This window comes from Devosia sp. Root436, from assembly GCF_001426345.1.
Lineage (GTDB): Bacteria > Pseudomonadota > Alphaproteobacteria > Rhizobiales > Devosiaceae > Devosia.
The window spans coordinates 1-223,627 of the sequence record NZ_LMEM01000014.1 but is presented as its reverse complement, the minus strand read 5'-3'; the positions used below and the strand labels follow the sequence as shown (position 1 = coordinate 223,627).

Genomic DNA, 223,627 nt, shown 5'->3' with positions numbered 1-223,627 from the left:
TGCTGCCCACATAGAGCACCAGCGATGACGACAGTTCGTTGATCGCCGTCACGAAACTGAGCATGCCACCGGCAATGATGCCCGGCACGATCAGCGGTACGGTGATGCGCAGGAAAGCCTGGAACGGGCTGTAGCCCAACGACACTGCCGCCTCCTCCATGCTGGGCGATATCTGCCGCAGCGACGAGGCGGTGGTGCGCACCGTATAAGGCAGCCGCCGGATGAAGACCGAGAGGATGATGATCGTCGCGGTCCCCGTCAGCACGATGGGCCCGGTATTGAATGCCGCGATGAAAGCGATGCCGATGACGATGCCGGGCATCACATAGGGCACCATGAAGGCGCCATCGAGCAGGGCCGTGTTGAAGTTGGTGCGGCGCGCCACCAGCACGCCGACCACGGTGCCGACAATGACGATAAGCACCACCGCGGCAATCGAAAAGGTCAGCGAATTGCGCACCACGTCGCCGAGATTAAACAGGATGCGCTCGTAGCTCTGAAGCGCGAAGCCGCTCTGGAACACCGGACCGCTGGTCTTGCGGAACGAATAGATCACCGAGATGATGACCGGCATGGCCCCGCACAGGCCGATGAAATAGACCGCGAAATGCGCCAGCACATTGCGCCAGCCCTTGAGCCGGATGCGGCTCGGCTTGTTGATCATGTTGCCGTGGTAGACGTTGCGGCGCGACATGTAGCGCTGCAGCATGACGAAGACCATCGACACCAGGATCAGGATCACGCTGATCGTCGTGGCCATCGACATGTTCGAGCCCACTTCGGCCGAATAGAGCGTGAACGCCTCGGTCGCCAGCACGTTGTAGCCGCGCCCCAGCAGCCGGGGTGTGCCGAAATCGGCAATGGCGTGGATCAGCGCCAGCAATCCGCCCGCGGTCAGCGCCGGAAACACCATCGGGAACGAGATTTTGAAGGTGCGTTGCAGCGGCGTCAGGCCCAGCCCTTCGGCGGCTTCTTCCAGCGAGCGGTTGACGTTGCTCAGCGCCCCCGAAACCATCAGGTACACGTAGGGATAGAATTTGAGCGAGAAGACGATGAGGATGCCGCCAACGCCGTAGATGGGCGGCATGTTGATGCCCAGGTCGCGCAGGAAGCCGCGCACCACCCCGCCCGCGCCAAACAGCACGATCCACGAATAGGCCCCGATAAAGGGCGGCGATACCAGCGCCAGGATGGCCAGCAGCGACACGAACCTGCCACCGCCGATGACGAAGCGCGACACGCAGAACGCCATGATGGAGCCGAGCAGCAGCGCCCCGAGCAGCCCGCCGAAGCCGACGACCAGCGTATTGACGAAGGCCTGGTGGAAGCGCGGTTCACCCAGGAATTTGAGGTAATTGGCGAATGTCGGATTGCCGCTCTGGTCATAGAAGCTCGAAACCAGAACCGAGCCGACCGGGATGAACAGCAGCACGAACAGCAGCAGCCAGGTGAGGATCATCACCACGGTCCAGAAATTGAAGCGTGGCATGGCGGTCACCCCTTCCGGCCGAGGCGCTGGCCCTCGGCATCGAAGGCCATCGGAGCGCTTTGCGGAACAACGACGGACACCTTTTCCCCGGCAGCCCGGCTCGCCGCCATGCCCGGATTGGCCAATTGCACCACGAGGTTACCGGCCGGCGTTTCCACCCCGACATGGGCCTCGCGGCCAAGATATGTAAACTTCGTCACGATACCGTCGAGCACTGCCGCATCGGCCGGCGCGGTGGCACCGGACGCGATCAGGCCGAGATGTTCGGGACGGACAGCCCATGCCGCGGCGCCGGCGGCCGACAGCCCGAGATGCCCGAGCATCGCATCAAGCGCCGCGCCGGGATTGAAGAGATTGAGCGTGCCGACGAACTCGGCAACAAATCGCGTCTGCGGGTTGCCATAGATGTCCTGCGGCGTGCCAACCTGCTCTATGCGGCCGGCATTCATCACGCAGATGCGGTCGGAAATGGCCAGGGCCTCTTCCTGGTCATGCGTCACGTAGATCGTGGCGATATCGACCTGTTTTTGAATATCGCGGATTTCCTCGCGCAGCTCGATGCGCAGCTTGGCGTCGAGATTGGACAGCGGCTCATCCATCAGCAGCAGCTGCGGATTGATCACCATGGCGCGGGCGAGGCCAATGCGCTGCTGCTGGCCACCGGACATGGCGGCCGGGAGGCGGTCTGCCAGGGCACCGAGGCGGACGGCGTCCAGCGCCTGGGTTACGCGGGTCTTGATCTCGGCAGCCGGGACCTTGCGCGGCTTGAGGCCGAAGGCGACGTTGTCGAATACACTGAGATGGGGAAACACCGCATAGTCCTGGAACACCATGCCGATATCGCGCTGGTGCGGGGGCACGACGCGCAGGTTGGCGCCGTTGAGGGTGATCTCGCCCGAAGTCAGGTCATTGAAGCCGGCAATCGATCGCAGCAATGTGGTCTTGCCGCAGCCGCTCGGCCCGAGCAGCGTGAAGAACTCGCCGCGTTCCACCGCGACAGACACGCCATTGAGCGCCATGAAGCTCTGCCCGAACTGTTTGGTGGCGTTGCTGACCGTCAGGTAGCTCATTGCGTCGTTCCCCCTGCGAGCGCTGTTGGTGCATATGACACCGACAAAGTTTCGTATTGCAACAATTTTCGGCGTGGTTCAGGATCAAATCGATCTTGGATTGATCGAAATCGAACGGGAGGACTCAAGTGAACATTCGTAAACGTACATTTCTGGCTCTGTCTGCCGCTGCGCTGATCGCGTCCACTTCCATGACCTCGCTGGCCTTCGCCCAGGATGGCACCGTGGTCATCTACACTGCCCACAAGTCGTCGATCGTCGATACGCTGCTGCCGATCTTCGAGCAGGAAACCGGCCTCAAGGCCGAAGTGGTCAAGCTCGGCTCGGGCGACATCGCCAAGCGCGCGCAGGCCGAAGCCGGCGCCCCGGCAGCTGACGTCATCTGGTCGATTTCGGGCAGCCAGCTCACCGAACTCAAGGATCTTCTCGAGCCCTACACGCCGCCCGAATTCGACAAGATCGACCCGCAGTTCGTCATGGACCCGTCCTGGACGCCCTATACGGCCGTGGTCTACGTTCTGGCGGTCAATACCGACCTGCAGCCGCTCGACAGCGCACCCAAGACCTGGGCCGAACTCGCCGATCCCAAATGGGCCGGCCAGATTGCCAGCGCCCGCGCCGATGGCTCGGGCTCGGCCATGCAGCAGTTGCAGACCGTGCTGACCGTGTTCGGTGACGAGGGCTGGGCCAAGTATGCAGAGATCGCCAAGAACTTCGTGTTCACCGACAGCTCGGGCGCCGTGCCGCGCTTCGTGGCCGATGGCGAAACCTCGATGGGCCTGACGCTCGAGGACAATGCACTCGAATATGTCCAGGGCGGCGCACCCATCTCCATCGTGCACCTGACCGACGGCACCGCGGCAACGCCCGATGGCGTAGCGTTGGTCAAGGGCGGGCCCAATCCGGAAGGCGGCAAGGCCTTCATCGACTGGGCCATGTCCAAGTCGACCCAGGAAAAGCTGGCCATGGATATCGGCCGCCGCTCCGTCCGCATCGACGTCGCCGGTCCCGCGGGCACGCCTGATCTGGCTGACCTGACCCTGGTCAATGTCAAGCCGCTGAGCGATTTCGGCGGCGCCGAAGCCGTGCTGGCCGAATGGCGGACTGCCATCGGCGAATAGGCCGGCAGCAGGTTTGACGACACACGACCAAAGCAGGACTAGATGAGGCAGCTTGAAGCATTTTCGCTGGGCAAGAAGTTCGGCCATCCGGAGACCAACGAAGACAGCCTCGTGGTCATGCCAAACCTCGGTTACGCCGTCATCGACGGCGTAACCGACCGCAACGGCACACGCTATGGCGGCATGCTCTCGGGGCAGTTCGCCTCGCGCACCGTCAAGCGGGCCATCGAGATATTTCTCCTGGCGCAAGGCCAGAAGGACCAGCCGCAACTGCAGTTCCAGGGCGGCGAGCATTTCGTCGACTATCTCGGCAAGGCCATTCATGCCGGCTATGCCGCCCATGGTGCCCTGGCGGCGGTCGAGGCTGACTGGAAGCTGCGCGGCGGCTGCACCGTTATGGCCGCCATGCTGATCGGCGATCGGCTTGAAATCGTCGCCGTCGGCGACAGCGGCATTCGCGTCAACGGCAAGGACACCCTGCAGGTGCTCAAGCCGCTGGACGACGTTACCGCCATCCTGCGTCGCGAGACCTGGCGCTACTTCGAGGCCCTCGGAAAGCCGACCGACGAATGCGACCGCCTTGCCGGGTCCATGACCTGGCAGGGGACACGCAACCAGCCGCATGACAGTGTGACGGCCAATGGCGACGTGGTGGCGGCAATCGAAGCCAGGGCCCTGTCAGCGAGCAGGGAGCACCTGCCCGGCGTGCCGGAAAGCGAATTGCTGCTGCTGATCCAGCACGGCATTTCCCACGGGCAAGGCAAATTTCAGAACGTCACTGAACCCGTGCTGGGCTATGGCGGCATCGATGGCTTCGCCGTGCCCGGTCGTTTCGTGGAAACCCGCAGCTATCCGCTGGCCGACATCCATACAATCGAGTTATTCTCGGATGGCTATTTCAAACCGGGCACCGGATTCGGCGTGGCGTCCTGGGAAGCCGCCTTTCAGGACGTCGAAGCCGAAGACTTTCACAAGATCGGCCGCTATATGAGCACCAAGGGGACCACGTCCACGCAACTGACGGACGACCGCAGCTATCTGGGTGTGCGCCTAAAATGAGCGGCGAAACCGCGCCCGGGGTGGGCGCCGGGCCTGGAATGGCGCCGCCCGAAACCGGTCGGGCGGGCGAGCGGCGGCAGGCAATCCTTCAGGCTGTGCGCGCGAATGGCGCGGCCTCGGTTGCCGAACTGGCCGCCCGCTTCGACGTCACCTACCAGACAATCCGGCGCGACCTTCGCACGCTCGAGCTGCAGGGTCTGCTGCAGAAGGGTTTCGGCGGCGCCTTCGCCTCGCCGGGCGTCGCGCACCATACCCATGACGAGCGCCACAGCATTCAGGTCGCGGTGAAGCGCCAGCTCGTCCTGGCGCTGGAGGAATTCCTCGTTCCAGGCGCCACCACTTTTGTCGGGCTCGGCACGACATTTGACAGCCTGCACGAAGTTCTGGCGCGTCACCCCGGCGTGCTGATCGCCACGCCAAACCTCGAGGTGGCCCACTCCTGCGCCCTCAAGACCGACGCGACGGTCTATGTCTATGGCGGCTATGTGCGCAACAAGGATTCTTCCGTGCTGACGCTGGCCGACGACAGCCGGCAGCGCTTCAAATTCGATGTGGCCGTGATCGGCGCCAGTGCCATCGATCGCGACGGCACTGTGCAGGAATTCGATCCGATGGAGGTCGATCTGGTCCGCTCCATCCTGCCCCATGCGCGGCAGGTCATCCTGGTGGCCCATGACGAGAAGTTCGAGCGGCGTGCGCCCCATGTCGTGACGCAACTCGCCGATGTCGATGTGCTGATCACCAACGGAGACCCGACCGCGCGTTTTGACGACCCGTCGGTCCTGGATCATACACGGGTCATTGCCCTGGCCTAGCGTCGGTCTGGTGCGGCACAGACGGTACGATGGATCGTTAGTCCGGAGCCAGACCGGGCTCGGGCTTCGGTCCCAGGAAGGAAACAGTTTCGAGTACGCGATCGATCATCTGCTGGGCCGCTTCCACCTGGGAGTGGAAATCCAGTACCCGTTCGGGAAGCTCGGCCCCCGCAACCTCCCACAAGGCAGTGCCAAGGTCCGTGCCGGTCTGGCTTACCCGGTGCGATATTTCGTGGAGCACGCGATGCGCCTCGATGCGGCCGATCCGGTCCGACAGATGGATCATCATCGCCTCGGTGTGGATCAGCCCATTGGTCAATTTCAGGTTTCGGTCCATGCGTCCCGCATCAACCTCCAGCCCCGCCAGCATTTCCTCGGCGAGGGATACGGCGCCGGACAGATGCTGGACGGCATCGCTGAGGGCGGCGCGCTCGCGGTAGCCATGCCCGATACCGCGCTCGTGCTCCTGAAGCATGGTGCCATACAGCACGCCAGGGACATGCTGTACGCTGCGCGCCGCTTCGATGATCGCCTCGCAGATCACGGGATTGCGCTTCTGCGGCATGGTTGATGAACTGCCGCGCCCCGCCGCGGCCGGTTCCTGGACTTCTCCGACTTCCGTGGACATGAGATGGGCCACATCGACCGCAACCTTGGCAAGCGCGGCCAGCAGCGCCGCGACGGCGCCGGCCAGGGCAACCATCCGGTCGCGGCTCGCATGCCAGGAAATGTCGGGTTCCACCAATGACAGGCGCTCGGCCAGCCGGCGGCGCACCGCCATGCCATCGGCGCGCAATGAAGCCAAGGTTCCCATCGCGCCCCCGAATTGCAGCACCGACGCCTCCTCCAACGCCCGGGCGAGACCGATGCGCGTCCGGAATATCTGGTCGAGCCAGACGGCAATCTTGTAGCCGAACGAGATCGGCACGCCGTGCTGCAACTTGGAACGGCCCACCATCGGCGTCCGCCGGTGCAGATCGCACAGCCTGGCCAGCAGGCGTTCCACCCGTGCCGTATCGGCCAGCGTGATATTCAGAACCTCGCGCATTTGCAGCACTTGCGCGGTGTCCATGACATCCTGCGTGGTGGTGCCGAAATGCACCCATTGCCCGCTCTCGCCTGCCCTGCTGGCCAGCATTGCGACCAGCGGCACGATCGGATAGCCGACGACGGCGGCGGCTTCGCGCAGCGCATCGAGGTCAAGGTTCTCGCGGCGGCAGGCGGCGACGATGGGCGCGATCGCCTCCCGCGGGATCACCCCGAGTTCGCCCTCCACCTCGGCTAGGGCAGCCTCGACGCGAAGATAGGCGTCGACTGTTCCGGCTTCGCCAAAGACATTGGACGCGCGCCGGTAGCCGGTGGTCTGGGTCAGCAGGCCAGGAGCAGTCGCTGCGAGGCTCATGGCATTTACTCTTCCTGGAAGGCCACGTCGCGCCTGGCCCTGATGCTGGGCAGCAGCACCATGACGAGCAGGGCGATGGCGCCAACCAGCAGCGCGCAGCTGATCGGCCGGGTGAACAGCACGCTGGCATCGCCACGGTTGATCATCAGGGCGCGGCGCAGGTTTTCCTCCATCATGGGCCCGAGGATGAAACCCAGCAGCAGCGGGGCCGGCTCGCAATCGAGCTTGCGCAGGACGTAGCCAACCACACCGAAGGCAGCGAGCAGGAAGACATCGAAAGTCGAATTGCTCAGGCTGAAGGCCCCGATGGCGCAGAACACCAGGATGGCCGGGAACAGGAAATGGTAGGGAATCCCGATCATGCGCACCCACAGCCCGATCATCGGCAGGTTCAGCACCAGCAACATCAGGTTGCCGATCCACATCGACACGATGACACCCCAGAATAGCGCGGGCTGCTCTATCATGACGGAGGGGCCGGGTTGGATGCCCTGTATGATCATCGCGCCTATGATCAGCGCCATGATGGAGTTGGAGGGCACGCCCAGGGTGAGCATGGGTATGAAGGCGGCCTGGGCACCGGCATTGTTGGCCGCTTCCGGCCCGGCAACGCCTTCGATGGCGCCCTTGCCGAATTCATCGGGAAATTTGGACAGCTTCTTTTCGACCGTATAGGAGGCAAAGGAGGCCAGCATCGCCCCGCCGCCGGGCAATATGCCCAGCAGTGAGCCTAGCGCCGTACCCCGGATGATCGGCGCGGCCATGCGCCGGATGTCCTCACGGTTGGGCAGCATCTTGCTGATCGCCCCATCGGACACCGAACGGCCGCTCTCATCGCCCAGATTGGCGACGATTTCCCCGAGTCCGAACACGCCCATGGCGACGATGACGAAGCTGATGCCGTCCTGCATGCCGGTTATGCCGAAAGTGAAGCGCTGCACGCCCGAATTCACGTCAGGGCCGATCAGGCCAAGCAGCAGGCCAACGATGACCGTGCCGAAGGCTTGAAGCAGCGAGCCATGCGCCAGCACCAGCGCGGCTACCAGCCCCAGGCTCAACAGTGAAAAATACTCGGCCGGACCGAACTTCAGCGCCACCTCGCCCAGGATCGGCGCGAAAAGCGCGATCAGCAGCGTAGCGATGGTGCCGGCAATGAAGGAACTGATGGCAGCCGTCGACAGCGCAACTCCGGCGCGGCCCTTGCGCGCCATCTGATAGCCATCGATAGCCGTGACGACCGAGGAGGGCTCGCCCGGCAGGTTGACCAGGATGGCGGTGGTCGAGCCGCCATATTGGGCGCCATAATAGATGCCGGCCAGCATGATAAGGGCGTTTTCCGGCCCCATGGTGAAGGTGATCGGCAAGAGGATGGCGATGGTCGCAGTCGGACCCAGGCCGGGCAGCACGCCGATGGCCGTGCCGAGAAACACGCCGACGAAGCAATAGAGCAGGTTGGTAAGGCTGCCGGCCGTTTGCAGGCCGATCAGGAGATTGGCGAAGATGTCCATGGGTCAGCCTCCGAACAGCGAGCCGAGCAAAGGCATCGGCACGCCGAGCCCCACGACGAAGACCAGCGCACAGGCCGCACTGAGGACGAGCATGCCGGCGACAGCGCGCAGCTCGATGCGGAAATGGCGGCTGGCCGCCGCTCCCACCAGCATCAGGGCAGGAAGGGCGATCAACACCCCGGAATAGGGCAGCAGCAGCGCGAACAGCACGGTCGAGCCGGAGACCAGCGCCAGCGCCTTCCAGTTGATGAATCCCAGCCTCATGTCCGGGTTTCCATCAGTTGTGGTGAAGACGCGGATGGCGATGACGCCCCCGATAATGGCGAGCATCGCTCCCAGTATGATGGGAAAGAAGCCCGGTCCCATATTGGATGGACTGCCAAACTCGTAGCCCAGCGACGCGATAATCGTGCCGATGCCGAGCGTGACGTAAAGCACTGCCGACCAGAAATCCTTGCGCTGCAGGATTTCACTGGCGAATGCGCTGCCACCTGGCTTGTATTCTGCTCTACCGGACATAGCGGATGGCCTTCCAGAGGGATGTTGGCTCACCGGCGGATGCCGGCGCGAAGCGGACGAGGCGGACGGGCAATCCATCCGCCTCGCACCAGGCTCGGGTCAGTCGGCGTGGATGCCGTTGTCGCGGATGATCTGGCCCCACTTTTCGGTTTCGCTCGCCACGAAGGCAGCAAACTCGGACCGCGAGGGACCGCCGGCGGTGACGCCGTCCTTGGCGAAGCGCTCCTGCACGTCAGGCTGTTCAAGCGCCGCCTGCACCTGGTCATGAATGGTGTCCAGCAGTTCGGGATCGGTCGCACCCGGCGCGAACATGGCGAACCAGTTGATCACTTCAAAGTTGCCGTAACCGAACTCGCCCACCGTCGGCACATCGGGGAAGGCGTCGCTGCGATGCGCGCTCGACACGGCAAGCGCGCGAATGCGGCCGGCCTCGATCTGGGGCATGGCCGAACTGGGATTGTCCCACATCGAGTCCACATGGCCCGACAGCGTGTCGGTGGCGGCGGCGCTGCCGCCCTTGTAGGGCACATGGATCATTTCGGTGCCGGTGACGAGCGCGGTCAGCGCTTCGGCCATATGCGACAGCGTGCCATTGCCGCCTGATGCCATGGTAAGCTGACCCGGATTGGCCTTGGCGAAATCCACCAGGCTGGCGAAGTCGGGATAGGGCTTGTCCGCCGCCGTCACCAGCACGAGCGGGTTGGAAACGACCAGGCCAACCGGCACCAGATCCTTGTCGGTATCATAGGGCAGTTCGGCAAACAGTGCAGGGTTGGTGGCGAAGCCCGCGCCGGTGATCAGCAGGGTTTGCCCGTCCGGTTCGGCCCGTGCCACCTCGGCGGTGCCGATCTGCGTGCTCGCGCCGGGCTTGTTCTCGACGATGAAGGACTGGCCGGTGCTTTCCTGAAGTTTCTGGGCGACGATGCGGGCGGCGATGTCGGTGATATTGCCCGGCGTATAGGGGACGATGATGGTGACCGTGCCTGTCGGCCAATCGGCCGCGATGGCCGGCTGGCCGAGCATCAGGACGGCCAGTGCGGTGCCGAGCGCGGAATGCAAGCGAAACATTGATTTCCTCCCTTGGTTATCCAGCCACCCTTAGCAACCCATCCTCCCGGAAGGGCAGCGAAAACTGGGCGGCTATCCATTCCAATCTGGAATAGTCAGGCTTGCGCGTCCGCTATCTCCTTTAGCCAGGTGAAGAATTTACGGGACACCGAGAGCTTTTCGTGGCGCACGAGCTGATAGTAATAGCCCATTTCCGGAAAGACGATTTCCTCGCCGATCCGCTGCAGCTGGCCCGCTTGCACGGCGTCGCGAACGAGAAAGCGCGGCACGATCGCAATGCCGAGCTTTTGCAGGGCGGCATCTATGATGAGGCCATATTGCTCATAATAGTGAAACCGCGTCGCGGAGAGGCTGATGCCATGCCGCTCTGCCAGCTGGAACCAGGCGGCCTCCACCTTCACATGCTGCAGCAGCGGATAGGTGACGATATCCCTCAGCGCCAGGTCCGCCGTGGCGATCGAGGGATGCGCGACCACCCAGAAGCGATCGCCGATCAGCCACTGCGCTGATGGCGGCGGACTGCCGCCGCCATTGAAGAATATCTCGGCATCGGTATCGGCATAGCGCTGGCCGGGCGCCGTCCGTACCCGAAAGACCAGTTCCTGGTCCGGGTGCCGGGCCACCAGGTCGTGATGAAACGGAATGAGAAAGCGCTGGGCAATGATGGGCGGCGCCACGATCCTCAGCGTGCCCGAGCCCTGCGAACTCACAAAGGCCTCGACTGCGGCATCGATGGTGCCGATGCCCTCGGCAATGCGCGACAGGAATATCCTTGCATTGTCATAGGGAATGACGCCGTCCTTGCTCCGCTCGAACAGGGGCACGCCCAGTTGCGCCTCGACCTGCTGAACGTTCTTGCTGACCGCACTCTGCGTCATGTTGAGAGCCTGGGCTGCTGCCGTCAGGTTCTGGCGGCGCAGAACCTCAAGGCAAATCCGCAAACTCGAAAGCCTGATATCCCGCATGAACCCCTCTGGCAGCCGCCTCGCCACCATGCCCCCCGGATCGCCAAACCAAAAAGCCCCCGCCGGAGCGAGGGCCTTATTTGGTGCGTTCAGCCTTACGAGCTTTCGCTTGTTAACAGCCGACCCGCCTTCTCTGAACTGCTAGGCAGTCCTAGCACAAAGCCAGAAAAACCACGTCAGTTCAAGTCCAAAGCATTCCGACGGCAACTACAAGACTACTTGCTTACCATTGTGAGCACAGTCAGGTTAGGAGCGGCGCTGGTGTGGACCCTGCGCCTATGCTACTCAAGGACTCATCCGGGTCTGGATGAGTGATCGGGGTATGGGTTTGGACGCCAATCCCGATCACTGCCTCTTTGGCAATTCCGTTAGCCGTAACCCTTAGCCGACCCATAGGCAACATATTTCTTTACGTACCTAATTATTCCTTATAAGACAACTTGATTACCATCAAACTTATAAGTGTTTGGAGGGCTCGTTGGTATCGTATTCTCTTGGACTGGACAAGGGCACAAATTCCATCGGCTGGGCCGCCCTGCGTCTCGACGAACAGGGCGAGCCTGTCGGCATCATCGAGGCTGGCGTGCGCATCTATGCCGATGGGCGCGAGCCCAAGTCCGGCACCTCGCTGGCCGAGGGGCGCCGCATTGCGCGCGGCATGTCGCGCCGCCGCGACCGCTATAAGCGCCGCCGCCGAACGGTGCTCAACACCTTGACCGAATTCGGCCTGATGCCGGCGACCAAAGCGGCGCGCAAGGCGCTGGTGGCCGAAACCAATGACCGGCGTTTCGGGGAAGTGGCCAGCAATGTCTATGCACTGCGGGCCCGCGCGCTGGACGAAAAACTGCCGCTCTATCAACTGGGGCGCGCGCTGTTTCACCTCAACCAGCGGCGGGGCTTCAAATCCAACCGCAAGACCGACAAACGCGATAACGACCAGGGCAAGATCGCCTCGGCTATTTCGCGCCTTGGCCGAAAACTCGATGAAGCAGGAGCACGAACCCTCGGCGAGTTCCTGCATAAGCAGCATGCCGCTGGCAAATGGGTGCGCGTGCGCCCGTCGCGCGTCCCCGGCGAGGACGACAAGGAAGAGGACGGCTATGGCTTTTATCCCGAACGCAGCTTTCTCGAGCGCGAATTCGCCGCGATATGGGAAGCACAGGCCGCCTTCTATCCCGAACTGCTGACCGAGGAACGGCGCGACCACCTGCATTGGGTGATGTTTTTCCAGCGCCCTCTCAAACGGCCGACAGTCGGCAAATGCAGTTTCCACCCGGATGAGGATCGCCTGCCCAAGGCGCATCCCCTGTTCCAGGAATTCCGGCTGATCAAGGAGCTCAATGAGCTGGAAGTCGTCCATCGTGGCGACCGGCGCGAAAAGCTGACGCCTGACCAGCGCGATAGGCTGTTCAACCAGTTGCGCACACAGCGCTCCTCGGCTTTCACCGCGCTGCGCAAGACAATCAAGGCGCCCACCGGAACCCGCTTCAACAAGGAGAGCGACGCCCGCGACAAGCTCAAGGGCGACGAGGTCGCGGCCGAAATGAGCCACAAGGACCGCTTCGGCCAGGCCTGGATCGGCATGCCGCTGGCCGAGCGCTGGGCGGTGGTCGCGATGCTGCTCGACACCGAAGACCCGCTGGAGGTCAAGGCATGGCTCGAAGAGCGCTATGGCTTTGCCGCCGACCGGATCGATGCCATTGCCGCCGCGAAACTCCCGACCGGCTACGGCCGCCTGGGTGAGACGGCGCTGCGGGACATGCTTGATGAGCTGAGAAACGGTACCGTCAAGGACGATGCCGGGCGCGACGTGGTGCTGACCGAGCGGCAGGCCATGGATAATATCTGGGGCGACAACCCCGCCCTGCAGCGCGCCGTGACCGATGCGCGCGAGCTTCCACCCTATCAGGAGGTTCTGGGCCGGCGCATTCCGCCGGGCACCGGCAAGCCCGCCGACCCCTATGACGTGCAAAAGGGTCGCCTGACCAATCCCACCGTCCATATCGGGCTCAACCAGCTCAAGCGCATCGTCAACGTGCTGATGCGCCGCCACGGCCGGCCCGAACAGATCGCGCTGGAACTGGCGCGCGACCTCAAGCTCAACGAGGAACAGAAGGCCGAGAAAAACCGGGAGATCGCGCGGAACACCAAGGCCGCGGAAGCACGAGGAAAGAAGCTGGAGGAACTTGGCCACGCGAACAACGGCTACAACCGCGTCCTGCTCAAGCTATGGGAAGATCTCAACCTCAAGCAGCCCGAAAACCGAGAATGCATCTATTGCGGCAAGGCGATCGGCATCGGCACGCTGCTTTCCAACCAGGTCGATATCGACCACATCCTGCCCTGGTCGAAAACCCTCGATGACAGCCAGGCCAACCGCATCGTCTGCCATGTCGAATGCAACAGGCAAAAGGGCAATCACGCCCCTGCCGAGGTGCCGCAATGGCATGATCGGTACGACGACATCCTGGCGCGGGCCGAGCGCCTGCCCCGCAACAAGGCCTGGCGCTTCGGCCGCGAGGCGATGAAGAAATTCAAGGACGATGAGAGTTTTCTCGCCCGCCAGCTGACCGACACCCAATATCTGTCGCGCCTGGCGCATGAATATCTGGGCGCGCTTTATCCTGACGAGGAACCGGACGAATGGGGCGGCCCCGCACGCCGAAACCATGTCCGCGTCATTCCGGGGAGGATGACCGAGATGTTGCGGCGGCAATGGGGCCTCAACGCCATCATCTCCGACCACAATCAGAAAAATCGCAACGACCACCGCCATCACGCCATCGACGCCATTGTCGTCGGGGTGACCACCCGCCGTCTGCTGCAGCGCATCGCGACTGTAGCAGGCGGGCGCGAGGCGCTGGCGCTCGAGGAAACCATCGGCAAGATCGAGCCGCCCTGGCCGGGCTTTTACGACGACGTGAAGGCTGCCATCGACCGCATCGTGGTCAGCCATAAGCCCGATCACGGCTCGCTGCCCAAACCAGGTAAGCCGGGCCGGACAGCCGGCCAGTTGCACAATGATACCGCCTATGGCTTTACCGGAGAAGCGCGGAACGGCGTGCCGATCATGGTGCACCGCGTCCCGTTCGCCAGCCTGACCGAAAAAGACATTCCCTCGATCCGCGATCGGCAGCTCGCCGACGCGCTCTATGCCGCCATATCGGGCATTTCCGGCAAAGCCGAGCTGGCGGCCGCGCTCGCCCGCTTCAGCGAGAGCGGACCCTATAAAGGCATCCGCCATGTGCGCGTGGTCGAGCCGGTCAGCGTCATCGCCATAAAGGACCAGGCCGGGAAGGCCTATAAGGGCTACAAGGGCGACGCCAACTATCGCTACGACGTCTGGGAATTGCCCAATGGCAAATGGACCCACGAGGTGGTGAGCATGTTCAATGCCCATCGACCCGACTGGCAGTCCGAAATCCGCAGCAAAAATCCCGCCGCCCGCAAGGTGCTGAGCCTGCACCAGAACGACATGGTGGCCTATGAGCATCCCCAGGATGGTTATACCATCGGACGGGTCGTGAAATTCAGTGCCGGCGGACAGATGGCGCTTGCCGGTAACCGGGAGGGCGGCGCGCTCAAGAGCCGGGATGCCGATCCAGAGGACCGGTTCCGCTATTTCTACAAGTCAGGTGGCGCCATGCGGGATGTACAACTCCGCCAGGTACGGGTGGATGAGACCGGACGTGTCTTCGATCCAGGCCCGCAGGACCGCGAGAGCCGCAACGCGCGCAAGCAGAACGACGCCGGTTAACACTAAATAAAGGAATAAATTTCGCGCTCAATAGCGGCGGCATAGTGTTGCCGTCATGGAGCGGATAGTCGACATAGAAACCGATGGCCTGTTTCTGGCGGTGCATCGCGGATTTTTGACCGTGAGCGAAGCCGGCGAGGAGCGCGGGCGTATTGCACTCGACGATATTGGCGCATTGATTGTGCATGCGCATGGCACCAGTTGGTCCAATAGCGTCTTCACGCGGCTGAGCGAGCGCGCTGTGCCGGTGGTCATATGCGGCACCAACCATGCGCCGGTCGCCTGCGTCTGGCCGCTGGAAGGGCATCACCTGCAGGCGGCGCGCATGCGGGCCCAGATTGCGGCCACCCGCCCGCTCGGCAAGCAGATTTGGGCCAGGATAGTGGCCAGCAAAATCCGCATGCAGGGCGACGTTCTCATGCGCCGCGGCGTCGAAGCCGGCGCTTTCGACATGCTCGCCCGCAAGGTTCGTTCCGGCGATCCCGACAATGTGGAGGCGCAGGCGGCGCGGCGATACTGGAAGGCCCTGTTCGGCCCGGACTTTTCGCGCGATCAAGACGCAGCCGGCCTCAATGGCCTGCTCAACTACGGCTATGCGGTATTACGCGCGATCGTCTCCCGCGCCATCTGTGCAGCGGGGCTGCACCCCACCATCAGCGTTTTTCATTCCAATCGCGCCAATGCTTTCGCCCTGTCCGACGACCTGATGGAGCCCTACCGCCCGCTCGTCGACGAATTGGTTCGGCGCCTTGCCACCGAAGGCGCCACCGAGGTCAACCCAGACACCAAGCGGCAACTGGCAGCCATTTCCACGCTCGATCTGACTAGTGGCGACATCGTCTCGCCGCTTGCGGTCCACGTGCAGCGCTTTGTCCATTCGGTGGCAACCAGCTTCGAATCCGGCGAAGCCCGACTCGCTTTGCCCGCCGGGCTTGTCTTCGCTGAGCGGCGCGAGGAGGCCCTCGATGACCCGGCGGGAACTTAGGGCCAATGCCGAACCTTCCCACCTCAGCGGATACCGATTCATGTGGATGCTGGTAACCTTCGATCTGCCTGTCGAGACACCGGCCCAGCGCAAGGCCGCCAACCGATTCCGCCACGACCTGCTCGATCTTGGCTTTGAAATGAGCCAGCTTTCCAACTATCTTCGCTTCTGCAACGGCAAGGAGCAGTTCGACTCCTACGTCCGCAAGATCGGTGCAAAGCTGCCGGAGTTTGGCAATGTCTACATCTTCCAGTTCACCGACCGGCAGTATGAGAACATCGTGCGATTCTCGGATCAAGGCCGCCGCCCAGCGAGAAAAAATCCGGACCAGATGGCACTTTTCTAAGTCCAGCCGCCAATTTCCAGACGCCGAAGTGACCGAAATCTCCTGTGTTTACAGAGATTTCGGCCAACATCGAGCCTAGCAGTTCAGAGAAGACGGGCCAACGGCAACCGCTCAATGGATCGAGCCATGTCAGGCGCTAAGCCTAGCAGTTCAGAGAAGACGGGCCAACGGCAACCGGGAAGCCGATCAGCCCATGAGCGAAAAGAGCCTAGCAGTTCAGAGAAGACGGGCCAACGGCAACACTGGGGCCGGGAGTACAAAGGCAACATCAAGCCTAGCAGTTCAGAGAAGACGGGCCAACGGCAACGACCGCTGCATTGAGGATGTTGTGTGCGCGAGCCTAGCAGTTCAGAGAAGACGGGCCAACGGCAACAGAGTGAGCGTGGGACCAACCACCTCCTACAGCCTAGCAGTTCAGAGAAGACGGGCCAACGGCAACCCTTGACCAGAACGCGGTCACCCGTCACCAAGCCTAGCAGTTCAGAGAAGACGGGCCAACGGCAACTGGTGTGGCGCCACGATCTGGGAAGCGGCCAGCCTAGCAGTTCAGAGAAGACGGGCCAACGGCAACTCAGGCAAGTTGTCATTCGCGCGGATCATGAGCCTAGCAGTTCAGAGAAGACGGGCCAACGGCAACCTATGCCTTCTGCTTGGGGATGGGGGTTAGTAGCCTAGCAGTTCAGAGAAGACGGGCCAACGGCAACTCGATATCGACGCTTTCAGTGCGGATGTATAGCCTAGCAGTTCAGAGAAGACGGGCCAACGGCAACACGCTCTCTGGGTGCACGAGAACCGCAAGGAGCCTAGCAGTTCAGAGAAGACGGGCCAACGGCAACGAAGACCGCTTTATCCGCGTCCGTTCATGGAGCCTAGCAGTTCAGAGAAGACGGGCCAACGGCAACATGACGCGGCCGCGATCCGGTCCTATGGCTAGCCTAGCAGTTCAGAGAAGACGGGCCAACGGCAACTGAGCGCCCAAGCGCCCATTGGCTTGATGGAGCCTAGCAGTTCAGAGAAGACGGGCCAACGGCAACGACTTAACCAGTGCAGCAACAACCGTCTTAAGCCTAGCAGTTCAGAGAAGACGGGCCAACGGCAACTCGATCAGCTTTTTGGCCGACATGGCGAGCAGCCTAGCAGTTCAGAGAAGACGGGCCAACGGCAACGGCCATGGAACTCTACGCCATGCCGGCAGCAGCCTAGCAGTTCAGAGAAGACGGGCCAACGGCAACCGAAATGCTTCGGCAGTTCGTGGCCGGTGAAGCCTAGCAGTTCAGAGAAGACGGGCCAACGGCAACGCTGAGATCGAGGTTCACATAGGCGCCTTCAGCCTAGCAGTTCAGAGAAGACGGGCCAACGGCAACGAGTGCTTTGCGTCGATCACGAGCCGACGAAAGCCTAGCAGTTCAGAGAAGACGGGCCAACGGCAACCCCGAAGTGCATCGACAGATAGCCGTCGCTAGCCTAGCAGTTCAGAGAAGACGGGCCAACGGCAACCCAGCCCATGTTGAGGCGGCAATCGGCCTGGAGCCTAGCAGTTCAGAGAAGACGGGCCAACGGCAACGGTCGATGCGGCGGCATCCAGTATGCCCTTCAGCCTAGCAGTTCAGAGAAGACGGGCCAACGGCAACCCCGCCGCAATGCGCCACGCCCCTACCCTGCTACCGTCTCGCGATAGTGGCGCAGGACGGCGTCGGCGTTGACGGCGGTGCAGATCAGGTGTGGCGGGCGGTTGGCCCAGTCGGGGTGTCCACCCTTGCGGGCCGCCGGCATCTGGATGGTCTGGCCGGCGGCGATGCCGTCGCAAACGACGCAGATGGGGCCGGAGCGTGTTTCGAACCAGTCGGGACGCAGCGCATAAGTCACGGCCAGCAGGTCGTGCCCGACCACGCCGGCAAGGCCCATGACGTCCTTGTAGAAGCGCGCATAGTGATCCGACATCTGGCGCAGCAACTCGCCATTCTCCCCGGCCTCGGCCGATAAAGCGGCGAGGTAGTCCTCTGTGAGGATGATGTCATGCGTCACATCGAGCCCCACCACCACGACGGGCCATTCGGCCGTGAAAACCTCGTCGGCGGCAACCGGGTCGCCATAGATATTGGCCTCGGCCGCCGGGGTAATATTGCCGCTGCGGCCTTCGTAGCCGAAGGCCCCGCCCATGATCACAACCTGTTTGGTGAGGCCGGCAATGGCCTTGTCCTGCCGCAAGGCGAGCGCCAGGTTGGTCATCCGCCCCACGGCAATGATCGTCACCTCGCCTGGATGGGCGCGCAGCGTATCGATGATGAACTGCGATGCCGTGCCCGGCTGCAGGCCCGTCTCGTCGACTGCCGGAATATCGATGTCACCCAGCCCGTTATGGCCGTGCACGATGACCGGCTCGGGCTTGACCTTGCCGTCAAGCGTCTGGCCTGCGCCCTGGATGACCGGCGCGGCAATGTGGAAGCGCTCACGCAGGAACAGCGCGTTGCGTGTCGTTGTCGCGATATCGGCATTGCCGACGACGGTGGTGATGCCGAGCAGTTCGATTTCGGGCAGCTTGCTCAGGTAGAGCAGCGCCATGGCGTCGTCGATGCCCGGATCGGTATCGAAGATGACCTTCATGGATTCGTCCAATGCTGTATCGCGCCCTGCCGTGGGGGCCTCTGCGCGGGGAAGAAAGGGAGGTGGAGCGCAATGCTCCATCGGGTGGCGGCATCAATCATGGCGGATGCCGCCCGTCAAGATGGTGCGGCCAGCATGGCCGGATTGACATTTGCCGAAGCGGGAACTAGCTAATCCTGACTTGGGAGATCATATATATCGTGACGGCAAAAGACGCCATCGCTGCCCTGCCGCTGCGGCAGTTTCTGGCGCCGTTGCAATCGGCACAGAACCTGCATCTGTCGATCGGCGTCGAACCTGTCGGACATGAGCCGGTTGTCGCATTGTCCCCCGCTGTCATCGACACGTGGCTGATCGAGGTCGGCCACGGCGCCACGGGCATGGATGCCAAGACCCGCGCCGCCTACCTGATCGGGGATATCGGCTGGGCGTTTGGCTGCGGCATGGGCGCCCTGCATCTGGCCGGCGGCCTGCCCGATATCGACGCCGCCGCCATCGCCGCGGCGCCGCAGTGGTATCGCTGGGAGGAGGACGGCGAGAGCGGCGATGCCCTGCGCTTCACCCTGCGGCTGCTGGCCGATCCCGATGCCGGCCATCGGCCGCTCGATGCCGCCGATATCCGGGCCCTCGCCATAGCGGCCCATGCGCCACTGATCGAAGCGCTCTTTGCCAAAACCCGGCTGGGCCGCGGCGCCATGTGGCGGCTGGTGGCCGATGCCCTGGCGGCGGGCTGGCTGGCGGCCGGCAAGCGGGTTGGCCGGGAGACCGACGCCATGCAGGCTGCCTCCGCCATCATCCACGCCCCCGGCTCGCCACTGGCCAACAAGCAGACCGGGTTCGTGGAGATCGTGGTGCGCGACGAGACCGATCCCGAGCGCGTCCTGGGCTGCGAATGGTTCCGGGCGCGGGGCGGCTGTTGCCGCTACTATACGACCGCGGAATCGGCCGGCGAATATTGCACCACCTGCGTCCTGCGCCCGACCGCGTCGCGCGACCAGCGCCTCCACGACCACCTGAAGGCCAGGCTGCAGATACCCGCCTGAGCGGGGCCGTACGCCCTATAAAAGCCCAGTGAGCAAATAACATTTTTAACGATGCTGTGACGTGGCGTTGTTCGTCGTGTAAAAGGGTTTGTATGAATAGGGGGCATGGACACGATCAGTCTTGGCCCAGGCGCACGCGCGTCGGGGCCAAAGCGTTGCGGCGGAGTTGGCTTTGCGGTCCCTATCGACATCTGCGCTCGCCGAACTGCTGGAGCTGACGGCCCGCATGCTGCATTCACGCGGCTACGCGGCCGATCTGTTTCCAGCGCAATGGACGGCCCTGCGCTATTTTTCCCGCGCGCCGATCAGCCAGCGTACCGCCAGCGAACTGGCGCGTTTCCAGGGCCTCGCCAACGGCCCGGTGAGCCGCACGGTGCGAACGCTGGTGCAGAAGGGCCTGCTGGCCAAGGCGGCGGAGCAGCCCAAGGGGCGCGCCGAGCTGCTCGAGCTGACCGGTGCGGGCCGTGCTATGCTCGACCAGGATCCGACCTTGGCGCTCGAGGACATCATCAGCGGGCTGGAGACCAGCGAGCAGGAATGCTTTGCCCGCTCGCTCGAACTCATCGTCCGGCGGCTATCGGTGCTGCGCTAGCGAGCCGAACAGTGCCCTGATATCGACGATCAGCTCGCCCATCTCGAACGGCTTCACATAGACCTTGCGGGCACCCCAGACCAGCGCCAGCGCCGCTGCCGTGGCGATGGAGAGACCCGGCCCGCCCCCGGTGACCACGAATATCTCGGCTGCCGGCGATATGGCCCGCATGGACTGGATGATCGCGATGCCGTCGGCGCGCGGCATCCACAGATCGGTCACCACCACGTCGAAGGCCTCGCGGCCCAATGTCTCGATGGCCTCCATGCCATCGTCGACCTCGACAACGGCAAAGCCTGCATCACTCAGCGCGTCTCGCAGCGGCCGGCGACTGTCGGCATTGGCGTCGGCAATCAGCACCGTGCGCATCGGTGCGTCAATCATGGTTCCCCCAGCCCAATAGCCAGCCGCCTTGCGGCGACACCAGAATATGCGCCCATCCGTTGCTCACTGAGCAGTAAAATGTCAAGCAAAAGGCCGGCGCGAGGCCGGCCTTTTCAGTCTTTTACAGAGGTTTAGCGCTTGGCCAGGATGTTCCAGGCGCCGGTTACAGTCAGCGCGGCCAGGGCCATCTTGAGGATATCCCAGATGATGAACGGCTGGATGGCGCCGGCATAGGCCGAGCCGACCACATTGTTCTGGTCGATCCAGCCGGCATTGCCGGACAAGGCCAGCAGCCAGACAAAGCCCAGCACCAGCAGCACGGCGTCGGCGGCGACCATGGCGGCAAACAGGGTCAGCGGCTTGCCCGAAGCGCCCCTGTCGGCGGCATAGCCGACGATGGCGGCCATCACCAGGAACCCGAGCAGGAACCCGCCGGTCGGGCCGACGAGATAGACCAGGCCCCCGCCGGCGGCGAAGACCGGCAGGCCGAAGGCGCCTTCGAGCAGGTAGAGCGCCACCGTGGCGACGCCGATGCGCAGGCCGAAGGCCGCCGACAGCGCCGCGATGGCAAAGCCCTGCAGCGTCACCGGAACCGGCCAGACCGGTACGTTGATCTTGGCGCAGATGGTGATGAGCAGCGTGCCGAGCACGACCGTTGCGAGATTGGCTGCCAGCTTGGCAGTATCGCCCTTGGGCTGGAATACGCCGAGCAGCGTGTTGGGCGTGGTCAAAGTCACGGCCATTTCATACCTTCCATGCTTGTCTGAACCGGCGTCCCCTCCCGGGCCGCGCTGTCGTTCAAATCACGACTTCTTTAGTCTCTCGACAAAGTGAGTGCAATGGCGTCACCCGTTCCGGCCCTGTCCTTCGACAGGGACTTCGACCCCCAGACCGGCCGCGCCGTGCCCGTTGCGTCCGGCATTACCCGCGTTACCGCGCCCAATGGGAGCGCCTATACCTTCACCGGCACCAACAGTTTTCTGCTGGGCCATGAGCGGCTTGCGCTGGTCGATCCGGGGCCCGACGATCCGGTTCATCTCGCCGCGCTGGTCGATGCCATCGGCGGCCGGCCGGTCGATGCCATCATCCTTTCGCATACCCACCGCGACCACAGCGCATCGGCTGCGCGGCTGGCGCGCGACCTGGGCGCCCCGCTCTGGTTCGGCGGCCCGCATCGCTTGTCGCGCCCGCTGCGCCGATTCGAGCGCAATCCCATCCGCAAGTCCTGCGATTGGGATCTGGTGCCAGACCGTACGCTGGTCGACGGTGAAGCCATCACCGCGGGCGACCTGCCCGTCACCGTCCACACCACGCCGGGCCACTGTGCCAATCACCTGGCCTTCGGCATTGGCGATATCCTGCTCAGCGGCGACCATGTCATGGGCTGGAATTCGACGCTGGTCTCGGTCCCCGACGGCTCGATGGCAGACTATCTGGCCTCGCTCGACAAGGTCATCGCCCTGCCCTGCTGCCAATATGTCCCCGCCCATGGCGGCCCCATCGCCGATGGGCCTGCCTATGCGACCGCTCTTCGGGCCCACCGCCAGATGCGCAACGAACAGGTGGTCGCCGCCGTCCGCGCCGGCGCCCGCACCGTTTCGGCGATCGTGGCGGCAATCTATCCCGCCCAGCCCTTGCCGGTCCGCCGCGCCGCCCGCCTGACCATCACGGCCCATGTCGAATATCTGGAGGGGCTTGGAGAACTGAGGGTGTCGCGGGGGCCGCTGGGGATGCGGATATCTTCTTCACCTCTCCCTTCGGGGGAGAGGTCGGCGCGTAGCGCCGGGTGAGGGGGCCTTCGCTCATACAACCCCACCCGCCGGACCGCCCTCGGGCTTGACCCGAGGGCCGTCCTCAACACGGCACAAGCGGCCAATGGTCCTCGGGTCAAGCCCGAGGACGGTCCGGCGATTGTTGAGACGCTACTCCACCGCCTGTTCCGTCTCCTCCGTCCCCGCCTCCAGCGGCATGTTCGCATTGGGATTGTCGCGCAGCAGCCCCGTCACCGCATCGTCCAGCGCCCCGAGGAAGTCCTCGATGCGCGTGCCGTTGGCGCCGAAGTCATGCAGCGCATTGAGCGAAGCCGAACGCATATCGACCACCGACGATGTAAGGTTGCCGGTCACGCGGATCACCACTTCCTCGCGCCAGCCCGGCAAGGTCACGATCTGGGCATTGACCTGTCCCGGATCGAACCCGGCGGTCGGCTCTCGCAACAGGCGGATGTCCCAGCCATTGGCGGCCACCAGCCCTCGCACCAGGCCGAAGGTCGGCACCAGGCCCAACGGATAGGTGCGCGTTTCGACATTGGGAAACACCGCCGCCATCTCCTCGGCCGAAAGCATTTTGGGCGCCGGCATGGCCTGCATGCCCGGCTCGAAGACCAGCGGCAGTAGTGCCCGATCGGTCGTGGAAATGTCCGTCACCGGTGGATAGGTCAGCATCAGGCTGCCGTACCAGGCAAAGGGCAACAGGCTCAGCGTGCCGAACAGCAGCCCGGCCAGCGCCCTGCCCCAGCCCTGGTCGCCGGTCTGCCATAGCCGCGCCAGCGCGACCAGCGCGGCCAACACCGCCAGCAGGGCCACCAGGCCTGCTGCCAGCGCCGCCACCAGGAACAGGTCGCTGGTGATCAGCCGGAACCAGTGCAGCAGCACCGAAATGATGACGAGCGGCACCGCGACGCTGCCCAGCCGGCGCGCCACAATTGCCCATTTCGATGTTCGGATCAGTATGCGCAATGCCGCCCCTTCACATGCGCCGCGAGATTACCCGCAAGGTATTGCGCGAATTTGAAGATTTCCCCGGCCAGCGATCATTTGCGCTTGGTCTTGGGATCGGGCGCGCCGCACATGGCGCGGATGGCGTTCCATTCCGCCGATGTGAACGGCGGCTCCAGCCCGGCCGGCCGCTGCTGGCTCAGTATCTCCAGCGCCGCCTTGCGGTCATCGGTCAGCGGATGCGTGCTGAGCAAAGCCAGCGCGCGGGCGAATTCATCGTCCGCCCCGACCCGGTTGATGAGGTCGGCCAGCCCGGCCGGGTTGAAATCCATGCGTTCGGCCACATGGCCGGCAAAGGCATCGGCCTGCCGCTCGGCATCGCGCGAGAAGCGGGCGTCGATGATGGTCGCGCCCAGGCCCGCCGCCACCGAAATGCCCGTCATGTCGCCGAGGATGAAGCCGATCAGCGCGCCGGTGCCGGCCGTGGAAATCAGCTGTTCCATGCCGTGCCGGTGCGCCACATGGCCCACCTCATGGGCCAGCACGCCGGCAAACTCATCCTGCGTCTCGGCCTGGTCCAGCAGCGCCGAAAAGAAGAAGACCTGCCCGCCCGGCAGCGCGAAGGCATTGGGAATGTCGGACTTGACCACCCGGATATCGAGCTCGAATGGCGATCCCGACCCCTCCAGCGCCGCCGCCCCGAACCGCGCGATAGCCCGGTTGGCGAGGCTATCGGGGTTGCTGTCGCAAACCTGGAAACCGCTCTCGTCGCCGAGGCTGGCCTGCATCTGCCGCGCCACGGTCTCGCCCAGGCTCCGTTCCCAGTCGGGCGGCACCAGTGCGGTAATGCGGCCGGCCAGCAGCGGCACGCCGTAGAGATAGGCGAGGATCACTGCCGCCAGCGCCACGGTGGCGGTCACCGCGATGCGGATTTCCCGCCCGGCCTGCTGCCGCCGCTTCTGATGCAGCACCGGCAAGGTCGCCAGCACCCGCGCCACATCCTCGCGCCCCTTGACCACCACGCGGGCACCGGTCGGCTGTCCATTGGCGCCCAGCCGCAATTCGTCCTTCCGGCCGTGCATGGCAAAGAGATCGGCCGTCGCCCAGCGCCCCAGCTCGGCGCCATCCCCGGCGCGGATCACCAGCGCCCCGGCCTCGTGGATGAGCCCCACGAGGTGAACCTCTGCCGTCAGCCCATCGTGAAAGCGCGCCGCGATGCTCTCGCTCATCAATAGGCTCCGACATTGAGCGCATCGGCCAGGCCCTCGCCGCCAAGGCGGGCATCCTCGCCCCGCGCCTTGACGTCACGCAGGCTGTCGAGCCCGGTGATGCTGGCGCCTTGCGCCACCAGTTTCCAGAAACCCAGCCCCAGGAACAGTTCCACCATCAGGCTGAAAGCGCCCAGCAGCAGCAGATAGCCGAAGACAATGGCAAGCAGCACGCTGAAGCTCCCCTGCAGGTTCTGCATGAACACCTGCAGATCGAATTCACCCCCCGCAAACGCCCCGCTCGCCACCGAGCCCAGCACGACCAGCCCGCCAATCGCCAGCACGACGTAACTCCCGGCCAAGGCGAGCCCGAACAGCACATATTGCCCGACCAGACTCCGCGCCCGCACCGAAACGGCAAGCGCTGCCTGTCCCAGCCGCACCGAAGAGAACATGCGGCTGATCTCGCGCGACTGGTAATAGAGCACCAGCAGGCCAATCAGCGCGACGGCGATGACCATCACCACGACGCCCCCGACGCTGGGCACGCCGCTCACTGGCACCCCGCCCATGGCCCAGCCCGTGCCCAATCCCGCCGCAGCGATCAGCGCGATGGCGACATAGGACACATAGAACGGGCGCGCGAGCTGCCTCCAACTGCCCGTAAAGCCGAATTGCCGGTCGCCATACCAGCTATGGCGGTAGCGATAGGCCCACAGGTTTGCCGCCATGAACGGATAGGCCAGCCCCGCCGTCGCCAGTACCAGCAGCGACCAGAAGAAGCGCCTGATGGCATAGCCCCAGGCGCTGCCGCCCTGATCGCAGCGTATGCCGCGCCACAGGGTCCGCGACAGCCGGAAGTCCCGCGCCCGGTAGATGGCATAGCCCATGAGGAACCAGACCAGCACCGCGACACCCGAATAGCCGACAATGGCCGCTTCGGACGATTGCGTGGAGAGATAGAAGAACAGCCCGTAAAGCGGCACGAACACCGCCAGCGCCATCAGGAAGCCGAGCAGCAGTTGGATGGCATTGCCGGTATATTCCAGCGGATCGCCATCGATCTCGGTATTGGCCCAATAGAACCGCCGCTTCCACGTCGTCAGCCAGAACCGATAGAGCCCGATGGTGGGAATGAGCAGCACATAGCCGCGCAGCAGCATGGCCGCCAGCTCTCCCCGCTTTCCGGTAAACTTGACCGGCACCGGCCGCTCCTGCCCCCAGACCATGATCCACCCTCAAGCCACGGGAGGGTTTTAGGCGAGGTGGTGGAGATTGGGAAGGTGCGTGCTTGTCCCGACAATGCGCACCAAGAGTGGAGTTCCCCCTCGCCCCTTGAGGGAGAGGGGGCAATTTCCTCGTTCAGAGGAAATTGCGGGTGAGGGGTTCTCTCCGCAAGTCCGGTGCTTGTGGAACAAACCCCGGGGAGGCACCTTCTCCCTCAAGGGGAGAAGGGAAGCTCCGTGGATGCGGCAACATTGTGCGCATCCCCTAAGGATAGAGCCTTTCGCTCCTCCAGCCGCCACTCGCGCGGGTGAACCTTACCCGGTCATGCAACCGGAACTCCCCATCCTTCCAGAATTCGATACTGTCGGGCACCAGCCGGAACCCCGACCAGTGCATTGGCCGCACCACCGGGTTTTCGCCGATTTCGGCGCTGATCTCGGCCACCCGCGTCAACAAGGCCGCGCGGCTCGAAACCGGCCGGGACTGCTCGGAGGCCGACGAGGCGATCTGGCTGCCCTTGGCCCGCGAGGCGAAATAGGCGTCCGCCTCCTGTGGCGTCACCACCTCCACCGGGCCGCGCATCCGCACCTGCCGCCGCAGCGACTTCCAGTGCATCACCATGGCCGCCTTGGGCTGGGCCAGCAGTTGCTTGCCCTTCTCGCTCTCGAAATTGGTAAAAAAACAGAACCCCCGCGCATCCCGCGCGTTGAGCAGCACCATGCGCACATCGGGCAGTCCATCGCCATCGACGCTGGCCAAGGCCATGGCATGGGGATCGTTGGCCTCGGCCTCTTTGGCCAAGGCGAACCACTCCTCGAACACGGCAAAGGGATCGAGGTCGGCACGGTCGCTGTCGTCGAACAGGCGCTCGGTCAGCGTCTGGAGCATGGTGGAATCATCCCTTCGTCGCGCATAACTGGACATTACCGGGGGCGGTGGCCATATAGGACTTGAACCTTGGGCGAAGCAACGCCCTCGACATTGAACGGACCAAATGCGCGATCCCTATACCGTGCTTGGGGTGCAAAGATCGGCGAGCGAGAAGGACATCAAGTCCGCCTATCGCAAGCTGGCCAAGAAGTATCACCCCGACCAGAACCCGGACGATCCCTCGGCGCACGGCAAATTTGCCGAGGCGACCAATGCCTATGACCTGCTGACCGATGCCGGCAAGCGGGCCCAGTTCGATCGCGGCGAGATCGACGCCGACGGCAACCCCAAATTCGCCGGCTTCAGTCCCGGCGGCGGCGGCGCGCGTGGCGCCCGCAGTGGCGGGGCCGGCGCAGGCTTTTCGGCCGAGGACATTCTCAAGGAATTCATGAGCGGCTTCGGTGGCCAGCCGCGCGGCGGCATGGGCAATGGCCGCGGCCCTACCGGCGGCGCCCAGTGGGACCCCTTTGCCGGCGCGACGGCCGGTGGCGGCCGCAGCATGAAGGGCGAGGATATCGTCGTCACCGCTGCCGTGTCGCTGGAAGATGCCCACAAGGCCGCCGCGGTCCCGGTGCGCATGCCTTCGGGCAAGGTGCTGTCGGTCAAGCTTCCCGAAAAGGTCGAGGAAGGCCAGCAGATTCGCCTCAAGGGCCAGGGCTCGCCCGGCCTGGGCGAGCCCGGCGACGCGCTGGTTACCGTGCGTTTCGAGAAATCCAAGCAGTTCCGCCGCGACGGCGCCGACCTGCGCACCGATGTCGCGCTGACGCTCTACGAAGCCGTGCTCGGCGCCAAGGTCCGCGTGCCCACGCTGGACGGTTCGGTCGAACTCAACCTGCCCCCCGGCGTCGATACATCAAAGGCCCTCCGCCTCAAGGGCAAGGGCCTCCATGGCGGTGGCGACTTGTATGTGAACCTACGGGTCGTCCTGCCCCCCGGCGGCGATCCGGATTTGGAAGCTTTGGCCCGATTCATGCGGGATCAAAAGCCGTACAAGGTTCGGGATTAGCCTTCCTTACCTCTCCCTTTGGGGGAGAGGTAAGAGCAGCCCTACCCCCGCGGCGCCGCCGCCCGTGCCAGCCGGTCATTGATCGCCTCGCCCAATCCCGTCTCCGGAATCGGCGCCACCGCGATCACCCCTACCCCCGCCGCATCCAGCTCATGCAGCATCGCAAACAGGTTCCGCGCTGCCTCGTGCAGATCTCCCGCCGGTGACAGGTTCCGCGTCACCCCGCCAAAATCCGGCCCCTCGCCAAATGCCAGATATGCCTCACCCTCGCGCGGTTCGGCATCGAGCCGCAGCAGCGCATTGGGCGCATAGTGGCTCGCCAGCATGCCCGGCGCCGCCACCGCCGCGTCCTTCTCCGCCACCGCGACGGTCACACCCAGCTTTCGCTCGATTTCCTCCCGCGCCACCGCCCCGGCGCGCAATTGCACCAGCCGATCCCCCTCGACCCGGACGATGGTGGATTCCACCCCCGCCCGGCATGGGCCGCCATCGAGCACTGGCACAATGCCGCCAAATCCCCGCCGCACCTGCGCGGCCGTCGTCGGCGACAGCCGCCCCGACGGATTGGCCGATGGCGCCGCCAGTGGCCGCCCCACGGCCGCGATCAGCTCCAGCGCCAGGGCATGGTCGGGAATCCGGATCGCCACGCTATCGAGCCCCGCCATAACCACATCGGCCAGCCCATTGCCCGGTTTCGCCGGCAATACCAGCGTCAGGCTGCCCGGCCACAGGCTCGCCACCTTCAGCGCCAGCGGCGAAAACACCGCCAGCGTCCGGGCCATATCAAGCCCGGCGCAATGGACGATCAGGGGATTGAAGCGCGGCCGCCCCTTGGTCTCATAGATCGACAGCACCGCATCGGCGTCGGTCGCATCCGCCCCCAGCCCATAGACGGTCTCGGTGGGAAAAGCGCAGAGCCGGCCCGCGCGCAGCAGGGCGGCGGCCTCGGCCACGGTTTTGGGGTCGGCGGCGGGTTCGGTCATGGCCGTTGTTTGACAATGCCGCCCTCGCGCGTCAAGACGAAGGGGACGAATCAGGAGACGTGAGCCCGGTGACCACGCTGCTTGTCAGCCAACCGAACTTTGCCGACCATGTCACGCCGCAGGGTCACCCCGAGCGCGCCGACCGCATCCGCGCGGTCGAGGATGCCCTCAAAAGTCCGCGCTTCGACAAGCTCCTGCGCCGCAACGCGCCATCGGGCGACCTGATGCTGGCCGAGTTGGTCCACGATTCCCACTATCTCGCCCATCTGCGCAGCGGCCGCCCCGCCGAGGGCATCGGCCAGCTCGACGCCGATACCTTCATTTCCGCCAATTCGCTCGCCGCCGCCGCCACCGGGCTGGGCGGCGCATTGGCGGCACTCGATGCCGTGCTGCTGGGCGAGGCCGACAATGCCTTCTGCGCCATCCGCCCGCCCGGCCATCACGCCGAAATCGCCACGCCGATGGGCTTCTGCCTCATCAATACCGTGGCCATCACCGCGCGCGAGGCGCAGCGCAAATATGGCGCCGAGCGCGTCGCCATCGTCGATTTCGACGTGCATCACGGCAATGGCACGCAGGACATTTTCAAGGCCGACCCCACCGTCTTCTACGCCTCCAGCCACCAGATGCCGCTCTATCCCGGCACCGGCAAGGCCAGCGAGACCGGCGTCGGCAATATCGCCAACACCCCCCTCGCGCCCAATACCGATGGCGAGAGCATGCGCGAAGCCTACGAGGCTCGCATCATCCCCGCCCTCCTCGATTTCGCCCCCGATCTCATCCTCATTTCGGCGGGTTTCGATGCCCATGAGCGCGACCCGCTGGCCCAGCTCAATTGGCAATCGGGCGACTATGGCTGGCTCACGGGAAAGTTGATGGATGCCGCCGCGAGGTGCTGCGGCAACCGCATTGTGTCGCTGCTCGAAGGTGGCTATGACCTCAAGGGCCTGGCGGGGGGTGCTTCGCACCATGTCGCCATGCTGATGGATGGCGCCACCGGGCGCCTTGCTGACCAGGAATGAGTACGATGGCCGACAATGAAGACGTCAAGACGCTGAGCTTCGAGGCCGCCCTGGCCCAGCTCGAGGAAATCGTCGGCAAGCTCGAATCGGGCCGCGCGCCGCTGGCCGAATCCATCGCCATCTATGAGCGCGGCGAAGCCCTCAAGAAGCATTGCGAAACCCTGCTTCAGGCCGCAGAAGCCCGCATCGAAAAGATCACCCTCTCCCGCGACGGAAAGCCCACTGGCACCGAACCGCTGGACGCGTAGACTCTGCCACGCCCTCGTGGTTCGAGGGTCGCTGCGCTCCCACCTCACCATGAGGGCGTGCCACCGAGGCAACATGACCAGTCCCAAATCCCTCCGCAATTTCCGCATCGTGCTCTGGGCGCTGGTTGCCGTGGTGGCCATCGGCGCCACCGCGCTCTACCTGTTCCGCCCCCCTGCCCGCCCGCTCGGCGTCACCGGGCAGACGTTCGAGCTGGCCTCGACCAAGGGCGGCAGCTTCACGCAGGATAGCCTCAAGGGCGTGCCGAGCCTCATCTTCTTCGGCTATACGTTCTGCCCCGATGTCTGCCCCACCACCCTGGCCGAAACCACGGCCTGGCGTGCCGCGCTCGGCCTGACGCCCGAGCAGCTTCGCATCATCTTCGTCACCGTCGATCCGGCCCGCGACACGCTCGACACGGTCAAGGGCTATGTCGAGGGCTTCGATCCGTCGATCATCGGGCTGGTCGGCAACGAAACGCAGACCGACGCGATCAAGGCCGCCTTTGGCGTGGTCGGGGAAAAGGCCGAAGGCTATGCCGAGGACGATCCCTATTATCTCGTCGATCACACCGCCCTGACCTTCCTCATTGACGCCGACGGCACTTTTGACGGCACCGTCGCCTACGAGGAAGCCACCGATACCGCCATCGCCAAGGTCAAGCGCCTGGTCGAGGGATGAGCGAGCGCATCCGCATCGATCTCGCCCTCGAACAGCGGAGCCTGGTGCCCAGCCGGGCCCGGGCCCGCGACGCCATCCTGCGCGGCACCGTCACCATCAACGGCGTCACCGCCCACAAGCCCAACCAGATGGTCGGCGCGGCCGACAAGCTGGCGCTCAGCGATCCCGCCGCCAACTACGTCTCGCGCGCCGCCCTCAAGCTGGTGGCCGGACTCGAAGCCGGTAGCATCGACCCATCGGGCCAGACCTGCCTCGATGTCGGCGCCTCGACCGGCGGCTTCACCCAGGTTCTGATGGAGCGCGGCGCTGCCCGCATCTACGCCGTCGATGTCGGCCACGACCAGTTGCATAGCCGCCTCCGGGGCAGCGACCGCGTCGTCAGCATGGAAGGCGTCAACGCGCGCGAGCTGACCCGCGAGACGATCCCCGAGCCCATCGACCTCTTGGTCTCCGACATCAGCTTCGTCTCGGTCACCAAGGTTCTCGCCGCGCCGCTGGCGCTCTGCGCGCCCGCGGCCGACGCGGTGATCCTGTTCAAGCCGCAATTCGAGGTCGGCCGGCAGAATATCGGCAAGGGCGGCATCGTGACCGACGAAACCGCAATCGCCGCCGCACTCGTCGAAGTCATCGCCTTCGTCACCGCACAGGGGTTCCGGCACCGGCTATCGGTGACCTCGCCCATTGCCGGCGGCGACGGCAATGTGGAAACGGTATTGGTGTTCGGGCGCCAATAACCAAAAACGCGATGTCATTCCGGCGAAGGCCGGAATCCATCCTAAGATGACATGACGCACTGCGAGGGCTGGAAAACCCCAAGATGGATCCCGGCCTTCGCCGGGATGACACCGCATCAGCGGGTAGTCCTGATCTCAGTTCCGCTCAAACCCCACAGCGCCATCCCGCCCGGTCTGCCCGCGATGGCGCAGCGCATGGTCGGCCAGCACCAGCGCCATCATCGCCTCGCCCACCGGCACGGCGCGGATGCCCACGCAAGGGTCGTGCCGCCCCTTGGTCACGATATCGGTGTCCTCATTGCCCGTCGTCACCGTCTGCCGCGGCGTCAGGATGGACGAGGTCGGCTTCACCGCAAAGCGGCACACAATGGGGTCGCCATTGGAAATCCCGCCCAATATGCCGCCGGCATGGTTGGAGAGGAAATAGGGCCGCTCTTCCCCGGAGCGCATCTGGTCGGCATTCTCGATGCCGGTCAGGCTGGCCGCCTCGAAGCCGGCGCCGATTTCCACTGCCTTGACCGCATTGATGCTCATCATCGCCGCGGCGAGGTCGGCGCTCAGCTTGCCATAGATCGGCGCGCCCCAGCCGGCCGGCACATGCTCGGCCACCACCTCGATGACGGCACCCACCGAATTGCCTTCCTTGCGGATGCCGTCGAGATAGTCGGCCCATAGCGCCGCTGCCTTGGCATCGGCACAGAAGAACGGGTTCTGGTCCACCTGATCCCAATCGAAATTGTTGTAGTCGATCTTGTGCGGACCGACCTGAACGAGACTGGCGCGGATGGAAATTCCCGCCAGCACCTGCCGCGCCACTGCACCGGCCGCCACCCGCGCCGCAGTCTCGCGCGCCGAGGTGCGGCCACCGCCGCGATAGTCGCGGATGCCGTATTTCTGGTCATAGGTATAGTCGGCGTGGCCGGGCCGGTATTTGTCGCGGATTTCCGCATAATCCTTGGAGCGCTGGTCGGTATTCTCGATAACAAGCGAAATCGGCGTGCCGGTCGTGCGCGGCCCGTCGGTGCGCTCGTCCTCGAACACGCCGGAGAGGATTTTCACCTCATCGGCCTCGCGCCGTTGCGTCGTATACTTGGACTGCCCCGGCTTGCGGCGGTCCAGGTCGCGCTGGATCATCTCGGACGTCAGGCTCAGGCCCGGCGGACACCCATCGACCACAACGCCAAGCGCCGGCCCATGGCTTTCGCCCCAGGTGGTGAAGCGGAAGAGATGTCCTGATGTATTGAACGACATGGTGCAGCCCCTTGGGTCGAGGCTTTCTAGGAGCCACGCGCGACAAGGTCAATCAACCCACGCTGTCCCAGGTGTTGGTCGCCGAATAGAGCGTCATGCGGCCCCGCACGAAATGGGCGACGGCGCCTTGCGGCGGCGGCCAGCTCACCACCTGGTCGCGCTCCACGCCTTCGACGAGATGGCGCAACACCCGCAGCACGCCGCCATGGGCCACGACCACTGCATGCTGGGTCAATTCGCGGGCGAAATCGAGCAAGCGCACCGCCACGTCATCGTAGCTCTCGCCCTGCTCGGGCCGGTAATGCCAGCGGTCATACTCACCCGCCAGTGCCTGTTCGCGCGCGATTCGGAATGGAGCCGCCCTTCATGCGTGCCGAACGAGATTTCGAGCAGCCGCGGATCGAGCACCACCGGCGGCAGTTCCATGTCGAAGGCGTCCCGCATGCGCTCCATGGTCTCGGCCGCCCGGCCCAGGGGCGATGCGAACCAGCGCAGCGACAGCGGATCGACATTGTCCCGTTCCAGCAGTTCGCGCAGCAGCACGCCGCTGGCATCGGCCTGCATGCGGCCCGTGTCGTTGAGGGGAATATCCTTGGTGCCCTGATAGCGCCGCTCGCGATTCCAGTCGGTCTCGCCATGCCGGGCAAAATAGAAATCCGGCCAATCCAGGGGTGTCATCGATTCTTCCCGCGCTGCGTGCCGGCCTTCTAGGTGCAGTGGACGCCCCAGGTCAACCGAGCCAGTTCTCGACCCGCAGATTGGGCACGCGGGAAAGCTCACGGATATTGTCGGTGATGAGGGTGAGATCGAGGGCGAGGGCATGAGCGGCGATGAAGAGGTCGTTTGGTCCTATTGGCGTGCCCATGCTCTCCAGATGGGATCGCAACTGACCGTAGTATTGGTCGGCCGGCGCCGCCGAAAGCGACCAGGCGGTCATAGACCGGACCGCTACCGGGGTTGCGAATGATTGCCGACACGATGTTGGTATCGAGCATGGCCTTGGCCAGACTCAAAGTTTCACATCCCGTAGCGGTCCCAGGTCATCGTCGGTGATGTCGGGCCATTCTTCCTCGGTAAGCGGCTCCAAGGCATCAAGCGCCTCTCGCAAGGTTAGCCCCTTTTCGACCTTGGCCTTGATGACAAGGGTATCGCCATCTTTCCGGATGGTCACTTCGGCATTGGCAGGCCCGAACTCCTTCGGGATTTCGACGACGTGTCGGTCTCCCTCGCGGACTATGCGCGTAATAATCTCGTTCACGGGCGCCTCCATCGGCTTCAGGCACATAACATAAGCCCGAACTGCACCCGCAACAACATCACCCCCGCAGCAGCTCCATCCGCCCCGGCGTGAAATGCATCACGGCGTCCTGCGGCGGCGCCCAGTTGATGACCTCGACGATCGGCGCATGCTCGATCAGCACCCGCAGGGTGCGCGCGATGCCGCCATGCGCCACCACCACCGAGGGTCCCTTGAGCACACTGGCAAACTCGGCCAGCCGCGCCTCGACATCGCGATAGTTCTCGCCATTCTCGGGCCGGTAATCCCAATAATCCTCGGTGCGCTCGCCCGGGGCGATAGCCATATTGGCCGGAAGCTGCTCGAACAGCTCCCCTTCCAGCACGCCGAAGGAAATCTCCATCAGCCGCACGTCGTACTTGACCTCGGGCAGGTGCGCATTGAATCCGGCGCGTACCCTTTCCATGGTCTCGCGCGTGCGGCCCAAAGGCGAAGCGTGCCATTCGAAGGCGTTGGGATCGAGCCCGCGCGCCGCGAACAAAGCCGCCAGCGTCCTGCCGTTCTGGTTGGCCTGGCCGCGGCCCTTGTCGTTGAGCGGAATATCCTTGCGCCCCTGATAGCGGCGTTCGGCATTCCAGGGGGTTTCACCATGCCGGACAAAGTAGATTTCCGGCCAGACCAGGGCTGTCATGATATTCCCGCGCCGCTGAGCCGGCGCGTCCTAAGGCTAGTGGAGTCGCTGCGCTGGTTGTGGCACATGGTGGATCAGTTCGCCACCAGCATGACGCCAAGTCCGGTTCCGCCATGACACTTTCCGCCGCCGACACCATTGTCCAGCTCACCGCGCTCATCGGCGCCAATGCGGTCATCGGCGAAGCCGGGCGAATGGCCCCCTATCTCAACGAACCACGCAAGCGCTTCCACCAGCAAGCCGCCGCCGTAACCCTGCCCGCCTCGATAGAACAGGTGCAGTCCATCCTGCGCTGGGCCAATGAGAACGGCGTCGGCATCATCCCGCAGGGCGGCAATACCGGGCTGGTGGGCGCCCAGGTGCCCCTGCGCGGCGACGAAGTCATCGTCAGCCTCGCCAGGCTCGACCATATCCGTGCCATCGATACCGCCGCCGGCACCATGACAGCGGAAGCCGGCGTCATCCTCGAAAATGCCCACAAGGCCGCCGAAGCCCAGGGCATGATCTTCCCGCTCTGGCTGGGCTCGCAGGGCTCCGCCCGCATCGGAGGCCTGCTCTCGTCCAATGCCGGCGGCGTCAATGTGCTGGCCTATGGCAATGCCCGCGAGCTCACCATGGGCGTCGAGGCCGTCCTCGCCGATGGCCGGCTCTATCGCGGCCTCAATTCCCTCAAGAAGGACAATACCGGCTACGACCTCAAGGATCTGCTGGTCGGCGCCGAGGGCACTCTGGGCATCATCACCGCGGCCACGCTCAAGCTCTTCCCCAAGCCGGAAGACTACGAAACTGCCTTGATCAGCATCCCCGGCCCCGAGGCCGCCCTCACCCTGTTCCAGCTGCTGCGCGGGCGCATCGGCGGCCGGCTCAATGCCTTCGAGATCATCCCCCATCTCGGCCTCGACATGCAGCTCCGCCATGGCATGCTCGACCGCGACCCCAGCGCCGGTCCCTCCCCCTGGTATGCCCTGATCGAAGTCAGCCGCATGGCCGGTGGCGCCCCCGGTGCGTTGATGGAGGCTATCGAGGCCGCCTTTGCCGACAATCTGATCGACAATGCCGTCTTCGCCGAATCCCTTGGGGACCGCACCCGCATGTGGGCCTTCCGCGAACAGATGAGCGAGGTGCAGTCAAAGGAAGGCGCCTCGATCAAGCACGATGTATCCGTGCCCATCGCCGCCGTGCCCCAGCTCATCGCCGAAGGCAGCGCCGCCGCCGAACGTCTGGTCCCCGGCATCCGCCCGGTGCCCTTCGGCCATATGGGCGACGGCAATATCCACTTCAATTTCAGCCAGCCCGTCGGCGCCGACGCGAAAGCCTTCATGGCCCAGGCCGACGAAATTCTGCACGAGGCGATCTACGAGATCGTGCTGCGCCTGGGCGGTTCGGTTTCGGCCGAGCACGGCATCGGCCAGCTCAAGACCGACCTGCTCAAGCAGGTGAAGGACCCCGTCGCGCTCGACATGATGCGTGCCATCAAGACCGCGCTCGACCCCAGGGGCATCCTCAATCCGGGGAAAATGCTGGGGTAGCGCCACAGTCACACCGAGGACACTCAGTCACGTAGCGGTGCCGCCTTGCGCCGGCGCGTCCGCAGGGCCATCTATGCGCCCATGCTGCTCAACATCCAATTTCTCGACGACGCCACCCGTCCGCCTCTGCAGAAACTCGAAGGCCTGACCGATGCCCAGCGCGCACCGGGCCTGCATCTGCGGCAGGTGCATGATCACCTGCGCGCCAACATGCTCACCCTCGGCAAGCTCATCGAGCGGGCCAATGCCGGCACGGTGAGCCAGGCCGAGATCGCCGCCGAAACCGCCGATCTCGCCATGGTCGCCAACTATCGCCGCTTCGGTAATCTGTGCGGCCAGCATTGCGGCATCGTCGAGATGCACCATTCCATCGAGGACTACGCCATCTTCCCGGCCTTGGCCCAGCAAGGCCCCGCCTTCAAGGCCATTGCCGACCGCCTGCGCGCCGAGCATGTCGTGGTCCACGAACTGCTGGAGCGGCTCATGGCTGCCCTCAACGCTTTGGCCGAAGAGCCCACCCCTGCCCGCTTCGAGGACACCAAAACCGTCTACCACGCCCTCGAACGCGTGCTGCTCTCCCACCTCGGCTGGGAAGAAGACGCCATGGGCGACGCGCTGGGCTATTTCGGGCTCGGGGGGTAGCACGATCTTGTCCCGCCCGCCGGCCCCACCCTCCCCCTTGTGGGGAGGGAAGCGAGATAGGACTTAGCGTCAGCTAAGTCCGTTGAATCGAGCAGGGTGGGGGTGTCAACGCTTCCGCGAACTCGGTGTCTGTGGCACCTCCGCCCCCCTCCCTAGCTTTGCTACGGCCCTGACCGGGCCTAGCTGCGCTACCCTCCCCTCAAGGGGGATGGTGTCGACTGAGGCTCCAGCGCCCCTCAGAACAAATCCAGTTGCCCGCCCGCCGCCTTCCTGCGCACGGGCTCCGGCTTCATCACCATCACCCTCTCGATCAGCCCCGCATCATCGTCCCGCGCCGAATTCACCCGCGTCGAGACCGGATGGAACTTCAGCGCCCCATCCGCCAGTGGCAGCGCCAGTTGCCCTGCCTCACGCGCCCGCACCGCGCGCACATTGAGCCAATCGTCGATATCGGCCCCCTCCAGAATCGCCGGCATGCGGTCGTGGATTTGCGAAAGCTGCGCGTTGGCCGCCACGGTGATCGTCGCCACGCTGTCGATTTCCTCGCCATTGGGCCCCATCCAGCTCGTATAGAGCCCGGCCAGCGCCATCGGCCGATCATCTTCCATGGTGATGTAATAGGGCTGCTTGGTCTTGTCCGGGTTGGTGTGCCACTCGTAGTAGCCGCTGGCCGGAATGATGCAGCGGCCATGCTTGAGCGAATCGCGAAAGGCCGGTTTTTCGGCCATGGTCTCCACCCGCGCATTGACCAGCAGCGGGAAATCGCGCGGATCCTTGACCCAGCCGGGCACCAGGCCCCAGCGCGCGAAATGCGCCTCGCGCCGCCCATGGGCTTCCCATATGGCCGCCACCGGCTGGGTCGGCGCGATATTGTAGCGCGGCACCAGGTCGATGGAATTGAACAGCCCGAATAGCTGCGCCATCATTTCGGGTGGCAGCGTCGAAGCGTAGCGTCCGCACATGGTCGCACTCCTGAATCAGCAAACAACAGGTAGTCTGCACCTGTCCGAATCGCAAATGAGCCACAAGTGACCGAAGACGTTCCCAACGCCGCCAGCGTCGCCCTCGTCCGCGACGGCAAGGTGCTGCTGATCAAGCGCGCCTATGCGCCCTATCAGCATCTGTGGACCCTGCCCGGCGGCCGCATCGAGCCGGGCGAAACCATCGAGCAATGCGCCACTCGTGAAATATCGGAGGAGGTGGGCCTCACCATCCGCAATCCCAGGCCCGTACTGGTGCAGCCGCTCGGCCGCGATGGCACATTCCGGCTGGCGGTCTTTGCCACACGCGATTTCTCGGGCCAGTTGCGTGCCTCCGACGAGATCGCCGACCACAAATGGCTCGACCCGGCGGCCCTCATCGCCCTGCGCACCACCAGCCGCCTCGATGACGTGCTTGCGAGAGCCTTCGCAGTTCTGGCGCAAGGGTGATAAGCAATCGCCATGAAGCGCATCCGCCTCGCCATCGCCCTGCTGCTTGCCCTGGGCACCGCCCCGGTCTTCGCCATCGATCCGCCTTATCAGCGGCAGATGGAGCGGCTCGCCGAGATCATGGGCAGCCTCTACTTCCTGCAGCCGCTCTGCGAAGCCGGCACCGAGGATTGGCGCGCCCAGATGGCCGAGCTCATCACGTTGGACGAGCCTGACGAAGACCGGCGCCAGCGCCTCGCCGGCGCATTCAACGTCGGCTACACCGCCTATTCGCGCTTCCACCGCGCCTGCACGCCGGCCGCGCGCGAGGCCCTGACGCGCCTATTGGTCGAGGCCGAGCGCATCGCGCGCGACATCCATACGCGCTTTGCCGAATAGGCGAGGGACGATTCCCCGCTTACATGCGGGCCTCTCCGTACAATCGCGCACCGCCTGTTAACCTTCGGGTTACTTCCTGCGCGCCCGCCTGCCCCCTTCATGCTACCCCCAGCGTCATGACCACGAGCAAAACCATGTTTGCACCCGCGTCCGGGGCTGCCGTCTTCGACCGCGAGCAGGGCGAACGGCAATTGGCGCTCGAATACCTGGCCGAAGCCTGGAATTGTGCCGAGGACGATGGTGTGCAGAGCGCGTCGCTGGCGCATGCCTCGCTGTTCGCGGCCCTTGCCACCTTCGTCAAGATGCACGGCGACGAGGCCACCGCCGATCTCATTGCCCTGCTGCCCGACCGCATCCGCTCCGGCGAATACAACCTCGACCGCATCCTGCAATAGGCCGGTCTGCCTCAGAACCGGCACGACCTTCGTGCTAGTCTCGAATCGTCCGCTACCGGGAGATTCGACCATGCGCCTCATCGCGACCATGCTCAGCGCCTTGCTGTTGTTCACGCCGGCCGCCCTGGCGCAGGATGAAGCCCAATACGACCCCTATGCCGACATGGTGGTCAGCGATGACCTGGCCGCGCTGCCCGCGCCGGTGCGTCTCAAGCGCCAGCAGTTGATCGAAGCGACGCGAACCGGCGACATCGAAAGCCTGCGCGCCATCATGGACGCGCAGGAGGCACCGCCCAATGTCAGCTTCGGCCTGCCCGACGATCCGGTGGCCTATCTTAGGGAACAATCAGCCGACCCCGAGGGCCGTCAGATGCTGGCTCTGCTGCGTAACCTGCTGGAAATGCCCTATGCCGTGCTGGGCGCCTCCAGTGATGCGCCCAGTTATGTCTGGCCCTATCTCGCGCTCGCGGACATCGAAAACCTCACCCCCGAACAGAGTGTCGACGCCTACCGCCTGATCACCCCCGAACAGCTCGAAGACATGCACCAGTTCGGCGGCTGGTTCTGGTGGCGCGTCTATATCGGCCCCGACGGCGAATGGCAGGCATTCGTGGCGGGCGATTGAATGCGGGCGCTGGGTGGAAGCATCGATTTCCTTCGCCCGCCAAAGCTGGCATGATGCTCCCATGACGATCACGCTCGATATTGCAGACGATCTGAAAGCCCGCGTCGATGCCATTGCGGCCCGGTCCAGCCTGTCGCCTTCGCAGGTCATTGCCGACGCTCTCGAAAATGGTCATTCGCTGGAATGGCAAGAGCGTTTTCTGGAGCAGGTTGCCGCTGGCCTGGCCGACGCGGACAGCGATGCTTTTGCCACCGATGACGAGCTTACCGCCGCTGTGAACAAGTACCGTCCCGCATAATGCAGGTCGCCTGGACGCGAACCGCCCTCCTTCACCTTGAAGAAATCCAGTACTTTGTCGCGCAGGACAGCCCGGCCGCGGCCTATGACCTGGCCATTGCGCTTACGGAGCGCCCCAATCGGCTGCTGGCCGGTAATCCGATGATTGGGCGCATGGGGCGGGCGTTGGGCACGCGCGAGCGCGTGTTGGGGGATTTGCCCTACATCATCGTCTATCGCGTCACCAAAAGGGTTGAAATTCTGGCTGTCGTTCACACGGCAAGGCTTTGGCCCGGCAAATTCGACTAGTCCATTTCCCCGCGCTGCCCACCGCAGTCGCGTTCTTGAAAATCATGCCGCACTGCGCCATGTCTTGGTCCCGTCCGGAGCCAAGAAGATCATGACCATCCATCTGCGCGCCGACCGTGCGCTGTTCCGTTTCTCCGGTCCCGATGCGCATAGGCTGCTCAACGATGTGGTGACCGGTGAAATTCCCGGCGCGGGCACTGGCGAAGGCGAGGTTGCCGCGGCCTGGGCCCTGCTGTCGCCCCAGGGCAAGATTCTGGCCGAGGGACTGGCCGGCCATGCCGAAGATGGCATCTGGGTGGACGTGCATCAGTCCGTGGCCGACGACTTCTTCAAGCGCATGAAGATGTATCGGCTTCGCGCCAAGGCCGAGATCGATGACCTGCGGGAAACCCATCGCGTCGGCTTCGCGCAGGATGAAGAGCCATCAGGCATAAGGCATACCGACCGCATGGGCCCGATCGATCTGGGCTGGCGTGCCATCGCCCCCATCGAGACCACTGCGGACTGGGTGCAGAACGACGCCTTCTACCAGGCCGAGCGCATCGGCGCCGGCATCGCCCATCAGGGCAATGACTTCCCAGCCAATGACGCCTTCGCCCACGATATCGGCCTCGATATCCTCGACGGCATCGACTTCGCGAAAGGCTGCTATGTCGGCCAGGAAGTCGTTTCCCGCATGAAGCATCGCGGCACCGCCCGCCGCCGCCCGGTTATCGTCCTGGGCGTGGACGCCCCCGCCGGCACCCCGGTCCTTGCCAATGGCCGCGAGGCCGGCACGCTCGGCCAAGTGGTCGATGGCGCGGCCGTCGCCATTCTCAGGCTCGACCGGATTACCGATCCCGAAGCGGTGACGGTGGCCGGCAAGAAGGTGAATGTTGCCCTTCCGGTCTGGGCGACCTACGCCTTTGGCGAGAGCGAAATGGTCGAATAGTACAAGTCGGGCGCGCTCGGAAGAGTCGCCACAGTTCTGCGAATCGAGCCCTGATGCTACTGTCGATGCTAACAGTCTGTTAGCCTTTGGGGACCGATGGCACGCACTAGCGCACGCGCCTGGCAACGTATGTTGTCGGGCCGCCGGCTCGATATTCTCGATCCCTCGCCGATGGATGTCGAGCTCTCCGACATCGCCCATGGCCTGGCCCGCGTCGCCCGCTGGAACGGGCAGACCGAGGGGGATTACCCGTTTTCGGTGGCCCAGCATTCGGTGCTGGTGCTCGAGTTATTCCGCGCCCACAGCCCCGATTGCGATTCCGTTTCTCAGGCCCAGGCCCTGCTGCATGACGCGCCCGAATATGTGATGGGTGATATCATCTCGCCCTTCAAGGCGGCCATGGGCGGCAATTATAAAGACGTCGAAAACCGCCTGCTGTCGGCCATCTACCTGCGCTTCTCATTGCCCGCTGCCATGCCGGCGGCGCTGGCCAGGCAGGTCAAGAAAGCCGACCGGGAAGCTGCCTTTTTCGAGGCCATCCACCTGGCCGGTTTCGAGGATGCGGAAGCCCGCAAGTTCTTCGGTGAGCCCAGCCTCCCGGCCTTCGACGTCGACGCCTTCGACCGGCTGATCCGGCCCTGGCCGACGCGCGAGGCGCATGACCGCTTCATCGCGGCCTTCGAGGCACTTTCGGTCTAGCGGCCAAGGGCTTGGCCCCTGTGGGGATTAACCCTAACCGAGGATCAACTTTGCCCTGGCCGGGCCGGTATGGTTTCTAAACCGTTAAGACAATGTTGCCATTCGCTTCATTTCGGGACGGAACGCCATGAACCTGCCAGATCGCCACCTCCTGCTCGGCATGACTGTCGGCGCCATCTGCGCCACCGCTCTCGCGGCCATCGGGCCAGGCATGGTTTTCGAGGCCTTTGGCGATGAATTCGCCGCAACCGGCGTCGATGCAGCAAGCCTGGTGAAATACGAGGATCGCGACTACGCCGTCGATTATGACGCCTCTGTCGCCACCGATCCGCTCTCCACCGTCAGGGTCAAGAAGGTCGAGGCCGGCAAGGTCAGCTACGTCACCATCACCACCACCGCATCGGGTACTTATTCCACCGACGCGATGTTCTCCAGCCACATCCAGTATCCGGGGATAAGTGTGGAGGCCGCCGAGCCCGACCGCAATTTCTTTCGCTACTGGACCAATGGCCGCTGGTCGTCCTTCAGCACCGGAAATGCCGGCTCTTTCTACTACTACGGCTCCACCCGCTAGCCGAACAGCCAACCGCGCTTGAACTTGTAGAAAATGTGCAATCCGATCTGGGTAACCTTGGTCATGCGGGGTGCCCAGGCCGGCCGGACATAGCTGGCGTGGTAGTGCGTCGCGTCGCCGACTTCGGTCAGGTAGAGCTGGCCATCGGTGTAGCGCCTGGCGATATCCTCTGCCTGCGCCCAGGACTGGCGATCGTTGATCGTCTCGGGAATGCCGTCGCAGGCGAAGGAGAACTGGCAGGAATTGCGCCGGCTCTGGTTCTGGAACACCACGCCGCAGATCGTATCGGGATAGCGGTAGTCCTTGACGCGGTTGAGCACGACCTGGGCCACGGCCACCTGCCCGCGATAGCTTTCCCCGCGGGCTTCAAAATAGATCGCCGTCGCCAGGCACCACAATTCCTTGTCCGATACCTGCATCACCGTGCCGGTCGAGAAGCCGCCGGTGACCGGGGCCGTGGCGCGGGCATAGGCAAGTTTCTCGGAGGCCATGACAGGCATTGGCGTGCTCATCTCCGGCGCGATGCCGGCAATGGCGTCGAGCGCCGCAGCGGTGGACGGATCGATCGACGCCACCGACATGCGCGGCCCGATCTCGACATCGCCGGTCGCCTCGATGGCCGCGTCGGCGATGCGCGACTGCCCAAGGGCCGCCGGATCGGCGGGTCCGCCACGCAAAGCGGCGAGACGGACACGGACCTCTGCAAAGCTGCGGGAAATGGCGAGCACGTCGACCGGCGGCCGCTTGCGATCGGTTTTCTCGGCCCGGTTGGGGCCGGTGAAGCTCGCCGTTTCGAACAGGTGGTCGACCGAACCGGTAATGACCGGATCGACGCCCGACCAGGAAATGCTCGCAGCGACAAGATCGACATCGGACGGCATGGCGTCAGCGAGGTCGGCAGCGGGGCCGAAGGCGCCGTTGGTGAGCCCGACATAGCCGAGGCCACAAAAAATCCCGACGACCAGCAACCTGGTGAAGGGATGTCGGCGAACCGCTCTAGCCGGGCGCGAACGCACCGACCGGTGGGAAGAGGCCATCAAACGCTACTCAACGCTACGCAACAAAACTACTGATCGGCGAAAGTGACGCTAAAATGCCGATATCAGCTATGATGTCTGATTAGGGTTAGCGGTGCGTAAACAGGCTTTGAGGCGCAGCAATGGGTTAACCATGGCGAGGGCCTGGCAGGAATGTGACCGGCGGTTCTGCTGCAGACGTCAGACGCCGCAGGCGCCCCGGACCGGCGCAACCTGGTCGGCAAAGGCATCGACCCGATAGCGCACGGTGAGCGAGCGCGAACTGACCGGCGTGACCCGCACGGTGAGGTTGGTCGCGCCGGCCACGCTCTGGATAAAGGCCAATGAATCGGCGGTGTTATTGAGCAGGATCGCGGTATTTTCGGCATTGACCGGCAGGGTGCGACTCCGCGCGGCCTGCAAGTCGAACTGCCAGGTGATGCCCGCATCGTTGCCCAGTGCCGACATGGTATTGCCGGCAAAAGCGAAGGCGACCGTCAGCACCCCGGCATCGCACGCAACCGTGATCGTCGCTGCCTCGCGGCCATTGGGCCGGGCGGGGATAAGCTGTTCGGATTCGAGGACCACCAGCGCGGCATCGGTGCCCGCCGCCGGCGCGGCAAAGGCCGCATCAAAGCAAGCCAGGCGGCCGGCATCATCAGCGATCGCGCTGCATTGGGAGCCGGTTGGCTGGGCCATCACGGCCGGAGTGGAAATAGTCAGCAGCGGCAGCAGCGCCAGAACCGGCAAAAATTTCACGTCGGTATGCCCCATCCCTTTTGCGCCGGCAGATGCCGGCTGGTCCCCTTCATATGGGGATCGTCGCTTCGCTATTTAAGCAGAAGCCTGCGCCAGCGTCAGCCGTGCAACCGGGACACGATAGGGTGAGCAACTGACATAGTCGACGCCCAAACCGGCAAAGAATTTCAGCGATGCCGGATCGCCGGCATGTTCGCCGCAGATGCCGATCTTGAGCCCAGGATTGGCGGCCCTGCCCCGCTCGATGGCAATGGCGATCATCTCGCCCACGCCCTTTTCGTCAATGCTGACGAAGGGGTCGCGCTCATAGATGCCCTTGCGCTGGTAGGCGGCAAGGAAGGTTGGCGCGTCGTCGCGGGAGATGCCGAAGGTCGTCTGGGTCAGGTCATTGGTGCCAAAGGAGAAAAAGTCCACCATCTGGGCGATGTCACCGGCGCGCAGGCAGGCGCGGGGCAGCTCGATCATGGTGCCGAAGGAAAACTTGACCCGATCGGTACGCAGCAGTCCCGAATTGGCGGCAATGGCGTTGACCCGGTCGCGCACCCAGCCAACCTCGCTGGCGGTGGAGACGAAGGGCACCATAACCTCAACCGCCACCGGTTCGGTCTGGGTCTCGCTGGCGGCGCGGACACCGGCCATCAGCGCCTGCATCTGCATCTGCAGCATTTCGGGATAGGTTATGGCCAGCCGCACGCCGCGATGGCCGAGCATTGGGTTGATCTCGGCGATCCGTTCCAGGTTTATCCGCAGGGCACGCACCGCAAGCCCGAGGGAAGCCGCCGTTTCCTCGATCTCTTCCTCGCTGCGCGGCAGGAATTCGTGCAGCGGCGGATCGAATAGCCGCACCGTCACCGGCAGGCCGTTCATTGTCGAGAACAAAGCCGAATAGTCACCCGTCTGATAATCGACCAGCCCGTTGATGGCCCGGCTGCGATCCTCCTCGTCCTCGCTGAGGATAACGCGGCGCAAGGCCACCATGCGCTCGGGTGAAAAGAACATATGCTCGGACCGCGCCAGCCCGATGCCCTCGGCACCGAAGCTCAGCGCCGTCATGGCCGATTCGACCGTCTCGGCATTGGTTCGCACCGAGATTTTGCGGCTGGCATCGGACCAGCCGAGCAGCGTACCGATGGCGCCGCCGATATGGGGCTGGGCCAGCGGCAACTGCCCGGCATAGACCTGCCCGTCGCTGCCATCGATGGTGAGGCGATCGCCGCTACGGAATTCGCGGTCGCCGATGCGGCAGACCATTTCATTGGTATCCACCGACAGCGTGCGCACGCCGGCAACGCAGGGCTTGCCGGTGATGCGGGCGATCACGCCGGCATGGCTAGTCATGCCCCCACGCGCCGTCAGGATGCCCGTGGCTGCCTTCATGCCTTCGATATCGGCCGGGCCGGTTTCGTTGACCACGAGGATACAGTGCTTGCCGCGCGCCCGCAGCCGCGCCGCATCTTCGGGGTTGAAGACGATGGCGCCGCTCGCTGCCCCGGGCGAGACACCGAGCCCGGTGGCGATCGGCGCGGCGCCTTCGGTGGAGCGCAGCCTTGGATGCAGCAATTGCGTCAGCCGGGTCGGATCGACGCGAGTCACGGCATTCTGAGCCGACCATATCTTGCGATTGACGCGATCGACCGCTGCTTCCAGCTCCGCGGCCGCCGTTACCTGCACCGGCCGTGCCGAGAGGAATTCCACCTGCCCGCGCCTGATGGCGACAAGACAGTTCATATGCCGGCCCGCCTTGGCGTCCAGCAGGTTGACCAAAGCGGCGATAGAATCGGACATGCGTGGCAGCGGCGCGCCATTGACCGGTGCTGGGCCCATGGCGCCCGTTACCGCATTGCGGGTCAAAAACTGCTCGATCTCGCCATCGGCCGCCGCCTGCACCAGCACGATCTGCTTGCCGCGATCCTCGTCCGAGCGGCCGGTCCAGCCCTGGCCAAAGCCATAGCTGTCGAATGCCGCCTTGATGGCCCTGGCCAGGGGGCGTGCCGGATCGACCGAATCTTCAGGATTGGCCGGCGCGGCAATCCCCACCTTGGCCGGCATCAATCCGCCATTGTGCGCCGCTGCCGACGTACGCACGACCAGCGTCGGCGGCTTGGCATCCTTTCCCACCAGCTTGAACAGGCAGGCAACCCAATGGGTGCGCAGCTTGGTTTCGCGTCGGGTGCGCTCGCCTTGCAGCGCCTCCCAGGCGGCACGGGTCAGTGCGATGGTGGGCACGGTGGGGAAGCCGGCTTCGCCGACACGGAAAATCCAGCGTGCCTTGCCACTCAGGAGCTTGAGCTGGCTGGCGGACAGATTCGCTTTCCCCGTGGCGGGAGCAATCGCGAACATTTCCTGCGCCAAGCTCACCGTTAAGTCCTTGCCATATTTGAAGACGCATATTGCCTATGAGCCGGTGCGACCGCAACAAGACTTGACTTGCCGAGGCGCTGAAAGCATCTGATCTCATATGGAAAAGCGGCCACAACTAGACATTCTGCTGTGTGCCCCGCGCGGATTTTGCGCCGGGGTTGACCGGGCTATCCAGATTGTCGAGCTCGCCCTCGAGAAATACGGCGCACCGGTCTATGTGCGCCACGCCATCGTGCACAATAAATACGTGGTCGATGGCCTGCGCGACAAAGGCGCGGTTTTCGTCGAGGAACTGAGCGAAATTCCCGAAACCGATGCACCGGTGGTGTTTTCGGCCCATGGCGTGCCCAAATCGGTGCCATCGGACGCCAGGAGCCGCAACATGTTCTTCCTCGATGCCACCTGCCCGCTGGTCAGCAAGGTGCATGTCGAGGCACAGCGGCATTTCGCCGAAGGCCACGAAATCGTGCTTATCGGCCACAAGGGGCATCCCGAAGTCGTCGGAACGATGGGCCAATTGCCGCCGGGGGCCATCACGCTGGTCGAAACGGTGGCCGATGCCATGACGTTCGCGCCGCGCGATCCCGGCACCCTGGCCTTTGTGACGCAGACCACGCTGTCGGTGGACGATACCCGCGAGATCGTTGGCGCGCTTCGGCAGCGTTTTCCTGATATCAACGGCCCACACAAGGAAGACATCTGCTATGCCACCACCAACCGGCAGGAGGCCATCAAGGCCGTGGCGCCGGAAGTGGATGCGATGATCGTGGTGGGCTCGCCCAATTCCTCCAATTCCCTGCGCCTGGTGGAAGTGGCCGAGCGGGCGGGCTGCAGGAATGCCATGCTGGTGGATCGTGCCGCCGAGATCGACTGGTCGCGGCTCGAAGGTATCAGGAGCCTGGGCGTTTCGGCCGGCGCTTCGGCCCCTGAAAAGCTGGTGGACGAGGTGATCGAGGCCTTTGCGCAGCGCTACGACATCAAGGTCGAGGCGCGCGTCACGGCCAAGGAAAACATCGCCTTCAACATTCCGCGCGAGTTGCGCACCATCGAAGCCGCGGTTGCGCGGTGAGCCACTTATCCCCGCATACATCGGCAGGCGTTAGCCTGACGGCTCCGGCACGCTCCAGGAGCTCTCATGACTGATACCGTCATCATCCATACCGACGGCGCCTGCTCGGGCAATCCGGGTCCTGGCGGCTGGGGCGCCATTCTCGAATATGGCGGCCATACCAGGGAGCTCAAGGGCGGCGAGGCGCTGACCACCAACAACCAGATGGAGCTGACCGCCGCCATCAATGCGCTCAACGCCCTCAAGCGCCCCTGCACGGTCGAGCTCCATACCGACAGTCAATATGTCAAGAACGGCGTACAGAGCTGGATGCATGGCTGGAAGCGCAATGGCTGGAAGACCGCCGACAAGAAGCCGGTGAAAAATCTCGAACTCTGGCAGGCGCTGGACGAGGCCACCAGACGTCACAAGATCGAGTGGAAATGGGTCAAGGGCCATGCCGGGCACGCGCTCAACGAGCGGGCCGATCAATTGGCCAATGAGGGCATGGCCCCGTTCAAGCCGAAGCGGCGGGATGATCGGCTGATGCCGCCGGTTTGACGGCTTATTACCACTTTCGCGAAAATGGTAATAAGGTTCTGTTACCACCTTCGCAAAAATGGTAATAAGAACCATGAAATCGATCGATACCAGCTATCAAGTCCTCTATTCCGAGCTTGCACAGCGCAGCCTGGACGCAGCATTTTCGACAGATTTCTCGATAGAGGGCCGCTTTATCCGCCAGGAAGCGAGCGGTCGCTTTTATTGGTATTTTGATACCGCCGAAGAAGGCGGCAAAAAGAAACGCCGCTATGTCGGACCCGTCGATGACGAAGCCATTACCCGGCGCGTCGAACAATTCAAAGACCTCAAATCGGACTACCGCGCGCGGCGAAAGCTGGTTTCCACGCTCATTCGCGAGGCCTATCTGCCGGCTCCACCTCAAAAGGTCGGCGATGTGGTCGAGGCATTGGCCAATGCCGGTTTCTTTCGGCTGCGCGGTGTCCTGGTCGGTACAGTGGCCTTCCAGTGCTATTCCGCTAGTCTGGGCATTCGTCTTCCCAATACCGCACTACAGACGGGCGATGCCGATTTCGCGCAGTTCCATTCAATTTCGATGACCGTTGGCGATACCACGCCCGATATGTTGCAGGTTCTGCAGAGCATCGACGCGACCTTCCGCCCGCTGCCGCATCTTAGTTCACCCATTGCCACGAAATTCGTCGCCCGCGATGGCTATAAGGTCGAGTTTCTTACCCCCAACACCGGTTCGGACGACCACCAGGGCAAAGCGACCACTATGCCCGCGCTCGGGTCAGCCGGCGCTGAGCCTCTTCGCTTCCTGGATTTCCTGATCTACGAGCCAGTCCGGGCGGTTCTCCTGCACAATGCGGGCGTTCCTGTCCTCGTTCCGGCGCCGGAACGATATGCCGTCCACAAGCTCATCGTCGCCAGCCGCCGCGAAGCTGATCGCGACGCCACAGCCAAACGCCGAAAGGACAGGCAGCAAGCGCAAATCCTGATGGAAGCGATGGCCGCAACCAATCAGGCAGTTGCGCTTGCCGACGCATATATCGAGGCGTGGAACCGGGGAGCGGCCTGGCGGGACGCCCTTTCGCGCAGCTTTGCCGCAATGAACCCTCAGACAGTCGCGTCCATCTTTCAGGCACTCGCCCGCGGCGTGAAAACGCTGGGGCAAGACCCCGCCATGTTCGACCTGCCCGGCTGACGACGGTTCGCCCGCACCAAGTTATGACCTTTTCGCGAAAAGGTTATAACCGATCGGTCCGCCTCTTACGCCCGCTTCGGCAACAGGCCTTTCACGGCGCGCAGGGCCGGCGCAATGGCGTAGCCCACGACCGGGATCATCGCGGCGCCCAGGGTCAGGCCGAAGACGAAATCCACGGCGGCGGTGGCGAACCAGCCCGCAACGCCGGCAATGGCGGGCATGGCGTGCTCGGCCCAGTGGGCAGCAATTTCCACGACCTGCTCGGGCCAGCCGAAACCAAACTGATGCAACCCATGCACGATGATACTGCCGCCGACCCAGGTCATTGCCGCCGTACCGACGACGCTGAGGATCTGCATGAAGACCGGCATGAATACCACCAGTCCGCGGCCAAAGGCGCGACCGGCGCCGGTGCGGGCGTGGCGTGCCATCCAGACGCCGAAGTCGTCACCCTTGACGATCAGCGCCACCACGCCATAGACGGCAATGGTGATGCCGACGCCGGCCAGCGCCAGAATTGCGGCGCGCGTCCAGAAATCGGGGATTTTGATGGCCGCCAGGATGATGGTCATGATCTCGGCCGAGAGAATGAAGTCGGTCTGAATGGCGCCTGCAACCTTCTGGTCCTCAAGCGACTGCGGCGCGATGGTCACCGATTCAAGCCCCGCTTCATGGACTTCGGCCCCATGCGGCGCCAGGGCGTGGAACACCTTTTCAGCGCCCTCGTAGCAAAGATAGGCGCCGCCGATCATCAATAGTGGGGTGATCAGCCAGGGCGCAAAAAGACTGAGTACCAGTGCCGCCGGCAACAGGAACAGCAGCTTGTTCCTGATCGATCCCCAGGCGATCTTGCCGACGATCGGCAATTCGCGATCGGCGGTGAAGCCCTGCACATAGTTGGGGGTGACCGCGGCGTCGTCGATCACCGCACCGGCCGCCTTGACGCCGGCCTTGGCCGCCTGCCCGGCCACGTCGTCAAGCGAGGCCGCCGCAACCTTCACCAGGCCCGCGACGTCATCGAGCAGGGCCAGCAATCCAACACTCATGGAATTATCCTTCGATAGCGCCGGATTGATTTGGCATTGGCGCAGGCGCAGCGCATCATCTGGTGATGATCCGCCCATTTGCAATCACCCTCGTCGCGCTTGCCCTGACAACTGCGCCGGCCTTGGCCCAGTTCCCGCCGCCGGGCATCTATCAATGCGTCGACATGAAGGGCGCCGCCTTCGGCACGCTGACATTGCTGGTGGCCGGCGACTACGATTTCGCATCAAGCGCCACCATCGGCGGTCGCGGCCAGATGGCGTCGTCGGGCAACAGCGTCAATGCCCTCACCGGCCCGCTGGCCGATATCGACCTCACCGGCAGCTTCACCACGGATGAGCGCGGCGAGGCCTCGTTCATGTTCACGACGACATTGGGCAGCGTGCTCTGCGCGCTGCCCGCCCGTTAGCCGGCGACTTTGGAGAAGTCGGCCACCAGGTGCATCGTGTCGCGCAGGCGGGCCAGCAGGTTGAGGCGGTTAGCACGCACGGCCGGATCGGCATCGTTGACCAGCACGGCGGTAAAGAACGCATCGACCGGGGCGCGCAAAGTCGCCAGCTTGGCCATGGCGCCCTTGTAGTCGTCCTTGCCGATATGGCTGGACACGGCGGCATGGACGGCATCCACGGCAAAGGCCAGCGCCGTCTCCTCGGGCAGCTTCAACGCATCTTGATCCACCGCGCCAGCATAGGCCTTGCCGTCCTTCTTTTCCTCGGCAGCAAGGATGTTGGCGCCGCGCTTGTAGCCAGCCAGCAGGTTCTGGCCATCGGCGGATGAAAGCAGGGCCGATAGCGCTTCGGCCCGCTGGGTTATCTGCAGGATGTCGTTGCTATCGGCCGAGATGACTGCATCGACCAGGTCATGCCGGGCTCCGGCATCGCGCAGGGAAACCTTGAGCCGGTCATGGAAGAAGGCCAGCAGGTCGGGCTCGACCTGGAGCGGAAAGCGCAGCCCATTTTCCGAAATGATGCGGATCACCCCCAGCGCTGCCCGACGCAGAGCAAACGGGTCGCGCGAGCCTGTCGGCTTTTCGTGGATGGCCCAGAAGCCGGTGAGCAGATCGAGCTTGTCGGCCAGGGCCACCGCGATGGACACCGGCTCGGTCGGCACCTTGTCGGTGGGGCCGAGCGGCTTGTAGTGCATTTCCACCGCGGTCGCGATGTCTGAAGGCTCGCCCTGCGCCGTCGCGTAGTAGCGGCCCATCAGGCCCTGCAATTCGGGGAATTCGCCGACCATGCCGGTGGTGAGGTCGGCCTTGGCCAGCATGGCGGCGCGCTTGGCGCGTTCCGGATCGGCGCCGACCTGAGGCGCGATCTCGCCAGCCAGCTTGACCAGCCGCTCGACGCGGGCAAACTGGCTGCCCAGCTTGGCGTGGAACACGGTTTCTTCTAGCTTGGGCAGGCCGTGCTCGAGCGGCAAAGCCAGATCGCCGCGATAAAAGAAGGCCGCATCGCTGAGGCGCGCCCGAATGACCCGCTCATTGCCCGCCGTGATCACCTTGCCCCCATCGGCCGCAATCGTGTTGGCGGTGATGATGAAGTTCGGCGCCAGCTTGCCGTTGGCGTCGCGCAGGCAGAAGCATTTCTGGTTGGCGCGGATGGTGGCGATGATGACTTCCTCGGGCAGTTCGAGGAAAGCCGGATCGAACGCGCCCATCATCACGACCGGCCATTCCACCAGTCCGGCGACTTCTTCCAGCAAGCCCTCATCGGCGATGACGGTCAGACCCTGCGCAAAGGCGAGTTGGTCGGCATCGGCGCGGATGATGTCCTTGCGGCGATCGATATCGAGCACCACCTTGGCGCGCTCCAGCGCCTCGACATAATCGTCGAAGCGGCGCACGCGGATTGCCGCGGGCGCGAGGAAACGGTGGCCGAACGTGGTCTGCCCGGCTTCCAGCGTGTTGGAGGCGAAGGGGATCACCACCGGCTCTTCATTTTCAGCGCCGAAAGTGGCCGTGATGGCGCGCAGGGGGCGCACCCAGTTGTAGCTGCCGCTGCCCCAGCGCATTGACTTGGCCCAAGGGAAATCGGCCAGAATTTTCGGCAGGATGCCCGACAGCAGTTCCACCGCCTCAGCACCCGGCCTGTTGATATGGGCGACGTAGAAGTCACCCTTCTTGGGATCGCTTTCCACCTTGGCCTCATCGATCGAAGAGAGTCCCGCCGAACGCAGGAAACCATCAATGGCAGGCTGCGGGGCGCCGAGTTTGGGGCCCTTCTTTTCCTCGCGCGTATCGGGCGACCGGGCCGGCAGGCCGGTCACCGTCAGCGCCAGGCGGCGCGGCGTCACAAATGCCTTGGCGCCCTCGTAGACCAGTCCAGCATCGACCAGCGCATTGGTCACGGCCTTCTTGAGGTCATCGGCCGCACGGCGCTGGAAGCGGGCCGGGATTTCCTCGGAAAAGAGTTCGAGCAGCAGTTCGGGCATGGCGGATACCGGTGTTGGAGGCGCGGTTTGCTTAGCTTGCGTGGCAGGCTATGTCTATTGGCGATTACCAGCCGCCACCACCACCGCCCCCTCCACCGCCCCCGGACGAGCCCCCACCGCCACCGCCGGAGGAGAATCCGGAGGAACTGGCCTGTACCGGCTGGGCGGCGACCATGGCCGCCGTCATGCTGGCCGCCGCGGCGCTGACCGCATTGGTCATGTTCGAAGCCGAGCTACCCCAGGCACCGCGCGAGCCGCTTCCGTGATACCAGCCGGGGCTATAGGAACCCGACGCATCGGCGACCGCATTGCGCGCCAGTTCTGCCTCGAAATGGCTGCTCCAGGGCTTCTCGACGCCCAAGGCGATGGCATAGGGCAGCATGCGCTCGAAGCGGCTGATGGTCATGGGCGGGGCGTCGGCCATGTTCATGCGCTCCTTTTCGGCGGTCTCGATATAGAGCTTGAGCCCGTCGATCTGGTCCATGACCTTGCGACCCTGCAGGGTCGGCGCGCGCATCAGCACCGCAAAGACGATGGTCACCGCGACGATGGTTATGGCCGCGATAGCGGCGGTGTTGACCTCGATGCTGCTGAAGCCATCGACAAATGCGCCAATGATGTTGAAGCCGAAAATGGCCAGCCAGAACACGCCGAAGAAGCGGAGGAAACCGAAAGACTTGGTCGCCCGCCCCAGCGCGCCAATGAGTACCCCGCCGAAAATTCCCAGCACCACAGCGCCGATCAGCCATTCCGGCGACAGGATATCCAGCAACACCATGCCCCCCAGCAGGCCGAGGGCCAGCACGAAGCCCAGCACCGAGTAGCCAGTATTGTTACGGAACCACAATGAGCGGTTCTCGCTCTCGATGGCGGCAATGAACTCGCCACGCTTCTTCTGCAGTTCCGGGCCGGTGCTCTTGTCGATAACGGTGGTCCGCTCGGTGCCGAGATAGTCGAACAGCAGCTTCTCACCCGCCGACAACGGCTCTTCTGGCTGCTTGCCGGTGGCCTTGATCTTGAGCTGGCCTGTCGCATTGTCGATCAGCACCAGCCCCTTGACCCCAAGGTCGAAGATGGCCGAGGTCAGCGCCACCCAGCCGGAATTCTCGAAGCCCCATTTATGCACGTAATGCACCAGCGGCGGCGAAAACCCCTTGGGCGGGTGGAACAGGGGAATGATCGTTCCCTTTTCCGGGTCGCGGCCAACGCGGAACCAGGCCAGCGCATTGTAGGCGATGGCGAGCAGCGCCGCGAGGACGGGCAGGATTACCTCATTCAAATCGCCCAGCCGCTGCTGGAAGGCGGCAAAGCCGGTGGGAAAGGCGATGATGCCCTTGTTGAAGGCCACGGCGATGGTCATGCCCTCGCCTGCTCCCAGCGCACGGCTGGCGCGGAAGGCCGCAGTAGTGTCGGAGGTCTGCTTGATCGACACGGCCTGTTCGGTCGAGCCGGCAGGGCCGGTATAGCCGGCCAGGTTCGAGATGACTGCGCCATCGGGCAGGGTCACGTTGGCACGCGCCGCCAGGATCGGGAAAATCCAGTAATTGCCGGTGGCGTTCCAGTAGAGTTCATCGTGGTCGGCGAATTCCCGCGCCATGCGGGTCATGGAGTAGCGGATGACGTAGCGGTGGATGCCGCGATCGAGGAAGGAATCCGGATTGCCGATCCATATGCGCTGGAAATTGCCCATGCGCTCGACGCGATACATCTCCTGGTCACCCTCGCGGGTGACGCCCGCCACCTCAAGCTCGGGCCGTACCTTGCCGCCATCGCTGCCCAGCATCACCACCGGAATGTCGCGGTAGATGCCGCGGCGGATTTCCAAGCCCTCGGCGTTGACCTCGATGGTTTCGGTGACATCCACCGAACCGTCGGCATTGAGCACGACATCGGAGGTGAACGAGCGGATTTCCTCGCTCGCCTGTACGGGAAATGTGAGGGCCAGGAGAGTGACAACCAGGGCACCGAGGCGCATCAAACCCACGAACCGACTCTTCATCGCCGCGTCATTCCCGCGAAAGCGGGAATCTCCCTTATGCTTAGCTGCGAGACGAAGGGAGATTCCCGCTTTCGCGGGAATGACCCTGTGGCCAGGCTGCTCATTGTGGTGAGCGTCGCTAGTTGAACTTGACCGAGGGCACGGTCCGGTCGGCCTCGTTCTCCAGCTCGAAATACTGCGCTTTCTGGAAGCCGAAGGGGCCGGCGATGAAGTTGGAGGGCACCGATTCGACCATGACGTTGAGGTTGCGCACCGCGCCATTGTAGTAGCGCCGCGACATCTGGATTTCGTCTTCCACGGTCTGCAGCGCTTCCTGGAATTCGAGGAAGGTCGTATTGGCCTTGAGGTCGGGATAGGCCTCGGCGGTGGCGATCAGCCGGCCCAGCGCGGAGGAGAGCTGGCCTTCGGCCTTGGCCCGCTCTTCGGGCGAGCCGGCCGCCGCGCTGGTCGCAGCCGCGCGGGCATTGGTCACCGCTTCGAGCGTTTCGCGCTCATGGCCCATATAGCCCTTCACGGTTTCCATCAGGTTGGGGATGAGATCGGTGCGGCGCTTGAGCTGCACGTCGATGCCCGACCAGCCCTCCTCTACCATCTGCCGGTTCTTCACCAGCCCGTTATAGACGCTGATGGCATAGAAAGCGGCCACGACGACAAGGCCTAGGATGATCCAACCGATCATGTGCGTGTCTCCTCATGCGGACCAGGATTGCGCCGGAGAGTGGCACTCCGCCGATTTGGGCGCAATGGGCCCATCTTGCCTTTAGCCACTACCATCACTACGTTCATGCTCATGATCAGAAACGCTGCACATTGGCTGGAAAATCCCCTCGCGGGATCTCAACCCTAAGCATGCCCGCCGCGCCGGCGCCTGCTTAGGGTAGGCGCGCCGCACATTGCAGCGCTTTCTGGCGCATCGATCCCGACATCATTCCATTCGCCGAACCGGCGCGCATGAGGCGCGAGGGCGGCCATAAGAGAACACACATCATGACGACCACCATTCACAACGACCTCAACCCCAGGATCGTGCTGGGCGCGGCGGATCATCGCCAGCTCAGCATCCTGGCCATGGCCGGGCTCACCCATCTGCCGGACCAGTCCGACACCCTGCTCCATGAACTCGAACGCGCCCGCGTGGTCGACGATACCAAAGTGCCGTCCGACATCGTGCGCATGGGTTCGACGGTGCATTACCGCACCGACAGCGGCCAGGAGCCGCGGGTGACGCTGGTCTATCCGGTGGATGCCGATATTGCCGAGAGCCGGATTTCCGTGCTGACGCCGGTCGGCACGGCGCTGATCGGCCTGCGCGTCGGCCAGTCGATCACCTGGCGCGACCGCGCGAACAAGCGGCATATGCTCACGGTGCTGGAGGTGACGCAGCCAGAGGTCACCCTCTCCCCTTGAGGGAGAGGGATGACGTTTTCTGCGTTCAGCATAAAATGTCAGGGTGAGGGGTGCTGCGCCCTCCCATGCTTTAATGCCAAAGGATGGCGCAGGACCCCTCATCCGCCCTTCGGGCATCTTCTCCCTCAAGGGGAGAAGGGGAGAAAGATCACTCCGCCCCGCCGCCGGCCGTTTGCAACCAGGCCTCGCCGCAGCTCTTGGCGAGTTCGCGGATGCGCAGGATATAGCTCTGCCGCTCGGTGACCGAGATGACGCCGCGGGCGTCGAGCAGGTTGAAGTTGTGGCTGGCCTTGACGACCTGCTCATAGGCCGGAATGGCCATGGTCTGCCGATTGCCCTGGGCGCCCTTGGCCAGGATCGCGCGGCATTCCTTTTCCGCATCATCGAAATGGCGGAATAGGATTTCGGTGTCGGCAGCCTCGAAATTGTATTTGGAGGATTCCTGCTCATTCTGCAGGAACACGTCACCATAGGTGACCTTGTCCTCGCCGGTGCCGCCGTTGAAATTGAGATCATAGACGTTCTCGACGCCCTGCACATACATGGCGAGGCGTTCGAGCCCATAGGTGATTTCGCCCGGCACCGGGGAGCATTCAAAGCCTGCCACCTGCTGGAAATAGGTGAACTGGCTGACTTCCATGCCATCGCACCAGCATTCCCAGCCCAGGCCCCAGGCGCCCAGCGTGGGGCTTTCCCAATCGTCTTCGACGAAGCGGATGTCATGCAGACTGGCATCGAGCCCGATCTCGGCCAGGGACTTGAGATAGAGTTCCTGGATGTTGTCGGGCGACGGCTTCAGGATCACCTGGAACTGGTAATAGTGCTGCAGCCGGTTGGGATTTTCGCCATAGCGGCCATCCTTGGGCCGGCGGCTGGGCTGCACATAGGCGGCCTTCCACGGCTTGGGGCCAAGCGCGCGCAGCGTCGTCGCCGTGTGGAACGTGCCGGCGCCCATCTGCATGTCGTAAGGCTGCAACAGGACACAGCCCTGCGCTGCCCAGAAATTCTGGAGCGTCAGGATCAGACCCTGGAAGGAGTTCCTTGGGTCCATATGCGACGGGCGGTTGGTCATCTGGCAGTCCCTGATTTCGGGACAAACCTCTAGTTTGACCGCCCGTCAGGGTCAACGGCGTTTGTCGTCGTCGCCCGGCCGGAACGTGCCATCCTCGTCGCGCTTGAGGTCGATGACGCCGGGCTGGGCCCGCTCGCGCAGGTCGCGTTCGCGGCGCAGGCGGCGGGTTTGCTCGTCATCGGCCTTGAATTGGCTGGTCCAGTCACGCCAGATTTTGCGCAGGCCCAGCCAGATGGCGATGCCGATAATGGCGAAGATCAGGACGCGGAGCAGCATGCCGGTCATGGCCTCGCCCGCAGGGAGCGTTCCTCGATGGTCGTGGTCAGGTCGGCCATGCTCGATCCTCGTTGCTTGCGGCCAGATTTAGGACGTGCCCACGACGATTACCAGACGAGCCGTGCCGTGCCACGAAAGATTGCATCGAATTCTGGGCGGAAGGCGCGGCCCGCTGCTTCGTGCAGGACGCGGCTGGCCAGCAGCGTCAGCGGCGCGCGTGAGCCCTTTATGCCGCGCACCAGCACCCGGCTGGCCGCTTCGTCCGGGCGCGGGCTCAGCGGCAATACCGTGACAGCGCCGAAGCGCTGGGTGAATCCGGCCAGCAATGGCGCCAGGCTTTGCGAGGGATAGACGAAAATCACCTCGCCGCCCGCCGCGGCAGCGCCGGCCGCTGTCTTGATCCACAGGTCGAGCCTCGCAGCGTCCATGTGCCGCGCCCCGGCCCGTCCGGCATCCGCCGCCAGCGTGCCATCGCCATCGGCAAAAAAGGGTGGATTGGCGATGACGCTGTCATAGCCGTTATCCACCAGCCCCGCCTTGCGCCGGTCGGCGCCTTTGCCGGTCACGTCGGCAATAGTGACCCGCGCCCGACCGGCGAGCCCGTTATCGGTGGCATTGGCCTCGGCCAGCGCCACCATTTCGGCATTCTGGTCGGCCAGGGTGGCCATGAGCCCGGCATTGAGCGCCATGGCAACAAAGGCCGCCGCACCCACGCCGCAGCCCAGGTCGAGCAGGCTTTTGCGGCCTTCCGCCACCGCCGCGCCGAGCAGCACGCTGTCAAGCCCGGCCCGGAAACCGCGGCTGGGCTGCGACAGAGTGAGCCTGCCTCCTAAAAAGGCATCGCGCGTTACTGTTTGGTGTTTTACAAAGGCTTTTGGCTGGTCTAGGGACATCGCACCCCGAAAGGCCGGTTTGGCGCGACCTTAATGGCCTCGTGCCGCAGGCTCAACCAGATTTGCCCCAAGGCAAACGAGGACGGAAACAGCAGTGTCAGTTCTGACGCAGATGAGAGAAGCGCCGGTGGCCAATCCGGTCGAACGGCTGCTCGAGTCGACCGCTGCCGATATGGCGCGGGTCAACGCGCTCATTCTGAGTCGGGCCGATTCCCATGTCGAGATGGTGCCCGAGCTCGCCCGCTACCTCATCGAGAGCGGCGGCAAGCGCCTCAGGCCCATGCTGACCGTCGCTGCCGCCCAGCTTTTCGGCAAGGGCAAGGGCAGCGCCATCAATTTCGCCGCCGCTGTCGAATTCATGCACAATGCCACCCTGCTCCACGACGATGTGGTCGATGAGAGCGACATGCGCCGTGGCAAGCCGGCCGCCCGCATGGTCTGGGGCAACAAGGCCTCCATCCTGGTCGGCGACTTCCTGCTTGGCCAGGCCTTCATGATGATGGTGGAAACCGGTGACATCGCCGCGCTTGGCGTATTATCGGCGGCTTCCGCCGTGATGGCCGAGGGCGAAGTATTCCAGCTCGCCAAGACCGGCGATCTCAGCACCACCCCTGCCGACTATGCCGAAGTCATCCGCGCCAAGACTGCCGTCCTGTTCCAGGCAGCCTGCGAAGTGGGCGCCATGTCGGGCGGGGCCGATGCCACCGGCCGCGAGGCTCTGGCCCGCTATGGGCTTGAGCTGGGCAATGGCTTCCAGCTTGTCGATGACGCGCTCGACTATGGCGGGCAGTCGGGCACGCTAGGCAAGAATACCGGCGACGATCTGCGCGAAGGCAAGATGACGCTGCCAATCATCCTGGCACTGGCCGATGGCAGCGAGGCTGAACGCGCCATCATTACGGCGGCGCTGGGCGATGCGCAGGCGAGTGCCGAGCAGGTTGCCGATGTGGTTGCCATCCTGGAGCGTCACAAGACGCTGGTGCGGACTCTCGACCAGGCCCAAACCCATGCCAGAGCCGCCCAGCAGGCGCTGGAAGTCCTGCCAGCCTCCGACATGCGTTCGCTGCTCGCCGATGTCGTCGAATTCAGCGTGCTGCGGGCTTATTGAGGCACGCCCAGGTTCGAGGCGCTAAGAAGCGCACCTCACCATAGGGCTACTTCTCGTTGTTCCAGTAGACCTCATGGTGAGGTGCGAGCCCTTCGCGAGCCTTGAACCACGAGGGCGTGGCACTAAGGCAAAATCAGCGGCGCTGCGGCAACCCAATGATCCGGGTTGGCCGCCCGCATCACCTGTGCTGCCTGATGCGCTTGTCCGCTGGAGCCGAACAAGCCGAACACCGTCGCGCCCGAGCCCGACATGCGCGCCAGCATGCAGCCCTGCGCCTCGGCTAGATGGGCAACGATATCGCCGATAGCAGGCACCAGTTTCACGGCCGGCGGCTGCAGGTCGTTGCGGGTTTCGGCGAGCCATATGCCCAGTTGCGCCGGACGGGTCAGCGGCGAGGGCAGTTCGGGCAGCGGATAATTGTCATGCGCGTGCAGCCGCCGGAACACGTCGGCGGTGGCTAGCGGCACCATGGGGTTGACCAGCACGATATGGCAGGCGGGAAATTCGGGCAGCGGCGCCAGCACTTCGCCGACGCCACGCGCCACCAGCGGCGTCGAGACCAGGCAGGCCGGCACGTCGGCGCCCAGTGTTGCCGCCATGTCGGCCAGATCGGACACGGCGATGGGGCGGTTCGACAACCCGGCCATCAGCCGCAAGGCCGCGGCGGCATCCGCCGAGCCGCCGCCAATGCCGGCTGCAACCGGCAGATTCTTGGTCAGATGCAGCGCCAGCCCGGTCCCCACCGCGTCAGGCCAGCGGTCGCGGAAGGCGGCAACGGCGCGCGTGACCAGATTGGTCTCGCCTACGCCCAGCGCCTTGGCAAAGGGGCCGCTGACCGTGAGTGTGTCGGCATCGGCCGGCGTGGCCTCCAGTTCATCGGCGACATCGGCGAACACGACCAGGCTTTCGAGGTCGTGATACCCGTCCTCGCGCCGATGCGTCACATGCAAAGCCAGGTTGACCTTGGCTGGCGCGAGCTGGATGAGCCGTTCTGCCATCCCTCTACTTAGTCGCGTTGGCTTCGGTCAGCCCTTCGGCGAGCTTGGGCGCGACGCGCTCCTTGACGTTGCCGACTTCGTCGACCGAAGCGGCCACGTTCCACTGGAACCTGGCTTCGAGCTTGCGACCCGCGCGCCAATAGGCATCACCGAGATGATCGTTGATCTCGGCATCGTTGGGGCGCAGCAGCACGGCCTGTTCGAGCGTGGTCACCGCCTCGTCGATGCGGCCGAGCTTGTAGAAGGCCCAGCCCAGCGAATCGACGATATAGCCATCCTGCGGTTGCGCTTCGACGGCTTTCTCGATCATCTCCAGCGCCTGTTCGAGGTGCATGTCCTGGTCGATCCAGCTATAGCCGAGATAGTTGAGCACCGCCGGCTGCTCGGGATTGAGGTCCAGCGCCTTGAGGAAGTCGGCCTCGGCCTTTGGCCATTCTTTGGCCCGCTCATAGGCGATGCCGCGCACATAGTAGAAGCGCCAGTCCGAAGGACTGTCGCCGCCGGTCAGCGCCAGCGCGGCGGTATAGGCCTCGGCCGCCTTCACGTACTGCTCGTCATAGCGCAGCAGGTCGCCCAGCACCGACACCGCGTCGAGATCGTTCGGACGGCTGGCAACGATGTTGTTGAGCCGGCGCAAAGCTTCCTTGCGGTCGCCGGTGGCATCGAGATTCTGCGCTACGCGCACCACGGCTGTCGGCTTCATCGGCGAAGTGGCGGGCACGGCGTCGTAGATGGTGTTGGCCGCGTCATGCTGGCCGGCCGTATCGAGCAACTGCCCCAGAGCCAGCGCGATCACGTCAGCCGAAGGGTCGAGATAGAGCCCCATGCGCAGGAAAACCAGCGCGAGATCGAGACTGCCATCGCGCGACAGGGCCACGCCAATGCCGTGGAACATTTCGGCGGCGCCGACCTGAACATTGGCCGCAAAAATCCCCGGACGCTGGCCGGCCTCGATCTGCTCCTTGACGATGGTCACCACAGGGTGGGACAGGCCCTGCTCTTCGAACTGGGCGATGACGTCCTTGGCTTCGTCGAAGCGGCCGGCATTGGCGAGGATGCGGGCATAGACTTCGACGATACGGGCCACATAGGGTTCCGCGTCGAAAGCTCGCCCAGCCAGCTCGATGGCGCTTTCGGTATCGCCCGAGGCCTCGGCCATCAGCGCCCGGTGAAACACCAGGAAATCTTCGAGCCCGGACTGGCCGAGTTTGTCGAGTTCGGCATCGGCTTCATCCTTGCGGCTGTCGCCAACCAGCGCCCAGGCGCGCAGGATACCGGCAGTGATGCCGGTGAAGCTATCCTGGCCGATGGCGCCCAGCATCTGCTCGGACGCACCATAGCGGCGCTCCTTGAGCGCTTCGGTGGCCACCACCAGTTCGGCCAGCTCATTGTCGGGATCGAGTTCGAGCAGGTGCTTGGCGGTCGATGACGCCTGCCCGATCTGCCCATCGGCCGCGAAGGCGATGAAGGCACGCTCGACCAGTACCGGATTGTCCCAGTCGCCCTGCGCCGCCTGATAGAAATAACGGGCGGCCTCGTCGGTGCGCAGATCGTGCAACGCCTGCTGGCCGGCCATATAGGCGCCGGTGACGCTGGTCCGGAACATCGGCAGCAGGCCAAGAGCGGTCAACGGATCGGTTTGCGCGGTCTGCACGAACTGGGCCGATTGCGCCGCATGAACGGCTGATACCGAGAGCAGCACGGCGATGAGCGCCGGGCGCGCGATGCGGGTCAGAAGCGATGTCACGAGGCTGGTTACTCCGTTGGCCTGTTCGGGCCGGTTCTGGCGGCGAAGATTGTCCGTTTTGGGACTGCGCCGCAAGGGCGCGCCACATAGCGTGATCCCGCACGAAATTCACATGCCACTGTAATTGGGTCCACTGCCGCCTTCAGGGGGAACCCAGGTGATGTTTTGCGCCGGGTCCTTGATATCGCAGGTCTTGCAATGCACGCAGTTGGCGGCGTGGATGCGGAATACCGGCGCCCCGCCTTCCTCGGCCATTTCATAGACTCCGGCGGGGCAATAGAGCGGCGCCGGCTCGCCGTAGACAGGCAGGTTGTCGCGCACCGGCACGGCGGGGTCGGCCAGGCGCAGGTGCACCGGCTGGTCCTCGTCATGGGCCAGGTTGGCCAGGTAGACCGACGAGGCCCGATCGAAGGTCAGCTTGTCGTCCGGCTTGGCATAGCTGCGCGCCGGCAGCGCGCCCTTGGGCTTGAGCCCCTGATAGTCCACCTTGCCGTGATGCAGCGTGCCGAGCAGCGAGCGGCCCAGAATGGCCGAGCTCCATAGCTCCACGCCACCCGCCAATGCACCCAGCACGGTGCCCAGCTTGGTCCAGAGCGGCTTGACGTTGCGCACGCCCTGCAGCTCCTCGGCAATGCCGGTGGCCATGATGCGATGACCGAAATCCCTGATGAGATCGTGCTGGCGGCCCTTGCCGATGGCCTCGGCCACCGCATCGGCCGCGCCGATGCCGGAGAGGATGGCATTGTGGATGGCCTTGAGGCGCGGCGCATTCATGAAGCCGGCCGCGCAACCGATGAGGCCGCCGCCGGGGAACGCCAGCGTGGGGATCGACTGCCAGCCGCCGGCCGTCACAGCGCGGGCGCCGTAGCTGAGGCGGGTCGCCCCTTCGAGCAGCGGGGTCACCGATTTGTGCGTCTTGAAGCGCTGGAATTCATCGAAGGGCGACAGCGTCGGATCGGCGTAGTCGAGATAGGTCACCAGCCCGACATAGAGCTTGCGGTCCTCGGCATGATAGACGAAGCCGCCGCCCGCCGTGGCATTGTCGAGCGGGAAGCCGAGATAATGGTCTACCCTGCCCGGCTGATGCTTCTCCGCCGGGATTTCCCAGACTTCCTTGATGCCCAGCCCATATTTCTGCGGCTCGCGCGCCAGTTGGTGGGTACCGATGATCTGCTTGGCCAGCGACCCGCGCGCACCCTCGGCGATCAGGGTATATTTGGCTTCGAGCGCGATCCCTTCGGCAAAGCCCGGCTTGGGATGGCCCTCATGGTCGCGGCCGAGATCGCCGGTGATGATGCCGCGCACCGGCCCCTTGCCGCTCGACAGCACATCGACCGCCGCCGTCATCGGGAAAATATCGACGCCCAGCTCCGCCGCCTGTTCGCCCAGCCAGCGCACCAGGTTGCCCAGGCTGACGATGACGCCGTTGCGGGTTTTCAACTGCGGCGGCACCAGCAGGTGCGGCAGGACGAAATCGTGTTTATCGGTCAGCAGGTGATAGGTGTCGCGGGTCACGTCGGGCCCCACCGGGGCGCCTTTGAGCCGCCAGTCGGGGATCAGCGCATCGAGGCCGACCGGGTCCATCACCGCGCCGGAAAGGATATGCCCGCCTACTTCCGCGGCCTTTTCAACCACGGTTACCGTGATTTCGGGGTGGCGCTGCTTGATCCTGATGGCCGCAGCCAGGCCCGACGGACCCGCACCGACGATCAGCACGTCGGTCGAAAGGGTTTCGCGTGAGCCGACCTCTGCCATATAGGAATGCCTCAATGTTTCGTCTGATCTGGCCGCGCCAAACGGGCTGTGACATAACAGACAACATGGCTCAAGATCGACCGCTAAATCACGACGAAATGCTAGCCGTGCTCGACTGGTATCGGGCTGCGGGTGTCGATGTCGCCGTCGGCGAGGAGCCGGTGGATCGCTTCGTCCAGCGTCCACCGCAGCGCGTGACGCCACCACCGGCAACCGCGCCCGCTGCGGAGCGTCCCGCCGAAACGCCCCTGCTCGGCGGCGACCCGTCCGAAGCGCGAAGCCTCGCCGCTTCGGCACAGTCGCTCGATGAATTGCAGGGCATTCTCGGCGCCTATGACGGGTGTGGGCTCAAGCTGCGCGCCACCCAACTGGTCTTTGCCGATGGCAACCCGAAAGCCAGGATCATGCTGATTGGGGAAGCGCCCGGCGCCGAGGAGGACCGGCAGGGCAAGCCCTTCGTCGGCAAATCCGGGCAGTTGCTGGATCGCATGCTTGATGCCATCGGCCTCGATCGGACAAAGGTCTATATCGCCAATACGGTGCCCTGGCGCCCGCCCGGCAACCGTACGCCCACCCCGGAGGAAATGGCGCTCTGCCTGCCCTTCCTGCATCGGCAGGTGGAACTGGTGGCCCCCAAACTGGTGATGACGCTGGGCGGCCCGGCCATGCAGACAATCTTCTCCACCACCAACGGCATCATCAAGATGCGCGGCAAGTGGTCGAAGGTCAGCATCGGCAACCACGAGGCCGACGCCATCCCCACGCTGCATCCGGCCTATCTGCTGCGCAATCCCGCCGCCAAGCAGCAGGCCTGGCGCGACATGCTGAGTCTCAAGCTCAAAATCGAGGCTTTAGGTCTCCAGACCCAATAATTCCGCCTGACCCAATTTCGCCCTGCCAATCGGGGAACGTCGCGCTATGGTGACCGTTGCGATTTGCAACGTTCCGATCCAGCACAATCGAAAGCGTCATGGCCTCTGTCATCAAGATTTATGCCCTGTTCCTGGGTTCCGCGCTGCTCATGTTCGGCGGCGGCTTGCAGGGCCTGCTGCTCTCGGTACGTGGCGCCGAGGAAGGCTTTTCGCTGCTGTCATTGGGCCTCATCGGCACCGGCTGGTCGGCCGGCTTCGTCGCCGGGTCGATCACGGTGCCGATAGTGGTGCGCAAGGTCGGCCATATCCGCGCCTTTTCGGTCATGGCGGCCATCGGCACGGTCACCATCCTGCTCAACCTGCTGCTGATCAACGATGTCAGCTGGATTCTGCTGCGCGCGCTCAGCGGCTTCTGCTTTGCCGGGGCGGCGATGATCGTCGAAAGCTGGCTCAACGAAGTGGCCGAAAACAAGAGCCGCGGCACTATCTTCTCGATCTACGTCACCATCAACATGGCCGCCTCGACACTGGGGCAAATCTCCATGTCGATCACCGGCACGGCCGGCTATGTCCCCTTCGTGCTGGGCGCTATCAGCTTCATCTGCGCGGTGCTGCCCACGGCGATGACGTCGAGCCCGCAGCCGCGCCCCCTGTCGTCGGCCAAGATCGATGTCGGTCTGCTCTACCGTACCTCGCCGGTCGCGGCCATCGCCGCCTTTTCGGTCGGCATGGCCAATGGCGCCTTCGGCACGCTCGCCCCGGTTTATGGCCACGAGCAGGGGCTCGATGCCGGCGGCATTTCGCTGCTCTTTGCTCTCGCCGCCATCCTGGGCGCCGTAGCGCAGATTCCGTTCGGACGCCTATCCGACCACATCGATCGGCGGCTGGTGCTGATCGGGCTCTCCGGTTTTGCGGCCGTGGTCGGCGCGCTCACTGTTCTCATCAATCCGGGCGCGAACTGGATGATGTTCGTGCTGTTCGCCGCCTATGGCTTTGCCGCCAACCCGATCTACGCGGTGGCCGTGGCCCATGCCAACGACTTCGCCAAGGATGGCGACTTCGCCAAGATCGCCGGCGGCATGCTGCTGATCCTGGGCATCGGCCTCGCCATCGGGCCGGCCTTGGCTTCGATCATCATGGGCGCCTGGTCGCCGGTTGGCCTGTTTATCGTCACCTCGTCCTTCCACGGCGCGCTGGCGATCACCGCCTTCCTGCGCATGCGGCTGCGCAAGAGCAAGGATGCTTCAGAGCGCGCGCCCTTCCAACCGATGGGCGGCGACCGCCAGGTGACGCCGGAAACCATTGTGCTCGATCCGCGGGCTGATAGTGATAGCCCCGAGATGGGGCACGCCGAAGAGCCTGTTCCCGAAGAACTGGCAATGCAGAACGAGGACAGGCGCGATGTTCAAGACGGCACGATTTGAAGACCGGGCGTTCAAGCCGCTGTCCATCGCCGTCATCGCCGTGTCCGACACGCGCACGCTCGAAACCGATACGGGCGGCGCGCTGCTCAAATCACTGCTGGAAGCCGACGGCCACGGCTGCGCCGATCGGGTCGTGGTGCGCGACGATATCCAGCTCATCCGCCGGGCGGTGCAGGGGTTCGTCGCCGACTCCAAGGTCGATGTGATCCTCACCACCGGGGGCACCGGCTTTTCCGGCCGCGACGTGACGCCCGAAGCCATCGAGCCGCTGTTCGACAAGCGCATGGAAGGCTTTTCGGTGCTGTTTCACCAATATTCGGCCACCACGGTCGGCACCAGTTCGCTGCAGTCACGCGCCACGGCGGGACTGATCGGCACCACCTTCGTCTTCTGCCTGCCCGGCTCGCGCGGCGCCTGCCGCGATGCCTGGGAGGGCATCCTTACCCACCAGCTCGACTACCGCCACAAGCCCTGCAATTTCGTCGAACTGATGCCGCGCCTCGACGAGCGCTGAATACCCCAAACAAAAACGGCGCCGGTGGGATACACCGGCGCCGTTGCAAGTTGGATCAGGCGATGGCGTCAGTGGCCGCCATGGCCAGCACCGCCGCCTTCGGGCTTGCGGATGAAGAATGCCGCCACGATGGCGAACAGCGAGATCACCGCCCCGACCAGGAAGGCAAGGCGGATGCCGCCGGCAAGAGCCTCGACCGGGTCGAGACCTGCAGTGGCCAGCGCCGCGGTGCGGATAGTCATCAGCGCGATGAACAGGGCAATGCCCGCCGCACCGGCCAGTTGCTGCACCGAACCGAGGACGGCGGAGGCATGGGAGTAAAGCTCCATGCGCACCGAGCCCATCGACGAGGTGAATACCGGCGTGAAGATCAGCGCGAGGCCGATGCTCAGCACGATATGACCGGCCATCAGCGCCCAGGGCGAGGTGTCCTGGCCGACCGTGGTCAGCGCCCACAGCACCGCCGAGACCAGGATAGTGCCCGGCACGGCCAGCACGGTCGGGCCGACGCGGTCGAACAGGCGCCCCACGACCGGGCCCATCAGGCCCATGATGAGACCGCCCGGCAGCAGCAGCAGACCGGTCTGCAGCGTATCGAGGCCGACGACATTCTGCGTATAGATCGGCAGCAGGATGACGGTGCCGAACAGAGCCATCATGGCGATGAGCATCAGGCTTACCGACACGGTGTAGTTGCGCGACTGGAAGACGCGCAGGTCAAGCAGCGCCTTGTTGTCGCGCTGCAGGCCGAGTTGCCGCCAGACGAAGGCGACCATGGCCACCACACCAACCGCGATCGGCAGCCAGAGCGGCATGGCGGTCGGCGCGTCGGCATGGGCGAAGCTCTCGCCGAAGCTGGATAGGCCATAGATCAGGCCACCGAAGGCAAAGGCCGACAGAATGACCGAGAATATGTCGAGCGGCGCATAGCGGGGCGTCGAGACATTCTGGATCTTGCGATAGCCCAGCACCAGGGCACCGATGGCAATCGGCAGCACCAGGATGAACATCCAGCGCCATTCCAGGTTGGCCAGGATGAAGCCGCCGATGGTCGGGCCGATGGCGGGCGCGACCGACATGACGATGGAAATGTTGCCCATGGTCTTGCCGCGTCCCTCGGGGGGAACCAGCGTCATCACGGTGGTCATCAGCAACGGCATCATGATGGCCGTGCCGATGGCCTGCACCACGCGACCGACGACCAGCAGCTCAAGGCCCGGCGACACCGCGCAGAGCAGCGTGCCCGCAGTGAAGATCGACATGGCGAGCAGGAAGATCGGCCGCGTATTGAGACGCTGCAGCAGGAAGCCGGTCACCGGTATGACAACGGCCATGGTCAGCAGAAAGGCCGTGGTCAGCCACTGCGCGGCGCTGGCGGCGACACCCAGATCGGCCATCAGGTGCGGAATGGCCACGCTCATGATGGTCTCGTTGAGAAACACCACGAATGTCGAAACCAGCAGCAGGGCGATGACCAGGTTATTGCGAGCCGCGTCGGTCTGGCTGACCGGCGGCGGAGCGCCGACAAGTTCGGCGTTGAATGTTGTTGCCTCGGTACTCATGATTCCCTCAGAACCTTTTGAATTGCGCTGTCACCAGGACGACGAGCGGCATCGATGGATTTCGACGCCACTCTGAAAAGATTCCGCGACATCCTGTGTCAGCAGCATCTTGGTTAAGTGCTAGCTTTAGTAATTCAGACCCGTGCCGGGGTCAATATTAAATTGTTCGCTTAAGCATTATCCGGTCTGACCGGCCCGCGAAAAAGGCCTGCCTGTTTAGGCTTGCCGCGGCCAAGCGTCCACCCACACAAACGCAATTCTGCGATGCGAAATTGTGTTTTTGCCCCTTCAAATCACGCCGGGCGTTTCCCATATAGCTGTCAGGCAGCGGCCCTTCGGTGGCCACGATCTTCCTGTCGTTCTTGCTTTGTTCTCATGGAACTGCTATCTGTCGTGACACGTTCTGCAGTCACGATTCGACTGCTGCGCGCCCCGCAGGAGATGTTTCATGGCCCTCTATCAGGCCCCCTCTTTCGAAGCACTGGAAAAGCTCAGCCGCAGCCGCGACGCCGATCTGGCGCGGCGCGAACTGCTGGACCCCGGCCGCATTCGCGGTCGCGGGGCGCAAAGCAATGCAACCGGGCGCTTCGAAAGGCAGAAGCGCGAAGGGTTCGACGATGGCTGGGACAATGTGGAGCCGCTCTCGATGTTCGAGACGGTGGAGCATGTCGAACGCGCCAAGACCATCATCACGACCAATGACAGTCCCGACATCGGCTTCGAGCGCTCGATCAATGCCTATCGCGGCTGCGAGCATGGGTGTTCGTATTGTTATGCCCGCCCCAGCCATGCCTTTCTCGGCCATTCGGCCGGCATCGAGTTCGAGCGCGACATCTATGTGAAGGTCAATGCGGTCGAGGCCCTGCGCGCCGAAATCGGCGCCAGGGGCTACAAGGTCAAGCCCATCGCCATGGGCACCAATACCGATCCCTATCAGCCGGCCGAGCGCAGGCACAAGCTGACGCGCGGCATTCTCGAAGTCATGCTCGAAACCCGCCATCCGGTGATGATCACCACCAAGTCGGCGCTGATCATCCGCGACCTCGATCTTTTGACCGAGCTGGCCAGGCTGGGCCTGGTAAAGGTTGCCATCTCAATGACCTCGATGGATCACAAGCTCAGCCGCAAGATGGAGCCGCGCGCCTCCTCCCCGGCCCGGCGGCTCGAAGCCATCCGGCTGCTCAGCGAAGCCGGCGTGCCGGTGGCGGTGTTTGCCTCGCCGATGATCCCGGCGATCAACGACATGGAGCTCGAACGCATTTTCGACGCCGCGGCGGCGCAGGGCGCCAAGAGCGCCTCGATGATCCTGCTGCGCCTGCCGGGCGAAGTGCGCGACGTGTTCCGCGAATGGCTGCTGCGCCATTTCCCCGACCGGGTGCGCCATGTGCTGTCGCTGGTGCGCGACACGCGCGGCGGCAAGGATTACGATTCCCGCTTCGGCACCCGCATGACCGGCGAAGGCCCCTATGCCACCCTGCTGCGTCAGCGCTTCGACAAGGCGCGTGAGCGCTACGGGCTCGATGCCAGGCTGCCCAGCCTGCGCAACGACCTGTTCGTTGCGCCGCGCCTGGAAGAGCGGCAGATGAGCCTGTTCTAGTATTGCGCCACCTTGCGCGCATAGCTGGCCATGAAGTCGAGCGAGGCGATGACGCCGCGCAACGACAGCCAGACCTCCTTGCTCGCCCCCTCGCCGCTGAGCGGCACGCTGAGCATCAGGGCGTTCCGCTCCTTCATCCGCTCGATCAACGCGGCCTTGCGGGCAGGATCGGCGACGAAGAACTGGTTGACCGTGTTGTAGCGCGTCTCGAGATCGGTGGTGAAATCCAGCGCTTCGGGCGCCTCGCCGCCAAAGGCGAGTAGCAGCGGCCGGCTCATATCGATTTCGACGCCATCGGCCGCCACCGTGATGGCCAGGTCGAGTTCGCCATTGAGGCGGTTGCGGAACAGGGTGAGCTTGTAGGCCGGTAGGTTGGCGCTGTTCAATTCCTGGCTGCCGGTGCTGGCAAAGCAGGAAAAGCCGTAATAATCAGTCGCGCTTTCGTCGATCACATCAGGGCAGGACGCCAGCCAGTCCCGATGGTATTCCCGCCATTCGCCAAATGGATGATGGAACGGCTCGGCCCCGGCCGGCAGGCAAGACACCAAGAGCACAATAAAGGCGCTGCCAATTCTGGCGATCATCGAATTCTCTTTGCTGGCGCCCCCCGGCGGAACGGACTATAGCAACCCGCCCCGGCCCGGCACAGGGCCAATTACGGAGAAACCGTCATGAATATCATCAAGCACAAGGGGCTCGTCATCTGCGAATTGCCGCCGCATGGTGGTCTTCTGGGTGGCGATCTCAGCGCACCTGACCTCATCGGAGAAGCCTACCAGGCCGACCCCGACATCATCGTGGTGCCCGTCTCCCGCCTTGCCCCCGGCTTTCTCGATCTCAGCACGCGAATTGCCGGCGAGGTTTTCCAGAAGATGGAGCAATATAGCCGGCGCCTGGTCATCCAGGGCGACATCGCCGCCGAGGTCGCGGCCAGCAAGGCGCTGCACGATTTCGTCTACGAGACCAACCGGCGCGGCCATCACCTGTTCGTGGCCGATCACGAAAGCCTCATCGCCCGCCTCGGTTGACTTGGCGCGTGGCGGGCGGATGCTGGCGGCATGCTGTTCGATTCGTCCATCCAGACCGAGCCCGACTATAGCCATGAGCGCGAGCTCATGGCGCGCGGCGTCCGTGTCGTCGCCGGCGTCGATGAAGCCGGGCGCGGGCCGCTGGCCGGGCCGGTCGTGGTTTCGGCCGTGGTGCTCGACGCCGCTGCCATCCCGCCCGGTCTCAACGATTCCAAGAAGCTGACCGAGGAACAGCGCGAGCTGCTGTTCGGGCAGATCATCGCCACCGCGCGCGCCATTTCGGTCGTCGTCGCGCCGCCCTCGATCATCCTCAGCCGCAATATCCGGGGCGCCACCCTATGGGCCATGGCCCAGTCGGCCAGCAGCCTCAGCCTCCGCCCCGACCGCGTGCTGATCGATGGCCGCGACGTGCCGATGGGCCTGCCCTGCGAAGGTCTGGCGCTGATCGGCGGCGACGGCCGCAGCGTTTCCATTGCCGCCGCCTCCATCGTCGCCAAGGTCACGCGCGACCGCATGTGCCGCATCATGGATGGCGACGCGCCTGATTTCGGCTTTGCCGGCCACAAGGGTTATTCCACCCCCCAGCATATGCGCGCCCTGGTGGAACACGGCCCCTGCCGCCATCATCGCGAGGAATTCGCCCCGGTAGCGGAAGCCTGGGAACGCGTGCGCGGCACGGTGCGGGTAGCCTAGCCCTTAACACCCCGCTAACCCTTTGAAAAAACGCTCTATTAACTCTGACGTTCTATAACGGTCGGGTTAGTACTGCGTTAGGGTTAAGTGTATGTTGCGTACCGCGCGTACGGCTCAGCGAGCCGCTGCGGAGGAGGCACCGCGCCTCCCGATCGATACTATTCTGGTGGGCGATTGCATCGACCACATGAATGCCCTGCCGGCCGGCTCGGTTGATCTCATCTTTGCGGACCCGCCCTACAACCTGCAGCTCGATCAGGGCCTTACCCGCCCCGACCAGAGCAAGGTCGATGCGGTGGATGACGACTGGGACAAATTCGACAGCTTTGCCCACTATGACGCCTTCACCCGCGCCTGGCTCAAGGCGGCGCGCAGGGTGCTCAAGCCCGATGGGGCGCTCTGGGTCATTGGCAGCTACCACAATATCTTCCGCGTCGGTACGGCATTGCAGGATCTCGATTTCTGGATGCTCAACGACGTCATCTGGCGGAAAGCCAACCCCATGCCGAACTTCCGCGGCACCCGCTTCACCAATGCGCATGAAACGCTGATCTGGGCCGCGCGCAGCCAGAAGAGCCGCGTCACCTTCAATTATGAAGCCATGAAGCTGGCCAATGACGACACGCAGATGCGCAGCGACTGGCTGTTCCCCATCTGCACCGGCGCCGAACGGCTCAAGGATGAAGACGACGAAAAGGTTCATCCGACGCAGAAGCCGGAAGCCCTGCTGTTCCGCATCCTCAATGCCACCACCAAGCCCGGCGATGTCGTGCTCGACCCCTTCTTCGGCACCGGCACCACCGGCGCCGTCGCCCGCAAGCTGGGCCGCCACTTCATCGGCATCGATCGCGAGGAAACCTATATCAACGCCGCGCTCAAGCGCATCGCGGCGATCCGTCCCGGCGTGTTCGAGGCCCTGCAATCGGTCACCCCGAAGCGCAAGGAAGCCCGCATTCCCTTCGGTTCGCTGATCGAGCAGGGACTTATTGATCCGGGCACGCAACTCTTCGACTTAACGAAACGTTACTCTGCCATGGTTCGTGCTGACGGCTCACTCGTCTCCGGAACGCATCAGGGCTCCATCCACAAGGTGGGCGCGCTGGTTCAGGGTTCCGAAGCATGCAACGGGTGGACCTTCTGGCACCACGAACAGAACGGGCGTGTATTGCCCATCGATGAGCTTCGCACGGGCATCCGTGCAAAACTTGATTTGCTTTCCGCCTGATCCTGACCTCCAATCACATCTCAGGCTCTACTGACTGGCCGCCGGTTTGCCCCGGCGGCCTTTTTATTGCCCGTTCGCCTTCTCGAGCGCCCTGCCGGCCTCGACCATCAACCGATCCCCAGGCCATCTCCCGGTGGTCGGGTCAGGATCCGATCGCCCGCTCGATCCGTCCCGCCAGCTCCGCACTCACCGGCACCATGGGCAGCCGCATTTCCGGGCTGTCGATCAGGCCGGAACGCCAGAGCCAATGCTTGATGGCCCCGGGGCTTGGTTCGGAAAACAGCAGGCGGGGTATGTCCACCAGGCGCTGCCAATCGGCCAGGGCATCGGGCTGGTCGCCCGCCCGCAGCTTGTTGCGAATGCCGGCGAAGCCGGATGTATGGACATGGGCCGAAGCGAGAATGGCGCCGTCGGCGCCGCTGGTCAGCGCACTGTAGAAATGGGCGTCTTCGCCGGTCAGGACAGTGAAACCGGCTGGCCTGTGGCGGATAAGGTCCAGGGTCTGGGCCGGGTCGGCGCAGCAATCCTTGACGCCAACGATATTGGACCTTTCGGCCAGCCGCAGCATGGTCTCGTTGCCCATGTTGACGCCGGTTCGGTAGGGAATGTTGTAGATGAGGATCGGCCGGTCCGTCGCGTCAGCCAGAGCCGAGAAGTGCTGGAACAGGCCCTCCTGTGAAGGCCGCGTGTAGTAGGGACAGGCGACCAGGTAGCCATCCATGCCCCAGGCCGCGCTCTGCTCCAGCGTCTTGGCGAGCTTGCCTGTAACGGCCCCGGACAGGCCGAGATAGATCGGGACGTCCCGTCCCGCTGCTTGGAGCGCGTCGCGCGTCACCGCCACGAGAAGCCGGGTCTCCGTCTCGTCGAGCGCCATGCCTTCACCGGTCGTGGCGCCAAGGATGAAGCCGTCGACCGGCTCGGCGGCATAGTGTGCCACCAGCCGGCGCAGGGATGTCTCATCGAGTGCGCCGTCGTGAAACGGCGTGATCAACGGCAGCCAGAGGCCGTGCAGGCCGGAAGGGGTATTCATGTTTCATCTCCTGTGGCCGGAGACGGAGCATGCATGCCAAAGCCCCGTCGAAACCGGCGGGGTCAACCTGATCGGAATGCTTGCTAGTAACTGCGCGCGACGACCATCAGCCCCGATGCGGGGCTTTTTTCGAGGTCTTGAAGCTGGCGTGGCGGCAATTCATGCCCTGAGCGTCGTCGATGCCCGATGCGTTGTCAATGGCAGTGCAAACCAGGCGGCAACCAGTTTCTTAACGATAACAGCCATCTCTGCGGCAGGATCGGCGCGGGCGAAGGCCGGTGTTAACTCGGCAGCGCCCAGCATTGGCGCCTGTGTTGTTTGGCTGGGGGAGCTTGCCATGACCGTTCTGGTTGGGCTCAACATCGTAATTGCCGCCTTGCTCGGATTTTCGTCAGCGCTCTGCGCCGGCGCCAGCATGGGCATGCGGGGCAATGTGCCGATGGCGTGGCTTGCCGTTGCCCTGGCCGCCGGGAGTACGCAGACCCTGGTCATGACCCTTGCGGGCGGCGGGGTGTGGGAAGTCGCCGCTGCCGCGACACTTGCCCCGCTCGGCTACCTCTGCGCCGGCCAGGCCGTAAGGTGGATGTCACCGCACGCCTCGCAGGGCCGCGCCCTTATATCGGTGGTCGCTGCCCTGTCCGGGCTCGCGGTGATCCTGCTGCTGCTCGACGTTCCCTTCTTCTATCAGGCGCTGAGCATCCAGGCGGCCTGCACCATTGCCGTCACCGATGCGATGATCCAGTGGATTCGGCAGGCGCAGCGTCGCCCGCTCGATACCATGCTGACCATAGGCCTCGGCCTGATCACGATAACCTGCGCCATCCGAATTCCGGTGGTGCTCGTCCTTTTTGGCGCGGACGCAACCTTTGCCGAGCTGCATGAATCGGTGTTCGAGACCGTGGTGATGAGCGTCTCGGGGCTGCTGGTGCCACCGGTCATCTTCCTGGTGCTGGCGCGCAATGTCAGCGACGTCATCGCTGCCTATCAGCGCCAGTCCGAGCATGATGGCCTCACGGGCCTGCTGAACCGCCGCGCCTTCGATACGGCCGCGGAAAACAGCCTGAGCGAGGGCGGCGCCGTGATTTTCTGCGATATCGATCACTTCAAGCTGGTGAATGACCGGTTCGGCCACGAGGCTGGCGATGACGTGATCTGCACCTTTGCCATTCTGCTGGCCCGCACCGGGCACCATGCCGGCCGCATCGGCGGCGAAGAATTCGCGCTGCTGCTGCCCGGCAAGTCGGCCGAGGAGGCATTTGCCCTCGCCGACATGATCCGGGCGCGCTTCAACGAAACCATGCACCCGATCCTGGCTGCCGGCGAACGGCTCAGCGCCAGCTTCGGCGTTTCCGAATGTGCCCCCGGCGAGTCGCCGCGCACCGCCTTCCGCCGCGCCGATGTGGCGCTCTATCAGGCCAAGGAAACCGGTCGCAACCGGGTGGTGGACTTCACGGCCGTCAAGAACCACCACGCCGAGGTTCTCGCGCCCCACTCGCCGCTGCAGGCCGCCTAATCGAGCCCGGCTTCGGCCAGCACCTTGCGGAACAGGGTTGGCAGCGCCTCGCCCCTGAGCGCCCGGCGCGCCGTCCACCAACCGCTGGCCAGCGCTTCGGGACTGACCACTGCCGACCACACTTCCAGCTCCAGCCGGAAGTGCGTGAAGACATGCACGATCCTGCCGCGATGCTGCCAGGTGGCCTCCACCGGAAAATCGGCGCGTGGCAGCACCGCCGCCCAGTCCGACCCGGGCACCTCGGTCATGCCACCAAGCAGGCCCTTTTCCGGCCGGCTCTGCAGGTAGACGTCGCCATCCGCGTCGACCATCACATAGGCATGGCCCTTGCGCACCGGCCGCTCTGCCTTGGCCGCCTTGAGCGGGTAGCGCGTCGGATCGGTAGTTTTCGTCGCAAGGCAGCCGGGCTGGATCGGACACAGCAAGCACGCAGCTGCCCGCGGCGAGCAGATGGTGGCACCCAGATCCATCATCGCCTGCGCAAAATCTCCCGCCCGCTCCGGCACTGAGGCCTGCAGCGCGCCGCGCAGTTCCTCCTTGGCTTCGCGCACTGGCACAGGCAGCGCATAGTAGCGCGCCAGCACCCGGTCGAGATTGCCATCGAGCACCGCGATACGCTCGTCAAAGCAGATCGCCGATATAGCGGCGCTGGTATAGGCGCCCACACCCGGCAGCGCCTGCAACCCCGCCGAACTCTGCGGAAACACCCCGCCATGTTCGCGTACCACAGCCTGCGCGCAGGCATGCAGGTTTCGCGCCCGGGCATAGTAGCCGAGCCCCGCCCATTCCTTGAGCACGCTGTCGAGCGGCGCTGCGGCCAGGTCGAACACGGTTGGCCACAGGCTGGTGAAGCGCAGGAAATAGGTCTTCACCGCCGCGACGGTGGTCTGCTGCAACATCACCTCGCTGAGCCAGATCCGATACGGGTCGGGCCGCAGGCCCCGCGCCCGGTCGGCCGGCGACACCCGCCAGGGCAGGTCGCGCGCATGCCGGTCATACCAGGCCAGCACGGCCGGCGCGTCGATCGGGGTGGGGTCGGGAAGGTACATGAGCATCGGGATACAGCGACCTCGCCTCTTCCCACAAGAGCGGCATGGCGATACTCCATCATCATGTCCAAGGACGACCTTCCCGAGCCCAAGCGCCGCAACAAGACCATGTCCGTCGCCGACATACTCGGCGGCGCGCTCGATCCGGTGCTCAAGAAGCGCGGCTTTGCCAGCCGGGACATCATCACCCACTGGTCGGCCATGGCGCCCAGGCCCTATGACGCGGTGGCCATCCCCGATAAGCTGACCTGGCCGCGCGGCGAACGCAGCGCCGAGGGCGCCACGCTGCTGCTGCGCTGCGTGCCCGGCCACGCGCTGGCCATCGCCCATGAGGGTCCCAGGATCGCCGCCGCCGTGAACCGCTATTTCGGCTTCGTGCTGGTGGGGGCCGTCAAACTCTCGGCCGAGCCGTTCACGCCAGGTTCAGGCGACAAGGCCGAAAAACACAGCCAACCGAGCCAGAGCGTCATCGCAAAGGTCGGGGCCCAGGTGGCCGAAGTGGCAGACGATGATCTGAGGGAAGCGTTGCGGACATTGGGTCACGCGCTATCCAGCAGATCGGGGAAGCGATAAGCGACCCATTATATGCGACAATGCAACCGGAGCGTTCACCGTAGGTTGATGAATGTGCCCACTTGCCCACACAATTGCCCCGTGTAGTGTCGCGCACATCAAAACAGGAGCGTTAGCCGTGAAATTCAACCGCCGTGACACCCTTATCCTGGCCGCTGCCGCATCGGCTCTGAGCCTGTGCGGGGTCGCCGCCGCCAGTGCTGCCGAGGGGGACATGGTCGATGTCGCCAAGCTGATGGCGCCCGCGGGCGGCGTGGTTGACCATGTGCAGGGCAGCGAAGCCGCGCCTGTCACGGTCATCGAATATGCCTCCCCGACCTGCCCGCATTGCGCCGCCTTCTCCAATGATGTGATGCCGGGCTTCGTGGAAGCCTATGTCAACACCGGCAAGGTCAGGCTGATCGTGCGTCCCTTCGTGCGCAACGTGCTCGACGCGGCGGTGTTCATGCTGGCCGAGGCTGCCGGCCCGACCAACTACCACAATGTCCTGGCGACCTATTTCAAGACCCAGACCACCTGGGCCGCCTCGCAGACCCCGCGCGACGCCATTCTCGAAATCGCCAAGCAGTTGGGCTTTACCCAGGAAACTTTTGATGCCGCATTGACGAATCAGGAGCTGTTCACCGGGATGGAAGCCTTGCGCGAACAGGCGCTCAACGAATTCGCTCTGGCAGGCACTCCGACATTTTATGTCAACGGCAAGACGCTCACTGGTGACAAGACGCTCGAGCAGCTCGCCGCTGAGATCGACCCGCTCATCCCTGCCGATTTCGTGGCGACTGCTCCCGCCGCCGAGGCTCCGGCAGCAACCGATGCCATGGCCCCTGCTGCGGATGCAATGGCCCCTGCACAATAAGCCTGGCGAGCACTGGCTCACCTTCTCCCCTCGTGGGAGAAGGTGGCGCGCAGCGACGGATGAGGGGGTCTTCCCACGCTTTCAGCTCGCGGAAAGAACCCCTCACCCTCGAAAATCCTCTGAACGAGGATTTTCTATCCCTCTCCCTCAAGGGCAGAGGGGAAGTGGGGAACCATGAAATTCTCCCGCCTCAAACTCCACGGCTTCAAGTCGTTCTGCGACGAGACCACGCTCGTCATGGAACCGGGCCTCACCGGCATTGTCGGGCCCAATGGCTGCGGCAAGTCCAATCTCGTCGAAGCCATGCGCTGGGTCATGGGCGAAAGCTCGTACAAGGCCATGCGCGCCTCGGGCATGGATGACGTGATCTTTTCGGGCTCCGGCAATCGCCCCGCCCGCAACTCCGCCGAAGTCACCCTCGTCCTCGACAACAGTGACCGCACCGCCCCCGCCGCGCTCAATACTGCCGATGTGCTGGAAGTCACCCGCCGCATCGAGCGCGAGGCCGGCTCGGTCTATCGCGTCAACGGCAAGGAAGTGCGCGCCCGCGACGTGCAATTGCTGTTTGCCGATGCGTCCACCGGCGCTCATTCGCCCGCCATGGTGCGGCAGGGCCAGATTGGCGAGCTGATCGCCGCCAAGCCCACCGCCCGCCGCGCTCTGCTTGAAGAAGCCGCCGGCATTTCGGGCCTCCATTCGCGCCGGCACGAAGCCGAGCTGCGCCTGCGCGGCGCCGAGGCCAATCTCGAGCGCGTCGACGACATCATCGCCCAGGTCGAGACCCAGCTCGAAACCCTCAAGCGCCAGGCGCGCCTCGCCACCCGTTATCGTTCGCTCTCGGGCGACATCCGCCGCGCCGAGGCGACGCTCTATCATATCCGCTGGGTTGCCGCCCGCTTCGCTGAGAAGGAAACCGAGGCGCAGCAGGCCGTTCTTGTCCGTGAGCTGGCCGATGCCACCCATCTCGAACTGCAAGCGCAAAAGAAGCTCGAAGCCGCCGACGCGGCGCTGCAACCCCTGCGCGACCGCGAAGCCGTCACCGGCGCCGTGCTGCAGCGCTACACGATCCTGGCCGAACAGCTCGCCGAGGAAGCCCGCCGCGCCGGCCAGCGCCGCGCGGAACTGGAAGACCGCATCCGCCAGCTCGCCGCCGACGGCACCCGCGAGCGCGAACTGGTGACTGAAGCCGAAGCGACACTCGCCGCCTATGCCGAGGAACAGGCGCGCCTCGCCAGCGAAGGCGAAGCCGCACAGTCCGATTTCGACCATGCCCGCACCGCGGCTGGTGTCGCCCGCGCTGCCGTCGCCAGTGCCGAGCTGGATGCCCGTGCTGCTGCCGATGCGCTGGCCCAGGTCCGGGCGCGCCGCGCCCAGGCCATCCGTTCGGCCCAGGATGCCATGGGCCGCATCAACCGCCTGACCCAGCAGATTGCCGAAGTCGAGAATGAGGCGCGCAATGTCGCCGCCAGCCTCGATGCCGATGAAACCCTCGCCCTCATGCGCGCCGCCCTCGCCGCCGCGCAGGCCCGTACCGCCGAAGCCGAACAGCTCGCCACGGTGGCGGAGGAAGCCACCACCGTGGCGCAGACCAGGCTCGATGCGGCCCGCCCGCGCCTTGCCGAGATCGAAGCCGCGCTCAATCGTCTCGAAGCCGAGGCCGCGACACTGGGCAAGATGCTCAATGTCGGCGCCAGCCTGTGGCCAGCCATTGTCGACCAGCTCAAGGTCACATCAGGCTATGAAACCGCGCTGGGCGCCGCTTTGGGTGACGATCTCGAAGCCAGCTCCGATGCCGGCGCGCCCATGCACTGGTCGGTGCCCGTCGATCACAGTGATGATGCCGCCCTGCCCCAGGGCGCCGAGCCACTGTCGCGCTATGTCACCGGCAGTCCGTTGCTCAAGCGCCGCCTCGACCAGATCGGTCTCATCGATGCCGCCGATGGCCCCGGCCTCATGCACGCGCTCAAGCCCGGCCAGCGCCTCGTCACCCTTGATGGCGCCCTCTGGCGCTGGGACGGCTTCATCGCCGCCGCTGATGCGCCGAGCGCCGCCGCGCAGCGCCTGGCCCAGCGCAATCGCTTGGCCGATCTCGATGAGGAGATCGCCCGCGCCAAGGGCGAGCGCAATGGCTGGAAGCGCGATGTCGAGGCGCTGACCGCCACGCTCGACACCGCCCGCCAGGACGAGCGCAGTCGCCGCGAGGCCTGGCGCGCCGCCCAGCACGCCATCGGCGCCGCCCAAACGGAAGTCGACAAGGCGCAGCGCGCCATCGGCGATCTCACCACGCGCCAGTCGGCGCTGGAGGAAGCCCGCATCCGCCTTGCTTCCAGCCTCGGCGAAGCCGAGGCCATCCGCGCCGATGCCGATCAGGCCTTGCTCGAAGCCGGTACCGAGGACGACGCGGCCCGGCTGGCCGACGCCCGCCAAGCCGTCCTCGGCACCGCCCGCGATCAGGCCGATCAGGCCCGGCTCAAGCTCGGCAGTTTCGAGACGGCCGCCCGCATGCGCGAAAGCCGCCTGGCGCAACTCGAACGCGACAGCCAGAGCTGGCAGCGCCGCCGCGATGGCGCCCTCGCCCAGCTTTCGACCCTCGACCAGCGTAGCGCCGAGGTCAGCGCCCAGCTTGCCACCGTCAACGAGACGCCCGATGGCTTCGCCGCCCGCCGGGCGCAACTCGACGACCAGATCGAGCAGGCCAAGATCGAACACAAGGCTGCCGGAGACAGCCTCAACGTCGCCCAGTCGGGCTGGCGCGACGCCGACAAGGCGCTCAAGGCTGCCGGTGACCTCCTGGGCAATGCCCGCATCGAGCTGACCCGTATCGAGGAGCGCATCAAGGGCTTCATCGCCCAGCGCCAGCAGATCGAGCGCCAGATCGAGGAAATTCTCGACATTCCCGCCAGCAAGACGCTGGAAGCCTCGGGCATTCGCGCCGGCGAGCCCCTGCCTTCGGAGGCCGCCACCGAGCAGAAGGTCGATCGCCTCAAGGCCGAGCGCGAACGCCTCGGCGGCGTCAACCTTTCCGCCGAAAAGGAAGCGGTGGAGGTTCAGGAAAAGCTCGACCTGATGGTCAAAGACAAGGACGACCTGATCGAGGCGATCGCCAAGCTCCGGCAGGGCATCCAGTCGCTCAATCGCGAAGGCCGCACCCGCCTCAACGAGGCCTTCGTCAAGGTCAACGCGCATTTCCAGGAGCTGTTCACCAGCCTGTTCGGCGGCGGTACGGCCGAACTCAGCTTCGTGGAAAGCGACGATCCGCTCGAAGCGGGCCTCGAAATCATCGCCCGCCCGCCGGGCAAGAAGCCGCAGACCATGACCTTGCTGTCGGGCGGCGAACAGGCGCTCACCGCCATGAGCCTGATCTTTGCGGTCTTCCTCACCAACCCGGCGCCGATCTGCGTGCTGGACGAAGTCGATGCCCCGCTCGACGACGCCAATGTGGAACGCTTCTGCAACCTGCTCGATTCCATGCGCCAGCGTACCAATACGCGCTTCATGGTCATCACCCACAATCCGATCACCATGAGCCGGGTCGACCGCCTGTTCGGCGTCACCATGGCCGAACGCGGCGTGAGCCAGCTGGTATCGGTAGACCTGACCACAGCCGAGAGTTTTCGCGAGGCGAGCTGATGTGCAACGGGTTGCAAGCGGAGCCCCAGCATCCTGCCCAACCCCCTCATTCCTCCCCACAGTGGGAGGGAGGCGCCAGATAGACCTTCAAGGAACATCTAGAATATTGTCGCAACTACCGGCCATGCTTCCCTCCCCCTTTTGTGGGGGGGAAAGAGGGGGGAGGCGAGTCACGCATGCCGACTTATCCCTCTTATCCCCCTCCCCAAAACCGCGCGTATCATCCTGCCATCCCTCCGCATGGGCGGCCTGCAGGCGAACAGTGGCGGAGGGCGCCGGGCCGGCATTCGTCGCCGCGCAGGTCCGAGTAGCGGCCGCTCCCTTCGAGCGTTTGGGAAGCGCGATCACCGTCTACTGTTCCAAAAGCCGGCGCCCCGAGGCGGTTTCCGTCTCACTAAAATTACTTACGAGGCGAAACCGCCTCGGGGCTCGCCTATCCATGACAACCGCGTCACAGGCGGCGCCTTGGCACGCCTCATTGGCGGCAGAATCCCTGCCCGCCTGCCCCGGCTGGCTCACGCCACCCTGTGGACAGCATGCCGCACCCCCGCGACAAGCTGATTTCGCTATATATATCAAAGCCTTGCGCCCGGTAAGGTTGTCTTGACACTCTCCAACCCCACCACTATGTTGCGCGCGACTTAAAAGGCGTCTCGGAAATCCGGGAGAAAGCCGGCCGAAGGGGAGCGAGCGGATGCCAAAACCGCAAGATGACCAGGGCCAGCCGGATAGCGCCAAAGGGGTGACGCGGGATCTGGCATCGCGCATCGCCTCTGCCAAGCGGGAACGCGATATCGAGGACAACAGAGCCTCGAGAAACGCCCCCCCGGAGATGAGCGGTATGGCGCGCGGCATGCGCATCGGCACCGAGTTCATCGCCGCGATCCTGGTGGGTGCCGCTATCGGCTACGCCATCGATCTTGGCCTGGGCACCAGGCCCTGGGGCCTGCTCATCATGTTCATGGTGGGCTTCGCTGCTGGAATACTCAATGTCACTCGCGTAGTGGCACAAATGAACAAGGCGGCGCCGCCGCCACCCGGTTCGGACCTCGGTCCGGATGTGGGCGAGGAAGACGACGACAGGTAGACCATAGGGGTTTGGGCGTGGCCGATCCGAATAAAGTAGATCCGATCCACCAGTTCGCGATCACTAACGTCTTCTCGACCGGCGAGGGCGGCTTCGCCTTCACCAACTCGGCCCTGTTCATGGTGCTGACGGTTGGTCTCATCGTCATCTACATGCTTGGCTCGACCGCGCGCCGCAGCGTGGTTCCCGGCCGGGCGCAGGTCGTTTCCGAGCTGCTCTACGATTTCGTGGCCAATATGGTCAGGGGTGCCGCCGGCTCCGAGGGGATGAAATTCTTCCCCTTCGTGTTCAGCCTCTTCATGTTCGTGCTCATCGCCAACATGTTCGGCATGATCCCGTTCTTCTTTACCGTCACCAGCCACATCATCGTCACCTTTGCGCTGGCCATGCTCGTTTTCGTGGTGGTCGTCGGCTACGGCATCTATCGCAACGGCTTCAAGTTCTTCAAGCTGTTCGTCCCTGCAGGCGTGCCGGCCTATGTGCTTCCCATCGTGGTGCCGATCGAGATCGTCTCGTTCATTTCGCGCCCGATTTCGCACTCGGTGCGACTGTTCGCCAACGTGCTGGCCGGCCATATCACCGTCAAGGTGTTTGCCGGCTTCATCATGTCGCTCGGGTCCCTGGGTTTTCTGGGGTTCCTCGGCGCCTCGCTGCCGTTGCTCATGACCATCGCGATCACGGCACTGGAATTCCTCGTCGCGGCTTTGCAGGCCTATGTGTTTGCGGTGCTGACGGCGATGTACATCAATGATGCGATCCATCCGTCGCATTAGACGTCAACCGATCCGTGGTCGTCACTGCGTTGACCCGGATCACCCAGCAGCTCAAAAGGAGCAGGATAATGGAAGCTGAAGCAGCGAAGTTTATTGGTGCGGGTATCGCCGCCATTGGCATGGCCGGCGCCGCAATGGGCGTGGGCAACATTTTCGGCAGCTTCCTGTCGGGCGCTCTGCGTAACCCGTCGGCTGCTCAGAGCCAGTTCGGTAACCTGATTTTCGGTTTCGCCGTGACCGAAGCCCTGGGCATCTTCTCGTTCCTGATCGCCCTGCTGCTGTTGTTCGCGGTCTGATTTTCCGCAACCCAGTCGAAGCGGCGGCCAGGAGGATTTCCTTCGGGCTGCCGTTTCCTTATACGGCCTTCTGGCCTGCTGCTTAATGGGTAGATCAATATGGAATCCGAAACTCCAGTAGCGACCGAGGGTCACGAGCCCATCGATGCCTCCGCTGAAGGTGGCGCTGTCCACGCGACGACCGAGGCTCATGGCGGCGAGGAGCATTCCGGTGCATTCCCGCCATTCGATCCTTCGACCTTCGGCACCCAGCTGATCTGGCTGGCGCTGGCTTTTGCCGTGCTCTACTTCACCATGAGCCGGCTGGCCTTGCCGCGTATCGGCGGCATCCTTGCCGACCGCAAGGCGCGCATCGACGGCGATCTCGCCGCCGCTGACAGCGCAAGGCAGAAAACCGATGCAGCGATTGCTGCCTATGAAGAAGCCCTGGCGACCGCCCGGAAGAAGTCTCAGGCCATTGCCGAAGAGACCCGCGCCGGCATCCAGGCCGACATCGACTCCAAGCGCAAGGCCGTCGAGACCGAGCTTTCCGCCAAGGTTGCGGCAGCTGAAACCAGCATCCAGGCCACCAAGACCGAGGCACTCGGCCATGTTGCCGAGATTGCCGCCGACACGGTGCAGGCTCTGGTCACGCAACTGACCGGTTCGGCCAGTGCCGACGAGGCCCGCAAGGCCGTCGCCGCCGCGGTCAAGGAGTAAACAGATGGATTTCTCATCGATCGATGCAACCACCTGGGCCACCATCTGGGCGACCGTTTCGCTGCTGGTCTTCATTGCTGTCGTCATCTATGTCGGCGTGCCGAAGATGGTCGCCAAGATGCTCGATCAGCGCATTGGCCAGATCGAAGACGACCTGGCCGAGGCCAAGCGCCTGCGCGAAGAGGCCGAAAACCTGCTGGTCGACTATGAGCGCAAGCGCGTTTCCGCCGAGGGCGAAGCCGAGGGCATCGTCACCGCCGCCAAGGAAGAGGCCAAGCGCCTGGCCGACGATGCCAGCGCCAAGCTGTCCGACCTGATCGCCCGCCGGACCAAGGCCGTGGAAGACAAGATCGCCCAGGCCGAGGCCCAGGCGCTCGGCGAAGTGCGCGCCAGCGCCGCCGAGCTGACCGTTGCGGCCGCGCGCATCGTGCTGAACCAGCAGATGCCCAGCAAGGGCGACGAGCTCGTCGCCAAGGCCATCCAGGATGTCGGCGCCAAGCTCAACTGAGCTTCACGCATAACAGATCAAGGGGCGGGCAGTTATGCCCGCCCTTTTTGTTTGCGCTACACTGGACGGCGGTCCCGCATAAATCGGTGGTGCAGTGGCTGTCGCCAATTGACGCCTTCCGGATTCTCGACCATGTTGCGGCCAACTGCGGGAGAGATTGGATTTTCTCCAGCGCCGAAGGAGCAACCGCCCCGGAAACTCTCAGGCAAAAGGACCGCAGTCAGGTCAACAACTCTGGAAAGCGGATCGGGTAGCCGGTCCCACCGAAGGAGCAACCGGCGCTCAGCCGGGAAATCTCTCAGGGCAAGGACAGAGGGGGCACGGAATATTCGCCGCAGGGCGAAGCTTGTCGTGTCGCTTTGTTCATTTCCGGGATGTGTTGATGGCCGAAACCTCGCCCACAGACCTCAAGACCACACCGCTGTTCGGGCGCCACCAGGCCATTGGCGGCCGCATGGTGCCGTTCGGGGGCTATTGCCTCCCCGTGCAATATCCGCCCGGTATCATGGCGGAGCACAAATGGACCCGCGAACAGGCGGGCCTGTTCGATGTGAGCCATATGGGCCCGAGCTTTCTCGTGCTCAACAATCCGAGCGGCGACGCCGAAGCCGATCATGCCGCCATATCGGCCATCATCGAGCCGCTGATCTGCGGCGACATAGCCGGACTCAAGCCGGGCCAGGTGCGCTACACGCTGCTGCTCAACGAAGCGGGCGGCATCATCGACGACCTCATGGTCGCTCGCTCGCCCAAATTCGCCGGCTCGCTCTATGTGGTGGTCAATGCCGGCACCAAGGAAGGCGACTTCGCCCGCATCGCCGCGGCGGCCGGCGACAGAGCCAAGCTGACCCGCGCCGATGATGGCGCCCTGCTGGCGCTGCAGGGTCCCGAAGCGGTCGGCGTCCTCGCCAGCCTCATGCCCGGCGTGGTCGAACTCGGCTTCATGCAATACGGGCCGTACCAGTGTCAGGGACAGACCGTCATCGTCTCCCGCTCCGGCTATACCGGCGAGGACGGGTTCGAACTGCTCTGCCCTGCCCCCTTCGCCACGACGCTGTGGGACGCGCTGCTCGCCGATCCCCGCGTCAAGCCGATTGGCCTGGGCGCCCGCGACAGCCTGCGTCTGGAAGCGGGCCTGCCGCTCTATGGCCATGACCTCGACGAAACCGTCTCCCCCATCGAGGCCGATCTCGGCTTCGCCGTCTCCAAACGCCGGCGCGACGCCGCCGACTTCCTAGGCGCGACCAGAATTCTCGCCGAACGCGAGAACAGGCCGAGCCGCATCCGCGTCGGCCTCATCGTCGACGGGGCTCCGGCCCGCGAAGGCGCCGAAATCCTCGATGCGTCAGGCAATGCCATCGGCGTCGTCACCAGCGGAAGTTTCGCCCCCTCGCTGGGCAAGGCCATCGCCCTCGGTTTCGTGCCGCCCGCCTATGCCGCACCCGGCACCAAACTCCAGGTCTCGGTGCGCAACCGCGCCCAGCCGGCCGAAGTGGTACCCACCCCCTTCGTGCCACATCGCTATTTCCGCAAAGCCAGTTGAGAGGCCAGCCATGACCACCAGGTTCACCCCTGACCACGAATATATCCGCGTCGAGGGTTCGACCGGCATTGTCGGTATCACCAATTATGCGCAGGAAGCTTTGGGCGACATCGTCTTCGTCGAACTGCCCAGCGTCGGCAAGGCGCTGAAAAAGGGCGACGAGGCCGCCGTGGTCGAAAGCGTCAAGGCCGCCTCGGAAATCTACGCCCCCGTCTCGGGCACCGTGACCGAGGTCAACGAGGAGCTTTCGGGCAATCCGGGCCTGATCAACGCCGATCCGGAAGCCGGCGGCTGGATCTACAAGATCGCCATCGCCGATGCAGGCGAGCTCGATGGCCTGCTCGATGACGCCGCCTATGCGGACCTGACGAAGTAAGAGGCACCATGCGCTACCTCCCCCATTCCGAAGCCGAACGCGCCGAAATGCTTGGTGTCATCGGCGCCGCCAATATCGATGCCCTGTTCAGCGCCGTCCCCAGGCGGGCGCTCAAGAACTTCGATCTCGGCCTGCCGGCCCATAGCCCCGAATTCCTGGTCGAAGCCCATATGCGGGCGCTGGCCGGCAAGAACCGGGCGGGGGCAGACGGCCCGTTCTTCGTCGGTGCGGGCGCCTATCGCCACCATGTGCCGGCGACCGTCGATCACCTGATCCAGCGCTCGGAATGGCTCACCGCCTATACGCCCTATCAGCCGGAAATCTCGCAGGGCACGCTGCAGATGCTGTTCGAATTCCAGACCCAGGTGGCCAAGCTCACCGGCATGGATGTGGCCAATGCCTCGCTTTATGACGGCTCCACCGGCACCGCCGAAGCCGTGCTGATGGCGCGGCGCCTCACCCGCCGCAACAAGATCGTGCTGTCGGGGGGCCTCCATCCGCACTATCGCGACGTGGTGAAGGCCTATCTCAAGGATGATGCCGATCTCGAATGCCTCTCCGCTTCGCCCGAGGGTCAGGGCGACATTCTCGACCATATCGACGAGCAAACCGCCGCCATCGTCATCCAGACGCCGGATTTCTACGGTCATCTGCGCAACCTCAAGGTGGCGGCCGATGCCGCCCATGCCAAGGGCGCGCTGCTGATTGTCGTCATCACCGAGATCGTCTCGCTCGGCCTGCTCGAAGCACCGGGCGCCTATGGTGCCGATATCGTGGTGGCCGAGGGCCAGTCCATCGGCAATGCGCTCAATTTCGGCGGCCCCTATCTCGGCCTCATGGCCACCCGCAAGGAGTTCATCCGCCAGATGCCCGGCCGGCTCTGCGGCGAAACCGTGGATGCCGAAGGTCAGCGCGGCTTCGTGCTGACGCTCTCGACCCGCGAGCAGCATATCCGCCGCGAGAAGGCGACCAGCAATATCTGCACCAATTCCGGGCTCTGCGCACTCGCCTTCTCCATCCACATGGCCCTGCTGGGTGAAGCCGGATTCACCCGTCTCGCCCGCCTCAATCATGCCAATGCCGGCAAGCTGGCCGATGCGCTGGCTGCGGTTGCCGGCGTCGAAGTGCTCAACAAGACATTCTTCAACGAGATGACCATTCGCACCAGCCGGCCGGCCGCTGATCTCATCGAGCGTCTGGCCGCCCGCGGCATCCTGGCCGGTGTGCCGGTCAGCCGGCTCGAGCCTGATGACCCCAGCGTTGCCAACCTCATCGTGCTGGCCGCCACCGAGCTCACCACCGATGCCGATATCGCCGCGCTCCGCGCCGCCCTTGCGGAGGAACTGCAATGAGCATGAACAATCATGGCCGCCCAACCGGCACCGGCACTTCGGGCTTCGCCTCCACCTCCGGCTCGGCTTTGCTGCCCAATGAGCCACTGCTGTTCGAGATCGGCGATACCGAGCATTCCGGCGTCGACCTGCCTGACGTCACTATCGCGACCGACCGCCTCGGCGGCTTCGAGCGCAGGATGCCACTCGATCTGGCCGGGCTCACCGAGCCCGAGGCGATGCGCCACTATGTGCGCCTCAGCCGCCTCAACCACTCCATCGACAGCGGGATGTATCCGCTGGGTTCGTGCACGATGAAGCACAATCCGCGCCTCAACGAGAAGATGGCCCGCCTGCCCGGCTTCGCCGATATCCACCCGCTGCAGCCGGTCTATACCGTGCAGGGGGCGCTGGAGCTGATGAACCAGCTTTCGCATTGGCTGATGACCCTCACCAATACCGCGGCTGTGGCGCTGACGCCCAAGGCCGGTGCGCATGGCGAACTGCTGGGCATGATGGCCATCAAGGCCGCGCAGGATGCCGCCGGCCAGGGCCACCGCAAGGTGGTGCTGGTGCCCGAAAGCGCCCATGGCACCAATCCGGCTACCGCCGCCTTCCTCGGCTACAGCGTGAAGGCCATTCCAGCCCGCGATGATGGCACGGTGGACGTGCAGGCGGTCAAGGATGCGCTGTCGGCCGACGTGGCGGCGATCATGCTGACCAATCCCAATACGTGCGGGCTCTTTGAACCGCAGGTGATCGAAATCGCAGAGGCGATCCACGACGCGGGAGCCTTCTTCTACTGCGACGGCGCCAATTTCAACGCCATCATGGGCGTGGTGCGGCCGGGCGATCTAGGCATCGACGCCATGCATATCAACCTGCACAAGACGTTCTCGACGCCGCATGGCGGCGGCGGTCCGGGTGCCGGCCCGGTGGTATTGTCCAAGGCGCTGGCGCCCTTCGCGCCAGTGCCGTTCGTCCGCAAGGATGGCAGCGGCCTAGAACTGGTCGAACATGCCGAGGGCGATGCCTTGGGTCGCATCACGGCCTTCCAGGGCCAGATGGGCATGTATGTCCGGGCGCTGACCTATATGCTGAGCCACGGCGGCGACGGCCTCGCCCAGGCGGCGCAGGATGCGGTGCTCAACGCCAATTACATCAAGGCCCGCCTGGCCCACGCCTTCTCGGTGCCGTTCGGCGACTATCCGACCATGCACGAGGCGCTGTTCGACGACAGCTTCCTTGCCGGCACGGGCGTCACCACGCTGGATTTTGCCAAGGCGCTGATCGACGAGGGCTTCCATCCGATGACCATGTATTTCCCGCTGGTCGTGCATGGCGCCATGCTGATCGAACCGACCGAAAGCGAGAGCAAGCAGACGCTGGATCGCTTCTGCGACGTCATGGAAGAGCTGGCCGCCGATGCCAAGGCCGGCAATGCCGCGCGCTTTACCGCCGCCCCGCTCAAGGCGCCGCGTCGCCGGCTGGACGAGACACGGGCAGCGCGCTCGCCTATCCTCAAGTGGGAACGGGCGGAGGAAACGCTCAAGGCTGCGGAGTAGCCCTTTCCTCTCCCCGTTGGGAGAGGTGGCTCGGCGAAGCCGAGTCGGTGAGGGGGATTCGTCGCCTCGACCAGCATGCTGGGCTTGACGACCGCTCCTCCTCATCCGGCGCTGCGCGCCATCTTCTCCCCGATGGGGAGAAGAATAAACCGCAGACTTATCCGCGGGCTCGTCAAATTCAGCGCTACTGGCGCGATGTCAGCCGCGCGTATCGAAACCGACCCAGATGGTGATTTCTTCGCCGCCCAGATATGGGATGGCGACATTTTCGATCACCTTCACGAATTCGGCCGAGCGGGCCGGGGCGGTGATGGCGACCGGCAAGGTGTACTTTTCAGAGAACACCGCTTGCCCGTCGCGCTCCACGGCGAAACGGATCGGCGCATTGACACTGGTCTGGTTGCCGGCCGGGCCAAGCAGCACGCGGCCGACGATACCCATATTGACAGTGATCAGCCCGTTCGACACCACGCAGTTGCGCGACGTTTCGTCGATCACGCCCTGATATTGCAGGGCCCGCGCATCGCCGGTGCGGCCATTGCCGTAATAGAACATGGCCTCGCTGCCGGGGCGAACGCGGATCGGCGGGCATTCGGTGGCGATGGCGGGCAGCGCATTGGTCTGCGCCTGGGCGACGGCGGCCGGGGTCGCGGTAGCATTCTGCAATTGCTGGTTCTGCGCGGCGTTGCCGCCGCCGAACATGCCCCCCATCGAACACGCTGCCAGCAGCGTCGCGGTGGCGCAGGCAGCGGACAGGCGCAGCATCAGGGAAAGGGGCTGGGTCATGGGGCGATCTCCTGACGCTACACTAGCTATTGGCGACTTCGAGCGCCATGAGGATGGCGGGAGCACCGCTGGCACTCACGCCCGGCGCATCTTCGACGAAAACGGCATCGACGACACCATTGCGGATCAGCATGGCGGAGCGCACGAAGCGCTTGCCCATGCCGGAACCCGAAAAATCCTTGGTAAGGCCGAGCGCTTCGGCAAGCTCGGCATTGCCGTCGGCGATGAAGTCGATCTTGCCCAATGCACCGGAAGCTTCGGCCCAGGCCTTCATCACATGATGATCATTGACCGATGCGCAGACGATATGATCGACCCCCGCAGCCCGCAACTTGGGCTCATTGGCGATGAAACCAGGCAGATGATTGACGTGGCAGGTCGGGGTAAAGGCGCCGGGTACGGCAAAGAACACCACAAGACCGCTACCGAGTACGGCGTCGCTGGTCGTGTCCGTTGCGCCATCGGCGCTTACAAGTTTTACCCGCACGGACGGAACCGGACTGCCGCGATCGATCATGAATAGATATGCCCCATGCCTGCGGCCACCAGGCGGCAGCCAGTCCTCGTCTCAAGTGCAATCGGGATAAGCGGCTTTAGCGCCGCCGACAAGGCCTATTGCCCCTTTCCTCCCTGCACGGTTCAGTCGGTTGCCGGCACCTTGATGATGCGCTTGACCTCGAAAGCTCCCTCGCCTGTCAGGAATGTGAGCCGAACGGGCTGGTTTTCCAAGTCCATTTCATCGGCTTTGCCCAGGATGGGAATGAGCACTAGGTTCGGTTCCGGGCTTTTTTGCGGCGTGCCGAACAGCGGCTCGCCGCTGTCGGTCGCGGCAATCAGCGAGGCTGGGTCGAGATCGTCGTCGGCAAGCTCGACTGCCAGCATTCCGGCATCGCTCCAAAGCTCGACATTGCCAACAGGTTGTGGGTCGCCCGGCCAGTCCATCGGCGTCGTGGCCAGTGCCTGGCGAATACGCAGCCCGTTGGGCTTGTCCGGCGCGGCATCGTCGAGCGGCAGGGAAAAGCGGGCCTGGGCCGGCACGCAGATATCCGAGCATACGCCCAGCACGGCGCTGAGTTCGATCTGCGGCGCATCCGGCTCCACATTCAGCCTGACCGGCAGGATGGTAGGGCCGAAATAGACATAGTCGAGATAGTCCGCAGTCTCATGCCGCGTCGGATAGGGCCAGAGAATCTCATGGTCGCGCACGCCGCTCGAACCGGAAAAGTCCAGTTCGGTCGGCAGGCCCGTCTCGCCGGGGACGCGCCAATAGGTCTTGTTGGTCTCGGGCATGGCGATCTCGAGCCCGATCAGCGTCGTGCCATCGGGCTTGATCTGCCCGCTGCTGATCAGCCGCAGGGTCACGCCCGGCGCGACTTCCTGCCAGGCGGTTTCGCCCGCCTGAGCGGGGCCGGCAAGCAGAGCGAGGCTGAGGGCGAGATAAATCGGGCGCATGGAGAAAGGCATTAGCGCAGGATCGCGTTTAGAAATAGCCGACGGCCCATCATGCCTTCGTGATGCCCCCACCCACAAGACCATCGTAACTTGGCAGGGGCATCGACCATGCCTACTATTGGCCCATGCACTCGCTCGAAGGACAATTTCTCGTCGCCATGCCTGATATGAGCGACGAGCGCTTCGCGGAAAGCGTCATCCTGCTCGTCGGCCATGGCAGCGAGGGGGCGATGGGCATCGTGGTCAATCACGAACTGGCCAATCTGCGCCTTGCCGACATTCTCGACGAACTCGACCTGGGTGACCCCGATGCCGTCATCCGCCTGCCCGATTCCATCCGCCAGCGCACCGTGATGCGCGGCGGGCCGGTGGAAAAGGGGCGCGGCTTCGTGCTGCATTCGTCGGATTACAGCAGCGGCAACAGCTATCCGGTGACCGAGGGTATCTGCCTTACCGCGACGCTGGACATCCTCAAGGCCATGGCCTTCGGTCCGGCTCCGCGCTCGTCGCTGTTTGCACTGGGCTGTTGCGGTTGGAGTGCCGGCCAGCTCGAGGGCGAAATCGGCGACAATGGCTGGCTCACGGCGCCCTTCAGCCAGAAGCTGCTGTTCGAAACGCCGGTGGAAGACCGCTACGAAGCGGCGCTGGCCAGCCTGCGGATCACACGGGCGACGCTGAGCCCCGATGCGGGACATGCCTGACACCCCGCCTCATTTTCCGAGCTGGGCTGCCAGCTTCTTGCCGAATTCCGCGCCGGTCATGGCCGCACCGAAGGCGAAGCCCTGGGCGTAGCGGCAGTTGAGCTGGCGCAGCCGCTCGATCTCGTCCAGCGTCTCGACGCCCTCGGCGATCACCATCAGGTCGAGATCGGTGGCCAAGGCGACGACGGCCTTGATGATCGGCCCCTGCGTGTGGGCGATGCCGGTAGTGCCTCCCATCTTCACGAAGGCCGCGGGAATCTTGATCGTGTCGAACGGGAAACGGTGCAGATAACTCAGCGACGAATGGCCGGTGCCGAAGTCGTCGAGCGCCAGCCCCAGGCCCAGATTGCGCAGGGCCTGCAGCATATAGGCGGAGTGTTCCGGATTGGTCATCACCTGGCTCTCGGTGATCTCCAGCTTGAGGTGGCTGGCCAATTCCTTGTCCTGGCTGACGAGGCTGCGCATGTCGTTGAGCAGGGTTTCGGTCGCCAGTTGTGTCGGCGACAGGTTCACCGAAATGAAGAATTCCTCGGGCAGGCCGAAGGCCGTCATCCAGTCCTTGGCCTGGGCAGCGGACTGTTCGAAAGCCAGGCGTCCGAGCTTTTCGATCTGGCCCGACCGTTCGGCCAGAGGCACGAATTCGTCCGGATTGACCACGCCGCGGGTGGGGTGAATCCAGCGCATCAGGGCTTCGGCGCCGGCAATCTGGCCGGTCTGGATATCGGTGACTGGCTGGAACTGCACATGCAACTCGCCCTGCTTCATGCCGCGCTCGAGGTCTTCCTCGCTGGCGCGGTTGTAGGCGGCGATAGACCGGGCGGAGGCGCGGTAGGCTTCGATGCGGTCGCCACCCAGGCGCTTGGCGTAATACATGGCGAGTTCGGCATCGCGCAGCACATCGGCGGCGGTTGCCGGGTTGCTGTCATAGATGGTGACGCCGATGGAGGCCGAGAGGGTGAGGTCCCGGTCACCGAAATTGAACGGCGCCTTGAGCGCCTTGCGGATCTGCTCGGCCGTCTCGGCAATCTTGCCGGCAGCCTGCTCGGAGGCAAGGATCACCGCGAACTGATCGCCGGTGACGCGGGCCACGGTATCGAGCGGACGCATGATGCGGGCGATGCGGCGCGAAATGGCCAGCAGCACCGAATCGGCGGCCGAATGACCGATGCGCTCCTCCAGCTCCATGAAGCGGTCGATATCGATGAGGAACACCGCCGGCTTGGTGCCGCCCGGCGTACGGGCGCGGACCAGAGCCCGCTCCAGCCGGTCGAGGAAGAGCTGGCGGTTGGGCAGGCCGGTCAGGCTATCATGCACGGCATCGTGCAGCAGGCGCTCGCGGGCGGCGCGATCTTCGGTAACGTCCTGCAATGTGCCAACGATGCGGTTGACCTGGCCATCGCCGCCCAGCACCGGCTTTACCCGCATGCGGAAGCTGCGATAGCTGCCATCGTGGCCGGCCACGCGCATATCGGCCGAGACCTTGCCGCGGCGCAGTTCGACCAGCGTATCGAAGGCGGTGCGGAAACGGTCGCGGTCATCGGGGTGGACGCGATCGAGCCAGCGCTTGATGGCGCCGCGCAGGGCGCCGCGCTTTTCGCCGAGGCGGGTGGCGAGTTCGTCGCTGACCGAAACGCGGTCGCGCTCGATATTCCAGTCGAAAACGAAGTCGCCCGAGCCGGTCAGCGCCAAAGCGCGCCGCTCCACCTCGGACAATGTACCGATGGAGACCTGCCCTTCCGAGAAGGCGTGCTGCACGGCGGTAAAGCCGAGCAGCATGACGATCAGCACGAGGCCGCCGCCCACGGCGGGTTGGGCCACGTCGTTGGACACCTGCCCGGTCACCACCAGCCAGGAGTAGAACAGCCAGGAAATCAGGATGATCCAGGTGGGCACCAGCAGCACGGCGCGGTCATAGCCGCGCAAAGCCAGCAGCAGGATGAGGAAGAAGCCGGAAACGCCGAGCAAAGCCAGGACCAGCCTGGCGATGGTTGCGGCGATGGCCGGCTGGAAAAAGGCGAAGGCGAAGAGCGCCAGGAACAGGGCCGCAAGGCCAAGCGCCAGGTGGATGAAGCGCAGATGCCAGCGGTGCAGGTTGAGATAGATGAACAGGAACCCCGCAAGCGTCGTCGCTATGCCCGCCTCCGCCGCCGCGCGCAGGGGTTGCATGCCGCCGGCAGGCAGGCCGAGGATGCGGCCGAGGACGCCGAAGTCGATCAGCAGATAGATGAGCACCGCCCAGGCGAAAGCCGCGGTGGCCGGAAAGATGCCGCGGCCCTTGACCACGAACATGATAGTGAGGAACACCGCCGCCAGCGAGGCCACGCCCAGCACCACGCCACGGAACAGGGTGAAGGAGTTCACATAGTCGCGGTAGCCATTGGGCTGCCAGAGGTATAGCTCGGGCAATTGCTCGCCCGAGAGCTCGGCCACGAAGGTCACGGTGGCGCCGGGGTCGAGCGTCACCTCGAACACATCGGCCTCGCTGTCGGCAAGGCGCACGGGGCGGATGCCGGCACTTGGCGTCAGGGCATTGAGCCGGTCGTCGCCCAGGTCGGGCTGGAAAATTCCCGAACCCGGCAGGCGGAAGAATGGCGCCACGAGCAGGCGTTCGATCTGCTGGTCGCTCTCGTTGCGCAGCGCAAACAGCGCGAAATTGGGATTGGTGCCCTGCTGGCTTGCCAGCACCTCGATGCGGCGGATGATGCCGTCTTCACCCGGCGCGGTGGACAATTGCACGCGGCCATCGGTGCCGGGCTGAATCTCGATCACCTGGGAGAGATTGACCGCGTTGACGTCTTCGGGAACCGAAATGACTTCGAAGGCGGCGGCGGGAGCGTGGGCGGCCAGCGCGAACGCAAGACACATCGCGAGTGCAAAGAGGTGACGCATCAGGGGCGATTATATCCTGCGGTAGGCTTCATTGTGGCAGCGTTCCGGCGAGAGGTTGCGGCAACCCGGCGCTGAACGGCATCCTCTTGGCGGGAGCGCCCTTTGGTAGCGGGGATTGGCGCGGGCGACAAGCATGGCGGACTGTTGCCGATTGGCAACAGTGAATAACCACAAGACATGCCGAAACGCCGCCTGTAACGCGGTTTTCACGGGTGATGGGCGGCCTTTGGACCAAGAACTGTCGACATAGAACGGACCAAGGGCCGCCCATCACGGATCTGGAGCCCGGCCAAACGGGCGCCCCCGTCTCCAGCCTCCCCGCCCGGCCCTGCGTCGGGGCCGCGTGATTGGCGGGGATGAGCACAGTATGCACCAGCTTTTGGAGACGGGGATAAAATGGATAAGTTGGGGCTTGTGACTTACCCCAACCCCCACCCTCATTCCTTCTCACCTATCAGGGGGAGTGTTCACATTGGGCGCGTGGAGCTTGGGCTCTTTCCCTTCTCCCCTTGAGGGAGAAGGTGCCTCCCCGTGTCGCTTCGCGCACGAGGACAGGCTCCGGGCGGATGAGGGTATCGAGCCCTCCGCCGACATGCAAGCATGGCAGAGCGCAGCACCCCTCCCCCGGAAATCCGCTGAACGCGGATTTCCACCCTCTCCCTCAAGGGGAGAGGGTAACCGGACTCATGCGTCCAAGGGTGGGGGTGGCCCGACCTACTTGCGGTCGTGGCGTGATCTCGGGATGGGTCCCGGCTCAAGGGTGGGATGGTGCCTACTCGCGGTCACGCAGTCTATACCCGGCGCAGATAGCGGGCCATTTCGTAGCGTTCCCGGGTCAGGCCGAACAGGACATGGTGTTCCCAGCGGCCGTTGATCTGCAGGTAGTTTTCGGCAAAGCCTTCCTCGGCAAAGCCGTTCTTTTCGAGAACGCGCCGGGAGGCGGTGTTACCGGGGAGGAAGGCGGCGTGGATGCGATGCAGGTCCAGCGTATCGAAGACGAAGGGCAGGCTGACGCCGACGGCCTCGCTCATCAGGCCCTGGCCGGCAAATTGCTGGCCCATCCAGTAGCCGAGATTGACGAACTGCGCCGCACGCCGGCGAATATTGGACAGGGTGATGCCACCCACCAATGTCTCCTGCCTGCCGGCAACCAGGAAGATGAAGAAGGAATAGTCGCTCCCCTCCTCCGCTTCCTCGCGGGCGCGCTTGACCCGGGTGGCAAAGACGCGGCGGCCCAGGTCGGCCTCGGTCCAGCGTGGCTCGAACGGCTTGAGAAAATCGCGACTGGCCCGGCGCAGCGCGTACCACGCCTCATAGTCGCCCATTTGCGGCAGGCGCAGCAGGACGCGCGGCCCGCGCAGGGTAATCAGGGGAGCGGGGGATGACCAGGGCCACAGCATGGCGTGTCGGACTCAGCGCTTGAGGTGATCGCCAATCGTGCCGATATCGGCGAGATTGCCGATGGGCCCGATGCCCGCCAGGGTGGGCGTGCCCTGCATGAATATCTGCTCGGCAACATCCTGCACCCGCCGGGCGGTAATGGCGTTGATGCGGTCCACCGTTTCCTGCATGGGAATGGGGCGGCCCCACAGAATCTGCTGGCGCGCCAGTTGGCCGGCGCGGGCCGAGGGGCTTTCCAGCGACATCAGGAGCCCTGCCCTGATCTGGTTGCGCACGCGGATCACCTCGTCTTCGGTGATATTCTCGGTGGCGCGCTTGAGTTCGTCGAGCACGACGGGAACCAGCTCGGCGACCTCGTCCTCGCCGGTGGCAGCGGCAACCCCGAACACGCCGCTATCGGCAAAGGCCCAGTGGAAGGAATAGACCGAGTAGCAGAGGCCGCGTTTCTCGCGCACCTCCTGGAACAGACGCGAACTCATGCCGCCACCCAGGATGGAGGCCAGCACCTGGGCGGCATAGAAACCGTCCGCATTATAGGCGCGCCCCTCGAAGCCGACGACGATATGGGCCTGCTCGTGCTCGGAGATCAGCCGCTCCTCGCCGCCATGATATTCGGCACGCTGCGGCGCGGGCGCCCCATTGGGCTTGAGGGTGGCGAAGCGCTCGCGCGCCACATCGACCAGCTGGTCATGGTCCACATTGCCGGCGGCGGCCATCACCATGTGATCGCCCACATAGTTGCGGCCCATATATTTGCGGATGGTGTCAGGATTGAATTCGCGCACCGAATCCACCGTGCCCAGAATGGTGCGGCCGATCGGCTGGGTGGGAAAGGCGGCTTGCTGGAACAGGTCGAAGACGTGGTCGTCGGGATTGTCTCGCGCCGCGCCGATCTCCTGGACGATCACCTGTTTCTCGCGAGTGAGTTCGTCATCTTCGAACAGGGAATTTTGCAGGATATCGGCGAGAATATCGGCGGCGAGAACCACGTCGTCCTTGAGCACGCGGGCGAAATAGCCGGTATGCTCGATGGAGGTGGCGGCGTTGAGATCGCCCCCCACATTCTCGATGGCCTCGGCAATCTGCAGGGCCGTGCGCGACGTGGTGCCCTTGAAGGCCATGTGTTCGAGCAGGTGCGAGATGCCATGCTCGGCCTTGCGCTCGCTGCGCGCCCCAGCCTTGACCCAGACGCCGAGGGAAGCACTTTCGAGATGCGGCATGTCGTCGGTCAGCACCACCATGCCGTTATCAAGGGTCGTCGATTGTACGCTCACGCGAGGCTCCTCCACGAGGCCTGGCGGTCGAGCGACCGCCTGGCCCCCGTTTCGTCAGGCAGCGCGCGTACGCGCCGAGATGAAGTCTTCGACCGCAGTCTGGTCATTGGCAAGGACGCTGAGGCGCTCCTGGCGGGAATGAAGATCGGCCAGCCAGGCCGGCAAAGCCGGCTCGATGCCGGAGGCGTCCTTGACGGCGGCCGGGAATTTGGCGGGATGGGCGGTGGCGAGCGTCACCATCGGCGTGGCGCCGAGATGGGCGCGGGCCACATGGGCGCCCACGGCGGTATGGGGATCGAGCAGGTAGGCGGAGGCCTTGAGGGTCGCGGCAATGGTCGCTTTCGTCTCGGCCTCGCCGGTCGTGCCGGCGGCAAAATCGCGGCGGATGGCAGCCAGCGCATTGTCCGGCAGGGCGAAGCCACCCGATTGCTTGAGGCCATCCATCATGCGGACCACGGCACCGGCATCGCGGCCGGCGGCTTCGAACAGCAGGCGCTCGAAATTGGATGAAATCTGGATATCCATCGACGGGCTGATGGTGGGGGCGACGCCATCCATCTCGTAGCGGCCGCTATCCATGGTGCGGCGCAGGATGTCGTTGGCATTGGTGGCGATGATCAGGCGATCGATCGGCAGGCCCATGGCCTTGGCACAATAGCCGGCGAAGATGTCGCCGAAATTGCCTGTCGGCACGGTGAAGCTGACCTTGCGGTGCGGGCTGCCGAGGGAAACGGCCGCGGTGAAGTAATAGACGATCTGCGCGACGATGCGGCCCCAATTGATGGAGTTGACGCCCGAGAGGCGCACGCGGTCGCGGAACTTGTGATTGTTGAACAGCGCCTTGACGATGTTCTGGCAGTCGTCGAACGTGCCTTCGAGCGCGATATTGTGGACATTGGCGTCGAGCACCGTGGTCATCTGCAGGCGCTGCACCGGCGAGGTGCGGCCCTGGGGGTGCAGGATGAAGATGTCGGTGGTGTCGCGTCCGCGGAAGGCCTCGATGGCGGCCGAGCCGGTATCGCCCGAGGTGGCGCCGACAATGGTCGCCCGGAGCCCGCGTTCGGCCAGGATATGATCCATCACCCGGCTCAGGAACTGCATGGCCACGTCCTTGAAGGCCAGAGTGGGCCCATGGAACAGTTCCAGCACGAAATGGTTGGGCTCGAGTTCGAGCAGCGGCGCCACCGAGGGGTGGCGGAAGGCGGCATAGGCTTCCTCGAGGATGGCCTTGAGCTTGCCCGGCGCGATCTCGTCGCCGGTGAAGCGGCTGATGATGGCATAGGCGACATCGGCATAGGGCTTGCCGGCGAAAGCAGCGATCTCGGCGGGGCTGAACTGGGGCCAGCTCTGCGGCACATAGAGCCCACCATCGGAAGCCAGGCCAGCGAGAACCGCGTCAGAGAAACCGAGCACGGGCGCCTGGCCGCGCGTTGAGACAAACTGCATTCGGGGGAAGAGCCCTTTTAGAATTGCTGCAACCTAGTCAAAGAGGGGCCGAGCCGCAAGTTTGCTGGCTCAACCCTTGCCGGCGGCGCGCTGGCGGGCGTACCAGAAGCCGAGCATGACGATGGCGACGATGGCAAAGCCGTACCAGGTATAGGCGTAGCCCAGGTGGTTGTTGGGGAACTCGACCACGGTCTCGCCGCCCTGCGGCAATTGCCCGGCGGGACCGGCCGGCAGGTCGATGTAGAAGGGCGCGATGGGCGCCAGCGCCGGATCGACCATGGCGGCAAGCCGGACGGGATCGCGTACCCAATCGATCCGGTCGGACATGTTGGGTTCCGGCGTCATGAAGCCGGCGGCTTCGCCGGGGCGCAGCAGGCCGGTGATGGTGACCTGGCTTTCGTTGCCCTCCCCGTCGGTGACGGCGGCTTCCTGGAAATCCTGGGGAACGAAACCGCGATTGACGAAGACCGTGCCGCCATCGGCCAGCACGAAGGGGGTGACCACCCAGTAGCCGGGGCCGGAGGCCGGGCCGCGCGCATTGGCCAGGCTGGTGAAGACCGTCACGGTCTGGTTGTAGCGGAAGCTGCCGGTCAGCGAGACCGGCTGGAAATTGAGCGCATCGAGATCGAGCGCGGCCCAGTCCGCGGCGGGAGGCACCGGCACCGGGGCGGCGCCCAGCCGGGCGTCCACGGCCGATATCAGCGCTTCCTTCTCGGCCAGCCGGTGCATCTGCCAGGTGCCGAGCCAGACGCAGGTGGCGGCGAGCGCCAGCATCAGCACCACGAAGGTCCAGGTCATGACCGGATTGTGGCGGCGCTCCTGGCTCATTGATGTCCCTCATGCGCGTCATGCCGATATTGCAGCGATACCAGCACGCCCTTGAAAGGCGGCAGCAGCAGCAGCGACAGGATCAGCGTCGCCGGGATCCACAGGATCAGGTGGATATAGGGCGGCGGATTGAACAGAGCGCCCACGATGAGCGCCAGGATGATGACGATGGGCGCCACGAGGAAGATCACGAAGATGGCCGGGCCGTCACCGCTATCGGCAAACTTGAGGTCGAGCCCGCAGGCCGCGCAGGTCGGCGCCACCTTGAGATAGCCGGCGAACAGCCTGCCCTTGCCGCAACGCGGGCAGCGGCACATGAGGCCGGTGAGGATGGGCGACGGCTGGGACAAGCGGCTCTCCAAACAAAGCGGGGCGCAGCTTGCGGCTGCGCCCCCGTAAATCGCGTCCGGGCGGACCTAGTGGTGGATCGCCACGCCCCAGCTGCCCCAGACATAGATCGAGGCAAACAGGAACAGCCAGACCACGTCCACGAAGTGCCAGTACCAGGCGGCGAATTCGAAGCCGAGGTGACGCTCGGGGGTGAAATCGCCCCGCAGCGCACGGATCAGGCAGACCAGCAGGAAGATGGTGCCGATCAGCACGTGGAAGCCGTGCAGGCCGGTGGCCATGAAGAAGGTGGCGCCATACATGTTGTGGCTGAAGGCAAAGCCGGCTTCGCTATATTCCAGCGCCTGCACGCCGGTAAACAGCGCACCGAGCAGCACGGTCAGCACCAGGCCCCACTTGAGGCCTTCGCGGTCGCCTTCGAGCAGCGCATGGTGCGCCCAGGTGACCGTCGTGCCCGAGGTCAGCAGCAGCAGCGTGTTGAACAGCGGCAGGTGGAACGGATCGAACAGTTCGACGCCCGTCGGCGGCCACATGCCGGACGTGGCAGCGACGCGCGCATATTGCTCGACGTCATCGAGGCGGAAGAAGCCGTCGAAATAGGCCCAGAAGAAGCCGAAGAACACCATCACTTCGGAGGCGATGAACAGCATCATGCCGTAGCGGTGGTGCATCTGCACGACCGGGGTGTGGTCGCCCTGGTTGGCTTCCTTGATGACGTCGCTCCACCACGCATACATGGTGTAGAGCACCCCGGCGAGGCCGACGAAGAAAATCCACGGAGTCCATTCGTGCATCCAGGAGATGGCGCCGATGGCCATCACCAGCACTGCGGCCGACATGACAAACGGCCATGGGCTGGGTTCGACCATGTGATAGTCGTGGTTCTTGGCTATTGCGGCCATGGTCAGCTTCCCTCGTTGTCTGAAGCGTAGAAAGTGTAAGAGAGCGTGATCTCTTTGATGGTGTCGAGCTCTTGGTTGTCGTCAAGCTCGGGATCGACGAAGAACACGATCGGCATGTCCACGGTCTCGCCGGGCTGCAGCGTCTGCTCGGTGAAGCAGAAGCATTCGATCTTGTTGAAGTAGACGCCTGCCCGCTCGGGCGAGACGTTGAACACGGCCATGCCGGTTATCGGCTTGTCCGAATAGTTGGTGGCCACATAGTTGACAGTATCGACCTTGCCGATGTGGTCGGTGATCGAGGCGGCGGGGTGCACGGTCCAGGCCAGGTCGTTGGCGACGTTGGAGTCGAAGCGCACTGTCATCTGGCGGGCGATGGCACCCTTGGGGCTATCGGCGGCAGTCTGCGGTGTGCCGCCAAAGCCGGTGACCTGGCAGAAGAGCTGGTAGAGCGGCACCGACGCATAGGCCACGCCGACCATGCCGACGGCGACGAACATGCCGACCATCGCCACGCGCTTGTTGCGGCGCGCCATTGCGGGGTCGATGCCGGGATGATGCAGTTCAGCCATCAGAGCGCCCGGTCGAACAGGGCCGGACCCATCTTGACGATGGTCAGCGCATAGAAGGTGAGCGCGAACAGCGCCAGCGCGATGCCGAGCGCAATGGAGCGGCGGCGGCGCAGCCTGGCGCGCCTGGCGGCAACCTCGGGCGGCTCGATCTCGACGCTGCGGATTTCGTCTGGAGCGCTCATAGGGAAAAGCCCCCGAAGCGGGTCAAAAGATTGTCGGTCATGAAGGCGAAGAACACGATGAACAGATAGCTCAGCGAGTAATTGAACAGCGTGCGGGCCGACTTGCGCATGGCCACGTCTTCGCGGGTCCGCAGCAGGCGCCAGGCCAGCAGGACGAACGAGGCCCCGGTGATGACAGCCACGGTGGTATAGACACCGCCGGCAAAGCCGAACCAGGTCGGCAGCATGGCAGCGGCCGCCAGGACCAGCGTGTAGACGAAAATCTGCAGCTTGGTGGAGGCTTCACCGACCACATTGGGCATCATCGGCACGCCGGCAGCGCCATAGTCGGACTGCTTGTAGAGCGCCAGGGCCCAGAAATGCGGCGGGGTCCACAGGAAGATGATGAGGAACAGCACAACGCTTTCGAAGGAGATCGTGCCGGTCACCGCAGCCCAGCCGACAACCGGGGGGAAGGCGCCTGCGGCGCCGCCGATAACGATATTCTGCGGCGTCGAGCGCTTGAGCCACATCGTATAGATGACGGCGTAGAAGAAGATGGTGAAGGCCAGCAATGCGGCCGCGACCCAGTTGGTCGCCAGGCCCAAAAGGGCCACCGAGAAGACCGACAGCACAAGGCCGAAGACCAGCGCCTCTTCCTTGCTTATGCGACCCGCCGGAATGGGGCGGTTCTGCGTGCGGCTCATGATGGCGTCGATATCGGCATCATACCACATGTTCAGCGCACCGGACGCGCCGGCGCCGATGGCGATGCAGGCCACGGCAATGATGCCGATGAAGGGATTGATGCCGCCCGGCGCAACGATCAGGCCGACAATGGCGGTGAACACGACCAGTTGCATGACCGACGGCTTCAGCAGCGCGAGGTAATCCTCCACGCGTGCTTCGCCGGCCATGCCGGGCAGGTTCCTGCTGTCGTCGATCAGAGCCACTGGCTTTGCCTTGGTTGGTGGAGGCGGGCCGCGCGAACGCGGCCCGAATGGGTCTTAGTGTGCGTTGGTCGAGTCGATCTTGGGCAGCGTGGTGAACTGGTGGAACGGCGGCGGGCTGGACAGGGTCCATTCCAGCGTCGTCGCGCCTTCACCCCACGGGTTGTCGCCCGCCGGACGTTTCTTACGGGAGGCTTCCCAGGTCGCATAGAAGAAGATCAGCATGGCGGCGAAGGTGATGTAGTAGCCGATCGAGGAGATGCGGTTGAAGAAGCCGAACGCATCCGGATAGTCGATATAGCGGCGCGGCATGCCGGCAAGGCCGAGGAAATGCTGCGGGAAGAAGATCAGGTTCACGCCGACGAACATGACCCAGAAATGCAGCTGAGCCAGGAACTCGTTGTACATGTAGCCGAACATCTTGGGGTACCAGTAGTACCAGGCCGCGAAGATCGAGAACACGGCGCCCAGCGACAGCACGTAGTGGAAGTGGGCAACCACGTAATAGGTGTCGTGCAGGGCACGGTCGGCGCCGGCATTGGCCAGCACCACGCCGGTCACGCCGCCGACGGTGAACAGGAAGATGAAGCCGATGGCCCAGAGCATGGGCGACTTGAAGGTGATCGAGCCGCCCCACATCGTGGCGATCCACGAGAAGATCTTCACGCCCGTCGGCACGGCGATGACCATGGTGGCCGCCACGAAGTAGCGCTGCACGTCGAGGCTGAGGCCGGTCGTGTACATGTGGTGGGCCCACACGACGAAGCCGACGAAGCCGATGGCGACCATGGCATAGGCCATGGCCATGTAGCCGAAGATCGGCTTGCGGCTGAAGGTCGACACGATGTGGCTGACGATGCCGAAGCCCGGCAGGATCATGATGTACACTTCGGGGTGGCCGAAGAACCAGAACAGATGCTGGAACAGCACCGGATCGCCGCCTTCGGCCGGCTTGAAGAAGGCCGTGTCGAAGTTGCGGTCGGTCAGCAGCATGGTGATGCCGCCAGCCAGCACCGGCAGCGCCAGCACAAGCAGGAAAGCAGTCACCAGCACGGACCAGGCAAACAGCGGCATCTTGTGCAGCGTCATGCCCGGAGCGCGCATGTTGAAGATGGTGGTGATGAGGTTGATGGCGCCCAGGATCGAGCTGATACCGGCCACGTGCAGCGACAGGATGGCAAAATCCATGGCAGGGCCAGGGTGGCCGACCGTCGAGGACAGCGGCGGGTAGATGGTCCAGCCACCGCCAAAACCGAGCGCGGTCGGGCCGGTGCCCTCAAAGAACAGGCTCAGCATCAGCAGGATGAAGGCGGGCGGCAACAGCCAGAAGGCAATGTTGTTGATACGCGGGAAGGCGGTATCGGGCGCGCCGATCATCAGCGGTGCGAAATAGTTGGCGAAACCGCCCATGGTGGCCGGCATGACCACGAAGAAAATCATGATCAGCGCATGCGCGGTGGTGAACACGTTATACATGTGCTTGCCGGCGTCGAGGGCTTCACCGCCTTCGATGCCGTAGACCATGGCGGCCAGGCCGTGGAAAATCTGGATGCCGGGCTCCTGCAGTTCCATGCGCATGACGCCGGAAAGCAGGCCGCCGATGACCCCCGCGAAGATCGCGAAGACAAGGTACATCACACCGATGTCCTTGTGGTTGGTCGAATAGACCCAGCGGCGCCAGCCGGTGGGCTCATGATGCGAGGACGCGTCGTGTCCGGTTGCGTGGGCTTCGAGGTGAGCGGTATCGGCCATTTATTGTTTCCCCTGACCCGTGTTCTTACTGCACTGCCGCAAGCGTAGCGCTGGCGGCGGCATAGTCGCCACCTTCAAACGCCGCCATGAAGGCTGCAAATTCTTCCTTGGTGACCACGCGCACGGCGATCGGCATGAAGGCGTGATCGCGGCCGCAAAGCTCCGAGCACTGACCGTAATAGATGCCGGTCTCGCGGGCGTTGAACCAGGTTTCATTGAGACGACCCGGCACGGCATCGATCTTGATGCCGAAGGACGGGACGGCGAAGGCGTGGATAACGCCGAGCGGATCGGCAGTGACCTGCACGCGCACGGTGGTATCGACCGGAACGACGAGTTCGTTGTCGACGGCCAGCAGGCGCGGCTGGCCCGGCTTGGTCGCGGTGCGATCTTCCTCGTCGAGAATCAGCGAGGTGAGTGCAACACCCTGGTCGACATATTCATAATCCCAATACCACTGCTGGCCGGTGGCCTTGATGGTGAGTTCGGGCGCAGGAACCTCGACTTCGCCAAACGAGAAGATGTTCGAGCCGAGATATTTGCGCTCCCCATCGGGCGTGGTGAGCTGGTCGCTCAGAACACCGAAGGACGGGATGGCGATGACGATCAGGATGACGACGGGCAGGACCGTCCAGACGATCTCGACCAGTGTATTGTGGGTAAAGCCGGCCGGCACAGGGTTCCGCTTGGCATTGAAGCGGAAGGCGATCCACAGCAGCAGCGCCAGCACGAACAGCACGATCAGGCTGATGGTCCACATCAGGATGCCATCGTGGAAGGCGGTGATGGAATCCATGATCGGGGTCACGGAGCGCTGCAGGTGGAACTGGCCAGGGAGCGGATGACCGGCAGTGTAGCCGGTTTCTTCCTGCGCGGCGGCCAGAGCTGGCATCAGCGCCATCGCGGCCGCCGAAAGAGCCCCCATCTTTTTCAAGAACTGCCCGGTCACCTAAACCCCCTGTCGACTTCAATTGGTGTGTCCACACCGGGATTGAGGGGCGAAAACAGCGGCATAGCAAACGCCGCCCCGACTCAACCTCGGAGCGAAAAACTCTGCCCTGACCTAAATCACATCGGAAACGCCAAGTCCATTGCGGCAAGCGGGGCCACAACTGCGTCATATTGCGCGGCACTGGCCTACCCTGTGCCTCACCGTCGCCGCAGTTTGGCTGCCATATCCCCAGCAAATCCGGGCCTTGGTTGACTTGGCCCCCTGCCTGTCGGAAACAGACAAAGCCTCGCGTTGGCACGCGATTCGTCGGGAGAATTGTAGAGTGAAGCGGATTGTGAAGCACTGTCTGGCCGGCATGGGCCTTGCTCTGGCCGTGGTTGCGGCGACGGCCGGCATCAGCTTCGGGCAGGGCGTGGTCCGCGCCCAGTATGGCGATTGGCAGATGAGCTGCGATACGCCGCCGGGCGCCAGCTTCGAGCAATGCGCCATCATCCAGAATGTGATGGCCGAGGATCAGCCCAATGTGGGCCTGTCGGTGATCGTGCTGCGCACGGCCGATCGCGAAGCGCGGCTGCTGCGCGTATTGGCGCCGCTCGGCGTGCTGCTGCCCAACGGGCTCGGCCTCAATGTCGATGGCAAGGATATGGGGCGGGTCGCCTTCGTGCGCTGCCTGCCCAATGGCTGCGTGGCCGAGGTGGTGCTGGATGACAGCCTGATCGAAACGCTGTCAAACGGGAGCAATGCCATTTTCGTGGTGTTCAAGACGCCCGAGGAGGGCATCGGCATTCCGGTGTCGCTCAATGGCTTCAAGGATGGGTTCGCCCAGCTCCCCTGATCCACGGAGGGACATTCATGACCGAGGAACATCGCGCAGCCCCCCGCCAGCGGGTGCTCAAGGGTGGCCGCATCGTCATCAATGACGGCTTCTCCACCTTTCAGTGCATGGTGCGGAACTTGTCCGAGACCGGCGCGCGGCTGAAGGTCGCCGGCATTGTGGGGATACCCGACACGTTCGACCTGCTCATGGATGACGGGCGCAAGTTCGCCTGCACGGCCATGTGGAAGACCGAGTTCGAGATCGGCGTGCAGTTCATCGGCCAGCCCTGACAAAAAAGCCGGACAAGTGCGCAGGGCACCGTCCGGCAAGTCATCAGGAAACGGGACCGGCGGCAAAACCGGCCCGGGAGATGGCACGAGCGCTCGCAAGGATTGATCGTACCAACAGGGAAGCGGCGGCGGAGGCATGCCGGCGCAAACTCGAAATCGGAACGTCGATCAGACGCGGGCGTTGCGGGCGCGGGCGGCGTTGAGCATCGGGCCGGCATGGGTGTTGCACGCCAGGGCGGCGACCACGTCGTCGCGCGAAATGCCCAGATCGCTCAACCTGCTATGATCGAGTTCCAACAGGGCCGACAGCGCTACCCGACGGGTACGAGCGGCTTGTGCCTTGGCGATCCAGCGCGCGAATGCGGCAAATGGATTGGCAGGCGTGGCGGCCGCAAGTGACCGCTCGCCGGGAAGCGAGAGAGCCATGGTAAGTCTCCAGACATGTGGTTGTGCCGAAGGGAGGTCGGCGGGGTTCGCCGCAGGGTCAATTGCGTCGATGCTGGTGACATTGCGCTCTGGACATCCATTCGTCTAACAAATAGATTTCATCCACTCTATCAATTTGGGTGATGGATTGTCGTCATGACCGCTCCCCTCGATCTCGACCAGCTCCAGAGCTTCTGCGCCATTGCCGATTGCGGCAGTTTCACCGAGGCGGCGCGCCGGGTGAACAAGACCCAATCGGCCGTGTCGATGCAGATCAAGCGACTCGAAGAACGCCTGGGCCAGACGCTGCTGACCCGCGACGGGCGCAGCGTGACACTCACCCTGCATGGCGAGGCGCTTTATTCCCGCGCCCGCAAGATGCTGCGCACCAATGCCGAGATTCTCGACCATTTCTCCGATGGCGACCTGGCCGGTTCGATCCGCTTCGGCGTGCCGGACGATTATGCGGTGCGGCTGTTGCCGGTGATCCTGTCCAGCTTCCAGCGCACCCATCCCAAGATCGCGGTCGATGTGGCCTGCATGGCCTCCGAGCACCTGCTCGAAGGCATGCGGGCGGGGCGCTATGACCTCATCGTCTTCACCCAGGGCACCGAGCAGAATTACGGCGAACTGTTCCGCACCGAAAAGATGTTCTGGGTGGCCAGCCATGGCGGCCGGGCGCTGGCCAGCGATCCGATCGCCATCGCCTGCGGGCCGCAATACTGCATCTGGCGCAAGGACGCGATGGAAGCGCTGGAGCGCAGCGGCAAGGATTATCGGGTGGCCTATACCTCGTCCAACGCCACCGCCATTTCCAGCGCCGTGCTGTCGGACCTGGCCATCGGCTTCCTGCCCGAAAGCGCGCTGCAGCCGGGCATGCGGGTGGTCAATGACGAGGTGGGCCTGCCCCGGCTCGGTGACGCCCAGATCGCGCTGAAGCGCGCCAGCCATGCCTATGGCGGCATCTATGATGCGCTGGCGAACCACATCGTGCAGTCGATGGGCAACCTGCCGGCGCCGCGGACAGCGGAAGCGGCGGAGTAGTGACGGACGAGACTCGGGGCCTTAGCCATACTTGTTGTAGATGGTGGAGTGACTATCCACGTCTATGAGGTCGAAACTACCATCGAAATTCTGTAACATTACGATCCGGAAATTCATGTCTACGCGGATTGTTCGGTAGTCACTGCCGCTAAGCTTTTCGAAGTGCAATGATGGATGACGTGGGTCGGCAAGGAACTGCTTCAACGATTTGAGCGCACGGGTGCGTTCTTCTGAGCCAAGCGCAGCAACACGTTTGTCGAAACGCCGCGTCCGATGCAGGGCGACCATCTATTCCGCGGCGAGCCCATTAAAGTAATCCTCAAGATCACCGATCGACGAAAGTGTACCTGTGCGTTCTCGCGCCTCCGGGTCAAACTCCCAGATCAGGGACTGCGCGCTGTGTCGAAGACGTCGCGCGCGATCCAGGTTTGTTGACATGATCGCATACCGTCGCTTCCGGAAAAACTTGGCGAATCCCCTATCTGCCTTGGAACGGGCAGCACCGCGAGCAAGGGCAAGCTCTGCCTCAGGTGACAGATATTGCCACTCGTCGACCATCTGGCAGACTTCCGCAACCTTGGAGACAATTAAGGGAAGTATATCGTTGCATACGTATCGGATGGCCTCATCGTTCCCGGCCTTCTGCGCCGCCAGCAATGAGGCCCGAAAGTTGTGGATGGTCGTGATCGTGTGGTTGCGCCACTCAACCATCAGCCGATCGATTTTTTCGAGCGACTTGATCAGTTCACGCGACGGGACACCACCGATGTCATTTGCGGCAACAACGTTTGGCGCCGCCGGCATACTTGCCGCCAACTCGTCAAACTCTTCCACATACGCGCGCAATGCCATCTCTACCTCACGGGCCAAGATATACGGCAATTCCGTCTAAAAACCAAACTGCCGACGCCGCTCTTGACCTGACTCGCCCGATGTCGCACCAGAAGGCATGGCCGAAGCCCTGACCAATGCCGCCGAATTTTCCGTCAGCGAGATTTCCCAGGCGGTCAAACGCATGGTCGAGGATGAGTTCGGCCATGTGCGGGTGCGCGGCGAAATCTCGGGCTTTCGCGGCCAGCATGCCTCGGGCCACGCCTATTTCACGCTCAAAGACGAAAACGCCTCGATCGATGCGGTGGTGTGGAAGACCAGCTATGCTAGGCTGACCTTCAAGCCGCAGGAGGGTCTTGAAGTCATCGCCACCGGGCGGCTGACCACCTTCCCGCGCTCCTCGAAATACCAGATTGTGATCGACAATATCGAGCCGGCGGGCGCCGGCGCGCTGATGGCGCTGCTGGAGGAGCGGCGGCGCAAGCTGCATGCCGAGGGCCTGTTCGCCCGCGAGCGCAAGCGGCCCCTGCCCTATCTGCCAAGGGTCATCGGCGTCATCACCTCGCCCACCGGGGCGGTGATCCGGGACATCCTCCATCGTCTTGCCGACCGCTTTCCCAGCCATGTGCTGGTCTGGCCGGTGCGGGTGCAGGGCGACACCTGCGCGCCCGAGGTGGTCAACGCCATCGAGGGTTTCAATGCGCTGCCGTCGGATGGCCCCATCCCCCGCCCGGACCTGCTGATCGTGGCGCGCGGCGGCGGTTCCATCGAGGATCTGTGGGGCTTCAACGAGGAAGCCGTGGTGCGGGCGGTTGCCGCCAGCGGCATCCCCATCATCTCCGCCGTCGGCCACGAGACTGACACGACGCTGGTCGATTACGCCTCGGATATGCGAGCGCCGACACCAACGGCCGCGGCCGAGGCTGCCGTTCCGGTACGGACGGAGCTGATCGGCTATGTCGACGACCTGGGCTCGCGCCAGCGGCAGGGGGCGCGGCGCATTGCCAGCAGCGCCCGTGACCGGCTGCGCGCCGCCAGTGCGGGCCTGCCGCGGCCGGCGGACCTGGTTTCGACCCAGCGGCAACGGCTCGACCATGCCGCCAGCAACCTCTTTGCCGGGCTGCGCCATTCGGTGCAGGACCATCGCGTACGGCTGTCGCGGGTCGAGCCGCGACTGGGGCCGCAATTGCTGGCACGACGGCAGGCGGAATTCGGCGAGCGATTGAAAAACCTGTCGATGCGCGCCGAGGCCGGCTTGCGCAAGACGGTCGACCGCTCGCGGCTGACCTACGATCCTCGCGCCGAACGCCTCGGGACTTCGGCCATCCGCCTGGTCGAGCGCAAGCGGGCACAACTCGATGCCACCGGACCGAAACTCTCGGCCAATGCGCTGCGGGCCGAGCTGCGCCATGGGCAGACACGGCTGGGGCCGCTGGGGACACGGCTTTATGCCAGCATGCTGCAGGGCCTGAGCCTGCGCGGCGTGGCGCTGGCCCAAGCCGGCAAACTGCTTGACTCGCTGAGCTACAAGAGCGTGCTGGCGCGGGGCTATGCCGTCATCAAGGATGCCGAGGGCAATCTGGTGCATGAACGCGAGGGGCTGTTGCCCGGCGCGCCCATCGCCATCGAATTCGCCGATGGCGAGGTTGGGGCGACGATATCAGGCAGTCCGGTCATAAAGAAGAAGCCACGCCCACAATCGGACAAGGACACTCAGGAAAGCCTCTTTTGATCGGCCCCGTTGCTCGCTATATCGGGGGGAAGGTTGAAGGAAAGCCAGCATGAACATCTTCGACAAGGGCTTCGCGCCCACCGAGGCGGTCATCCGCTATCTCGACGGCGACTATGTGGTGCTCAAACCCGGCAGCTTCGTGCGCTGCGCCATCACGCAGAAGCCCATTCCGCTCGATGAGCTGTTCTATTGGAGCGTCGACCGGCAGGAGCCCTATGCGGACGCCACGGCGGCCCATACCGCTTTCGAGCGCTTCGGCCGCGGAGCCTGATGGTGGCGGCCGAAGCGTCGGGCCAAAACCGGTTCCTGTTCATTTCCAACGGCCATGGCGAGGATGCCATCGCGGCCGCGATTGTTGCGCGTATGCCCAGTTCGGCGATCGTGGAAGCCTATCCGATGATCGGGGCGGGCAATGCCTATGCCGGCGTCTGCCCTATCGTGGGGCCGCGCGCCACGCTGGCCTCGGAGGGCTGGCGCAACGTCAAGGGCTCGTTGCGGCGCGATATCGCCACCGGCGGCCTGGGCACGGTGCCTCCGGCGCTCAACTTCCTGCGCAAGATCAAAGGCAAATATGATCGCGTGGTCGTGGTCGGGGACATGGTGGGCGTGCTGGCCTGCACCGTGACCGGCCATCGCGACCTCTACTATCTCGATGTCTACAAGACGGGTTCTGCCCGGCTCTATTCCAGCCCGGAGCGCTGGACCATCAAGCGCGCCTGCAGGACGGTGTTCTGCCGCGCCGATAATCTGGCGCGTTCGCTCGAACAGATTGGCGTCGATGCCCGTTCGGCCGGCAATGTGATGATGGATGCCATCCCCCATGGCGACTATGACGCGCCGTCGCGGCACACGCGGCCACTGGCCGTCACGCTGCTGCCGGGAAGCCGGGCGCTCACGGCCGAGAGCTTTGCCCTGCAGGTCAATGCGTTGCGCACCCTGCCGGCCGGGCTGCGCCCGGACGTATTCCTGGCCGTCGCCGGCAGCATCAGCGTGGATGAGCTCGCCAAGAAGACAGGGCTCAAGCGTACGTCGCTCCTGAGCACCGAACCAGCCGATCTGGGGGAATTGTCGGATGGGGATTTGACCATCCACATGGCGCGCGGCGGGGCGATGGGCAACCTGCTGGCGGCGTCGGACCTGGTGCTGTCGCAGGCGGGCACGGCAACGGTGCAGGCACTGGGGTTGGGCAAGCCGGCCATCACCTTCGTCAATCCGCGCGACCGGCGCTCGCGCTTCAATGACGAGCAGATGCTGTTCGGGGAAGCGCGGACGGTGGTTGCGGCGGAGGCTCCGGCCGTCGGGGCGGCCCTGCGCAAGCTGCTCGGTGATGACGAGGAGCGCCGGCGGCTGGCCAATATCGGCCGGCAGCGGATCGGCGGGCCGGGGGCGATGGCGGCGATCATCGAGGCGCTGGTTCAGTAAGTGTGCCACGCCCTCGTGGTTCGAGGCTCGCGAAGAGCTCGCACCTCACCATGAGGGCTACTGGGACACCGCGCTACAAGTAGCCTCATGGTGAGGCGGGAGCGTAGCGACCCTCGAACCACGAGGCGTGGCACTATCGCTACGGCTTGTGGGTTTCCGGTTCCAGCAGGCGGTGCAGGTGGACGATGAAGTAGCGCGTCTGGGCGCTGTCGACGGTCATCTGCGCCTTCTGCTTCCAAACCGCATAGGCCGAAGCATAGTTCGGATAGAGCCCGACGATATCGACCTTGTCGAGATCGGCGAAGGTCACGCCTTCGAGGCTCGAGAGTTCGCCGCCGATCACCAGATGCAGCAACTGCTTGGAGGGATCTTCTTTTTCAGCCATCGGTCAGGTCCGTGTGTGAAGGAATGGGCAATCCGGCATCGCCGGTGTCTGCAGCCGGACAGCCATAGACCTTGATCAGCGCCGCGTGGACCAGCGGTTTTAGGCTCATGTCGCTGAGCGCCGCAAGCGCCCCGTGGCGCACATCACGTCTGTTGAAACGAGGGAAGCCGACGCAGACATCGGCAAAGCCGATGCCTGTTTCCTCAAGGATCAGCGCCGCTGCGGCGATGTCCCAGTCCTGGCTGCCGCGGCGGGCGACGGCGCCGTCGAGCTTGCCGGTGGCCACCTGGACCAGCCGGTAGGCCAGCGAGGGATAGGCCGGGCCGCGGGTATAGTGGAGGCCGGCAGCCTGCATTTCCTGATGCACGGCGCCGGGCGCCGGGATCAGCGGGGCGGCGCCGGCCCGGCGGCTGCGCCGGATCGGCTTGCCATTGAGACGGGCGCCTTCGCCGCGCGCGGCTTCATACATTTCGTCACGCGCCGGGGCATAGACCACGCCCGCGACGGGGATGCCGTTCTCGACTATCGCCAATGATACGGTCCAGCTGTCCTCGCCGCGGAGGAACCCGCGGGTGCCGTCGATGGGGTCGACGACGAAGACGCGGTCGCAATTGAGGCGGCTCGGATTGTCGGCGGTTTCCTCGCTCAGCCAGCCGTAATCGGGGCGGGCCCGCAGGAGGGACGCGGCCAGGTAGCGATCGACCAGGATATCGGCCTCGCTCACCGGGGAGGAATTCTCCTTGGTCCAGCTCTTTACGTCGCGGCGGAAATAGCCGCTGGCAATGATGCCCGCCGCCACCGCGGAGGAGCGGAGCAGTTCGAGATCGTCGCTGTAAGTGGTGGCGGGAGCAGGCATTGCGGGCCTTTTAGGCTTGGCGCGGGATTGGAGCAAGAGGCGCGCCGCATGGCGTGATCGCGGCGGCAAATGTGGCAGGGTTAACAGGCCGGCAGCCCATGCGGTTAACCGCTCCCTACCCGGTGCAAGACCCTGCTAACCCTCTCGGAAAACAAGATAAACTTAACCGAACCGATTAAGGGGGCAGGTAAGGGGCCGGGGTATGGTGGGCCTACAAAGAGAGCACCAAAAATCAGCTCTCGAAGTTGACAGGAAGGCGAATTCAAATGGTTCATGGTGTCGCTATGGAAGGGACCTCGGTCGTTCTGGCTTTCGGCCGCCCGGCGCTGGCAGACCGCCGGTTCGTCGCGGCGAACGACAACGGCCCCAAGGACCCGGTCAAGACCGTTACCGTGCGCCGCATGCTCGAGCAGAGCGGCGTGGCCATCAAGGTCAAGGTGCCGGTGACCGAATTCATCGGCGTGGCCGTGGCGACAAGGATTTCCGAGGAAGGCGTGCTGACCAGCTCGATCGAACTGGTCCATTCCGACGGCGAATTGAACTATCGGGTGTTCGAGGAAGAGGGCAACCACAACGTCGTGGCCGAGTGGCAGAACTGGGGCAAGAAGCTCCGCCTGCCGCTGTTCATCAAGGCCGGCGACGGCGCCTACATGCCCTATAGCCAGCAGGTCGACGGGGTCATGGTGGGCAACCATCAGGGCCGCCGCAAGCTGGTGGCCGAGGCCGGTCGCCGCCCGCGTTTCCTCAACCGCCGCAAGCCGGGCATGCAGCCCGACGCATAGGTTTTCTGCTCCTCCAAAGCACGTTGAAAGGGTCGACCGGTGGTGCGGTCGGCCCTTTTGACGTTTGGGGTCGATTGGCTAGCAGACTGTTAGCATCTGGCGTCACCAAGCGGCCGAAAAACACGGCATTTCGCTAACGCGAACTACCACACCCACTCGGCTAACAGCGCGAGGGCCAGGACAATTCCGACATATTTGTTGCTGTCGAAGCGGAGCCGGGGATTGTCGGGCTCGTTCGCATCGACTGTCCAGACCTGCCAGGCCAGCATGGCGGCGGCCAGGAGCGACAAGGTGGCGAAGACGAGGCCACCACCCGCCAATACCGATGCCGCATTCCAGAGTATGAGGGCTCCGGCATAGAGCGTGGCGACTGCGGGCTTCACCCGGTCGCCGAACAGGCGGGCCGTGGATTTGACGCCGACGAGAGCGTCATCCTCGATATCCTGCAACGCGTAAATGGTATCATAGGCGATGACCCAGAGGATAGTTCCGGCATAGAGCAGCACGGGCGGCCAGGCGAGGGCGCCGGTCTGGCTGGTCCAGCCGACCAGGGCGCCGTAGGAAAAGGCGAGGCCCAAAAACGCCTGTGGCCACCAGGTGATGCGCTTCATGAAGGGGTAGATGGCCACCAGCACCAGCGAGGCCACCCCGGCCCAGACGGTGAAGCGATTGAACTGGAACAGGATGACCGAGCCGAGCAGGGCCTGGGCGATGAGGAAGGCCAAAGCATCGCGGGCGGTGACGGCGCCTGACGGAATCGGGCGCAGGCGGGTGCGGGCGACCTGCATATCGATATCGCGGTCGACGATGTCGTTGAACGTGCAGCCGGCGCCGCGCATGAGGATGGCGCCGATGAACATCAGCACGGCGGTCCACCAGTCGAAACCCTGGGCGGGGTTGGCGACGGCGGCGAGGCCGAGACCCCAGGCGCAGGGCCAGAACAGGAGATAGAAACCAATGGGGCGGTCCCAGCGGGCGAGGCGGCCATAGGGCTTGAGCCAGGCAGGGGCGTAGCGATCGAGCCAGTTGCCGCGTTTGGCGTCGGGAACGGAGGTGGGTGTATTGTCGGTCATGGGCGAGGCCTTCCACACGCTCCGCATTTCCCCTCGCCCTTGTGGGAGAGGGTTTGATTTTCTGCGTTCAGCAGAAAATCAGGGTGAGGGGTTCTCTCCACGCATACAGCGTTTATGGTGGCGCCCGAAACCCCTCATCCGCCCCTTCGGGGCACCTTCTCCCACAAGGGGAGAAGGGGAGCCCAGCCCTATGCCCCGTAGCCATGCCGCCCTGCCCCGCCTGTTTGTCGCGCCGGACCTTGCCGCGGGGGCGCAACTCACGCTGGGCAAGGAGCAGTCGCTGTATCTGGCCGCCGTGCTGCGGAAGTCGGTTGGCGACGACGTGGTGCTGTTCAATGGGCGGGATGGGGCGTGGCTGTGCCGGCTCGTCGGTGATTCCAAGAAGTCGGTGGTGCTCGAACTGGTCGAGCAGATCGCGGGGCAAACGCCGCGTTCGGAGCTCTGGTACGGCTTTGCGCCGCTCAAGACGGAGCGGCTGGATTATGTGATCCAGAAGGCGGTGGAGATGGGCGCCGGCACGATCCAGCCGGTGCTGACGCGGTTTACCCAGGTGTCCCGGCTCAAGCATGAGCGGCTGGTGGCCAATGCCATCGAGGCGGCCGAGCAATGCGAAGTGCTTGCTGTGCCCACGGTCGAGCAGGAGGTGACGCTAGAGCGGCTGCTCGATGGCTGGCCGGCGGAGCGGGCGCTGATTTTTGCCGATGAGGGCGAGGCTTCGTCTTCGCCGGTGACGGCGCTTGAAGGGCTTCGGGGCCGCCCGGTCGGCCTGCTGATCGGGCCGGAAGGGGGATTTGCCGACGAGGAACGCGCCAGATTGCGCGCCCTGCCCTATGTGGTGCCTGTCAGCCTGGGGCCGCGAATCCTGCGGGCCGACACGGCGGCCGTGGCGGCCTTGGCGGTTATTCAAGCTATCATCGGCGATTGGCGATAAAAGGCGATTGCTTTCGGCCCACGCAACGTTATGTTCCCGGCCAGTATTGAACACCTCAGTTCCAGAGGACTGCCCATGGCCGGCGCCGACACCCATTCGCCCAGAATCGAATCGCGGGCCGACCTGATCGAGGCCATGGCGCGCGGGGCCAAGCCCGAGAGCGAATGGCGCATCGGCACCGAACACGAAAAGCATGTGTTCCACACCAATCCGCTGCGGCCGGTGGCCTATGAAGGGCCTGACGGCATCCGCGCGCTGCTCGATGGCATCCAGGCCGAGACCGGCTGGCATCCGTTCTACGATGGCGAGAACCCGATCGGGTTGCGCAACGACGAGGTGGCCGGGGGCATTTCGCTGGAACCGGGCGGGCAGTTCGAGCTCAGTGGCTCGCCGCAGGCGGACCTGCATGGCACGGCGGCGGAGCTGGCCGAGCATATGCGGGTCAGCAAAAAGGTGGCGGCGCCACTCGACATTCATTTCCTGGGCCTCGGTGTGACGCCCATATGGTCGGTCGACCAGATCTGTTCCATGCCGAAATCGCGCTACGGCATCATGAAGCCCTATATGGAAAAGGTCGGCACGCTGGGCACATCGATGATGTTCCGGTCGGCCACGGTGCAGGCCAATCTCGATTTTTCCAGCGAAGCCGACATGGTCCGGAAGCTGCGGGTGGCGGTGGCCCTGCAGCCGGTGGCGACGGCCTTGTTTGCCAATTCGCCCTTCTCGGAAGGCCGGGAAAGCGGCTATCTCAGTTTCCGCAGCCACATCTGGCTCAATACCGACGATGCCCGCACCGGCATGCTGCCCTTTGCCTTCGACGAGGGGTTCGGCTTCGAGCAATATGCCGACTATGCGCTTGATGTGCCGATGTATTTCGTCATCCGCGACAAGCAATATGTGAATGTGGCGGGCGAAAGTTTCCGGGCGTTTTTGCGCGGTGAGCTGCCGCAATTGCCGGGCGAGAAGCCCACGATCAAGGACTGGGAAGACCACCTGTCGACCATTTTCCCGGAAGTGCGGCTCAAGCAGTTCCTCGAAATGCGCGGCGCCGATATGGGCGACGAGAAATCGGTGACGGCGCTGTCGGCGTTCTGGACCGGGCTGCTCTATGACCCGGTATCGCTGGAAGCGGCCTATGAGCTGATCGAACCGTGGACGCGCGAGGAGCGCGACGAGATGCGCCGCGAAGTGCCGCGGCTGGCGCTGATGACGCCGCATGACCGATCCAATCTCTACGATGTAGCGGCGCAGGCCGTGGGCATTGCCGAGGCCGGGCTGGTGCGGCGCGGCCGGCGCAACGCCCAGGGCAAGGATGAGACCATCCACCTGGCGCCGCTGGAAGAGACGATACGGCTGGCCAAGTCGCCGGCCCAGCGCTGGATCGACAAGTTCCGCGGCGAATGGGACGGGGATGTGACGCGGGTGTTCAAGGAAGCGGAGATGTAGGGGTTATGCGCTAACCCCTACACGGTGTCCCTGTGTTGAGCTTGGCTGCGCTTTGCGCTGCCGTTTCAGTCGACACCCTCCCCTTGCGGGGAGGGATCAAGGGTGGGGGAGGTTTGGCCCCGATATCGGGGCCAACCGACACCCCCTCCCAACCTCCCCCGTCATAGGGGGAGGTGCCGCCCGGTGGGTAGGGTGTATCGTAGCTCCATCAGCAGTCACGCACCCAACTAGCCGCGCGCCTGGTGATCCAGCTTCCTGATTTCGTCGTCGATGCAGCCGGCGGCCTTGCGGTTGGCGTGGTAGACCCACACGAGGAAGGCGATGGTGATGCCGGCGGGGATCAGGGCGCCCCAGACAAAGCCGTCGGCGAAGAGGGCGGAGCCGTAGATCAGCAGGAAGCCCGGGACGAAGGGCAGCACGTACCACAGCATAATCGAGCGCAGCGCGTCGCGCTGGCGCACCAGTTCGGCGCGGTAGCTGGCGAGGATCGCCGTGCCGCCATCGATGGACGTGCCGCCACCGGTACGGCGTTGCAGTTGCAGCGTGGCGATGCCCGCGCCGGCCGCCAGCAGCAGGAAGCCCGCGCCGGCCAGGATGGCGGACGGATCGAGCGGCCCGGACAGCAGCACGAAGAGGCCCAGCACCAGCATGACGGTGCCGGTAATCAGGCCCGCCAGATATTCCCAGCGATTGCGCTTGCCGATGCGGTCATCGAGCCGCCGCGAGCGGGTTTCGAGCAGTTCGGCGGTCAAGGTCTGCGGAGTCATAGCCTGTCCTTTCCAGAGGGCTTTGGGGTCAGGTGAGTTGAAATCGGGCGAGGTGGTCATAACGCTGCCTCCGGCTGAAATCCTTGCGCCAGCAGCGCCTTGATGCGGTGGATGCGCGTGGCGACGGCGCCTGACGACAGGCCCGTCACCTCGGCAATCGCGTCGGCATCGACATCTTCGAGATAGAGCAGCACGACCTGCCGATCGGTCGGCCGCAAGCGGTCGACCAGGGCATAGAGCCGCTCCAGGGTCAGCGCCGTGCCGGTGGCCTGTTCGGGCGTGGCCCGCCTGGTCGGCCGGTTCGACGCTGTCGATGTCGATCCAGTCACCGGCCGAGCGGGAGCGCACGGCCTTGTCGACATGGCGGGCGCAGACATTATGCGCCACCCGCCAGGTCCAGGTGCTGAGACTGCATTGCTCGCGGAAGCCGTCGAGGCTCCGCCAGAGATGGAGGTGGATGTCCTGCTCCAGATCCTGCCGCAAGGCGGGGTCCTTCTCGTAAACGGCGGCCAGACGCGCAATGGCGGCGCCATGCCGGTCGGCAATGCTCCGATACTGCGCTTCGCGTTTGGCCCGATGGAGCATGCCTCGCCTCTTTGCTCTACTCACAGGATCAACAGTCGCGGCGGCGACGGGTTTCTTACAAAAACAATTGCCACCTGTTTCCGGCTCGTGCATCACGCCCGCACAAGCACGGAGGCATGGCATGCGGGTTCTGGTGATCGGGTCGGGGGGGCGTGAGCATGCGCTGGCGTGGAAGATTGCGCAGTCGCCTGAGCTGACCAAGCTGTTCATTGCGCCGGGCAATGGCGGGACCGGGGCGGTGGCGGAGAATGTCGTGATCGACATTACCGACCACAAGGCCGTGACCGACTTCTGCAAGCTAATGGCCATCGACTTTGTCGTCGTGGGGCCTGACGCCCAGGTGGTGGCCGGACTGGGCGACGATGTGCGCGCGGCCGGGATCACCTGCTTCTGCCCGAGCAAGGCGGCGGGGCAGTTGGAGGGATCGAAGGGCTTCACCAAGGCGCTGTGCGACGAGATGGATATTCCCACCGCCGCCTATGGCCGCTTCGACAACGAGGCGGCGGCGTTGGCGTATCTCTCTACGCAGGGCGCGCCCATCGTCATCAAGGCCGATGGGCTGGCTGCGGGCAAGGGCGTGACCGTGGCCATGAGCGTCGAGGAGGCCGAGGCGGCCATTATCGACTGCTTTGCCGGGGCGTTCGGGGCGTCGGGCGCCGAAGTGGTGATCGAGGAATATATGGAGGGCGAGGAGGTTTCGCTCTTCGTGCTGTGCGACGGCAAGGACATCCTGCCGCTGACCACGGCGCAGGACCACAAGCGGGCCTTTGATGGCGATACCGGGCCCAATACCGGGGGGATGGGCGCCTATTCGCCGGCGCCGGTGATGACGCGCGAGATTTATGAGGACGTGCTGGCGCGGGTGATCTGGCCGACCGTGATGGGGCTGGCGGCGCGGGGGACGCCCTATCAGGGTGTGCTCTATGCCGGGCTGATGCTGACGGCGGATGGGCCCAAGCTGGTGGAATATAATGCGCGGTTCGGGGACCCCGAAACGCAGGTGCTTGTCATGCGCATGGAGAGCGACCTGCTACCGCTGCTGCATGCCACGGCGACGGGAACGCTGGCTGGCCATGACGTGGCGTGGAAGGACCAGTATGCGCTGACCGTCATCATGGCGACGCAGGGTTATCCGGGCGCCTATGGCAAGGGCAGCGAAATCAGGGGCGCCGAGGGGATCGACAGCGATATTCTGCAGGTCTTTCACGCCGGAACGCGCCGCGATGGCGCGCGTTTACTTAGCTCTGGTGGTCGCGTGCTCAACGTCACCGCTTTGGGCAGGGACGTGAAAGAGGCGCAAAGCCGTGCTTACGCAGGTGTGGAGCAGATTGTTTGGCCAGAAGGCTTTTGCCGCCGAGACATCGGCTGGCGCGAAATCGCCCGAACCGCGCCTTGAACCCTTCCTAAACTTCGGCGGCGTACCCTACCTCAAGACCGTCTTTGACGAGACGCCGCCCAAACGCTCGCCTACCCCGCTGCAACTGCGCGGCCGGGCGCTTGCCGAACGGCTGCGCAGCCAAGGCAAGGAGCGGGGCGGGATGGACACGGTTTCTGGACCTCGGATCGGCGTAGCGCTGGGTGGTGGGTCGGCGCGCGGGCTGACGCATATTCCCTATATCGAAGCCATGGACGAGCTGGGGCTCAAGCCCTCGGTCATCTCGGGCACCTCCATCGGCGCGCTGATCGGCTCGGGTTGGGCGGCGGGCATGACCGGCAAGGAATTGCGCGAACATTCCTATGAAGTGCTGGGCACGATGCGCACCATCGCCACCAAGCTGTGGGCGACGCAGATCCGCGGCATCAGCGGCATTCTCAAGAACGGCATTTCGATGCAGCTCGACGCCACCAGCATCGTCGATGCGTTCACGCCGGCCAGTTTTCCGCTCGAATTCAAAGACCTCAAGGTGCCGCTCTATGTGGTGGCGACCGATTTCCAGAGCTGGCACCAGGTGGTGTTTAATACCGGGTTGCTGCGGCCGGCCATTGCCGGGTCCATCGCCATTCCGAGCCTGTTCAAGCCGGTCGTCTATGCCAACCATATCCTGGTGGATGGCGGGGTGGTCAATCCGCTGCCGCTCGACCAGGCCGATATCGACACCGATTTCCTGATCGGTATCGACGTCAATGGCGACCCCTCGGAGGGCATCGCCAAGACCGACCACAAGGCGCTCGATATCTGGTTCGGCTCGGCCCAGATCATGATGCATTCGCTGACGGCGCATATGATGGCGGCCTATCCGCCCGATATCTATATCCGCCCGCATGTGGCCAATTTCGGCGCGCTGGAATTCTGGCGGGTGCGCGAGATCGTAGCGCATGCCGAAATCGAGAAGGAGCGCTTCAAGCGCATCCTGGCCGACAAGGTGGAGGCCTATATCGCCGGCAAGGTGCCGGTGGTGGAGAGCAATCCGGACTGAAACGACAACCGGCTTGTCGAATCCCCGGCAATGGGCTGGACTGGGGGTATGAAGGACAGGCTGGTCATTGCGCGCTGCAGCTGCGGGCAGGTGGAAATCGAGGCTTGGGGGAAACCCATTGCCAGCGTGATCTGCCATTGCGACGATTGCCAGGCGGCGGGGCTGGCCCTGGCCGCCCTGCCCGATGCGCCGCCGCTGCTCGACGCGGCCGGGGGCACGGCCAATGTGCTCTATCGCAAGGACCGGGTGACGCCGACCAGGGGCGGGCATTTGCTGGAGGCGCACAAGCTCACCCCGGACTCCAAGACCAACCGGATGGTGGCCAGATGCTGCAACACGCCGATGGCCGTCACCTTCGATGACGCCCGGCACTGGGTGCCGCTCTATCGCGACCGGCTGGAGGGCGCGGTGCCGCCGGTACAATGGCGGATCTGCACGAAATTCGCGGCGCCCGGGGTAGCGCTGCCCGGTGACGTGCCGGGGCATGCCATGTATCCGTTTTCCATGATGGCCGGGCTGGCGCTGTCGGCGGTGGCCATGCTGGTGGAGCGGTAGGATATCCGCCCTACCCTCAATTCATCGCCTCCCTCCCCCTTGAGGGGAGGGCTATTGCATATGGAGTGAAGCGCAAGTCACCTCTCCCCTCAGGGGAGAGGGAGCCCGCGCCCGGCGGAGGCGTCATATGCGATAGCTCTCCCCCTCAAGGGGAGGGAGGACAGGAACCGACAAGTCCGCGGCCTACTCCCGCAGGGCGCGGAAGAAGTCGCGCAGCAGGGTTTCGGAGCGGGTGGCGCCGAGGCCGGAGATGACTTCGGGGGCGTGGTGGCAGGTGGGCTGGGCGAAGAGGCGGATGCCGTTTTCCACTGCGCCGGCCTTGGTGTCCTCGGCGGCGAAATAGAGGCGGCGCAGGCGGGCGTGGGCGATGGCCCCGGCGCACATGGCGCAGGGTTCGAGGGTGACATAGAGGTCGCAGCCATCGAGCCGGCCGGTGCCGCGGGTTTTCAGCGCGGTCCGAATGGCCAGCATTTCGGCATGGGCGGTGGGGTCGCCCAGGGCCTTCATGCGGTTGCGCTCGGCGGCGAGGATCGTATCGCCCTCCATGACCACGGCGCCGACCGGGGCTTCGCCATTGGCGGCGGCTTCTTCGGCAAGCGACAGAGCGAGGTCCATGGGGGATTGGCTGGTCATGGCAGGTACTCGTCGGCGGGAATCTTGCGCTTTAGCGCTTCGAGCTCGGCCTTGGTCCAGCCGGGGGGCTGGGTTACCTCGACCCAGGCATCGATATAGTCGCGCGGGGCATAGACATGGCCGTAGCCTATGGGCGAGGTCTGCGCCAGCGCCATGTCGAGGGCCAGTTGCAGGAAGGTGACCACCGGATACCAGTTGAGGGCAGGCGACACGTCGGGGCCGCGCGGCTCGTCGAGCCAGGCCGGGCGGCGCCAATCGGCACTGGGATCGAAGAAGACGATGGGGTCGCTGGCATATTGCAGGAACACCGTGCGCATCGGTCCCCAGGGCACGGCGGGCCAATGGGCGGTGCCGGACTGGTTGAGGAAGCGGATGGCCGTGTCATTGCCGAAGCGCGGCAGCCAGGCGGGCGTATCGGGCTGACGATTGGCGGTGGCCCAGCTCCAGATGGAACTGGAAAAGGGCGGACCGGCCCAGAGCGCGCCCTGGAAGGGATCGCCCAGCACGTCATAGAGCTGGGTGGAGGCCTGCGAGGCCAGGGCGCCCAGGCTGAGGCCATAGAGATAGAGGCGCGGGCGATGGTCTTTCGGCAAGGCAGTCCAGTATTCATAGACCGCCTGGAACAAGGCCTGGGCGGTGTCGCTGCCATAGCCGGGCTCGACCAGCAGGGAGAGCCACGAGGTGAGATAGGAATATTGCACGGCGACGGTGGCGACATCGCCGCCATGGAGATATTCCAGCGTATCGATGGCGGCGCGATCGACCCAGCCGGTGCCCACGGGCATGACCAGGACCAGCACCGAACGGTCGAAGGCGCCAATGCGCTGCAATTCGGCCAAAGCCAGTTCGGCGCGGGCGCCGACACTCTCGGCCGAACGCAGGCCGACATAGGTGCGCAGCGGCTCGATGGCCGGCTTGCCCGTCATGGCCGATATGGCTGAGGCGGCGGGGCCGCTCTGCACATAGATGCGGGCATCGCGCCCGATCGTGTTCCAGAGGATCAGCGAGGCGCTGCTGCCGGTCTGGCGGGGTCTTGCGGGGGCGCCACCCTCGTCGGACACGACGGCATCGAGCCGTTCATAGAAGCGGTCGGCGGCCCGGAGGGCGCCACGCAGCACGACGCCATTGACCAGCAGCGCCAGCACGGCGCCGACCAGGAGCGCGCTGAGCAGCATGGCGGCGCGGGGCGGCATGGCGGCGGGGAGCTTGCCCCAGATGAAGCGGACCAGCATGACCAGCAGCTTGCCTGTCAGCATCAGCAGCAGCGCGACTGGCAGCGCGGTTGCGGCAATCAGCAGGGGCTGGCTGGTGGCAACCGGCGCCATGCCCATGACTGATCGTACCGAATTCTGCCAGAGATTGGCATTGCCCAGCGCAATGCCGACCACGGTGAGGCAGACCAGGGCAATGAGGAAGCCGAGCAGGCGCGTGATCCGCCCCGGCGGCACGCGCAGGCCGAGAAAGCCCCAGGACCAGTGGGCGAGATTGCCGATGCCATAGCCCACGGCAAAGCTGCAGCCGGAAAGGATGCCCTGCACCAGTTCGGTGCGCGGCAGCAGCGAAGGGGTGAGCGAAAGAGCGAACAGCACCGAACCGAGCAGCAGGCCGGGCGGCGAGAAATGGTAGGCCACCATGTCCCAGCCCGCATTGGCGCGGTGGCCCAGGGCATGCCAGCGCGATGTGCGCAGTTCCGTCATGGCGCTAGGTGACCCGGCGGTGGGGGATTGGTCAATCGGGGTGAGGGGTTCTGCACTCTCCCATGCTGCAATGCCAGCGGATGGCTCCGTGCCCCCTCATCCGCCCTTCGGGCACCTTCGCCCATAGGGGGAGAAGGGAAGCGCCCCTCCCCAAGGGGTTGAGGGTATCTCACCACGCGCACAAATCCGGGTCGGAAACCGCGGTCCCCTGCCCTATATTGGCCGCAGGAGAATCGCCCTTGCCCATCCGCCAGCTACCCGAAGACCTGATCAACCGCATTGCTGCCGGCGAGGTGGTGGAGCGGCCCGCCAGCGTGGTCAAGGAACTGGTCGAAAATGCCATCGATGCGGGCGCCGGCCGGGTGGTGGTGACCACGGCGGCGGGCGGCAAGGGGCTTATCCGCATCGAGGATGACGGGCATGGCATGGACCGGGCCGACCTGGTGCTGTCGGTGGAGCGGCATGCGACGTCCAAGCTCAGCGAGGACGAGCTGGACGATATCCGAACGCTGGGGTTCCGGGGCGAGGCACTGGCCTCGATCGGGTCTGTGGCGGAGCTGAGCATTGCCTCGCGGACGGCGCAGGCGGAGAGCGGGCTCAGGATCGAGGTGCGCAACGGGCTGCGCACTGGGCCGGTGCCGCAGGCGATGAACCGGGGGACCATCGTCGAGGTAAGGAACCTCTTCGCCAATGTGCCGGCGCGGCTGAAATTCCTCAAGACCGACCGGGCCGAGGCGGGGGCGATCACCGATGTGGTCAAGCGCCTGGGCATGGCCAATCCGGGCGTCCACTTCGTGCTCAATGGCAGCGACCGGACAGCGAGCAACTGGCCTTCCGTGACCGGGACAGGAGCCTTGCAGGCACGGCTGGGCCAGGTGATCGGCGACGATTTTGCGCGGAATGCCGTGACGCTGGCGACCAGCCGGCATGGCGTCGTGGTGGCGGGGCTGGCGGGACTGCCGACCTATACGCGGGCCAATTCGCTCAGCCAGTTCTATTTCGTCAATGGCCGCTCGGTGAAGGACAAGGTGCTGGTGGGCGCCGTGCGGGCGGCCTATGCCGATTATGTGTTCCGCGACCGCTTTCCCGTCGTGGCGCTCTATATCGCCATCGACCCCGGCGAGGTGGACGTCAACGTACATCCAGCAAAGGCGGAACTGCGGTTTCGCGATGCCGGGGCGGTGCGCGGCGCGGTGATCCGGGCCATTGGCGAGGCGCTGGCAGCGGCGGGGTTCAAGGCGTCGGGCACGGTGGCCGAGGATGTGCTGGGGGCGTTCACGGCGCCGGCCTATCAGGCGCCCTCGCCCGCCCCTGCCCCGACATGGCGGGCCGAGACCGTGGCACCGTTTGCCGGGTATGAGCGGGTGGGCGTAGGCAGCACCAGGCCGTTTGCGCCGGATTTCGGCGCCACGCTGGAAGGGCTCAACGAGCCCAGCGCGCGGATGGAGCCGGAGGCAGCGCCTGAACTGGTGGACTATCCGCTGGGCACGGCGCGGGCGCAGATGTTCGACAATTTCATCATTGCGCAGAATGGCGAGGGCCTGCTGCTGGTGGACCAGCATGCGGCGCATGAGCGGCTGGTCTATGAGCGGTTCAAGGCGCAACTGGCCTCCGGGCCGGTGCCGAGCCAGGCGCAACTGATCCCGCTGGTGGTGGAGCTGCCGGAGGAGGATTGCGCGCGACTGGAAGAGGCGGCGGGGGAGCTGGAGCGGTTCGGGCTTTATCTCGAACGGTTCGGGCCAAGGGCTGTAGCGGTGCGCGAGACGCCGGCTTTGCTGGGCAATTCGGACATTGACGGGCTGGTGCGCGACGTAGCGGACGGGCTCGCGGAATGGGAGAGCATCGCGGCGGTGAGCGACCGGATGGAAGCGATCATCGCCCGCATGGCCTGCCACGGCTCGGTGCGATCCGGGCGGCGGCTGCGGGTGGATGAGATGAATGCGCTGCTGCGCGACATGGAGGCGACGCCCCATTCGGGGCAGTGCATCCATGGGCGGCCGACCTATGTGGAGCTCAAGAAGAAGGATATCGAGCGGCTGTTCGGGCGGACGCGATAGTATAGAGTCGAGAGCCACGTGGCATAGAGGAGCCCTGATTCAGGTTGATGACTTGCTCCGCACGAAATCCCAAAACGCGCGCGGCATCCAACCACCCCGATCAGAGATGTCCGCGGCAACAACAAATACGTTGTCCCTATCGCCGATATGAGGCTTAAGTCGATTATACCAAGTTTTGGAGCTCTGTTTAGTCCAAACGAGCCACGTATTCTCCCGAAATTCAATCCAGTCGTTTGCTTTATTTAGAGCTTCAACGAATTTCTCCCGGTCCCTTTCGCGACCATTGGTATCCCAACTAACCACAACAAAACGGAAGTCACTCATCAGCTTCCCCCACTCCATCTGCGGGCAATGGGTGGGGCGACTTCACATCTTCCTCATTAGCTGTGCTAACAACCTGCCCTTCTTTTGTTGCAATGCGACGTTCGATCTGGCGAAGCGCTAGGCTCATCCTAAAGGTCATCACGACGCTGACAATCGCTCCAACTGCCGCAACTAAGACGCCGAGCGAAAAGCCTAGCTGAATCAAGTCAGGCATCGGTTATCTCCGAGATCGCGATACTAACAGTTGAGGCAACCACTCCAATTACAAAAAGCACCACGGACGTGCCCACGACATACACCTCATTGGGAAGCGATGCCGCGTTCCGCAGGAGCGCATAGAGGAAGACCGATAGCATAATTGTAAGGGCCGATGTTCCGCCCACGAAGATCATCAGCGTCTGGCTGCTTCGCTTAATTCCAATCAATTCGCCAATGCCAACTGCGCAGAAACTGGCCGCAAGCAGACACAGATCTCCCTGTCGTATCACTGTGTAAAGTCCGACTGGTTCAGAAGAACTCGCTGCCGCCCATATCCAGCTAGCCAGTAATGGGGCCAACGAAATTAGGACGGAGAACATCAGCCATTTTGCTACCTTATCTGGCAACTGTGCCCCCAAGATTAGGTCATACTAATGCATGGCAGCGCGGCTGGCATAAATCAAGGAGCGGCCAGCAAGTGGAGCCAAGGTTGGCTTTAGGATAGGTGGCGATGCGGAGCATTTGACACTCACAATCCCTCAGCCAAACACGCTCGCCCCACGATCAGCCACGCCGACCAGGCTCCTGAACCCGGCAAACAGTTCGCGGCCCATGCCGAAATGCTGGTCGCGCAGGTCCTGCACGGCCGGAGTGCGCGAGCGGAATTCCTTTTCGTCGCCGAGGAAGGTCAGGGTGCCTTCATTGGCGTCGAGGCGGATCATGTCGCCGTCGCGGATCTTGCTGATGGGGCCGCCGTCGATGGCCTCGGGGGTCATGTGGATGGCGGCGGGAACCTTGCCTGACGCGCCGGACATGCGGCCGTCGGTGAGTAGGGCGACCTTGAAGCCGCGATCCTGCAGGATGCCGAGCGAGGGGGTGAGCTTGTGCAGTTCGGGCATGCCGAGGGCACGGGGGCCGGAGAAGCGGACCACGGCGATCATGTCGCCGGTGAGTTCGCCGGCCTTGAAGGCGGCCTGCAGGCCCTCCTGGCCGTGGAAGACGCGGGCGGGGGCTTCGACGACGCGATGCTCGGGCTTGACGGCGGAGACCTTGATGACCGAGCGGCCGAGATTGCCGGTGAGGAGCTTGAGGCCACCGGAGGTCTGGAACGGGGTTTTGGTGCCCGTGAGGACCTTGGGGAGGGCGGATTCGCTGGGGGCGGGCTCGAAGGTCAGCTTGTCTTCGATGAGCTTGGCTTCGACTTTGTAGCCGGAGAGGCCCTCGCCCCAGACGGTCTTGACGTCTTCATGCAGGTGGCCGCTTTCGAGCAGTTCCTGGATGAGGAAGCCCATGCCGCCGGCGGCATGGAAGTGGTTCACGTCGGCCACGCCATTGGGATAGACGCGGGCGAGCAGCGGGGTTGCATCGCTGAGGTCGCTCATGTCGTCCCAGGTGACCTGGAGGCCGGCGGCGGCGGCGATGGCGATGAGGTGCATGGTGTGGTTGGTGGAGCCGCCGGTGGCGTGGAGACCAACCAGGCCATTGACGATGGCCTTTTCATCGATGACGTGGCCGACCGGAGTGTAGTTGTTGCCCAGCGCGGTGAGCGAGAGGGCGCGGACGGTGGCTTCCTTGGTCAGGGCATCGCGCAGGGGGGTGCCGGGATTGACGAAGCTGGCGCCGGGCAGATGAAGGCCCATGATTTCCATGAGCATCTGGTTGCTGTTCGCCGTACCGTAGAAGGTGCAGGTGCCGGCCGAATGGTAGGACTTGGATTCGGCTTCGAGCAGTTCGGCGCGGCCGACCTTGCCCTCCATATAGAGCTGGCGGACCTTGCTCTTTTCGTCATTGGGCAGGCCCGAGGGCATGGGGCCGGCGGGGATGAACACAGCCGGGAGATGGCCGAAGGTCAGTGCACCGATGAGCAGGCCCGGCACGATCTTGTCGCAGATGCCGAGATAGACGGCGGCATCGAACATGTTGTGGCTGAGGGCAATGGCCGTGGACATGGCGATGACGTCGCGGCTGAAGAGCGAAAGGTCCATGCCGGGCTGGCCCTGGGTGACGCCATCGCACATGGCGGGGACGCCACCGGCGACCTGGGCGGTGGCGCCGATGGAACGGGCCGCTTCCTTGATGATGTCGGGGTAGAATTGATAGGGCTGATGGGCCGAGAGCATGTCGTTGTAGCTGGTGACGATGCCCAGATTGAGCGACTTGGTGCCGGCGAGCTGGGCCTTTTCGGCGGGGGAGCAGGCGGCGAAGGCATGGGCGAGGTTGCCGCAGGAGAGCACGGCGCGATTGACGCCGGCCTCGCGCGCGGCATCGAGCCGGTTCAGGTAGTCCCGGCGACTGTCGCGGCTGCGCGCCGCGATGCGATCGGTAACATCCTGGATGGCCTGACGGACAGACATGGTGGCTCCTAACCTATGATGGCCTGGAACCCTTCGGTGGCCAGGGCGGTCGATTGGGGACCGCCGAGGGGACTTAGGGGCACCAGTAGACAGTGACGGCGTGGCCGGACCGCAGGACGGCACGAATGGGCATGTCCGCGACGGGACCATCGCCCAGAGCCGTGTCGAGCACGTCGGCCTTTTCCTCCCCTTCGATATGAAGGTACAGCCCGTCCGTGCGGAGGAGACGCGGAAGGGTAAAGGTTATGCGCGGCTCGCCCGCGCCGGGGGCGCGAATGGCCAGCGTGGGGCCATCGGCGCTCAGCGCTGCGTCGAGCGTATCGCCGCCGGGGAAGAAGCTGGCGGTGTGGCCGTCATTGCCCATGCCGAGAATGACGGCGGCAAACTGGTCAGGCAGGTCGGCGAGGAGCGCGTTGGTTTTGGCGACGTGGGTCGCGTCGGGCTCGGTGCCGCCCGAATAGAGCGGGAAGAAGCGAGCGGTGGCGGCGGGGCCCTGCAGCATGCGCTCGTTGACCAGGAGCGCATTGGAGCGGTCATTGGTGTCATCGACCCAGCGTTCGTCGACCAGGGTGACGATGACTTTGGACCAGTCGATATCCTTGGTCTTGCCGAGGGCCTGGAAGAAACGGGCCGGGGTGGAGCCGCCGCTGACGGCGATCGCCGCAATGCCGCGCGTCTCGATGGATGCGCGGATGCGATCGGCCACGGACTCGGCCAGTTCCCTGGCGAGGGTGGGCTTATCGGCGAATGTGCGGCGGTCGATGGTCATCTTGTTCCTTTGTGCCACGCCCTCGTGGTTCGAGGCTCGCGAAGGGCTCGCACCTCACATGAGGGCTACTTCCAGCTCGGGGTATCGACAGGCCTCATGGTGAGGTGCGCTTCTTCAGCGCCTCGAACCACGAGGGCGTGGCAAGATCTATCACGCATCATCCTCGTACCATGTCCGGCCGTCGCGTTCGATCAATGCGATGGCGCCCGATGGGCCCCAGGTGCCGGCCACGTAGGCCTGGGGCGGTTCGCTGGCGCGTTCCCAGGCTTCGCGGATCGGGTCGATCCATTTCCAGGCGGCTTCGAGTTCGTCGCGGCGCATGAACAGGGTCTGGCTGCCGCGGATGACGTCCATCAGCAGGCGCTCATAGGCTTCGGGGGTGCGCTCGGTGAAGGTGGCGGCGAAGCTGAGGTTCAGCGGCACTTCGCGCAGGCGCATGCCGCCGGGGCCCGGATCCTTGATCATCATCATCAGCTTGACGCCCTCGTCAGGCTGCAGGCGGATGATGAGCTTGTTGGCCTTGGGCGCGCCTTCGGCGTGGTCGAAGATGGAATGGGGGATCGGCTTGAACTGGATGCATATCTCGGAGACGCGGCTGGCCATGCGCTTGCCGGTGCGGAAATAGAAGGGCACGCCGGACCAGCGCCAGTTTTCCACCTCGGCCTTGAGGGCGACGAAGGTTTCGGTACGGCTGCCCCGCTTGTCGTCGGGCAGCTCATCCTGGTAGCCGGCGACGGATGTCGTCTCGGATTTGACGCCCTTATACTGGCCGCGCACGGTGTTGCGGGCCACGTCGCCATTGCTGATGGGCTTGAGGGCGCGCAGCACCTTGAGCTTTTCGTCGCGCAGGGCATTGGCGTCGTCGCTGGCCGGCGGCTCCATGGCCACGAGGCAGAGCAACTGCAGCATGTGGTTCTGGATCATGTCGCGCAGGGCGCCGGACTCGTCATAGTAGCCGCGCGTGCCGGCGCCGACCGATTCAGCCACGGTGAGCTGGACATGGTCGATATGGGCCGAATTCCAGATCGACTCGAACAGCGTATTGGCGAAGCGCAGGGCCAGGAGGTTCTGGACGGTCTCTTTGCCCAGATAGTGATCGATGCGGTAGACCTGATCTTCCTTGAAAATCTTGGCGACGCCGTCGTTGATTTCGACCGACGAAGCCAGGTCGTGTCCGAGCGGCTTTTCGATCACCACGCGGGCGTCGCGGCGATAGAGCTTCTTGCTGTGCAGGTATTCGGCGATGGGCTCGAAGAGGTCGGGCGCGACGGCGAGATAGAAGGCGCGGACCACTCCGGGATCGTCGCGCAGCTTGCTGCCGAGATCGCCGGATTCCTCGGGCTTGCTGGCATCGACCGGAACATAGGAGAAAATCTTGACGAAGCGGTCGATGACCTTGGCGTCCTGATATTCCTTCTCGACGAACTGGGCGATGGCGTCGCGCGCCGCTTTCTGGAAATCGGCGTCGGAGAGCTTGCTGCGCGAGGCGCCGATGATGCGGCTGTTGTCGTCGAACTGGCCATCCTTGAAGCGATGATAGAGGGCCGGGATCAGCTTGCGCTTGGTCAGGTCGCCCGTGGCGCCGAACACCACATAGTCGAAAGGCTGGACGGGAATGATACGGCTGGACACTGGGGCAAGTCCCTTAGTTTGACGCAAAGTTCTGCTGAGCGAGGATGACGGCCCCATGGAGGGGCTCGAATTTGGGCAGGGCGACGAAATTGCCGTAGCGCTGCTGGAGAATGGGGAACAGGCGTTCGCCGAAGCCACCGACAACGGCCATGACGCTGGCATTGTGCGACTGGAACCAGCGAACATAGGTGTCGATATAGCTCAGCTCGAGTTCCATCATTTTGGCGGCGACCGGGTCGCCCTTGTCGAAATGCTCGAAGAAGAGCGGCATGAGGCGGCCAAATTCGGCCGGGGCGCGGCCGACCAGCAGGTCATCATGCCCGTCCGAGCCGTCGGCGCCGACAATGCGCACATCCTTGGCGGTGCCGAAGGACCAGGTCATGACGGCCTGGTTGTCCCCGCCAAGCTGGGCAATGACCGCCCTGGTGAGCGGGGAGGCCCCGACCAGCCCGTCCTCTGCCTCTACGGCATAACGCACCAGTTCGCGGCCGAGAATGGCGCCGCTCATCTGGTCGCCAATGGGAAAGCCCCAGCCACCGGCCTGATGGCGCTGACCATCGACGATGGACATGGCAGCCGAGCCGGTGCCGACGATGATGACGCCGCCCTCCCCGCCATCCAAGGCGCCAGCATGGGCGATGTCGATATCGTCATAGACCTTGACGCCGGCAAAGGGCCAGGGGCGCGCGGCGAATTCGGCGCGCGCAGAATCCATGCGACCGCCGGCCATGCCGAAGCAGGCATAGGTATTGGCGGTTTCGGCATAATCGAGGCCGGCCGCCTTGAACACGTCGCGCGTGCCGTCGCTTATGGCCTTGAAGGCGGGCTCGCCATCGTCGATCTGCAGATTGGAACGGCCATTCTTGACTTCGGCGAGCGTTTTCAGATTCTCATCGGCCAGACGCACGCGGCAATTGGTGCCGCCGCCATCGACGCCAAGATAGTATCTGGTCACGCGAAAGATCTCCGAAGCTTGGAGGGATTCTAGGGTGTCGGTTCGGCGCGGACCATAATGCGAAAGATGCTAAGACGAAAGTAGGATAAGGCACAAAAAGCAGCCGCCAAGGGCGCTGACGGCGCGGCTTGCATGCGTGGATGGCGCAACCGGTTGGACGCTCGCGCTTTTTGCTGCCATAGGCGCCGTGGCGGACGGCGGAGGAGGGCATCGCAATGACAGGACATGTGCTGATTCTGGGCGGGGCGCGATCGGGCAAGACGGCCTTTGCCGAACAGCTGGCCATCCGCAGCGGCAGACGACCGGCCTATCTCGCCACGGCGGAAGCGCTGGACGCCGAAATGCGCGACCGCGTAGCCAGCCACCGGGCCGGGCGGGCAGCACAGTTCACCACTATCGAGGAGCCGCTGGCGCTATCGGATGCGCTGATCAAGGCAGCGGCGGATCATGACGTGATCCTGGTCGATTGCCTGACGCTGTGGATCACCAACCTGCTGCTGGCCAATGAGGACGTGGCCAAGGCGGTGAGCGAACTGGGCGCAACGCTGGTGCAGATCAAGGCGGCCAAGGTGATTTTGGTCAGCAACGAGGTCGGGCTGGGCATCGTGCCCGACAATGCCATGGCGCGGACCTTTCGCGACCTGGCGGGATCGGCGCATCAACGGCTGGCGGAGATTTGCGACGAGGTGCATTTCATCGTGGCCGGACTGCCGATGACGCTCAAGGGCGCGACTGGGCGGGAACCGCGGATACATGAGGCTTAGATTTGACGCTCGCCTGCCCTACCTCTCCCCTGAGGGGAGAGGTCGACCCGCAGGGTCGGGTGAGGGGTTCAGAGCTGGGGCCGGCATCGGGATATACCCACACGCTGAACCCCTCACCCTAACCCTCTCCCCTCAGGGAGAGAGGATCGCATCGTGGCTCTCTTTCGTTTAGGCCACCCAACCCAGCAGCCCAATCACCACGCTCACCCCCAGCAGCACATTCAGCGTACTGCGATACAGCTCCAGCGCGCGCAGGATGTCGCTTCCCACCAGTTCGGATTTGCCGGTCCCGAAGCTGGGCAGGTCGACCACCTCGCCATCATAGCTGCGCGCGCCCCCCAGCTTGAAACCCAATGCACCGGCGAAGGCGGATTCGGGCCAGCCGGAATTGGGCGAAGCGTGCTTGCGCGCATCCCTGACGGCGATGGCCCAGGCGCTGCCGGGGCTGGCATGTGGGGTGAAGAAGCAGGCCGCGGTGACGAGGATGGCTGTGAGGCGGGAGGGCAGCCAGTTGACGAGATCGTCGAGCCTGGCGGCGGCCCAGCCATAGTCGCGGTAGCGGGCGTTCATATGGCCGATCATGGAATCGGCCGTGTTGATGGCCTTGTAGAGGGCAATGCCGGGCAGGCCGAAGATGACCAGCCAGAACCAGGGGGCGACAATACCGTCGGAGGTGCTTTCGGCCAGGGTTTCGATGGCCGCGCGGGCGACCCCGGCTTCATCGAGCGCCTGGGGGTCGCGGCCGACAATGTGGCTGACCGCTTCGCGGCCGGCATCGAGCGAAGTGCGCAGGGCGGTGGCAACGGCCTCGACGGAGCGGCCGAGTTCCTTCTGCGCCAGGAAGGGCGTGGCGACGAGGATTTCGAGGACCCAGCCGAGTGGAAAGCTGCGCAGGAGCTGCTGCACCATCAGGGTAACGACAAGCGTGACCAGCAGCAGGATGCCGAGCGTGAAAATGCCGGCATCGCGGCGCTGGCGGGGCGTGCGCTCGCGCTTGTCGACGCCCTTTTCCATGAAGGTGATGAAGCGGCCCATCCAGATGACGGGATGGCCGATGAGATCGACCAGGCGCTGCGGATAGCCGAGCCAGCGTTCGAGCAGCAGCGCGAGGGGGGCGATGAAGGCGTGCATGGTGGCGTCCGTTTGAATTCTACCCGCAGTGTCACACTCCCGTTTACCCACGGCGTCATTCCCGCGAAAGCGGGAAACGCCCCTGGTGGTGCGTCCGAAGGGAGATTCCCGCTTTCGCGGGAATGACGCCGTGGTTTTTCTAGGGCGTAAGGGGTCCGGCAAGTGCCAGCAGGGCATTTATGTCCAAGTTGCGTTCCAGGTGCGCGGCGAGATCGTCAAGGGTTTGCTCGATGCTAGCCTCGTAGGCAAGATCGGGGCTGGCGGCATTGCCGAGCATGGCGCGGCGGAAGGGGTCGGCAGCGAAGAGGCCGTGGAGATAGGTGCCGGTGACGCGGCCGTCCATGCTGGTGGCGCCTTCGGGGGCCCCCGACACATGGGCGAAGGGGCGGGCCGTGTCGGGGCCGGAGGTGACGCCCATATGCATGTGGTAGCCGGATATGGCGGCGCCAGTGGCGGCGTGGGTGGCGTGTTCGACGCGGAGCTGCTTGACCGGCGTGAGCACGGTTTCGACGTCGAGCAGGCCGAGGCCGGGGCTGGTGCCGGAGCTGCCCTCGACGCCATCGGGGTCGGCTATGGTGCGGCCGAGCATCTGATAGCCGCCGCAGATGCCGAGGACCCTGCCGCCGGCCCTGACATGGGCCATGAGGTCGATGTCCCAGCCATTCTGGCGCAGGGCGGCGAGATCGCTGCGGGTGGATTTGGAGCCGGGCAGGATGACGAGATCGGCGTTGCGCGGCAGCGGCTGGCCTGGCTCGACCATGATGACGCTGACGCCGGGCTCGGCGCGGAGGGGATCGAGATCGTCGAAATTGGCGACGCGCGGCAGGCGGGGCACGGCAATGGTGAAGGCACCTGCCCTGCTGCCGGCATAGCTTTCCAGCGCGAGGACATCTTCGGCGGGGAGCTTTGCCGCGTCGGCGAACCAGGGAACGGGGCCGAAGCAGGGGACGCCGGTGCGGGTTTGGAGGAATGTCACGCCATCGGCGAAGAGGGCGGGATCGCCCTGGAACTTGTTGACCAGGGTGGCGCGGATGCGGGCGGCGTCGGCTGGGTCGATGACGGCGAAAGTGCCGACGAGGGAAGCGATGACGCCGCCGCGGTGAATGTCGCCGACCAGAACGACCGGGATATTGCCGGCCTGGGCGAAGCCGAAATTGGCGATATCGTTGGCGCGCAGATTGACCTCGGAGGCGCTGCCGGCGCCTTCGACGAGGACGATATCGGCAGTGGCGGCGAGGTCGTGGAAGGCGGCGAGGACTTCGGGCATGAGCTTGCCGCGTTCCTGCCAGTAGGCGCGGGCCGACATGGAGGCGCGGCGCTGGCCGCGAACCACGACCTGGGAGCCGGTTTCCTGCTCGGGCTTGAGGAGAACCGGGTTCATGGCGGTGATCGGGTCGCGGCGGGCGGCGCGGGCCTGGAGGGCCTGGGCGCGGCCGATTTCGCCGCCATCCGTGGTGACGGCGGCATTGTTGGACATGTTCTGCGGCTTGAAGGGGGCGACGCGGAGGCCGCGATTGGCCAGCGCGCGGCAGAGGCCGGCGACGAGGAGGGATTTGCCGACATCGGAGCCGGTGCCCATGAACATCAGGGATTTAGCCATGACGAGGGTTATGCCGCATCCACGACATGGGCGTAAGAGCCCATGACGCGGTTGATGGCGGCGCCCATGGGGGGGAGCGGGGTGCCCAGGGCGTCGGTGGCGGCGAAGAGGGGCGGCAGGCGGGATTGTTTGGCGGAGGAATAGTGGAATTCGTGGCCGTTGAGCTGGCCGGGCCAGGGCAGCGCGCCGGACTGGGTGAGGCGGCGATAGCCGAGGATGCGCTTGGGGCGATCGATGCGGGTGGTGACGGGGAGGAGGCCGGCCATGGCATGGCCCTGCCCGGCTTTGTCGATAAGCGTTTCACCCAGGACCATGAAGCCCCCACATTCGCCGTAGAGCAGCGCGCCCCGGTCGCGGGCGGCGTGGAGGCCGGATCTGAAATTGGTCGCATTCGCCAGCCTGGCGGCGTGGAGTTCGGGATAGCCGCCGGGGAGATAGACGGCGTCGGCAGCGGCGGCCGGGACTTCATCGAGCAGGGGCGAGAAGAAGCTCAGTTCGGCGCCCATGCTGCGCCAGCCATCGAGGATATGCGGATAGAGGAAGGCGAAGGCGTCGTCGCGGGCGATGGCGATGTGCTGGCCGAGAGGGGGCAGCGGCGCGGGGGACGAGTCGGGTTCGGCGACGGGGGTGGCGAGGGCGGTGAGGCGGGGGAGATCGATGTAGCTGGCGACAGCCTCGGCGGCGGCATCGAGGAAGGTGTCGAAGGCGGCGACTTCGCCGGGCAGGACGAGGCCAAGATGGCGTTCGGGGAGGGCGAGGGCCGCGTCGCGGGGGATGGCGCCGAGGCAGGGTATGCCGGTGGCGGTGAGGGCGTCGAGCAGCATGCGCTCGTGCTTCATGGAAGCGGTGCGGTTGAGGATGGTGCCGGCAATGCGCACGCCGGGGCGCCAATTGGCGAAGCCGGCGACAAGGGGGGCGACGGACTGGCTCTGGCGCTCGGAGTCGATCACGAGGATGACCGGAAGGGTGAGCAGTTCGGCAAGGTCGGCGGTGGAGCCGGTATGGTCGGCAGCGCCATCGAAGAGGCCCATGACGCCTTCGACCAACAGGAGGTCGGCGCCGGTGGATTGGGTGGCGGCGAGGGATTTGAGGCGGGCAGCGCTCATGGACCAGGGGTCGAGATTGACCGCCTCGCGCAGGGCGGCGCGGGCGAGGAAGGCGGGGTCGATATAGTCGGGGCCGGTCTTGGCGGGGGCGACGACGGTGCCGGCGCGGCGCAGGGCGGCGAGCAGGCCAAGGGTGATGGTGGTCTTGCCCGAGCCGGAGCGCGGGGCCGATATAACGAGGCCTGATGTCATGGCTGGTTCGCACCGAGCGTTGGCTCCCCTCCCCCCTGAGGGGAGGGGTTGGGGGTGGGGGTCGCCGTTCGAGGCAAGAAGCAAGGGACCCCCACCCCAGCTCTGCTACGGCCCTTCGGGCCTAGCGACACTACTCTCCCCTCAGGGGGGAGGGGGCGCAAACCAGGAGTCCCTTGCCTAGCCAAAGACATGCCTCCGGGCTTCGCCGACATACCAATCGAGCGACTGACGATAGGCGCTGACGGGGCCGAGAACGACGATGGCGGGGGTGGGCACGCCGGTCAGGGTGTGGGCCTGGGCCAGGGTGGTTTCGATGATGGACTGCTGGGGGGTGGCGGCGTGGGAGATCGCGGCGAGGCGGTCGGTGGCGGGGCGGCCGGCGGCGAGGAGCTTCTGGGCGATGGAGGGGAGGTGCTTGACCGCCATGAACATGACGATGACCGGGGCGGCATTGGCGATAGCGGCCCAATCGACCGAATGGGGGACGGCGCCGGTTTCATCGTGCCCGGTGAGGAAGATGACGGCGTGATTGGTGTCGCGATGGGTGATCGGGATGCCGGCATAGGCGGGCCCGGCAAGGCCCGAGGATATGCCCGGGACGATGCGGAAGGGCACGCCCGCGCGGACCAGGGCGCCCGCTTCCTCGCCGCCGCGGCCGAACATGAAGGGATCGCCGCCCTTGAGGCGCAGGACGCGCTTGCCCGCGCGGGCAAGGTCGATCAGTTGCAGGGTGATGTCGGCCTGTTTCGGCGAGGGCTTGCCGCCGCGCTTGCCGGCGAACACACGTTGTGTGTGTTCCGGCGCCATGGCCATGAGGTCGGGCGAGACGAGCGCGTCATGCACGATGACATCGGCCTGGCCGAGGGCGTGATAGGCCAGTAGCGAGACGAGACCCGGACCACCGGGGCCGGCGCCGACGAGCCAGACTGAGCCGGGCTCCAGCGGCGGGAAATCGGCGTGATCGAGAGCAGCGAAATGGCCTTGCATCAACGATAGCCTTTCCAGACAGCGTGACTCACACCCACCCTTGATCCCTCCCCACAAGGGGGAGGGAGGCGATGAACTGAGGGTGGGGTGGGGCCGCGCGAACGGCGCTCTTGTCGGCCTCGGCCCGAATGGGCACATTGACGAAAAGGAGCACCGCTAGAGCTATGAAAATCCTGATCCTGGGCGGCACGGGCGAGGCGCGGGAGCTGGCCAATCGGCTGGTGGCGATGGGGCATGAGGTGACGACCTCGCTGGCGGGGCGCACGCAGGACCCCAAGCTCCCCGAGGGCGGATTGCGCATGGGCAAGTTCGGCGGGATTCCGGGGCTGACGGCCTATCTCAAGGTGGCGGGAATCGAGCGGCTGGTGGATGCGACCCACCCCTATGCGGGGCTGATTTCCATCAATGCGGTGGCGGCGGCGCAGCAGGCGGGGGTGAAGCTGGTGCGCTATATGCGGCCGGCATGGGAGCAGCAGATCGGCGCGGAATGGACTACGGTGGAGACCGTGGCCGAGGCGGCGGCGGCGCTGCCACCCAATGCCGATGTGCTGTTGACCACCGGGCATACGGGACTGGCACATTTCCTCGAGCGGGACGATTGCCAATTCGTGGTGCGGACGATCGAAGCGCCGGCCATGGAGATGCCACGGCATGCCAGCCTGTTGCAGACGCGGCCGCCCTATTCGGTGAGCGACGAAGTGGCGCTGATGAAGCGCGAGGGGATCACTCATCTGGTCACCAAGAATTCGGGCGGCGGACAGACCGCGGCCAAGCTGGAAGCGGCAAAGCAATTGGGGGTCAAGGTGGTCATGATCGCGCGGCCGGTCTATGGCCCGGCCAATGAAGTGGCGAGCCTCGACGAGGCCATCGCGGCGCTGGATATCGGCGGCTGACCGAAGGCGGCGATGGTGAAGCCGGGGCGGCAATCGGCCAAGGCGCAGGTGGCATAGGCCGATTTGCGCTTGCCCAGGCGCAGTGGGCCGGCGGCGGCGGCGGCACCTTCGGCAAGGCCGAGCATCGGCAAGTCCCTGTCATCAAGCAGGCGCAGCGGCACGCCGAAATGGGCGGCGACGCTGAGCGGCAGCATGGTGCCCAGCTTGCGCCTGTGGGTGGCGATGGCGGCAAGGTGGCCGGAGGCCAGACCGGCCTCGGCGAGGCTGGCCTCGATCAGGCCGATCACCTCATCGGCCGTGGCGGCGCTGGCAAAGCCGATTCCGGCGACGATGCGTCCCGATAGTTGCGTCATCTCTCGCCTCGTGCAGTTCGGACTTGGTCCCCTGATTGGGTCGACCGCACCGAATTCTGTTTCAGTTCCATCGCGGGAACGCTGCGCGAATTCGTTGTAGGCGGGGGGAAGCGCGTGGTCAATCAATGGCTTGCGGCTGGGGCGATCCAGATCGGAATGCTTCTGAAAATGATTTGCAAATTCAAGGACTTGCTGCGAGCAACACGTGGGTCTATGGGCTGGGGACAGCCATACCGGAACCCCTGACGTGAGCATCACCGCAAACAGAACGCTGGCCATTGCCGGAGCGAGCCTGCTCGTGGGGCTGATCGTGCTCGGGCTGAAATTCCTGGCCTGGACCACAACCGGGTCGATCGCGCTCTATTCGGATGCACTGGAATCGATCGTCAATGTGGTGACGGCCGTGGTGGCGCTGATCGCGGTGCGGCTGGCGCAGAAGCCGGCCGATGCCGCCCTGCCCTATGGCTATCACAAGGCGGAATATTTCTCGGCGGTCATCGTGGGCGTGATGATCATCGTGGCGGCGATATTGATCCTGCGCGAGGCGGCGCTGGGGTTCATGGCGCCGGAACTGCCGGAGGCGCCGGTGCAGGGCCTGGCGGTGAGCGTGGTCGCCACCGCGATCAATGTAATCTGGGCCTATGTGCTGATCCGGCATGGGCGGACGGTACGCTCGCCGGCACTGGAGGCCGATGGCAAGCACCTGATGACCGATGTGGTTTCGACCATTGGCGTGCTGGTGGGGCTGGGCCTGGTATTCGCTACCGGCTGGGCCGTGCTCGACGCGGTGCTGGCCGGGCTGGTGGCGCTCAATATCCTGTGGTCGGGCTGGGGCGTGATCCGGCAGAGCGTGGGCGGGCTGATGGATGTGGCGGTGCCGGTCGAGACGCAAAAGACCATCCGCGAGGTGATCGCCGCCAATGCCGAGGGCGCCATCGAGGCGCATGACGTGCGCACGCGGCAGGCGGGAAAGATGACCTTCATCGATTTCCACCTCGTCGTGCCCGGAGCGATGAGCGTGGATGCGGCGCATGCCATCTGCGACAGGATCGAGGCCAAGCTGCGCGAGACGGTAAAGGACGTGCTGATCACCATTCATGTGGAGCCGGAGGAGAAGGCCAAGCATGCGGGGATTGTGGTGGTTTGAGGCGGAGGCCTTCTGGCCTCTTCCTGCTTACGCGATGTCATCCCGGCGAAGCCCGGGATCCATCCTGAGGTCTATCCGCACCCGGGGACGTTGCGCTATCTCAGGATGGATTCCGGCCTTCGCCGGAATGACATCGAGATTTTCGTGACTTGCACCCAACCTGCGACGCAGGCAGGATTCGGGGATGCGTATTCTGCTCATTGCCCTTTTCACCCTCCTCGCCGCCCCCGCTTTCGCGCAGGGCTGGGACCACTATGACAATGATCGGTTCGGCTATGGCGTGGATATTCCGCCCGGTTTCAGCAGCCAAGGAGAGAGCGAGAATGGCGATGGCGCGACGTTCGCGGGTGGGCGTAACCCGAGCTATCTGACGGTGTGGGGCGGGAACCTGACCGGGAGCTTCGAGGACGAAGTGAGCCAGCGCATGGCCTGGAGCGAAGCGGAGGCGTGGAACACGACCTATCAGGCGGTCACGCCGCGCTGGGCCAGTTGGTCGGCGATCAAGGGATTCCGGATCCTCTACCAGCGCATGGTGCTGCTGTGTGACGGGACGAGCTATGCGGCATTCCGGATGGACTATTCGGTGACCGATGCCTCGGAGATGGACCGGGTGGTGGAGAAGCTGGTGGGGAGTTTGCGGGGGAATTGCTGAGGGGCGTCACATCTCTCCCCTGAGAGGAGAGGTCGGCGCGCAGCGTTGGGCACTGTGCATTTCACCAGCACTGAACCCCTCACCCACCCTCTCCCCTGAGGGGAGAGGGAGTCCACGCTCAGCGGGCCTTGGCCCTAGAACTCGATGCCCTTCTGGGCCTTCACGCCGGCGCGGAAGTGGTGCTTGATTTCGGTCATTTCGGTGACGAGATCGGCGATTTCGATGATTTCGTCCTTGGCGTTGCGGCCGGTGACGATGACGTGCTTGTCAGCGGGCTTGTTGGCCAGGAAGTCGACCACTTCCTCAAGCGGGAGATAATCGTAGCGCAGGACGATGTTGAGTTCGTCGAGCAGGACCAGCTTGTAGCTCGGATCTGATATCAGCGCCTTGGCCTGGTCCCAGGCCTTGCGGGCGGCAGCGAGGTCGCGCTGGCGGTCGGCGACATCCCAGGTGAAGCCTTCGCCCATGGCATTGATGGTGACGAGATCGGGGAATTTGTCGAGCACGTCGCGCTCGCCGGTTTCCCAGACGCCCTTGACGAATTGCACGACGCCGACCTTGAAGCCGTGGCCCAAAGCGCGGAAGACCATGCCGAAAGCGGCGGTGGATTTGCCCTTGCCCTTGCCGGTATGGACGATCAGCAGGCCCTTTTCCTGGGTCTTGGTGGCGAGAATCTTGTTCCGCGCCTCGCGCTTCTTCTTCATTTTCTCGGCATGGTAGGCGTCGCGCTCCGCCTCGGTCATCAGGTCGGTTTTTTTGGCTGGTTTGTCGGTCAATTGGCGTCCTCCAGATAGGCGAAAGCGGAATTGGAGCGCGGCACCCAGAGGCCGCGTTGGCGGGCTTCGTTGAATTTGGCGATCAGTTCGTCATAGCCGTGCCGGTTGGCGGATCTGAGCCAGTCGCGCACTGCATCGTCCTCGACGAAGGCTTCGAAGGCCAGGTCGAAATGGTGGGTTTTTACGGCGCCGGTGGTGGCGGCGAAGGCGAACATGAAATCGACGGTGGCGATGATTTCGAAAGCGCCGCGATAGCCGTGGCGCTGCATGCCAGCGATCCATTTTGGATTGACCACGCGGGAGCGGATGACGTGGGAAATCTCTTCTTCCAGCGTGCGGATCAGCGGGCGCTCTGGGCGGGAGTGGTCGTTGTGATAGGCGGCGGGCTTTGCGCCGGTGAGGCTTTCGGCGGCGGCGGAAAGGCCGCCTTCGAACTGGTAGTAATTGTCTGAGTCGAGCAGGTCGTGCTCGCGATTGTCCTGGTTGTGAATGACGGCGTCGATATCGGATAGGCGGGCGGCAAAACGGTCGCGCTGTGGGGTGCCGGCGTCCTTGGCGCCATAGGCGTATTGGCCGAAGTCGAGGGCGCGGGTGGCGAGGTCGGACTTGGCGGACCAGGCGCCGGAGTCGATCATGGCGTTGAGGCCGGCACCATAAGTGCCGGGTTTGGAGCCGAAGATGCGGTGGCCGGCGGCGGCTTCGTCGGCGCCGGCAGCGAGGAGCCCGATTGCGTCCGAGCGCATGGTGGCGGCGATGGGGTTGTCCTCGGTGGGTTCGTCCAGGGCGCCGATGGCGCGGATGGCGCGGTCGAACAGGGCAATCTGTGCCGGGAAGGCGTCGCGGAAAAAGCCTGAAATGCGCAGGGTGACATCGACGCGGGGGCGGCCGAGCTTGGCCAGCGGGATGATTTCGTAGCCGGAGACGCGGAGCGAACCGGGGTCCCAGGTGGGGCGGGCGCCGATCAGCGCCAGGGCCTGGGCGATGTCGTCGCCGCCGGTGCGCATATTGGCCGTACCCCAGACGGAGAGGGCGACGGCGCGGAGATGGTGACCGTGATCCTGCAGGTGGCGGAGGACGAGGCTTTCGGCGGATTTCTTGCCGAGTTCCCAGGCTGTGGGCGTGGGGACGGCGCGGGAATCCACGGAATAGAAATTGCGGCCGGTGGGCAGGACGTCGAGGCGGCCGCGCGAGGGGGCGCCGGAGGGCCCGGGGGCGATAAATTTGCCATCGAGGCCGGCGAGGAGAGCGGCGATTTCGGCTGGACCGGAGGCGGCGAGGCGGGGGCGGATGGTGGATTGCACCGTGGCGAGGACGGCGGCGCTGGCGGTCCAGTCGGGGGCGGGCGAGAGAGTGCCGTCGACGAGGGCGCCGGCCAGATTTTCGAGATGTTCCACCACATCGCCCAGAGTGCGTGGCCCACCCCCACCCTCAATCCCTCCCCACAAGGGGGAGGGAGGCGAGGGGGCCGCACCTTCAGAATTCTTGGGGAGACTCTGAGCGGGCTTCCCTCCCCCGTGTGGCGAGAGAATGAGGGTGGGGGTGGGCCCCGTCCACGGCGTCCCGAGCTTGGCGGTCAGCGGATCGAAGCCGAGCTTGAGGTCATCGGCCAGGGCGCGGATGAGGGAGGCCTCCCCTGCCCCGTCGCCGCGGGGGACGCGGGCAAGGGCGACCGCGAGGTCGCGTTCGAGATTGCCTTGGGGCGATTGGCCGAAGATGTGGAGGCCGTCGCGGATCTGGGCTTCCTTGAGGTCGCAGAGGAAGTTGTCGATCTTGATGAGGGCGGCCGTCTCGTCCTCGGGCAGGCCGATATCGCGGTCGAGCCTGGTGTCGCTGACGAAATCGAGGATGTGGCGGCGGAGGTCGGCCAGGCGGCGGCGGTCCATGCCGGAGGCGGCGTAATACTCGTCGAGCAGCGCCTCGAGGTCCTTGAGGGGACCATAGGTTTCGGCGCGGGTAAGCGGGGGCACGAGGTGGTCGATGATGACGGCGCCAGCGCGGCGCTTGGCCTGGGTGCCCTCGCCGGGGTCGTTGACGATGAAGGGATAAAGATGGGGCAACTGGCCCCAGAGCGCGTCGGGATAGCTGGCTTCATCGAGCGCGGTGGCCTTGCCGGGAAGCCATTCGAGCGTGCCATGCTTGCCATTGTGGATCAGGGCATGGGCGCCGAAGTCGTGGCGCAGCCAGAGATAGGCGGCGAGATAGGCGTGGGGCGGGGCCAGGGCCGGGTCATGGTAGCTGGCGGTTTCATCGACGTGGTAGCCACGGGCGGGCTGGAGCAGGATGGTGATGTTGCCGAAGATAAGGGCGGGGAGATGGAACACCTGATTTGTAATCAGGTGGTCTGCGCCTGCCTCGATGCGCATAAAGGGATCGGTCGCGGGATCGCCCCAGCGGGCGGTGACTTCGGTGCGGATTTTGGCTGGGAGCTTGGCGAAGAGTTCGCGATAGCGGGCGAGCGGGAGGATAGCGGGGGATGAGCCGCGCTGGGGATTGGCGTTGGTGGGGCCGGATTGGAGGGCGGCCATGAGGCTGACGGCGTCCGAAGGGAAGGCCCCCTCACCCGGCGGCTGCGCCGCCGACCCCTCCCCGAAGGGGCGAGGTGAGAGGGTGTAGCCCGCCTTGTCCAGTTCCTGCAGCATCCGCACCGTGGATTCAGGGGCGTCGTAGCCGACGCCATTCGCCAACCGCCCGTCGCGGATGGGGTAGTTGGCGAGGACAATGGCGATGCGGCGCTCGGCGCGCGGGGTGGCGCGGAGGCGGGACCAGTTTTTCGCCAAGGCTACAGCGCGGGTGATGCCGGAGGGGTTGGGGGTGTAGGCGGTGAGGGGAACCTGGCAGCGCTCGTGCCAGACGGCGTCGGCCTTGTGGCCGACGATGAGGCCGCCGAGACGCCCGTCGACTTCGGGCATGACGAGGAACATCGCCATGTCCTTGGAGGAGAGGCCCTGGCTGTCGGCGAGCCACTGGGCCTCGGAGCGGCCGGACTGGATAAGCTGGATGACGGGGGCGTCTGATGTGGCGAAGGGGTTGGACTTTTCATCGAGGCTGTCGATGCCGAGGGCGAAGCCGGTGAGGTTGAAGATGGCGGCGGGCGGGAAGGCCGCGAGCGCGTTCTGCACGAAGCGGGCGCAGGCGGCTTCCTTGAGGGAGGAGACGAGGAGCGGGACCGGGGCGAGACCCTGGGTTTCGAGCTCGGTGATGAGGGCGGCGATGGTGGCGGTGCCGGCGCCTTCGAGGGCGGCGCGGTAGAAGAGGATGGGGATGTAGGTGGCGCTGCCATGGAGCGCGCGCAGGCCGGGTTCGTCGGTCATGCCCGACTTGGGGTGCCATAGGCCGAAGCGGGCGAAGGGTTGGGGGTGAAGGGAAGCAAGAGACCCCTCATCCGCCCTTCGGGCACCTTCTCCCTCAAGGGGAGAAGGGGAAGGAGCCGCTAGCTTTGCGAATGCTTTGAGGATCGTATCGGCGTTGTCGGGGCCGCCTGCGGTGAAGAGGTTGTGGAGGCGGGTCCAGTCGCCGGGGTGGATGGTGGAGCGGGATTGCAGGATGGGGTCGGGGTTGGCGTCGCCGGGGAGGAGGACGAGGGGAATTTTGTGGTTGGCGCAGAGGGCGGTGAGTTCGTCGACGCCGTATTGGAAATAGGCGGCGCCGCCGATGAGACGGAGGACGACGAGGCGCGCTTGGGCGACGGTCTTTTCCAGCCACAGATCGACCGAAAGATTGTTGGAAAGGCGCAGCGTGTTGGCGAGGCGGAGTTGGAACTCCCCTGCCCGGTCGGCGGCGCCGGCCAGCATGGCCAGTTCGCTATCGGCCGATGAGGCAAAGACCAGCGCCCCGGGGCGCTGGTTGAGATCGATGGCTTCGCCTTCCTGCTGGATGGCGCCGGCCTGGGCGGAGAGGAGGTGCATTTGTCAGGCGGCGAGCGCCGCTGCTTTCTGCAGGCTCTGCGTAATGGCCGCGCGGTCGAGCGGCTGTTCGCCAATGACGACCAGGGCCGTGTCGCGAACTTCGCCGTCTTTCCAGGGGCGGTCGAAATAGGCGGTGACGCGGGGCCCGACGGCCTGGATGGCGAGGCGCGCGGCGGCGCCGGGGACGGCAGCGAAGCCCTTGAGGCGCAGGACGTCGTGGTCGCGGATGGTCTGTTCGATGACCGCGAGCAGGTCGGCCTTGCTGTTCACGCTGGGTATGCGGATGGAGAAGCTGTCGAAATCGTCGTGCTCGTGGGTCTCGCCACCATGCTCCAGTTCGTGGTGGCTGGGGCGGTTGGCGATATCGTCCTCGCTGCCCATGCCCATGCCGAGCAGGGCCGCGATATCGACATGGCCGTTGCGGGCGCGGATGAGGCCGACGCCGGGGCGCATTTCGGCGCGCAGATTGGCTTCCACCTTGTCGAGAGTCGCGTCGTCGACGAGGTCGGCCTTGTTGACGACGACGAGGTCGGCCACGGAAAGCTGGTCCTCGAACAGTTCGCCCAAAGGCGTTTCGTGGTCGAGCATTTCGTCCTGGCGGCGCTGGGCATCGACGGCGGCTTCGTCGGACGCGAACCGGCCCTCGGCAAGGGCCGAGGCGTCGGCGACGGTGACGACGCCGTCAATGGTGACCTGGGCCTTGATCTCGGGCCAGTTGAAGGCGCGGATCAGCGGCTGGGGCAGCGCGAGACCCGAGGTTTCGATGACGATGTGATCGAACTTTTCCGGGCGGGCCAGCAGCGCCTGCATGGTGGGGATGAACTCGTCGGCCACGGTGCAGCAGATGCAGCCGTTGGAAAGCTCGACCATATCCTCTTCGCGGCAGGTTTCGTCGCCGCAGCCGGCGAGGATATCCTTGTCGACGCCGAGGTCACCGAATTCGTTGATGATGAGCGCGATGCGCTTGCCCTTGGGGGCGTGGGCCAGGAGATGGCGCACCAGGGTCGTCTTGCCGGCGCCGAGGAAGCCGGTGATGACGGTTGTGGGTATCTTGGTCATGCGGGCACCCCGTTGGGAACGCTGCTGCGAGCAGCAAAAACGTCATTGAGCTTGCCGAAGACAGTCCCGAGGACCAGCCAGAACACCAGCGACGTGCCGAGCGTGATGGCGGCAAATTCGGTGGCGAGGTGGGCGGGAACGGCGCTCGGCTCATCGGGCGCGGCGGGGGCGCCGATGATGTGGGGGATGGCGACCAAAGCGATGGCGACGGCGAAGGCCCATCCGGCGCGGGTCTTGGCCAGCAGCAGGCAGGCGGCGCCGGTGGCGAGGGCCGTGCCGACCCACCAGACCTGGCGGGCACCGAGATCGGCGGCGGGCATGCCGGGCAGTTCGGGCGCCAGCCCATAGGCCGGGGCCAACGAGAAGGTGACGAAGCCGGCAATGCCCCAGAGAAAGCCATTGGCGAAGGTGATGGGCACGCCCGCAAACATGGAGACGGCGCCGATGACCAGCGCGAAGCCGGCCGCGGCGAGGACGGTGGCCAGGGTGGTATAGGCGGTGCGCTCAAAACCATCGGCCGGGGCCCATTCCTCGGGCTCGGCTGCGGTGGTGGCGATGGCGTCATGCTCATGCTGGGGCGTGCCGGCGGCATGTTCGTGGTCGGCGGCAACGGGCTCGGCGCCGTGGCTGTGTCCGCCTTCACCCTCGAAGGTCTCGGCGTGGAGAATGAGCGGGGTGACGCGGAAATGCTGGAGGGCGGCCGTGACGAGGCCAGCACAAAGGGCTGCGAGAAGCGCAGCGGCAAACAGATTGCGGATCATTTCGATTTCCCTGAAACCTGCCCTTAGTGGCAGGGGAAGCCCATGGCGTGGCGGGTGTCGTGGGCGCCGTTATGCAGGCGGAAATCGCCCGCAAAGCCGGTGCCAACGAGAAGCGTCAGCCCGAGCAGAATCGCCAGGGAACCGGCAATGATGCGCTGGGAAATCGAGAGAGACTGGAGGCCAGTCGAGGCGGTCGTGGTATTCATGTGGCACCCTCCGTGCACGGAATAGATGAGCGTTCAGCTCGGTTCATGTGCCGGCAGGTCTCCTGGCTCGCGGTGATGGCAGCCCCCTCGCCTTCCCGACCCGATGGATCAGTGGCTGATTGAGGAGGCCCACCGCTTACAGTTGCGGGGGCAGCCACGGTTTTGCGCCCTGATGGGTACGTCGCACCGTGTTCCCTTTTGATCCCCTTGCCGCAGCGGACGCGGGGAACCAACACAGGTCCAGAGTTACGCCCGCGAAGGGGTCGGGGTCAATCGCGGAAATCTGGATGGGGATAGCCGATGGAGACGGCATAGAGCCGCACCTGCATCTGCGCCAGCAGGGGATCGTTGGAGGAAAGCTCCTTGTCGCCCATGGCCGGCAGGGTATCGAGCCCTTCGGGAGACTCGCCATATTCGAAGCGGACGTTGAGAATGCAGCCGTCGGGCAAGCCGGACAAAGCGCCCGTTTCAAAGCCCGCGCTGCCACCGTAGTCCCAGCCGAAGCCCAGCAGCGTGAAGGGCTCGCCATTGATGGCCTCGACCTCGGCCAGGGGCTGCCCGATGTGAACGCCGCCGGGGGCGGAGAGCTTGGCGGGCAGCTCGACATAGCTGGGATCGCTCAGCGCCTCCTCGTTCCACCAGACGAATTGCAGACTGCGCTTGGGATCATCGGGGAAGACCGTCGTGGCCAGCATTTCCGTGCCTTCGGGACCCGGCACGATGCCGGTGACGACATTATCGGCGCCGTAGATCTCGATAAGGCGGGCCTCGGAACTGTCGATACCGAAGACACCCTCGCAGGCGATCTCCTCGGCAAAGCCTGGCGTGGAGACGGCGAGTGCTGCGAAAAACGACGCGCGGGCAAGCATGATTTCTCCTCTTGTGGCCCAGACTGCCCTTAAGGGCAGACATCTGCAATCAGCGACTCGCGTTATGAACGGGAGCTGAAAGGAGATTTCCGCCATGAAGCCGATCAAGTTCAGCCGCGAGGAAACCAAGGCCATTGCCGGCGAAATCCAGGACTATTTCCGCGAGGAGCTGGACCAGGATATCGGCGCCATTCCGGCGGAAATGCTGATGATGTTCTTCGTCGACAAGATGGGCGCCTATTTCTACAACCGCGGGCTCTATGACGCGCAGGGGCTGATCCGCGAGCGGATGGACAGCCTCACCGACGAGATTTTCGGGCTGGAGCAGCCGACCAAGCATTTGCGCTGAGGTGGCGCGAATCTCTCTTACAATTGCCGGAAAGAGAGATTCCCGCTTTCGCGGGAATGACACGATGGGTAATGACGAGGAATATGGTCCTCAGGAGGAAGCCTTGGGCTTCAACTTCGCTACCCTGGCCCCGATCGGGCTGCTGCTTGCTTCCAATGTTTTCATGACCTTTGCCTGGTATGGGCACCTGAAATGGCCGACATCGGCGCTGTGGGCGGCGGTGCTCATCAGCTGGGGCATCGCCTTTTTCGAATATTGGCTGGCCGTGCCGGCCAATCGGATCGGGGAAGCGGTCTATTCGCCCTCCGAGCTCAAGACCATCCAGGAAGTCATTTCGCTCTCGGTATTCGCGGTGTTCACCGTGTTCTATTTCGGCGAGAAGCTGACGCTGAACCACGGGCTCGGCTTCGGGCTGATCGCGCTGGGGGCGTTTTTCATCTTCAAGGGGCCGATCAAGTAGCAATGGTGTTTCCGCATTTGGTTCAATCACGGTGTCATTCCGGCGAAGGCCGGAATCCATCTTGAAATAGCTCAGCCTCGTCTGGACGCGGATAGACCTCAGGATGGATCCTGGCCTTCGCCGGGATGACATCGGGTGTGCTAGTGCTCATGAGTTCCCAAGGCAGATCGCTTGCGATACCCTCTAGTCCAGGCAATCCACCAGGCTGGTGGCGAGGCCCCGCAGCAGGTTGGGATAGAGGTCCGCGCCTTCGGTGAGGGCGCCGCCCTCGGGGTCGAGCACGCCTGATCTGGCGCTGCTGGCTTCGGTGATGGCGCCGATGATGGTGGGTTTGAAATTGGGTTCGGCGAAGACGCAGGTGGCGCCCAGGGAGGCAACCTTTGCCTTGAGTTCGTCGATGCGGGCAGCGCCGGGCATGACGTCGGGCGTGACGGTGACCGAACCGGCGACGTCGAGGCCAAAGCGGGCTTCGAAATACTGATAGGCGTCGTGGAAGACGATGAAGGGCTTGTCGGCGACGGGGGCCAGCGTCCTGGCGAGCTCGGCTTCGAGTTCATCGAGCTTGATCTGTTCGGCTTCGGCATTGGCTTGATAGGTGGTGGCATTTTCCGGATCGGCCCCGGCAAGCGTCGTGGCGATCTGGGCGACCATCAGCTTGGCGTTTTCCGGATCGAGCCAGAAGTGCATGTCGCCCTCGCCATGCTCGTCGTGGTCATGATCGTGATCGTGGTCTTCGTGCTCATGATCCTCGCCTTCGTGAGTGTGGGCCTCGAAGGCGCCGCCTTCGCGGACGGGGAGCAGGGTGATGCCGGGGGAATCGGCGAGTTCGACCACGGTGGCGCGAGTGGCCAGGGTTTCGAGCGCGTCGCCGAGGAACAGTTCCATGCCGTGGCCGGTCCAGAACACGATATCGGCGGCTTCGAGGGCGCCGGCGTCGGAGGGCTTGAGGGCGTAGGTGTGGGGCGAGGCGGAGCCCTTGACGATGAGGGTGGGTTCGCCAACGCCGGCCATGACCGCAGCCACCAGCGAATGCACCGGCTTGATAGAGGCCACCACGCTGGGGGCCGCCATGGCGGCGGTGGTGAGGAGCGCGGTGGCCAGCAGGGCGAAGGGGGCGAACAGTTTCATGGCGACCTCGTGATATGTTATGTTATTACGCTTGCGGCAGTGTTATGCTATAACGTATTGAAGGGCGTCAAGGGACGTTCGCAGAAATTTCCAGGCAGGCCGCAATGAACGCCATCGTGCCGAGAGAAACATTGATCACGCTCAGCAATGCCGGCGTGAGCCGGGGCGGTCGCACGCTGGTCAGCGGGGTGGACCTGACCATAGCGCGGGGCGAGATCGTGACGCTGATCGGGCCGAACGGGTCGGGCAAATCGACCACGGCCAAGCTGGCGACCGGCGTGCTGAAGCCGACCACGGGAACGGTGACCCGGCAGCCGGGGCTGCGCATCGGCTATGTGCCGCAGAAGCTGAGCATCGACTGGACTTTGCCGCTGACGGTGGAGCGGCTGATGACGCTGACCGGGCGGCATGCGCCTGCCGATATCGACGCGGCGCTGGAGGCGGTGGGTGCGGCGCGGCTGCGCAAGGCGGCGGTGCAGGAGCTGTCGGGCGGGGAATTCCAGCGCGTGCTGTTCGCCCGGGCGATGATCCGCAAGCCCGACCTGCTGGTGCTGGATGAGCCGGTGCAGGGCGTCGATTTTTCCGGGGAAGTGGCGCTTTATGAGCTGGTGCGGCAAATCCGCGATACGACGCGGAGCGGGATATTGATGATTTCGCACGACCTGCATGTGGTGATGGCGGAGACCGATACGGTGATCTGCCTCAACGGGCATGTGTGCTGCCGCGGCACGCCGAGCGCGGTAAAGCGGAGCCCCGAATATCTCAAGCTGTTCGGGGAACGGGCGGCGCATACGCTGGCGATCTACGAGCACCATCACGACCATGAGCATCATGACGATGGGTGTGTGGTGGCAGAGGGGCATGCGCATGGCCATACGCATGAGCATGAGGGGACACAGTCATGGGCGTTGAGTTTTTGGCGGGGGCAAATACCCCCTCCCGAGCGCCGCTAGGCGCTGCGCGCCAAGCTCTGCTTGCCCTGCCCTCAAGGGGGAGGGTGCGTGCGGTGCCATTGGCATGCTTGTGCCACACCCTCGATATCACCCTCCCCCTTGAGGGGAGGGTAGCGCAGCTTCGCCGCAGGCCTAGCGCAGCTCGGGAGGGGGTACGCGATGTTCGGTGACTATTTCTCCCGCGCCCTCATTGCCGGCATCGGGCTCGCCTTGGTGGCGGGGCCGCTGGGGTGTTTTGTCGTGTGGCGGCGGATGGCGTATTTCGGGGATACGATGGCGCATTCGGCGCTGCTCGGGGTGGCGCTGTCGATCATCCTGTCGATGAATATGACGCTTGGGGTGTTTGCGGTGGCGGCTCTGGTGGCCGGGGCGCTGATCGTGCTGCAAAAACAGGCAACGCTGTCGACCGATGCGCTGCTGGGGATCCTGAGCCATTCGACGCTGGCGGTGGGGCTGGTGCTGGTGGGATTTCTCACCACGGTTCGCATCGACCTGATGGGGTTCCTGTTCGGGGACATTCTCGCCGTGTCGGTGGAGGACATCGTCATCATCTATGGTGGCGGGGTGGCCATTCTCGCCATATTGATCCTGGCATGGCGGCCGCTGCTGGCGTCTACGGTGAGCCCGGAACTGGCGGAGGCCGAGGGCCTGCGGCCGGAGACGAGCCGGCTGGTGCTGATGATCCTGATGGCATCGGTCATCGCCATTGCCATGAAGCTGGTGGGCGTGCTGCTGATCACCTCGCTGCTGATCATCCCCGCGGCGACAGCGCGGCGGTTGAGCGCGACGCCGGAAATGATGGCGGCGGTGGCCGCGGTGCTGGGCGCTATCGCGGTCGTGGGAGGCCTGTTCGGATCGCGGACCTGGGACACCGCTTCGGGGCCTTCGATCGTGGTGATGGCGCTGGTCATATTCCTTGTGTCGCTGACGGTTCCCGTCTCGCGACTGTTCGGCAGGAGAGTTCCCCATGGCACATAGCCACGACGTTCCCGGCGACCTGACGCGCAACCAGGGGCTGGTGCTGGGCGCGCTCAACCATTCGGAAGGGCCGCTGAGCGCCTATGACATTCTCGACAAGCTGCGGGCAGATGGCCTGCGGGCGCCTTTGCAGGTGTATCGGGCGCTGGACAAGCTGGTGGAACGCGGGCTGGCGCACAGGCTGGAGTCCCTCAATGCGTTCGTGGCCTGCGCTGACGCGCTTTGCCACCGCAAGGGGCTGATCGCATTTGCGATCTGCGAAGGGTGCGGGAAGGTGGATGAATTCGCCGATGCCGTGATCGAGGAGCGGCTGGGGGACTGGGCCGGTGCGAAGGGGTTCAGGGTGGAGCGGACGACGATGGAAATCCGGGGGAAGTGCGGGGCTTGTGCGGGGGTGGCCTGAGAGCGCGATGTTGCTCCTGACAGCAGGCCCAGGAAGCTACCTCTCCCCTCAGGGGAGAGGTCGGCCCAAAGGGTCGGGTGAGGGGTTCAGCGCTATGTAAGGCACCGTGCATTTCACCAGCACTGAACCCCTCACCCCACCCTCTCCCTTCAGGGGAGAGGGAGCCACGCTCAGTGGAACCGATGAAGCCGGTCGCTCCGCATATGCGGTCGCCCGCTAGGACTCTTCCCCAAACCTCAGAAAATGCACCGCCGCCGCGCCATATTGCCGGCGGTCGTCCAGGGTGAAACCCTCGGGGATTTCTACCGCCGCGTCGGCGCTTTCCTCGAAGACGATGGTCGCGCCTGGGGCCAGCCAGCCATTGGCGGCGATGTGGGCCAATGCCTGTTCGCCCAGCCCCTTGCCATAGGGCGGATCGAGGAAGACCAGGTCGAACTGACCGAAAGTGCCGGGCGTGCCGAGATCAGTGGCGTCGCGGCGCAGCAGCTTGGTGATGCCCCCTGCCCCGAAGGCCTCGATATGGTCGCGGATGAGACCGCGGGCTTCGGCGCCGGTATCGACGAAGGTGACGTGGCTGGCGCCGCGCGACAGGGCTTCGAGGCCCAGCGCCCCGGTGCCGGCGAAGAGGTCGAGCACGCGGATGCCCTCAAACACCGGGCCGAGGCGGCTGGCGAGGATGTTGAACATTGATTCGCGGACGCGGTCGGCCGTCGGGCGAATGGAATCGTCCGACGGGGAGGTCAGTTGCTTGCCGCGGAATTTGCCGGCGACGATGCGCATAGCCTATGCCTTGGGACGACGCGGGCCGCTCGGGCGGGCGCCACCAGTGGGACGGCCAGCCGGCTTCCCGCCCGGCTTGCCACCAGGACGCGGGCCGCGGGCGGGCGCCGCGCCGTCGCGCTTGGGCATGGGCTTGCCGTCGGCGCGCATGCGCGGCTTGCCATAGGTCTTGGCCTCGGAGCCGAATTCGTCGCGGCCGGGACGTGTCGGGCGGCCGCCGGCGGGGCGGCCTGGCTTGCCTTCGGGGCGGAAGCTTTTGGACTTCTCCGAGAAATTGCGGCCGGGGCGCTTGGCCTCGCCCTTGAAGGCGGCGCCTTTGCCACGCTCGCTATCGGGGCGAACGCGCGGCGTATAGGCGGGACGCTCGGCGGCAGCAGTATCGCCGCGACGCGGACCGCGCGGAGTGCCGGCGAACTCACGATCACGCGGCGGGCGAGCCCCGCCTTCCGGGCGCGGAGCGCGCGGGCGATCGCCGAAGGACCTGCCGGGGCGTTCACTGCGCTCGGCACCGGCACGAGCACCGGCCAGACGGCGCTCATCGTCACGACGCGGACCACGGGTCTTGTCGCCGAACGGCTTCTTTTCAAAGGGTTTCCTGTCGCCGAAGCTCTTCTTCTCGCCAAAGGGCTTCTTGTCCCCCAGGGACTTTCCGCCGCCGGCCGGGCGCGGTGGGCGCTTGCCGAAGGTGCTGGCGGGCTGGTCATCGGGATCGCGGCGGGTGAAGGCCTTGGGACCGCGCTTCTGCACGAATTCCTCGGGGGCGCGGCCATCCTCGTCGAAATAGATGTGGCGGGGCGGCGGAGCATATTCGTCGTCACGCGATTCTTCGCGCCTGGAAACCGGCTTACGGCTGTCGAAGCGCCCGGGGCGATCCTGGCGGGGGCGTTCCTCGCGAATTTCCTGCTCGGTCTTTTCGGCGCCATCGGTGAAGCGGAAACGCTGGCGGGCGATTTCGACCGTATTGGTGCCGCGGCCGGTGAGGCGATCGCGGGTCGGCTTACCGACCAGGGCATTGGCTTCGGCCGGCATCTCGCTGTCGAAATCGACGTCGGCGGCATCGGCGAGCTTCTTGCCGAGCTGGTCGCGCAGCATCTTGGCCTTGATGGTCTCGACGCCCCCGACCGGAATATCGCCAAGCTGGAACGGACCGTAGCTGACCCGGATCAGCCGGTTCACCTCGAGCCCGAGGGCGCCGAGGACATTCTTGACCTCGCGGTTCTTGCCTTCGCGCAAAGCCAGCACGAGCCAGACATTGGCGCCCTGCTCGCGCTCGAGCGTGGCTTCGATGGCGCCGTATTTGATGCCGTCGATCTCGATGCCGTCCTTGAGCTTGTCGAGCGCCGCCTGGGTGACGGTGCCGTGGGCGCGCACGCGATAGCGGCGCAGCCAGCCGGTGGCGGGCAGTTCGAGGACGCGCTTGAGGCCGCCATCATTGGTCAGCAGCAGCAGCCCTTCGGTATTGATATCGAGGCGCCCTACGGTGACGACGCGCGGCAGGCCGTGGGCTTCGAGATGCTGGAAGATGGTCTCGCGACCCTCGGGATCCTTCTCGGTGACCACGAGGCCCGCCGGCTTGTGATAGAGCCAGACGCGGGTGCCCTGGCGGGCGGCGAGCGGAGCGCCATCGACCATGATCTTGTCGCGATCGGTGACGTTGAAGGCGGGCGTCAGCACCTTCTTGCCGTTAACGACGACGCGGCCCGCGGTAATCCACACCTCGGCATCGCGACGGGAGCAGAGGCCGGAGCGGGCAATGACCTTGGCGAGACGGTCGCCGGTATCGGGTTTGGCGGGAGCAGTGTCGCTCATGGCGATTCTTTCATGTCATGCGGGACCCATATGCGCGAGAAAGCTCGGGCGGGCGGCGCGGAAAAGGCGAAGCGGCCGGATGATCCGGCCGCTTGGAAACGTGAAACCGACGGCAACCGTCAGTCGAGCGTGATCTCGTCGTCGGTCAGCCCGACACCGGGACCGGAACTGGATGAGGCGCCCGGCGAGGTATAGGTGGCGCGGATGGCCTTGCGCACCGATTCAGGGCATTTGGGATCGTTGAGCGAAACCAGCTCGCCATTGGGCGCGGCACAGACCAGGTCGGCGCTGCCAACGCGGGTGAAATATTCCTCGGGCGGCAGGTAGAGCGGACGCTTGCCGTTGACCGTGCTCACGTCGGCATTGTGCGCCTGCATGCGGGCGACCAGCATGCGGGTTTCCTGCTCGGTCAGCGGGCGACCGGAAACCGAACTCAGGTCGACGACCTTGGCATTGCGCAGGCGCTGGATATCGGCCTCTGTGAGATTGGTGGCATCGATCTGGACGCTGTCGCTATCGGTGGGCAGTTGTGCAACGGCCGCTTCCGGCGCCGGTGGCGGCAAGGCCTGGCCGCTGGCCGGCAGCACCAGCGGGGCGCGGGCGGTGGTGATATCTTCCTTGGGCGTCTCGCCGGGGAGCAGGCCGACACCGCGCGCGGTGGTCGTCATGACCTCGCGCTCAAAGGTGCCGAAATCGGTCAGCGCATTGGTGCCTTCCACCGTGGTACAGGCGCCCAGCGCCAGCGCCAGCACCAGGCCGAGCGACGCCAATCCAATCCGGGTAGTCACTCCAGGAGCAGGCTGCTGCCCGGTCAAACCAATACGCATGAAACGTCCTTCGAGATGTCGGCGGCGCTTATAGCGCATAATGCCGCCTAAGACCAGATTCTGGCGGCAACATGTTCCAGCAGGTCAGGCGGCCGACTTGCGTGGCCGGCCCAGGCCGATGAGATCGGCGATCAGCAGGATGACGCCGACAGTTATGGCCACGTCGGCAAGGTTGAAGATGTAGAACGACCAGTTGCCCCAGTGGAGGTGGAAGAAATCGGCCACGGCGCCGTAGATCAGCCTGTCGATGGCATTGGAGAGGGCGCCGCCGATGCAGAAGGCGAGGCCGAGGCGGATCAGCGCGGAATCGGCCCGCAACCACCAGATGGAGAGGGCGACGATGGCGACCAGCATGACCACGCCGAGGGCCCAGACTGGCAGGCCATCGAACAGGCCATAGGAAATGCCGGTATTCCAGACCAGGACATAGTCGAAGAAATCGGTGACGCGGACAATCTCGCCGCCGCGCCAGCCGGTCATGGAGAACGGGACATAGCTGGTGAAGACTTCGACGCAGGGGGCCGCGCCGGCGGCAACGCAATCGGCCGAGACCTGGAACGCCTTGTGGGCGCGATCGAGGCCGAAGGCGAGGATGGCGGTGGTGAGGGAAATGTAGGTTGAGGGGGTGGCGAGTGCGCGGAGGTTCATACAGAATCCACCCCTCCCTTCTCCCCTTGAGGGAGAAGGTGCCCGAAGGGCGGATGAGGGGTTGGTTCCACCAGCATCCAAGCATGGGAGAGCGCAGCACCCCTCACCCTCGAAAATCCGCTGAACGCGGATTTCCTATCCCTCTGCCTCAAGGGGCGAGGGGAAGAGGGTGTTAGCCCTATCATTACAGCCCCGCCGCCGCGCGTTCGCGCAGGGCTTGCGCGTCGCGCAGGGAGACGTCGGGATAGTCCGCGTCGCTGCCGACCTCGGGGAGGATTTTCCACGAGCGGGCGCAGCGGGTGCCCTGGGCGAGGGCCGGAACCACGGCGACGCCGGGGACATCGTCGAGCGTGAAGGCCTCGGACGGTGCGTCGGCATTGCCGATCTCGATAGCCGAAGTGATGGCGATCTCGGCCAGGTCTTCGCCCGCCAGAGCCGTCAGATAGCGCTCATCGGTGATGAACACTTTCGGCGCCGCCTCAAGCGAGGAACCGATACGCTTTTCGCGACGCTCGATTTCGAGCGCCCCGGTGACGACGCGGCGCACGGCGCGGATCAGCGTCCATTTGCTGGCGAGATCATCATTGAGCCAGTCGCGCGGCACTTCTGGGAAGAGCCGCAAGTGGACCGATGAACCGGCCTCGGGATGACGCTCCAGCCAGACCTCTTCCATGGTGAAGACCAAGATGGGCGCGAGCCAGGCGGTGAGGCAATCGAACAGGTGATGCAGCACCGTGAGCGCGGCCTTGCGGCGGACCGAGGAGATCGGGTCGCAATAGAGCGCATCCTTACGGATATCGAAATAGAAGGCCGAGAGCTCGATATTCATGAAGTTGGTCAGCAGGGTCACGACCTTGCGGTAGTCGTATTCCTTGTAGGCGCCACGCACCTGCTCATCGAGCTGGGCCAGGCGGTGCAGGATCAACTGTTCAAGCTCGGGCATGTCGGCGAAGGGGACTTCGTCACCCGGCTGGTAATGGGCGATATTGCCCAAGAGCCAGCGCAGCGTGTTGCGCAGCTTGCGGTAGCTGTCGACCGTGGTCTGGATGATCTCCTTGCCGAGGCGTAAATCTTCCGAATAGTCGGACGAGGCGACCCAGAGGCGCAGGATATCGGCGCCGTATTGGCGAATGATCTCCTGCGGGGCGACGACATTGCCCAGCGACTTGCTCATCTTGCGGCCCTCGCCATCCATGGTGAAGCCATGCGTCAGCACGCTGTCATAGGGGGCGAAGCCATTGGTGGCGCAGGATTCAAGCAGGCTGGAATGGAACCAGCCACGATGCTGGTCGGAGCCTTCAAGATACATCGAGGCCGGGAATTTGAGATGCGGCCATTTCTGCTTGTTGCGCAGCACCCAGGAATGGGTGGTGCCGCTATCGAACCACACGTCGAGAACGTCGGTGACCATCTCGTAGTCATCGGGACTGCGCGTTTCGCCGAGATAGCGGGCGGCAGCGCCGGGCTTGTACCAGGCGTCGGCACCTTCTTCCTCGAAGCTCTGGGCGATGCGGTGATTGACCTGGTCGTCCTTGAGGATTTCGTTGGTCGCCTTGTGGACGAAGACCGTGATCGGCACGCCCCAGGCGCGCTGGCGGCTGAGCACCCAATCGGGGCGATCAGCAATCATGGCGCGCAGGCGGTTCTGGCCGGCGGCGGGATAGAATTTGGTGGCGTCGATGGCGGCAAGGGCGCGGGCGCGGAGGGTGTCGGGAAGAGACCCCTCATCCGCCCTTCGGGCACCTTCTCCCTCAAGGGGAGAAGGGGAAGAGGCGATGGGCCGGTCCATATAGACGAACCATTGCGGGGTGTTGCGGAAGATCACCGGCTTCTTGGAGCGCCAGGAATGGGGGTATTGGTGCTTGACGCGGCCGCGGGCGACCATGGCGTTGCGCTCGGCGAGGGCAGCGATGACGCGGTTATTGGCATCGCCCTTCTTGCCGTTGTCGTCGATGACGCGGGCGCCTTCGAAGCCGGGGGCTTCGGAGGTGTAGAAACCGTCGTCGCCGACGACATAGGGGATGGCGGTGTCGATGCCGCGCTCATTCAGCAGACGAGCGGAGTCCATCCAGATCCCGAAGTCATCGAGGCCGTGGCCCGGAGCGGTGTGAACAAACCCCGTGCCGGCGTCGTCGGTGACGTGTTCGCCATCGAGGAGGGGGACGTCAAAATTGTATCCGCCGGCCAGACCGCGAAGGGGGTGATGGCACGACAGACCTGCCATGACGGAAGCAGGAATGCCTTGCAGTCGTACCGACTCCTCAACCTTTGCCTTGGCGAAGACTTCGGCGGCTAGATTGTCGGCTACGATGTACTTTTCGCCGACGCGGGCCCAGTTGCCGTCCGGGGCCTTCGTCACTTCATAGACGCCGTACGCTATTTTGGAGGAATAGGAGATCGCTCTGTTGGCTGGGATCGTCCAGGGCGTGGTGGTCCAGATCACAACGCTAGCGCCAGTGAGGTGCTCTCGCCGTTCGATGGCTAGCTCCGCCGCGCTCGGCACAGCACCTTCTTTTGCGGCGGACGCGACGGTGAGTATCCTTGATACAGGAAACTTCACCCAGATCGTGTCGCTCTCGTAATCCGCATATTCGATCTCGGCCTCGGCCAGCGCCGTGCGCTCGACCACTGACCACATGACGGGCTTTGAGCCGCGATAGAGCTGACCCGTCGTCGCCACCTTCATCAGCTCGCGGGCGATCTGGGCTTCGGCGTCGAAGCTCATGGTGAGGTAGGGATTGTCCCACTCGCCCAGCACGCCGAGGCGTTTGAATTCCTCGCGCTGGATATCGACCCATTGCTCGGCAAAGGTGCGGCATTCCTGGCGGAATTCGACGACGGGGACGTCGTTCTTGTCCTTGCCCTTGGCGCGGTACTGTTCCTCGATCTTCCATTCGATGGGCAGGCCGTGGCAGTCCCAGCCCGGCACATAGGCCGAGTTGTAGCCCAGCATCTGCATGGAGCGGGCGACGAGATCCTTCAGCGTCTTATTGAGGGCGTGTCCGATATGGATGTTGCCATTGGCATAGGGCGGGCCATCATGCAGGGTGAAGAGCGGCCGGTCCTTGGCCTGCTCGCGCTGCAGGGCGTAAATATCCATCTCTTCCCAGCGCTTGAGCCAGCCCGGCTCGCGCTCGGGCAGCCCGGCGCGCATGGGGAAATTGGTTTCCGGCAGGAAAAGCGTAGCCGAATAATCGGTTTCGGTGGCGCCCGTGGCGGTATCGGTCATGGAAACGGCAATCGGAAAAGGGAGGATTTGCGGCGCGTTGTAGCAAGGGGAGGCGGAAGGGGCAAAGGGTGATTTCGCCCGATCAGTCCAGCAACGGCAGCAGACGGCCACGCACCAGCGCAGCGATATCGCCGAAGAGGCTCGGATAGAGCTCATCCGACAGCAGAATGGCGCGCCGGGCAAGGTCCGCATCGGCATGGACGCCGCGGATGGATTGGCGGATCGCAGCCACATCGCGCTCGGTGCGCTGGAACACCGTAACCGTGCCGCGCTGTGCGGCCCGGCGCGCATGGTAGAGATGCTCGAGATGCTGCGGGAAAGCGACCTGCGGCAGGCCCAGGCCAAGCGCCATGCAGAGACTGCCATGCTGGCCGGCATGCAGCATCACGCGGCTGCGCTCGGCGATCAGCTCCAGCGGAACCGGACTCTTCTCGATGATGACGCCGCCAGCGCCAAGCCGGCCTGCCAGCTCGTCGCCGATACCGGGCATGTAGAGCCGGGTGGGCAGATCGAGCCCGGCGATAGCCTCCATCAGCGCGGGGTCGTTGCGCTCATCGGTCGAGAAATAGATGAACACCTCGTCGCCGCCATGGCTGCCGCGCGGCAGTGCCTCATTCAGTGGCGGCAGCAGGGGCTGGCTGCGCCAGGGGCCATAGGGATCGAGTGCGGCTATGGTGCGCGGCATAGAAACGGCGGCGCCATAGATATCGGAGAAGCGGGCATATCCGGGCTGGCCGAAATGCTGCATGGCGGCGTTGACGGCGGCCAGGAGGTCCGCTTCCCGATAAATGCGTGTCGTGTGCTCCTCCAGCAGGACGGGAAACGCATCCATGCCGGCGGGTGGCGTGGAGTAGCCGGTGCCGACGGCGGCCATAGGAATGCCGGCGATCCGCGCCGCCAGCATGGCGATAGGCGAGAAATCGCCAACCATCAGACTGCTCTGGCGCGCCTGGATGGCGGCGAGCCACCACTCGATCTGGCCGATCAGCCGGCCACTGTCGGCAAAGCCCAGGTCGCCGAGAAACTCTGCCCAGGTCGCCGTGTTGGGGTTGCCCGCCGCCTGGCGCCGCGTGGCGTCGAAGCCGAGATAGGCGCTGGGAAAGGCGAGCTCGCAGAGTGGCGCGAGCTCGCCCGCATGCTCCATCCGGCATAGTGCGGCGTCAAACACGAAACCATCGCCGAGCGCCTCGGCGATGGTTTTGAGCGTAACGATGTGACCGCGCCCTGCCCCGCCTTCCCAGGCCAGCAGGATGCGCCCGGTGCCCCTGGGCATGGCATCACGCCGGATAGTTGCAGACCGGGCCGCAATTGGTCTGGACCACGGTGCAACCCGGCGGTGGTGGTGGTGGGGTCACGACGACGACAACCGGGGGCGGAGGGGGAGGAGCGACGACCGGTCCGCCGCTGGTTTCGTGCGCTGGACTATTGCCCGAAGTGTTGGGCAGGCACAGCTCGGTGTGAGCATCCTTGTCGGTGAAAAACAACCCGATGCAGAGGCGCGTATGGGCGCGGTAAGCGTCCTGGATTTCGGAGGCAGACACAGGCAGAGCTGACGCCGCTGCGAGTGTGGCTGCCGCCGCGACGGCAAGGTGGATGGACTTGGCCATAGCAAGCTCCTGTTGGCGATAGCCGACGCTATGTGGGGCACCCAGGCCAGTGCATCGCACACATGTTCGATGAACTGGCTTTCATTCGCCAATAGCTTGCGCGAAGCCGCAAAAGAATGCCCAATGGTGGCGCCCATCCAGGGAGGCCATTGTGGACGCAATCCTCGGGCTGATCGAAGACATCTACGAGGCGGGCGCTCATCCCGAGCAATGGCAACGCGCACTCAAATCGCTGGCCGATGCGACCGGCAGCCGCGACGCGACCATGGGCGGCCAGACCGCGGCACAGGTGCCGCTGCTGGTATCGGTCCACACCGACCCGGACTATGTGCTCAGCTATAGCCAGCACTATCACCGCCGCAACGCCATGCAGCTCGCAATGCACAGCACGCCGGTCGGGCGGGCCGTGGTCGATTCCATGGTGCTGGATCGTGACACATTCCATGCCGGTGACTTCTACAACGAATGGTGCGTGCCACAGCGCTACCTGCACGGCGCCGCGCTGAACCTGGCCACCTCGCAGGGCTGGCGCGCCACGCTGATGGTGTCGGGGGTCAACGAATATGAACCGGAGACGCTGCGGACGCTGACGGTGGTGACGCCGCACCTGATCCGCGCCTTCCAGCTCAACCAGTTGCTGCACGAGACCCAATCGATGGGCATGGGCGCCTTCGCGGCGCTGGAATATCTCGACCGCGGGGCGCTGTTGGTGGGGGCGGGCGGGGCGATCCGCACCGCCAATGGCATCGCCGAGCGGATCGTGGCGCAGGGCGACGGGCTGATCCTGAAGGACGGCCAGCTCAGTTGCAGCAAAGGCCGCGAGACAGCGGCGCTGGAGCGGCTGATCGGGCAATGCGCGCGCGGCATCGTCGTCGTGGGCGAAGGCATGGTGCAGGTGTCCAGAAGCGAAGGCCGCTCACCGCTACTGGTGCAATGCCTGCCTTTCCCCTCTAGCAGCTGGTGGCCAGGCTTTACCCAGCAACTGGCGATGATCTTCGTCACCGATCCCGATGCGCGGATGGAACAGGTGATGCAAAGACTGCGGCAACGCTATGGCCTGACCCCGGCGGAGGCCAGCCTCGCCTGGGAAATCGTGCGCAGCGGCGGCCGCAAGACCGCGGCTTTGCAACGCGGCATTTCGGTGGCCACGGCGCGCAGCCAGCTCACCGCCATCTTCGACAAGACCGGCGTACGCCGCCAGGCCGAACTGGTGCGGCTGCTGCTCGACGAGCAGCCCGAACACCCTTCTAGCGAATAAAGCCCAGCTTGGCGTCCAAATCGCTCAGCGGCTGGGCCTTGCTCAGCGCTTCCCTCGCCTTGCCGCTGTCGCGGTTCATGGCGGCGATGAGCTCATCCAGGCCGGAAAAGACTTCCTGGCCGCGGATATGGGCGATGAGGGCAACCGTGATGGTCTGGCCGTAGATGTCCTCGTCGAAATCGAAGAGATGGGTTTCGAAGGGCGGCAGCTGGTTGTTGAACATGGGCTTGCCATAGGCGGCGACGCCATCGAAGACGCGGGCACCCAGACGGGCGCGGACGGCGTAGACGCCTTGGGCGAGCTGGAAATTGGAGTGGGTCATGGTGTTGGCGGTGGGGTAGCCGAGCTCCCTGCCCCGCTGGTCGCCCTTGACCACGCAGCCATCGAAAAACCAGTGATAGCCGAGCAGCCGGTTGGCGGCGGTGACGGCGCCTTCGGAAAGGGCGGCGCGGATGCGCGAGGACGAGATGACCTCGTCGCCCTCATCCATCAGGTCGAGGATTTCGACGGCAAAGCCCTGCGCCTCGCCCGATGCCTTGAGGAAGGTCGGCGTGCCGCGGCGCTGGCGGCCGAAATGGAAATCGGCGCCGACGATGACGCCGGTGACATCAAGGGCCTCGACCAGGAAACGGGAGACGAAATCCTCTGCCTCGATCTGGGAGAAGGCACGGTCGAAATGTAGGACGGCGATGGCGTCGAGCCCCAGGGCCTCGGCCAGCCGCGCCTTGGCGTCGCCATCGGTGAGGCGGAACATGAAGGGCGCCGGCGCGAAGACGTCGCGCGGATGCGGCTCGAAGGTGAGAACCATGGCGGGAACGCCGGCTTGGGCGGCGCAGGCCTTGAGCGTGGACAGCACCGTCTGGTGGCCGCGATGCACGCCGTCGAAATTGCCGATGGCCACATAGGCGCCGCGCAGGGCGGCGGGGACGGCATCGAGGCTGGAAAGGCGCAGGAATTCGGTCAAATCGGTCACCAGCTGAGGCGCGGCAGGAAGCCGGCCATATGGGCGCGGCTGGGCGCGACGAGGTCGGCGATGGCCTGTGGATCGGGCTTGCCGAAGGCGTCGAGTTCGGCGGCATGAATGGAGCCGGTGACAAAGAGCAGGTCGATGCCGAACTGGGCGGCGCCGGTGGCATCGGTGCGCACGCTGTCGCCGATGGCGAGGACACGCGACTTGTCGAGTGGGCGGCCAGCAGCCTGTTCGGCCAGGCGGAATGCCTCCTCGTAGATAGGCTGGTAGGGTTTGCCGGCCATCAGCACCATGCCGCCCATGGCGGCGTAGAGATCGCCCAGCGCGCCGCCGCAATAGATGATCTTGTCGCCATGTTCCACGACGCGGTCTGGATTGGCGCAGATCATCGGCAGCTTGCGGCTGAGCCAGAGGCGGGCGCGGGTGCGGTACATTTCGGGCGTGTCGTCGTCGGTATCGAGATCGGTGACCACGACGACCTCGGCCTCGTCGGCACCGGTGCGGCGCACGTCGAGCCCTTCGTAGAGCGCATCATCCTCGGTGGCGGGGCCGACATGGTGGATGGCCTTGCCGCGATATTTGGCAATCATCGTGCGGGTGGCGTCGCCCGATGACACGATGGCGTCATAGGCGCCGCGATGCACGCCGAGCCGGTCGAGCATTTCCACTATGGGACCGGAGGGACGCGGGGCATTGGTGATGAATACCACCTTGCCGCCGGCCTGGCGGAATTCGGCGAGCGCCGCGACAGCAGAGGGAAAGGCCTCGACGCCGTTATGGACGACGCCCCACACATCGCTCAGCACCGCATCGTAGCGGCCGGCGAGATCGGCAAGGCCGGAGATGGCAGGCAGGGGACTGGTCATCGCGATATTCCGATGCGAACAGGATGGTCGTTCTATGTGGCAGCTTGGGGGTGCGGATCAAGGGGAAACGGCAATGTGCTTTGGTATCATGGTGTCCGATGAGGGCGGGCGCGTAGAGACATCGCGCCACGCCCTCGTGGTTCGACAGGCTCACCATCAGGGCGACTGGGGGAGCAGCGGCTAGAGTTCCACCCGCCGCAATTGGGGCGCCTGGCGGGTGGGTTCCGGCATCAGGTCGGGGCGGGCGGGGCCGGGGGCGGCGATGTGGGGGCCCTGGGCCAGGGTAATACCGTCTTCGAGCAGCTCGACGATCTGGCTTTCGCTGGCTATGCCGGTCGCCATGAGGCGGACGTCGAAGCGGGCGATGTAGTTGGCGATGTCGGAGGCGTGGAAGTCGGTGAAGACTTCGGGTTCCTCGATGAAGCGGGCGGCGTCGATGCGCAGCGAGCGCACGCCCTGCGCCGCCAGTTCGGCAATGTCGACGCGCAGCGACTTGACGTTGGCGATGGAAAAGCCGGCGCCCTTCCTGGCCACGGCATCGGCAATGGCGCGTTCGCCCGTGGTGAGCGAGCGCCAGTCGACATCGCTGACAACGAAGATCAGGCCGGACGCGATGGCGCGGTTGGCTTCGAGCGCCACGATCAGCTGCTCGGACGCCACCGAATCGCCCAAAGTGGCGCGCGACAGGGGGATGTAAAGCGTGACCGGCTGGCCGCCGGTGCGCGAGCGGCGGCAGATGGTGATCGCCTCGACCAGGCCCGTACCCTCGATATGGCGCATGACGTCCTCGCCGCCGCGGCGGGGCTGGAAATCGGCGCGGTCGGCCAGATCGCCATCCTCGAGCATCAGGCGGGGGACGAGGTCATAGCCCTGCGGGCGGCGCTGGGGCAAGGTGACGACGGGCTGGATGTGATAGATGAGCCGGTTTTCGGCGATGGCCTGGCGCAGCAATTCGAGCGGGATTGTGGGCTCGGGCTCGCGGGCAGCCGGGGACGGCGCCGGGGCGGCAATCATGCGGTCGCGGCTGGAGGCAGGCTTGGCCACGCGATCTTCCATTTCGGCCACCGCTTCGGCAACCTGGCGGATGACCGTGCCGAGCACGGAAATATCGGCCTCGACGCCTTCAAGGCGCGCGCCGGCATTGAGATCGGCCATGGCATTGATGCGCTGGCCGAGCACGGCACCGGCCTGAGCATCGGTAGCGAGCAGGCGGGACAGGTCCTCGATGGCTTTTTCCAGCCGGTTCTCGGCGCGCTGGCGCAAGGTGCGTTCGAGCAGCACGACGCAGACGCAGCCGAACACCACGGCCGCCAGGATGGCCTCCGACGGCGTGAAGGTCAGGCCGAAATAGGCCGCCGCGCCAACGGCGGCGGCAGCAAGGGCAATGAACGTGTAGACCAGTGCCTGCACGGGCGGACCTCGGAAGCGCCGGGATTCGGCTCTCCCCTCATAGCATCGTGCAATGGGGTGCAAAAGCGCGGAGCCGCGGCTCTCCCAAGCCTATTTGCGGGTTCAGGTGGCGAAAATGTTCCATGCGCGGGAGAAGAAGCCGTGGAACAGCACCAGTTGAGCCGCGCCATTGGCCGCGGCGGAGCCGCCCATATGCCCCAGCGCCACGACGGGCCGGACGGCACCGAAATAGGGCATGGCCGCGAGGTGATGTTCGACCCGGTCGAGCAGGCGCTCCATGATGGGCCGGGGCATGACGCCATCGATGACGGTCAGGTCCAGTTCCATCACCGCCCGCGTGCTGAGGACGGCGGTGGCCAGCGCCCTGCCCGCATCATCGAGCCAGGTGGTCGCCAGCGGCTCGAGCGCGGCCCAGTCCCAGTTCATCGGCTCACCCGGCGGCAGCGTGCCGCCCGCAGCCTCGATGCGCTGCTGCAAAGCCAGGATGGAGGCGATGGCGTGTACATAGAGTGAGCGGCCCTGGGCATCGGCGACCGGGATGGCGCCCAGATTGGCGGCATTGCCGGTGCGACCTTCCCATAATTGGCCATCGATGGCGATGCCGGCGCCGATCAGCGTGCCAACCTGGAAATAGGCCATGCCGCGTGGGCGGGGCTCGGGCCGGGCGATGAACTCGGCCCAGCAGGCGGCATTGCCATCGTTGAACCATTCCACGGGCGCGCCGATAGCCTGGCTCACTTCGACAGCGAGGTCGGCATCGCGCCATAGCTCCACCTGTTCGGCCGGGGCGCCGATGCGACCCAGATGCCGTTCGAGATGGGAGGGGCTGGCCACGCCGATACCGGCCAGCCGGCTCGCCTGCTGAGCGGTCATGCCGGCGCGGATGGTGGCGACCTCGGCCGCTACCTCGGCAAAAACGGTGTTGAAGTCGGGCCAGGCGTAGCTGTGGCGGATGCTGGCGAGGGTGAGGCCGGCCATGCTGAAGAGCAGGACTTCGAAATGCCGCCAGCCAATCTCAATCCCGATGCCGAAAGCGCCATCGGGATTGAGAAACAGTGGGGTCGCCGGCTGGCCACGGCGGCCGCGCAATACGTCACCGCGCAACACCAGCTCGCGGGCTTCGAGATCGGCGACGATGCGCGAGGTGGTCTGCGGCCCCAGGCCGGACAGACGCGCCAGTTCGGCATTGGACACGCCGGGGTTGAGCCCGATAAGCGTCATCACCGCGCGCTCATTGGCGATGCGGACGCCGGACTGGGCGAAGCCGCGTGCCATCGGCCCGATGCCGTCGTCCGCTGAATTCTTCTGCATGGCAGCTGACTTAATAGGGAGAGCGCGATCCGATCAAGCGCCAAGTCCATAGACAATCACGCAAATTGCAAATGTCTGGAACGGTTTGTTTACCCTGTTGCGGAACAATTGGGGCAACACCGGGACAGAGCGGCAATGCCGGACAACCGGCATAGTGGGCAATGGGAACGCGAGGACCGCGCCGCATGGCGATGCACAACCGAAGCGATGGCGAACCGCATGGGCGGCTGCTGCTGATCGATGGGGACGAGCCGCATGCCCTGCTGGTGGCCGAAACGCTCGGCCAAAGCCTGGGCAATCGCGTTCGCATCTCTGTTGCGGCGGGTGGCCGGCAGGCGGTGGAGCAGTTGCGCGATGCCGAATTCGACATCGTATTGGCGGATCTGGCGAGCCTGCGCGACCTCAGCGAGCGCAGCGACGACGCCGTGGCGCGGCTGGTGCGGCTGGCCGACGGCGCGCTGTTCGTCGCCGTTTCGGACGGCGCTTCGGTTTCCGCGGCGGTCGGCGCGATGCGGGCCGGGGCGCATGACTACGTGGTCAAGCCCGTCAACGGACCGGCCATGGCGGCCAGGATCGGCGAACTGGCACATCGCCACGGCAAGGGCCGAGCGCTCGCCATCGAGCCGGTGGCGGGCCGTTCCGACTTTGCCGGCTTCATCGGCGCGTCGAGCGCCATGCAATTTGTCTATGAGCAGATCGGGCGCATCGCCGCCTCGTCGGCGCCGGTCTTCATCACCGGGGAAAGCGGCACCGGCAAGGATGTTTGCGCCGAGGCGCTGCATACCACCGGACCGCGCTTCGGCAAGCGGCTGGTGGCGATCAACTGCGCCGCCATTCCGCGCGACCTGATGGAAAGCGAGCTGTTCGGCGTGGCGCGCGGCGCCTTTACCGGCGCGCATGACGACCGCAAGGGCGCGGCCGAGCTGGCCGATGGCGGCACGCTGTTCCTCGACGAGATCGGGGAAATGGATCTTTCCCTCCAGTCCAAACTTCTCAGGTTCCTGCAGACCGGCACGTTGAGCCGGGTGGGTGAAGCGGGCGTGCGGCAGGTGGACGTGCGCGTCATCTGCGCCACCAATCGCAACCCGATGCAGCTCATCACCGAGAAGAAATTCCGCGAGGACCTGTTCTATCGCCTGCATGTGCTGCCCATCCACCTGCCGCCACTGCGGCAGCGTCCGACCGACATCATGGTGCTGGCGCGGCATTTCCTGGCGCGCTACGCCGCCGAGGAGCATAAGCATTTCAACGGTTTTCCGCCCGATGTAGCGGGCCTGCTGACCTCGGCCGAGTGGCCGGGCAATGTGCGGCAGTTGCAGAACCTGGTACGGCGGCTGGTGGTGATGGGCGATGGCGGCGACATCACCATGTCCATGCTGGCGGCCGCCGATATCGAATCGCGCGGCGTGGTGGCGCCAGCCGAGCCTGCTCCGCGCATTGAGCGCAAACCGGCCATCCTGCCGATGTGGCAGCAGGAGCAGCGCATCATCGAGGATGCGATCGCCAGCTTCGGGGGCAATGTTTCGCTCGCCGCGGCAGCACTGGAAATCAGCCCCTCGACGATCTATCGCAAGCGGCAGGGCTGGGCGGAGATGGCGGCTGTCAGCTAGACCGCTGCGGCCCGGGCTTCAATACACCATGTAGTCGAAGAGTTGCTTGAGCCGCTGCTGGCCGGGGGATTCGTCGGCTTCGTTGATCAGCTTCTGCAGGCCGTCCAGCAGCGACGCCCATTTCTGCGCGTCAGGTGGGTCCATCAGGTCGAGAATGCAGCTGTTCATTTCTTCCATCTCCCCGACATGCAGCCGGAAATTGGATCCGTTCTGCTGCGAGGCGACCTGCCCGCAAACCTGGAAATCGGCCTTCTTCGAATCTGCGCCGTGCAGGCTGGTCCGTTGGCCGACGATACGCAGCAAGGCAAGATTGGACAGATCCTCCCCGTCGCCGGCGAAGTCGACGTAAATCTCGAGACTGCCGTTGCCCAGCGCCTCGTCGCCGATGTGCAGATCCCCATAGTTGACGAAAAACGTCTCGAAATTCGACCTGGTTGTGCCGCGCATTACCGAAGCGCGGGCAAAGCTGATCGGGACCGCCTGCGACGAGTGGGGCAGCCCCATCTTGCGGCCGGACGCCGACGGCACGATGACCGCCGGGTAGTTCTCGCGGACATAGGCTACCGCATCAGCGGTTGTCTGGGCAGACAGGTCAAACGACTTGATGCAGTTGATGGGGTAAGCGGCCCAGGTCGCGCCCATGATATTGGCACGGACCTTTTCAAAGGTGTCGTTGGGTCCCAGCAGCGCACGCAGGCGCGTGGCGTTTTCACTATCGGGGTAGCGGGCGATATAGTCGACCATCCACCAGTAGTGTTCCGAACTCTGGCGATAAAAGCGTTCCTGCCGTTGCCCTGTCCCAGGATTGTTGAAGCCCATCTTGGCGTATGGGGCGATTACGGACAGATCCCGATCGCCATCAAGGAAGAACGTGACCGCCCGGTGCAGGTCGGCTTCAAGATCGGCGGGCACAGCATTGCCCTGAGCTTCGACGAGCTCGAACAGGGACATCATCGAAAGTATACCGATGCTCTGGTAGTGCAGGGCACGATCGCCACGGTTGGCATTCTTGAGAATGGCCCCCTTCTCGTCGACCCTGTTCCTCAGCAAGCGGTAATAGGCCGAGACCAGACTCTCGAAGCCGGCTGCGTCGCCTTCCATGATGCGCCCGAGCAGCGCCGGATAGGACCCCATGAAGACACCATTGGAGGTGCCGTCCATGACGGCGGCGTCCATCCGGTACTTGTTGACCAGGGCAAGCGCCCACGCCAGGATCGTCTCGCGCTCCTGGGCAGTGAGCAAATCGCCCAGCATGTATGTGGTGGTGAGCGCCACGCCACCCAGCAAGGCCGCGTTTTCCATGTCGAGGACAGGCGCATCAGCCTCGGGGTCATAGCCCCCGGCATTGCCCGCGCCGAGATAGGAATTGTCGATGGCGGTATCCAGGCCCGCTCCCGCCTCTGCCCAGGCCAGAAGCGCTTCCCTGGCCTTGGCGGCCGCTGGCTGGTTGCCCTGGAACCCGGCGGCGGCGGCATGCACGACCAGCGCCTGCGCGAAGGAGACGCTCGCCTCGCGCTTGGCGGACATGCCGATGGATTGGGAATCGTCAAAACTGATAATGGGCGGATAGGCGGTGGGGCCGAAGTCGGTGGTCACGAACCGGCCAAGGCCAAGGCCGTTGCAACTGGATTCGATGGCGTGAGCCAGGTCGAACAAATGGCCGGGATGGTTCAGTCGGGGCCGGACCCGCTCGGCAGCCGCCGCAAGCTGTGCCAGTTCGGCATCATCGACGGTGCCGTCAAACGACCCGCCACTGGCGGCCGAGAACTGTTCCAGAGCCTCGATGGTGCGCCGCCCGATTTGTCCGTCGATGGGTCCGGGGTTGTAGCCCAGGTCGACCAGCAGGCCCTGCGCGTTGCGCACGGCGTCGTCGGCGGCCGCCATACTGGTCAGCGCAGGCAACAACAAGAGCGGCGCCATGTACAGTCGAATCGATTTAACCATCACCATCTCCCCCGCCGCAACAATAGAGCGAGGCGGCTATGGGATGGCAATAGTACAAATTCTGCCAGTTAAACACGCCGTGGCTGCCTCGCTAGGGCGTATTGGCCTCCCTTGCCTTGGCGCGATCAAGGCCGAGATAGTGCTCACGCAGGATGACGACAATGCCGGAGGCCATGATGATGGTGGCGCCCAGGACCATCGCCGGGGTCGGCACATCGCCGAACACCACCAGGCCCAGAATGATGGTCAGCAGCAGCGAGACATATTCGAACGGGGCGATGACCGACATATCGGCATAGCGGTAGGACGACGTCATCAGCAACTGGCCGACCCCGCCGAAAAAGCCGGCGGCTATGAGCAGGACAGCCTGCTGCGGCGTGGGCATGGCCCAGCCGAAGGGAATGGTTGCCAGCGACATGATGCTGGCGCAGATGAAGAAATAGACCACGATGGCTTCGGTGCGCTCGGTGCGCGTCAGCTTGCGCACCTGCATTAGGGCAAAGGCAGTGAGGATGGCCCCGCCAAAGGCGGCGATGGCGCCAAGCGCTTCGGAATTGCCGAGCGGCTGGCCGCTGGTGAACAGGGTCAGCCGCGGCCAGAGGATGATGACCACACCGAAAAGCCCGACGACGACGGCGGTCCAGCGAAAGACATGAACCGCCTCCTTGAGCAGCAGCGCGCTGAAGACGACGATGAGCAGCGGCGCGGCATAGCCGATGGCGGTGGCTTCGGGCAAAGGCAACCGGGTCAGCGCGAAAAAGCCCAGACCCATGGACGAGGCACCGACCAGGGCGCGCAGGACGTGGCCGAGCGGATTGCGCGTATGCAGGGCAGCCCGCAATTGGCCACGCCACAGCAACCAGAACACTACCGGCAGGAAAGCAAAGAAGCAGCGGAAGAAAACCAGTTCCCCGGCAGGAATGGTTTCGGTGGCCTTGAGCAGCGTCGCCATGACGACGAAGAAGAAAACGGAAACGACCTTGAGCGCAATACCACGCATCGGCCCACGATGTTGCACGGGGCCGGCGGCAGCTTCTGGAACGGGAGCGGTCACTGATGTCTCGTGGTACAGCCGGGATCAGCGGCCGGAGGATTGCTCCAGCTTTTCCTTGGCCATGCGCGCAGTGGCAAAGGCCTTGTGCTCGGGGCCGACGGCCGAGCCCGATTTGACCACCTTGCCGGCGGCGTCGAGGATTTCCCAATGCCAGTTGGCATTCGGGCCGCTGCCGCCCTTGAGGCGCAGCTTGATCTGAAGGGTGTTGTCCTGGGTCATGCTGGCCTTATGCCGGAGGTTTGCGCGTGGGGGAAGGGGGCGGGCAAAAAAGATGCTGTCCGGCGAGCGAACGAATGATCCACCTTGCGGCCGTGGTGCGATCTCGGGATGGATCCCGGCTCAAGGCCGGGATGACACAGAGTGAGAAGATCGCGCAGCGCCCAAGTCCATCCACCGCCCCACGCCTACACTTCCGAATAGCGATACTCGATCTTGTCGCCCCAGAAGGCGAGGTGGTCGCGGATAGGTTCGACCAGGGGACATGGATCGGGGTAGTACCAGACCTGGTCGGGGCCATCGGCGGTGAGGGTCTTGAGCGTGTAGTAATGCGCCTCGCCCTTGTAGGGGCAGGTGGTGCGGGTTTCGGAGCGCTCCAGCACATCCTCGCGAACATCCTCGCGCGGCAGATAGATGCGCAAGGGCGCGCCCGGCTCATCCAGTTCGAGTGCATTGAGCGAGCTGCCGATCTCGGCATCGTCGAACATTACGTGGACCCGGCCCTTGGCCGGCCTGATCTTGATATCCTTGTCCAGACATTGACGCGTCATGATGTCCTGCCATCTAGCGAAAGTGAATGTGAATCAACGCGCGAGAAGAAAGCCGGTTCACACGACCTTGACTCGTCGAGGGGGCGGCCATATATCCCCCGTACCCTGTTAGCACTCTACACTGACGAGTGCTAACAGTGCCAAGATTGCATTTTGAACATGCTGCCATAGGAGCAAAACATGGGCTTCCGTCCTCTGCACGACCGCGTGGTCGTCCGTCGCCTCGACAGCGAAGAAAAGACCAAAGGCGGGATCATCATCCCCGACACCGCCAAGGAAAAGCCCTCCGAGGGCGTGATCGTCTCCGTGGGCCCCGGCGCCCGCGATGATGCCGGCAAGATCAACGCGCTCGACGTCAAGGCCGGCGATCGCGTGCTGTTCGGCAAGTGGAGCGGCACCGAGGTCAAGCTCAACGGCGAAGACCTGCTGATCATGAAGGAATCCGACATCATGGGCATCGTCGAGGTCTGAGGACCCCACGCTGTCCCTTTCGTCGTTTCAACCATTCTTAAGGAGCGCCCCACATGGCCGCTAAAGAAGTAAAGTTCTCCACCGATGCCCGCGACAAGATGCTGCGCGGCGTCAATATCCTCGCCAATGCGGTGAAGGTGACCCTGGGCCCCAAGGGCCGCAACGTGGTCATCGAAAAGTCGTTCGGCGCCCCGCGCATCACCAAGGACGGCGTGACCGTCGCCAAGGAAATCGAACTGGAAGACAAGTTCGAGAACCTGGGCGCCCAGCTGCTGCGTTCGGTCGCCTCCAAGACCAACGACATTGCCGGTGACGGCACCACCACCGCCACCGTTCTCGGCCAGGCCATCGTCGTCGAAGGCGTCAAGGCCGTCGCCGCCGGCTTCAACCCGATGGATCTCAAGCGCGGTATCGACCTGGCCGTGGAAGAAGTCGTCGCCTCGCTGCAGGCCGCTTCCTCCAAGATCAAGTCGTCGTCCGAAGTCGCCCAGGTCGGCACCATCTCGGCCAATGGCGAATCGTCCATCGGCGACATGATCGCCGAAGCCATGCAGAAGGTCGGCAACGAGGGTGTCATCACCGTCGAGGAAGCCAAGACTGCCGAGACCGAACTCGATGTCGTCGAAGGCATGCAGTTCGACCGTGGCTACCTCTCCCCCTACTTCGTCACCAATGCCGAGAAGATGACCGCCGTTCTCGAGGACCCGGTGATCCTGCTCCACGAGAAGAAGCTCTCCAACCTGCAGTCGCTGCTGCCGCTGCTGGAAGCCGTGGTGCAGTCGCAGCGCCCGCTGCTGATCATTGCTGAAGACGTCGACGGCGAGGCCCTGCCGACCCTGGTCGTCAACCGCCTGCGCGCCGGCCTCAAGGTCGCTGCCGTCAAGGCTCCGGGTTTCGGTGACCGCCGCAAGGCCATGCTCGAAGACATCGCCATCCTGACCGGTGGTTCGGTGATTTCTGAAGACCTCGGCATCAAGCTCGAGAACGTGACCATGGACATGCTGGGCACTGCCAAGCGCGTCGAGATCACCAAGGAAACCACCACGATCGTCGACGGCGCCGGCACCCAGGACGATATCCAGGGCCGCGTTGGCCAGATCAAGGCGCAGATCGAAGAAACCTCTTCGGACTATGACCGCGAGAAGCTGCAGGAACGCCTGGCCAAGCTGGCCGGTGGCGTTGCCGTGATCAAGGTCGGCGGCTCGACGGAAGTCGAAGTCAAGGAGCGCAAGGACCGCGTCGATGACGCGCTGAACGCCACCCGCGCCGCCGTTGAAGAAGGCATCGTGGCCGGCGGCGGCGTCGCCCTGCTGCGCGCTTCGAACAACATGACCGTCAAGGGCGCCAATGCCGACCAGGCTGCGGGTATCGCCATCGTCAAGCGCGCCCTGCAAGAGCCGGTGCGCCAGATCGCCAATAATGCCGGCGCCGAAGGCTCCGTCGTGGTTGCCCGCATCCTCGAGAACTCGTCGATCACCTTCGGCTACAATGCCGCGACCGGCGAATATGGCGACCTGGTCGCCCTTGGCGTCATCGACCCGGTGAAGGTGGTTCGCACGGCCCTCCAGGATGCGGCTTCGGTCGCCTCGCTGCTGATCACCACCGAGGCCCTCATCGTCGAGGCCCCCAAGGACGCAGCTCCGGCAATGCCGGGCGGCGGCGGCATGGGCGGCATGGGCGGCATGGATTTCTAATCCATCGCCACAGACTTCGAGGTTCGTTTCTTCCCAGTCACGAACTTCGTGGAAGGCGCGGTGGAAACACCGCGCCTTTTCTTATGCGTGACGGCGCGCGGCGCAGTAGAATGCCCCCGGAGCAATCAGCGAGGATTCGATGCGAACACCCCGACGCGGCAGCGCCTTTGATCAGGCGGAGGCGGCTTTCAAGACAGCGACCCGCAAGCCTGTGGAAGCAGCGCCGCCCAAGCCTGTTGCTCCGCCTGAGGGTAAGGAAATGGTGACGTTGCGGCTGGATCGCGCCGTGCTGGAGCATTTCCAGGATGACGGTCCGGGCTGGCAGGACCGGATCAATGCCGCTTTGCGCATTGCTGCCGGGCTCGATCCGGCCTGATACCCCTCTACGGGGGGTGCCTCTCGCGGCATTTGACAGCAACGTGCCGAAGTTTCATTTTCCCGGAAATGGTGGAGCAGAGGGGTTGAAGATGTCCATGCGTGTTGTTCTGGCCGCGGTGCTGCTGCTGGCCTTGAATCTGGCGGCGACGGGCGACGCCTTTGCGCAGAAGACCAAGACCAAGGTCACGACGCCGCAGGTCACCCAGCCGCAGGACGATACGCTCGATCCCTATGATCCCGACGATCTCGAGGAAATCCTCGACGAGGGCGACGCCGCCTATTTCGTCGCCGAAGGGCAGACGCCCGACTACCAATATGCCTTCGAGATGTATTCGCTCGCGGCCGGGGCCGGCGATGGCTATGCGATGAACCGCGTGGCACTGATGTATGACCGCGGCGAGTTCGTGGCGCAGGACTATGCCAAGGCGTTCGACTGGTATCTCAAGGCCGCCGAGGCCGGCCTGCCGGCCGGGCAGAGCAACGTGGCCAGCATGTATAATGTCGGAGACGGCGTGCGGCAGAACTATGCCGAGGCGCTGCACTGGTTCCGTCTCGCCGCGGACAATGGCTATGCCTATGCCATGTATGCGCTGGGCGACATGTATCTGGCCGGCAATGGCGTGGCCAAGGATGTCGAGGAGGCAACCGCCTGGTACCAGAAGGCGTCGGATGCGGGAGACGCCAACGGGCATTGGTCGCTGTCGCTGCGCTATCTCTATGGCGACGGCGTGGGCAAGGACACGCAGCGGGCGGCCGAACTCGCCTATCTGGCGCTGACCAACGGGCTGCAGGTCGCGTGGGACGAATTCAAGGACATCCGCAACGCCGATACCTCGCCGAACTACCGTCGCGCCATCCAGGAAATGCTGAAACGCGACGGCTTCTATAGCGGCACGATCGACGGCAGTTTCGGTCCGGCGACACAGCGGGCCATCGAGGCGGCCTTCGGTTCGGCGCTTTAACGGAAGAACAGCAGCCGCAGCGCCAGGGCGATCGACACCACGACGACCAGCGGCCGAATGATCTTTGCGCCGTAGCGGATGCCGGTCCGGGCGCCGATATAGCCGCCGGCAAGCTGCCCGATGGCCATGGCGATGGCGGCGGGCCAGACCACGTCGCCCGCCGGGATGAAGATGGTCAGCGCCGCCAGGTTCGACACCAGATTGAGGATCTTGGTATTGCCCGAGGCGCGGGTGAGGCCCAGGCCGAACAGCATGACGAAGCCGATGGTGAGGAACGAGCCGGTACCCGGCCCGAATACGCCATCGTAGAAGCCGATGACCATGCCCATAACCGGCACGAACAGCCCGAAGGGCAGCCGGGCCGCCTTGTCGGCATCCGAAAGATTGGGCGCGAACAGGAAATAGAGCGCGATGCCGATCAACGCCACGGGCACGGCGACATCGAGCAGGCTGATATCGATCTGCTTGACCACCAGGGCGCCACAGAGGCTGCCGGCATAAGTCAGCGCGATAGCCGGAACCAGCGCCTTGAGCGAGACGAAGCCGCGCCGCCAATAGGTCAGCGCCGCCATGCCGGTGCCGAACACCGATTGCAGCTTGTTGGTGGCGAGCGCGGCAACCGGCGGCAGGCCGGCCGAGAGCAAGGCCGGCAGGGCGATCATGCCGCCGCCGCCGGCGATGGCATCAACAAAGCCGGCCAGCATGCCGACAGCGGCAAGCGCCAGGAGAACGAGGGGATCGAGCATGGGGTCCAGTGGGGTTCAGGGTGTGGTGTCGTCGGGCCGCGCGGTTTCGGCCAGTCGCCGCTCATAGATCGGAATATTGATCATCGAGGACATGAAGCCACTCATCATGAGCTGGAAGCCCGAAACCAGCGCCGTCATGGCCAGGATGACCGGGCGCATGGTGCTGGAAGGATTGAGATGCCCGAAATCGCGCTCGGCCCATTCCGCCACGCCCCAGAGCAGCGCGACAATGCCAATCAGCATCAGTGTGGTGGCCACGAGCAGGATGCGTTCCAGGGTGAGGGCTTCGAGCAGGCGATCGTAGCTGCTGGAGCGCGGGATAAAGCCATAGCGCGAGGCAAAGCGGCGGCCGATAACCGCGAAGGAAATGGATTGCAGGCCGACGATTATGCAGAGTGCGGCGACGAGGAACGTATGGACGTCGAACGAGACGCGGCCGAAACGCGCCGGGCCCGGCAGCAGGATGGCGCCAACCAGCAGGCCCACGGCCAATAGGGCAATGCCGGGATAGAGGAACAGCCAGCGCGGAGAAAACAGCAGCAGGAAACGCAGATGGCGCCAGCCATCGCGGATGGACCGCAGATGGGGTTTTCGCGAGCGGCCATCCTTGGCCAGCGTGGTCGGCACTTCGCGCAGGTCAAGCTGCGCCAAGGTGGCCTTGACCACCATTTCGGAGGCGAATTCCATGCCTGAGGTGCGCAGGTTGAGCGCCAGGATCGCGGCGCGCGAAAAGCCGCGCAGGCCGCAATGGAAATCGCCGATCGGGGTGTGGAAAAACAGGCGGCCGATAGCGCTGAGCAGGGGATTGCCGATATAGCGATGGTGCCAGGGCATGGCGCCGGGAGCGATGCCGCCCCCGAAGCGGTTGCCCATGACCAGGTCGGCCCCGGCGCGCAGCTGGGAGACAAAGGCATCGAGATTGGCGAAATCATAGCTGTCGTCGGCATCGCCCATGATGATGAAGCGGCCGCGTGCGGCCTGGATGCCGCCGGCAAGCGCGGCGCCATAGCCACGTTCGGGGATGTTGACGACGCGGGCGCCGAGATTTTCCGCAATCTCGCGCGAGCCGTCGGTGGAGCCGTTGTCGGCGATGACGATCTCCCCGGCAATGCCGGTGCGGTCGAGGAAGCTGCGCGCCTTGCCGACGCAGGCGGCCAGCGTCTCCGCTTCGTTAAGGCAGGGCATCAGGATGGTGAGTTCGAATTCGTCGGCCAAGTCTGGCCCTCCCCCCGGAGCCGGCTGCATTCCCTGTTTCCTCGAAACGCTGAAATGCTCCAAGTCTTTGTTTTGTCGCGCTTCCGAACCGCAAAAGTGGCTGCCACTTTTGCTGGAAGCGCTTGATTGCATTTCTGTCGTGAATCGCGGCAGCCGGCAATGCCTGCTCAGAAGCCGGCACTGGTTCCCAACCGTTGCAGCACGGCGTCGAGCTGGGCCTTGCGCCGGGGCGACCACCGGGCGGTGCGCGAAACGACCAGGCACGCCTCGCTTTGCAGCATGACGCCATCTTCGAGCACGCGCAGGCCGTTGGCCGCGAGGGTCGAGCCGGTGCTGGTGATATCGACCACGATATCGGCCACGCCGGAGGCCGGGGCGGCTTCGGTGGCGCCGAGGCTTTCGACGGTGCGATATTCGGCGATGCCGGCGCGGGCGAAATGCTGGCGGGTGATGGTGATGTATTTGGTGGCGATGCGCAGCCAGCGGCCATGGCGGCCGCGGAAATCGGAGGCGACGTCGGCCAGGTCGTGCATGTGGGTGACGTCGATCCAGGCGTCGGGCACGGCCACGACGACGTCGGCATTGCCGAAGCCGAGAGGCTTGGCGATGGACACCGAGGCCGGGCCGCTTTCGCTGGTCTCGTGAATCAGGTCGCGCCCGGTGACGCCGAAATCGATGGTGCCGCGGATGAGTTCGCGGGCAATCTCGGAGGCCGGGAAGAAGCGCACGGTGACATCGGGCAGGCCTTCGATGGCGCCGAGATAGGAACGGGCGCCGCCGGGACGGGTGATGACCAGGCCATTGGCCGCGAACCATTCGCGGGTGAGTTCTTCGAGGCGCCCCTTGGAGGGCACGGCGAGGGTGATGCCGGTCATGGGATGGCTCCGTTGGAACCGCGAGGCTCTATCGTCCCCTCGCCCCTCAGGGGAGAGGGGAGCGACGCCGGGAGCGCAGCGACCTGGCAAAGCTGGGGTGAGGGGTGAAGGCCCCTCGGTAAAAGCACTGAGACTGAACCCCTCACCCTGCGCTGCGCGCCGACCTCTCCCCTCAGGGGCGAGGTAAGAAAGAACCCGGTCATGAGGTGACCTCCGCTTCAAGCCGATCGACCCAGACGGAACAGCCGGAGGCGGCGATGGGGGCGGTGGCGCCGAGACGTTCGAGCAGGCGATCATACTGGCCGCCGGAGGCCAGGATATCGCCGCTGGGACCGGTCATTTCGAAGACGATGCCGGTGTAATAATCGAGGCGCGGCGAGAAGCCGGCATCGAAGGTGACGCGGGCTTCACCCAGTCTATCGAGGTGGCGCCTGATCGTACGAATGGGCGCACCGAGCATCAGCTTGTGCCGCGCGGCCAGAGCCTCGATCCGGGTCAGCGCCTGGAGCACCGGGCCGGAAATGGCGAGGTATTCCCGCAGGAGCTTCAGCGTGGCGGGCGGCACCTGGGCGGCGTCGAGCGCCTGCTGTTCGAGGTAGCGGTCGGCAATTTCCTCGGGGGAGCGGCTTTCCGACAAGCTGAGGCCTGATGCCACCATCTGTTCGGTGATATCGGCGACCAAGGCCTTGCGGCTCGGCTGCTTTTCGCGCGGTGCATCGGGGGCAGCTTCGAGGCGGGCCAGCAGGCGATCGAGCGCTTCGGTGTGGCCGAAGCGATTGCGGATGCGCGGGCGCCAGGCGTCGGGCATGTCGGCCTGCACCAGCAGGGCTTCGAAGAGTCCGACGCCGCCGAGGCGGATATCGGGGGCGACGCCGAAGATGGAGAGGGCGGCGCGGGCGAAGGTCAGCACCTGATCGAGCGCCACATCGCCATCGGGCTGGGCCAGCAGTTCGATGCCGGCCTGGTCGAATTCGGCCGGGCCGGTTTCGCGCTGGCGGAAGATGGGGCCCATATAGGAGAAGGCCGCGGGTTCGCCGACGCCGTCGTCGATATAGGATTTGACGATGGGCAGGGTGAAATCGGGACGCAGGCAATATTCTGCGCCCGTCGTGTCCGTGGTCAGCAGCAAGCGTCGGCCGAATTCCTCGCCGGCCAGGTCGAAATAGGGATCGGCCGAGAGCAGCAAAGGCGGCGTGGCACGGCAGGCGCCCTGGGCTTCGACCAGGGATTCAAGATTGGCGCGGCGGAGGGCGGGGCTGGTCATCGGGGCACGCTCCCCTGCATTCTCCACAAACGCGGTGTCATCCCGGCGAAGGCCGGGATCCATCCTGAGATGGCTCCCCATCCGCCATGGTCCGAACGTCCACCTTGCGGCAGCGGATATATCTCGGGATGGGCCCCGGCCTTCGCCGGGGTGACATTGTGGGTGGGGAGGGTCAGGAGCATCATTGCTCGCTCAGCAGCTTCTGCACGGCGCGGACCAAGTCATCCCGCTTGATCTCGAACTGACCCGGGCGCGCGGCTTTCCATTCGGCATTGTCCGAGATGGCGGCCGCGGCCTGCTTGCCCGCGATCAGGTCCTTGATCTGGAGGACGCCCTGCTCGCGTTCCTGGCTACCCTCGATGACGACGATGGGCGAATTGCGCTTGTCGGCATAGGCGACCTGCTTGCCGAAATTCTTGGTGTTGCCGAGGAACATTTCGGCGCGGATGCCGGCATTGCGGAGTTCGGAAACCATGGCCTGGTAGGAGGCGGTCTGATCCTTGTCCATGACGAGGACGACGACGGGGCCCGCGGGCTCGGTGGCGCCGAGATTGCCGGTGAGCTTCAGCGCATTGGCGAGACGCGAGACGCCGATGGAAAAGCCGGTGGCGGGCACCGGCTCGCGACGGAAGCGGGAAACGAGGCCGTCATAACGGCCACCGCCGCCGACGGAACCAAACACCACGTCCTGGCCCTTTTCGTTCTGCACCTTGAAGGTCAGTTCAATCTCGAAGACCGGGCCGGTGTAATATTCGAGGCCGCGGACGACGGAGGGGTCGAGAATGACGCGACCACCGAAGCCGGCAGCGCTGACGAGGCCGAAGATGGAAGCCAGTTCCTGCACACCGGCAAGACCGGTTTCGGACCCACCGATGAGGCCGGCCAAAGTGTTGATGGTTGCAACGACATGGGCATTGCTGCCGCGCTCCACGCCGGAGGCGGGCATGCCGCTATCGACATAGGCGAGGATGGGTTCGATCTGGGCCGGGGTGAGGCCGGCGCCCTTGGTGAAATCGCCGCTTTCGTCCTTGCGGCCGGCGCCGAGCAGGAGCTTGACGCCTTCGGTACCGAACTTGTCGAGCTTGTCGATGGCGCGAAGCACGGTGAGCTTCTGTTCGTCTGACGTGACGCCCGCCGTGGCGAGGACGCCGTCCAACACCTTGCGGTTGTTCACACGAACGACGTACTTCCCCGCGAGCCCCAGCGCATCCATGACGTCGGCCATCATCATGCACATTTCGGCGTCGGCTTCCGGGCCCCCTGCCCCGACGGTGTCGGCGTCGAACTGCATGAACTGGCGGAAGCGGCCGGGGCCGGGCTTTTCGTTGCGGAAGACGTAGCCTTGCCGATAGGAGCGGTAGGGCTTGGGCAGGGTCTCGAAATTTTCGGCGAAATAGCGGGCGAGCGGCGCGGTGAGATCGTAGCGCAGGCTCATCCACTGCTCGTCATCATCTTGCAGGGAGAAGACGCCGGCATTGGGCCGGTCGGTATCGGGCAGGAATTTTCCCAGGGTCTCGGTATATTCAAACAGCGGAGTTTCGACCGGATCGAAGCCATAGCGCTCGTAGACTTTCCTGATCTTGTCGATCATGGCGCCCACCGCGGCGATTTCGCCGGGCGTGCGATCCTCGAAGCCGCGCGGCAGGCGCGGGGCGATCAGTCTGGTCTTTTCGGTCATCTAGGCAGCCTCGGAGTTGCGCCGTTGTTAGCGGATCGGGGTGGTTGAGACAACAGGTGGGTGGGGCATCGGTCGCGCTGAATCGGCAGTCGTCTCCCTCCCCCTTGTGGGGAGGGACCAAGGGTGGGGGTGTCACACGCACCGGTTTGCGGGACCATACCCCCACCCGGCTCGATCACGGACTTAGCAAGGGCTAAGTCCTATCTCGCTCTCCCTCCCCACAAGGGGGAGGGACACAGACTGATGGATTGGTAGCCGACAGGGAGGGAAGCAGGGCAAGACCCGGTCTCCCCTGCCCTTACATTCCTGGTCTCCGCAACGGGTCCGGAAAGCGGGGATTGGGCGAAACGTCCAGCCAATGGGCGCCGATTGAATCGGGCGGCAGGCCGAGATCGGCCCGAAGATGGGCCGGCAGGTTGTCCGGCAGCCGCGGACGGTTCCACCAGGCACTGATCGCCGTGGCGATGACGGCAAGCAGGCCACGCTGATGCACGGCATCGGCGATGGAGAATTCAAGGCGCAGAACGATGCTGCCCTCGGGCAGGGTATTGTAAGACATGATGGCTTCCGGGCGCGTCAGAACGCGGACCGGCCTCTGTTGGGTTGGGTGGATGAAGCGGAATCCGGACGCGGGGCGACCCGGATCAGAACATCACGATGGGAAGGCTAGGAGTGTCCGAAGGCACGAAGCGCGCCGAGGGCGACAAAGACCGGGCGTCAGGCCTGGTGGTGATGTCGCGCAATTGGCCCCTGGCGGAGTTCAAATACAGTGGTCATGCAGTTGCCTCCTCTTGGGCTGGTGTTGGTGGACGATTGGCTTCTAGCTCGCGATTTCGTGATCCGCAAGCGATGATGTGGCGGGTTGTCGCACACGGGTCGAATTGTTGCGCGAAAGCAACAGGCTAGCGCGTTGGGCGCACCAGTGCGTTACGTTCGGCCTCGACCTCGCCGCGGCAGAAGCAACCCTCGATATGGTCGTTGACCAGGCCCATGGCCTGCATGAAGGCGTAGCAGGTGGTGGGGCCGACGAAATTGAAGCCGCGCTTGCGCAAATCCTTGCTGAGGCGGATGGAGGCCTCGGTCTGCGCGAGGCGGCGCAGGTTCTCCCAGCTCAGGTCATCGGGACGATGCTCCGGCCGGGTCTCGAAGCGCCAGACATAGGCGGCGAGCGAGCCGAATTCGCGCTGGATGGCGATGGTGCGGCGGGCATTGTTGATGGTGGCGGCGATCTTGCCGCGATGGCGGATGATACCGGGATCGAGCAACAGGCGCTCGATATCGGTTTCATCCATGGCCGCTACCTTGGCGATGTCGAAGCCGTGGAAGACCTCGCGGAAGCGTTCGCGCTTGCGCAGGATGGTGATCCAGGACAGGCCCGACTGGAAGCCTTCGAGGCAAATCTTCTCGAACAGCCGCGTGTCCGAGGTGACCGGGCGGCCCCATTCGCGATCGTGATAGTGGCGGTAGAGCGCATCGTCGCCGGCCCAGGGGCAGCGCGGCAGGCCATCGGCGACCGACTCAATTGACATGGGCAACACACTTTCACTATCGAGGACGTAGAATTGCTTAGAGCGCCGCTCATCCGATTGGAATCGCGGCAATACATATTTGACGAAAGACTTTGAGACGACCAGCCGCCGTGGCTTGAAGCGGTGCAGTTTTCAAGGACGCTTGCCGTGATCATTCCGGGACGCTTGCGAGCTCTGGTAACGGACGACAATGCCTATGCGCGCGCCATTTCGGCGGCCGGCCTCAAGAAGCTGGGCGTCGGCGAAGTGGTGGAGGCCGATGGCGGCGCCGCAGCGATCCTCGCCCTGATGAGCGAACCATTCGATCTTGTGCTGATAGACTGGTACATGCCCGATGTCAGCGGCGCGGGCGTAATGACCATGCTGCGCGACCCACGGTTCGGCGCGGCCTCGCAGACGCCGGTGATCCTTATGACGGCCTATGCCAGCCGGGAAAATATCGCCCGTGCCCGGCAGCTGGGTGTCAATGAAGTGCTGGTGAAGCCGTTTTCGACCGACCAGTTGGGGACCGCCTTGGGCCGGGTGCTGGGCGACGCGGCGCGGGTCGCCGGCAGCGACGCGGTGTTCCTCTAAAGCGCGTCGCAGTCTTTCAGATTCCGCTAACCAACAGTTGGATCAATGGCTTAACCATACCGGTTCACGGCATATTGGCCATTTTGCCCCAGTGTTGCAGCCCAAGCCGGCATCTCGCCGGCGGAATGTGGATGCTGCCATGATCGGGATGAAGACCGTCGGCAAGAGCTTGCTGGCATTGCTGGTTTCGCTATCGACGCTGTTGCCGGTCCAGGCGGCCGGGCTGCAGCCGGGCTGGCGCTTCGCCCCGCCGCCGGGCATCACCATCACCCAAGGCACGCCGCGACACGCCCTGGCGCTGCAGGCCAACATGCAGGTCAACCCGATCTATCTGCGGCAGGTGGTGCAATATTCCACCAGCGAGCGCAGCGGCACCCTCGTCGTCGATACCCAGGCGCATTTCCTCTACTTCGTGCTCGGGGGCGGCCGGGCGCTGCGCTACGGCATCGGTGTCGCCAAGGACGGCTTCGAATGGAGCGGCACGCACCAGATCACCCGCAAGGCCGAGTGGCCGGGCTGGACGCCGCCGGCCGAAATGCTGAAGCGCCGGCCCGAACTGCCGCGCCACATGGAAGGCGGCCCGAACAACCCGCTGGGCGCACGGGCGCTCTATATCGGCTCGACGCTTTATCGCATCCACGGCACCACCGAGCCTTGGAGCATCGGGCAGAATGTATCGTCGGGCTGCATCCGCATGACCAACGCAGATGTGATCGATCTCTACGAACGCGTCCAACTTTATACGAAGGTGGTGGTCCTTTAATAAGGATTTTCCACGACAGTCGGGGTGCCTCGCAAGGGGCGGAGAACCCATGAGTGCCCCGCGTCATGTATCGATTCCTAGCACTGGTCGGCCGTTTCGGGCGTGATGAAAGCGGCGTGTTCGCCGTATTGTTCGGCCTCATGGCCATCGTGCTGATCGCGCTGGGCGGCGCGGGCGTGGACTATGTGGCGCTGCAGCAGGCAAGAAGCCGCGCACAGGTCGCCCTCGATGCCGCGGCGCTGGCGCTGCAGCCGCAGATTTTCAAGGCGAGCTACAACGAGGAGACGGTGCGCGCGCAGGCCGAGGCCATCGTGCTTGACCGGATCGGCGACGCCCGCATCGACGCCAGGGTCGATGGGATCGAAACCAGCGTCCCCGATGGCTCGCTTTATCTGCATGCCGAATTCACCATGCCGACCATGTTCGTGTCGCTGGTGGGCGTTCCAGCGCTGAGCGCGTCCGTGCAGGCGAAGGCGACACGCAAGATGCTCAAGCTCGAAGTGGCCATGGTGCTGGACAATTCGGGCTCCATGGCCAGCTACAACCGCATGAGCTATCTCAAGGAAGCGGCGCGTTGCGCGACGCGGATCATGTTCTACGGCGAGGTCGATGAAGATTGCGACGAAGCAGATGACGCCGAAGCCCAGGACAATGTGAAGATCGGCATCGTCCCTTTCACCATGATGGTGAATATCGGTACGCAATTTTCAAACGCCACCTGGCTCGACTGGACCGGGCAGAACAGCATCTCGCAGCTGAATTTCGACAGCGACGACAATGCTTCGACGCCCTTTGCAGGCCCGGTCAACCGCAAGACGCTGTTCACGCAGACGGGCACGTCGTGGCGGGGATGTGTCGAGGCCAGGCGGGCGCCCCACGATACGGACGACACGCCGCCCACGACCACCGCGGCGCTGTTCACGCCGATGTTCTCGCCCGATACGGCGAGCGGAAACTACAACAGCTACCTGAGCGACACCGGCGGCACATGCCAGGTCAAAACCTGCACCGAAAAGACGGTGCGCAAGAATTGCAGCTATTCCTGGTGGAGTGGATGGACCTGTTCGGGGGCCACTACGAGTACCTATACCAAGAAGGTCGGATCGACCACGACGACGCCCGCGGCCTCCTGCGTCCCGGCGAATGGCGTTGTCCTGAGCGGCCCCAACACGGACCAATCCGGCACCACGCTGACGACGACCACCACCTACAGCCTGCTGACTCAGCAAGAACTGCAGGAACGGCTGTGCAAGTATAATGGCGTGACCGTATCAGACAGCAAGAATTCGGGCCCAAACGCCTATTGTCCCTCGATCTCGGTGCTGCCGCTGACCGACAATGTCGACAACGTGCTGGCCCGTATCAATGCCATGAATGCGGATGGCGGGACCAATATCCAGCAAGGCGCGATATGGGGCTATCACGCCCTTTCGAGCACCGAGCCGCTGACGCAGGCGGCGCCCTATTCGTCAGGGGCGGTATCGAAAGTCATGATCCTCATGACCGACGGCTTCAACGAACCGGACTATCGCAGCTACAGCGACACCTGGAACGGCACGGGCATCTATTATTCCTGGGGTTTCCGCAAGGATGGCCGCCTGCCGGACACCGATGGCATCATCGGCAACGAGAACGAATACAACGCCCACAACAGCAAGGCGGATATGTCCGAGACGATGGACGAGAAGACCGTCGCCACCTGCAACAATGCCAAGGCCGAGGGCATCCGCGTCTATACGATCGGCCTCAATCCCCCCAGCCAGGCCACGCGCGACATGCTCGAATCCTGCTCTTCGGGTGACGGCTATTATTTCTTCCCCGAGGACCCAAGCGACCTGATCGACGTGTTTACGCAGATCGCGAACCAGCTGGCGCAATTGCGGCTGGCGCTTTAGGGCATTTCGGGCAGGCTATCTAGCTCACGTGATCATCGTGCAGCGAGGGCTCAGTGCGACGAAGTTGTACCCGTATTTTGGGTTGGTCTTGAGCGCTGATGCTTCCTTCGCAGATGCCACGGGGCGAAAGCCGTCCCTGTCGACGAAATAGACCCGCAGGCCAAGCTCTTCGATGACGCATCCCGTTGTCACACTGTGGGGGTCGCTGCCATGGTCTTCGTAAAGGAACGCAACATCGCGCGCGGCGATCACGTCGGTTGCGCCGCGCATCGCCTCCATTTCCACCCCTTCGACATCGAGCTTGACGATGACAGTCTGCGCATGGCGGCAGTGTTTTTTGACGAGGTCGTCGATTGTGGTTGTCGCAATCGGTGATTCACCGGCGACACCGATATGAGAACCCGCGTGATTGTCGTCATGCGTCTCGATCATGACAATCTCGCCGGCTTTGTCATAGACAGCGGCATTGATGGCTATCGCTGGTGATTTGTTTATTGCCAGATTTTCCTCCAGCTTCTCAAAAGTATCCGGGTTGGCCTCGACAGAGATGACGTCGGCCTTCGGGTATATTTCTCGCGCCAGTAAGCTCCAGTAGCCGAAATTCGCACCGCAATCGATGAAGGCAAGGCTCTCTCTACTTTTGCGAAAGTTGCGAAAGGCCCATGCAATTTCCGGCTCGTAATCATAGGATGAGCTCACCAACCGCGCCCAATATGGGTCTCTCAGTGAAATTTTGAAGCAGCTGCGCTGGCCAATTCGGATGACCCGATAGTCAGTTGCGCTCGCTACCCGACCAGCCATGCGGGTAACGTGCCAGTACCCCTTGAAGTCGACCGGCGATAGCAGCCAGCCGGCCCAAGCTATGGCAGATCCGGAAAGATATCCGCGTATCGTCATTTTTCGCCTCACATCGGAGCAACAGGCGATCAGGTCCAAAAGGCAGGAAAAAGGTCTATAGGCGTTTCGATGTGGATTTTCATTGCATTGACGGACGCCTGGGGCGTCGCCGTCCTGCCTGGACTGGGTTCGGCGGAAGGCCTGTCCAAGGGAAAACTAGGGTTCCAGCAGTTGTATACTAGGCCGATGCCGGCCACGGCGCCGAAATGGAATTGAGCCAGAACCTGTAGCACGGCTCTTTAACGACAGCCGTGCTACACGCGGAGAAGGCCGGATTTTCTTGGGAATTTGGTACCGCCTCCCCGGATTGAACGGGGGACCTCTAGATCCACAATCTAGCGCTCTAACCAACTGAGCTAAGGCGGCAAAGGCTCTGCGAGGGATGGCGAAACGCCCGTCCCGAAAGCGGGCGGAACATAGGTCGAGAATCCCGGGATGACAAGCACCGATTTTGCCCATGGATGACGGGGCGCATGGCGGCTCCGGTTTAACCATCCCGCCTAAAGTGCCAGGCCTGCCGCTGCGCCGCACTGGACCCTGGGGAACGCACCCTATATTGAAGAAAAGCTAAGCGTCCGGGCACAATTTGTACCGGAATGGGACGGGAAACCCGGCCGCATCCGGAACGGAGAGACTTGATCGTAGATGGATGCTGACTGGATCACATCGCCGAGCGCCCGCCGCGTGCAGCAGCATGCCGAGGATTCGCGGCCGGCCTGGCTGTGGTCGCAGGATGGCCAGGTGCTGGTCTGGCAGAACGCCGCCGCAACGCTGTTCCTGGCCAAGCTCAAGAAGCATGGCTTGAAGCCGGCACCGGCCGCAGTGCCAATCAAGGGGCAGGTCGCCCGTAATATCCGGCTTGGTTCTATCGGGCGAACCAGCCTGGCGCGCATTCAGTTCATCGCCGGCGACAAGCCCGCTTCCAGCACCTGCGCGACGACGCCGCTGACCTGGCAGGAAGGACAGACAGTGCTGCTGATCGTCGGCGTAGACCCGATCGCGCCCGAGATACTGGCTGCCGCGGAGGCACCGGCTGACGCCGGCACCAAGCCGCCTGCCCCCACGGATGATCTTGCCGCGGCGCAGGACGCGCTGGCCGAGCCGAATGTGGACCTGTCCGAGCCGCCGCTGGATACGGTGGGCGAGCTGATCGCCGACGACGAAAATGCCTATGCGCGCGAGCTGGAAAACTGGCACGACGCCGAGCATGACGGCGGCCTCGCCCCGGTGGCCGATGACGAGCCGACACCAGCCATGGAACCCGAGAGCGTCGAGCCGGTGGCGAGCCGATTGAGCCGGCTGGTCGACCGGCTTGCCGCCGACGAGGCGCTGTTCACGCCGCTGACCGAGGCCGACGACGCCCCGCCATCAGCGGGGACGACGGAACCGGAACCGCTGCCCGAGGCTGCAACCAATACGCTGTTCAAGGTCACGGGGCGCGGCTTCGCGGCGGCAGAGACCGAATTGGCAGATGGCGAGGCGGAGCAGGACGAGGCCGAGGCGGACCTTGCCAACGTGGCGGCGCTCGATGCCGAGCCGGAGACGCAGGCGGCCGAACCCGTGGCCGCAGAAGATGGCATCGAGCGGCTGGCCCGCGAGATGGCCGAGCTGGCGCCCCCGCCGATTGTCGAACCCGATGCGGAAGCGGTCGAGCGCGTATCGCGCTACAATTTCGACGAGCTGTCGCGCATCCTCAACGATCGGGTGGGTGAGCAGTCGCAGCCGCCCAAGCTGCCGGTGGAGCAGCCGCGCAGCAGCGGCGCGCTGATCAACCTGGGCGGGGAAACGCTGGTGCTCAACCGGCTGCCGCTGGGCATATTGGTGTTCCGCGACCAGCAGGTCTTGTTCGCCAATCGCGCTATCACCGAAATGGTGGGCTATGAATCGGTCGAGAGCCTGCGCGCGGCTGGCCTGGCGGCGGTGTTCCCAGCGGCGGGCCCCGACGAGGGGCAGGATGCCGGCCCGGTCAATCACCTGATGCAGCGCGATGGAACGCTGGTGCCGGTCACGGCGCGCCTGCAGTCCATTTCGTGGCAGGGCCGTCCTGCCCTGATGCTGTCGGCGAGCACCACCGAGGTCCGCACCGGCCATGAGGCAGCGGTCAGCGCGTTTGCCCAAACCTTTGCCGATATGCGCGGCGATGGCTTTTTCGAAGCCACGCGGGCCGGCGTCATCAGCGCCGTCACCCCGCGCAGCGCCGGATTGCTGCGGATCGATGGCATGCTGGAAGGCAAGGCCCTGTCGTCGCTGGTGGCGAACGGCGACGTCGAGGCGCTGCGCGAATTCCTGGAGCGGCCGGCGCGGTTTGCCGAAACCGCCCGCCCCTGCCTGACCCTGCGCTCGGCTTCCGGAGCGGCAGAAGTCATTCTCTTTGCCCAGGGCCAGGCGGGGGTGGTGACCGGCTATTTCGGCTTCATCCGGGCCCGCGAGCCGGCGCCGCCGCGCCTCAGCGGGTATTCCGATGTCGACCCGGCTTTGCTGGCCCGCATCAGCCGCGGGGTGCGGCGGCCGCTCAACACCATTATCGGCTTTTCCGACCTAATCCGCTCGGAGGCTTTCGGCGCGTTGCAGAACGAGCGCTATGAGAGCTACGCGCAGGACATCACCACCGCCGGCCACGAAATCGCCGCGCTGGTGGATGAGCTGGACGACTATGCGCGGCTGCGCGACGGGCGCTACCTGCCGCAAAGGGCCAGTATCGAACTGACCGGACTGCTCGAAAGCTGCGTGGTCCGCATCCGCCAGCAGGCGAGCGGCGCCCGCGTCATCGTGCGCAATGCCATTTCCGAAAGCCTGCCACGCATCACCGCCGACCGGGCGTCGCTGGCGCAGGCGGTGCTGAACCTGTTGGCCAGCGCCATCGACCAGACGCCGACCGGCGGGGCCGTGGTGATCTCGGCACAGCGCGAGGACGAGGGCGGCATATCCGTGCATGTGCGGGACAGCTCGACCAATGCGGTTGATATGGCCGAACGCTTCGTGGTGTTCCGCGACGGCGTGGGCAAGGATGGCCAGCTCATGACCCCAGTGCGTTCGAGTGTCGGGCTGGCGCTGACGCGGTCGCTGCTGGCGGTCAACGCCTTCTCGCTGTCGGTCGATCCGGCGGGGGAACAGGGCATGCTGTTCACGCTGGTCATCCCCTCCGACCTGGTCGAGCGCGCGACGCCAGTGCCCGAGACCGGCGAATAAGCTGACTGCGAACCTCGATTTTATTGACAGTGCCTGCGACCAGCGCCACAACGCGCGGACGAGTAGGAGAAACGGTCATGGCAGGTCGGCGAGGCATCCTTTGTGCGGCGGTGATACTGGCACTCGCCAGCGGCGCCCCGGCGCTGGCGCAGAGTGACGCCGTCAACGTCTATACATATCGCGAACCCGGCCTGATCCAGCCGCTGCTCGACCGCTTCACCGAAGAAACCGGCATCCGCACCAATGTCCTGTTCGCCGCCGACGGGTTGATCGAGCGCGTGGCTGCGGAAGGTGAGCTGTCGCCGGCCGACGTGATCGTCACCGTCGATATTGGCAATCTGGCCAATGCCAAGGAACTGGGCATCACGCAGGCCATTGCCGGCGAGACGCTGGCGCGCGTGCCCGACCAGTATCACGACCCGGACGGGCAATGGGTGGCGCTGTCGCTGCGGGCGCGGGTATTCTACGCCTCGGTCGACCGAGTGACGGAAACAGCGCTGACCTACGAGGACATTGCCGGACCTGAATGGAAGGGGCGCCTCTGCACCCGGTCGGGCCTGCATGCCTACAATATCGGGCTGATCGCCACGCGCATCGCCCATTGGGGTGTCGAGCAGACGCGCGACTGGCTGACCGGGGTGCGGGACAATCTCAACCACGCCCCAACCGGGGCAGACCGCGACCAGGTCAAGGCCATCTTCGACGGCAGCTGCGATCTGGCCATCGGCAATACCTATTACATGGGCCTGATGCTGACCAATGATGCCGAGCCCGAACAGAAAGAGTGGGCCGCCTCGGCCCGGATCATCTATCCGGACGCCGACGGGGACGGCACGCAGGTCAATCTCTCGGGTGCCGTGGTCGCCAAATATGCACCCAACAAGGCCAATGCCGACAAGCTGGTGGCCTTCCTGCTGTCGGACGAGGCCCAGCATCTTTATGCCAGCGGCAATTACGAATTTCCGGTCGTCGAGAGCGTCGAGCCGTCGGAGCTGGTGGCGAGCTGGGGCGTGCTGACGGCTGACACCACGCCAATGGTCGAGATCGCGGCGCATCGCAAGGAAGCGGCGGCACTGGTCGACGAGACCCGGTTCGACGAAGGCCCGCAGGACTAGGATTGCCCCACAGGATGGGTTGCGGCCTTCGCCGGAATGACATGGTGGTTATTTGACGGCCCGTGAAACAGCAAAGAGCACGAACGGCGGCGGGCTAACCCTGCCGCTGCTGCTGGTGGCGGTGATGGGCCTGCCGATCGGCTGGCTGCTGTGGTCGGCCGCGGCGGCGCTGGGCTCGGGCAGCAACGGGCTGGCGGCGACGATGTTGCCGACCGCATTGCGCGACACGATCCAGCTCATGGTGCTGGTCGGCATCGTCACCGGTTCAGCGGGGATGATCGCCGCCTGGCTGGTGACGCATTATGAATTTCCGCTGCGCCGGATGTTCGACTGGGCGCTGGTGGTGCCGCTGGCGGTGCCGACCTATCTGGCGGCCTATACCTATGTCGAGTTCCTCGATTTCACCGGGCCGCTGCAGACTGCCCTGCGCGCGGTCAATGGAGCAACATCGGTCAAGGATTACTGGTTTCCCGATATCCGCAGCGACTGGGGCGCGGTGATCGTGCTGTCCAGCGTGCTCTATCCCTATGTCTACGTGGCCTGCCGGGCCTTCTTCCTCATGCAGTCGGCCAGCCTCAATATCGCAGCCCGCACGCTGGGCGCCGGCGGCATGCGGACCTTTTTCGCGGTGACGTTGCCGCTGTCGCGACCGGCCCTGGTGGTGGGGGTGACGCTGGCGATGATGGAAGTCGTCAACGACCTGGGCGCCGTGCAGTATTTCGGCATCAATGCGATCACCGCCATCATCTATTCGACCTGGATCAACCGTTCCGATTTCGGCGGCGCGGCGCAACTGGCGGTGACGGTGGTGCTGGTCATCGGCCTGCTGATCGCCGCCGAGCAGCGGGCGCGGCGCGACCGGGTCTATCTTGCCCATCGCGACAGCCGGGTGCCGCCGGCCCGCGAGGCGCTGCTGGGCGGGCAGCGCTGGGCGGCGTTCGGCTTCTGCCTCGCGCTGCTGGCGCTGGGCTTCGGTATTCCGGTGGGGCAGCTGACCTATTCGGCATTCCGCGTGCTGCTGCCCGAAACCATTGCCATGACCGTTGCTGCCTTGGTGCCGACGCTCACCCTGGCGGGGCTGGGGGCATTGATCACCGTGCTTGTCGGGCTGGCGGCGGCCAAGCTGGCGCATCGCTCCGGGGCCGGCGCCCGCAGCGCGATCCGGCTGGCCACGCTGGGCTATGCCATTCCCGGCACGGTGCTGGCGCTGGGGCTGCTGCAACCGCTCGGGCAGGCCGACCTGTGGTTCAACCGCATGACCATGGCGCTATGGGACTGGCGGCCGGGCCTCATATTGTCAGGATCGATGGCGGCCCTGCTCTATGTCTACGCCATACGCTTTCTCGCCGTCAGTCATTCGACCATCGATGCGGCGATGAAGAAACGCGGCGATTCCATGCTGCATGCCGGGCGGGTGCTGGGCGCGCGCGGGGTGGGACTGCTGCTGCGAGTGGATTTGCCGACGCTGATGCCGGCTTTGCTGAGCGCGGCGACGCTGGTCTTTGTCGAGATCATCAAGGAACTGCCGGCCACGCTGCTGCTGCGGCCGCTCGGTATCGATACGCTGGCGACGGTGGTTTATGCACGGGCAAATGTCGGACTTTTTGCTCAAGCGGCGCTGCCTGCCTTGTTTATCGTGCTGGCGGGGCTGATCCCGGTCATTCTTGCTACGCGGCTGGGCGATCGTAGGAAAGTATAACAAGGCGGCATGCTGCCATGTTAGTGGCGATCCCATATATCTCGCGCCATGGGAGCCGGAGCCTCATGCGCCGGCGGGGTTCGACGATGCCGGATGACCGGCCGCGGACCGACTGGCGGTGCTGCCGCCATAATTGGGAGTTATCCTATGAACAAGACGTTGAAGGCTTTCGGCGTGGCGCTGGCGCTGAGCTCGGCATTGGCCGGCATGGCCATGGCGCAGCCGACCGAAGTGCGGATCGGCGTGGCGCTGGAGCCACCGGCGCTCGACCCGACGGCAGGCGCTGCCGAGGCCATCGACATCGTGGTCTACCAGAACGTGTTCGAGGGTCTCACCCGCATCGACCAGAATGGCGCGGTGCAGCCAGGACTGGCCGACTCCTGGACCATTTCCGAGGATGGGCTGACCTATACGTTCAAGCTGCATGACGGGGTGACCTTCCATGACGGCACCACGTTCGATGCCGAAGACGTCAAGTTCACCTTCGACCGCATCCTCAGCGAAGACAGCGTCAACGCGCATCGCGAATTCTATGAGCCGATCACCGGCATCACCATTATCGACCCGCTGACCATCGCATTCACGCTCGACCGGCAGATCGGCCGCTTCCTGTTCGATCTCGGCCGTGGCGATGCGGTCATCGTGGCGCCGGAAAGCGCCGACAACAATGCCAACGACCCCATCGGCACCGGCCCCTTCGCCTTCGTGCAGTGGGACAAGGGCAGCCGGGTGGTGCTGGAGGCCTATGGCCCCTATTGGGGGGCGCCGGCGCACCTGACCAAGGCGAGCTACGTGTTCATCAGCGACACCGCGACGCTAACCAATGCGCTGCTGGCCGGCGATATCGACGGCACCAACAATTTCGCCACCGAAGCGCTGGCGGTGTTCGAAAACAATCCGCAATTCAAGGTGCTGGTGGGCACGACCGAGGGCGAGACCATCCTCTCGACCAACAACAAGCGCCCGCCCTTCGACAACCTCAAGGTGCGCCAGGCCATGGCGCATGCGCTGGACCGCCAGGCGATCATCGATGGCACCACCAATGGCTATGGTACGCCGATCGGCGCGCCCTTCGCGCCGCACAATCCCTATTATGTCGACCTGACGGGCACCTATCCCTATGACCCGGAAGCGGCCAAGGCGCTGCTGGCGGAAGCCGGTTATCCCGACGGGTTCAGCGCCACGCTGAAGCTGCCGCCGGTGGCCTATGCCCGCACTTCGGGGCAGATCATTGCCAGCCAGTTCGCGGCGGTGGGCATCAAGCTGGAACTGATCAACGTAGAATGGGCGCAGTGGCTGGAAGATGTCTATGCCAACAAGGACTTCGACCTCTCCATCGTCAGCCATGTGGAGCCGTTCGACATTGGCAATTATGCCAACCCCGATTACTACTTCGGCTATGACAATCCCGAATTCCAGGCGCTTATCAAAACCCTCAACGGCACGGTGGATGAAGCCAAGCGCAAAGAGCTGGCCATCGAGGCGCAGACTATTCTCGCCAGGGATGCCGTCAACGGCTACCTGTTCGAGCTGGCGCAGACCGGGGTGTGGAATGCCAAGCTTACCGGCATGTGGCAGAATTCGCCGATCGAAGGGCTGGTGCTGCGGGATATCGCCTGGACTGAGTGACGTTCGATATTTCGAGCATCTAGCGGCGTACTCACCCTCTCCCCTTGAGGGAGAGGGTGGAAATCCGCGTCCAGCGGGTTTCCGGGTGAGGGGTTCTGCGCTCTCCCATGCTTCAGGGCAGCAGGATGGCGCAGGACCCCTCATCCGCCCTTCGGGCACCTTCTCCCTCAAGGGGAGAAGGAAAGAGGCGCCTGAGCCGGGACCGATGTCCCCATGATCCTCTTCACCCTCCGCCGCTTCCTCGGCTTTGCCGCGACACTTCTCGTCGCAGCCCTCGTCATCTTCTGGCTGCTCGACCTGCTGCCGGGCGATCCGGCGCAGTTCATTCTCGGCATCAATGCCACGCCCGACTCGGTGGCACGGCTGCGGGTGCAGATGGGGCTCGACGTGCCGGCGCCCGAGCGCTTCGTGAGCTGGGTCTGGGGCATGCTGCAGGGCGATTTCGGCATGAGCTATACCCAGCGCGCGCCGGTGGCCGAACTGATCTGGGCCCGGCTGGCGGTCACGCTGCCACTCAGCATTTTCGCCATGGTCATTTCCATCGTGGTCGGACTGCCGCTGGGGATCCTCGCGGCGCGGCGGCGGGGCAAGCTTCTGGATACGGCCATCATGGTCACGGCGCAGACCGGGGTGGCCATTCCCAATTTCTGGTTCGGCATGCTGCTGACGCTGGTCTTTGCCGTGGGCCTGCGCTGGCTGCCGCCGGGTGGCTTCACCCCGTGGAACGAGGATGGCTGGGCGTCGTTGCGCGGGCTGATCCTGCCCAGCCTGGCGCTGGCCCTGCCGCAGGCGTCGATCCTGGCGCGGGTGATGCGCACGGCCCTGGTCGATGTGACGGGGCAGGACTATATCCGCACCGCCCGCGCCAAGGGCCTGACCATGGGCGAAGCGGTGTGGCGGCATGGCGTGCGCAATGCGCTGCTGCCGGTCCTGACCATTCTGGGGCTGCAATTCGCCTATCTGGTCGCCGGCACCATCATCGTCGAGAACGTGTTCTACCTGCCGGGGCTGGGCCGGCTGATCTATACCGCCATTTCCGAGCGCGACCTGATCCTGGTGCGCGGGGCAACCATCATCCTCATCGTCACCGTGACGGCGACGATGCTGCTCACCGATATCGCCTATGCGCTGGTCGATCCGCGCCTGCGGGAAAGGAGCACGCCGTGAAGCGCCTGCTCAGCCATCCCAGCCTGGTGATCGGGCTCGTCGCGACGCTGCTCTTTCTCGCCATCGGGCTGTTGTCGCTGGTGTGGACGCCCTATCCTATCGCGCAGATCGACATCCCCCGCCGTTTCCTCGCGCCGAGTGCCGCCCATTGGCTGGGCACCGACAATCTGGGACGCGACATGCTGAGCCTGATCATGGCGGGCACCTGGACGAGCTTTCTCGTCGCGGCGGTGGCCATGGCCATCGGCGTCGGCGTCGGGGTGCCGCTGGGGCTGGCGGCCGCGGCCTGGGGCGGGCCAGTCGAATGGCTGGTGCTGCGGCTCACCGATTTCGTCTTCGCCTTTCCGGCCGTGATCGCCGCCATTCTCATCACCACGCTGATCGGGCCGGGTGCCGTCAATGCCATCGTCGCCATCGGCATCTTCAATATCCCGGTCTTCGCCCGGGTGGCGCGGGGCGGCGCCCTCAGCATCGCCACGCTCGACTTCGTGGCGGCCGGGCGGCTGGCGGGGCTGGGCAATATGCTGATCGCCTGGCGTCACCTGCTGCCCAACGTGATGAGCCTTATCATCGTTCAGGGCACGATCCAGATGTCACTGGGCATCCTGTCGGAAGCCGGGCTCTCCTATATCGGGCTGGGCACGCAGCCCCCCGAGACGAGCCTGGGGCTGATGCTGAAGGACGCGCAAAGCGTGTTCCTGATCCATCCGTGGCTGACCATGGTGCCGGGGTTGTGCATCGTGCTCATCGTCATCGCGCTCAACATTGCCGGCGACGGGCTGCGCGATGCCATCGATCCACGCCTGCGGCAGGGAAATCCCAATGTCCTTGCTTGAAGTTTCCGGACTTTCGGTGCGGTTCGGGGATGCCGAGGTGGTCAGCGATGTGAGTTTCTCGCTACAGCGCGGCGAACGCTTCGGCATTATCGGGGAAAGCGGCTCGGGCAAGACGCTGACGGCGCTCGCGGTCACCGGCCTGTTGCCCGAAGGCGCGGCAATGAGGGGCAGCATCAGCCTCGATGGGGTGCCCCTGCCCGTTTCTGAGCGCGCAATGGCGCGGCTGCGCGGCAAGCGCGTCGGCATGGTGTTCCAGGAGCCAATGACCGCGCTCAATCCGCTGATGCGGGTCAATGACCAGATCGAGGAGAGCATCCACCTCGATACCTCCCATGGCGCGACGCAGATCGAAGTGCCCTACCTGCTCAAGGAAGTGGGGCTGGAGCTCAAGCATGGCGACCGCTTTCCGCACCAGCTTTCGGGTGGGCAGCGGCAGCGCGTGATGATCGCCATGGCGCTGGCTGGCCGGCCAGACATTCTTATCGCGGATGAGCCCACTTCGGCGCTCGATCTCATCACCCAGCGCAAGGTGCTCGACCTGATCGCCGATATCTGCACGCGGCGGCAGATGGCGCTGCTGTTCATCAGCCATGACCTCAAGGCCGTCGGCGCCTTGTGCAACCGGGTGGCGGTGATGCATCGGGGCAAGCTGGTCGAAACGGGGCAGGCAACAAGCGTCTTTTCGGCGCCAAAACAGCCCTATACGCAAAAGCTGGTTGCCGCCTCGCGCTTCGATGTGCAGCCCTTGTTGCGCCCGCCGATCGGCAGCACGCTGCTCGAAGTCGATGGCGTGACGCGGGATTACCGGCAGGGCGGCATGCTGTTCTGGGCCGATAAGCCGCTGCGGGCGGTGGACGATGTGCGCTTCTCCATTGCCAGCGCCGAATGCCTTGCGCTGGTCGGGCCCTCGGGCTGCGGCAAGACCACGCTGGCCAAGATCGTCGTCGGGCTGGACCGGGCCACGGCGGGCGAGGTTCGGCTGGCGGGCACGGCCTATCACGGCTCGGATCTGCCCAACGCGCTACGGCGCGACGTGTCGCTGGTGTTCCAGGATCCGTTCGGCAGCTTCAATCCCCGGCTGACCATCGCCGCCTCCCTGGCCGAACCGCTGCGGCTGGAGCCGGAATTAAGCCAGGAGACGGCGCGTGCACGACTGGTGGAATCGGTGGAGGCCGTGGGGCTCGATACCGGCATGCTGGCACGCTACCCGCACGAATTCTCGGGCGGACAGCGGCAGCGGCTGGCCATTGCCCGGGCGCTGGTGACTCGACCCAAGCTCCTGGTGCTGGACGAGCCGGTATCGGCGCTCGATGTATCCGTGCGCGGCGAAGTGCTGGCGCTGCTGGCCCGGCTGCAGGCCGATTTCGGGCTGACCTATCTCATTATCAGCCACGATCTCGACATGGTGCGGGCCATGGCCGACCGGGTGCTGGTGATGGATGCCGGCCGGATCGTCGAAGAGGGCAAGCCGGCGCAAATCTTCGCCGAACCACAACACAGGCTGACGCGGGATCTGGTGGCGGCAAGGCTGCCGGATGTGGGGTGAAGATCGGGGCACGCCCTCGTGGTTCGAGGGTCGCTACGCTCCCACCTCACCATGAGGGCTACTGCAAACGCGGTGCCCCAGTAGCCCTCATGGTGAGGTGCGCTTCTTCAGCGCCTCGAACCACGAGGGCGTGGCACCTACAGCAGGCCCACATAACTCCCGAACGGCTCGAGATCGAGTTCGCCGTCGATGGGGGCGGCGGTGACGCCGGGGCAGCCGGCATCGTGGGGCACGAGGTCGGCCGGCACGGCAAACTCGACGGCGGTTTCGCCCATGTTGAAAACGCAGAGCAGGCGCTGGGCGCCGTCCTCGCGGATGAAGGCCAGGATATTGCCGGGCGCATCGAGCAGGCGGATGGAGCCCTTGGCCAGAGCCGGGTGGGCGCGTCGGAAGACCAGCATCGCCCGGTAGAATTCGAGCACCGAGCCGAGGACATTGTCCTGGGTATCGACGGCGTGGGTGAGGTGCTCGGCCGGCACCGGCAGCCAGGTGCGGCTGGCCGTGGAAAAGGCGCCATTGGTGGCGTGGGATTGCCAGACCATGGGCGTACGGCAGCCATCGCGGCCCTTGAATTCGGGCCAGAACTCGATGCCGTAGGGATCGACCAGGTCGGAGAATGACAGCTCGGCTTCCTTGAGACCCAGTTCCTCGCCCTGATAGAGGCAGACCGAGCCGCGCATGGTGAGGATCAGCGTGGCGGCGAGGCGGGTGAAGGCGGCTTCCTGCCCATGCACGGCCCAGCGGCTGACGTGGCGCACCACGTCGTGGTTGGAAAAGGCGAGGCAAATCCAGCCGTCGGGTGCTTCGGCCTCGCTGGCGGCGATGGACGTGCGGAAATGCTCGGCCGAGAACTCGCCGCCGAGATAGTCGAAGGTATAGGCCATGTGCAGATGGTCATCGCCCGAAGTGTATTGGGCCATGATTTCGAGCTGGTGCTGGCTGTCGCCGATTTCGCCGACTGTGGTGCGGCCGGGATATTCGTCCATCAGGGCACGCAGGCGCTTGAGGAAGGCGAGGTTTTCCGGGCGCGACTTGTCGTAGATATGTTCCTGGAAATTATAGGGATTCACCGCCGGGGCGGTCGAGGCGTTGAAATCGTCGGGGCGCACCACCGGATTGTTCTCGAAGCCCAGCGAGCAGAAGTAAAAGTTGACGGTATCGAGCCGGAAGCCGTCGACGCCGCGCTCCAGCCAGAAGCGCATTTCGGCCAGCAGCGCATCCTGAACTTCGGCGCTGTGGAAGTTGAGGTCAGGCTGGGAGACCAGGAAATTGTGCTGGTAATACTGCATGCGCCTGGAATCCCACTGCCAGGCGGAACCGCCGAAGATGGAGAGCCAGTTATTGGGTGGTGTACCGTCGGGCTTGGGGTCGGCCCAGACATACCAGTCGGCCTTGCCATTGGTGCGCGACTGCCGGCTTTCCGAGAACCAGGCATGCTTGTCGGAGGAGTGGGAGATCACCTGGTCGATAATGACCTTGAGGCCCAGCGAATGAGCCTTGCGCACCAGGTTGTCGAAATCTTCCAGCGTGCCGAAACTGGGGTCGATGTCGCGGTAGTTGGAGACGTCGTAGCCGAAATCCTTCATCGGCGAGGTGAAGACGGGCGACAGCCAGATGGCGTCGACGCCCAGATCGGCGACATAGTCGAGCCGGCTGGTAATGCCGACAAGGTCGCCGACGCCGTCACCGTTCTGGTCCTGGAAGGAGCGCGGATAGATCTGGTAGATCACCGCGCCGCGCCACCAGTCCTGGTCCACCGTGGTTTCGTCCGGCGTCTTGGGCTCGGTCATCAGCGACGTGGCGGTCATGGTTGGCTCCCGTGAAGTGGGAGCCAGTTAACCCAGCCGCCGCGACCGAGGCAAGGCGACTTCACCGTGTGTTGTGCAGCATGCCCTGGAAGGCACGGTAGGAGGATTTGGGGGTGCGCTGCTGCGTCTCGTAGTCGACATGGACGATACCGAAGCGCTTGTTGTAGCCCTCGGCCCATTCGTAATTGTCGAGCAGCGACCAGGCAAAATAGCCGCGGACATCGGCACCCTGCTCGCGGGCGGCCAGCACCGCCTTGAGATGATCGTCGTAATATTTCACCCGGCGCGGATCGTCGTCGCCCTCGACCTCGGCCATGCCGTTCTCGGTCACGTAGAGCGGGATCTTCGTGTATTCGTTCGACACGCGGGCCAGCAGGTCGGTCAGCCCCCTGGGGTAGATTTCCCAGCCGATATCGGTCTTTTCCAGCGGGCCCTTGACCTGCTCGATCGGGTTGCCGCCATCAGTGCCGGCGCGATAGATGCCGCGGGTATAGTAGTTGATACCCAGCCAGTCGAGCGGACGCGAGACGACTTCCATGTCCTTCTGGTAATCCCTGGGCAGATTGTCACCCAGCCAGGCCGTGACTTCCTGGGGGTACTGGCCCTTGAGCACGCCGCCGAGATACCAGCGGTTGAACAGGGCATCGCCCATATTCATGGCAGCCAGGTCTTCCGGCCTGTCGCTGGCAGCTTCGGATTTTTCGAGATTGAGCACGATGCCGAGGTTTTTCGTGCCATGGGCGCGCAGCGCATCGATCGCGGTGCCATGGGCGAACAGCACATGGTGCATGGCGCGGGCGGCAGCACGGATATCGCGATAGCCGGGAGCATGGATGCCCAGGAAATGGCTGAGGAAGGCGACGCACCACGGTTCGTTTATGGTCGCTGTCGCAGTGAGGCGATCGCCGAATTTCTGTGCGACCAGCGCGGCATAGTCGCCGAACCAGGAGGCGATATCGCGGTTCATCCAGCCGCCCTTGTCCTGCAGGGGCGACGGCAAATCCCAGTGATAGAGCGTGGCATAGGGCTTGATGCCGCGTTCGAGCATGCCGTCGATCAGGCGGTCGTAGAAGTCGAGGCCGGCCTGGTTGACGGCGCCGGTGCCCTCGGGGATCAGGCGGGGCCAGGCGAAGGAGAAGCGGTAGCCATCGAAGCCGCCGTCACGGATCAGGTCGAGGTCCTGCGGCCAGAGTTCGTAGTGGTTGCAGGCATCATGGCCGGTATCGCCATTATGGACATTGCCCGGCGTGGCCGAAAAAGTATCCCAGATGGAGGAGCCGCGGCCATCGCCCTGCCCGCCTTCGATCTGATAGGCCGCCGTGGCGACGCCGAATGTGAAACCCGGACCGAAATCCTTGCGGTCGATTGAGAACATGAAGGCTCCTCTGGCCGGCCATTCGCCGTGATTGGGTTCAGCCGAATAGCCGATGCAATCGATATATGCAATCGATTGCAGAAGTAGACTACAACCCAAGCTGGTGCCTTAGCGCTGTCTCGATCTGGCGAACAATATCTGCACCCACTTTGCCGAGGCGTTCGGCATACTCGGCCTCGATGGTGGCGATCTTGGTGGGGCGAACAAGCGATGGTGCAGGCAATCCAACTGCTGCATAGGCTTCTGTCAGGTCGATGTCGCCCGGCCAGCGTCTATTTTCTGCGCTTGTGATCATCACCACCCACAGAAGTTGCTCGGATTCGCCCAATCCACCCGCCGAAACCACAAGCGCGGGGCGTCGCTGGCGGACGGGCCGGTCTGTGTAAGGAAAGGGAACCCGAACGACGGTTCCGCGCTCAAAGGTTGGCATAAGCCTTGCGGTCCGCTTCGCTATCCCATTCGCTGAAGGTCGCAAAGGGATCTTCCACGGCCTCCCCGCTTGCCTTGGTCAGGATGACACGGCCATTCTCGATGACGTAGGAAAGCTCATCGCCCTCGCGCAAGCGCAGGGCATTGCGGACGGCCTGCGGGATCGTCGTCTGGGCCTTGCTTGTCAGCTTGCTGGTGATCATCTGAATTCTCCTTTGCCCAATGTAAGGAAAACCCTTTCACCTGACAACTAGGATCGCAGCCTCGGCGTGCCTGCCAGAATCCGCCGCGCAATGGAGCGGTAGGCCGCCGCCTCCGCGCCATCGGGGTAGGCCGCAACAGGGGGTTGGCCGGCATCCGACCCCTCGCGGATGGCCATGACCAGCGGGATGGGGCCGAGGAAGGGCATGTTCATGTCGGCCGCCGCCCTCTCGGCGCCGCCGCTGCCGAAAATGTCGTAGCGGGTGCCGGTGTCGGGGGCGATGAAGTAGCTCATGTTTTCCACCAGGCCGAGGATGGGCACGCCGAAGCGGGGCAGCATGTCGATGGCCTTGCGCGCGTCGATCAGGGCCAAATCCTGCGGGGTGGAGACCACGACGACGCCATCGACCTCGACCTGCTGGAACAGCGAGATATGGATATCGCCGGTGCCGGGCGGCAGGTCGATGACCAGGATATCGAGTTCTCCCCAATCGGTTTCGCGCAGCAATTGGCGCAGGGCGGAGGTAGCCATGGGGCCGCGCCAGACCACGGCCTGGTCCTTGGTCAGCATGGAGCCGATGGACATGACCTTGAGGCCAAAGGCCTGGTGCGGCGAGAAAATACCGTCGTCGCGCACCGCCGGCTGGCCTTCGATGCCCAGCAGCTTGGGGATGGATGGGCCATAGAGATCGGCGTCGAGGATGCCCACGCGCAGGCCCTCGGCGGCGAGCGCCAGGGCGATGTTGACTGCCGTTGTGGACTTGCCGACCCCGCCCTTGCCCGAGCCGACTGCGACGATGTGTTTGATGCCAGGCACCGGCGTCTTGCCGGGTGGGACGGGCTTGCCATGCGAGAAGGTGGGGCCGGATTTGGGCGGCGGCTTGCCACCGGTCAGCGACACCATGACCTTGCGGGTGCCGGCCAGCTTTTGCGTCACGGCCGCAGCCTGTTCGCGGGCGGGGCCGAAGGCGGCCTCCATGCCCGGCGCGACAGCAATGGCGAAGGCCACGGCGCCGGGGGTGACGATGATGTCGGAGAGGCCGGCATAACCCGCCAAATCCCCGCCGCCGGGGATTTCGACGGCAGCGAGGGCGGATCGGATGGCGGCGGCGAGTTCGGTATCGGCCATTTCTTGCTCCCTCTTCCCCTCTCCCCTTGAGGGAGAGGGTGGATTGGCCGAAGGCCAAGACGGGTGAGGGGTTGGCTGCCGAGCGCCGCGACCGTGGAGGGATCGCAGACCCCTCATCCGCCCCTTCGGGGCACCTTCTCCCTCAAGGGGAGAAGGGAAGAACTACAGGATCGACTGGCCGGTGGCCTTCCAGTCCTTGAGGAAGCCTTCGATGCCCGAATTGGTCAGCGGGTGGTTGGCCAGCTTGCGGATCACGTCGGGCGGGATGGTGGCGACATCGGCGCCGGCCAGCGCGACCTGGGTCACGTGGTTGGGCGAGCGGATCGAGGCGGCCAGGATTTCGGTATCGAAGGCGTAGTTGTCGTAGATCTGGCGGATATTCTCGATCAGTTCCACGCCATCGAGGTTGATATCATCCAGGCGCCCCAGGAAGGGCGAGATATAGGTCGCGCCGCATTTGGCTGCGAGCAAGGCCTGGTTGGCCGAGAAGCAGAGCGTGACATTGGTTTTTACGCCGCGCTCCTTGAAGGTCTTGGTGGCCTTGAGGCCGTTGAGCGTCAGCGGGAGCTTGACCACGACATTGTCGGCCAAGGCGGCCAGCACGGTGCCTTCGGCGATCATGCCCTCATATTCAAGGCTCGCGACTTCGGCCGAAACCGGGCCAGGCACGATGGCGCAAATCTCCTTGACGACTTCCTTGAAGTCGCGGCCCGACTTGGCGATCAGCGACGGATTGGTGGTCACGCCATCGAGCAGTCCCGTGTCGTAGAGCTCCTTGATGTCCTTGATTTCCGCGGTATCGACGAAGAACTTCATGGTTCCCTCCTAAAGCCAGGTGTACTTGCCCTTTGGGCGAAAGATGTAGCACGGCAAAGCCTTGCCGCAAGGTCAATCGGTAGCGCTATTTGATGGCGGCCAGCATGGCGTCGGCAAGTTCACCCACCCGATCTTCCGGGATACCGGCAACATTGATGCGGCTATCACCAATCATATAGACGCCGTTGTTGGCCTTAAGATGTTCGACCACCGAATTTTCCAGCCCCAGCAGCGAAAACATGCCGCGATGGGCAGCGATGAAGTCGAAATCCTTGGAGTTGGACCGCTGGCGGATTGCCTCGCTCAGCTTTTCGCGCAGGCGGATCATGCGGGCGCGCATGGCATTGAGCTCGGTTTCCCACTCGGCGCGCAATTCGGCATCCTCGAGGATGGTGCGGATGATTTCCGCGCCATGATCGGGGGGCTGGCTATAGGCGCCGCGGATGATGTTGAGCAGCTGGGACTGCGCAATATCGGCCTGGGCCGCATCGCGGGCGACGAGAATGGCGGCACCGACGCGCTCGCGGTAGAGGCCGAAATTCTTCGACCCCGAGAATGCTACCAGAGCTTCGGGCACCGAGGACAAAATCTTGCGCATGCCATAGGCATCGGCCTCGATGCCATCGCCGAAGCCGAGATAGGCGAGGTCGATGAAGGGCAGAGCGCCCGTGCGCGCGAGGCTGCCAGCAACCTTATCCCATTGATCGGGCGTGAGATTCGCGCCAGTCGGATTGTGGCAGCAGCCATGCAGCAGCACGACATCGTCCTTGCCGAGCTGGTCGAGGGCAGCAAGCATTTCGGCGAATTTCACGCCGCGCGACTCGGTGTCGAAATAGGGATAAGTCTTGACCTTGAGGCCGGAATTTTCGGCGATCGGGTTGTGGTTGGGCCAGGTCGGGTCGGAAACCCAGACGGTGGCGCCCGGCCGGGCGCGGTTGACCAGTTGCATCAGCACCCAGAGCGAGCCGGTGCCGCCCGGGGCCTGGGCGATGCGGGCGCGGGAGCGGTCGACGCTATCGGCCAAAGCCAGGTCGAGCACGGCGGCGCCATAGCCCTTATTGCCGGCAATGCCGAGGTAAGTCTTTGTCTTTCCTTGGGAAAGAATTTTCTGCTCGGCCTTTTTCACCGAGGACATGATCGGGGTGGTGCCCTGCTCGTCCTTGTAGACGCCGACGCCGAGGTCGATCTTGGTGGGGCGCGGATCAGCCGCGTATTCGCCCATGAGCGCCAGGATCTTGTCGCCGGGGGCCTTGGTCAGAGTCTCGAACATGATGAGGAGTCGTTCCGGTGGGAGGCGGGGTTGTTATAGGGGGCGGCGGGATTTTTGCAATTGATTCAGCGTTTGAGGCCGGCTTTGTCCAATTCCGCCAGCAATTGAGGAATGATTTCAAACAGATCGCCGATGAGCGCCATATCGGCCAGCTTGACCAGCGGGGCCTCGGCATCGGTATTGATGGCGACGATCTTCTTCGCCCCCTGGATGCCGGCGAGATGTTGCAGCGCGCCGGAAATGCCGATGGCGATGTAGAGATCGGGGGCGATGATCTTGCCGGTCTGGCCGACCTGCCAATCATTGGGGGCATAGCCCGCATCGACGGCGGCGCGGGTGGCACCGATGGCCGCGCCGAGCTTTTTGGCAAGGGATTCAATGAGTTGAAAATTTTCGGCCGAGCCGAGGGCGACGCCGCCGCCGACCACGATCTGGGCGGTGGCGAGGTCGGGGGTGTCGCTTTCGGTGCGGTGCGTGGCGATGAGGCTGGCGGCGGAAACGACTGTGCCATCAAGGGCTTCGATGGGGGCGGCATTGCCTGTCGCGGCGGGGCGGAAGGCTGAGGCCCTGATAGTGAGGATGTGCCGGGGCTGATTATCCGTCACGGTTTGCACGGCGTTGCCGGCATAGATGGGGCGGTCGAAGCTGTTGGGGCCGTGGATGGCGATGACGTCGGTCACCGGCATCAAGTCGAGTTTGGCGGCCAGCCGGGGCATGACATCCTTGCCCAGGCTACCCGCGCTGGACGCGACGTAACGATAGCGGACTGTTAACGTTTCGAGCAGTGCTTCGAGGCCATCGGCTAAAGAACTGCCCTTTGCGGTCAATACTTTAGCGACACCCGCCAGGGCGGATGCGGATTGAGCGATTGCAGCGGGATTTTCGGCGACGACGAGGATGTCGACCGGGCCCAGGGTGCTGACCGCGCCGACGACGCGGGCGGTGGCGGGCGAAAGGGCACCGAGGCCGTGATCGGCCAGAACCAGAACGCTCATCACAGCGCCTCCATGTCGGAGACATCTGCGGCGATGAAGGCGGCGAGGTCGGCAACCGTGGCGACAGTCTTTCCTGCCATGCGCTCGGGTGGCGGGGATATCTTTTCGATCTTGAGGCGTGGGACCAGGTCGATGCCGAACTCGGCGGCGGGACGCACGGCGAGCGGCTTGGAGCGGGCCTTCATCACCATGGGCAGGGCGGCGTTGCGCGGGGTGTTGAGGCGCAGGTCTGCCGTGACGATGGCCGGGAGCGGCAGCGACAGGGTTTCGCGGCCGGAATCGACTTCCCTGACAACCTCCAACGCCTGTCCGACCACCTTGATTTCGGAGGCAAAGGTGGCCTGGGGGCGACTGGTGAGGGCGGCGAGCATCTGGCCGACATGGTTGGAATCGTCGTCAACGGCCTGCTTGCCGAGCAGGACAATATCCGGATTTTCCTCGGCGACCACCTTGGCCAGGAGCTTTGATATGGCGAGGGTTTCGAGCTCGGCATCGGTCTCGATGAGGATGCCGCGATGGGCGCCCATGGCGAGGGCGGTGAGGATGACGTCATTGGCGGTCCTGGGCCCGATGGAGACGACGACCACCTCGTCGCCATGGCCGGCCTCGGAAAGCTGAACGGCGGCTTCGACGGCGTGCTTGCAGAAAGGGTTCATCGACATGCGGACGCCCGACGTTTCGACGCCAGTTCCGTCGGGACGGACCCTTATGCGGACATTGTGATCGACGACGCGCTTGATGGCGACCAGGATTTTCATGGGCTCTCCGGCAAGTTGCCGGTGTCATGGCAAAAATGGCTGGGACGGGCAAGCCGCGCCGGGGGAAATTTGGGCTAGGTGGCGTGGGATTGTTGGAAAAGGGTGCTGGGATCGTGCCACGCCCCTCGTGGTTCGAGGTGCTGAAGAAGCGTACCTCACCAAGAGGGTGTGGCACGGCCTTATCAAAACCGTGCTAGTGTTGACCTGATCGATTGGGGCAGCGAGACTGACCCCGAATTGACTGCTTCGGACCCCCTTCATGCCTGTATTGAATCGTATCGCCGAATTTCATGAGGAAATCGCCGGCTGGCGGCGGGATTTTCATGCGCATCCCGAATTGCTGTATGACGTGATGCGGACGGCCGGCGTGGTGGAGCAGAAGCTGCGCGAATTCGGTTGCGATGAAGTGGTTGCCGGCATCGGGCGCACGGGCGTCGTCGGCATCATCAATGGGCGCAAGGGCGGCAGCGGGCGGACGATCGGGCTGCGGGCCGACATGGATGCGCTGCCGATGACGGAAAAGACCGGGAAGGACTATGTGTCCACCGTGCCGGGCAAGATGCATGCCTGCGGGCATGACGGGCACACGGCCATGCTGCTGGGGGCGGCGAAATACCTGGCGGAGACGCGCAATTTCGACGGGCGGATCGCCCTTATCTTCCAGCCGGCAGAAGAAGGCGGCGCGGGCGGCAGGGCCATGCTCGATGACGGGCTGGTGGAGCGCTTCGCCATCGACGAATTCTACGGCATGCACAATTGGCCCGGCATGCCGGAAGGGCATTTCGGCATTCGCGCCGGCGGCATCATGGCGGCGACGGACCGGTTCTATATCGACATTACCGGCCGGGGCGGCCATGCGGCGCGGCCGCAGACGACGATCGACCCCATCGTGGTGGCGGCCAATATGATCGTGGCCTTGCAATCGATCGTGTCTCGCAATGTCGATCCGCTGCATAGCGCGGTGCTGTCGGTGACCATGGTGGAGGCCGGCGAGGCCGATAATGTGATTTCGCGCACCGCCAAGATCACCGGCACGGTGCGGACACTCGATGGCGGCGTGCAGGACCAGATCGAGGCGCGGCTGGACCAGTTCGTACCGCAATTCGCCAGCAGTTTCGGCGCCGCGGCCACGATCCGCTATGCGCGGGGCTATCCGGTGACAGTCAATGCGGCCGCGCAGGCGGCGTTTGCCGCCGAGGTGGCCGGCGACGTGGTGGGCGCCGACCGGGTGGACGCCGACGTGCCGCCGTCGATGGGCGGGGAGGATTTCTCCTTCATGCTCGAAGAGCGGCCGGGGGCCTATATCTTCCTCGGCAACGGCGACAGTTCGGAGCTGCATACCGATACTTATGATTTCAATGATGCGGTTATTCCGGTGGGGGTGACGTATTGGGTGCGGCTGGCGGAGAAGGCGTTGCCTGTTGATGGTCGATAGTCACGCCAAGGCGGCCTGCAAATAGCGAATTTCTGCGCTTCCGGTGCTCACGTACTGGAGTACGCTCCGCTCCGGTTCTCAAAATCCACTATTTTCGGCTCGCCCTGACGTGACTCTCATCCCATCAAAACCATCCAGCCTCTGGTGGAGAACTCTCCCCGTCCTCCTTACCCTCGCCGTCTCCGCCATTGGCGGGGCGGTTGCGACGCTGCTGCAATTGCCGGCGGGGTGGTTGATGGGGGGTGCGCTGGCGGTGACGGCGGCGGCGATGGCAGGGTGGCCGGTGAGCATGCCCAACCGGTTGCGCGATGTGGCTTTCCTGCTCATCGGCATGTCGATGGGGGCCAATGTGGCGCCGGACAGCTTGAGCCTGATCGCCAGCTGGCCGGTGAGCCTGGCGGGGCTGGTGCTGGAACTGGTGCTGATCATCGCGCTGACCGGCTGGATGCTGGTCAGGGTGTTCAAGCTCGATCCGGGCACGGCCTATCTCAGCTCGTTTCCGGGGCATCTATCCTTCGTGCTGGGGATTGCGGCGGCCGGGGTGGGCGATTCCCGGCAGATCGTCATCATCCAGGTGATCCGCATCCTGATGCTGACCATCGCCGTGCCCATCGGCGCGGTGTTCCTGCCGATCGATCATTTCACGCCGCCCGCGCCGACCAGCTTTCTCGGCATCTGGCAATTGCTGGCGCTGGGCGCGGCCTGTGCCGTCGCGGGGCTGGGTTTCGTGTGGCTCAAGGTCCCCGCCGGCTTCGTGCTCGGCGCGATGGCGGCGGCGACGGCGGCCAAGCTGGGCGGGCTCTATGTGGAAGCCATGCCGGCGCCGCTGGTGACGGTGACCTTCATTCTCACCGGGGCGCTGATCGGCTCGCGCTTTGCCGGGATCACCCGCAGGGAGTTCCTGGCGGCGGCCAAGGGCGGCGTCATCGCCACCGGCATGACCGTGGCCATCGTGACGGTGATCGCCTATGGGGTGAGCCACTTCGTCGACATGCCCTTCGGGCAAATCTGGCTGGGGCTGTCGCCGGGGGCGCTCGAAGGCATGGGGGCGCTGGGGATTGCGCTGGGCTATGATACGGCCTTCATTGCGGCCCATCATGTGATGCGGCTGTTGCTGCTGAGTTTTGCCATACCGGCCGTGGTGGTGCTGATCCGTCGCCGCGAGGCTGCCGCAATCGCGCGGCAGCAATGAATCGAAGGAGATCTGACCATGCGCCCTGCCCTGCCCCTGGCCCTTGCCATTTTCGCCGCCGCCGCGGCACCCGCCCTGGCCACGCCGGCCTGTTCGGGGAGCTTCGGAATGGACCGCGAACGGTACAGCGAAGCGGAGATCAACGCCTATAATCTCGACCTGCTGCGCAGCATCGGCGTGGACGTGACGCGCGCCGAAATGTGGGGCGGCTGCATCCGCGTATGGGTGCGCGGCGCCGATGGGCGCGAGGAAATGCAGTTCTACGAGCCGAGTAACCTGCGGCGGGTGGAATAGGGCATTTATTGCGGTGACATGACCGGAAGATGGGCGCGGGATTACCGGCTGCTTTCCACCGCTATCTTATGCTCACCCTTTTCCCTGACGACAACGCCACGAAGGCGTAACCGTTGGCGCCCAGTTGCAGGCTCTTGCCGGCGAGGGCGGCATGCCGGGAGATGGGGTCGACTTCGCCGGTGACGCCGGTGACCTCCACGGATTGCGGGTCGGCCGAGAGATTGAAGACGCAGAGCAGGCTTTGCTCGCCCAAGGTGCGGCGGAAGGCCAGGATCGGCTCGGCGGTCTTGACGAAGGCGATATCGCCGTCGCGCAGGGCCGGATGGGTTTTGCGCCAGGCGAGAATGGTGCGATAGAAGGCCAGCGTCGAATTGGGGTCGGCATCCTGGCCCGCGACATTGAGCGCCGATTGCGCCGGCTTGAGCGGCAGCCAGGGGGTGCCGGAGGTGAAGCCATTGGGGGCGTCGCCCTCGTCCCAGGGCATGGGGGTGCGGCAGCCGTCGCGGCCCTTGTCCTCGGGCCAGAAGCGGATGCCGCGAGGATCGGTCAATTCCTCGAACAGCAGATCGGTTTCGGGCAGGCCCAGCTCCTCGCCCTGGTACAGACAGACCGAGCCCTTGAGCGACAGCACCAGCGCGGCGGCCTGGCGGGCGAGGTCGGCGGGGGACTGGCTGAACGGGGCCCAGCGCGTGAGGTGGCGCGGCACGTCGTGGTTGGAAAAACTCCAGCAGGGCCAGCCATCGGGGCCGGCCTTGAAGAAGGCCTCGATACATTTGCGGAAATGGGCGGCGGTGAATTGCGGCCCGAGGAAGTCGAAGCCGTAGCACATATGCAGCGTATCGCCGCCGGATGTGTATTGGGCCATCAGCTCGACCGATTTGTGGCTGTCGCCGACCTCACCGACCGAGGTGGTGCCGGGAAATTCATCGAGCAGCCTGCGCACGCGCTTGAGGAAGGCGACGTTTTCCGGCTGGCTCTTGGAATAGCGGTGCTCCTGCATATCATAGGGATTGACCGCATAGAGCAGATGCTCGTTTTTCACCTTGTTGGGTGGATTGTTGCGCAGCCTGCTGTCGTGGAAATAGTAATTGACCGTATCGAGGCGGAAGCCATCGATACCGCGCTCGAGCCAGAAGCGCATGATGTCGAGCACGGCCTGCTGCACGTCCGGGTTGTGGAAGTTGAGATCGGGCTGGCTGGAGAGGAAATTGTGCAGGTAATACTGCCCGCGCGTCGGGTTCCACTCCCAGGCGCGGCCGCCGAAGACGGCGGGCCAATTGTTGGGCGGCGAACCATCGGGCAGCGGATCGGCCCAGACATACCAGTCGGCCTTGGCATTGGTGCGGTTGAGGCGGCTTTCCTGGAACCAGGGATGCAGGTCCGAAGTGTGGCTCACCACCTGGTCCATGATGACCTTGAGACCACGGGCATGGGCCTGCTCGACCAGGCTGTCGAAATCATGCAGCGAACCGAACAGGCGATCGACCTCGCGATAGTCCGAGACGTCATAGCCCATATCGGCCTGGGGCGACTGGGTGATGGGCGACAGCCAGATGCAGTCGACGCCGAGGCCGGCAATGTGATCGAGCCGGCGGATAATGCCGGGCAGATCGCCCACGCCATCGCCATTGCTGTCCTGAAACGAGCGCGGATAGACCTGATAGATCACTCCGCCGCGCCACCATTCGGTCATTGCCGACTCCGTTTGCTGTTGTGCCAAGGCTAACGGGTCGTAACGCGGAAGGGAATCGTGGCGTTGCGCAGGCGTGGATTGCGCGTGTCGAAAAGCTGCGGCCCCGTCCGTCGTCATGGCAGAAGGCCACAGGAGGATAGCATGGTGCATATAGTGCGGGCGGCGGACCGGGCGGTGAGCAAGAGCCGTACGGTACGGTTCGAGGGCGCGGCTTCTGGCACGGACATTTCATTTTTTGCCGTGGACAACGACCCCGGACAGGGGCCGGGGCTGCATACCCACCCCTATCCCGAAACCTGGTTCGTGCAATCGGGGCGGGCGCTGATCGTGGCGGGGGACGAGGAATTCGAGGCCGGGCCGGGCGACATCGCCGTGGTGCCGGGCGGGGTGCCGCATAAGTTCACCAATATCGGAGATGGACGGCTGGTGCTGTTCTGCGTGCATGACGCGGGGACGATGGTGCAGGAGAATCTGGGGTAGGCGGTGCACAAAGATGGCTTGGACAACACGACGCCTTCGAGTACGAAGAAATTAGAAAGCTTTGGGGGGACTATGACAAAATTCGCCATCTTGGCCGTGGCATTCCTGTCCGTGGGTCTAGCGGCATGCCAGTCAGTGCAGTCCAATGTGACTGCGTTTCATACATTGCAGCCCAATACCCCTGAAACATTTTCAGTTCGTGCCTCGAACATCCAGGGGGATAGCTTGGAGGCCACAACCTATGCTGGCTTAATCAGTACACGGCTGGAGCAGCATGGCTGGAGCGCATCTTCGAGCCCCGATGTGGACGTGCGGTTTGCATACGCGATTGATGGCGGCAGAACGTCGATCAGTTCTGTCCCAATCTACGGACAAACTGGTGGTGGGACAACTTACTCAACTGGTAACATATACGGCACCGGGGGCTTTGGCTCCTATTCCGGCACCAGTTACACACCAACCACCTATGGCGTGGTGGGCGTCGCTCCCGTCTCCCATACAACATATCAGCGCGTCCTTTCCGTTGAGATGACCAACACAAAGACGGGCAAGAAGATATACGAAGCCAAGGTTGTGAGTTCCGGGTCTAGCGGAACCTTTGCTGAAGTCGCTAGCTGCTTGATTGACGCTCTGTTTGAAGATTTCCCTGGAACGAGTGGCAAAGCGCGCGCCGTTGAAGTCAGTATGAGTGATTGCGGGGCTTAGCCTCAACTACACCACCGCGCTGATCAGTGGTTCCCCGGCGAAATGGGCTTCGAGGTTGGCGACCAGCAGGGCGCCCATGGCGTCGCGGGTCTGCACCGTGGCGCTGCCCTGGTGGGGGCTGAGGACGACGTTTTCGAGGGCGAGGAAGCCGGCGGGGACCTGGGGTTCGTTTTCGAAGACGTCGAGCGCGGCGCCGCCGAGACCGCCATTCTGCAGCAGGTCGAGCAAAGCGGACTCATCGACCAGCGTACCGCGGGCGATATTGACAAGCATGCCCTTGGGGCCGAGCGCTTCGAGGACTTCGCGCGAGACGATACGCTCGGTGCCCTTGCCGCCGGGGGCGATGATAACCAGCCAGTCGCTGTCGCGGGCCATGTCCACGAGGCTGTCATAGAAGACATGGGGCTCGGCGGGCTGACGCTTGCGGCCGTGATAGACGACGCGCATCTTCATGGCCTGGGCGCGGGTGGCGATTTCCTTGCCGATGCGGCCGAGGCCGAGAATGCCGACGGTCTTGCCGGTGAGTTCGGAAAAGAGCGGCATGGAGCCGCCGGGCCACCTGCCCTGGCGCACATATTGATCGGCCTGCGGGATGCGGCGGGCCAGGGCGATCATCAGGCCGATGGTGAGTTCGGCCACGGCATCGTTGAGCACATTGGGCGTGTTGGTGACGCGGATATTGCGGGCCTTGGCGGCTTTGGTGTCGATATTGTCGTAGCCGACGCCGAAGCTGGCGATGATTTCGAGATTGGGCAGGGCATCCATGAGCTCGGCCTGCACGCCCGAGCCGGCATGGGCGCGGATGCGCGTACCGTTGGCCGCGAGCCAGGCCTTGGGGTCGGGCTGTTCGTGCAGCTTGTGGACGGTGTAGCGCTCGGCCAGGGCGGCTTCGCAACTGGCGAGCAGCTTGCCGGTCTGCAGGATCTCGATGGTCATGGGATTCCTCTTGTTGGCGGCAGCTTAGCGGTGGGAGCGGGCATCGCAAGTCTTTTGGGGATGCCCGCTTGCCGCCGCCGGCCAAATGTGCAGCAATGTGAAGGCGATGGGATGAGCCGTAGACCACTCGGAGCATGATGGGCGACACAGCGCCGTTCGACGAAATGCACAATGCGGATGGCAGCGTCCGCGAACCTTATCGGGCGCTGGCCCAGTGGCTCGAAGAACAACCGGACAAGGCGCTGACGCTGATGCAGTCGGATGCCGAGGCCATCTTCCGCAAGCTCGGGATCACCTTTGCCGTCTATGGCTCGGCCGAGGGCACCGAGAAGGTCATTCCCTTCGATGTCATTCCCCGCATCATCGCCGCTGCCGAATGGCGCAGGCTCTCCAAGGGGATCGATCAGCGCGTGCGGGCGCTCAACGCCTTTCTCCATGACATCTATCATGGCCAGGACATCCTCAAGGCCGGACGGGTTCCGGAAAAGCTGATTCTCGACAATTCAGCCTTCTGCCCGCAAATGATGGGGCTGGACCCGGCCAGGCAGGTCTATGCCCATATTATCGGCGTCGATATCGTGCGGGTGGGGCCGGATGAATTCTATGTGCTGGAAGACAATCTGCGCACGCCGTCGGGCGTCAGCTACATGCTGGAAGACCGCGAGGCGATGATGATCCTGGCGCCGGACCTGTTCCAGCGCCAGAAGGTCGCCTCGGTGGAGAATTATCCGGAAAACCTGCGGCGAACGCTGGAAAGCGTGGCGCCGGCGGGAACGCGCGGCACGCCCAATATCGTGGTGCTGACGCCGGGCATCTATAATTCGGCCTATTTCGAACACTCCTTCCTGGCCGATCAGATGGGCGCCACCCTCTGCGAGGGGCCGGACCTGTTTGTCGATGAAGGCAAGGTCTATATGCGGACCACTACCGGCCCAGAGCGGGTGGACGTGATCTATCGGCGGGTCGACGACGACTATCTCGATCCGCTGACTTTCAGGCCGGATTCCATGCTGGGCGTGCCGGGGCTGTTCAGCGCCTATCGGGCGGGCAATGTGACGCTGGTCAACGCGCCGGGCACCGGCATTGCCGACGACAAGGCGGTCTATACCTATGTGCCCGAGATCATCGAATTCTATCTCGGCGAGAAGGCGCTGCTGAGCAACGTGCCGACCTATAACTGCACCGACGACGAGCAGCGCAACTGGGTGCTGGCCAATATCGGCGACCTGGTGGTGAAAGAGGTTCACGGCTCGGGCGGCTATGGCATGATGGTGGGGCCGACATCGAGCAAGGCCATGCATGCCGAATTCCGCCGCAAGATCGAGGCGCGGCCCGACAATTATATCGTGCAGCCGACCTTGGCGCTCTCGACCTGCCCCACTTACGTCAATGCCGGCATTGCGCCGCGGCATGTGGATTTGCGGCCCTATGTGCTGGTTGGCGATGAAGTGCGGATCACGCCGGGCGGGCTGACGCGGGTGGCGCTGAAGAAGGGCTCGCTGGTGGTGAACTCGTCGCAGGGCGGCGGGACGAAGGATACGTGGGTGCTGGAAGATTGATGATGGCCCTTTCGTACCAATGCCCCGACGCAGCGGCTCCATTGCCTCCCTCCCCCTTGAGGGGAGGGAATGAGGGTGGGGGTCCATCAGTGGCCCAGAAAGCCACCCCCACCCCAGCTCTGCTACGGCCCTGCGGGCCGAGCGGCGCTACCCTCCCCTCAAGGGAGAGGGTGGGCAGGAACCGAAATGCCGAGCGCCATGAGGTGAGCCCATGACCATGCTCGGACGCACCGCGCAGAACCTGTTCTGGCTTTCCCGCTATGTCGAGCGGGCCGAGAATATGGCGCGGCTGCTGGAGGTAGGTTATCGCATGAGCCTCACCAGCCGGCGCGAGGGTGGGGCCAGCGAGCATCTGATGAGCATGATGCAGGCGGCCGAGGTGAACGAGGATTTCGTCAAGAAAGAGCGGCCGGCGGATGTCGATACGGTTGCCCATTTCATGATGTTCGACCCGGACAATCCCAGCTCGGTCTATTCGTGCCTCATGGCGGCGCGGACCAATGCGCGCTCGGTGCGCACGGCTATTACCAGCGACATGTGGGAAGCCATCAATTCGGCATGGCTGGAATTTTCCCAGATCAAGCCGCGGGATGTGCGCGGGGCGAAGCTGTTGGGCCTGCTCGAATGGGTCAAGCATACCAGCCACCAGTTTCGCGGGGCGCTGCTGGGCACCATCCTGCGGGATGACGGCTTCGCGTTCCTGCAGGCGGGTAATTTCGTCGAGCGGGCCGACAATACGGCGCGCATTCTCGACATGAAATATTACGTGCTGCTGCCGCAGACCGAAATGGTGGGCAGCGACCTCGATACCCAGCAATGGTCGCTGATCCTGCGGGCGGCCTCGGCGCATCGCAGCTATCGCCATGTCTACCATGATCGCTACAAGCCGCAGAACATTGCCGACTTCCTGATCCTGCGGCCGGAAATGCCGCGCTCGCTGATCTTCTGCGCACGGTTCATCGAGCAGAATATCGGGACGCTGGGTGCGTTCTATGGGCGCAAGCAGGTATGCAACGAAGCAGCGGGACAATTGCGCGCCATGGTCGAGGGCACGACGATGGACACCATCTTCAGCCACGGCCTGCACGAATTCCTGACCGAGTTCATCGCGCAGAACAACGAAGTGTCGAACGCACTGGCGGACAGCTACAACTTCTACTGACGCGCCAAACTTAGCTCTTGCGCTAAGCATTGCGGGATGATACTTAGCCTTATGGAACAGTATCAATCGCAGCTCGATGGCATTTTCCAGGCCTTGGCCGACCCGACCCGCAGGGCGGTGGTGGGGCGGCTGGGGCGGGGACCGGCCAGCGTGGGCGAGCTGGCGGCGCCATTCGACATGGCCCTGCCCTCGTTCATGAAACACATTCATATGCTCGAAGGAGCCGGGCTGATCCGCACCAGCAAGGCCGGGCGGGTGCGCACCTGCACAATCGAGCAAACGCGGCTGGCGGCGGTGGATGGCTGGCTCAGCGAACAAAGGGCGATCTGGGAAGGCCGGACGGACCGGCTGGAGCAGTTCGTCACGCAGGACAAGGAACCGAAAAAATGACCAAGCTCGACCCGGAACGCGACCTCGAAATCAGCCGCATCATCAAGGCGCCGCGCTCCGCCATCTGGGCGGCGTGGACGACGCCCGACAGCTTTGCCAAATGGTGGATACCGGCACCGGCTTTGTGCCGGGTGGCAGAGATGGACCTGCGGCCGGGCGGCGCGCTGACCACACTGATGAGCGAAAATGGCGGGGATTTCGGCCCGCATCTGTCGGCCTGCTACCTGGCGCTCGAGGAAGGACGGCGGATCGTCTTCACCAATGCGCTGGTGGGCGGCTGGCGGCCGGCCGAGCAGCCGATGATGACGGCGGTCATCACGCTGGACGACCACGACCTGGGCACCGCCTATCGCGCCGTGGTGATGCACAAGGACCATGCCGACCAGACCCTGCATCGCGATTTGGGCTTTTATGACGGCTGGGGTTCGGTGACGGCACAGCTGGCGTCGCTGGTGGAGGGTTAGACCTCTTACCTCTCCCTTGGGGGGAGAGGTAAGAACCCTACAAACTCAAGACATAGAGCCAGGCCGAGATGGTCACGGCCGAGGCTATCGTGGCGATGAGGATGGCGTTGGCGGCGACGCTCACGCCGCGGTTATAGTAGGTGGCGAAGACGTAGACGTTGACACCGGCGGGCATGGCCGAGAGCAGTATGCCGTAGCGGGCCACCTCCATCGGCACATGCAGCACCCAGATCATCAGCACATAGGCGATGGCGGGGTGGACGATCAGCTTGATGATGGCGGCGACCAACGCCTGCTTCCAGTTGTCGCTGAGCTTGAATTCGTTGAGCGCCCCGCCAATGCCGAACAAGGCGGCGGGGACAACGGCCTGGCTCATCATGGTGAAGAAAGCCTCTGCCGGCTCGATGAGCTTGAGGCCAGAGAAATAACCGGCCATGCCGGCGGCAATGCCCCAGATCAGCGGATTGGAGCCGACGCGCTTGCCGGCGGTGAGCAGCGTCTTGCCGAGCGCCTGCCCGTCGCGGCGCATCAGTTCCATGGTCACCATGCCCACGGTCAGCAGGATGGCGCCATGCAGGCCGATGATGGACAGCGTTACCGGCAGGGAATCGGCGCCATAGGCGCGGGTCACGATGGGCAGGCCGACCAGCACGGTATTGGTGAACATGCCGGAAAAGCCCACCGACACCGCCTCGCCCGGCCGATTGCCGAAGAGTTTGAGCGCCACGACGATGCCCAGCACGAAGCAGATCAGCGCGCCCAGATAGTAGGGGCCGATAATGGAAATATTGAAGGCGGCGCGGAAATCGCTGGTCAGCAGTGAGTGGAACAGCAGGCAGGGCGTCGCAAAATTGTTCACGAAAGCGATCAGGCTCTTGATGCCATCGGCCGGGAACAGACGGAAGCGAACGGCCGAATAGCCGAGCGCCATCAGCGCGAAGATGGGCGCAATAACGGTGAGAATGGCGAGCATGACCGGGGATTCCCGAACCGGAGGGACACCCTGCCCTAGCCTCCCCGCGGCGCAGGGTCAACTTGCATCTTGTATGGAAGATTGCAAGGGCGGTATGGCGCCGGAAAACGAAACTCCTGCCTTTTAAAACGAAACAAAACCGCGTACAAACGAAAGATATCAGCAGGAGCCTTGCCATGGCCGGTAGCGACAGCGTCGACATCTTCGTCATCGGCGGTGGCATCAACGGCGCCAGCGTGGCGCGCGATGCGGTGGGGCGCGGCTATTCGGTGGCGCTGGCCGAGATGAACGACCTGGCCTCGGGCACCTCCTCGGCGGCGACCAAGCTGGTGCATGGCGGGCTGCGTTATCTCGAACATTACGAATTCCGCCTGGTGCATGAGGCGCTGGCCGAGCGCGAAATATTGTGGGCGGAGGCGCCCCATATCATCAAGCCACTGCGCTTCGTGCTGCCGCACCACAAGGGCTTGCGGCCGGCGGCGGTGCTGCGGGCGGGGCTGGCCATGTATGACTATATGGGCGGGCGGCGCCTGCTGCCGCCGACCAAGACGCTGGACCTGACGCGGCACGAGACCGGCAAGCCATTGAAGCCGGGTTATCGGCTGGGTTTTGAATATTCGGACTGCTGGGTGGACGATGCGCGTTTCGTGGTGCTCAACGCCCGCGACGCGGCCGACAAGGGCGCCACCATCCATGTCCGGACCAAAGTGACCAGCGTGCGCCGCGATAGCGGCGGCTGGTTGGTGGAACTGGATGGCGAGGCGGGGCGGCAGAGCGTGCGCGCGAAGCTGGTGGTCAATGCGGCGGGACCGTGGGTGGACCAGGTGATAACGGGGGCGATGGGCAGGAACGGGGCGCATCATGTGCGGCTGGTCAAGGGCAGCCATATCGTGGTGCGCAAGCTCTATGAGCATGACCGCTGCTACATCTTCCAGAATGGCGATGGCCGCATCATCTTCGCCATTCCCTATGAGGACGATTTCACCCTGATCGGCACCACCGACGAGGATTTTTCCGGCGACCCCAAGGACGTTCGGATTTCCGACAAGGAGACCGACTACCTGCTGTCGGCGGCGAGCGAATATTTTGTCCAGCCGGTGACGCGGGAGCAGATCGTCTGGACCTATTCCGGCGTGCGGCCGCTATTCGACGACGGGGCCAGCGCGGCGCAGGAGGCGACGCGCGACTATGTGCTCAAGGTGGATGGCGACGCGGCCGATGGCGCGGCCATCAACGTATTCGGCGGCAAGCTGACGACATCGCGGCGGCTGGCGGAATCGGTGCTGGAAAAGATCGAGAGCGTGCTGGGCAAGAAGGGCGCGGCCTGGACCAGGACGAGCCGGCTGCCGGGCGGGGAGTTCGAGCCGCTGGCCTTTGACGCCGAATTGCGGCGGCTGGGCATGGACTATGCCGGGATGCCGGCCGGCCTGCTGCGGCGGCTGCTGCGGCAATATGGGACCAAGGCGCGGGTGGTGCTGGGGAACGCCGGCGATACCGGCGGGCTGGGGCAGCATTTCGGCTGGGACCTTTATGCGGCCGAGGTGGATTACCTGGTTGCCAATGAATGGGCGCGGACGGCACAAGATGTGCTGTGGCGGCGGACCAAGGTTGGGCTGCGGGTGGGGGCGGACGAGGTCGCGGCGCTGGAGGCGTATCTGGCCGGGACTTCCTTCTCCCCTTGAGGGAGAAGGTGCCCGAAGGGCGGATGAGGGGTCTCTTCCTGGCTTCTGGCATGGGATGGCGCGGCACCCCTCACCCTGACCTTCCGCTGAACGCGTCAGGTCGTCCCTCTCCCTCAAGGGGAGAGGGGAAGAACGTGCGGAGGAGAATTGCATGACCGACTACATCCTGGCGATCGATCAGGGGACAACGTCGAGCCGGGCGATCGTGTTCGGCAAGGACCGGACGATTGCCGGCGTGGGGCAGAAGGAGTTTACCCAGATATTTCCGCAAGACGGCTGGGTGGAGCATGACCCGGAGGAAATCTGGGAGTCGGTAGTCTGGGCGATCAAGACCGCACTCAAGGACGCCAAGGTCGGTGCGCAGGAGATTGCGGCCATCGGCATCACCAACCAGCGCGAGACCACGCTGATCTGGGATCGGGCGACGGGCAAGGCGATCCACAATGCCATCGTCTGGCAGGACCGGCGCACCTCCGCCTATTGCGCCAGGCTCAAACAGGCCGGGCACGAGAAAATCGTGACGCGCAAGACCGGGCTGCTGCTGGACCCCTATTTTTCGGGCACCAAGGTCAAATGGCTGCTCGATAACGTGAAAGGCGCACGCAAGCGGGCAGAAAAGGGCGAACTGGCCTTCGGCACGGTGGACGCTTTCCTGATCTGGCGGCTGACCGGGGGCAAGGTGCATGCGACGGATGCCACCAATGCCGGGCGGACGCTGCTGTTCGATATTGCGAAGAACCAGTGGGATAGGGGCCTGTTGGAGCTATTCGACGTGCCGACGGCCTTGCTGCCCGAGGTCAAGGACTGCGCCGACGATTTCGGGGTTACGGACACGGCGCTGTTCGGCGCGGCGATCCCCATTCTCGGGGTGGCGGGCGACCAGCATGCAGCGAGCATCGGGCAGGCATGCTTCCAGCCCGGCATGCTGAAATCGACCTATGGCACGGGCTGTTTCGCGCTGCTCAATACCGGGGCGGACATGGTGCGCAGCAAGAACCGGCTGCTGACCACCATTGCCTACCGGCTCGATGGCAAGACCAGCTATGCCCTTGAAGGCTCGATCTTTATTGCCGGCGCCGCGGTGCAGTGGATCCGCGATGGGCTGAAGCTGGTCAAGCATGCCAGCGAGACCGGGCCATTGGCCGAAAGCGCCGATCCGAGCCAGAATGTCTATATGGTGCCGGCCTTTGTGGGCTTGGGCGCGCCGTGGTGGGACGCCGAGGCGCGGGGCGCCATCTATGGTTTGACGCGCAATTCGGGGCCGGCGGAAATCGCCAAGGCGGCCCTGGAATCGGTGTGCTACCAGACGCGCGACCTGCTCGAAGCCATGCGCAGGGACTGGAAGGGTGGGGGCGATACGGTGCTGCGGGTCGATGGTGGCATGGTGGCATCGGACTGGACCATGCAGTTTCTCGCCGACGTGCTGGACGCCCCGGTGGACCGGCCGGTGATCCTGGAAACCACGGCTTTGGGCGCGGCGTGGCTGGCCGGATCGAAGGCAGGCGTGTGGCCCGACATGGCGGAATTTGCCAAGAGCTGGGCGCGCGACAAAAGGTTCGAGCCTGACATGGATGCGGCCGAGCGCAAGCGGAAGATCAAGGGCTGGGACATAGCGGTACGGCGGACGCTGAGTGATTAGGGGCACGCCCTCGTGGTTCGAGGCTCGTGAAGAACTCGCACCTCACCATGAGCAACCATTAAGTGATGCGGTCCATGGCTTGTCTCTTTGCAGGACCGTGTTTGCGAAGATGACGAGCTTTCTGGCGCATGCGACG

The 223,627-nt window shown here is 64.4% G+C and carries 218 protein-coding genes, 1 tRNA gene, 1 pseudogene, 1 CRISPR repeat array and 2 riboswitches (1 of these 223 cut by a window edge); of the genes and pseudogenes, 102 read left to right on the top strand and 118 right to left on the bottom strand.

What is annotated here, in order from left to right:
• Together ASD04_RS17295 and ASD04_RS17290 are read right to left on the bottom strand one after the other, a co-directional pair.
• On the bottom strand, positions 1–1,489 hold the 5' portion of the coding sequence (locus ASD04_RS17295; protein WP_156461311.1) for an iron ABC transporter permease. 152 nt of this gene lie to the left of the window's left edge; 1,489 of the gene's 1,641 nt are visible here — the first part of the coding sequence; it begins with the start codon at positions 1,487–1,489; its stop codon lies beyond the left edge, outside the window.
• Positions 1,490–1,494: 5 nt separating this feature from the next.
• Positions 1,495–2,559 (bottom strand): ABC transporter ATP-binding protein, encoded by a 1,065-nt coding sequence (locus ASD04_RS17290; RefSeq protein WP_056259723.1) that lies wholly within the window; start codon positions 2,557–2,559, stop codon positions 1,495–1,497.
• 128 nt (positions 2,560–2,687) lie between these two features.
• Between ASD04_RS17290 and ASD04_RS17285 the strand changes: the two genes are divergently transcribed.
• From ASD04_RS17285 to ASD04_RS17275, 3 genes are read left to right on the top strand one after another with little or no spacing between them, the layout of a single operon-like run.
• Positions 2,688–3,680: an extracellular solute-binding protein gene (locus tag ASD04_RS17285; RefSeq protein ID WP_156461310.1), complete on the top strand. Its 993-nt coding sequence runs from the start codon at positions 2,688–2,690 to the stop codon at positions 3,678–3,680.
• A 42-nt stretch (positions 3,681–3,722) separates the two neighbouring features.
• Positions 3,723–4,739 (top strand): hypothetical protein, encoded by a 1,017-nt coding sequence (locus ASD04_RS17280; protein ID WP_056259720.1) that lies wholly within the window; start codon positions 3,723–3,725, stop codon positions 4,737–4,739.
• Positions 4,736–5,554 (top strand): DeoR/GlpR family DNA-binding transcription regulator, encoded by an 819-nt coding sequence (locus tag ASD04_RS17275; RefSeq protein ID WP_082531320.1) that lies wholly within the window; start codon positions 4,736–4,738, stop codon positions 5,552–5,554. The genes ASD04_RS17280 and ASD04_RS17275 overlap by 4 nt, the downstream gene beginning before the upstream one ends.
• A 37-nt stretch (positions 5,555–5,591) precedes the next feature.
• On the opposite strand, the gene ASD04_RS17270 is transcribed toward ASD04_RS17275, so the two are convergent.
• The 5 genes from ASD04_RS17270 to ASD04_RS17250 all read right to left on the bottom strand — a co-directional run bounded on the left by ASD04_RS17270 (position 5,592) and on the right by ASD04_RS17250 (position 11,016).
• Positions 5,592–6,956 carry an adenylosuccinate lyase family protein gene (locus ASD04_RS17270; RefSeq protein ID WP_056259715.1) on the bottom strand — a complete coding sequence of 455 codons (1,365 nt, stop codon included), beginning with the start codon at positions 6,954–6,956 and terminating at the stop codon, positions 5,592–5,594.
• A 5-nt stretch (positions 6,957–6,961) separates the two neighbouring features.
• Positions 6,962–8,464, bottom strand: a complete 1,503-nt coding sequence (locus ASD04_RS17265) for a tripartite tricarboxylate transporter permease (RefSeq protein WP_056259713.1) — start codon at positions 8,462–8,464, stop codon at positions 6,962–6,964.
• Positions 8,465–8,467: 3 nt separating this feature from the next.
• Positions 8,468–8,983, bottom strand: coding sequence for a tripartite tricarboxylate transporter TctB family protein (locus tag ASD04_RS17260; RefSeq protein ID WP_056259711.1), 516 nt, complete (start codon positions 8,981–8,983; stop codon positions 8,468–8,470).
• A 99-nt stretch (positions 8,984–9,082) separates the two neighbouring features.
• A complete protein-coding gene (locus ASD04_RS17255; protein WP_056259709.1) occupies positions 9,083–10,051 on the bottom strand; it encodes a tripartite tricarboxylate transporter substrate binding protein in 969 nt (322 codons plus the stop codon).
• A 95-nt stretch (positions 10,052–10,146) separates the two neighbouring features.
• Entirely contained in the window at positions 10,147–11,016 is an 870-nt protein-coding gene (locus tag ASD04_RS17250) for a LysR family transcriptional regulator (RefSeq protein WP_162245156.1), read from the bottom strand.
• 478 nt (positions 11,017–11,494) lie between these two features.
• On the opposite strand from ASD04_RS17250, the gene cas9 reads away from it, so the two are divergent.
• From cas9 to cas2, 3 genes are read left to right on the top strand one after another with little or no spacing between them, the layout of a single operon-like run.
• Positions 11,495–14,773, top strand: a complete 3,279-nt coding sequence (cas9, locus tag ASD04_RS17245; protein WP_082531318.1) for a type II CRISPR RNA-guided endonuclease Cas9 — start codon at positions 11,495–11,497, stop codon at positions 14,771–14,773.
• A 55-nt stretch (positions 14,774–14,828) separates the two neighbouring features.
• Positions 14,829–15,758, top strand: coding sequence for a type II CRISPR-associated endonuclease Cas1 (gene cas1 / locus ASD04_RS17240; RefSeq protein ID WP_056259705.1), 930 nt, complete (start codon positions 14,829–14,831; stop codon positions 15,756–15,758).
• Complete coding sequence (gene cas2, locus ASD04_RS17235) at positions 15,739–16,104, top strand: CRISPR-associated endonuclease Cas2 (RefSeq protein ID WP_244488352.1); 366 nt, start codon at positions 15,739–15,741, stop codon at positions 16,102–16,104. Before cas1 ends, cas2 begins: the two co-directional genes overlap by 20 nt.
• A gap of 72 nt (positions 16,105–16,176) precedes the next feature.
• A CRISPR array of direct repeats spans positions 16,177–17,735; the repeat unit is 36 nt; unit sequence AGCCTAGCAGTTCAGAGAAGACGGGCCAACGGCAAC.
• 22 nt (positions 17,736–17,757) lie between these two features.
• On the opposite strand, the gene ASD04_RS17230 is transcribed toward cas2, so the two are convergent.
• Positions 17,758–18,708, bottom strand: a complete 951-nt coding sequence (locus ASD04_RS17230; RefSeq protein WP_056259700.1) for a nucleoside hydrolase — start codon at positions 18,706–18,708, stop codon at positions 17,758–17,760.
• Positions 18,709–18,908: 200 nt separating this feature from the next.
• On the opposite strand from ASD04_RS17230, the gene ASD04_RS17225 reads away from it, so the two are divergent.
• Entirely contained in the window at positions 18,909–19,751 is an 843-nt protein-coding gene (locus tag ASD04_RS17225) for a (2Fe-2S)-binding protein (protein WP_056259697.1), read from the top strand.
• Between the two features lie 172 nt (positions 19,752–19,923).
• Positions 19,924–20,343, top strand: coding sequence for a MarR family transcriptional regulator (locus ASD04_RS17220; protein ID WP_056259695.1), 420 nt, complete (start codon positions 19,924–19,926; stop codon positions 20,341–20,343).
• Here ASD04_RS17220 and ASD04_RS17215 read toward each other — a convergent pair.
• Together ASD04_RS17215 and ASD04_RS17210 are read right to left on the bottom strand one after the other, a co-directional pair.
• A complete protein-coding gene (locus tag ASD04_RS17215) occupies positions 20,326–20,727 on the bottom strand; it encodes a response regulator (protein ID WP_082531317.1) in 402 nt (133 codons plus the stop codon). The two genes, ASD04_RS17220 and ASD04_RS17215, sit on opposite strands and share 18 nt — an antisense overlap.
• Positions 20,728–20,858: 131 nt before the next feature.
• Entirely contained in the window at positions 20,859–21,470 is a 612-nt protein-coding gene (locus tag ASD04_RS17210) for a biotin transporter BioY (RefSeq protein ID WP_056259691.1), read from the bottom strand.
• A gap of 96 nt (positions 21,471–21,566) precedes the next feature.
• Between ASD04_RS17210 and ASD04_RS17205 the strand changes: the two genes are divergently transcribed.
• The gene (locus ASD04_RS17205; protein ID WP_056259690.1) at positions 21,567–22,517 is read left to right on the top strand and encodes an MBL fold metallo-hydrolase; all 951 of its coding nucleotides are present in this window, start codon (positions 21,567–21,569) and stop codon (positions 22,515–22,517) included.
• 132 nt (positions 22,518–22,649) lie between these two features.
• Here the strand turns inward: ASD04_RS17205 and ASD04_RS17200 are convergent, their stop codons facing one another.
• From ASD04_RS17200 to pdxH, 4 genes are all read right to left on the bottom strand, one after another.
• Positions 22,650–23,465: a DUF1499 domain-containing protein gene (locus ASD04_RS17200; protein ID WP_156461309.1), complete on the bottom strand. Its 816-nt coding sequence runs from the start codon at positions 23,463–23,465 to the stop codon at positions 22,650–22,652.
• Positions 23,466–23,539: 74 nt separating this feature from the next.
• Positions 23,540–24,673: a M48 family metallopeptidase gene (locus ASD04_RS17195; protein ID WP_056259688.1), complete on the bottom strand. Its 1,134-nt coding sequence runs from the start codon at positions 24,671–24,673 to the stop codon at positions 23,540–23,542.
• Positions 24,673–25,881 carry a DUF898 family protein gene (locus tag ASD04_RS17190; RefSeq protein ID WP_056259685.1) on the bottom strand — a complete coding sequence of 403 codons (1,209 nt, stop codon included), beginning with the start codon at positions 25,879–25,881 and terminating at the stop codon, positions 24,673–24,675. The genes ASD04_RS17195 and ASD04_RS17190 overlap by 1 nt, the downstream gene beginning before the upstream one ends.
• 262 nt (positions 25,882–26,143) lie before the next feature.
• Positions 26,144–26,767, bottom strand: a complete 624-nt coding sequence (gene pdxH, locus ASD04_RS17185) for a pyridoxamine 5'-phosphate oxidase (RefSeq protein ID WP_056259683.1) — start codon at positions 26,765–26,767, stop codon at positions 26,144–26,146.
• A 106-nt stretch (positions 26,768–26,873) separates the two neighbouring features.
• On the opposite strand from pdxH, the gene ASD04_RS17180 reads away from it, so the two are divergent.
• The gene (locus tag ASD04_RS17180; RefSeq protein ID WP_056259681.1) at positions 26,874–27,815 is read left to right on the top strand and encodes a DnaJ C-terminal domain-containing protein; all 942 of its coding nucleotides are present in this window, start codon (positions 26,874–26,876) and stop codon (positions 27,813–27,815) included.
• 41 nt (positions 27,816–27,856) lie between these two features.
• Here ASD04_RS17180 and ASD04_RS17175 read toward each other — a convergent pair whose 3' ends face one another.
• Positions 27,857–28,798 carry an L-threonylcarbamoyladenylate synthase gene (locus tag ASD04_RS17175; RefSeq protein ID WP_056259679.1) on the bottom strand — a complete coding sequence of 314 codons (942 nt, stop codon included), beginning with the start codon at positions 28,796–28,798 and terminating at the stop codon, positions 27,857–27,859.
• Between the two features lie 68 nt (positions 28,799–28,866).
• Between ASD04_RS17175 and ASD04_RS17170 the strand changes: the two genes are divergently transcribed.
• From ASD04_RS17170 to ASD04_RS17155, 4 genes are all read left to right on the top strand, one after another.
• Positions 28,867–29,820, top strand: coding sequence for a histone deacetylase family protein (locus tag ASD04_RS17170; RefSeq protein WP_056259677.1), 954 nt, complete (start codon positions 28,867–28,869; stop codon positions 29,818–29,820).
• Positions 29,821–29,825: 5 nt separating this feature from the next.
• A complete protein-coding gene (locus ASD04_RS17165) occupies positions 29,826–30,068 on the top strand; it encodes an exodeoxyribonuclease VII small subunit (protein WP_056259675.1) in 243 nt (80 codons plus the stop codon).
• A 73-nt stretch (positions 30,069–30,141) separates the two neighbouring features.
• Positions 30,142–30,747 carry an SCO family protein gene (locus ASD04_RS17160; protein WP_162245155.1) on the top strand — a complete coding sequence of 202 codons (606 nt, stop codon included), beginning with the start codon at positions 30,142–30,144 and terminating at the stop codon, positions 30,745–30,747.
• The gene (locus ASD04_RS17155) at positions 30,744–31,481 is read left to right on the top strand and encodes a TlyA family RNA methyltransferase (RefSeq protein WP_056259673.1); all 738 of its coding nucleotides are present in this window, start codon (positions 30,744–30,746) and stop codon (positions 31,479–31,481) included. The genes ASD04_RS17160 and ASD04_RS17155 overlap by 4 nt, the downstream gene beginning before the upstream one ends.
• A 135-nt stretch (positions 31,482–31,616) precedes the next feature.
• Here the strand turns inward: ASD04_RS17155 and aroC are convergent, their stop codons facing one another.
• The 6 genes and pseudogenes from aroC to ASD04_RS17125 form a co-directional block, all read right to left on the bottom strand.
• Positions 31,617–32,732, bottom strand: a complete 1,116-nt coding sequence (gene aroC / locus ASD04_RS17150) for a chorismate synthase (RefSeq protein WP_056259671.1) — start codon at positions 32,730–32,732, stop codon at positions 31,617–31,619.
• 52 nt (positions 32,733–32,784) lie between these two features.
• Positions 32,785–33,000 carry a hypothetical protein gene (locus ASD04_RS20020; protein WP_348271026.1) on the bottom strand — a complete coding sequence of 72 codons (216 nt, stop codon included), beginning with the start codon at positions 32,998–33,000 and terminating at the stop codon, positions 32,785–32,787.
• The gene (locus ASD04_RS17140) at positions 32,964–33,410 is read right to left on the bottom strand and encodes a histidine phosphatase family protein (protein WP_056259666.1); all 447 of its coding nucleotides are present in this window, start codon (positions 33,408–33,410) and stop codon (positions 32,964–32,966) included. Before ASD04_RS17140 ends, ASD04_RS20020 begins: the two co-directional genes overlap by 37 nt.
• Before the next feature lie 52 nt (positions 33,411–33,462).
• Positions 33,463–33,739, bottom strand: a pseudogene (locus ASD04_RS17135) (PIN domain-containing protein).
• A 2-nt stretch (positions 33,740–33,741) separates the two neighbouring features.
• Positions 33,742–33,990 (bottom strand): AbrB/MazE/SpoVT family DNA-binding domain-containing protein, encoded by a 249-nt coding sequence (locus ASD04_RS17130; protein WP_156461307.1) that lies wholly within the window; start codon positions 33,988–33,990, stop codon positions 33,742–33,744.
• Positions 33,991–34,048: 58 nt separating this feature from the next.
• Entirely contained in the window at positions 34,049–34,660 is a 612-nt protein-coding gene (locus ASD04_RS17125) for a histidine phosphatase family protein (RefSeq protein WP_056259661.1), read from the bottom strand.
• A 113-nt stretch (positions 34,661–34,773) separates the two neighbouring features.
• Between ASD04_RS17125 and ASD04_RS17120 the strand changes: the two genes are divergently transcribed.
• On the top strand, positions 34,774–36,189 hold the full coding sequence (locus ASD04_RS17120) for an FAD-binding oxidoreductase (RefSeq protein WP_056259659.1): 1,416 nt from the start codon (positions 34,774–34,776) through the stop codon (positions 36,187–36,189).
• Positions 36,190–36,234: 45 nt separating this feature from the next.
• Positions 36,235–36,831: a hemerythrin domain-containing protein gene (locus ASD04_RS17115; protein ID WP_056259656.1), complete on the top strand. Its 597-nt coding sequence runs from the start codon at positions 36,235–36,237 to the stop codon at positions 36,829–36,831.
• A 236-nt stretch (positions 36,832–37,067) separates the two neighbouring features.
• Here the strand turns inward: ASD04_RS17115 and ASD04_RS17110 are convergent, their stop codons facing one another.
• The gene (locus ASD04_RS17110; RefSeq protein ID WP_056259654.1) at positions 37,068–37,793 is read right to left on the bottom strand and encodes an SOS response-associated peptidase; all 726 of its coding nucleotides are present in this window, start codon (positions 37,791–37,793) and stop codon (positions 37,068–37,070) included.
• Between the two features lie 66 nt (positions 37,794–37,859).
• Between ASD04_RS17110 and ASD04_RS17105 the strand changes: the two genes are divergently transcribed.
• From ASD04_RS17105 to ASD04_RS17065, 9 genes are all read left to right on the top strand, one after another.
• A complete protein-coding gene (locus ASD04_RS17105; RefSeq protein WP_056259653.1) occupies positions 37,860–38,261 on the top strand; it encodes an NUDIX domain-containing protein in 402 nt (133 codons plus the stop codon).
• Positions 38,262–38,273: 12 nt separating this feature from the next.
• Complete coding sequence (locus tag ASD04_RS17100; protein WP_056259650.1) at positions 38,274–38,639, top strand: TIGR02301 family protein; 366 nt, start codon at positions 38,274–38,276, stop codon at positions 38,637–38,639.
• Between the two features lie 134 nt (positions 38,640–38,773).
• Positions 38,774–39,034 carry a hypothetical protein gene (locus tag ASD04_RS17095; protein WP_056259648.1) on the top strand — a complete coding sequence of 87 codons (261 nt, stop codon included), beginning with the start codon at positions 38,774–38,776 and terminating at the stop codon, positions 39,032–39,034.
• 70 nt (positions 39,035–39,104) lie between these two features.
• Positions 39,105–39,659 carry a hypothetical protein gene (locus ASD04_RS17090; protein ID WP_056259647.1) on the top strand — a complete coding sequence of 185 codons (555 nt, stop codon included), beginning with the start codon at positions 39,105–39,107 and terminating at the stop codon, positions 39,657–39,659.
• Between the two features lie 61 nt (positions 39,660–39,720).
• Positions 39,721–39,957, top strand: a complete 237-nt coding sequence (locus tag ASD04_RS17085; RefSeq protein WP_056259834.1) for a hypothetical protein — start codon at positions 39,721–39,723, stop codon at positions 39,955–39,957.
• The gene (locus tag ASD04_RS17080; protein ID WP_056259645.1) at positions 39,957–40,244 is read left to right on the top strand and encodes a type II toxin-antitoxin system RelE/ParE family toxin; all 288 of its coding nucleotides are present in this window, start codon (positions 39,957–39,959) and stop codon (positions 40,242–40,244) included. The genes ASD04_RS17085 and ASD04_RS17080 overlap by 1 nt, the downstream gene beginning before the upstream one ends.
• A 91-nt stretch (positions 40,245–40,335) precedes the next feature.
• A complete protein-coding gene (locus tag ASD04_RS17075; protein ID WP_156461306.1) occupies positions 40,336–41,175 on the top strand; it encodes a folate-binding protein YgfZ in 840 nt (279 codons plus the stop codon).
• 96 nt (positions 41,176–41,271) lie between these two features.
• Positions 41,272–41,874: an HD family hydrolase gene (locus tag ASD04_RS17070; protein WP_056259641.1), complete on the top strand. Its 603-nt coding sequence runs from the start codon at positions 41,272–41,274 to the stop codon at positions 41,872–41,874.
• Positions 41,875–42,001: 127 nt separating this feature from the next.
• Positions 42,002–42,448, top strand: coding sequence for a hypothetical protein (locus ASD04_RS17065; protein WP_056259638.1), 447 nt, complete (start codon positions 42,002–42,004; stop codon positions 42,446–42,448).
• Here ASD04_RS17065 and ASD04_RS17060 read toward each other — a convergent pair.
• From ASD04_RS17060 to ASD04_RS17050, 3 genes are all read right to left on the bottom strand, one after another.
• Positions 42,445–43,485: a cell wall hydrolase gene (locus ASD04_RS17060; RefSeq protein ID WP_082531311.1), complete on the bottom strand. Its 1,041-nt coding sequence runs from the start codon at positions 43,483–43,485 to the stop codon at positions 42,445–42,447. The genes ASD04_RS17065 and ASD04_RS17060 overlap by 4 nt on opposite strands.
• A gap of 180 nt (positions 43,486–43,665) precedes the next feature.
• Positions 43,666–44,223 carry a hypothetical protein gene (locus tag ASD04_RS17055; RefSeq protein WP_156461305.1) on the bottom strand — a complete coding sequence of 186 codons (558 nt, stop codon included), beginning with the start codon at positions 44,221–44,223 and terminating at the stop codon, positions 43,666–43,668.
• Positions 44,224–44,298: 75 nt separating this feature from the next.
• A complete protein-coding gene (locus tag ASD04_RS17050; RefSeq protein WP_056259632.1) occupies positions 44,299–46,563 on the bottom strand; it encodes a putative PEP-binding protein in 2,265 nt (754 codons plus the stop codon).
• 118 nt (positions 46,564–46,681) lie between these two features.
• Here ASD04_RS17050 and ispH point away from each other — a divergent pair, with 118 nt between their 5' ends.
• From ispH to ASD04_RS17035, 3 genes are all read left to right on the top strand, one after another.
• Positions 46,682–47,653, top strand: a complete 972-nt coding sequence (gene ispH, locus ASD04_RS17045) for a 4-hydroxy-3-methylbut-2-enyl diphosphate reductase (protein WP_056259630.1) — start codon at positions 46,682–46,684, stop codon at positions 47,651–47,653.
• A gap of 66 nt (positions 47,654–47,719) precedes the next feature.
• A complete protein-coding gene (gene rnhA / locus ASD04_RS17040) occupies positions 47,720–48,193 on the top strand; it encodes a ribonuclease HI (protein ID WP_056259621.1) in 474 nt (157 codons plus the stop codon).
• A gap of 73 nt (positions 48,194–48,266) precedes the next feature.
• The gene (locus ASD04_RS17035; RefSeq protein ID WP_056259619.1) at positions 48,267–49,361 is read left to right on the top strand and encodes a GSU2403 family nucleotidyltransferase fold protein; all 1,095 of its coding nucleotides are present in this window, start codon (positions 48,267–48,269) and stop codon (positions 49,359–49,361) included.
• Positions 49,362–49,426: 65 nt separating this feature from the next.
• Here the strand turns inward: ASD04_RS17035 and ASD04_RS17030 are convergent, their stop codons facing one another.
• A complete protein-coding gene (locus ASD04_RS17030) occupies positions 49,427–50,407 on the bottom strand; it encodes a DUF808 domain-containing protein (RefSeq protein WP_056259616.1) in 981 nt (326 codons plus the stop codon).
• A 65-nt stretch (positions 50,408–50,472) separates the two neighbouring features.
• Here ASD04_RS17030 and ASD04_RS17025 point away from each other — a divergent pair, with 65 nt between their 5' ends.
• The gene (locus ASD04_RS17025) at positions 50,473–50,814 is read left to right on the top strand and encodes a hypothetical protein (protein ID WP_056259614.1); all 342 of its coding nucleotides are present in this window, start codon (positions 50,473–50,475) and stop codon (positions 50,812–50,814) included.
• Here the strand turns inward: ASD04_RS17025 and glyS are convergent.
• The 3 genes from glyS to ASD04_RS17010 all read right to left on the bottom strand — a co-directional run bounded on the left by glyS (position 50,811) and on the right by ASD04_RS17010 (position 55,513).
• Positions 50,811–52,835: a glycine--tRNA ligase subunit beta gene (gene glyS / locus ASD04_RS17020; RefSeq protein ID WP_056259612.1), complete on the bottom strand. Its 2,025-nt coding sequence runs from the start codon at positions 52,833–52,835 to the stop codon at positions 50,811–50,813. The genes ASD04_RS17025 and glyS overlap by 4 nt on opposite strands.
• 64 nt (positions 52,836–52,899) lie before the next feature.
• Complete coding sequence (locus ASD04_RS17015; RefSeq protein WP_056259610.1) at positions 52,900–54,834, bottom strand: DUF2207 domain-containing protein; 1,935 nt, start codon at positions 54,832–54,834, stop codon at positions 52,900–52,902.
• 118 nt (positions 54,835–54,952) lie between these two features.
• On the bottom strand, positions 54,953–55,513 hold the full coding sequence (locus ASD04_RS17010) for a LemA family protein (RefSeq protein WP_056259608.1): 561 nt from the start codon (positions 55,511–55,513) through the stop codon (positions 54,953–54,955).
• A 308-nt stretch (positions 55,514–55,821) separates the two neighbouring features.
• Between ASD04_RS17010 and rnk the strand changes: the two genes are divergently transcribed.
• Positions 55,822–56,241, top strand: coding sequence for a nucleoside diphosphate kinase regulator (rnk, locus tag ASD04_RS17005; protein ID WP_056259605.1), 420 nt, complete (start codon positions 55,822–55,824; stop codon positions 56,239–56,241).
• 148 nt (positions 56,242–56,389) lie between these two features.
• Here the strand turns inward: rnk and ASD04_RS17000 are convergent, their stop codons facing one another.
• From ASD04_RS17000 to ASD04_RS16990, 3 genes are all read right to left on the bottom strand, one after another.
• Complete coding sequence (locus ASD04_RS17000; RefSeq protein WP_056259832.1) at positions 56,390–57,292, bottom strand: glycine--tRNA ligase subunit alpha; 903 nt, start codon at positions 57,290–57,292, stop codon at positions 56,390–56,392.
• Between the two features lie 72 nt (positions 57,293–57,364).
• On the bottom strand, positions 57,365–57,598 hold the full coding sequence (locus tag ASD04_RS16995) for a hypothetical protein (protein ID WP_056259603.1): 234 nt from the start codon (positions 57,596–57,598) through the stop codon (positions 57,365–57,367).
• 98 nt (positions 57,599–57,696) lie between these two features.
• Positions 57,697–58,362 (bottom strand): methyltransferase, encoded by a 666-nt coding sequence (locus tag ASD04_RS16990; protein WP_056259601.1) that lies wholly within the window; start codon positions 58,360–58,362, stop codon positions 57,697–57,699.
• A gap of 232 nt (positions 58,363–58,594) precedes the next feature.
• Here ASD04_RS16990 and ASD04_RS16985 point away from each other — a divergent pair, with 232 nt between their 5' ends.
• Positions 58,595–59,590 carry a polyprenyl synthetase family protein gene (locus tag ASD04_RS16985; protein ID WP_056259599.1) on the top strand — a complete coding sequence of 332 codons (996 nt, stop codon included), beginning with the start codon at positions 58,595–58,597 and terminating at the stop codon, positions 59,588–59,590.
• Between the two features lie 122 nt (positions 59,591–59,712).
• On the opposite strand, the gene ASD04_RS16980 is transcribed toward ASD04_RS16985, so the two are convergent.
• The 3 genes from ASD04_RS16980 to ASD04_RS16970 form a co-directional block, all read right to left on the bottom strand.
• Positions 59,713–60,588 (bottom strand): 4-(cytidine 5'-diphospho)-2-C-methyl-D-erythritol kinase, encoded by an 876-nt coding sequence (locus tag ASD04_RS16980; RefSeq protein ID WP_056259596.1) that lies wholly within the window; start codon positions 60,586–60,588, stop codon positions 59,713–59,715.
• A gap of 4 nt (positions 60,589–60,592) precedes the next feature.
• On the bottom strand, positions 60,593–62,335 hold the full coding sequence (locus tag ASD04_RS16975; RefSeq protein WP_056259593.1) for a tetratricopeptide repeat protein: 1,743 nt from the start codon (positions 62,333–62,335) through the stop codon (positions 60,593–60,595).
• Between the two features lie 108 nt (positions 62,336–62,443).
• On the bottom strand, positions 62,444–64,090 hold the full coding sequence (locus tag ASD04_RS16970) for an electron transfer flavoprotein-ubiquinone oxidoreductase (protein WP_056259592.1): 1,647 nt from the start codon (positions 64,088–64,090) through the stop codon (positions 62,444–62,446).
• A gap of 65 nt (positions 64,091–64,155) precedes the next feature.
• Between ASD04_RS16970 and ASD04_RS16965 the strand changes: the two genes are divergently transcribed.
• The 3 genes from ASD04_RS16965 to moaB all read left to right on the top strand — a co-directional run bounded on the left by ASD04_RS16965 (position 64,156) and on the right by moaB (position 66,900).
• Positions 64,156–64,962 (top strand): uracil-DNA glycosylase, encoded by an 807-nt coding sequence (locus ASD04_RS16965; RefSeq protein ID WP_056259830.1) that lies wholly within the window; start codon positions 64,156–64,158, stop codon positions 64,960–64,962.
• A 98-nt stretch (positions 64,963–65,060) separates the two neighbouring features.
• Positions 65,061–66,386: an MFS transporter gene (locus tag ASD04_RS16960; RefSeq protein ID WP_056259590.1), complete on the top strand. Its 1,326-nt coding sequence runs from the start codon at positions 65,061–65,063 to the stop codon at positions 66,384–66,386.
• Positions 66,364–66,900: a molybdenum cofactor biosynthesis protein B gene (gene moaB, locus ASD04_RS16955; RefSeq protein WP_056259589.1), complete on the top strand. Its 537-nt coding sequence runs from the start codon at positions 66,364–66,366 to the stop codon at positions 66,898–66,900. The genes ASD04_RS16960 and moaB overlap by 23 nt, the downstream gene beginning before the upstream one ends.
• 68 nt (positions 66,901–66,968) lie before the next feature.
• Here moaB and ASD04_RS16950 read toward each other — a convergent pair whose 3' ends face one another.
• Entirely contained in the window at positions 66,969–68,462 is a 1,494-nt protein-coding gene (locus tag ASD04_RS16950; RefSeq protein ID WP_056259587.1) for an MDR family MFS transporter, read from the bottom strand.
• A 448-nt stretch (positions 68,463–68,910) separates the two neighbouring features.
• On the opposite strand from ASD04_RS16950, the gene ASD04_RS16945 reads away from it, so the two are divergent.
• Positions 68,911–70,059, top strand: coding sequence for a PA0069 family radical SAM protein (locus tag ASD04_RS16945; protein ID WP_082531309.1), 1,149 nt, complete (start codon positions 68,911–68,913; stop codon positions 70,057–70,059).
• Here ASD04_RS16945 and ASD04_RS16940 read toward each other — a convergent pair.
• Positions 70,056–70,643: a hypothetical protein gene (locus ASD04_RS16940; RefSeq protein WP_056259583.1), complete on the bottom strand. Its 588-nt coding sequence runs from the start codon at positions 70,641–70,643 to the stop codon at positions 70,056–70,058. The genes ASD04_RS16945 and ASD04_RS16940 overlap by 4 nt on opposite strands.
• 87 nt (positions 70,644–70,730) lie before the next feature.
• Between ASD04_RS16940 and ASD04_RS16935 the strand changes: the two genes are divergently transcribed.
• From ASD04_RS16935 to ASD04_RS16925, 3 genes are all read left to right on the top strand, one after another.
• The gene (locus ASD04_RS16935) at positions 70,731–71,087 is read left to right on the top strand and encodes a DUF4180 domain-containing protein (RefSeq protein WP_082531308.1); all 357 of its coding nucleotides are present in this window, start codon (positions 70,731–70,733) and stop codon (positions 71,085–71,087) included.
• 30 nt (positions 71,088–71,117) lie between these two features.
• Entirely contained in the window at positions 71,118–71,780 is a 663-nt protein-coding gene (locus tag ASD04_RS16930) for a ribonuclease HII (RefSeq protein WP_056259581.1), read from the top strand.
• A gap of 91 nt (positions 71,781–71,871) precedes the next feature.
• Entirely contained in the window at positions 71,872–73,005 is a 1,134-nt protein-coding gene (locus ASD04_RS16925; RefSeq protein ID WP_056259579.1) for a site-specific DNA-methyltransferase, read from the top strand.
• A 142-nt stretch (positions 73,006–73,147) separates the two neighbouring features.
• Here the strand turns inward: ASD04_RS16925 and ASD04_RS16920 are convergent, their stop codons facing one another.
• Positions 73,148–74,035, bottom strand: coding sequence for a 4-hydroxy-tetrahydrodipicolinate synthase (locus ASD04_RS16920; RefSeq protein WP_056259577.1), 888 nt, complete (start codon positions 74,033–74,035; stop codon positions 73,148–73,150).
• 337 nt (positions 74,036–74,372) lie between these two features.
• Here ASD04_RS16920 and ASD04_RS16915 point away from each other — a divergent pair, with 337 nt between their 5' ends.
• Positions 74,373–75,548 (top strand): GGDEF domain-containing protein, encoded by a 1,176-nt coding sequence (locus tag ASD04_RS16915; protein ID WP_056259575.1) that lies wholly within the window; start codon positions 74,373–74,375, stop codon positions 75,546–75,548.
• On the opposite strand, the gene mutY is transcribed toward ASD04_RS16915, so the two are convergent.
• Entirely contained in the window at positions 75,545–76,597 is a 1,053-nt protein-coding gene (gene mutY, locus ASD04_RS16910; RefSeq protein WP_056259573.1) for an A/G-specific adenine glycosylase, read from the bottom strand. The two genes, ASD04_RS16915 and mutY, sit on opposite strands and share 4 nt — an antisense overlap.
• A gap of 63 nt (positions 76,598–76,660) precedes the next feature.
• Between mutY and ASD04_RS16905 the strand changes: the two genes are divergently transcribed.
• From ASD04_RS16905 to gcvPB, 12 genes are all read left to right on the top strand, one after another.
• Entirely contained in the window at positions 76,661–77,170 is a 510-nt protein-coding gene (locus tag ASD04_RS16905) for a DciA family protein (RefSeq protein WP_056259571.1), read from the top strand.
• A 118-nt stretch (positions 77,171–77,288) separates the two neighbouring features.
• Positions 77,289–78,026: a thioredoxin domain-containing protein gene (locus tag ASD04_RS16900; protein WP_056259569.1), complete on the top strand. Its 738-nt coding sequence runs from the start codon at positions 77,289–77,291 to the stop codon at positions 78,024–78,026.
• A 174-nt stretch (positions 78,027–78,200) separates the two neighbouring features.
• A complete protein-coding gene (locus ASD04_RS16895) occupies positions 78,201–81,656 on the top strand; it encodes an AAA family ATPase (RefSeq protein ID WP_056259568.1) in 3,456 nt (1,151 codons plus the stop codon).
• A gap of 694 nt (positions 81,657–82,350) precedes the next feature.
• Positions 82,351–82,743, top strand: coding sequence for an AtpZ/AtpI family protein (locus tag ASD04_RS16890; RefSeq protein WP_056259566.1), 393 nt, complete (start codon positions 82,351–82,353; stop codon positions 82,741–82,743).
• Positions 82,744–82,760: 17 nt separating this feature from the next.
• Complete coding sequence (locus ASD04_RS16885; protein WP_056259824.1) at positions 82,761–83,516, top strand: F0F1 ATP synthase subunit A; 756 nt, start codon at positions 82,761–82,763, stop codon at positions 83,514–83,516.
• 68 nt (positions 83,517–83,584) lie between these two features.
• Positions 83,585–83,812 carry a F0F1 ATP synthase subunit C gene (locus ASD04_RS16880; protein ID WP_056227959.1) on the top strand — a complete coding sequence of 76 codons (228 nt, stop codon included), beginning with the start codon at positions 83,585–83,587 and terminating at the stop codon, positions 83,810–83,812.
• A gap of 99 nt (positions 83,813–83,911) precedes the next feature.
• The gene (locus ASD04_RS16875; protein WP_082531304.1) at positions 83,912–84,511 is read left to right on the top strand and encodes a hypothetical protein; all 600 of its coding nucleotides are present in this window, start codon (positions 83,912–83,914) and stop codon (positions 84,509–84,511) included.
• 4 nt (positions 84,512–84,515) lie between these two features.
• Positions 84,516–85,019 (top strand): ATP F0F1 synthase subunit B, encoded by a 504-nt coding sequence (locus ASD04_RS16870; protein WP_056259565.1) that lies wholly within the window; start codon positions 84,516–84,518, stop codon positions 85,017–85,019.
• A gap of 138 nt (positions 85,020–85,157) precedes the next feature.
• A riboswitch (glycine riboswitch) is annotated at positions 85,158–85,246 on the top strand.
• A gap of 155 nt (positions 85,247–85,401) precedes the next feature.
• Positions 85,402–86,562 (top strand): glycine cleavage system aminomethyltransferase GcvT, encoded by a 1,161-nt coding sequence (gcvT, locus tag ASD04_RS16865; protein WP_056259562.1) that lies wholly within the window; start codon positions 85,402–85,404, stop codon positions 86,560–86,562.
• Between the two features lie 10 nt (positions 86,563–86,572).
• A complete protein-coding gene (gene gcvH, locus ASD04_RS16860) occupies positions 86,573–86,938 on the top strand; it encodes a glycine cleavage system protein GcvH (protein ID WP_056259560.1) in 366 nt (121 codons plus the stop codon).
• A gap of 8 nt (positions 86,939–86,946) precedes the next feature.
• Positions 86,947–88,290, top strand: a complete 1,344-nt coding sequence (gcvPA, locus tag ASD04_RS16855; RefSeq protein WP_056259558.1) for an aminomethyl-transferring glycine dehydrogenase subunit GcvPA — start codon at positions 86,947–86,949, stop codon at positions 88,288–88,290.
• Positions 88,287–89,834, top strand: coding sequence for an aminomethyl-transferring glycine dehydrogenase subunit GcvPB (gene gcvPB, locus ASD04_RS16850; RefSeq protein WP_056259556.1), 1,548 nt, complete (start codon positions 88,287–88,289; stop codon positions 89,832–89,834). The genes gcvPA and gcvPB overlap by 4 nt, the downstream gene beginning before the upstream one ends.
• 198 nt (positions 89,835–90,032) lie before the next feature.
• On the opposite strand, the gene ASD04_RS16845 is transcribed toward gcvPB, so the two are convergent.
• The 3 genes from ASD04_RS16845 to ASD04_RS16835 all read right to left on the bottom strand — a co-directional run bounded on the left by ASD04_RS16845 (position 90,033) and on the right by ASD04_RS16835 (position 92,072).
• Entirely contained in the window at positions 90,033–90,620 is a 588-nt protein-coding gene (locus ASD04_RS16845) for a hypothetical protein (RefSeq protein WP_056259554.1), read from the bottom strand.
• A 22-nt stretch (positions 90,621–90,642) separates the two neighbouring features.
• Positions 90,643–91,137 (bottom strand): redoxin family protein, encoded by a 495-nt coding sequence (locus ASD04_RS16840; RefSeq protein ID WP_056259552.1) that lies wholly within the window; start codon positions 91,135–91,137, stop codon positions 90,643–90,645.
• A 122-nt stretch (positions 91,138–91,259) separates the two neighbouring features.
• Positions 91,260–92,072, bottom strand: a complete 813-nt coding sequence (locus tag ASD04_RS16835; protein ID WP_162245154.1) for a protein-disulfide reductase DsbD domain-containing protein — start codon at positions 92,070–92,072, stop codon at positions 91,260–91,262.
• Positions 92,073–92,197: 125 nt separating this feature from the next.
• Here ASD04_RS16835 and ASD04_RS16830 point away from each other — a divergent pair, with 125 nt between their 5' ends.
• Positions 92,198–92,773, top strand: coding sequence for a YqgE/AlgH family protein (locus tag ASD04_RS16830; RefSeq protein ID WP_056259548.1), 576 nt, complete (start codon positions 92,198–92,200; stop codon positions 92,771–92,773).
• A gap of 9 nt (positions 92,774–92,782) precedes the next feature.
• Here ASD04_RS16830 and ASD04_RS16825 read toward each other — a convergent pair whose 3' ends face one another.
• The 12 genes from ASD04_RS16825 to coxB form a co-directional block, all read right to left on the bottom strand.
• Positions 92,783–95,662 (bottom strand): EAL domain-containing protein, encoded by a 2,880-nt coding sequence (locus ASD04_RS16825; protein WP_056259546.1) that lies wholly within the window; start codon positions 95,660–95,662, stop codon positions 92,783–92,785.
• Positions 95,663–96,453: 791 nt separating this feature from the next.
• Positions 96,454–97,062 carry a GNAT family protein gene (locus ASD04_RS16820; RefSeq protein WP_056259543.1) on the bottom strand — a complete coding sequence of 203 codons (609 nt, stop codon included), beginning with the start codon at positions 97,060–97,062 and terminating at the stop codon, positions 96,454–96,456.
• Between the two features lie 12 nt (positions 97,063–97,074).
• Positions 97,075–98,304: a pitrilysin family protein gene (locus ASD04_RS16815; RefSeq protein WP_056259541.1), complete on the bottom strand. Its 1,230-nt coding sequence runs from the start codon at positions 98,302–98,304 to the stop codon at positions 97,075–97,077.
• Between the two features lie 87 nt (positions 98,305–98,391).
• Entirely contained in the window at positions 98,392–99,783 is a 1,392-nt protein-coding gene (gene thrC / locus ASD04_RS16810) for a threonine synthase (protein ID WP_056259539.1), read from the bottom strand.
• Positions 99,784–99,852: 69 nt separating this feature from the next.
• Complete coding sequence (locus ASD04_RS16805; RefSeq protein ID WP_056259537.1) at positions 99,853–100,611, bottom strand: SURF1 family protein; 759 nt, start codon at positions 100,609–100,611, stop codon at positions 99,853–99,855.
• Positions 100,608–100,961 (bottom strand): DUF983 domain-containing protein, encoded by a 354-nt coding sequence (locus tag ASD04_RS16800; RefSeq protein WP_244488350.1) that lies wholly within the window; start codon positions 100,959–100,961, stop codon positions 100,608–100,610. Before ASD04_RS16800 ends, ASD04_RS16805 begins: the two co-directional genes overlap by 4 nt.
• Positions 100,962–101,027: 66 nt before the next feature.
• Positions 101,028–101,861: a cytochrome c oxidase subunit 3 gene (locus ASD04_RS16795; RefSeq protein ID WP_056259535.1), complete on the bottom strand. Its 834-nt coding sequence runs from the start codon at positions 101,859–101,861 to the stop codon at positions 101,028–101,030.
• Between the two features lie 2 nt (positions 101,862–101,863).
• Positions 101,864–102,430 carry a cytochrome c oxidase assembly protein gene (locus ASD04_RS16790; protein WP_056259532.1) on the bottom strand — a complete coding sequence of 189 codons (567 nt, stop codon included), beginning with the start codon at positions 102,428–102,430 and terminating at the stop codon, positions 101,864–101,866.
• On the bottom strand, positions 102,430–102,612 hold the full coding sequence (locus ASD04_RS16785) for a hypothetical protein (RefSeq protein WP_056259530.1): 183 nt from the start codon (positions 102,610–102,612) through the stop codon (positions 102,430–102,432). Before ASD04_RS16785 ends, ASD04_RS16790 begins: the two co-directional genes overlap by 1 nt.
• Positions 102,609–103,508: a heme o synthase gene (locus ASD04_RS16780; RefSeq protein ID WP_156461317.1), complete on the bottom strand. Its 900-nt coding sequence runs from the start codon at positions 103,506–103,508 to the stop codon at positions 102,609–102,611. Before ASD04_RS16780 ends, ASD04_RS16785 begins: the two co-directional genes overlap by 4 nt.
• Before the next feature lie 90 nt (positions 103,509–103,598).
• Positions 103,599–105,293 carry a cytochrome c oxidase subunit I gene (gene ctaD, locus ASD04_RS16775; RefSeq protein ID WP_056259527.1) on the bottom strand — a complete coding sequence of 565 codons (1,695 nt, stop codon included), beginning with the start codon at positions 105,291–105,293 and terminating at the stop codon, positions 103,599–103,601.
• Between the two features lie 25 nt (positions 105,294–105,318).
• A complete protein-coding gene (gene coxB / locus ASD04_RS16770) occupies positions 105,319–106,242 on the bottom strand; it encodes a cytochrome c oxidase subunit II (protein ID WP_244488349.1) in 924 nt (307 codons plus the stop codon).
• Positions 106,243–106,600: 358 nt separating this feature from the next.
• Here coxB and ASD04_RS16765 point away from each other — a divergent pair, with 358 nt between their 5' ends.
• Both ASD04_RS16765 and ASD04_RS16760 read left to right on the top strand, forming a co-directional pair.
• Positions 106,601–107,080, top strand: a complete 480-nt coding sequence (locus ASD04_RS16765; RefSeq protein WP_082531325.1) for an invasion associated locus B family protein — start codon at positions 106,601–106,603, stop codon at positions 107,078–107,080.
• 17 nt (positions 107,081–107,097) lie between these two features.
• Positions 107,098–107,352 (top strand): PilZ domain-containing protein, encoded by a 255-nt coding sequence (locus ASD04_RS16760; RefSeq protein ID WP_056259523.1) that lies wholly within the window; start codon positions 107,098–107,100, stop codon positions 107,350–107,352.
• A 168-nt stretch (positions 107,353–107,520) separates the two neighbouring features.
• Here the strand turns inward: ASD04_RS16760 and ASD04_RS16755 are convergent, their stop codons facing one another.
• Complete coding sequence (locus ASD04_RS16755; protein WP_056259521.1) at positions 107,521–107,778, bottom strand: hypothetical protein; 258 nt, start codon at positions 107,776–107,778, stop codon at positions 107,521–107,523.
• Between the two features lie 156 nt (positions 107,779–107,934).
• On the opposite strand from ASD04_RS16755, the gene ASD04_RS16750 reads away from it, so the two are divergent.
• Positions 107,935–108,822 (top strand): LysR family transcriptional regulator, encoded by an 888-nt coding sequence (locus ASD04_RS16750; protein ID WP_056259518.1) that lies wholly within the window; start codon positions 107,935–107,937, stop codon positions 108,820–108,822.
• Between the two features lie 21 nt (positions 108,823–108,843).
• On the opposite strand, the gene ASD04_RS16745 is transcribed toward ASD04_RS16750, so the two are convergent.
• Entirely contained in the window at positions 108,844–109,110 is a 267-nt protein-coding gene (locus ASD04_RS16745) for a hypothetical protein (protein ID WP_056259516.1), read from the bottom strand.
• Complete coding sequence (locus ASD04_RS16740) at positions 109,111–109,674, bottom strand: hypothetical protein (protein ID WP_056259514.1); 564 nt, start codon at positions 109,672–109,674, stop codon at positions 109,111–109,113.
• A 97-nt stretch (positions 109,675–109,771) separates the two neighbouring features.
• Here ASD04_RS16740 and xseA point away from each other — a divergent pair, with 97 nt between their 5' ends.
• From xseA to ASD04_RS16725, 3 genes are read left to right on the top strand one after another with little or no spacing between them, the layout of a single operon-like run.
• Positions 109,772–111,385, top strand: coding sequence for an exodeoxyribonuclease VII large subunit (xseA, locus tag ASD04_RS16735; RefSeq protein ID WP_056259511.1), 1,614 nt, complete (start codon positions 109,772–109,774; stop codon positions 111,383–111,385).
• A gap of 49 nt (positions 111,386–111,434) precedes the next feature.
• A complete protein-coding gene (locus tag ASD04_RS16730) occupies positions 111,435–111,656 on the top strand; it encodes a DUF2093 domain-containing protein (RefSeq protein WP_056228027.1) in 222 nt (73 codons plus the stop codon).
• Positions 111,656–112,807: a hypothetical protein gene (locus ASD04_RS16725; RefSeq protein WP_056259509.1), complete on the top strand. Its 1,152-nt coding sequence runs from the start codon at positions 111,656–111,658 to the stop codon at positions 112,805–112,807. Before ASD04_RS16730 ends, ASD04_RS16725 begins: the two co-directional genes overlap by 1 nt.
• A gap of 139 nt (positions 112,808–112,946) precedes the next feature.
• Here ASD04_RS16725 and ASD04_RS16720 read toward each other — a convergent pair whose 3' ends face one another.
• A complete protein-coding gene (locus ASD04_RS16720) occupies positions 112,947–113,192 on the bottom strand; it encodes a DUF4170 domain-containing protein (RefSeq protein ID WP_056259507.1) in 246 nt (81 codons plus the stop codon).
• Positions 113,185–114,048 carry a 3'(2'),5'-bisphosphate nucleotidase CysQ gene (locus ASD04_RS16715; RefSeq protein WP_082531302.1) on the bottom strand — a complete coding sequence of 288 codons (864 nt, stop codon included), beginning with the start codon at positions 114,046–114,048 and terminating at the stop codon, positions 113,185–113,187. The genes ASD04_RS16720 and ASD04_RS16715 overlap by 8 nt, the downstream gene beginning before the upstream one ends.
• A gap of 284 nt (positions 114,049–114,332) precedes the next feature.
• Here ASD04_RS16715 and ASD04_RS16710 point away from each other — a divergent pair, with 284 nt between their 5' ends.
• Complete coding sequence (locus tag ASD04_RS16710) at positions 114,333–114,830, top strand: DUF6101 family protein (RefSeq protein ID WP_056259505.1); 498 nt, start codon at positions 114,333–114,335, stop codon at positions 114,828–114,830.
• Positions 114,831–114,973: 143 nt separating this feature from the next.
• Here ASD04_RS16710 and ubiA read toward each other — a convergent pair whose 3' ends face one another.
• Positions 114,974–115,903, bottom strand: coding sequence for a 4-hydroxybenzoate octaprenyltransferase (gene ubiA / locus ASD04_RS16705; RefSeq protein WP_056259817.1), 930 nt, complete (start codon positions 115,901–115,903; stop codon positions 114,974–114,976).
• 190 nt (positions 115,904–116,093) lie between these two features.
• Here ubiA and ASD04_RS16700 point away from each other — a divergent pair, with 190 nt between their 5' ends.
• Together ASD04_RS16700 and ASD04_RS16695 are read left to right on the top strand one after the other, a co-directional pair.
• The gene (locus ASD04_RS16700) at positions 116,094–116,834 is read left to right on the top strand and encodes a 16S rRNA (uracil(1498)-N(3))-methyltransferase (RefSeq protein ID WP_056259503.1); all 741 of its coding nucleotides are present in this window, start codon (positions 116,094–116,096) and stop codon (positions 116,832–116,834) included.
• Between the two features lie 75 nt (positions 116,835–116,909).
• Positions 116,910–118,280, top strand: coding sequence for a glutamate--cysteine ligase (locus ASD04_RS16695; RefSeq protein WP_056259501.1), 1,371 nt, complete (start codon positions 116,910–116,912; stop codon positions 118,278–118,280).
• 227 nt (positions 118,281–118,507) lie between these two features.
• On the opposite strand, the gene ASD04_RS19660 is transcribed toward ASD04_RS16695, so the two are convergent.
• Positions 118,508–119,047 carry a hypothetical protein gene (locus tag ASD04_RS19660; protein WP_056259499.1) on the bottom strand — a complete coding sequence of 180 codons (540 nt, stop codon included), beginning with the start codon at positions 119,045–119,047 and terminating at the stop codon, positions 118,508–118,510.
• 56 nt (positions 119,048–119,103) lie between these two features.
• Complete coding sequence (locus ASD04_RS19655) at positions 119,104–119,376, bottom strand: sigma-70 region 4 domain-containing protein (protein WP_056259497.1); 273 nt, start codon at positions 119,374–119,376, stop codon at positions 119,104–119,106.
• An 85-nt stretch (positions 119,377–119,461) separates the two neighbouring features.
• Between ASD04_RS19655 and ASD04_RS19650 the strand changes: the two genes are divergently transcribed.
• The 4 genes from ASD04_RS19650 to ASD04_RS16665 are packed head-to-tail and all read left to right on the top strand — an operon-like array spanning position 119,462 to position 122,604.
• Complete coding sequence (locus ASD04_RS19650; protein ID WP_056259495.1) at positions 119,462–119,788, top strand: hypothetical protein; 327 nt, start codon at positions 119,462–119,464, stop codon at positions 119,786–119,788.
• Positions 119,754–121,028, top strand: coding sequence for a phosphoribosylamine--glycine ligase (gene purD / locus ASD04_RS16675; protein WP_056259493.1), 1,275 nt, complete (start codon positions 119,754–119,756; stop codon positions 121,026–121,028). The genes ASD04_RS19650 and purD overlap by 35 nt, the downstream gene beginning before the upstream one ends.
• Complete coding sequence (locus tag ASD04_RS16670) at positions 120,961–122,049, top strand: patatin-like phospholipase family protein (RefSeq protein WP_056259491.1); 1,089 nt, start codon at positions 120,961–120,963, stop codon at positions 122,047–122,049. Before purD ends, ASD04_RS16670 begins: the two co-directional genes overlap by 68 nt.
• Before the next feature lie 48 nt (positions 122,050–122,097).
• Entirely contained in the window at positions 122,098–122,604 is a 507-nt protein-coding gene (locus tag ASD04_RS16665; protein ID WP_056259488.1) for a DUF6151 family protein, read from the top strand.
• Positions 122,605–122,787: 183 nt separating this feature from the next.
• Here the strand turns inward: ASD04_RS16665 and ASD04_RS16660 are convergent, their stop codons facing one another.
• On the bottom strand, positions 122,788–123,237 hold the full coding sequence (locus tag ASD04_RS16660) for a nucleoside deaminase (protein WP_056259486.1): 450 nt from the start codon (positions 123,235–123,237) through the stop codon (positions 122,788–122,790).
• On the bottom strand, positions 123,234–124,934 hold the full coding sequence (locus ASD04_RS16655) for an alpha/beta-hydrolase family protein (RefSeq protein WP_244488348.1): 1,701 nt from the start codon (positions 124,932–124,934) through the stop codon (positions 123,234–123,236). Before ASD04_RS16655 ends, ASD04_RS16660 begins: the two co-directional genes overlap by 4 nt.
• A gap of 239 nt (positions 124,935–125,173) precedes the next feature.
• On the opposite strand from ASD04_RS16655, the gene mutL reads away from it, so the two are divergent.
• The gene (gene mutL, locus ASD04_RS16650) at positions 125,174–126,991 is read left to right on the top strand and encodes a DNA mismatch repair endonuclease MutL (protein WP_056259485.1); all 1,818 of its coding nucleotides are present in this window, start codon (positions 125,174–125,176) and stop codon (positions 126,989–126,991) included.
• Between the two features lie 39 nt (positions 126,992–127,030).
• On the opposite strand, the gene ASD04_RS19540 is transcribed toward mutL, so the two are convergent.
• The 6 genes from ASD04_RS19540 to ASD04_RS16620 all read right to left on the bottom strand — a co-directional run bounded on the left by ASD04_RS19540 (position 127,031) and on the right by ASD04_RS16620 (position 133,223).
• Positions 127,031–127,315, bottom strand: coding sequence for a hypothetical protein (locus ASD04_RS19540; RefSeq protein WP_156461302.1), 285 nt, complete (start codon positions 127,313–127,315; stop codon positions 127,031–127,033).
• On the bottom strand, positions 127,308–127,529 hold the full coding sequence (locus ASD04_RS16645; RefSeq protein ID WP_056259482.1) for a hypothetical protein: 222 nt from the start codon (positions 127,527–127,529) through the stop codon (positions 127,308–127,310). Before ASD04_RS16645 ends, ASD04_RS19540 begins: the two co-directional genes overlap by 8 nt.
• Positions 127,530–128,052: 523 nt before the next feature.
• Positions 128,053–129,867, bottom strand: a complete 1,815-nt coding sequence (gene edd, locus ASD04_RS16635) for a phosphogluconate dehydratase (RefSeq protein ID WP_056259478.1) — start codon at positions 129,865–129,867, stop codon at positions 128,053–128,055.
• Positions 129,868–129,940: 73 nt separating this feature from the next.
• The gene (gene pgl, locus ASD04_RS16630) at positions 129,941–130,636 is read right to left on the bottom strand and encodes a 6-phosphogluconolactonase (protein ID WP_056259477.1); all 696 of its coding nucleotides are present in this window, start codon (positions 130,634–130,636) and stop codon (positions 129,941–129,943) included.
• Between the two features lie 150 nt (positions 130,637–130,786).
• Positions 130,787–132,268, bottom strand: a complete 1,482-nt coding sequence (zwf, locus tag ASD04_RS16625) for a glucose-6-phosphate dehydrogenase (RefSeq protein WP_056259475.1) — start codon at positions 132,266–132,268, stop codon at positions 130,787–130,789.
• 13 nt (positions 132,269–132,281) lie between these two features.
• Positions 132,282–133,223 (bottom strand): BadF/BadG/BcrA/BcrD ATPase family protein, encoded by a 942-nt coding sequence (locus ASD04_RS16620; protein WP_056259472.1) that lies wholly within the window; start codon positions 133,221–133,223, stop codon positions 132,282–132,284.
• Between the two features lie 209 nt (positions 133,224–133,432).
• Between ASD04_RS16620 and cobU the strand changes: the two genes are divergently transcribed.
• Positions 133,433–133,987, top strand: coding sequence for a bifunctional adenosylcobinamide kinase/adenosylcobinamide-phosphate guanylyltransferase (gene cobU, locus ASD04_RS16615; protein WP_056259470.1), 555 nt, complete (start codon positions 133,433–133,435; stop codon positions 133,985–133,987).
• Positions 133,988–134,155: 168 nt separating this feature from the next.
• Here cobU and cbiB read toward each other — a convergent pair whose 3' ends face one another.
• From cbiB to cobA, 4 genes are all read right to left on the bottom strand, one after another.
• A complete protein-coding gene (cbiB, locus tag ASD04_RS16610; RefSeq protein WP_056259468.1) occupies positions 134,156–135,118 on the bottom strand; it encodes an adenosylcobinamide-phosphate synthase CbiB in 963 nt (320 codons plus the stop codon).
• Positions 135,119–135,257: 139 nt separating this feature from the next.
• The gene (locus ASD04_RS16605) at positions 135,258–136,718 is read right to left on the bottom strand and encodes a cobyric acid synthase (protein ID WP_156461301.1); all 1,461 of its coding nucleotides are present in this window, start codon (positions 136,716–136,718) and stop codon (positions 135,258–135,260) included.
• Between the two features lie 8 nt (positions 136,719–136,726).
• Positions 136,727–138,016: a cobyrinate a,c-diamide synthase gene (locus ASD04_RS16600; protein ID WP_056259463.1), complete on the bottom strand. Its 1,290-nt coding sequence runs from the start codon at positions 138,014–138,016 to the stop codon at positions 136,727–136,729.
• Between the two features lie 177 nt (positions 138,017–138,193).
• On the bottom strand, positions 138,194–139,003 hold the full coding sequence (cobA, locus tag ASD04_RS16595) for a uroporphyrinogen-III C-methyltransferase (RefSeq protein WP_056259461.1): 810 nt from the start codon (positions 139,001–139,003) through the stop codon (positions 138,194–138,196).
• A gap of 164 nt (positions 139,004–139,167) precedes the next feature.
• Here cobA and ASD04_RS16590 point away from each other — a divergent pair, with 164 nt between their 5' ends.
• Positions 139,168–139,896 carry a cobalt-precorrin-6A reductase gene (locus ASD04_RS16590; protein WP_056259459.1) on the top strand — a complete coding sequence of 243 codons (729 nt, stop codon included), beginning with the start codon at positions 139,168–139,170 and terminating at the stop codon, positions 139,894–139,896.
• On the opposite strand, the gene ASD04_RS19535 is transcribed toward ASD04_RS16590, so the two are convergent.
• Entirely contained in the window at positions 139,830–140,249 is a 420-nt protein-coding gene (locus tag ASD04_RS19535) for a cobalamin biosynthesis protein (protein WP_056259456.1), read from the bottom strand. The genes ASD04_RS16590 and ASD04_RS19535 overlap by 67 nt on opposite strands.
• A 247-nt stretch (positions 140,250–140,496) precedes the next feature.
• On the opposite strand from ASD04_RS19535, the gene ASD04_RS16580 reads away from it, so the two are divergent.
• Complete coding sequence (locus ASD04_RS16580; RefSeq protein ID WP_082531299.1) at positions 140,497–141,396, top strand: cation diffusion facilitator family transporter; 900 nt, start codon at positions 140,497–140,499, stop codon at positions 141,394–141,396.
• A gap of 184 nt (positions 141,397–141,580) precedes the next feature.
• Positions 141,581–142,048 (top strand): hypothetical protein, encoded by a 468-nt coding sequence (locus ASD04_RS16575; protein ID WP_056259455.1) that lies wholly within the window; start codon positions 141,581–141,583, stop codon positions 142,046–142,048.
• Between the two features lie 134 nt (positions 142,049–142,182).
• Here the strand turns inward: ASD04_RS16575 and cobO are convergent, their stop codons facing one another.
• From cobO to ASD04_RS16545, 6 genes are all read right to left on the bottom strand, one after another.
• Positions 142,183–142,824 carry a cob(I)yrinic acid a,c-diamide adenosyltransferase gene (gene cobO, locus ASD04_RS16570; protein ID WP_056259451.1) on the bottom strand — a complete coding sequence of 214 codons (642 nt, stop codon included), beginning with the start codon at positions 142,822–142,824 and terminating at the stop codon, positions 142,183–142,185.
• Entirely contained in the window at positions 142,821–146,729 is a 3,909-nt protein-coding gene (locus tag ASD04_RS16565; RefSeq protein ID WP_056259449.1) for a cobaltochelatase subunit CobN, read from the bottom strand. The genes cobO and ASD04_RS16565 overlap by 4 nt, the downstream gene beginning before the upstream one ends.
• A gap of 3 nt (positions 146,730–146,732) precedes the next feature.
• Entirely contained in the window at positions 146,733–147,788 is a 1,056-nt protein-coding gene (cobW, locus tag ASD04_RS16560; RefSeq protein WP_056259446.1) for a cobalamin biosynthesis protein CobW, read from the bottom strand.
• On the bottom strand, positions 147,785–148,549 hold the full coding sequence (locus ASD04_RS16555) for a CbtA family protein (protein ID WP_056259445.1): 765 nt from the start codon (positions 148,547–148,549) through the stop codon (positions 147,785–147,787). The genes cobW and ASD04_RS16555 overlap by 4 nt, the downstream gene beginning before the upstream one ends.
• A gap of 23 nt (positions 148,550–148,572) precedes the next feature.
• Entirely contained in the window at positions 148,573–148,755 is a 183-nt protein-coding gene (locus ASD04_RS16550; protein ID WP_056259442.1) for a CbtB domain-containing protein, read from the bottom strand.
• A 34-nt stretch (positions 148,756–148,789) separates the two neighbouring features.
• Positions 148,790–149,004: riboswitch (cobalamin riboswitch) on the bottom strand.
• A 20-nt stretch (positions 149,005–149,024) separates the two neighbouring features.
• Positions 149,025–149,624 (bottom strand): hypothetical protein, encoded by a 600-nt coding sequence (locus tag ASD04_RS16545; RefSeq protein WP_056259440.1) that lies wholly within the window; start codon positions 149,622–149,624, stop codon positions 149,025–149,027.
• A gap of 94 nt (positions 149,625–149,718) precedes the next feature.
• Here ASD04_RS16545 and ASD04_RS16540 point away from each other — a divergent pair, with 94 nt between their 5' ends.
• Positions 149,719–149,973 (top strand): DUF2164 domain-containing protein, encoded by a 255-nt coding sequence (locus tag ASD04_RS16540; protein ID WP_056259437.1) that lies wholly within the window; start codon positions 149,719–149,721, stop codon positions 149,971–149,973.
• A gap of 64 nt (positions 149,974–150,037) precedes the next feature.
• Positions 150,038–150,433: a DMT family protein gene (locus ASD04_RS16535; RefSeq protein ID WP_056259435.1), complete on the top strand. Its 396-nt coding sequence runs from the start codon at positions 150,038–150,040 to the stop codon at positions 150,431–150,433.
• Positions 150,434–150,616: 183 nt separating this feature from the next.
• Here the strand turns inward: ASD04_RS16535 and ASD04_RS16530 are convergent, their stop codons facing one another.
• Positions 150,617–151,561, bottom strand: a complete 945-nt coding sequence (locus ASD04_RS16530) for a zinc ABC transporter substrate-binding protein (RefSeq protein ID WP_056259433.1) — start codon at positions 151,559–151,561, stop codon at positions 150,617–150,619.
• 104 nt (positions 151,562–151,665) lie between these two features.
• Here ASD04_RS16530 and znuC point away from each other — a divergent pair, with 104 nt between their 5' ends.
• From znuC to ASD04_RS16515, 3 genes are all read left to right on the top strand, one after another.
• Positions 151,666–152,514 carry a zinc ABC transporter ATP-binding protein ZnuC gene (gene znuC, locus ASD04_RS16525; protein ID WP_082531298.1) on the top strand — a complete coding sequence of 283 codons (849 nt, stop codon included), beginning with the start codon at positions 151,666–151,668 and terminating at the stop codon, positions 152,512–152,514.
• A gap of 159 nt (positions 152,515–152,673) precedes the next feature.
• Positions 152,674–153,492: a metal ABC transporter permease gene (locus tag ASD04_RS16520; protein ID WP_056259432.1), complete on the top strand. Its 819-nt coding sequence runs from the start codon at positions 152,674–152,676 to the stop codon at positions 153,490–153,492.
• Positions 153,482–153,895 carry a Fur family transcriptional regulator gene (locus tag ASD04_RS16515; protein ID WP_056259430.1) on the top strand — a complete coding sequence of 138 codons (414 nt, stop codon included), beginning with the start codon at positions 153,482–153,484 and terminating at the stop codon, positions 153,893–153,895. Before ASD04_RS16520 ends, ASD04_RS16515 begins: the two co-directional genes overlap by 11 nt.
• Before the next feature lie 216 nt (positions 153,896–154,111).
• On the opposite strand, the gene rsmD is transcribed toward ASD04_RS16515, so the two are convergent.
• From rsmD to ASD04_RS19760, 7 genes are all read right to left on the bottom strand, one after another.
• The gene (gene rsmD, locus ASD04_RS16510; protein ID WP_056259428.1) at positions 154,112–154,675 is read right to left on the bottom strand and encodes a 16S rRNA (guanine(966)-N(2))-methyltransferase RsmD; all 564 of its coding nucleotides are present in this window, start codon (positions 154,673–154,675) and stop codon (positions 154,112–154,114) included.
• Positions 154,676–154,678: 3 nt separating this feature from the next.
• Positions 154,679–156,484 carry a pseudouridine synthase gene (locus ASD04_RS16505; RefSeq protein WP_056259426.1) on the bottom strand — a complete coding sequence of 602 codons (1,806 nt, stop codon included), beginning with the start codon at positions 156,482–156,484 and terminating at the stop codon, positions 154,679–154,681.
• Positions 156,485–156,603: 119 nt separating this feature from the next.
• A complete protein-coding gene (locus ASD04_RS16500) occupies positions 156,604–157,311 on the bottom strand; it encodes a hypothetical protein (RefSeq protein WP_156461300.1) in 708 nt (235 codons plus the stop codon).
• 84 nt (positions 157,312–157,395) lie between these two features.
• Positions 157,396–157,959 carry a signal peptidase II gene (lspA, locus tag ASD04_RS16495; protein ID WP_056259422.1) on the bottom strand — a complete coding sequence of 188 codons (564 nt, stop codon included), beginning with the start codon at positions 157,957–157,959 and terminating at the stop codon, positions 157,396–157,398.
• A 184-nt stretch (positions 157,960–158,143) separates the two neighbouring features.
• Positions 158,144–161,188, bottom strand: a complete 3,045-nt coding sequence (ileS, locus tag ASD04_RS16490; protein ID WP_056259420.1) for an isoleucine--tRNA ligase — start codon at positions 161,186–161,188, stop codon at positions 158,144–158,146.
• Positions 161,189–161,270: 82 nt separating this feature from the next.
• Complete coding sequence (locus tag ASD04_RS16485) at positions 161,271–162,461, bottom strand: nucleotide disphospho-sugar-binding domain-containing protein (protein WP_056259418.1); 1,191 nt, start codon at positions 162,459–162,461, stop codon at positions 161,271–161,273.
• 4 nt (positions 162,462–162,465) lie between these two features.
• On the bottom strand, positions 162,466–162,795 hold the full coding sequence (locus tag ASD04_RS19760) for a hypothetical protein (RefSeq protein WP_200940285.1): 330 nt from the start codon (positions 162,793–162,795) through the stop codon (positions 162,466–162,468).
• Between the two features lie 151 nt (positions 162,796–162,946).
• Here ASD04_RS19760 and ASD04_RS16480 point away from each other — a divergent pair, with 151 nt between their 5' ends.
• Complete coding sequence (locus ASD04_RS16480) at positions 162,947–164,053, top strand: helix-turn-helix transcriptional regulator (RefSeq protein WP_056259416.1); 1,107 nt, start codon at positions 162,947–162,949, stop codon at positions 164,051–164,053.
• On the opposite strand, the gene ASD04_RS16475 is transcribed toward ASD04_RS16480, so the two are convergent.
• The 4 genes from ASD04_RS16475 to ASD04_RS16460 all read right to left on the bottom strand — a co-directional run bounded on the left by ASD04_RS16475 (position 164,043) and on the right by ASD04_RS16460 (position 168,610).
• Entirely contained in the window at positions 164,043–165,026 is a 984-nt protein-coding gene (locus ASD04_RS16475; protein ID WP_244488347.1) for a bifunctional riboflavin kinase/FAD synthetase, read from the bottom strand. The two genes, ASD04_RS16480 and ASD04_RS16475, sit on opposite strands and share 11 nt — an antisense overlap.
• Positions 165,023–165,889 (bottom strand): TIGR01459 family HAD-type hydrolase, encoded by an 867-nt coding sequence (locus ASD04_RS16470; protein ID WP_056259414.1) that lies wholly within the window; start codon positions 165,887–165,889, stop codon positions 165,023–165,025. Before ASD04_RS16470 ends, ASD04_RS16475 begins: the two co-directional genes overlap by 4 nt.
• Positions 165,890–166,069: 180 nt before the next feature.
• Positions 166,070–167,299, bottom strand: a complete 1,230-nt coding sequence (locus ASD04_RS16465) for an EAL domain-containing protein (RefSeq protein ID WP_056259412.1) — start codon at positions 167,297–167,299, stop codon at positions 166,070–166,072.
• Between the two features lie 102 nt (positions 167,300–167,401).
• Positions 167,402–168,610 carry an ROK family transcriptional regulator gene (locus ASD04_RS16460; RefSeq protein ID WP_056259410.1) on the bottom strand — a complete coding sequence of 403 codons (1,209 nt, stop codon included), beginning with the start codon at positions 168,608–168,610 and terminating at the stop codon, positions 167,402–167,404.
• A gap of 185 nt (positions 168,611–168,795) precedes the next feature.
• Between ASD04_RS16460 and ASD04_RS16455 the strand changes: the two genes are divergently transcribed.
• Positions 168,796–170,220 (top strand): sigma-54 dependent transcriptional regulator, encoded by a 1,425-nt coding sequence (locus ASD04_RS16455; protein WP_244488346.1) that lies wholly within the window; start codon positions 168,796–168,798, stop codon positions 170,218–170,220.
• Between the two features lie 18 nt (positions 170,221–170,238).
• On the opposite strand, the gene ASD04_RS16450 is transcribed toward ASD04_RS16455, so the two are convergent.
• The 4 genes from ASD04_RS16450 to ASD04_RS16435 all read right to left on the bottom strand — a co-directional run bounded on the left by ASD04_RS16450 (position 170,239) and on the right by ASD04_RS16435 (position 173,985).
• Positions 170,239–172,164 carry a peptidoglycan-binding protein gene (locus ASD04_RS16450; RefSeq protein ID WP_162245153.1) on the bottom strand — a complete coding sequence of 642 codons (1,926 nt, stop codon included), beginning with the start codon at positions 172,162–172,164 and terminating at the stop codon, positions 170,239–170,241.
• A 91-nt stretch (positions 172,165–172,255) separates the two neighbouring features.
• Positions 172,256–173,164: a DMT family transporter gene (locus tag ASD04_RS16445; RefSeq protein ID WP_056259406.1), complete on the bottom strand. Its 909-nt coding sequence runs from the start codon at positions 173,162–173,164 to the stop codon at positions 172,256–172,258.
• A 78-nt stretch (positions 173,165–173,242) separates the two neighbouring features.
• Positions 173,243–173,437 carry a hypothetical protein gene (locus tag ASD04_RS16440; protein ID WP_056259404.1) on the bottom strand — a complete coding sequence of 65 codons (195 nt, stop codon included), beginning with the start codon at positions 173,435–173,437 and terminating at the stop codon, positions 173,243–173,245.
• Positions 173,438–173,622: 185 nt separating this feature from the next.
• Positions 173,623–173,985 (bottom strand): DUF427 domain-containing protein, encoded by a 363-nt coding sequence (locus ASD04_RS16435; protein ID WP_056259402.1) that lies wholly within the window; start codon positions 173,983–173,985, stop codon positions 173,623–173,625.
• Positions 173,986–174,165: 180 nt separating this feature from the next.
• Here ASD04_RS16435 and ASD04_RS16430 point away from each other — a divergent pair, with 180 nt between their 5' ends.
• The 4 genes from ASD04_RS16430 (at position 174,166) to ASD04_RS16415 (ending at position 177,490) form a co-directional block, all read left to right on the top strand.
• Positions 174,166–174,456 carry a co-chaperone GroES gene (locus ASD04_RS16430; RefSeq protein WP_056234513.1) on the top strand — a complete coding sequence of 97 codons (291 nt, stop codon included), beginning with the start codon at positions 174,166–174,168 and terminating at the stop codon, positions 174,454–174,456.
• A gap of 53 nt (positions 174,457–174,509) precedes the next feature.
• Positions 174,510–176,150, top strand: a complete 1,641-nt coding sequence (gene groL, locus ASD04_RS16425; protein WP_056259400.1) for a chaperonin GroEL — start codon at positions 174,510–174,512, stop codon at positions 176,148–176,150.
• Positions 176,151–176,289: 139 nt separating this feature from the next.
• A complete protein-coding gene (locus tag ASD04_RS16420) occupies positions 176,290–176,526 on the top strand; it encodes a BrnA antitoxin family protein (protein WP_056259398.1) in 237 nt (78 codons plus the stop codon).
• Between the two features lie 97 nt (positions 176,527–176,623).
• Complete coding sequence (locus ASD04_RS16415) at positions 176,624–177,490, top strand: SEL1-like repeat protein (RefSeq protein ID WP_162245152.1); 867 nt, start codon at positions 176,624–176,626, stop codon at positions 177,488–177,490.
• On the opposite strand, the gene ASD04_RS16410 is transcribed toward ASD04_RS16415, so the two are convergent.
• The 7 genes from ASD04_RS16410 to ASD04_RS16380 all read right to left on the bottom strand — a co-directional run bounded on the left by ASD04_RS16410 (position 177,487) and on the right by ASD04_RS16380 (position 184,797).
• Positions 177,487–178,236, bottom strand: coding sequence for a TSUP family transporter (locus ASD04_RS16410; RefSeq protein ID WP_056259394.1), 750 nt, complete (start codon positions 178,234–178,236; stop codon positions 177,487–177,489). The two genes, ASD04_RS16415 and ASD04_RS16410, sit on opposite strands and share 4 nt — an antisense overlap.
• A 15-nt stretch (positions 178,237–178,251) precedes the next feature.
• Positions 178,252–179,451, bottom strand: coding sequence for a glycosyltransferase family 2 protein (locus ASD04_RS16405; protein ID WP_200940283.1), 1,200 nt, complete (start codon positions 179,449–179,451; stop codon positions 178,252–178,254).
• Between the two features lie 167 nt (positions 179,452–179,618).
• A complete protein-coding gene (gene hisG, locus ASD04_RS16400) occupies positions 179,619–180,326 on the bottom strand; it encodes an ATP phosphoribosyltransferase (protein ID WP_056259389.1) in 708 nt (235 codons plus the stop codon).
• Between the two features lie 199 nt (positions 180,327–180,525).
• A complete protein-coding gene (locus ASD04_RS16395) occupies positions 180,526–181,590 on the bottom strand; it encodes an ATP phosphoribosyltransferase regulatory subunit (RefSeq protein ID WP_056259387.1) in 1,065 nt (354 codons plus the stop codon).
• 181 nt (positions 181,591–181,771) lie between these two features.
• Positions 181,772–183,268, bottom strand: coding sequence for a histidine--tRNA ligase (gene hisS / locus ASD04_RS16390; protein WP_056259385.1), 1,497 nt, complete (start codon positions 183,266–183,268; stop codon positions 181,772–181,774).
• 298 nt (positions 183,269–183,566) lie between these two features.
• Complete coding sequence (locus ASD04_RS16385) at positions 183,567–183,827, bottom strand: hypothetical protein (protein WP_056259384.1); 261 nt, start codon at positions 183,825–183,827, stop codon at positions 183,567–183,569.
• A gap of 343 nt (positions 183,828–184,170) precedes the next feature.
• Complete coding sequence (locus tag ASD04_RS16380; RefSeq protein ID WP_056259381.1) at positions 184,171–184,797, bottom strand: DNA-3-methyladenine glycosylase I; 627 nt, start codon at positions 184,795–184,797, stop codon at positions 184,171–184,173.
• Between the two features lie 147 nt (positions 184,798–184,944).
• Between ASD04_RS16380 and ASD04_RS16375 the strand changes: the two genes are divergently transcribed.
• The 3 genes from ASD04_RS16375 to ASD04_RS16365 all read left to right on the top strand — a co-directional run bounded on the left by ASD04_RS16375 (position 184,945) and on the right by ASD04_RS16365 (position 188,028).
• Positions 184,945–185,370 (top strand): response regulator, encoded by a 426-nt coding sequence (locus ASD04_RS16375; RefSeq protein ID WP_056259379.1) that lies wholly within the window; start codon positions 184,945–184,947, stop codon positions 185,368–185,370.
• A gap of 139 nt (positions 185,371–185,509) precedes the next feature.
• Entirely contained in the window at positions 185,510–186,133 is a 624-nt protein-coding gene (locus tag ASD04_RS16370; protein WP_056259377.1) for a L,D-transpeptidase, read from the top strand.
• Positions 186,134–186,198: 65 nt separating this feature from the next.
• Positions 186,199–188,028: a TadE/TadG family type IV pilus assembly protein gene (locus ASD04_RS16365; RefSeq protein ID WP_056259376.1), complete on the top strand. Its 1,830-nt coding sequence runs from the start codon at positions 186,199–186,201 to the stop codon at positions 188,026–188,028.
• Between the two features lie 24 nt (positions 188,029–188,052).
• On the opposite strand, the gene ASD04_RS16360 is transcribed toward ASD04_RS16365, so the two are convergent.
• Positions 188,053–188,925 carry an FkbM family methyltransferase gene (locus ASD04_RS16360; RefSeq protein ID WP_056259374.1) on the bottom strand — a complete coding sequence of 291 codons (873 nt, stop codon included), beginning with the start codon at positions 188,923–188,925 and terminating at the stop codon, positions 188,053–188,055.
• 289 nt (positions 188,926–189,214) lie between these two features.
• Positions 189,215–189,291, bottom strand: a tRNA-His gene (locus tag ASD04_RS16355).
• 279 nt (positions 189,292–189,570) lie between these two features.
• On the opposite strand from ASD04_RS16355, the gene ASD04_RS16350 reads away from it, so the two are divergent.
• The 7 genes from ASD04_RS16350 (at position 189,571) to ASD04_RS16320 (ending at position 200,106) form a co-directional block, all read left to right on the top strand.
• Positions 189,571–192,114 carry a HAMP domain-containing sensor histidine kinase gene (locus ASD04_RS16350; RefSeq protein WP_056259372.1) on the top strand — a complete coding sequence of 848 codons (2,544 nt, stop codon included), beginning with the start codon at positions 189,571–189,573 and terminating at the stop codon, positions 192,112–192,114.
• Positions 192,115–192,191: 77 nt separating this feature from the next.
• On the top strand, positions 192,192–193,229 hold the full coding sequence (locus ASD04_RS16345) for an extracellular solute-binding protein (RefSeq protein WP_056259369.1): 1,038 nt from the start codon (positions 192,192–192,194) through the stop codon (positions 193,227–193,229).
• A 52-nt stretch (positions 193,230–193,281) separates the two neighbouring features.
• Entirely contained in the window at positions 193,282–194,928 is a 1,647-nt protein-coding gene (locus ASD04_RS16340) for an iron ABC transporter permease (protein WP_056259368.1), read from the top strand.
• A 147-nt stretch (positions 194,929–195,075) separates the two neighbouring features.
• Entirely contained in the window at positions 195,076–196,557 is a 1,482-nt protein-coding gene (locus ASD04_RS16335; RefSeq protein ID WP_056259366.1) for an ABC transporter substrate-binding protein, read from the top strand.
• 213 nt (positions 196,558–196,770) lie between these two features.
• A complete protein-coding gene (locus tag ASD04_RS16330; RefSeq protein ID WP_056259364.1) occupies positions 196,771–197,724 on the top strand; it encodes an ABC transporter permease in 954 nt (317 codons plus the stop codon).
• Positions 197,721–198,560 (top strand): ABC transporter permease, encoded by an 840-nt coding sequence (locus ASD04_RS16325; RefSeq protein WP_056259361.1) that lies wholly within the window; start codon positions 197,721–197,723, stop codon positions 198,558–198,560. Before ASD04_RS16330 ends, ASD04_RS16325 begins: the two co-directional genes overlap by 4 nt.
• On the top strand, positions 198,547–200,106 hold the full coding sequence (locus ASD04_RS16320; protein WP_056259360.1) for an ABC transporter ATP-binding protein: 1,560 nt from the start codon (positions 198,547–198,549) through the stop codon (positions 200,104–200,106). Before ASD04_RS16325 ends, ASD04_RS16320 begins: the two co-directional genes overlap by 14 nt.
• Positions 200,107–200,243: 137 nt before the next feature.
• On the opposite strand, the gene ASD04_RS16315 is transcribed toward ASD04_RS16320, so the two are convergent.
• From ASD04_RS16315 to ASD04_RS16275, 9 genes are all read right to left on the bottom strand, one after another.
• Entirely contained in the window at positions 200,244–201,914 is a 1,671-nt protein-coding gene (locus ASD04_RS16315; RefSeq protein WP_056259358.1) for an alpha-glucosidase family protein, read from the bottom strand.
• A gap of 61 nt (positions 201,915–201,975) precedes the next feature.
• Positions 201,976–203,289, bottom strand: a complete 1,314-nt coding sequence (locus ASD04_RS16310) for a GH1 family beta-glucosidase (protein WP_056259356.1) — start codon at positions 203,287–203,289, stop codon at positions 201,976–201,978.
• An 88-nt stretch (positions 203,290–203,377) separates the two neighbouring features.
• Positions 203,378–203,719 (bottom strand): type II toxin-antitoxin system PemK/MazF family toxin, encoded by a 342-nt coding sequence (locus tag ASD04_RS16305; RefSeq protein ID WP_056259354.1) that lies wholly within the window; start codon positions 203,717–203,719, stop codon positions 203,378–203,380.
• The gene (locus ASD04_RS16300) at positions 203,706–203,921 is read right to left on the bottom strand and encodes a type II toxin-antitoxin system PrlF family antitoxin (protein ID WP_056259352.1); all 216 of its coding nucleotides are present in this window, start codon (positions 203,919–203,921) and stop codon (positions 203,706–203,708) included. The genes ASD04_RS16305 and ASD04_RS16300 overlap by 14 nt, the downstream gene beginning before the upstream one ends.
• 47 nt (positions 203,922–203,968) lie before the next feature.
• Positions 203,969–205,048 carry an Mrp/NBP35 family ATP-binding protein gene (locus ASD04_RS16295; protein WP_056259350.1) on the bottom strand — a complete coding sequence of 360 codons (1,080 nt, stop codon included), beginning with the start codon at positions 205,046–205,048 and terminating at the stop codon, positions 203,969–203,971.
• A gap of 162 nt (positions 205,049–205,210) precedes the next feature.
• Positions 205,211–205,864, bottom strand: a complete 654-nt coding sequence (gene fsa / locus ASD04_RS16290; protein WP_056259348.1) for a fructose-6-phosphate aldolase — start codon at positions 205,862–205,864, stop codon at positions 205,211–205,213.
• Between the two features lie 85 nt (positions 205,865–205,949).
• Positions 205,950–207,134: an amino acid aminotransferase gene (locus ASD04_RS16285; RefSeq protein WP_056259345.1), complete on the bottom strand. Its 1,185-nt coding sequence runs from the start codon at positions 207,132–207,134 to the stop codon at positions 205,950–205,952.
• Between the two features lie 65 nt (positions 207,135–207,199).
• Positions 207,200–208,129 (bottom strand): FAD-binding protein, encoded by a 930-nt coding sequence (locus ASD04_RS16280; protein ID WP_056259343.1) that lies wholly within the window; start codon positions 208,127–208,129, stop codon positions 207,200–207,202.
• Positions 208,129–208,887, bottom strand: a complete 759-nt coding sequence (locus ASD04_RS16275) for an electron transfer flavoprotein subunit beta/FixA family protein (protein WP_056259341.1) — start codon at positions 208,885–208,887, stop codon at positions 208,129–208,131. The genes ASD04_RS16280 and ASD04_RS16275 overlap by 1 nt, the downstream gene beginning before the upstream one ends.
• 259 nt (positions 208,888–209,146) lie before the next feature.
• Between ASD04_RS16275 and ASD04_RS16270 the strand changes: the two genes are divergently transcribed.
• The 3 genes from ASD04_RS16270 to ASD04_RS16260 all read left to right on the top strand — a co-directional run bounded on the left by ASD04_RS16270 (position 209,147) and on the right by ASD04_RS16260 (position 211,808).
• Positions 209,147–210,322, top strand: coding sequence for a M20 aminoacylase family protein (locus tag ASD04_RS16270; RefSeq protein WP_056259339.1), 1,176 nt, complete (start codon positions 209,147–209,149; stop codon positions 210,320–210,322).
• A 235-nt stretch (positions 210,323–210,557) separates the two neighbouring features.
• Positions 210,558–211,514, top strand: coding sequence for an AbrB family transcriptional regulator (locus tag ASD04_RS16265; RefSeq protein ID WP_056259337.1), 957 nt, complete (start codon positions 210,558–210,560; stop codon positions 211,512–211,514).
• Between the two features lie 18 nt (positions 211,515–211,532).
• Positions 211,533–211,808, top strand: coding sequence for a hypothetical protein (locus ASD04_RS16260; protein WP_056259336.1), 276 nt, complete (start codon positions 211,533–211,535; stop codon positions 211,806–211,808).
• Between the two features lie 61 nt (positions 211,809–211,869).
• Here ASD04_RS16260 and ASD04_RS16255 read toward each other — a convergent pair whose 3' ends face one another.
• Positions 211,870–213,501 carry an alpha-glucosidase family protein gene (locus tag ASD04_RS16255; RefSeq protein ID WP_056259333.1) on the bottom strand — a complete coding sequence of 544 codons (1,632 nt, stop codon included), beginning with the start codon at positions 213,499–213,501 and terminating at the stop codon, positions 211,870–211,872.
• A gap of 141 nt (positions 213,502–213,642) precedes the next feature.
• Between ASD04_RS16255 and ASD04_RS16250 the strand changes: the two genes are divergently transcribed.
• Positions 213,643–213,981, top strand: coding sequence for a cupin domain-containing protein (locus ASD04_RS16250; RefSeq protein ID WP_056259331.1), 339 nt, complete (start codon positions 213,643–213,645; stop codon positions 213,979–213,981).
• A 72-nt stretch (positions 213,982–214,053) separates the two neighbouring features.
• A complete protein-coding gene (locus ASD04_RS19235; protein ID WP_156461299.1) occupies positions 214,054–214,686 on the top strand; it encodes a DUF4136 domain-containing protein in 633 nt (210 codons plus the stop codon).
• A gap of 6 nt (positions 214,687–214,692) precedes the next feature.
• Here the strand turns inward: ASD04_RS19235 and ASD04_RS16245 are convergent, their stop codons facing one another.
• Positions 214,693–215,622: a 2-hydroxyacid dehydrogenase gene (locus ASD04_RS16245; protein ID WP_056259329.1), complete on the bottom strand. Its 930-nt coding sequence runs from the start codon at positions 215,620–215,622 to the stop codon at positions 214,693–214,695.
• A 137-nt stretch (positions 215,623–215,759) separates the two neighbouring features.
• Between ASD04_RS16245 and ASD04_RS16240 the strand changes: the two genes are divergently transcribed.
• The 4 genes from ASD04_RS16240 (at position 215,760) to ASD04_RS16225 (ending at position 219,197) form a co-directional block, all read left to right on the top strand.
• On the top strand, positions 215,760–217,181 hold the full coding sequence (locus ASD04_RS16240) for a circularly permuted type 2 ATP-grasp protein (RefSeq protein ID WP_056259327.1): 1,422 nt from the start codon (positions 215,760–215,762) through the stop codon (positions 217,179–217,181).
• Positions 217,182–217,392: 211 nt separating this feature from the next.
• Positions 217,393–218,343, top strand: a complete 951-nt coding sequence (locus ASD04_RS16235; protein WP_244488344.1) for an alpha-E domain-containing protein — start codon at positions 217,393–217,395, stop codon at positions 218,341–218,343.
• A gap of 51 nt (positions 218,344–218,394) precedes the next feature.
• The gene (locus ASD04_RS16230) at positions 218,395–218,733 is read left to right on the top strand and encodes a metalloregulator ArsR/SmtB family transcription factor (protein ID WP_056259325.1); all 339 of its coding nucleotides are present in this window, start codon (positions 218,395–218,397) and stop codon (positions 218,731–218,733) included.
• Positions 218,730–219,197, top strand: coding sequence for an SRPBCC family protein (locus ASD04_RS16225; RefSeq protein ID WP_056259324.1), 468 nt, complete (start codon positions 218,730–218,732; stop codon positions 219,195–219,197). Before ASD04_RS16230 ends, ASD04_RS16225 begins: the two co-directional genes overlap by 4 nt.
• A gap of 37 nt (positions 219,198–219,234) precedes the next feature.
• Here the strand turns inward: ASD04_RS16225 and ASD04_RS16220 are convergent, their stop codons facing one another.
• Positions 219,235–220,170: an AEC family transporter gene (locus tag ASD04_RS16220; protein WP_056259323.1), complete on the bottom strand. Its 936-nt coding sequence runs from the start codon at positions 220,168–220,170 to the stop codon at positions 219,235–219,237.
• A gap of 176 nt (positions 220,171–220,346) precedes the next feature.
• Between ASD04_RS16220 and glpD the strand changes: the two genes are divergently transcribed.
• Both glpD and glpK read left to right on the top strand, forming a co-directional pair.
• Positions 220,347–221,852 (top strand): glycerol-3-phosphate dehydrogenase, encoded by a 1,506-nt coding sequence (gene glpD, locus ASD04_RS16215; RefSeq protein WP_056259319.1) that lies wholly within the window; start codon positions 220,347–220,349, stop codon positions 221,850–221,852.
• Between the two features lie 151 nt (positions 221,853–222,003).
• Positions 222,004–223,491: a glycerol kinase GlpK gene (gene glpK / locus ASD04_RS16210; RefSeq protein ID WP_056259317.1), complete on the top strand. Its 1,488-nt coding sequence runs from the start codon at positions 222,004–222,006 to the stop codon at positions 223,489–223,491.
• The last annotated feature ends 136 nt before the right edge of the window (positions 223,492–223,627 follow it).

Excerpts from the sequence above, each read along its gene's own strand:
- ASD04_RS17290 (WP_056259723.1), bottom strand. The coding sequence starts at position 2,559 with ATGAGCTACCTGACGGTCAGCAACGCCACCAAACAGTTCGGGCAGAGC.
- ASD04_RS17280 (WP_056259720.1), top strand. The coding sequence starts at position 3,723 with ATGAGGCAGCTTGAAGCATTTTCGCTGGGCAAGAAGTTCGGCCATCCG.
- ASD04_RS17275 (WP_082531320.1), top strand. The coding sequence starts at position 4,736 with ATGAGCGGCGAAACCGCGCCCGGGGTGGGCGCCGGGCCTGGAATGGCG.
- ASD04_RS17270 (WP_056259715.1), bottom strand. The coding sequence starts at position 6,956 with ATGAGCCTCGCAGCGACTGCTCCTGGCCTGCTGACCCAGACCACCGGC.
- ASD04_RS17265 (WP_056259713.1), bottom strand. The coding sequence starts at position 8,464 with ATGGACATCTTCGCCAATCTCCTGATCGGCCTGCAAACGGCCGGCAGC.
- ASD04_RS17260 (WP_056259711.1), bottom strand. The coding sequence starts at position 8,983 with ATGTCCGGTAGAGCAGAATACAAGCCAGGTGGCAGCGCATTCGCCAGT.
- ASD04_RS17255 (WP_056259709.1), bottom strand. The coding sequence starts at position 10,051 with ATGTTTCGCTTGCATTCCGCGCTCGGCACCGCACTGGCCGTCCTGATG.
- ASD04_RS17250 (WP_162245156.1), bottom strand. The coding sequence starts at position 11,016 with ATGCGGGATATCAGGCTTTCGAGTTTGCGGATTTGCCTTGAGGTTCTG.
- cas1 (WP_056259705.1), top strand. The coding sequence starts at position 14,829 with ATGGAGCGGATAGTCGACATAGAAACCGATGGCCTGTTTCTGGCGGTG.
- cas2 (WP_244488352.1), top strand. The coding sequence starts at position 15,739 with ATGACCCGGCGGGAACTTAGGGCCAATGCCGAACCTTCCCACCTCAGC.
- ASD04_RS17230 (WP_056259700.1), bottom strand. The coding sequence starts at position 18,708 with ATGAAGGTCATCTTCGATACCGATCCGGGCATCGACGACGCCATGGCG.
- ASD04_RS17215 (WP_082531317.1), bottom strand. The coding sequence starts at position 20,727 with ATGATTGACGCACCGATGCGCACGGTGCTGATTGCCGACGCCAATGCC.
- ASD04_RS17210 (WP_056259691.1), bottom strand. The coding sequence starts at position 21,470 with ATGGCCGTGACTTTGACCACGCCCAACACGCTGCTCGGCGTATTCCAG.
- ASD04_RS17205 (WP_056259690.1), top strand. The coding sequence starts at position 21,567 with ATGGCGTCACCCGTTCCGGCCCTGTCCTTCGACAGGGACTTCGACCCC.
- ASD04_RS17195 (WP_056259688.1), bottom strand. The coding sequence starts at position 24,673 with ATGAGCGAGAGCATCGCGGCGCGCTTTCACGATGGGCTGACGGCAGAG.
- ASD04_RS17190 (WP_056259685.1), bottom strand. The coding sequence starts at position 25,881 with ATGGTCTGGGGGCAGGAGCGGCCGGTGCCGGTCAAGTTTACCGGAAAG.
- pdxH (WP_056259683.1), bottom strand. The coding sequence starts at position 26,767 with ATGCTCCAGACGCTGACCGAGCGCCTGTTCGACGACAGCGACCGTGCC.
- ASD04_RS17180 (WP_056259681.1), top strand. The coding sequence starts at position 26,874 with ATGCGCGATCCCTATACCGTGCTTGGGGTGCAAAGATCGGCGAGCGAG.
- ASD04_RS17175 (WP_056259679.1), bottom strand. The coding sequence starts at position 28,798 with ATGACCGAACCCGCCGCCGACCCCAAAACCGTGGCCGAGGCCGCCGCC.
- ASD04_RS17165 (WP_056259675.1), top strand. The coding sequence starts at position 29,826 with ATGGCCGACAATGAAGACGTCAAGACGCTGAGCTTCGAGGCCGCCCTG.
- ASD04_RS17160 (WP_162245155.1), top strand. The coding sequence starts at position 30,142 with ATGACCAGTCCCAAATCCCTCCGCAATTTCCGCATCGTGCTCTGGGCG.
- ASD04_RS17155 (WP_056259673.1), top strand. The coding sequence starts at position 30,744 with ATGAGCGAGCGCATCCGCATCGATCTCGCCCTCGAACAGCGGAGCCTG.
- aroC (WP_056259671.1), bottom strand. The coding sequence starts at position 32,732 with ATGTCGTTCAATACATCAGGACATCTCTTCCGCTTCACCACCTGGGGC.
- ASD04_RS17140 (WP_056259666.1), bottom strand. The coding sequence starts at position 33,410 with ATGACACCCCTGGATTGGCCGGATTTCTATTTTGCCCGGCATGGCGAG.
- ASD04_RS17125 (WP_056259661.1), bottom strand. The coding sequence starts at position 34,660 with ATGACAGCCCTGGTCTGGCCGGAAATCTACTTTGTCCGGCATGGTGAA.
- ASD04_RS17120 (WP_056259659.1), top strand. The coding sequence starts at position 34,774 with ATGACACTTTCCGCCGCCGACACCATTGTCCAGCTCACCGCGCTCATC.
- ASD04_RS17110 (WP_056259654.1), bottom strand. The coding sequence starts at position 37,793 with ATGTGCGGACGCTACGCTTCGACGCTGCCACCCGAAATGATGGCGCAG.
- ASD04_RS17100 (WP_056259650.1), top strand. The coding sequence starts at position 38,274 with ATGAAGCGCATCCGCCTCGCCATCGCCCTGCTGCTTGCCCTGGGCACC.
- ASD04_RS17095 (WP_056259648.1), top strand. The coding sequence starts at position 38,774 with ATGTTTGCACCCGCGTCCGGGGCTGCCGTCTTCGACCGCGAGCAGGGC.
- ASD04_RS17090 (WP_056259647.1), top strand. The coding sequence starts at position 39,105 with ATGCGCCTCATCGCGACCATGCTCAGCGCCTTGCTGTTGTTCACGCCG.
- ASD04_RS17085 (WP_056259834.1), top strand. The coding sequence starts at position 39,721 with ATGACGATCACGCTCGATATTGCAGACGATCTGAAAGCCCGCGTCGAT.
- ASD04_RS17080 (WP_056259645.1), top strand. The coding sequence starts at position 39,957 with ATGCAGGTCGCCTGGACGCGAACCGCCCTCCTTCACCTTGAAGAAATC.
- ASD04_RS17075 (WP_156461306.1), top strand. The coding sequence starts at position 40,336 with ATGACCATCCATCTGCGCGCCGACCGTGCGCTGTTCCGTTTCTCCGGT.
- ASD04_RS17070 (WP_056259641.1), top strand. The coding sequence starts at position 41,272 with ATGGCACGCACTAGCGCACGCGCCTGGCAACGTATGTTGTCGGGCCGC.
- ASD04_RS17065 (WP_056259638.1), top strand. The coding sequence starts at position 42,002 with ATGAACCTGCCAGATCGCCACCTCCTGCTCGGCATGACTGTCGGCGCC.
- ASD04_RS17060 (WP_082531311.1), bottom strand. The coding sequence starts at position 43,485 with ATGGCCTCTTCCCACCGGTCGGTGCGTTCGCGCCCGGCTAGAGCGGTT.
- ASD04_RS17050 (WP_056259632.1), bottom strand. The coding sequence starts at position 46,563 with ATGTTCGCGATTGCTCCCGCCACGGGGAAAGCGAATCTGTCCGCCAGC.
- ispH (WP_056259630.1), top strand. The coding sequence starts at position 46,682 with ATGGAAAAGCGGCCACAACTAGACATTCTGCTGTGTGCCCCGCGCGGA.
- rnhA (WP_056259621.1), top strand. The coding sequence starts at position 47,720 with ATGACTGATACCGTCATCATCCATACCGACGGCGCCTGCTCGGGCAAT.
- ASD04_RS17035 (WP_056259619.1), top strand. The coding sequence starts at position 48,267 with ATGAAATCGATCGATACCAGCTATCAAGTCCTCTATTCCGAGCTTGCA.
- ASD04_RS17030 (WP_056259616.1), bottom strand. The coding sequence starts at position 50,407 with ATGAGTGTTGGATTGCTGGCCCTGCTCGATGACGTCGCGGGCCTGGTG.
- ASD04_RS17025 (WP_056259614.1), top strand. The coding sequence starts at position 50,473 with ATGATCCGCCCATTTGCAATCACCCTCGTCGCGCTTGCCCTGACAACT.
- glyS (WP_056259612.1), bottom strand. The coding sequence starts at position 52,835 with ATGCCCGAACTGCTGCTCGAACTCTTTTCCGAGGAAATCCCGGCCCGC.
- ASD04_RS17015 (WP_056259610.1), bottom strand. The coding sequence starts at position 54,834 with ATGAAGAGTCGGTTCGTGGGTTTGATGCGCCTCGGTGCCCTGGTTGTC.
- ASD04_RS17010 (WP_056259608.1), bottom strand. The coding sequence starts at position 55,513 with ATGATCGGTTGGATCATCCTAGGCCTTGTCGTCGTGGCCGCTTTCTAT.
- rnk (WP_056259605.1), top strand. The coding sequence starts at position 55,822 with ATGACGACCACCATTCACAACGACCTCAACCCCAGGATCGTGCTGGGC.
- ASD04_RS17000 (WP_056259832.1), bottom strand. The coding sequence starts at position 57,292 with ATGGACCCAAGGAACTCCTTCCAGGGTCTGATCCTGACGCTCCAGAAT.
- ASD04_RS16995 (WP_056259603.1), bottom strand. The coding sequence starts at position 57,598 with ATGACCGGCATGCTGCTCCGCGTCCTGATCTTCGCCATTATCGGCATC.
- ASD04_RS16985 (WP_056259599.1), top strand. The coding sequence starts at position 58,595 with ATGAGAGAAGCGCCGGTGGCCAATCCGGTCGAACGGCTGCTCGAGTCG.
- ASD04_RS16980 (WP_056259596.1), bottom strand. The coding sequence starts at position 60,588 with ATGGCAGAACGGCTCATCCAGCTCGCGCCAGCCAAGGTCAACCTGGCT.
- ASD04_RS16970 (WP_056259592.1), bottom strand. The coding sequence starts at position 64,090 with ATGGCAGAGGTCGGCTCACGCGAAACCCTTTCGACCGACGTGCTGATC.
- ASD04_RS16965 (WP_056259830.1), top strand. The coding sequence starts at position 64,156 with ATGGCTCAAGATCGACCGCTAAATCACGACGAAATGCTAGCCGTGCTC.
- ASD04_RS16960 (WP_056259590.1), top strand. The coding sequence starts at position 65,061 with ATGGCCTCTGTCATCAAGATTTATGCCCTGTTCCTGGGTTCCGCGCTG.
- moaB (WP_056259589.1), top strand. The coding sequence starts at position 66,364 with ATGTTCAAGACGGCACGATTTGAAGACCGGGCGTTCAAGCCGCTGTCC.
- ASD04_RS16950 (WP_056259587.1), bottom strand. The coding sequence starts at position 68,462 with ATGAGTACCGAGGCAACAACATTCAACGCCGAACTTGTCGGCGCTCCG.
- ASD04_RS16945 (WP_082531309.1), top strand. The coding sequence starts at position 68,911 with ATGGCCCTCTATCAGGCCCCCTCTTTCGAAGCACTGGAAAAGCTCAGC.
- ASD04_RS16940 (WP_056259583.1), bottom strand. The coding sequence starts at position 70,643 with ATGATCGCCAGAATTGGCAGCGCCTTTATTGTGCTCTTGGTGTCTTGC.
- ASD04_RS16935 (WP_082531308.1), top strand. The coding sequence starts at position 70,731 with ATGAATATCATCAAGCACAAGGGGCTCGTCATCTGCGAATTGCCGCCG.
- ASD04_RS16930 (WP_056259581.1), top strand. The coding sequence starts at position 71,118 with ATGCTGTTCGATTCGTCCATCCAGACCGAGCCCGACTATAGCCATGAG.
- ASD04_RS16925 (WP_056259579.1), top strand. The coding sequence starts at position 71,872 with ATGTTGCGTACCGCGCGTACGGCTCAGCGAGCCGCTGCGGAGGAGGCA.
- ASD04_RS16920 (WP_056259577.1), bottom strand. The coding sequence starts at position 74,035 with ATGAATACCCCTTCCGGCCTGCACGGCCTCTGGCTGCCGTTGATCACG.
- ASD04_RS16915 (WP_056259575.1), top strand. The coding sequence starts at position 74,373 with ATGACCGTTCTGGTTGGGCTCAACATCGTAATTGCCGCCTTGCTCGGA.
- mutY (WP_056259573.1), bottom strand. The coding sequence starts at position 76,597 with ATGTACCTTCCCGACCCCACCCCGATCGACGCGCCGGCCGTGCTGGCC.
- ASD04_RS16905 (WP_056259571.1), top strand. The coding sequence starts at position 76,661 with ATGTCCAAGGACGACCTTCCCGAGCCCAAGCGCCGCAACAAGACCATG.
- ASD04_RS16895 (WP_056259568.1), top strand. The coding sequence starts at position 78,201 with ATGAAATTCTCCCGCCTCAAACTCCACGGCTTCAAGTCGTTCTGCGAC.
- ASD04_RS16890 (WP_056259566.1), top strand. The coding sequence starts at position 82,351 with ATGCCAAAACCGCAAGATGACCAGGGCCAGCCGGATAGCGCCAAAGGG.
- ASD04_RS16880 (WP_056227959.1), top strand. The coding sequence starts at position 83,585 with ATGGAAGCTGAAGCAGCGAAGTTTATTGGTGCGGGTATCGCCGCCATT.
- ASD04_RS16875 (WP_082531304.1), top strand. The coding sequence starts at position 83,912 with ATGGAATCCGAAACTCCAGTAGCGACCGAGGGTCACGAGCCCATCGAT.
- ASD04_RS16870 (WP_056259565.1), top strand. The coding sequence starts at position 84,516 with ATGGATTTCTCATCGATCGATGCAACCACCTGGGCCACCATCTGGGCG.
- gcvT (WP_056259562.1), top strand. The coding sequence starts at position 85,402 with ATGGCCGAAACCTCGCCCACAGACCTCAAGACCACACCGCTGTTCGGG.
- gcvH (WP_056259560.1), top strand. The coding sequence starts at position 86,573 with ATGACCACCAGGTTCACCCCTGACCACGAATATATCCGCGTCGAGGGT.
- gcvPA (WP_056259558.1), top strand. The coding sequence starts at position 86,947 with ATGCGCTACCTCCCCCATTCCGAAGCCGAACGCGCCGAAATGCTTGGT.
- gcvPB (WP_056259556.1), top strand. The coding sequence starts at position 88,287 with ATGAGCATGAACAATCATGGCCGCCCAACCGGCACCGGCACTTCGGGC.
- ASD04_RS16845 (WP_056259554.1), bottom strand. The coding sequence starts at position 90,620 with ATGACCCAGCCCCTTTCCCTGATGCTGCGCCTGTCCGCTGCCTGCGCC.
- ASD04_RS16840 (WP_056259552.1), bottom strand. The coding sequence starts at position 91,137 with ATGATCGATCGCGGCAGTCCGGTTCCGTCCGTGCGGGTAAAACTTGTA.
- ASD04_RS16835 (WP_162245154.1), bottom strand. The coding sequence starts at position 92,072 with ATGCGCCCGATTTATCTCGCCCTCAGCCTCGCTCTGCTTGCCGGCCCC.
- ASD04_RS16830 (WP_056259548.1), top strand. The coding sequence starts at position 92,198 with ATGCACTCGCTCGAAGGACAATTTCTCGTCGCCATGCCTGATATGAGC.
- ASD04_RS16825 (WP_056259546.1), bottom strand. The coding sequence starts at position 95,662 with ATGCGTCACCTCTTTGCACTCGCGATGTGTCTTGCGTTCGCGCTGGCC.
- ASD04_RS16820 (WP_056259543.1), bottom strand. The coding sequence starts at position 97,062 with ATGCTGTGGCCCTGGTCATCCCCCGCTCCCCTGATTACCCTGCGCGGG.
- ASD04_RS16815 (WP_056259541.1), bottom strand. The coding sequence starts at position 98,304 with ATGGTGGTGCTGACCGACGACATGCCGCATCTCGAAAGTGCTTCCCTC.
- thrC (WP_056259539.1), bottom strand. The coding sequence starts at position 99,783 with ATGCAGTTTGTCTCAACGCGCGGCCAGGCGCCCGTGCTCGGTTTCTCT.
- ASD04_RS16805 (WP_056259537.1), bottom strand. The coding sequence starts at position 100,611 with ATGAGCCAGGAGCGCCGCCACAATCCGGTCATGACCTGGACCTTCGTG.
- ASD04_RS16795 (WP_056259535.1), bottom strand. The coding sequence starts at position 101,861 with ATGGCCGCAATAGCCAAGAACCACGACTATCACATGGTCGAACCCAGC.
- ASD04_RS16790 (WP_056259532.1), bottom strand. The coding sequence starts at position 102,430 with ATGGCTGAACTGCATCATCCCGGCATCGACCCCGCAATGGCGCGCCGC.
- ASD04_RS16785 (WP_056259530.1), bottom strand. The coding sequence starts at position 102,612 with ATGAGCGCTCCAGACGAAATCCGCAGCGTCGAGATCGAGCCGCCCGAG.
- ASD04_RS16780 (WP_156461317.1), bottom strand. The coding sequence starts at position 103,508 with ATGGCCGGCGAAGCACGCGTGGAGGATTACCTCGCGCTGCTGAAGCCG.
- ctaD (WP_056259527.1), bottom strand. The coding sequence starts at position 105,293 with ATGGCCGATACCGCTCACCTCGAAGCCCACGCAACCGGACACGACGCG.
- ASD04_RS16765 (WP_082531325.1), top strand. The coding sequence starts at position 106,601 with ATGGGCCTTGCTCTGGCCGTGGTTGCGGCGACGGCCGGCATCAGCTTC.
- ASD04_RS16760 (WP_056259523.1), top strand. The coding sequence starts at position 107,098 with ATGACCGAGGAACATCGCGCAGCCCCCCGCCAGCGGGTGCTCAAGGGT.
- ASD04_RS16755 (WP_056259521.1), bottom strand. The coding sequence starts at position 107,778 with ATGGCTCTCTCGCTTCCCGGCGAGCGGTCACTTGCGGCCGCCACGCCT.
- ASD04_RS16750 (WP_056259518.1), top strand. The coding sequence starts at position 107,935 with ATGACCGCTCCCCTCGATCTCGACCAGCTCCAGAGCTTCTGCGCCATT.
- ASD04_RS16745 (WP_056259516.1), bottom strand. The coding sequence starts at position 109,110 with ATGGTCGCCCTGCATCGGACGCGGCGTTTCGACAAACGTGTTGCTGCG.
- ASD04_RS16740 (WP_056259514.1), bottom strand. The coding sequence starts at position 109,674 with ATGGCATTGCGCGCGTATGTGGAAGAGTTTGACGAGTTGGCGGCAAGT.
- xseA (WP_056259511.1), top strand. The coding sequence starts at position 109,772 with ATGGCCGAAGCCCTGACCAATGCCGCCGAATTTTCCGTCAGCGAGATT.
- ASD04_RS16730 (WP_056228027.1), top strand. The coding sequence starts at position 111,435 with ATGAACATCTTCGACAAGGGCTTCGCGCCCACCGAGGCGGTCATCCGC.
- ASD04_RS16725 (WP_056259509.1), top strand. The coding sequence starts at position 111,656 with ATGGTGGCGGCCGAAGCGTCGGGCCAAAACCGGTTCCTGTTCATTTCC.
- ASD04_RS16720 (WP_056259507.1), bottom strand. The coding sequence starts at position 113,192 with ATGGCTGAAAAAGAAGATCCCTCCAAGCAGTTGCTGCATCTGGTGATC.
- ASD04_RS16715 (WP_082531302.1), bottom strand. The coding sequence starts at position 114,048 with ATGCCTGCTCCCGCCACCACTTACAGCGACGATCTCGAACTGCTCCGC.
- ASD04_RS16710 (WP_056259505.1), top strand. The coding sequence starts at position 114,333 with ATGGAAGGGACCTCGGTCGTTCTGGCTTTCGGCCGCCCGGCGCTGGCA.
- ubiA (WP_056259817.1), bottom strand. The coding sequence starts at position 115,903 with ATGACCGACAATACACCCACCTCCGTTCCCGACGCCAAACGCGGCAAC.
- ASD04_RS16700 (WP_056259503.1), top strand. The coding sequence starts at position 116,094 with ATGCCCCGTAGCCATGCCGCCCTGCCCCGCCTGTTTGTCGCGCCGGAC.
- ASD04_RS16695 (WP_056259501.1), top strand. The coding sequence starts at position 116,910 with ATGGCCGGCGCCGACACCCATTCGCCCAGAATCGAATCGCGGGCCGAC.
- ASD04_RS19660 (WP_056259499.1), bottom strand. The coding sequence starts at position 119,047 with ATGACTCCGCAGACCTTGACCGCCGAACTGCTCGAAACCCGCTCGCGG.
- purD (WP_056259493.1), top strand. The coding sequence starts at position 119,754 with ATGCGGGTTCTGGTGATCGGGTCGGGGGGGCGTGAGCATGCGCTGGCG.
- ASD04_RS16665 (WP_056259488.1), top strand. The coding sequence starts at position 122,098 with ATGAAGGACAGGCTGGTCATTGCGCGCTGCAGCTGCGGGCAGGTGGAA.
- ASD04_RS16660 (WP_056259486.1), bottom strand. The coding sequence starts at position 123,237 with ATGACCAGCCAATCCCCCATGGACCTCGCTCTGTCGCTTGCCGAAGAA.
- ASD04_RS16655 (WP_244488348.1), bottom strand. The coding sequence starts at position 124,934 with ATGACGGAACTGCGCACATCGCGCTGGCATGCCCTGGGCCACCGCGCC.
- ASD04_RS19540 (WP_156461302.1), bottom strand. The coding sequence starts at position 127,315 with ATGAGTGACTTCCGTTTTGTTGTGGTTAGTTGGGATACCAATGGTCGC.
- ASD04_RS16645 (WP_056259482.1), bottom strand. The coding sequence starts at position 127,529 with ATGCCTGACTTGATTCAGCTAGGCTTTTCGCTCGGCGTCTTAGTTGCG.
- edd (WP_056259478.1), bottom strand. The coding sequence starts at position 129,867 with ATGTCTGTCCGTCAGGCCATCCAGGATGTTACCGATCGCATCGCGGCG.
- pgl (WP_056259477.1), bottom strand. The coding sequence starts at position 130,636 with ATGACCATCGACCGCCGCACATTCGCCGATAAGCCCACCCTCGCCAGG.
- cbiB (WP_056259468.1), bottom strand. The coding sequence starts at position 135,118 with ATGCACGCCTTCATCGCCCCCCTCGCGCTGCTGCTCGAACGCTGGCTC.
- ASD04_RS16605 (WP_156461301.1), bottom strand. The coding sequence starts at position 136,718 with ATGGCTAAATCCCTGATGTTCATGGGCACCGGCTCCGATGTCGGCAAA.
- ASD04_RS16600 (WP_056259463.1), bottom strand. The coding sequence starts at position 138,016 with ATGACATCAGGCCTCGTTATATCGGCCCCGCGCTCCGGCTCGGGCAAG.
- cobA (WP_056259461.1), bottom strand. The coding sequence starts at position 139,003 with ATGCAAGGCCATTTCGCTGCTCTCGATCACGCCGATTTCCCGCCGCTG.
- ASD04_RS16590 (WP_056259459.1), top strand. The coding sequence starts at position 139,168 with ATGAAAATCCTGATCCTGGGCGGCACGGGCGAGGCGCGGGAGCTGGCC.
- ASD04_RS19535 (WP_056259456.1), bottom strand. The coding sequence starts at position 140,249 with ATGACGCAACTATCGGGACGCATCGTCGCCGGAATCGGCTTTGCCAGC.
- ASD04_RS16575 (WP_056259455.1), top strand. The coding sequence starts at position 141,581 with ATGCGTATTCTGCTCATTGCCCTTTTCACCCTCCTCGCCGCCCCCGCT.
- ASD04_RS16565 (WP_056259449.1), bottom strand. The coding sequence starts at position 146,729 with ATGCACCTCCTCTCCGCCCAGGCCGGCGCCATCCAGCAGGAAGGCGAA.
- cobW (WP_056259446.1), bottom strand. The coding sequence starts at position 147,788 with ATGACCAAGATACCCACAACCGTCATCACCGGCTTCCTCGGCGCCGGC.
- ASD04_RS16555 (WP_056259445.1), bottom strand. The coding sequence starts at position 148,549 with ATGATCCGCAATCTGTTTGCCGCTGCGCTTCTCGCAGCCCTTTGTGCT.
- ASD04_RS16550 (WP_056259442.1), bottom strand. The coding sequence starts at position 148,755 with ATGAATACCACGACCGCCTCGACTGGCCTCCAGTCTCTCTCGATTTCC.
- ASD04_RS16545 (WP_056259440.1), bottom strand. The coding sequence starts at position 149,624 with ATGCTTGCCCGCGCGTCGTTTTTCGCAGCACTCGCCGTCTCCACGCCA.
- ASD04_RS16540 (WP_056259437.1), top strand. The coding sequence starts at position 149,719 with ATGAAGCCGATCAAGTTCAGCCGCGAGGAAACCAAGGCCATTGCCGGC.
- ASD04_RS16535 (WP_056259435.1), top strand. The coding sequence starts at position 150,038 with ATGGGTAATGACGAGGAATATGGTCCTCAGGAGGAAGCCTTGGGCTTC.
- ASD04_RS16530 (WP_056259433.1), bottom strand. The coding sequence starts at position 151,561 with ATGAAACTGTTCGCCCCCTTCGCCCTGCTGGCCACCGCGCTCCTCACC.
- znuC (WP_082531298.1), top strand. The coding sequence starts at position 151,666 with ATGAACGCCATCGTGCCGAGAGAAACATTGATCACGCTCAGCAATGCC.
- ASD04_RS16520 (WP_056259432.1), top strand. The coding sequence starts at position 152,674 with ATGTTCGGTGACTATTTCTCCCGCGCCCTCATTGCCGGCATCGGGCTC.
- ASD04_RS16515 (WP_056259430.1), top strand. The coding sequence starts at position 153,482 with ATGGCACATAGCCACGACGTTCCCGGCGACCTGACGCGCAACCAGGGG.
- rsmD (WP_056259428.1), bottom strand. The coding sequence starts at position 154,675 with ATGCGCATCGTCGCCGGCAAATTCCGCGGCAAGCAACTGACCTCCCCG.
- ASD04_RS16505 (WP_056259426.1), bottom strand. The coding sequence starts at position 156,484 with ATGAGCGACACTGCTCCCGCCAAACCCGATACCGGCGACCGTCTCGCC.
- ASD04_RS16500 (WP_156461300.1), bottom strand. The coding sequence starts at position 157,311 with ATGCGTATTGGTTTGACCGGGCAGCAGCCTGCTCCTGGAGTGACTACC.
- lspA (WP_056259422.1), bottom strand. The coding sequence starts at position 157,959 with ATGAACCTCCGCGCACTCGCCACCCCCTCAACCTACATTTCCCTCACC.
- ileS (WP_056259420.1), bottom strand. The coding sequence starts at position 161,188 with ATGACCGATACCGCCACGGGCGCCACCGAAACCGATTATTCGGCTACG.
- ASD04_RS16485 (WP_056259418.1), bottom strand. The coding sequence starts at position 162,461 with ATGCCCAGGGGCACCGGGCGCATCCTGCTGGCCTGGGAAGGCGGGGCA.
- ASD04_RS19760 (WP_200940285.1), bottom strand. The coding sequence starts at position 162,795 with ATGGCCAAGTCCATCCACCTTGCCGTCGCGGCGGCAGCCACACTCGCA.
- ASD04_RS16470 (WP_056259414.1), bottom strand. The coding sequence starts at position 165,889 with ATGACCAGTCCCCTGCCTGCCATCTCCGGCCTTGCCGATCTCGCCGGC.
- ASD04_RS16460 (WP_056259410.1), bottom strand. The coding sequence starts at position 168,610 with ATGCAGAAGAATTCAGCGGACGACGGCATCGGGCCGATGGCACGCGGC.
- ASD04_RS16455 (WP_244488346.1), top strand. The coding sequence starts at position 168,796 with ATGGCGATGCACAACCGAAGCGATGGCGAACCGCATGGGCGGCTGCTG.
- ASD04_RS16450 (WP_162245153.1), bottom strand. The coding sequence starts at position 172,164 with ATGGTTAAATCGATTCGACTGTACATGGCGCCGCTCTTGTTGTTGCCT.
- ASD04_RS16445 (WP_056259406.1), bottom strand. The coding sequence starts at position 173,164 with ATGCGTGGTATTGCGCTCAAGGTCGTTTCCGTTTTCTTCTTCGTCGTC.
- ASD04_RS16440 (WP_056259404.1), bottom strand. The coding sequence starts at position 173,437 with ATGACCCAGGACAACACCCTTCAGATCAAGCTGCGCCTCAAGGGCGGC.
- ASD04_RS16435 (WP_056259402.1), bottom strand. The coding sequence starts at position 173,985 with ATGACGCGTCAATGTCTGGACAAGGATATCAAGATCAGGCCGGCCAAG.
- ASD04_RS16430 (WP_056234513.1), top strand. The coding sequence starts at position 174,166 with ATGGGCTTCCGTCCTCTGCACGACCGCGTGGTCGTCCGTCGCCTCGAC.
- groL (WP_056259400.1), top strand. The coding sequence starts at position 174,510 with ATGGCCGCTAAAGAAGTAAAGTTCTCCACCGATGCCCGCGACAAGATG.
- ASD04_RS16420 (WP_056259398.1), top strand. The coding sequence starts at position 176,290 with ATGCGAACACCCCGACGCGGCAGCGCCTTTGATCAGGCGGAGGCGGCT.
- ASD04_RS16415 (WP_162245152.1), top strand. The coding sequence starts at position 176,624 with ATGCGTGTTGTTCTGGCCGCGGTGCTGCTGCTGGCCTTGAATCTGGCG.
- ASD04_RS16410 (WP_056259394.1), bottom strand. The coding sequence starts at position 178,236 with ATGCTCGATCCCCTCGTTCTCCTGGCGCTTGCCGCTGTCGGCATGCTG.
- hisG (WP_056259389.1), bottom strand. The coding sequence starts at position 180,326 with ATGACCGGCATCACCCTCGCCGTGCCCTCCAAGGGGCGCCTCGAAGAA.
- ASD04_RS16395 (WP_056259387.1), bottom strand. The coding sequence starts at position 181,590 with ATGACCAGCCCCGCCCTCCGCCGCGCCAATCTTGAATCCCTGGTCGAA.
- hisS (WP_056259385.1), bottom strand. The coding sequence starts at position 183,268 with ATGACCGAAAAGACCAGACTGATCGCCCCGCGCCTGCCGCGCGGCTTC.
- ASD04_RS16385 (WP_056259384.1), bottom strand. The coding sequence starts at position 183,827 with ATGTCTTACAATACCCTGCCCGAGGGCAGCATCGTTCTGCGCCTTGAA.
- ASD04_RS16380 (WP_056259381.1), bottom strand. The coding sequence starts at position 184,797 with ATGTCAATTGAGTCGGTCGCCGATGGCCTGCCGCGCTGCCCCTGGGCC.
- ASD04_RS16370 (WP_056259377.1), top strand. The coding sequence starts at position 185,510 with ATGATCGGGATGAAGACCGTCGGCAAGAGCTTGCTGGCATTGCTGGTT.
- ASD04_RS16365 (WP_056259376.1), top strand. The coding sequence starts at position 186,199 with ATGTATCGATTCCTAGCACTGGTCGGCCGTTTCGGGCGTGATGAAAGC.
- ASD04_RS16360 (WP_056259374.1), bottom strand. The coding sequence starts at position 188,925 with ATGACGATACGCGGATATCTTTCCGGATCTGCCATAGCTTGGGCCGGC.
- ASD04_RS16350 (WP_056259372.1), top strand. The coding sequence starts at position 189,571 with ATGGATGCTGACTGGATCACATCGCCGAGCGCCCGCCGCGTGCAGCAG.
- ASD04_RS16345 (WP_056259369.1), top strand. The coding sequence starts at position 192,192 with ATGGCAGGTCGGCGAGGCATCCTTTGTGCGGCGGTGATACTGGCACTC.
- ASD04_RS16335 (WP_056259366.1), top strand. The coding sequence starts at position 195,076 with ATGAACAAGACGTTGAAGGCTTTCGGCGTGGCGCTGGCGCTGAGCTCG.
- ASD04_RS16330 (WP_056259364.1), top strand. The coding sequence starts at position 196,771 with ATGATCCTCTTCACCCTCCGCCGCTTCCTCGGCTTTGCCGCGACACTT.
- ASD04_RS16320 (WP_056259360.1), top strand. The coding sequence starts at position 198,547 with ATGTCCTTGCTTGAAGTTTCCGGACTTTCGGTGCGGTTCGGGGATGCC.
- ASD04_RS16315 (WP_056259358.1), bottom strand. The coding sequence starts at position 201,914 with ATGACCGCCACGTCGCTGATGACCGAGCCCAAGACGCCGGACGAAACC.
- ASD04_RS16310 (WP_056259356.1), bottom strand. The coding sequence starts at position 203,289 with ATGTTCTCAATCGACCGCAAGGATTTCGGTCCGGGTTTCACATTCGGC.
- ASD04_RS16305 (WP_056259354.1), bottom strand. The coding sequence starts at position 203,719 with ATGCCAACCTTTGAGCGCGGAACCGTCGTTCGGGTTCCCTTTCCTTAC.
- ASD04_RS16300 (WP_056259352.1), bottom strand. The coding sequence starts at position 203,921 with ATGATCACCAGCAAGCTGACAAGCAAGGCCCAGACGACGATCCCGCAG.
- ASD04_RS16295 (WP_056259350.1), bottom strand. The coding sequence starts at position 205,048 with ATGGCCGATACCGAACTCGCCGCCGCCATCCGATCCGCCCTCGCTGCC.
- fsa (WP_056259348.1), bottom strand. The coding sequence starts at position 205,864 with ATGAAGTTCTTCGTCGATACCGCGGAAATCAAGGACATCAAGGAGCTC.
- ASD04_RS16285 (WP_056259345.1), bottom strand. The coding sequence starts at position 207,134 with ATGTTCGAGACTCTGACCAAGGCCCCCGGCGACAAGATCCTGGCGCTC.
- ASD04_RS16280 (WP_056259343.1), bottom strand. The coding sequence starts at position 208,129 with ATGAGCGTTCTGGTTCTGGCCGATCACGGCCTCGGTGCCCTTTCGCCC.
- ASD04_RS16275 (WP_056259341.1), bottom strand. The coding sequence starts at position 208,887 with ATGAAAATCCTGGTCGCCATCAAGCGCGTCGTCGATCACAATGTCCGC.
- ASD04_RS16270 (WP_056259339.1), top strand. The coding sequence starts at position 209,147 with ATGCCTGTATTGAATCGTATCGCCGAATTTCATGAGGAAATCGCCGGC.
- ASD04_RS16265 (WP_056259337.1), top strand. The coding sequence starts at position 210,558 with ATGGGGGGTGCGCTGGCGGTGACGGCGGCGGCGATGGCAGGGTGGCCG.
- ASD04_RS16260 (WP_056259336.1), top strand. The coding sequence starts at position 211,533 with ATGCGCCCTGCCCTGCCCCTGGCCCTTGCCATTTTCGCCGCCGCCGCG.
- ASD04_RS16255 (WP_056259333.1), bottom strand. The coding sequence starts at position 213,501 with ATGACCGAATGGTGGCGCGGCGGAGTGATCTATCAGGTCTATCCGCGC.
- ASD04_RS16250 (WP_056259331.1), top strand. The coding sequence starts at position 213,643 with ATGGTGCATATAGTGCGGGCGGCGGACCGGGCGGTGAGCAAGAGCCGT.
- ASD04_RS19235 (WP_156461299.1), top strand. The coding sequence starts at position 214,054 with ATGACAAAATTCGCCATCTTGGCCGTGGCATTCCTGTCCGTGGGTCTA.
- ASD04_RS16245 (WP_056259329.1), bottom strand. The coding sequence starts at position 215,622 with ATGACCATCGAGATCCTGCAGACCGGCAAGCTGCTCGCCAGTTGCGAA.
- ASD04_RS16240 (WP_056259327.1), top strand. The coding sequence starts at position 215,760 with ATGGGCGACACAGCGCCGTTCGACGAAATGCACAATGCGGATGGCAGC.
- ASD04_RS16235 (WP_244488344.1), top strand. The coding sequence starts at position 217,393 with ATGACCATGCTCGGACGCACCGCGCAGAACCTGTTCTGGCTTTCCCGC.
- ASD04_RS16230 (WP_056259325.1), top strand. The coding sequence starts at position 218,395 with ATGGAACAGTATCAATCGCAGCTCGATGGCATTTTCCAGGCCTTGGCC.
- ASD04_RS16225 (WP_056259324.1), top strand. The coding sequence starts at position 218,730 with ATGACCAAGCTCGACCCGGAACGCGACCTCGAAATCAGCCGCATCATC.
- ASD04_RS16220 (WP_056259323.1), bottom strand. The coding sequence starts at position 220,170 with ATGCTCGCCATTCTCACCGTTATTGCGCCCATCTTCGCGCTGATGGCG.
- glpD (WP_056259319.1), top strand. The coding sequence starts at position 220,347 with ATGGCCGGTAGCGACAGCGTCGACATCTTCGTCATCGGCGGTGGCATC.
- glpK (WP_056259317.1), top strand. The coding sequence starts at position 222,004 with ATGACCGACTACATCCTGGCGATCGATCAGGGGACAACGTCGAGCCGG.